Annotated in this window: 213 protein-coding genes, 2 tRNA genes, 1 other RNA gene, 1 pseudogene, 1 riboswitch and 1 other annotated feature (1 of these 219 cut by a window edge); of the genes and pseudogenes, 96 read left to right on the forward strand and 121 right to left on the reverse strand. The window is 49.4% G+C overall.

What is annotated here, in order from left to right; all coding sequences use genetic code 11:
* Nucleotides 1-927: 927 nt before the first annotated feature.
* Nucleotides 928-3522 (reverse strand): AAA family ATPase, encoded by a 2595-nt coding sequence (locus tag CWS43_RS10915; RefSeq protein WP_101076979.1) that lies wholly within the window; start codon nt 3520-3522, stop codon nt 928-930.
* A 220-nt stretch (nt 3523-3742) separates the two neighbouring features.
* The gene (locus tag CWS43_RS10920; protein WP_157825382.1) at nt 3743-6643 is read right to left on the reverse strand and encodes a hypothetical protein; all 2901 of its coding nucleotides are present in this window, start codon (nt 6641-6643) and stop codon (nt 3743-3745) included.
* A gap of 1328 nt (nt 6644-7971) precedes the next feature.
* Between CWS43_RS10920 and CWS43_RS10925 the strand changes: the two genes are divergently transcribed.
* Together CWS43_RS10925 and CWS43_RS27755 are read left to right on the forward strand one after the other, a co-directional pair.
* The gene (locus tag CWS43_RS10925; protein ID WP_101076981.1) at nt 7972-8334 is read left to right on the forward strand and encodes a mCpol domain-containing protein; all 363 of its coding nucleotides are present in this window, start codon (nt 7972-7974) and stop codon (nt 8332-8334) included.
* A gap of 9 nt (nt 8335-8343) precedes the next feature.
* Nucleotides 8344-8946, forward strand: coding sequence for a hypothetical protein (locus CWS43_RS27755; protein ID WP_157825383.1), 603 nt, complete (start codon nt 8344-8346; stop codon nt 8944-8946).
* Between the two features lie 343 nt (nt 8947-9289).
* On the opposite strand, the gene CWS43_RS10935 is transcribed toward CWS43_RS27755, so the two are convergent.
* The 5 genes from CWS43_RS10935 to CWS43_RS10955 all read right to left on the reverse strand — a co-directional run bounded on the left by CWS43_RS10935 (nt 9290) and on the right by CWS43_RS10955 (nt 15416).
* Complete coding sequence (locus tag CWS43_RS10935; RefSeq protein WP_232776894.1) at nt 9290-9703, reverse strand: Mov34/MPN/PAD-1 family protein; 414 nt, start codon at nt 9701-9703, stop codon at nt 9290-9292.
* A 40-nt stretch (nt 9704-9743) separates the two neighbouring features.
* On the reverse strand, nt 9744-11516 hold the full coding sequence (locus tag CWS43_RS10940) for an E2/UBC family protein (protein WP_101076983.1): 1773 nt from the start codon (nt 11514-11516) through the stop codon (nt 9744-9746).
* Complete coding sequence (locus CWS43_RS10945; protein ID WP_101076984.1) at nt 11516-12814, reverse strand: cyclic GMP-AMP synthase DncV-like nucleotidyltransferase; 1299 nt, start codon at nt 12812-12814, stop codon at nt 11516-11518. The genes CWS43_RS10940 and CWS43_RS10945 overlap by 1 nt, the downstream gene beginning before the upstream one ends.
* A complete protein-coding gene (locus tag CWS43_RS10950) occupies nt 12814-13887 on the reverse strand; it encodes a CBASS cGAMP-activated phospholipase (RefSeq protein WP_101076985.1) in 1074 nt (357 codons plus the stop codon). The genes CWS43_RS10945 and CWS43_RS10950 overlap by 1 nt, the downstream gene beginning before the upstream one ends.
* Nucleotides 13888-14540: 653 nt before the next feature.
* Nucleotides 14541-15416 (reverse strand): LysR family transcriptional regulator, encoded by an 876-nt coding sequence (locus CWS43_RS10955; RefSeq protein ID WP_101076986.1) that lies wholly within the window; start codon nt 15414-15416, stop codon nt 14541-14543.
* A 113-nt stretch (nt 15417-15529) separates the two neighbouring features.
* Here CWS43_RS10955 and eamB point away from each other — a divergent pair, with 113 nt between their 5' ends.
* The 5 genes from eamB to CWS43_RS10980 all read left to right on the forward strand — a co-directional run bounded on the left by eamB (nt 15530) and on the right by CWS43_RS10980 (nt 21053).
* Nucleotides 15530-16117, forward strand: a complete 588-nt coding sequence (gene eamB / locus CWS43_RS10960; RefSeq protein ID WP_101076987.1) for a cysteine/O-acetylserine transporter — start codon at nt 15530-15532, stop codon at nt 16115-16117.
* A 439-nt stretch (nt 16118-16556) separates the two neighbouring features.
* Complete coding sequence (locus CWS43_RS10965) at nt 16557-17156, forward strand: hypothetical protein (RefSeq protein WP_101076988.1); 600 nt, start codon at nt 16557-16559, stop codon at nt 17154-17156.
* 339 nt (nt 17157-17495) lie between these two features.
* Entirely contained in the window at nt 17496-18032 is a 537-nt protein-coding gene (locus CWS43_RS10970) for a hypothetical protein (RefSeq protein WP_101076989.1), read from the forward strand.
* A gap of 417 nt (nt 18033-18449) precedes the next feature.
* A complete protein-coding gene (locus tag CWS43_RS10975; protein WP_101076990.1) occupies nt 18450-19307 on the forward strand; it encodes an MBL fold metallo-hydrolase in 858 nt (285 codons plus the stop codon).
* A 432-nt stretch (nt 19308-19739) separates the two neighbouring features.
* Nucleotides 19740-21053: an FAD-binding oxidoreductase gene (locus tag CWS43_RS10980; RefSeq protein WP_101076991.1), complete on the forward strand. Its 1314-nt coding sequence runs from the start codon at nt 19740-19742 to the stop codon at nt 21051-21053.
* 39 nt (nt 21054-21092) lie between these two features.
* Here the strand turns inward: CWS43_RS10980 and CWS43_RS10985 are convergent, their stop codons facing one another.
* The 9 genes from CWS43_RS10985 to CWS43_RS11025 all read right to left on the reverse strand — a co-directional run bounded on the left by CWS43_RS10985 (nt 21093) and on the right by CWS43_RS11025 (nt 31718).
* Nucleotides 21093-21749 (reverse strand): methionine ABC transporter permease, encoded by a 657-nt coding sequence (locus tag CWS43_RS10985; protein ID WP_101076992.1) that lies wholly within the window; start codon nt 21747-21749, stop codon nt 21093-21095.
* The gene (locus CWS43_RS10990) at nt 21730-22884 is read right to left on the reverse strand and encodes a methionine ABC transporter ATP-binding protein (protein WP_101076993.1); all 1155 of its coding nucleotides are present in this window, start codon (nt 22882-22884) and stop codon (nt 21730-21732) included. The genes CWS43_RS10985 and CWS43_RS10990 overlap by 20 nt, the downstream gene beginning before the upstream one ends.
* Before the next feature lie 12 nt (nt 22885-22896).
* Nucleotides 22897-23739, reverse strand: a complete 843-nt coding sequence (locus tag CWS43_RS10995) for a MetQ/NlpA family ABC transporter substrate-binding protein (RefSeq protein ID WP_101076994.1) — start codon at nt 23737-23739, stop codon at nt 22897-22899.
* Nucleotides 23740-23988: 249 nt separating this feature from the next.
* A complete protein-coding gene (opgB, locus tag CWS43_RS11000) occupies nt 23989-26295 on the reverse strand; it encodes a phosphatidylglycerol--membrane-oligosaccharide glycerophosphotransferase (protein ID WP_101076995.1) in 2307 nt (768 codons plus the stop codon).
* A gap of 413 nt (nt 26296-26708) precedes the next feature.
* Complete coding sequence (locus CWS43_RS11005; protein ID WP_101076996.1) at nt 26709-27425, reverse strand: ABC transporter ATP-binding protein; 717 nt, start codon at nt 27423-27425, stop codon at nt 26709-26711.
* Complete coding sequence (locus CWS43_RS11010; RefSeq protein ID WP_101076997.1) at nt 27422-28315, reverse strand: ABC transporter ATP-binding protein; 894 nt, start codon at nt 28313-28315, stop codon at nt 27422-27424. The genes CWS43_RS11005 and CWS43_RS11010 overlap by 4 nt, the downstream gene beginning before the upstream one ends.
* Nucleotides 28312-29598: a high-affinity branched-chain amino acid ABC transporter permease LivM gene (livM, locus tag CWS43_RS11015; protein ID WP_198555828.1), complete on the reverse strand. Its 1287-nt coding sequence runs from the start codon at nt 29596-29598 to the stop codon at nt 28312-28314. The genes CWS43_RS11010 and livM overlap by 4 nt, the downstream gene beginning before the upstream one ends.
* Nucleotides 29599-29611: 13 nt before the next feature.
* The gene (locus CWS43_RS11020; RefSeq protein ID WP_101076999.1) at nt 29612-30526 is read right to left on the reverse strand and encodes a branched-chain amino acid ABC transporter permease LivH; all 915 of its coding nucleotides are present in this window, start codon (nt 30524-30526) and stop codon (nt 29612-29614) included.
* 67 nt (nt 30527-30593) lie between these two features.
* Nucleotides 30594-31718: a branched-chain amino acid ABC transporter substrate-binding protein gene (locus CWS43_RS11025; RefSeq protein ID WP_101077000.1), complete on the reverse strand. Its 1125-nt coding sequence runs from the start codon at nt 31716-31718 to the stop codon at nt 30594-30596.
* A gap of 435 nt (nt 31719-32153) precedes the next feature.
* Between CWS43_RS11025 and CWS43_RS11030 the strand changes: the two genes are divergently transcribed.
* Nucleotides 32154-32369 carry a YgdI/YgdR family lipoprotein gene (locus CWS43_RS11030; RefSeq protein ID WP_101077001.1) on the forward strand — a complete coding sequence of 72 codons (216 nt, stop codon included), beginning with the start codon at nt 32154-32156 and terminating at the stop codon, nt 32367-32369.
* 468 nt (nt 32370-32837) lie between these two features.
* Here the strand turns inward: CWS43_RS11030 and CWS43_RS11040 are convergent, their stop codons facing one another.
* Complete coding sequence (locus CWS43_RS11040; RefSeq protein WP_101077003.1) at nt 32838-33596, reverse strand: hypothetical protein; 759 nt, start codon at nt 33594-33596, stop codon at nt 32838-32840.
* Nucleotides 33597-34095: 499 nt separating this feature from the next.
* On the opposite strand from CWS43_RS11040, the gene CWS43_RS11045 reads away from it, so the two are divergent.
* Nucleotides 34096-35202: an ABC transporter substrate-binding protein gene (locus tag CWS43_RS11045; RefSeq protein ID WP_101077004.1), complete on the forward strand. Its 1107-nt coding sequence runs from the start codon at nt 34096-34098 to the stop codon at nt 35200-35202.
* 220 nt (nt 35203-35422) lie between these two features.
* On the opposite strand, the gene CWS43_RS11050 is transcribed toward CWS43_RS11045, so the two are convergent.
* On the reverse strand, nt 35423-35899 hold the full coding sequence (locus CWS43_RS11050) for an OsmC family protein (RefSeq protein WP_101077005.1): 477 nt from the start codon (nt 35897-35899) through the stop codon (nt 35423-35425).
* Nucleotides 35900-36026: 127 nt separating this feature from the next.
* Between CWS43_RS11050 and CWS43_RS11055 the strand changes: the two genes are divergently transcribed.
* A complete protein-coding gene (locus CWS43_RS11055) occupies nt 36027-36674 on the forward strand; it encodes a GntR family transcriptional regulator (RefSeq protein ID WP_101077006.1) in 648 nt (215 codons plus the stop codon).
* A gap of 208 nt (nt 36675-36882) precedes the next feature.
* Entirely contained in the window at nt 36883-37374 is a 492-nt protein-coding gene (locus CWS43_RS11060; RefSeq protein ID WP_101077007.1) for a hypothetical protein, read from the forward strand.
* Between the two features lie 309 nt (nt 37375-37683).
* Here CWS43_RS11060 and CWS43_RS11065 read toward each other — a convergent pair whose 3' ends face one another.
* The 5 genes and pseudogenes from CWS43_RS11065 to CWS43_RS11085 form a co-directional block, all read right to left on the reverse strand.
* Nucleotides 37684-38745 carry an urea carboxylase-associated family protein gene (locus CWS43_RS11065; RefSeq protein ID WP_157825385.1) on the reverse strand — a complete coding sequence of 354 codons (1062 nt, stop codon included), beginning with the start codon at nt 38743-38745 and terminating at the stop codon, nt 37684-37686.
* Between the two features lie 199 nt (nt 38746-38944).
* Nucleotides 38945-39415 (reverse strand): annotated as a pseudogene (locus CWS43_RS11070) (TetR/AcrR family transcriptional regulator); the annotation flags it as partial.
* 40 nt (nt 39416-39455) lie between these two features.
* Entirely contained in the window at nt 39456-39776 is a 321-nt protein-coding gene (locus tag CWS43_RS11075) for a multidrug efflux SMR transporter (protein WP_101077010.1), read from the reverse strand.
* 203 nt (nt 39777-39979) lie between these two features.
* The gene (locus CWS43_RS11080) at nt 39980-41152 is read right to left on the reverse strand and encodes a YbfB/YjiJ family MFS transporter (protein WP_232776897.1); all 1173 of its coding nucleotides are present in this window, start codon (nt 41150-41152) and stop codon (nt 39980-39982) included.
* The gene (locus tag CWS43_RS11085; RefSeq protein ID WP_101077012.1) at nt 41152-41766 is read right to left on the reverse strand and encodes an NAD(P)H-binding protein; all 615 of its coding nucleotides are present in this window, start codon (nt 41764-41766) and stop codon (nt 41152-41154) included. The genes CWS43_RS11080 and CWS43_RS11085 overlap by 1 nt, the downstream gene beginning before the upstream one ends.
* A gap of 108 nt (nt 41767-41874) precedes the next feature.
* Here CWS43_RS11085 and CWS43_RS11090 point away from each other — a divergent pair, with 108 nt between their 5' ends.
* Nucleotides 41875-42642 carry a helix-turn-helix transcriptional regulator gene (locus CWS43_RS11090; protein ID WP_101077013.1) on the forward strand — a complete coding sequence of 256 codons (768 nt, stop codon included), beginning with the start codon at nt 41875-41877 and terminating at the stop codon, nt 42640-42642.
* Between the two features lie 189 nt (nt 42643-42831).
* On the opposite strand, the gene CWS43_RS11095 is transcribed toward CWS43_RS11090, so the two are convergent.
* Both CWS43_RS11095 and CWS43_RS11100 read right to left on the reverse strand, forming a co-directional pair.
* Nucleotides 42832-43041, reverse strand: coding sequence for a DUF6434 domain-containing protein (locus CWS43_RS11095; RefSeq protein ID WP_101077014.1), 210 nt, complete (start codon nt 43039-43041; stop codon nt 42832-42834).
* Between the two features lie 224 nt (nt 43042-43265).
* Nucleotides 43266-44216, reverse strand: coding sequence for an alpha/beta hydrolase fold domain-containing protein (locus CWS43_RS11100; RefSeq protein WP_101077015.1), 951 nt, complete (start codon nt 44214-44216; stop codon nt 43266-43268).
* A gap of 81 nt (nt 44217-44297) precedes the next feature.
* Here CWS43_RS11100 and CWS43_RS11105 point away from each other — a divergent pair, with 81 nt between their 5' ends.
* Entirely contained in the window at nt 44298-45233 is a 936-nt protein-coding gene (locus CWS43_RS11105) for a GlxA family transcriptional regulator (RefSeq protein ID WP_101077016.1), read from the forward strand.
* A 136-nt stretch (nt 45234-45369) separates the two neighbouring features.
* Here CWS43_RS11105 and CWS43_RS11110 read toward each other — a convergent pair whose 3' ends face one another.
* The 4 genes from CWS43_RS11110 to CWS43_RS11120 all read right to left on the reverse strand — a co-directional run bounded on the left by CWS43_RS11110 (nt 45370) and on the right by CWS43_RS11120 (nt 47795).
* Nucleotides 45370-45771 carry a hypothetical protein gene (locus tag CWS43_RS11110; protein ID WP_101077394.1) on the reverse strand — a complete coding sequence of 134 codons (402 nt, stop codon included), beginning with the start codon at nt 45769-45771 and terminating at the stop codon, nt 45370-45372.
* Between the two features lie 189 nt (nt 45772-45960).
* Complete coding sequence (locus CWS43_RS11115) at nt 45961-46428, reverse strand: hypothetical protein (protein WP_101077017.1); 468 nt, start codon at nt 46426-46428, stop codon at nt 45961-45963.
* Between the two features lie 83 nt (nt 46429-46511).
* Nucleotides 46512-46970, reverse strand: a complete 459-nt coding sequence (locus tag CWS43_RS27220; RefSeq protein ID WP_157825387.1) for a hypothetical protein — start codon at nt 46968-46970, stop codon at nt 46512-46514.
* Nucleotides 46971-47201: 231 nt separating this feature from the next.
* Nucleotides 47202-47795, reverse strand: coding sequence for a TetR/AcrR family transcriptional regulator (locus CWS43_RS11120; protein ID WP_101077018.1), 594 nt, complete (start codon nt 47793-47795; stop codon nt 47202-47204).
* A gap of 104 nt (nt 47796-47899) precedes the next feature.
* Here CWS43_RS11120 and CWS43_RS11125 point away from each other — a divergent pair, with 104 nt between their 5' ends.
* The gene (locus CWS43_RS11125; protein ID WP_101077019.1) at nt 47900-48367 is read left to right on the forward strand and encodes a nuclear transport factor 2 family protein; all 468 of its coding nucleotides are present in this window, start codon (nt 47900-47902) and stop codon (nt 48365-48367) included.
* Nucleotides 48368-48457: 90 nt separating this feature from the next.
* Here CWS43_RS11125 and hemB read toward each other — a convergent pair whose 3' ends face one another.
* From hemB to CWS43_RS11140, 3 genes are all read right to left on the reverse strand, one after another.
* Nucleotides 48458-49432 carry a porphobilinogen synthase gene (hemB, locus tag CWS43_RS11130; RefSeq protein ID WP_101077020.1) on the reverse strand — a complete coding sequence of 325 codons (975 nt, stop codon included), beginning with the start codon at nt 49430-49432 and terminating at the stop codon, nt 48458-48460.
* 215 nt (nt 49433-49647) lie between these two features.
* Nucleotides 49648-51747, reverse strand: coding sequence for a peptidase domain-containing ABC transporter (locus CWS43_RS11135; RefSeq protein WP_101077021.1), 2100 nt, complete (start codon nt 51745-51747; stop codon nt 49648-49650).
* Complete coding sequence (locus CWS43_RS11140; protein WP_101077022.1) at nt 51734-53020, reverse strand: HlyD family secretion protein; 1287 nt, start codon at nt 53018-53020, stop codon at nt 51734-51736. Before CWS43_RS11140 ends, CWS43_RS11135 begins: the two co-directional genes overlap by 14 nt.
* A 422-nt stretch (nt 53021-53442) precedes the next feature.
* On the opposite strand from CWS43_RS11140, the gene CWS43_RS11145 reads away from it, so the two are divergent.
* Nucleotides 53443-53634, forward strand: coding sequence for a chemotaxis protein (locus CWS43_RS11145; protein ID WP_101077023.1), 192 nt, complete (start codon nt 53443-53445; stop codon nt 53632-53634).
* Between the two features lie 73 nt (nt 53635-53707).
* On the opposite strand, the gene CWS43_RS11150 is transcribed toward CWS43_RS11145, so the two are convergent.
* The 6 genes from CWS43_RS11150 to pspA all read right to left on the reverse strand — a co-directional run bounded on the left by CWS43_RS11150 (nt 53708) and on the right by pspA (nt 57816).
* Nucleotides 53708-54775, reverse strand: coding sequence for a YcjF family protein (locus CWS43_RS11150; RefSeq protein ID WP_101077024.1), 1068 nt, complete (start codon nt 54773-54775; stop codon nt 53708-53710).
* On the reverse strand, nt 54772-56169 hold the full coding sequence (locus CWS43_RS11155; protein WP_101077025.1) for a YcjX family protein: 1398 nt from the start codon (nt 56167-56169) through the stop codon (nt 54772-54774). The genes CWS43_RS11150 and CWS43_RS11155 overlap by 4 nt, the downstream gene beginning before the upstream one ends.
* Nucleotides 56144-56395 (reverse strand): phage shock protein PspD, encoded by a 252-nt coding sequence (locus CWS43_RS11160; protein WP_101077026.1) that lies wholly within the window; start codon nt 56393-56395, stop codon nt 56144-56146. The genes CWS43_RS11155 and CWS43_RS11160 overlap by 26 nt, the downstream gene beginning before the upstream one ends.
* Before the next feature lie 81 nt (nt 56396-56476).
* On the reverse strand, nt 56477-56836 hold the full coding sequence (gene pspC / locus CWS43_RS11165; protein WP_101077027.1) for an envelope stress response membrane protein PspC: 360 nt from the start codon (nt 56834-56836) through the stop codon (nt 56477-56479).
* Nucleotides 56836-57063 carry an envelope stress response membrane protein PspB gene (gene pspB / locus CWS43_RS11170; RefSeq protein ID WP_101077028.1) on the reverse strand — a complete coding sequence of 76 codons (228 nt, stop codon included), beginning with the start codon at nt 57061-57063 and terminating at the stop codon, nt 56836-56838. The genes pspC and pspB overlap by 1 nt, the downstream gene beginning before the upstream one ends.
* A gap of 81 nt (nt 57064-57144) precedes the next feature.
* A complete protein-coding gene (gene pspA, locus CWS43_RS11175; RefSeq protein WP_101077029.1) occupies nt 57145-57816 on the reverse strand; it encodes a phage shock protein PspA in 672 nt (223 codons plus the stop codon).
* A gap of 233 nt (nt 57817-58049) precedes the next feature.
* Here pspA and pspF point away from each other — a divergent pair, with 233 nt between their 5' ends.
* Nucleotides 58050-59054, forward strand: a complete 1005-nt coding sequence (gene pspF, locus CWS43_RS11180; RefSeq protein WP_101077030.1) for a phage shock protein operon transcriptional activator — start codon at nt 58050-58052, stop codon at nt 59052-59054.
* A 225-nt stretch (nt 59055-59279) separates the two neighbouring features.
* On the opposite strand, the gene zigA is transcribed toward pspF, so the two are convergent.
* Nucleotides 59280-60467 carry a zinc metallochaperone GTPase ZigA gene (gene zigA / locus CWS43_RS11185; protein ID WP_101077031.1) on the reverse strand — a complete coding sequence of 396 codons (1188 nt, stop codon included), beginning with the start codon at nt 60465-60467 and terminating at the stop codon, nt 59280-59282.
* A gap of 221 nt (nt 60468-60688) precedes the next feature.
* On the opposite strand from zigA, the gene sapA reads away from it, so the two are divergent.
* The 7 genes from sapA (at nt 60689) to dtpA (ending at nt 69444) form a co-directional block, all read left to right on the forward strand.
* Nucleotides 60689-62353: an ABC transporter substrate-binding protein SapA gene (gene sapA, locus CWS43_RS11190; protein ID WP_101077032.1), complete on the forward strand. Its 1665-nt coding sequence runs from the start codon at nt 60689-60691 to the stop codon at nt 62351-62353.
* The gene (sapB, locus tag CWS43_RS11195) at nt 62350-63315 is read left to right on the forward strand and encodes a putrescine export ABC transporter permease SapB (RefSeq protein WP_101077033.1); all 966 of its coding nucleotides are present in this window, start codon (nt 62350-62352) and stop codon (nt 63313-63315) included. The genes sapA and sapB overlap by 4 nt, the downstream gene beginning before the upstream one ends.
* Complete coding sequence (sapC, locus tag CWS43_RS11200; RefSeq protein WP_101077034.1) at nt 63302-64192, forward strand: putrescine export ABC transporter permease SapC; 891 nt, start codon at nt 63302-63304, stop codon at nt 64190-64192. The genes sapB and sapC overlap by 14 nt, the downstream gene beginning before the upstream one ends.
* Nucleotides 64192-65184 carry a putrescine export ABC transporter ATP-binding protein SapD gene (sapD, locus tag CWS43_RS11205; RefSeq protein ID WP_101077035.1) on the forward strand — a complete coding sequence of 331 codons (993 nt, stop codon included), beginning with the start codon at nt 64192-64194 and terminating at the stop codon, nt 65182-65184. Before sapC ends, sapD begins: the two co-directional genes overlap by 1 nt.
* Entirely contained in the window at nt 65184-65993 is an 810-nt protein-coding gene (gene sapF / locus CWS43_RS11210; protein WP_101077036.1) for a putrescine export ABC transporter ATP-binding protein SapF, read from the forward strand. The genes sapD and sapF overlap by 1 nt, the downstream gene beginning before the upstream one ends.
* A gap of 153 nt (nt 65994-66146) precedes the next feature.
* Entirely contained in the window at nt 66147-67349 is a 1203-nt protein-coding gene (locus tag CWS43_RS11215) for a peroxidase-related enzyme (protein WP_101077037.1), read from the forward strand.
* Between the two features lie 583 nt (nt 67350-67932).
* Nucleotides 67933-69444 carry a dipeptide/tripeptide permease DtpA gene (gene dtpA, locus CWS43_RS11220; RefSeq protein ID WP_101077038.1) on the forward strand — a complete coding sequence of 504 codons (1512 nt, stop codon included), beginning with the start codon at nt 67933-67935 and terminating at the stop codon, nt 69442-69444.
* 66 nt (nt 69445-69510) lie between these two features.
* Here the strand turns inward: dtpA and CWS43_RS11225 are convergent, their stop codons facing one another.
* Nucleotides 69511-71406, reverse strand: coding sequence for a diguanylate cyclase domain-containing protein (locus tag CWS43_RS11225; protein ID WP_101077039.1), 1896 nt, complete (start codon nt 71404-71406; stop codon nt 69511-69513).
* A gap of 165 nt (nt 71407-71571) precedes the next feature.
* Complete coding sequence (locus tag CWS43_RS11230; protein WP_101077040.1) at nt 71572-72603, reverse strand: AraC family transcriptional regulator; 1032 nt, start codon at nt 72601-72603, stop codon at nt 71572-71574.
* Between the two features lie 306 nt (nt 72604-72909).
* Between CWS43_RS11230 and CWS43_RS11235 the strand changes: the two genes are divergently transcribed.
* From CWS43_RS11235 to gstA, 5 genes are all read left to right on the forward strand, one after another.
* The gene (locus CWS43_RS11235; RefSeq protein WP_101077041.1) at nt 72910-73179 is read left to right on the forward strand and encodes a hypothetical protein; all 270 of its coding nucleotides are present in this window, start codon (nt 72910-72912) and stop codon (nt 73177-73179) included.
* Between the two features lie 537 nt (nt 73180-73716).
* Nucleotides 73717-74454, forward strand: a complete 738-nt coding sequence (locus CWS43_RS11240) for a GGDEF domain-containing protein (RefSeq protein ID WP_157825388.1) — start codon at nt 73717-73719, stop codon at nt 74452-74454.
* Nucleotides 74455-74644: 190 nt separating this feature from the next.
* Nucleotides 74645-76318, forward strand: a complete 1674-nt coding sequence (locus tag CWS43_RS11245; RefSeq protein WP_101077043.1) for a GGDEF domain-containing phosphodiesterase — start codon at nt 74645-74647, stop codon at nt 76316-76318.
* Between the two features lie 124 nt (nt 76319-76442).
* The gene (dapA, locus tag CWS43_RS11250; protein WP_101077044.1) at nt 76443-77309 is read left to right on the forward strand and encodes a 4-hydroxy-tetrahydrodipicolinate synthase; all 867 of its coding nucleotides are present in this window, start codon (nt 76443-76445) and stop codon (nt 77307-77309) included.
* A 198-nt stretch (nt 77310-77507) separates the two neighbouring features.
* Nucleotides 77508-78113, forward strand: a complete 606-nt coding sequence (gene gstA / locus CWS43_RS11255; RefSeq protein ID WP_101077045.1) for a glutathione transferase GstA — start codon at nt 77508-77510, stop codon at nt 78111-78113.
* Nucleotides 78114-78184: 71 nt separating this feature from the next.
* Here gstA and pdxY read toward each other — a convergent pair whose 3' ends face one another.
* The 5 genes from pdxY to anmK form a co-directional block, all read right to left on the reverse strand.
* Nucleotides 78185-79045: a pyridoxal kinase PdxY gene (gene pdxY / locus CWS43_RS11260; protein WP_101077046.1), complete on the reverse strand. Its 861-nt coding sequence runs from the start codon at nt 79043-79045 to the stop codon at nt 78185-78187.
* Nucleotides 79046-79149: 104 nt separating this feature from the next.
* A complete protein-coding gene (gene tyrS / locus CWS43_RS11265; protein ID WP_101077047.1) occupies nt 79150-80424 on the reverse strand; it encodes a tyrosine--tRNA ligase in 1275 nt (424 codons plus the stop codon).
* Nucleotides 80425-80573: 149 nt separating this feature from the next.
* A complete protein-coding gene (gene pdxH / locus CWS43_RS11270) occupies nt 80574-81239 on the reverse strand; it encodes a pyridoxamine 5'-phosphate oxidase (protein WP_015697780.1) in 666 nt (221 codons plus the stop codon).
* A gap of 103 nt (nt 81240-81342) precedes the next feature.
* Complete coding sequence (locus CWS43_RS11275; RefSeq protein WP_101077048.1) at nt 81343-81654, reverse strand: MliC family protein; 312 nt, start codon at nt 81652-81654, stop codon at nt 81343-81345.
* 84 nt (nt 81655-81738) lie between these two features.
* Complete coding sequence (gene anmK, locus CWS43_RS11280) at nt 81739-82857, reverse strand: anhydro-N-acetylmuramic acid kinase (protein WP_101077049.1); 1119 nt, start codon at nt 82855-82857, stop codon at nt 81739-81741.
* Between the two features lie 395 nt (nt 82858-83252).
* On the opposite strand from anmK, the gene CWS43_RS11285 reads away from it, so the two are divergent.
* Nucleotides 83253-83723, forward strand: a complete 471-nt coding sequence (locus CWS43_RS11285) for a glycine zipper 2TM domain-containing protein (protein ID WP_101077050.1) — start codon at nt 83253-83255, stop codon at nt 83721-83723.
* 115 nt (nt 83724-83838) lie between these two features.
* Here the strand turns inward: CWS43_RS11285 and slyA are convergent, their stop codons facing one another.
* Nucleotides 83839-84273, reverse strand: coding sequence for a transcriptional regulator SlyA (gene slyA, locus CWS43_RS11290; protein WP_101077051.1), 435 nt, complete (start codon nt 84271-84273; stop codon nt 83839-83841).
* Nucleotides 84274-84467: 194 nt separating this feature from the next.
* Here slyA and CWS43_RS11295 point away from each other — a divergent pair, with 194 nt between their 5' ends.
* The 3 genes from CWS43_RS11295 to CWS43_RS11305 are packed head-to-tail and all read left to right on the forward strand — an operon-like array spanning nt 84468 to nt 87611.
* On the forward strand, nt 84468-84692 hold the full coding sequence (locus CWS43_RS11295; RefSeq protein WP_101077395.1) for a DUF1656 domain-containing protein: 225 nt from the start codon (nt 84468-84470) through the stop codon (nt 84690-84692).
* Between the two features lies 1 nt (nt 84693).
* The gene (locus CWS43_RS11300; protein ID WP_101077052.1) at nt 84694-85551 is read left to right on the forward strand and encodes an HlyD family secretion protein; all 858 of its coding nucleotides are present in this window, start codon (nt 84694-84696) and stop codon (nt 85549-85551) included.
* Nucleotides 85552-85559: 8 nt separating this feature from the next.
* Nucleotides 85560-87611, forward strand: coding sequence for an FUSC family protein (locus CWS43_RS11305; RefSeq protein WP_101077053.1), 2052 nt, complete (start codon nt 85560-85562; stop codon nt 87609-87611).
* 20 nt (nt 87612-87631) lie between these two features.
* On the opposite strand, the gene CWS43_RS11310 is transcribed toward CWS43_RS11305, so the two are convergent.
* Both CWS43_RS11310 and CWS43_RS11315 read right to left on the reverse strand, forming a co-directional pair.
* A complete protein-coding gene (locus tag CWS43_RS11310; RefSeq protein WP_101077054.1) occupies nt 87632-88528 on the reverse strand; it encodes an aldo/keto reductase family oxidoreductase in 897 nt (298 codons plus the stop codon).
* 131 nt (nt 88529-88659) lie between these two features.
* Nucleotides 88660-88899 (reverse strand): DUF1289 domain-containing protein, encoded by a 240-nt coding sequence (locus CWS43_RS11315; RefSeq protein WP_101077055.1) that lies wholly within the window; start codon nt 88897-88899, stop codon nt 88660-88662.
* Nucleotides 88900-89308: 409 nt separating this feature from the next.
* On the opposite strand from CWS43_RS11315, the gene CWS43_RS11320 reads away from it, so the two are divergent.
* The 3 genes from CWS43_RS11320 to rnt all read left to right on the forward strand — a co-directional run bounded on the left by CWS43_RS11320 (nt 89309) and on the right by rnt (nt 91791).
* Entirely contained in the window at nt 89309-90400 is a 1092-nt protein-coding gene (locus tag CWS43_RS11320) for an alkene reductase (RefSeq protein ID WP_101077056.1), read from the forward strand.
* A gap of 162 nt (nt 90401-90562) precedes the next feature.
* Nucleotides 90563-90970: a lactoylglutathione lyase gene (gloA, locus tag CWS43_RS11325; RefSeq protein ID WP_101077057.1), complete on the forward strand. Its 408-nt coding sequence runs from the start codon at nt 90563-90565 to the stop codon at nt 90968-90970.
* 104 nt (nt 90971-91074) lie between these two features.
* The gene (rnt, locus tag CWS43_RS11330; RefSeq protein WP_101077058.1) at nt 91075-91791 is read left to right on the forward strand and encodes a ribonuclease T; all 717 of its coding nucleotides are present in this window, start codon (nt 91075-91077) and stop codon (nt 91789-91791) included.
* 92 nt (nt 91792-91883) lie between these two features.
* Here rnt and CWS43_RS11335 read toward each other — a convergent pair whose 3' ends face one another.
* On the reverse strand, nt 91884-92225 hold the full coding sequence (locus tag CWS43_RS11335; protein WP_015697793.1) for a Grx4 family monothiol glutaredoxin: 342 nt from the start codon (nt 92223-92225) through the stop codon (nt 91884-91886).
* 463 nt (nt 92226-92688) lie between these two features.
* Between CWS43_RS11335 and CWS43_RS11340 the strand changes: the two genes are divergently transcribed.
* On the forward strand, nt 92689-93591 hold the full coding sequence (locus tag CWS43_RS11340) for a C40 family peptidase (protein ID WP_101077059.1): 903 nt from the start codon (nt 92689-92691) through the stop codon (nt 93589-93591).
* 165 nt (nt 93592-93756) lie between these two features.
* Here the strand turns inward: CWS43_RS11340 and CWS43_RS27760 are convergent, their stop codons facing one another.
* On the reverse strand, nt 93757-93846 hold the full coding sequence (locus CWS43_RS27760) for a YnhF family membrane protein (RefSeq protein ID WP_101077060.1): 90 nt from the start codon (nt 93844-93846) through the stop codon (nt 93757-93759).
* Between the two features lie 334 nt (nt 93847-94180).
* On the opposite strand from CWS43_RS27760, the gene purR reads away from it, so the two are divergent.
* Nucleotides 94181-95206 (forward strand): HTH-type transcriptional repressor PurR, encoded by a 1026-nt coding sequence (purR, locus tag CWS43_RS11350; protein ID WP_101077061.1) that lies wholly within the window; start codon nt 94181-94183, stop codon nt 95204-95206.
* On the opposite strand, the gene punR is transcribed toward purR, so the two are convergent.
* The gene (punR, locus tag CWS43_RS11355; RefSeq protein WP_101077062.1) at nt 95207-96151 is read right to left on the reverse strand and encodes a DNA-binding transcriptional activator PunR; all 945 of its coding nucleotides are present in this window, start codon (nt 96149-96151) and stop codon (nt 95207-95209) included.
* A gap of 136 nt (nt 96152-96287) precedes the next feature.
* Here punR and punC point away from each other — a divergent pair, with 136 nt between their 5' ends.
* The gene (punC, locus tag CWS43_RS11360; protein ID WP_101077063.1) at nt 96288-97499 is read left to right on the forward strand and encodes a purine nucleoside transporter PunC; all 1212 of its coding nucleotides are present in this window, start codon (nt 96288-96290) and stop codon (nt 97497-97499) included.
* A gap of 364 nt (nt 97500-97863) precedes the next feature.
* Complete coding sequence (gene cfa / locus CWS43_RS11365; RefSeq protein WP_101077064.1) at nt 97864-99015, forward strand: cyclopropane fatty acyl phospholipid synthase; 1152 nt, start codon at nt 97864-97866, stop codon at nt 99013-99015.
* Nucleotides 99016-99100: 85 nt separating this feature from the next.
* On the opposite strand, the gene CWS43_RS11370 is transcribed toward cfa, so the two are convergent.
* Nucleotides 99101-99754 carry a riboflavin synthase subunit alpha gene (locus tag CWS43_RS11370; RefSeq protein ID WP_101077065.1) on the reverse strand — a complete coding sequence of 218 codons (654 nt, stop codon included), beginning with the start codon at nt 99752-99754 and terminating at the stop codon, nt 99101-99103.
* A 254-nt stretch (nt 99755-100008) separates the two neighbouring features.
* Between CWS43_RS11370 and CWS43_RS11375 the strand changes: the two genes are divergently transcribed.
* The 5 genes from CWS43_RS11375 to CWS43_RS11395 all read left to right on the forward strand — a co-directional run bounded on the left by CWS43_RS11375 (nt 100009) and on the right by CWS43_RS11395 (nt 104281).
* A complete protein-coding gene (locus tag CWS43_RS11375; protein ID WP_101077066.1) occupies nt 100009-101382 on the forward strand; it encodes an MATE family efflux transporter in 1374 nt (457 codons plus the stop codon).
* Nucleotides 101383-101601: 219 nt separating this feature from the next.
* Nucleotides 101602-101678, forward strand: a tRNA-Val gene (locus CWS43_RS11380).
* 29 nt (nt 101679-101707) lie between these two features.
* Nucleotides 101708-101784 (forward strand) — tRNA-Val (locus tag CWS43_RS11385).
* 555 nt (nt 101785-102339) lie between these two features.
* Nucleotides 102340-103752, forward strand: coding sequence for a pyruvate kinase PykF (gene pykF / locus CWS43_RS11390; RefSeq protein ID WP_101077067.1), 1413 nt, complete (start codon nt 102340-102342; stop codon nt 103750-103752).
* A gap of 292 nt (nt 103753-104044) precedes the next feature.
* The gene (locus CWS43_RS11395) at nt 104045-104281 is read left to right on the forward strand and encodes a major outer membrane lipoprotein (RefSeq protein ID WP_013576093.1); all 237 of its coding nucleotides are present in this window, start codon (nt 104045-104047) and stop codon (nt 104279-104281) included.
* 237 nt (nt 104282-104518) lie between these two features.
* Here CWS43_RS11395 and CWS43_RS11400 read toward each other — a convergent pair whose 3' ends face one another.
* From CWS43_RS11400 to sufA, 7 genes are all read right to left on the reverse strand, one after another.
* On the reverse strand, nt 104519-105511 hold the full coding sequence (locus CWS43_RS11400; protein WP_101077068.1) for a L,D-transpeptidase family protein: 993 nt from the start codon (nt 105509-105511) through the stop codon (nt 104519-104521).
* 261 nt (nt 105512-105772) lie between these two features.
* Nucleotides 105773-106186 carry a cysteine desulfuration protein SufE gene (gene sufE / locus CWS43_RS11405; RefSeq protein WP_101077069.1) on the reverse strand — a complete coding sequence of 138 codons (414 nt, stop codon included), beginning with the start codon at nt 106184-106186 and terminating at the stop codon, nt 105773-105775.
* Nucleotides 106187-106214: 28 nt separating this feature from the next.
* On the reverse strand, nt 106215-107435 hold the full coding sequence (gene sufS, locus CWS43_RS11410) for a cysteine desulfurase SufS (RefSeq protein ID WP_101077070.1): 1221 nt from the start codon (nt 107433-107435) through the stop codon (nt 106215-106217).
* Nucleotides 107435-108736, reverse strand: coding sequence for a Fe-S cluster assembly protein SufD (sufD, locus tag CWS43_RS11415; protein WP_101077071.1), 1302 nt, complete (start codon nt 108734-108736; stop codon nt 107435-107437). Before sufD ends, sufS begins: the two co-directional genes overlap by 1 nt.
* Complete coding sequence (sufC, locus tag CWS43_RS11420; RefSeq protein ID WP_101077072.1) at nt 108711-109457, reverse strand: Fe-S cluster assembly ATPase SufC; 747 nt, start codon at nt 109455-109457, stop codon at nt 108711-108713. Before sufC ends, sufD begins: the two co-directional genes overlap by 26 nt.
* A gap of 124 nt (nt 109458-109581) precedes the next feature.
* On the reverse strand, nt 109582-111105 hold the full coding sequence (gene sufB, locus CWS43_RS11425; protein ID WP_101077073.1) for a Fe-S cluster assembly protein SufB: 1524 nt from the start codon (nt 111103-111105) through the stop codon (nt 109582-109584).
* Between the two features lie 54 nt (nt 111106-111159).
* Nucleotides 111160-111531, reverse strand: coding sequence for a Fe-S cluster assembly scaffold SufA (gene sufA / locus CWS43_RS11430; RefSeq protein ID WP_101077074.1), 372 nt, complete (start codon nt 111529-111531; stop codon nt 111160-111162).
* A gap of 458 nt (nt 111532-111989) precedes the next feature.
* On the opposite strand from sufA, the gene CWS43_RS11435 reads away from it, so the two are divergent.
* Nucleotides 111990-112394, forward strand: coding sequence for a hypothetical protein (locus CWS43_RS11435; RefSeq protein WP_101077075.1), 405 nt, complete (start codon nt 111990-111992; stop codon nt 112392-112394).
* Between the two features lie 104 nt (nt 112395-112498).
* Here the strand turns inward: CWS43_RS11435 and CWS43_RS11440 are convergent, their stop codons facing one another.
* On the reverse strand, nt 112499-112918 hold the full coding sequence (locus CWS43_RS11440) for a hotdog fold thioesterase (RefSeq protein WP_101077076.1): 420 nt from the start codon (nt 112916-112918) through the stop codon (nt 112499-112501).
* A 15-nt stretch (nt 112919-112933) separates the two neighbouring features.
* Nucleotides 112934-115990, reverse strand: coding sequence for an FAD-binding and (Fe-S)-binding domain-containing protein (locus CWS43_RS11445; RefSeq protein ID WP_101077077.1), 3057 nt, complete (start codon nt 115988-115990; stop codon nt 112934-112936).
* Between the two features lie 324 nt (nt 115991-116314).
* On the opposite strand from CWS43_RS11445, the gene ydiK reads away from it, so the two are divergent.
* Together ydiK and rprA are read left to right on the forward strand one after the other, a co-directional pair.
* Nucleotides 116315-117412: an AI-2E family transporter YdiK gene (gene ydiK / locus CWS43_RS11450; RefSeq protein WP_101077078.1), complete on the forward strand. Its 1098-nt coding sequence runs from the start codon at nt 116315-116317 to the stop codon at nt 117410-117412.
* Nucleotides 117413-117600: 188 nt separating this feature from the next.
* Nucleotides 117601-117711: antisense sRNA RprA (rprA, locus tag CWS43_RS11455), an RNA gene on the forward strand.
* 120 nt (nt 117712-117831) lie between these two features.
* Here the strand turns inward: rprA and ppsA are convergent.
* A complete protein-coding gene (gene ppsA / locus CWS43_RS11460) occupies nt 117832-120207 on the reverse strand; it encodes a phosphoenolpyruvate synthase (protein WP_101077079.1) in 2376 nt (791 codons plus the stop codon).
* Nucleotides 120208-120715: 508 nt separating this feature from the next.
* Between ppsA and CWS43_RS11465 the strand changes: the two genes are divergently transcribed.
* From CWS43_RS11465 to CWS43_RS11490, 6 genes are all read left to right on the forward strand, one after another.
* A complete protein-coding gene (locus CWS43_RS11465) occupies nt 120716-121537 on the forward strand; it encodes a pyruvate, water dikinase regulatory protein (RefSeq protein ID WP_101077080.1) in 822 nt (273 codons plus the stop codon).
* A gap of 127 nt (nt 121538-121664) precedes the next feature.
* A complete protein-coding gene (locus CWS43_RS11470; RefSeq protein ID WP_101077081.1) occupies nt 121665-122711 on the forward strand; it encodes a 3-deoxy-7-phosphoheptulonate synthase in 1047 nt (348 codons plus the stop codon).
* A 342-nt stretch (nt 122712-123053) separates the two neighbouring features.
* Nucleotides 123054-124088, forward strand: a complete 1035-nt coding sequence (locus tag CWS43_RS11475; protein ID WP_101077082.1) for a hemin-degrading factor — start codon at nt 123054-123056, stop codon at nt 124086-124088.
* Nucleotides 124085-124915 (forward strand): hemin ABC transporter substrate-binding protein, encoded by an 831-nt coding sequence (locus CWS43_RS11480; protein WP_101077083.1) that lies wholly within the window; start codon nt 124085-124087, stop codon nt 124913-124915. The genes CWS43_RS11475 and CWS43_RS11480 overlap by 4 nt, the downstream gene beginning before the upstream one ends.
* Nucleotides 124912-125940: a FecCD family ABC transporter permease gene (locus CWS43_RS11485; RefSeq protein ID WP_369825858.1), complete on the forward strand. Its 1029-nt coding sequence runs from the start codon at nt 124912-124914 to the stop codon at nt 125938-125940. The genes CWS43_RS11480 and CWS43_RS11485 overlap by 4 nt, the downstream gene beginning before the upstream one ends.
* Nucleotides 125933-126721 carry a heme ABC transporter ATP-binding protein gene (locus CWS43_RS11490; RefSeq protein ID WP_101077084.1) on the forward strand — a complete coding sequence of 263 codons (789 nt, stop codon included), beginning with the start codon at nt 125933-125935 and terminating at the stop codon, nt 126719-126721. Before CWS43_RS11485 ends, CWS43_RS11490 begins: the two co-directional genes overlap by 8 nt.
* A gap of 65 nt (nt 126722-126786) precedes the next feature.
* Here CWS43_RS11490 and CWS43_RS11495 read toward each other — a convergent pair whose 3' ends face one another.
* The 15 genes from CWS43_RS11495 to CWS43_RS11565 all read right to left on the reverse strand — a co-directional run bounded on the left by CWS43_RS11495 (nt 126787) and on the right by CWS43_RS11565 (nt 142247).
* Nucleotides 126787-128241 carry a YdiU family protein gene (locus tag CWS43_RS11495; protein WP_101077085.1) on the reverse strand — a complete coding sequence of 485 codons (1455 nt, stop codon included), beginning with the start codon at nt 128239-128241 and terminating at the stop codon, nt 126787-126789.
* Between the two features lie 141 nt (nt 128242-128382).
* Complete coding sequence (locus tag CWS43_RS11500; protein ID WP_101077397.1) at nt 128383-129111, reverse strand: EAL domain-containing protein; 729 nt, start codon at nt 129109-129111, stop codon at nt 128383-128385.
* A gap of 654 nt (nt 129112-129765) precedes the next feature.
* Entirely contained in the window at nt 129766-130782 is a 1017-nt protein-coding gene (locus CWS43_RS11505; protein ID WP_101077086.1) for a lipoate--protein ligase A, read from the reverse strand.
* Nucleotides 130783-130880: 98 nt separating this feature from the next.
* The gene (locus CWS43_RS11510) at nt 130881-131360 is read right to left on the reverse strand and encodes an NlpC/P60 family protein (RefSeq protein WP_101077087.1); all 480 of its coding nucleotides are present in this window, start codon (nt 131358-131360) and stop codon (nt 130881-130883) included.
* A gap of 154 nt (nt 131361-131514) precedes the next feature.
* The gene (arnF, locus tag CWS43_RS11515) at nt 131515-131904 is read right to left on the reverse strand and encodes a 4-amino-4-deoxy-L-arabinose-phosphoundecaprenol flippase subunit ArnF (protein WP_101077088.1); all 390 of its coding nucleotides are present in this window, start codon (nt 131902-131904) and stop codon (nt 131515-131517) included.
* Entirely contained in the window at nt 131901-132233 is a 333-nt protein-coding gene (arnE, locus tag CWS43_RS11520) for a 4-amino-4-deoxy-L-arabinose-phosphoundecaprenol flippase subunit ArnE (RefSeq protein WP_101077089.1), read from the reverse strand. Before arnE ends, arnF begins: the two co-directional genes overlap by 4 nt.
* Nucleotides 132230-133900 (reverse strand): lipid IV(A) 4-amino-4-deoxy-L-arabinosyltransferase, encoded by a 1671-nt coding sequence (gene arnT, locus CWS43_RS11525; RefSeq protein WP_101077090.1) that lies wholly within the window; start codon nt 133898-133900, stop codon nt 132230-132232. Before arnT ends, arnE begins: the two co-directional genes overlap by 4 nt.
* Nucleotides 133900-134799 (reverse strand): 4-deoxy-4-formamido-L-arabinose-phosphoundecaprenol deformylase, encoded by a 900-nt coding sequence (gene arnD / locus CWS43_RS11530; RefSeq protein ID WP_101077091.1) that lies wholly within the window; start codon nt 134797-134799, stop codon nt 133900-133902. Before arnD ends, arnT begins: the two co-directional genes overlap by 1 nt.
* Before the next feature lie 13 nt (nt 134800-134812).
* The gene (gene arnA / locus CWS43_RS11535) at nt 134813-136795 is read right to left on the reverse strand and encodes a bifunctional UDP-4-amino-4-deoxy-L-arabinose formyltransferase/UDP-glucuronic acid oxidase ArnA (RefSeq protein ID WP_101077092.1); all 1983 of its coding nucleotides are present in this window, start codon (nt 136793-136795) and stop codon (nt 134813-134815) included.
* Nucleotides 136795-137775 carry an undecaprenyl-phosphate 4-deoxy-4-formamido-L-arabinose transferase gene (gene arnC / locus CWS43_RS11540; RefSeq protein WP_101077093.1) on the reverse strand — a complete coding sequence of 327 codons (981 nt, stop codon included), beginning with the start codon at nt 137773-137775 and terminating at the stop codon, nt 136795-136797. Before arnC ends, arnA begins: the two co-directional genes overlap by 1 nt.
* A complete protein-coding gene (gene arnB / locus CWS43_RS11545) occupies nt 137775-138917 on the reverse strand; it encodes a UDP-4-amino-4-deoxy-L-arabinose aminotransferase (RefSeq protein WP_101077094.1) in 1143 nt (380 codons plus the stop codon). Before arnB ends, arnC begins: the two co-directional genes overlap by 1 nt.
* Nucleotides 138918-139264: 347 nt before the next feature.
* Nucleotides 139265-140020 carry a vitamin B12 ABC transporter ATP-binding protein BtuD gene (gene btuD, locus CWS43_RS11550; RefSeq protein ID WP_101077095.1) on the reverse strand — a complete coding sequence of 252 codons (756 nt, stop codon included), beginning with the start codon at nt 140018-140020 and terminating at the stop codon, nt 139265-139267.
* Nucleotides 140021-140039: 19 nt separating this feature from the next.
* Nucleotides 140040-140591: a glutathione peroxidase gene (locus tag CWS43_RS11555; RefSeq protein WP_101077096.1), complete on the reverse strand. Its 552-nt coding sequence runs from the start codon at nt 140589-140591 to the stop codon at nt 140040-140042.
* Nucleotides 140592-140654: 63 nt separating this feature from the next.
* Nucleotides 140655-141662 (reverse strand): vitamin B12 ABC transporter permease BtuC, encoded by a 1008-nt coding sequence (gene btuC / locus CWS43_RS11560; protein ID WP_101077097.1) that lies wholly within the window; start codon nt 141660-141662, stop codon nt 140655-140657.
* A gap of 153 nt (nt 141663-141815) precedes the next feature.
* The gene (locus CWS43_RS11565) at nt 141816-142247 is read right to left on the reverse strand and encodes a DUF2502 domain-containing protein (protein WP_101077098.1); all 432 of its coding nucleotides are present in this window, start codon (nt 142245-142247) and stop codon (nt 141816-141818) included.
* Between the two features lie 271 nt (nt 142248-142518).
* Here CWS43_RS11565 and CWS43_RS27390 point away from each other — a divergent pair, with 271 nt between their 5' ends.
* Complete coding sequence (locus CWS43_RS27390; RefSeq protein WP_198555821.1) at nt 142519-142674, forward strand: hypothetical protein; 156 nt, start codon at nt 142519-142521, stop codon at nt 142672-142674.
* 338 nt (nt 142675-143012) lie between these two features.
* On the opposite strand, the gene ihfA is transcribed toward CWS43_RS27390, so the two are convergent.
* The 8 genes from ihfA to thrS all read right to left on the reverse strand — a co-directional run bounded on the left by ihfA (nt 143013) and on the right by thrS (nt 150224).
* Complete coding sequence (ihfA, locus tag CWS43_RS11570) at nt 143013-143309, reverse strand: integration host factor subunit alpha (RefSeq protein WP_004089944.1); 297 nt, start codon at nt 143307-143309, stop codon at nt 143013-143015.
* A gap of 4 nt (nt 143310-143313) precedes the next feature.
* Nucleotides 143314-145701 (reverse strand): phenylalanine--tRNA ligase subunit beta, encoded by a 2388-nt coding sequence (gene pheT / locus CWS43_RS11575; protein ID WP_101077099.1) that lies wholly within the window; start codon nt 145699-145701, stop codon nt 143314-143316.
* A 14-nt stretch (nt 145702-145715) separates the two neighbouring features.
* Complete coding sequence (gene pheS, locus CWS43_RS11580) at nt 145716-146699, reverse strand: phenylalanine--tRNA ligase subunit alpha (protein ID WP_101077100.1); 984 nt, start codon at nt 146697-146699, stop codon at nt 145716-145718.
* 99 nt (nt 146700-146798) lie between these two features.
* Nucleotides 146799-146923: a sequence feature (Phe leader region), on the reverse strand.
* Complete coding sequence (pheM, locus tag CWS43_RS27225) at nt 146874-146918, reverse strand: pheST operon leader peptide PheM (protein WP_106120997.1); 45 nt, start codon at nt 146916-146918, stop codon at nt 146874-146876. (Overlaps the previous feature by 45 nt.)
* A gap of 125 nt (nt 146924-147048) precedes the next feature.
* The gene (gene rplT, locus CWS43_RS11590; protein ID WP_101077101.1) at nt 147049-147405 is read right to left on the reverse strand and encodes a 50S ribosomal protein L20; all 357 of its coding nucleotides are present in this window, start codon (nt 147403-147405) and stop codon (nt 147049-147051) included.
* 42 nt (nt 147406-147447) lie between these two features.
* Nucleotides 147448-147645 carry a 50S ribosomal protein L35 gene (rpmI, locus tag CWS43_RS11595; protein ID WP_013576135.1) on the reverse strand — a complete coding sequence of 66 codons (198 nt, stop codon included), beginning with the start codon at nt 147643-147645 and terminating at the stop codon, nt 147448-147450.
* A 95-nt stretch (nt 147646-147740) separates the two neighbouring features.
* Nucleotides 147741-148292: a translation initiation factor IF-3 gene (gene infC / locus CWS43_RS11600; protein ID WP_013576136.1), complete on the reverse strand. Its 552-nt coding sequence runs from the start codon at nt 148290-148292 to the stop codon at nt 147741-147743.
* Between the two features lie 3 nt (nt 148293-148295).
* On the reverse strand, nt 148296-150224 hold the full coding sequence (thrS, locus tag CWS43_RS11605) for a threonine--tRNA ligase (RefSeq protein WP_101077102.1): 1929 nt from the start codon (nt 150222-150224) through the stop codon (nt 148296-148298).
* 290 nt (nt 150225-150514) lie between these two features.
* Here thrS and CWS43_RS11610 point away from each other — a divergent pair, with 290 nt between their 5' ends.
* Entirely contained in the window at nt 150515-151198 is a 684-nt protein-coding gene (locus tag CWS43_RS11610; RefSeq protein WP_101077103.1) for a MarC family NAAT transporter, read from the forward strand.
* Between the two features lie 24 nt (nt 151199-151222).
* Here the strand turns inward: CWS43_RS11610 and CWS43_RS11615 are convergent, their stop codons facing one another.
* Complete coding sequence (locus tag CWS43_RS11615; protein ID WP_101077104.1) at nt 151223-151858, reverse strand: transglycosylase SLT domain-containing protein; 636 nt, start codon at nt 151856-151858, stop codon at nt 151223-151225.
* Nucleotides 151859-152180: 322 nt separating this feature from the next.
* Between CWS43_RS11615 and CWS43_RS11620 the strand changes: the two genes are divergently transcribed.
* Nucleotides 152181-153050: a fructosamine kinase family protein gene (locus CWS43_RS11620; RefSeq protein ID WP_101077105.1), complete on the forward strand. Its 870-nt coding sequence runs from the start codon at nt 152181-152183 to the stop codon at nt 153048-153050.
* A gap of 100 nt (nt 153051-153150) precedes the next feature.
* On the opposite strand, the gene CWS43_RS11625 is transcribed toward CWS43_RS11620, so the two are convergent.
* Complete coding sequence (locus CWS43_RS11625) at nt 153151-153699, reverse strand: YniB family protein (RefSeq protein ID WP_101077106.1); 549 nt, start codon at nt 153697-153699, stop codon at nt 153151-153153.
* 171 nt (nt 153700-153870) lie between these two features.
* On the opposite strand from CWS43_RS11625, the gene hxpB reads away from it, so the two are divergent.
* The 5 genes from hxpB to CWS43_RS11650 all read left to right on the forward strand — a co-directional run bounded on the left by hxpB (nt 153871) and on the right by CWS43_RS11650 (nt 158795).
* On the forward strand, nt 153871-154536 hold the full coding sequence (gene hxpB, locus CWS43_RS11630) for a hexitol phosphatase HxpB (protein ID WP_101077107.1): 666 nt from the start codon (nt 153871-153873) through the stop codon (nt 154534-154536).
* 293 nt (nt 154537-154829) lie between these two features.
* The gene (gene kduI, locus CWS43_RS11635) at nt 154830-155666 is read left to right on the forward strand and encodes a 5-dehydro-4-deoxy-D-glucuronate isomerase (protein ID WP_101077108.1); all 837 of its coding nucleotides are present in this window, start codon (nt 154830-154832) and stop codon (nt 155664-155666) included.
* Nucleotides 155667-155744: 78 nt separating this feature from the next.
* Nucleotides 155745-156506 carry a 2-dehydro-3-deoxy-D-gluconate 5-dehydrogenase KduD gene (gene kduD / locus CWS43_RS11640; protein WP_101077109.1) on the forward strand — a complete coding sequence of 254 codons (762 nt, stop codon included), beginning with the start codon at nt 155745-155747 and terminating at the stop codon, nt 156504-156506.
* A gap of 152 nt (nt 156507-156658) precedes the next feature.
* Nucleotides 156659-157216 carry a metal-dependent hydrolase gene (locus CWS43_RS11645; RefSeq protein WP_101077110.1) on the forward strand — a complete coding sequence of 186 codons (558 nt, stop codon included), beginning with the start codon at nt 156659-156661 and terminating at the stop codon, nt 157214-157216.
* A 187-nt stretch (nt 157217-157403) separates the two neighbouring features.
* Nucleotides 157404-158795, forward strand: coding sequence for an L-cystine transporter (locus CWS43_RS11650; protein WP_101077111.1), 1392 nt, complete (start codon nt 157404-157406; stop codon nt 158793-158795).
* Nucleotides 158796-158871: 76 nt separating this feature from the next.
* Here the strand turns inward: CWS43_RS11650 and kdgR are convergent, their stop codons facing one another.
* The gene (kdgR, locus tag CWS43_RS11655) at nt 158872-159663 is read right to left on the reverse strand and encodes a DNA-binding transcriptional regulator KdgR (RefSeq protein WP_101077112.1); all 792 of its coding nucleotides are present in this window, start codon (nt 159661-159663) and stop codon (nt 158872-158874) included.
* A 239-nt stretch (nt 159664-159902) separates the two neighbouring features.
* Here kdgR and CWS43_RS11660 point away from each other — a divergent pair, with 239 nt between their 5' ends.
* On the forward strand, nt 159903-161300 hold the full coding sequence (locus CWS43_RS11660; protein ID WP_101077113.1) for an MFS transporter: 1398 nt from the start codon (nt 159903-159905) through the stop codon (nt 161298-161300).
* Nucleotides 161301-161363: 63 nt separating this feature from the next.
* Here the strand turns inward: CWS43_RS11660 and htpX are convergent, their stop codons facing one another.
* The 4 genes from htpX to CWS43_RS11680 all read right to left on the reverse strand — a co-directional run bounded on the left by htpX (nt 161364) and on the right by CWS43_RS11680 (nt 165904).
* On the reverse strand, nt 161364-162242 hold the full coding sequence (htpX, locus tag CWS43_RS11665; protein ID WP_101077114.1) for a protease HtpX: 879 nt from the start codon (nt 162240-162242) through the stop codon (nt 161364-161366).
* Nucleotides 162243-162526: 284 nt separating this feature from the next.
* A complete protein-coding gene (gene prc, locus CWS43_RS11670) occupies nt 162527-164599 on the reverse strand; it encodes a carboxy terminal-processing peptidase (RefSeq protein WP_101077115.1) in 2073 nt (690 codons plus the stop codon).
* A gap of 19 nt (nt 164600-164618) precedes the next feature.
* On the reverse strand, nt 164619-165311 hold the full coding sequence (gene proQ, locus CWS43_RS11675) for an RNA chaperone ProQ (protein ID WP_101077116.1): 693 nt from the start codon (nt 165309-165311) through the stop codon (nt 164619-164621).
* A 95-nt stretch (nt 165312-165406) separates the two neighbouring features.
* On the reverse strand, nt 165407-165904 hold the full coding sequence (locus CWS43_RS11680) for a GAF domain-containing protein (protein ID WP_101077117.1): 498 nt from the start codon (nt 165902-165904) through the stop codon (nt 165407-165409).
* 256 nt (nt 165905-166160) lie between these two features.
* Between CWS43_RS11680 and yebS the strand changes: the two genes are divergently transcribed.
* The 5 genes from yebS (at nt 166161) to CWS43_RS11705 (ending at nt 174150) form a co-directional block, all read left to right on the forward strand.
* Nucleotides 166161-167408 (forward strand): membrane integrity lipid transport subunit YebS, encoded by a 1248-nt coding sequence (gene yebS / locus CWS43_RS11685; protein ID WP_101077118.1) that lies wholly within the window; start codon nt 166161-166163, stop codon nt 167406-167408.
* Nucleotides 167377-170007, forward strand: coding sequence for a PqiB family protein (locus CWS43_RS11690; RefSeq protein WP_101077119.1), 2631 nt, complete (start codon nt 167377-167379; stop codon nt 170005-170007). Before yebS ends, CWS43_RS11690 begins: the two co-directional genes overlap by 32 nt.
* A gap of 206 nt (nt 170008-170213) precedes the next feature.
* The gene (rsmF, locus tag CWS43_RS11695; protein ID WP_198555830.1) at nt 170214-171608 is read left to right on the forward strand and encodes a 16S rRNA (cytosine(1407)-C(5))-methyltransferase RsmF; all 1395 of its coding nucleotides are present in this window, start codon (nt 170214-170216) and stop codon (nt 171606-171608) included.
* A 371-nt stretch (nt 171609-171979) separates the two neighbouring features.
* Nucleotides 171980-173701 carry a diguanylate cyclase gene (locus CWS43_RS11700; RefSeq protein ID WP_101077120.1) on the forward strand — a complete coding sequence of 574 codons (1722 nt, stop codon included), beginning with the start codon at nt 171980-171982 and terminating at the stop codon, nt 173699-173701.
* Between the two features lie 206 nt (nt 173702-173907).
* On the forward strand, nt 173908-174150 hold the full coding sequence (locus tag CWS43_RS11705; RefSeq protein ID WP_101077121.1) for a DUF1480 family protein: 243 nt from the start codon (nt 173908-173910) through the stop codon (nt 174148-174150).
* Between the two features lie 43 nt (nt 174151-174193).
* Here CWS43_RS11705 and CWS43_RS11710 read toward each other — a convergent pair whose 3' ends face one another.
* The 4 genes from CWS43_RS11710 to CWS43_RS11725 form a co-directional block, all read right to left on the reverse strand.
* Entirely contained in the window at nt 174194-174844 is a 651-nt protein-coding gene (locus tag CWS43_RS11710; RefSeq protein ID WP_101077122.1) for a hypothetical protein, read from the reverse strand.
* Between the two features lie 94 nt (nt 174845-174938).
* Nucleotides 174939-175331: an ASCH domain-containing protein gene (locus CWS43_RS11715; RefSeq protein WP_101077123.1), complete on the reverse strand. Its 393-nt coding sequence runs from the start codon at nt 175329-175331 to the stop codon at nt 174939-174941.
* Nucleotides 175332-175428: 97 nt separating this feature from the next.
* Nucleotides 175429-178269 carry a WG repeat-containing protein gene (locus CWS43_RS11720; RefSeq protein WP_101077124.1) on the reverse strand — a complete coding sequence of 947 codons (2841 nt, stop codon included), beginning with the start codon at nt 178267-178269 and terminating at the stop codon, nt 175429-175431.
* Nucleotides 178269-181028 (reverse strand): WG repeat-containing protein, encoded by a 2760-nt coding sequence (locus tag CWS43_RS11725; protein ID WP_101077125.1) that lies wholly within the window; start codon nt 181026-181028, stop codon nt 178269-178271. The genes CWS43_RS11720 and CWS43_RS11725 overlap by 1 nt, the downstream gene beginning before the upstream one ends.
* A gap of 514 nt (nt 181029-181542) precedes the next feature.
* Here CWS43_RS11725 and CWS43_RS11730 point away from each other — a divergent pair.
* Both CWS43_RS11730 and CWS43_RS11735 read left to right on the forward strand, forming a co-directional pair.
* Nucleotides 181543-181800: a DUF1883 domain-containing protein gene (locus tag CWS43_RS11730; protein WP_101077398.1), complete on the forward strand. Its 258-nt coding sequence runs from the start codon at nt 181543-181545 to the stop codon at nt 181798-181800.
* Nucleotides 181801-182173: 373 nt separating this feature from the next.
* On the forward strand, nt 182174-183352 hold the full coding sequence (locus CWS43_RS11735) for a M20 aminoacylase family protein (RefSeq protein ID WP_101077126.1): 1179 nt from the start codon (nt 182174-182176) through the stop codon (nt 183350-183352).
* Nucleotides 183353-183785: 433 nt separating this feature from the next.
* Here CWS43_RS11735 and adhP read toward each other — a convergent pair whose 3' ends face one another.
* The 5 genes from adhP to ftnA form a co-directional block, all read right to left on the reverse strand.
* A complete protein-coding gene (gene adhP, locus CWS43_RS11740) occupies nt 183786-184799 on the reverse strand; it encodes an alcohol dehydrogenase AdhP (RefSeq protein WP_101077127.1) in 1014 nt (337 codons plus the stop codon).
* A 530-nt stretch (nt 184800-185329) separates the two neighbouring features.
* Nucleotides 185330-185668, reverse strand: a complete 339-nt coding sequence (locus CWS43_RS11745; protein WP_232776944.1) for a YebY family protein — start codon at nt 185666-185668, stop codon at nt 185330-185332.
* A gap of 46 nt (nt 185669-185714) precedes the next feature.
* A complete protein-coding gene (gene copD, locus CWS43_RS11750; RefSeq protein ID WP_101077129.1) occupies nt 185715-186599 on the reverse strand; it encodes a copper homeostasis membrane protein CopD in 885 nt (294 codons plus the stop codon).
* Nucleotides 186600-186986 (reverse strand): copper homeostasis periplasmic binding protein CopC, encoded by a 387-nt coding sequence (gene copC / locus CWS43_RS11755; protein WP_369825866.1) that lies wholly within the window; start codon nt 186984-186986, stop codon nt 186600-186602. It abuts the gene before it with no gap.
* 140 nt (nt 186987-187126) lie between these two features.
* The gene (gene ftnA / locus CWS43_RS11760; RefSeq protein WP_101077131.1) at nt 187127-187633 is read right to left on the reverse strand and encodes a non-heme ferritin; all 507 of its coding nucleotides are present in this window, start codon (nt 187631-187633) and stop codon (nt 187127-187129) included.
* 406 nt (nt 187634-188039) lie between these two features.
* Between ftnA and CWS43_RS11765 the strand changes: the two genes are divergently transcribed.
* Nucleotides 188040-188270, forward strand: a complete 231-nt coding sequence (locus tag CWS43_RS11765; RefSeq protein ID WP_101077132.1) for a DNA polymerase III subunit theta — start codon at nt 188040-188042, stop codon at nt 188268-188270.
* 36 nt (nt 188271-188306) lie between these two features.
* Here the strand turns inward: CWS43_RS11765 and pip are convergent, their stop codons facing one another.
* From pip to dbpA, 4 genes are all read right to left on the reverse strand, one after another.
* Nucleotides 188307-189263, reverse strand: a complete 957-nt coding sequence (gene pip / locus CWS43_RS11770; RefSeq protein ID WP_101077133.1) for a prolyl aminopeptidase — start codon at nt 189261-189263, stop codon at nt 188307-188309.
* Nucleotides 189264-189808: 545 nt separating this feature from the next.
* The gene (locus CWS43_RS11775; RefSeq protein WP_101077134.1) at nt 189809-191848 is read right to left on the reverse strand and encodes a S9 family peptidase; all 2040 of its coding nucleotides are present in this window, start codon (nt 191846-191848) and stop codon (nt 189809-189811) included.
* 128 nt (nt 191849-191976) lie between these two features.
* Nucleotides 191977-192342, reverse strand: a complete 366-nt coding sequence (yebF, locus tag CWS43_RS11780) for a protein YebF (protein ID WP_101077135.1) — start codon at nt 192340-192342, stop codon at nt 191977-191979.
* Between the two features lie 162 nt (nt 192343-192504).
* Nucleotides 192505-193887 carry an ATP-dependent RNA helicase DbpA gene (gene dbpA, locus CWS43_RS11785; RefSeq protein ID WP_101077136.1) on the reverse strand — a complete coding sequence of 461 codons (1383 nt, stop codon included), beginning with the start codon at nt 193885-193887 and terminating at the stop codon, nt 192505-192507.
* 259 nt (nt 193888-194146) lie between these two features.
* Here dbpA and purT point away from each other — a divergent pair, with 259 nt between their 5' ends.
* Nucleotides 194147-195325 carry a formate-dependent phosphoribosylglycinamide formyltransferase gene (gene purT / locus CWS43_RS11790; protein ID WP_101077137.1) on the forward strand — a complete coding sequence of 393 codons (1179 nt, stop codon included), beginning with the start codon at nt 194147-194149 and terminating at the stop codon, nt 195323-195325.
* A gap of 85 nt (nt 195326-195410) precedes the next feature.
* On the opposite strand, the gene CWS43_RS11795 is transcribed toward purT, so the two are convergent.
* Nucleotides 195411-195590, reverse strand: a complete 180-nt coding sequence (locus CWS43_RS11795; RefSeq protein WP_101077138.1) for a YoaH family protein — start codon at nt 195588-195590, stop codon at nt 195411-195413.
* A 161-nt stretch (nt 195591-195751) separates the two neighbouring features.
* Here CWS43_RS11795 and pabB point away from each other — a divergent pair, with 161 nt between their 5' ends.
* The 4 genes from pabB (at nt 195752) to CWS43_RS11815 (ending at nt 201325) form a co-directional block, all read left to right on the forward strand.
* The gene (gene pabB, locus CWS43_RS11800) at nt 195752-197125 is read left to right on the forward strand and encodes an aminodeoxychorismate synthase component 1 (protein ID WP_101077139.1); all 1374 of its coding nucleotides are present in this window, start codon (nt 195752-195754) and stop codon (nt 197123-197125) included.
* Entirely contained in the window at nt 197122-197724 is a 603-nt protein-coding gene (locus tag CWS43_RS11805) for a CoA pyrophosphatase (protein WP_101077140.1), read from the forward strand. Before pabB ends, CWS43_RS11805 begins: the two co-directional genes overlap by 4 nt.
* Before the next feature lie 187 nt (nt 197725-197911).
* The gene (locus tag CWS43_RS11810; RefSeq protein WP_101077141.1) at nt 197912-199276 is read left to right on the forward strand and encodes an L-serine ammonia-lyase; all 1365 of its coding nucleotides are present in this window, start codon (nt 197912-197914) and stop codon (nt 199274-199276) included.
* Between the two features lie 456 nt (nt 199277-199732).
* Entirely contained in the window at nt 199733-201325 is a 1593-nt protein-coding gene (locus CWS43_RS11815) for an EAL domain-containing protein (protein WP_101077142.1), read from the forward strand.
* Nucleotides 201326-201408: 83 nt separating this feature from the next.
* On the opposite strand, the gene CWS43_RS11820 is transcribed toward CWS43_RS11815, so the two are convergent.
* On the reverse strand, nt 201409-202968 hold the full coding sequence (locus CWS43_RS11820) for a TerC family protein (RefSeq protein WP_101077143.1): 1560 nt from the start codon (nt 202966-202968) through the stop codon (nt 201409-201411).
* Nucleotides 202969-203561: 593 nt separating this feature from the next.
* Between CWS43_RS11820 and manX the strand changes: the two genes are divergently transcribed.
* The 5 genes from manX (at nt 203562) to mntP (ending at nt 207824) form a co-directional block, all read left to right on the forward strand.
* Nucleotides 203562-204524: a PTS mannose transporter subunit IIAB gene (gene manX, locus CWS43_RS11825; RefSeq protein WP_101077144.1), complete on the forward strand. Its 963-nt coding sequence runs from the start codon at nt 203562-203564 to the stop codon at nt 204522-204524.
* Nucleotides 204525-204615: 91 nt separating this feature from the next.
* Nucleotides 204616-205413: a PTS mannose/fructose/sorbose transporter subunit IIC gene (locus CWS43_RS11830; protein ID WP_101077145.1), complete on the forward strand. Its 798-nt coding sequence runs from the start codon at nt 204616-204618 to the stop codon at nt 205411-205413.
* 11 nt (nt 205414-205424) lie between these two features.
* A complete protein-coding gene (locus CWS43_RS11835; RefSeq protein ID WP_101077146.1) occupies nt 205425-206267 on the forward strand; it encodes a PTS mannose transporter subunit IID in 843 nt (280 codons plus the stop codon).
* Nucleotides 206268-206374: 107 nt separating this feature from the next.
* Nucleotides 206375-206833: a DUF986 family protein gene (locus CWS43_RS11840; RefSeq protein ID WP_101077147.1), complete on the forward strand. Its 459-nt coding sequence runs from the start codon at nt 206375-206377 to the stop codon at nt 206831-206833.
* A 217-nt stretch (nt 206834-207050) separates the two neighbouring features.
* Nucleotides 207051-207242: riboswitch (yybP-ykoY riboswitch) on the forward strand.
* Between the two features lie 9 nt (nt 207243-207251).
* Nucleotides 207252-207824, forward strand: coding sequence for a manganese efflux pump MntP (gene mntP, locus CWS43_RS11845; protein ID WP_101077148.1), 573 nt, complete (start codon nt 207252-207254; stop codon nt 207822-207824).
* A gap of 17 nt (nt 207825-207841) precedes the next feature.
* Here mntP and rlmA read toward each other — a convergent pair whose 3' ends face one another.
* A complete protein-coding gene (gene rlmA / locus CWS43_RS11850) occupies nt 207842-208666 on the reverse strand; it encodes a 23S rRNA (guanine(745)-N(1))-methyltransferase (RefSeq protein ID WP_101077149.1) in 825 nt (274 codons plus the stop codon).
* A gap of 146 nt (nt 208667-208812) precedes the next feature.
* Between rlmA and pgeF the strand changes: the two genes are divergently transcribed.
* Entirely contained in the window at nt 208813-209520 is a 708-nt protein-coding gene (gene pgeF / locus CWS43_RS11855) for a peptidoglycan editing factor PgeF (protein ID WP_101077150.1), read from the forward strand.
* 66 nt (nt 209521-209586) lie between these two features.
* Here the strand turns inward: pgeF and cspE are convergent, their stop codons facing one another.
* The 3 genes from cspE to CWS43_RS11870 all read right to left on the reverse strand — a co-directional run bounded on the left by cspE (nt 209587) and on the right by CWS43_RS11870 (nt 212057).
* The gene (cspE, locus tag CWS43_RS11860; protein ID WP_002221949.1) at nt 209587-209796 is read right to left on the reverse strand and encodes a transcription antiterminator/RNA stability regulator CspE; all 210 of its coding nucleotides are present in this window, start codon (nt 209794-209796) and stop codon (nt 209587-209589) included.
* 41 nt (nt 209797-209837) lie between these two features.
* The gene (locus tag CWS43_RS11865) at nt 209838-209954 is read right to left on the reverse strand and encodes a DUF2627 domain-containing protein (protein WP_071823629.1); all 117 of its coding nucleotides are present in this window, start codon (nt 209952-209954) and stop codon (nt 209838-209840) included.
* A gap of 1113 nt (nt 209955-211067) precedes the next feature.
* Nucleotides 211068-212057: an MBL fold metallo-hydrolase gene (locus CWS43_RS11870; protein ID WP_101077151.1), complete on the reverse strand. Its 990-nt coding sequence runs from the start codon at nt 212055-212057 to the stop codon at nt 211068-211070.
* Nucleotides 212058-212244: 187 nt separating this feature from the next.
* On the opposite strand from CWS43_RS11870, the gene CWS43_RS11875 reads away from it, so the two are divergent.
* On the forward strand, nt 212245-212535 hold the full coding sequence (locus CWS43_RS11875; protein WP_101077152.1) for a hypothetical protein: 291 nt from the start codon (nt 212245-212247) through the stop codon (nt 212533-212535).
* A gap of 62 nt (nt 212536-212597) precedes the next feature.
* Here the strand turns inward: CWS43_RS11875 and CWS43_RS11880 are convergent, their stop codons facing one another.
* The 4 genes from CWS43_RS11880 to CWS43_RS27765 form a co-directional block, all read right to left on the reverse strand.
* Nucleotides 212598-212834: a DUF4060 family protein gene (locus tag CWS43_RS11880; RefSeq protein ID WP_013576199.1), complete on the reverse strand. Its 237-nt coding sequence runs from the start codon at nt 212832-212834 to the stop codon at nt 212598-212600.
* 135 nt (nt 212835-212969) lie between these two features.
* Nucleotides 212970-213272: a phage protein NinX family protein gene (locus CWS43_RS11885; protein WP_101077153.1), complete on the reverse strand. Its 303-nt coding sequence runs from the start codon at nt 213270-213272 to the stop codon at nt 212970-212972.
* Nucleotides 213273-213398: 126 nt separating this feature from the next.
* Nucleotides 213399-213671, reverse strand: a complete 273-nt coding sequence (locus CWS43_RS11890; protein ID WP_101077154.1) for a YebO family protein — start codon at nt 213669-213671, stop codon at nt 213399-213401.
* A gap of 128 nt (nt 213672-213799) precedes the next feature.
* Nucleotides 213800-214042, reverse strand: a complete 243-nt coding sequence (locus tag CWS43_RS27765; protein WP_369825859.1) for a PhoP/PhoQ regulator MgrB — start codon at nt 214040-214042, stop codon at nt 213800-213802.
* Nucleotides 214043-214322: 280 nt separating this feature from the next.
* On the opposite strand from CWS43_RS27765, the gene CWS43_RS11900 reads away from it, so the two are divergent.
* Nucleotides 214323-214559, forward strand: coding sequence for a YobH family protein (locus CWS43_RS11900; RefSeq protein ID WP_101077156.1), 237 nt, complete (start codon nt 214323-214325; stop codon nt 214557-214559).
* Nucleotides 214560-214620: 61 nt separating this feature from the next.
* Here the strand turns inward: CWS43_RS11900 and CWS43_RS11905 are convergent, their stop codons facing one another.
* Nucleotides 214621-214866 (reverse strand): DUF2766 family protein, encoded by a 246-nt coding sequence (locus CWS43_RS11905; protein ID WP_015697897.1) that lies wholly within the window; start codon nt 214864-214866, stop codon nt 214621-214623.
* Nucleotides 214867-215069: 203 nt separating this feature from the next.
* On the opposite strand from CWS43_RS11905, the gene CWS43_RS11910 reads away from it, so the two are divergent.
* The 3 genes from CWS43_RS11910 (at nt 215070) to CWS43_RS11920 (ending at nt 217382) form a co-directional block, all read left to right on the forward strand.
* A complete protein-coding gene (locus CWS43_RS11910) occupies nt 215070-215261 on the forward strand; it encodes a YebW family protein (RefSeq protein ID WP_101077157.1) in 192 nt (63 codons plus the stop codon).
* Nucleotides 215262-215388: 127 nt separating this feature from the next.
* Nucleotides 215389-217029: an ABC transporter substrate-binding protein gene (locus CWS43_RS11915; RefSeq protein WP_101077158.1), complete on the forward strand. Its 1641-nt coding sequence runs from the start codon at nt 215389-215391 to the stop codon at nt 217027-217029.
* A 137-nt stretch (nt 217030-217166) separates the two neighbouring features.
* On the forward strand, nt 217167-217382 hold the full coding sequence (locus tag CWS43_RS11920) for a hypothetical protein (protein WP_101077159.1): 216 nt from the start codon (nt 217167-217169) through the stop codon (nt 217380-217382).
* Nucleotides 217383-217450: 68 nt separating this feature from the next.
* Here CWS43_RS11920 and CWS43_RS11925 read toward each other — a convergent pair whose 3' ends face one another.
* Nucleotides 217451-217738: a hypothetical protein gene (locus CWS43_RS11925; protein WP_101077160.1), complete on the reverse strand. Its 288-nt coding sequence runs from the start codon at nt 217736-217738 to the stop codon at nt 217451-217453.
* Nucleotides 217739-218060: 322 nt separating this feature from the next.
* Between CWS43_RS11925 and CWS43_RS27230 the strand changes: the two genes are divergently transcribed.
* Nucleotides 218061-218270 (forward strand): hypothetical protein, encoded by a 210-nt coding sequence (locus CWS43_RS27230; RefSeq protein WP_157825389.1) that lies wholly within the window; start codon nt 218061-218063, stop codon nt 218268-218270.
* A gap of 45 nt (nt 218271-218315) precedes the next feature.
* Here the strand turns inward: CWS43_RS27230 and CWS43_RS11930 are convergent, their stop codons facing one another.
* Nucleotides 218316-219824 carry a sensor domain-containing diguanylate cyclase gene (locus CWS43_RS11930; RefSeq protein ID WP_101077399.1) on the reverse strand — a complete coding sequence of 503 codons (1509 nt, stop codon included), beginning with the start codon at nt 219822-219824 and terminating at the stop codon, nt 218316-218318.
* A gap of 370 nt (nt 219825-220194) precedes the next feature.
* Here CWS43_RS11930 and CWS43_RS11935 point away from each other — a divergent pair, with 370 nt between their 5' ends.
* Nucleotides 220195-220521 (forward strand): DUF2623 family protein, encoded by a 327-nt coding sequence (locus CWS43_RS11935; RefSeq protein WP_101077161.1) that lies wholly within the window; start codon nt 220195-220197, stop codon nt 220519-220521.
* Between the two features lie 287 nt (nt 220522-220808).
* Here CWS43_RS11935 and icd read toward each other — a convergent pair whose 3' ends face one another.
* Entirely contained in the window at nt 220809-222062 is a 1254-nt protein-coding gene (gene icd, locus CWS43_RS11940; protein ID WP_095921371.1) for an NADP-dependent isocitrate dehydrogenase, read from the reverse strand.
* Between the two features lie 132 nt (nt 222063-222194).
* Here icd and rluE point away from each other — a divergent pair, with 132 nt between their 5' ends.
* The 8 genes from rluE (at nt 222195) to CWS43_RS11985 (ending at nt 230469) form a co-directional block, all read left to right on the forward strand.
* Complete coding sequence (gene rluE / locus CWS43_RS11950; protein ID WP_101077162.1) at nt 222195-222821, forward strand: 23S rRNA pseudouridine(2457) synthase RluE; 627 nt, start codon at nt 222195-222197, stop codon at nt 222819-222821.
* Nucleotides 222814-223260, forward strand: a complete 447-nt coding sequence (locus tag CWS43_RS11955; protein ID WP_101077163.1) for an NUDIX hydrolase — start codon at nt 222814-222816, stop codon at nt 223258-223260. The genes rluE and CWS43_RS11955 overlap by 8 nt, the downstream gene beginning before the upstream one ends.
* A 221-nt stretch (nt 223261-223481) precedes the next feature.
* Nucleotides 223482-224591, forward strand: a complete 1110-nt coding sequence (mnmA, locus tag CWS43_RS11960) for a tRNA 2-thiouridine(34) synthase MnmA (RefSeq protein WP_101077400.1) — start codon at nt 223482-223484, stop codon at nt 224589-224591.
* Nucleotides 224592-224782: 191 nt separating this feature from the next.
* Entirely contained in the window at nt 224783-225409 is a 627-nt protein-coding gene (gene hflD / locus CWS43_RS11965) for a high frequency lysogenization protein HflD (RefSeq protein ID WP_101077164.1), read from the forward strand.
* Nucleotides 225410-225432: 23 nt separating this feature from the next.
* The gene (gene purB, locus CWS43_RS11970) at nt 225433-226803 is read left to right on the forward strand and encodes an adenylosuccinate lyase (RefSeq protein ID WP_101077165.1); all 1371 of its coding nucleotides are present in this window, start codon (nt 225433-225435) and stop codon (nt 226801-226803) included.
* Nucleotides 226804-227052: 249 nt separating this feature from the next.
* The gene (gene phoP / locus CWS43_RS11975) at nt 227053-227727 is read left to right on the forward strand and encodes a two-component system response regulator PhoP (RefSeq protein ID WP_101077166.1); all 675 of its coding nucleotides are present in this window, start codon (nt 227053-227055) and stop codon (nt 227725-227727) included.
* Between the two features lie 29 nt (nt 227728-227756).
* Nucleotides 227757-229211: a two-component system sensor histidine kinase PhoQ gene (phoQ, locus tag CWS43_RS11980; RefSeq protein ID WP_101077167.1), complete on the forward strand. Its 1455-nt coding sequence runs from the start codon at nt 227757-227759 to the stop codon at nt 229209-229211.
* A gap of 136 nt (nt 229212-229347) precedes the next feature.
* Complete coding sequence (locus CWS43_RS11985; RefSeq protein ID WP_101077168.1) at nt 229348-230469, forward strand: cupin domain-containing protein; 1122 nt, start codon at nt 229348-229350, stop codon at nt 230467-230469.
* A gap of 69 nt (nt 230470-230538) precedes the next feature.
* Here CWS43_RS11985 and pepT read toward each other — a convergent pair whose 3' ends face one another.
* Nucleotides 230539-230686, reverse strand: partial view of a peptidase T gene (pepT, locus tag CWS43_RS11990; RefSeq protein WP_101077169.1) — the end only. The gene runs 1088 nt beyond the window's last position; 148 of the gene's 1236 nt are visible here — the last part of the coding sequence; its start codon lies off the right edge, out of view; its stop codon occupies nt 230539-230541.

The following is a 230686-nucleotide window of genomic DNA, read 5'->3' on the forward strand; positions in this document are numbered from 1 at the left end:
GATTTACGGTATTAGTTCGGATCTGAGCTGCCGGTAAATTTGTATGATAAAAATCAAGACAATTATTTTTTAACCTCAATTCGGAGATAGAAACTTGATGTTAATTAATGTAATAACGTTTACGGAAGAATCACATAAAACCGTGCATTTTTAATTCAGGAAAACTAATAAAAAGAGTGACAAGCGTATTCTCTGGAGCGATGAATATCATCAGGAGATAAACAATGAATATCCAGAGTAACCTTTTTGCAAGCATCATGCTCGTTCTGTCAGTGTTCTCTTCAGCACAGTCCATCCCTCTTGCCCGAGCGTTTCATCCTGAGGTTCCCATTCACCACCCTGCCGTCGTCAACTGTTCCGATAGTGCAGAGTTACCCGATGAGAAAATCGTCTTGCCGGTATCCCAAGCATCACGAATGCATTCCTGAAACACATCTTCTTGAAGATGGGATCTGGTGCAGAAATTGCAGGCACCTCTCCCCGGTTTTGTCTTCTCAATTTTTATAGCTCGCTACGACTCAACGGCCGTTATTTAGATATGAGGCAAGGTATTTCTTAAGATTCAACCAAGCGTTAAAGAGCGGACAAAATCGATCAGTTCCTTGCTTTTCCTGAATTTCGGCCAGCAAAGCGTCTAAACTATTCATGGGGAAAGGATGTCGCCGGGCAAGGTGAGAGGCAATCGATGGTGGTTTTGTGGTACATGACACAACATTCAATGAATCACATATAATACCCGAAAATTGGCACTTCCATTACTAAACAACCTTACTCAGAATTATAATTTATTACCCCACAAAAAAATAATTCTTCATAAGCATCGGGTCGTCGAATACTGACGTAATTATAGAAATCAAATCAGAAACATCGCAAATTTAAAAACCACAGAACCAGCCCTGCCATTAAAGCAAAGCTGATTTCGATAAATTAACTTCGCTTTCTAATTTTACCTTCAAGCTCAGTAAGAAATTCAAGGAATAAATTTAAATCACCTTCCACTTCATCAATTGTAGGATTAGGGCCTCCAACTGCTGCAGCACTGTCATGCCCTATGAAATAAGTACTACATTTAGACATGGCATCGTCCACTCTATCTATATCAGTTTGACAAATGTCCATAAGTTTAGATAACCGCTGCGTGGCAATGCCGCGTTCAAAACGTGTAACAACCTTGTTAAGTAATTTCTCCTCTACTAATCTCTCCCACGCCTCGCGCAAATAACTGTAAAACTGATAGCAAGAATTACGAAACTCAGATGTTGTAGTTGTATCACTTTTCTCAAGCCTCTTTAATTCTTGCAACTTAACTTTTAGTACGCCGTATCTAGCGCGCGTCGTCATTGCCTCCCAAGGGGCAGAATCTCTGACTATTCCTGCAAATTTACGTGAACGTTCTAATGCTATACTAGCATATACAGCATCTGTTTTTTCAGCAACCTCAAGTAATAATTTATAGAAAACGATGTTATGAGTTAGCACTACAACCTGACGATTCTTCGACTCTAATACCAATCTCTGAGCCACCCGTCCACTCCATTCATGACTAAGGGAGTTGACTGGATCATCAAATATTACGGCCGATTTTCTCGAATCAGCTTTCATTTCTGCTAAGAAACTAGCGATTGCAATACAACGTTGCTCCCCCTCACTAGCAACGCCCAGAGCACCAATAACATTATCACTTTCATCAGCCAATGATAATTTAAATTGTTGGGCACCAGATCTATTCCGGGACTCAACTTTAACTCTAAAGCGTTCAAATCCAAAACTTTTCAATTCATTATCAAATGCAGAAACAAGTGGCTGTACTACTCCATGCCGATAGATGCCCGATGACAAATTTGAAATAGATGTGGTTCCACACTGAGATTGAATGGCTTCAAGTTTCTTTATTATTTTATGTCTTCTCAAATTAGAAACAATATTATCATGATGGCTAGTAAAATACTTCATATCTTCAAGATGTGTTAAGCCTGCCTCTTTTTTTGAAATAAATTCCAAAAGTTCTTCATCGGATCTAACTGATAACAAACTCGCATTAATACCTTCAATAATTTTTTTTAGGCTTTCAAAGTAATCAAAATTCAAAGGGAGAATGGGTAGGTTTAGAACACCTGTTAGTATCGCTCTTCTACTCTCGAACTTCGAAACCAAATCAATAATTTCATTACCTATGGATTCGTATTCATTGTTCAATAGAGAAATAGCTGCTGGATAAGGCGATAGATCTAATGAAAGAGAATTTAAAGATTTTATCGCATTATCATAGTCGTCCGTTGCAGATTTCGCATCTTGAGCAGTTTGATCCTTTAAATATCTTGAAAGCATATCCATTCTGCTTTCACTCTCCTTACCAACTTCTTGCAAACAAACAGGGCAATACTCACCTTCAATCAGCGGGAAATGTTGGTGTTTCACATCGTGTTCAATGAACAGTTGAGTTGCTTGCCATAATTTCTGCCAATTTAAACCTGCAATATTTTCCAAAGGTAAATTTATAAGTGTTGCCTTGCGAAGCTCTTCAGATAAACCCTCAGCGCTATCCTTTTTTAGTTTAAGCGTACTCAGCGCATCAACAGCTTTGTCGTCCAGTAGATTTATTGCCCTTTCGCAAAATGTCTTTAACGGTTCTATTACTGATTTTCTTTGCCGAAGATTATTTCTTAAGGCTTCTGCCGTCTGAGATTTATATCGTAGAATCTCTCTTTTAAGAGGTTCTATTTTTTCAATTTCTTGCGGTGTTATACAATGATTTTTTATTTCAATTTCAGCTGTTTCGGCTGAAAGGTTACGCAAAAAGTTAGCTGTAACACTGGAAGAACTTAATCCTTCTAGTTTTACGAATCCATTACCAGGCATTAGGTCCTCTTCAATACGAGACTTAACGCTATTTATCGCACTTACAAGCTCTGCAAGTAAATTCAAGCCGATTGGTTTGAAACCAAGAGCATCCTCTTTATTAACATAATGACTTGCAGATGAACTATCAAATACCCTTATGGATTTTAATACTTCGATGCTAGGCGTATTTTTATTCCACGAGATAACCTCATCTTTACCATTAAGAGATACACCAATCTTAGCCTGAGGAGGAACCTGTTGCTTTGAGAATATATCCCCCATTATTTGCGGACAGTCCCCTCGGGTCAAGCATGTGTTTTTTAAAACACTTGAATAACTTGACTTTCCTGCACCGTTATCACCATAAATAATAAACAACCCTTCATTAGGAAAGCTAATAGTCTGATTTTCTGCTAACAAACCAACACCCTTTATATCAGAAAGTGATTTTAATGAAACTTCATATTGCTCAGATGTATAGCCAGAAAAATCCAATTGCTTTGATGATTCCTCAAATATATCATCAGGCTCAAGAAGACCATGCTCCATATGTGCGACCTTCAATATTTCATTTAAATCATCTTGCCTTAGAGTTCCATGCATTAATGTTAACTTTAAAGCATGCCTCCACCAAACTGGTTTTTTTTTGGACCAATCAGCAATACTCTCGATAGGTGTCATACAAGTTCCTTTAGTAATCTAATTGAGTAACCAAGAGCCGTTCTAAGGTAGAAACTATAAAACAAATACCCATATTATTTAATGGTTTTTATCACAAAAAAATGACCCTGACCCAAAATCCTGCTCCATTCAGAAACAGAATTCCGGCATGATAATGACTCCCCTGTCGGCAGTCTGTCTAAAAGACTTGGCCAGAAAGTTATCGACATGTGGGCTTATACTACTCCCACACGAAGATTTCCGAATGGTCTACATCGTCAACTCGTAGATTGAATCGCTGTTTTACAGTTTGCAATGTCATAGGATCATTGAGAAGCTCATGATCAGGGTTTAGGCCGAGAGACGACATAAGTAAAGGTGCGAATCCTAGCTCGAAAGCTGGCAAGTAGCTCAAATCAAAGTCCTCAGGCTTTAATGCTGACTCTGGAGTTTCAGTTTGACGTGAAATTTTGAGTAGTTCCTCAGAAACTTCGGGGGTGATCTTAACATTAATTTTTTCGGCACCTCTGACGTTCATAGCCAACCCGCTTGCTATGCAGAGTAAGTACCAATCCTTCATTCCATCAAAACGCAAGCTCTTAAAAAAGTTAGTAGCGAGTGCGTCAGTTAATAAGTTGCGCACTGTGTACTGAACATTTGGAATTGCAGCTTTGTATCTGTCTGAAATAATTGTCAGTTGCTTATTTCTGTCATAGATTGGCGCGATCCCGGAAAATTCAGGTAGGCAGCAGAATTCAGAACTTATGCCAGTGAATTCGAACGGTGTTTTGGAGCTAAGTTTGATCTTGTCAACAAAAGTACCTTTTGGTGTGAATTCCGATAATACTTCCTCATAGGATCGGAAGCTGAAGCCGATCTCCATAAAAGTTTTCCCCCAAGTGGTGGAATGCGACATAAAATCCCGAGTATTAAACAATGAGAACTTGCCAATTATTTGTACTAAAATTGTACTAAACCGATTTAGATTCAACTTAGATTTTGGTTTTTCTATGGGAAGATCAATCGTTAGACTCCATTCTCTGCCATCGAATTCAGCCTCTCCGATACTTCCGGTTTCATTTGAATTGGCTATTGAAAGCGCTAAGTTCAGATTCGTGGGTATCAGAACAAGATCAGCTTTTTCAATCGAAATTGCAGATAGCGCAATTTGGAGCTGTGACATGAACTCCTCAGCAGCCACAGTGGTCACGTAGTCATTTTTGAACGTGCATCTCCAATTTATTCCTAAAGCAGCCCAGCGAACATCCCGAGTATCTGCCAAGTCCCCCCATGGTCGATCAACGAGCATTACACTTATATCCGACGTTATATCCTCTATTGATCCGTTATTCCAAAACCCTAGACCGCTACTAATTGCGAATAAATCGCCAAAAACTTCAGTAGGCCATTCAGAAAAACCAGGCTCAAGGTTTTCGTAATGCTCCGGTGATTTTCTCTTAAGAAGACCGAGGAGCCCACAGATATGTCCAATATTTTCAGCTATTGGGCTGGAAGGCTTCACACTACCATGCAACAGCTCCGCCGCTCGTGATAGATAGGCGTAATGGGCAAATCCAACGAAATTTCCACTGCTATATACTATCTCTGAAACTGATAACAAAGCATGAGGGAGGCATTGGCCCAATTCTTTTTTGGAGGGATTCGTAGACATCCAGGCGGCGGAAAGTGCGTAGTATTTTGCAGCATAGCAAAGACCTAAGGAGAGAAAAATTTCAGCCATCTTCAGCACAACTCGGATTAACGCGAGCTCATCGCCACCATTATAAAATAGCTTTCTAGCACGCTGGTATTCTTTAAGTGCACCAAGCATATCCTTTTTATTTTCATACTTATCCCCACGTTCTTCAGCATTTCCTCCCGCCTCTTTCGAACCCGAACGTTTCGCTATCAATTCATCTAGGCGAGGGGCAATTTCAGCAAGCTCTGGAGGGTGTTCAAGTAAATCAAGAATATATTCATAATATGCATTAAATTCTTGAGTGGGGAAGAACTTTGTTTTTTCTGCCTCGTCAAGCATTCTATCCCAGTAGCCTGCGACGGTTTCGAGATGCGCTTTTCCTTCCTTGAATATTGATAAATGTAAAATGCCTTGTAGTCGAAGTAGGTCAGCGCGGCGACCTGGGCCTAGCGCATCAATGGTACCAGTCTCGAAGATTGAAACTAGCCGTTCTTGGATCTTAGGTAAACCAGGTGCTGTGACAGGATAAAGCTTCGCGTCATTGGCCCCTATTAGGTAATTTCTAAGATTTACTGCATCCACTAGGTCACCTATTCCTAAGTGGTCTTCTAGATCTGAAAAGTAATCGAGAACTATTGTTTCGAGGTCATCAAATGAGGCCATCCCTCTGATCGAGGCTACAATTATTTCATAGCTCGCCCACCTATGAAGCTCACGTAGTGAATATTCCTCTCGATAGACCTGAAGTTTTTCGATCCACATTTTTAAATCAGGACGAGCGGCCTCATGGAATGTTGAGCGTCTTACGCCAAATTTCAGCTCGAAGAAATCCGAGTAACTGAATGGTAAAGGCTGCTTGTCTTTCCAATTTGCCACGAGCTCCTGATACCAGTCAGGGCTTTCATCTGATGCAGGCATTAAGTCAGAGGGTATCTGAAGATAGCTCTGTGCAATCCAGAAGGTATCACGATCGGATAACAATTCGGCAATTGCCGTTCCGTCAAATATTTGCAGGTCGATCCCCAAAGACTCTGCATCTTTCTGTAGTACGTGTCTCTTTGCAACTGGAAGATTTTCCTCGCAAAAGAACACCATGGCTTTATATTTATCAATAGCCCTCACCCTTTTGATTTCTTTTCTTATTTTAGGTGTGATTGTTTTTTGGAGCGAACATGCAAAGGCAATTTCTCGTTGTCCAGATGCTAATCTTTGAAATGTGCTGTCAGGCGTTAAAGGGATATCGTTATAAGTTTTGAAGGTTTCAAAATCACGACCGCCATCACCACCGGCGCTTACAGGTCCGGTAGCCGGCAAAATATTGCTACATATGCGAACTCTTGCCAAATGCCTAGTGAGGTGCTCAAATTCATGATGGGCATTTTGAGCACCTAATTCTGAAAGCTGATATCGAATATATCTAGTTAACTCAAGAGGGTTTGTCATAATCGTCTCAAATGTGGTTTAAATCTTAATCTGTCTATGGATTACTGTTGCATCTGTCCTGCAATAGTCCAACGGTCTGAGTCAAGAAATTACTCAAACTGTTTGAAAGAGGCTACAACGCTCTTAAACAAGTCAGACAAATTGTAAGCGCACCAATTTTAGTTGCACGAACTTTCTTAGGATTCTCGGGTTCTCAGCCATCAGTTGATTCTCTTTCAGTACTTGGTCATTCTGAAATCCACAAGAGCGTTTCGCTGTTATATTCATCCAGATCTCCAGGATTTCAAGTGCTTCATTCAGCGTACTAAACTGATAAAAATCCGTTTTTTCTGCCCGATACGGCAGACTGAGCTGTCGATAATTACATTTAGTGTCGTTTTGCCCGCTTAATGCATTTCAACATAATGCCATGTGCTTCAGCCCAGAGTGCCAACGTCAGGGAGACTAGCTAATGGCTACTATCCATCCGCATCGTTCCGACACGTAAGAGCGCAGAATGCGTGCCATTTACCCTTGTGGGACGGGTTGTGTTGGGAAACGGTTAACCGGAACCAGATACGGGAACGGAAATCACGCGGGAGAAAAAACTGACACTGCATACCCGGACTTAGCGCCCCTTGCTCCGCAGGGGTGAAACAGTGTGGTAGTGTTGAGCCGGAGACTTGCACTGACAGGAACTTCTAGTAGGTGTTAGCATGCTATACGGCAGGATCGTCTACCGGGGTGGGGTCAGTCCAACTATATGGCAGGATCGTCTACCGGGGCGGGGTCAGTCCAAACATCATTTTTGCCTCCAATTGATCTTAACAATTGTAATTTAGGCATTATGACAATAATTTTGATTTGACACAGCTTTTGTAAATAAAAATAACTAACATTATTGTTAAAAGGAGATAACGATGGGCCTATACCCCCGAAGGGTCAGACTGGCGTAAATGGGATTTGCATGTTCATATCCCAGCCTCCGCCCTTGAATATCACTATAATAATGATTGATAAGTACATCCTACCAATATTTAAATTCTTGGTTTTGAGATTACCATCATAGGAATAACTGATGACTACACAATAACAGGTTATGAGTTGCTAAGAACGCGTAAGGATTAATATTGGATAGATAATATTACTGAGAGACTTCCAAATATTGATTTCTCGCATTACACCTCAAACTGACATTAAACATTCAAGGCACAAACTCTGTCTCATCGAATATACACGCACTTTACATATGCAACTTTTTAAAGCAAATAATTTCATTTGCTTTAAAACACTCATGATTGATATAATAATGTCTTAAATGCAATAAACCATAATGGATTGGAGTTAATATGTACATAGCGATAGATGGAGATGATGTGGGAAGAAAAATTACCTCATCATACTTATCAAATTCAGAAGAGAAATTAGCATGCATTAGCAACAAATTAAATGAAACAACAAAAAAAATATCCAACATGCTATTAGTCAATCGATTTGAGATAATTTTCCAAGCCGCAGATGGTGTTACAGCAAAAACAGACGATGATGTCGATGTCGACCTTAACATTGTATTTGATAAAATAAAATCCTACTCTTTTGACGGGATTACATTTTCGGCGGGTGTGGGAGCGAGTCTAAGAGAAGCCTATGTTGCATTATTAAATTCTAAAAGCAACGGTAAGAATATGATTTCCATTTACAAAGACATATAATGGTGCGAAATGTTTAGGATAATAAGGTTTGACTGGTTGTTAAAAACGGTATCACTAATCTCTTTATTTGTCACAATACTTTCATTTTGGATCTTTAAGGCCCTTCTCTCATCCGACTTAAGCTTGCTCAAATTGCTATCAATATCATCATTTGCATCCATTATCATTAACTTTTTTCTTCTCTCACCAAAAACATCAAGAATAATATGGAGAATAATAAAAATTCTCAAAAAGGATATCTATCCTGATTTAAATGGAATTTGGGTTGGACATATAATTACAGAGACAAATCATGAGTTTGAAGTTCGTGCAAAAATAAAGCAAGCGCTCCTTGTAACAAGGATAGAAATGCACGGCCCCACAGTAAAATCTGTCACTTTAGAAGCGACACCGACCAAGGAGCTGGATAATAACAAATTGTATTATGTATACAAGTCAACCCCTAAAAACCCTAGTTGGAGCGAGTATATTGGCTCGACAATATTCGACGTAATTGAAAGTAGCAATGCCCTTCAACTTTCTGGTCGTTATTATACAGATAGGAAATCCGTGGGGAGAATATCGATTAAAAGAATATCACTGAACACTGACTCTGATATATCTTTTTATTAGCCACAAGAACACTTGAATTACTACGACTCAAGCATTAATTGTTCTTTTAACATAGAAGACTAATTCGCGCTGCTGAGATGTTAATTATTGATAATTCCCTTTCAGCAGTCACTTTTCTTAGTTCAATACTACCCTCGAACATTCCATAAGCTATATCAAGGTCTTATCATAACTGATTGCTATGAAATACACCACTTGTAAGAATTTTCAAGGGAATTTTGATAGGTGTTTTTTCGATACTTCAATTAAGCATCCAAACAATGGCCTCACATTAAATTTTTTAACACTCTAACCATACTCTTAAAAAAGATTAACATCTGAAAGAGATTAACATTCATCAACTTTATCTATTTTTTTCTTTTATACTTTTAATGTCATTCCCGTTTTTTAAACCTAGCCATTCGCCTTTTCTACCTACAATAAGCAAGACCATTGGTTCTGTTGCTATCAGACCGGTCAGCCATGATTTTATGTCTGTATACGACGGTTGAGGAAAATCCTCGGGATGTGTATGCCATTCGCCTAAATAAACAAGAAAGCCATCTGACTGTTTGAACAATTCGTATACTTTCTGCTGATGGTGATCACCCTTTCTTTCAAATCGGTTACGTGACCTGATGTCACCAGGACCAGGTACTGAAATGTCAGTGACTACAATGTGCTGTCCACGGCGTTCTCCGATTAAAACTCCTCCGGCCTCGGTACTGCCATAATACATTTGACGATAGGATTGGAGCAGTCGAACAACTTCACTCATGACCACTACATGGTGGTCACATTCGTCGATAAATACCAATTCATTTATGTTCATTACAGACAGAACAGTTAGGTTGATGTGGCAAAAATTGAGGTCTGAGCGAACGCCCGCCTTCAAGGACATGTTCATTGTAAGTCCACTTTAACTCTGGCTCGAGAGTACTTAACACGGCCATCTGAGCCAGAGATGCCGTTACGTTACTAACTGCCGCATCATAAAGGGTGTAAGTGCTACCACAGCTTTTATTTTTCTCACTTGATATATTATTAAGAGCACTAAACCGCAAATCGGTTCCGTCACGGTATTTAGCGGGGTTAGAAACCATACACCCATAACAGCTTCGGCCATCATCAATAAAGACTTTTGATGCCCGGCCGTTACCATCATTGAACGCGTGAATAATAAATGGTCTTTGTTCCAAAGGAATTTTCCTCACCACCGCAGCGATGCGTTTTGATACCGGGGGACGTCCTGTCGCATCAATGATTATGTCGTACTTCTGCATTACATCTGTGCTGATACGGAATTGTTCATTGAATCCAACAATCTTTGTTTGCAGATGTAATGAATCCTGGAGTCTTGTCGCCAGTGAAAGGGATTTGTACGACCCAAAATCATGTGACGATAAGGTATGGCGACCAAAATTACTGGGTTTATAGATATCATTATCATAAAGATGTAGTAAACCTTTGCCACATCCAGCTCCGTTCCTGAGCAATAATTCAGCCAAATATCCACCAATTGTGCCACAGCCTATCAACGCTACGCGCTTTTCTGAGAGGCTTGCTGCACCTGCTCGTCGGGCATTTCGGCTGAGGAGCGTCGCAATATCAGCACGAATTACTCCCAGTCTTTGATATTCAGTACAAACATTTTTGCCACCTAACATCGTGGCTAGTTTTACTGTTGAGTTTTTAGCTGACTTCTTGTGTCTCCTGAAATCAACAGATTGCGTATTGAACTCAATATAGATAGCAAAGATGTCTTGGTTTAAAACATCAAAGAGAAAAATATACCTTTTCTTACCTTCAGCTTTGATGTGTTCAATGACTCTGTCTCTGGCATTGTGGTCTGATTTTTCAAGCCATTCCAGTAAGTCACGAAATGAAGCCGGTGGCCATTTCATCCCGGCAAGACGACTGGGGTTTACAGAAATGTAGTGTGTGTTGACAGAGATTTCTTTTAATGAATTCCGAGGGAAATACCGTTGCTTGAGCCATGTGGTAATAACGGCTTCCGAGTCCTCTGATGAGGATTCTTCAACCGTTATGTACTCCTGTCTGGTGGTTCCATCAGACAGGGTGGATTTCGCCAGACTGGTTTTAAGGCTGGTCCCCCGACTAGCGTTTGACAGAAGAAAGAGTGTCTCGCTGGGGTGCCAGTATGCGGCAAATTCCCCTTCCAGTTCTCTTTTATCATTTAGCCCTTTCGTGGCAGCGGATACCGAATTAATGAGGGTCAGTTGTATTTGCGCATCAACTTCTTTGTATGTCCCTTCCAGGTAGTTGGAATCCCAGTCTGCTTCCATCTGGTCAACGTAGCAGAGGAACCCTTCCAGGGCTACGTGGGGCATAAGGCAGTTTAGGAACTGCTCCGGTTGTTCAATAATAAAGGCTATCGGTAGTTCTGTGAAAGGGTCTGGGCGAATCACCAGAGCAACGTTAAAGTTACCGGCGTCAGTCACATACTCTTTCGTGTAATATCCTGCACCACGCTCCCTGCTGTGCAGAATAGCTTTTTCAGGGAGATTGCGGGCAAGCGTATAGCGATACCCGCAGCCTGTCATCACTTTATGGAGTTGCCCGTCCTCCATTAGCCACTTACCATTGTTTTGTTGATAGGCTTGAATACGGGATCTTTGGTCGGGGAATTGAGAAATGCAGGAGCAGCAGCAATTGATGTGATTAACGAAGCATTTGTCACGCGTTTCCCAAATGCTTCATTAATTTTACGTAACGCATCTTCTCTGCTTTCTGAACTCTCAGCATCAAGCAAAATCCCGTGTAAACTTTCCATGGTTTCAACGATGGTTCTCTGGTGTACGTTTTGATCACGCTCAGCAGGGAACAACAGCTTTGCGTCAGTATCGTCGGGGCTTTCCAGTCCGTGATTGAATTCCTCAGGCAGTAAACTGGCAACGAGTTTCATGGTCCCTGTAAGGTCGGCACCATTATGAGCCTTTCTGTCGAGGATATTTACAATCGCGGCCATCAGACTGATTGATGATGGACCTCCAACATCCCATTGAGCATCTCGCCAGGCTTTCATAAAGCGACAAATATACCGAAGGTGCCCGCCTATACGATTACAACTCTCGTTGAACCAGTCTTCTACAATTTTAGGGTCACTAATCGACCATCTTTTGGTCCCTTCACGTATCGCTAAATTCACTTTGTCCGACTCAACGACATATGATGCAAGGCCTGCCCGGTTTAAAGCTAGTGACTCAAACATTGAGTCAGATTTTATGAGGTGTGCAGAATCTGCTGCTGTTTGCTTTTCCTGGAATTTATCCTTAGGAATTGCATACATAGGTACGTCGATGTGTGTTTTCTCATGAGGGATTTTAATGCGGCCACAGGTATTCTTTTCTTCGAATGTCCATCCTGCGTTCTCAGCTTCTAACGATTTCAGTGACGTATCCACAAGCAGCAGCAGCAGAGTGTGCCCGATGCTGGGTTTCGATTCAAATACGGTCATTGGCATGTAGGTGCCATCATCGATATCCATTTCCTGCCCTGGATGAAAAGGCCTGTTCAAGGTATCGTACTGAAAACTCCCCTGCGTAGCAAAACGAGGCTGGTATTTGATGAAGTCATCGCGGGCCACATCTTCCATTTCAAAAATAAGTCGCGCGAGATCGGCGCGGTCTGCGGGAGAAAGGTAACGAACATTCGTTTTCTCAAGCTTCAATCTGACATTCTCAAGGGTCAGTGCTTGCCTTCTTACATCAGTAGCGACTTCTCGGGCTTCCTTAAACACATCCCTTGTTCTCTCACGAACTGTCTGCCGAAGCGCTCTCAGTGTATTGGATTCAGTTTTACTCAGTTTGAGCTTACTGATTAAGCCATCCACATTGTGGCTATAGTAATTGTTAAAATCCCAATGCATCAGAGTGTCTCCTGCACGATTGTGCGCTTAAAGGGTTTTGCAGGTGTGGTGAAAAAGGTTTTAAGCTTCTGTAGTTGGGCGAACTGTACATTAGCGAGCTGTTTTCCCCTTGCACTCAGATTTTCCATAGAACTCTTCGTGGCATTATCAAGAGTGATATCGCTGGCTGCTTCATTAGGTATCACTTCATCCAGATTGGTATAGTTATCGAACGCTTCGTAGAGTGTAAGCTCACGCAGGAGCATGCTTTTATGAAGGTGTTGATTAGCCGTCATAGTTGTAAGAACCAGTCGTTTACCTGCACCCCACAGACGGCAGTATCCATTCCACCATTTTTTGCTAAGCAACTTCGGACTGAGTGAATACTCTTCACCGACTGTACCGATGTTGAGTATGTGTATATCTTTATGAGTAACATCAGGAAAATCAGACTTCATGTCCCTGAAAACTTCCAGCAGACCGATATAGCTGGGGTTATTAGCAACCAAACCACCATCCGCAAAATAAGTGCGAAGATCTTCACAATAATGTGGGGCAAAGTATGTTGGTGCGGCCGAGGTTGCTAGCGCAGCATCAATCAGTTTAAGCCCCCCATCGCGCGTAAAATCAGGGTTGTGCGGTGTCTTGAAAAACTGAGGTTTTCCTGTTGAGAGATTCACAGCTGGAATCATTACTCTCCGGGTCAGGTCATTAAACGTGGTTTCACCGCCGATCATCGTTTCAACGGTTTCACGGAGAGGGGTGCTACTGTAAATAGGTGCAACAAGTGATTTAAAAAGATTGGTGATCCCCCATCTTGTTGGAAAAATGTCGTTCGCTTTATCGAAGAAAACACGTTCCAAATCGCGAGCACTCTTGCCTGTAGCGAGGCCTAGCGCAAGTATCCCGCCTATAGATGTCCCCGTGATGAGGTCAAAGTAGTCTCCAATTTTGACTTCACAGCCAGGCTGCCTGAGGGCAATTATCCTCTCTATCTCAGCAAGCACACTGATTGTAAACATCCCCCTAGCCCCACCACCATTCAGGCTCAGTATACGTACACCGTATTCATTGACTGCATTCAATTCAGACATTTCCCTTTCCATCACCTGAAAATATACCTATAAGATGTGTCTGTTTTTTATCTTTTCAATGTACAAATAATCAGTGCTTTTGCAAAAAGTTGAAAGTTCTTCTTTTTAAAAAAATTCATTCATTAAGACTGGTTATCTTAAAATTATTGAATTTAAATCCCAATAAAAGCAGGTGTTAAACTTAAATGAAGAATCTGTCTATGACGTATGCGTAGCTATCTTTTCGCCTGCCCTCCATACCCCTCTGTATTTTCGATAAAAAAGACATATATTTTGAATATATGTTCAATCCGATGTTGATATGGTCATTAATTTGCGCAGAGAAACCAACTCGATAAACGACTGGCTAGGAGCTACTGTATGGTCTGTTGCATTTCAGCACTTGGTGGTCATTCCGGCGGTCTTGACATAAATGAAATTCAGGTTTAGCTTACTTATTAGCCACTTGCTGGCAAAGGCGATCCCAGTCAGAGGAGCCAAATTTAGAGAAGCCCGCTTCAGGAAACTGAAGCGGGCTTTTTGGTTTTGGTGGTTTCTGCAAAGGCGGCTAAGAGCGAGGTGCGGAAGTTCACAACTTTCTCAAATCAAATCAAAAAACTGTTCGCATTTCTGTTTGTAAATCTATGGGGAGCAAGTCAATTGCTGAAAATGTCCTAACTCAGACACTGGTGCATACACTCAATAAAGGATTTCATTGCTGGGCTGACCGTTCTTCCTGCATGGTGGGCGCACAGTGCAGTTATTGACAATGGCGTTTTAGCAAAAGGGAGTTCTTTCAACTCACCTGTCTCCAGTTCTCGTAAGACACTAAAGCGTGGTAGAAATGAGATCCCCAGATTGCCTGCCACACAATTTTTAATGCTCTCAATACTCCAGAGTTCAATCGTATTCTCTAACGTGATCTTTCTTTCACGGAGAGTCGCTTCGAATATCTGCCTGAATACACATTGCGGTTCATTGATAATGAAGCTGACCGGAATATGCTGCTCACATTTAGTAAAATCGAAATTACTGAACTGAGGAGAAGCTACCAGCACCAGTTCCTGTTTCCCGAAATGCTCCATGTGTAACGCTTCATCATGACCAACTCGGTAAAAAACACCAAGATCCGTATTATCATTAATAAGTGAGTCTCTTATTGCATAACAGTTAACGGACTGAAGATACAGGCGAACTTTAGGTGCTTTTATCCTGAATAACCTGAGAACATCGGGCATCTTGTAGGCAAGTAAGGTTTCTCCGACCATCACCCTCAACTCGCCGGTAACGTCTTCTTCACTGGAGGCTAACTGACGTATCCCCTCCAGTACGCGCGTCAGTTCACGAACTCTAGGAAGCAGTAGTTTCCCTGCGGGCGTCAGCGCCATTCGGCGACCAACTTTTTCAAATACGGGGTATGAAAGTTCTTGTTCCAATTGTTGAATCTGAAAAGTGACGGTTGATTGTGTACAGCAAAGCTTTCGGGCGGCCTGAGCAAAAGAACCCTCTTCAACAACGGTTTTAAAAGTAATGAAACGACGCAGGTCCACCGTGCAACTCTCCATCTGAAAACATCGAAATTTTGAAACTCTGATATTCAAAACATTCGCTTTTTTGAATGCTTTGGCGTGGCTAATATGCTCTGGGAACAAGGAGAATACAAGTGACACCTACTATCATCAGTGGTTTTTTAACGTACACATTAATTACCGCGTTAACACCCGGACCGAACAACATTCTGGCTATTAGCTCGGTTAACCAATACGGTTTCCGAAGGAGTCTTCGTACATTGGCAGGGATGAGTACAGGGTTTTTAGTGCTTATGCTGGCCTGCGGCTTATTCACCTATAGTTTGATCAGCATACTGCCGTCTGCTACTCGATGGTTAGTTTGGGCTGGGGCTGCATATATCCTCTGGCTCGCATGGAAAATTGCGAATAGTTCACCTGCCACTTCAGATCATGCAACCAAACCTCTGAGTTTCTGGTTAAGTTTCTGGCTTCAGTTTGCCAACGTGAAAATTATTCTTTATGGAATTACGGCCCTTTCTGCATTCGTGTTGCCTTATACGCAGAGCGTTATATGGGTTACTGCCGTAAGCATCCTGCTTGCCATCATAGGGTGCTTAGGGAATCTGGTCTGGGCTCTTGCTGGTCATATGTTCCAGTCACTGTTTCGCAAGCATGGCCGGTTAGTTAATCGCATCCTGGCTCTTTTGCTCGTGTATTGTTCTATCAGAATGTTTTTCTGATAACGTTTAGGGAACATATCGTTTTGTGACTACCTGCAATGGGCTAAGCATAATTGCGGGTAACGTCCGCTCCTGGCACGCTGCAGCCCTCAAGAACTAGTCTTGCTATCAAGAAAAATATTTAGTCAGTTGCTGGCAAAGGCGAGTCCAGTCAGAGGAGCCAAAAATTAGAGACGCCCGCTTAAGGAAACTTAAGCGGGCGTTTTGCTTTTGGGGATGTTGCGAGATTAGGGAATTATCCCATGTGAAGAGTTTGTGCTTAACGTAGAGTGGCATCCACTTAGCGAAAAAACTTTACCGGATGGATTTACGCAATCGTTCGGTTCCGGGATCACAAACTTCAGAGCTAAAGCAATTCAGATAGTTACAGAAAATAGCCTGGCGCAGAGTGTTTTCGTTTTCAGAAAGAACACCAAATACATTGCAAAGGATGCTAACCATGTCATTGCGCACTTCACTATGCTTACTGTCCCTCCCCCTGTTTACTGGTTGCCAATATTTCCCTCATACAACTTACTTTAATGCGCCTGATAATGAGCCAAACCCCGCATGGGTTCGTATCGTTAACAACACGCAACATGCTGCTATCTATCAATATGAAAATGGTGTCCGCTCAGGGGGCGTCGTCCGGTCAGGTCCCCTGCCATTCATCAACACACAGGATATGGGCATGCCCAAAGCAGGGCAAGATTTGACCTTCGACTACTATGAAACACGCGTCCGGCCTGATATCAAAACGGAGGTGGCGATGATGTGGGAGGGGCCACGCACGAAGTCTTGCTACATTACAATCCAGTTCATCCCAAAAGCAGGGCACTATTATCAGTTTATGCTCAATGAAGGCTCAGGAGATTTATGTACCTCTGCCGCGTCTCTGATCGAACGCGACAAAGACGGCACCGCATGGCATCTCACTCCCAATCCTGACGTGACTTACAAATACAATGGACCTGCTGCAAAAAAACGGTTCAATAACTCCAGCTTCGAAGATCCTAACTTCCACCCGAATCCTGAGCTATACCCCGGCACAGCACTGTAATTTATCATGAGCAAGTTATACCTTGTCTCAGGCAATTTGGCATTGCCCAGGCAGATGAACATATCGGCAGGCTAACTACAGAAGATGCCGTTATGTTGCACTCTGGCTATGGGAGAGAAGCAGGCATAGTTTGCCACACGATTCAGGTTATTGTGCCACAATGATTAATCTCAGAACTGGATTGGAGTGTCGTTGATAATGAGAAGCTGGTCAGGTTCATACGGCCCGTTAACACGGGAATATGAGTTCTTTATACAGGATAGCCGCCTCTATACCGCGAGCGGCATATAATAATGCCTTTTTGCTTAAGTTATTATTTTAACAAAGAGAAATAAAAACATGGAAAAGCCTGAATATAAACAATTAGGAACCCCACAAGATTTAGCCTCTATACTTGCTAAATATATGCTTGCTGATGAGTACAAATTTCGTCAAAACTCAGTCGATGTTAAGTCAAAAACTATTACTGTTGGGTTAGTGATTAAAACAAAAATTGATAAAGGAAATTTGTATCCTTCCAATTTATCTTTTCAAGCGCTTAATGATTTATTTCCAGATTTTCGCATGGTAACATATGGTGATGATAATCTGGGGAAAGGTTTTGGGGAGTTTCCAACTGAAAGGGAATATAACTTACCGGATAAACAAGCTGAAGCCTCACCTCCTGGCCTGCAAGGTGCTTTCATGAAAAAGCTCTTTCTCTGGCAGATGTCTGAATGTGTTTGTAAATATTTGGACCCTATAAAAAAGAAAGAGATGAATAAGCAATTTAAAGACCCGAGAGAAAGAAAGGTATTAAACAAACTCATGAATACCATTAAGAACAAAACCAAAGGTGGAATTCTAAGTAAAAGAGACTTCAAAGAGTATAGATAATTATTTATACAAACATATAAAGAAGAAGGGCCTGGCTTACTTTTTAATTAACCGGCAACATTCGCTCTGCCACAAAGCAGATTGCCAGACATCTTCGGGGACACTGCCACTTCGTGCCGGCTCGTTCTGGCCCCCGCCTGCTTTAAGTAACCCTCCTCTGTTGGTGGTCGTTTATTGGCCCGTTATTGGCAAAAATGCACCCAGCCAGAGGAATCAAATTAACAACGCCCGCTTAAGGAAACTTAAGCCGGTGATTTGCGTTTCGTGGAGCCTGGAAGATAATGGCTCTCACCGATATTACAACAGTACGGCCAAAGGGAATATCTGATTTTCAGATGGTTATCATCCATTATTCAGGGTATCAAAAAAAACTGTGGGGTTTATATTATAAACGTTATTTTAAATAAGGTATTTACTATGAGCTTATCCACTAAAGTCTTTGTAAGTAGCGATTCTCATGATGGTTTTGGCGTCATTTCAACAATCATAATGGGAGAGAAAGAAGCGATGCTGGTCGATGCACAGTTTACCATTGCTAATGCCCACAGACTGGTTGCTGAATTAATTGAAACAAAAAGAAATCTCACTAAAATATTTATTACACATCTGCATCCTGATCATTTCTTAGGGCTTGAAGTGATCAAAGCAGTCTGGCCAGATGCTCAGGTTATCGCTTATAAAAAAGTGGCTGATGACGTAAATGATGCTTATGACTTCAAAATAAACTATTGGGGGAATACTGTTTTAAAAGAGAATGGCGCAAATATTAAATTTAACGTCACCATGATAGAAACCGACATCATTTATCTTGAAGGCGAAGAAATTAAAATCCTCGGCATGATGAGCGGGGATTGCATCACCATTGCGCCGTTATGGATCCCTTCATTGAAAACCCTTATTGCCTCTGATGTGGTATTCGATAATGCTCACGTCTGGATTGCTGACATGCGTAATGAAGAACGCCAGGCGCGCTGGATGCATGACCTCGATGTTCTGGAAGAACTCTGCCCTGACGTTGTGATACCGGGTCATGCTTCGCTCACCCCGTCATTAAGTCCTTCAGCGATCGGCTTCACACGCCAATATATTCATGACTTTAGAAAACAGATGGTTAAGACATCAAATAGCGAGGAACTTATCGCACAAATGGATCGAATCTATCCGAATCTCCCCGTGCGTATTTGTCTGGAATACAGCGCTAAGATTCTCAAAGATCATTACGTCTGGCCGGGTGACTGGCCTGTATCATTGAGGAACATGCCGGTCGAAATATAGCTGAATTTGAACTTTGTTTTTAATCATCACAGGTAAAGCGTCATTCTGATGTTTTACCTGATTTCATATCGGCCCGGTAATGAGCAGGCCAGTACAAATTGCTCCTGGACTTCATTTCAAATTTAAAGGTTTGCGTTCGGATCGAGCGGCTTCTTCGCGGCCTCAGATACCGGCTTACCCAAGGTTTGGTGGAACCAGCTTACGACCTTATCAATGACGGGTTGCTGGTACCTGACTGATTATTATGATTTTTGCTTCCCGCTGACGCTCCGCCGACAGAAAAGTATCATCCCCTCTTTATCGTCATAATTATCCCACGCGTCGGGAGCGATTCCCCTTACCCGAATATATGTTTATCACCATTGCGCATTAGACATCTAAACGTCCATAACTTAGGATCTAACCTCCTGGGATAACGATTTGATGTCACGAATGAAAATTAAAAATTTACCACTTGATCAGAATATCAACGGCTGGGCAGCACTGCGGGGCGATACGCCTCGTCATCCGGCGTTGCGGGGAAAAGTAACGGCCGACTGGCTGGTGATTGGCGCAGGGTTTGCCGGGCTGGCTTTTGCCCGCCGGATTGCTGAGCTTCGCCCGCATGAACACGTCGTCGTGCTCGAAGCACTGGATGTTGCCGATAATGCCTCGGCGCGAAACTCTGGTTTTGTCATTGATTTACCCCACACCGTCGGCAGCACATCGGCCGAGCTGGAACATGCCAATACTTACCGCCGCCTGTTGCAGTACGGGCTTCATCATCTGAAAGATACCGTTGACCAGTACGGAATCGAATGCGACTGGCTGAATTCGGGAAAATATCATTGCGCGGTGAGCGAGAAGTTTGACGGCGAAATTGCGCATTATCAGAAAGAGCTGACCACGCTCGGTGAAAGCTTCGAATATCTCGATAATGCGGCCCTGAAACGACGCCTGGGCACTGATTTTTACCGCAGCGCGGTGTATACGCCAAACTGTATTCTGGTCAATCCGGCGGCGCTGATCGGCGGTTTAGTGGCGACGTTGCCGCAGAACGTCACGGTTTATGCCAATTCCCCTGCGCTGAAAATCGAAACGCAGGGCACCATCCGCGCCGAAACGCCGCACGGCGAAGTCCACGCAAGGAAACTGATGCTGGCGATTAACGGTGCCGCACGCGGGTTGCCGTTGTTCAAAGGCAATGTATTTGCGATGTCGACGTTTGCCACCCTCACCGAGCCGCTGACAACCGGACAGCAGCGCCTCATCGGCGATATCTCTGCGTGGGGGTCAACACCGGTGAATGCGCTGGCAGGTGCCACGCTGCGCTATACAACTGACCACCGGTTTCTGATACGCGAGCACGTTAATTTTGCGCCGGGTCTGGTGACGGATGCGGTTGAAACGGGCCGTCACGCGCGCCGCCATCAGAAACTTTTTGCACGGATTTATCCGCAGTTGCAGGACGTCAATATGGCGTATACCTGGTCGGGTCTGATCAGCATTACGCGCAATGGCGCACCGGTATGGGGGAATTTGTCGGAAAACGTATATTCATCGGCAGGCTGTAACGGTTCAGGCAGTTCAAAACAAAGCGCGTTTGGCCGCTTACTGGCGGAACATGCGCTGGGTGAAGACAACCCGCTGCTTGCGGATATGGAAGCGGTCGGACGCGCCAACTATCTGCCGCCGCGTCCGTTCCTGGATGTGGGTGTAAAAAGCTTTATGGCCCGCGAGCGCTGGCGTTCACGCAGCGAGATGTAGAACCTGATGAAACCGGTCGCCCGTTGGTGGCCGGTTTTTTTAATGGCGTTTATCCACACGCGCCACGAGGCGGTCTCCCAGCCACTGAATGCCGCAGACGATGACAATCAGCACCACGATCACTTCCACCATCACCACGGTTTCAAAACGCTGGTAGCCATAACGAATCGCAAGATCACCCAGCCCGCCCGCACCGATGGCGCCCGCCATTGCTGAAGCCCCAATCAGCGCCACCAGCGTCACGATAAACCCGGACAAAATCCCCGGCAGCGCTTCGGGAATAAGCACATCCCAGACAATACGCAGTTTGCTTGCGCCCATTGCCCGCACCGCGTCAATCAGCCCGCGGTCAACATCGCGCAGCGACACCTCAGCCACACGGGCAAAATACGGCGTGGCGGTAATGGAAAGCGGAACGATAGCCGCCCACGTTCCCAGCGATGTACCCACCAGAAAACGGGTCACCGGGATCAGCGCCACCAGCAAAATAATGAACGGCAGCGAACGGAATCCATTGATAATCAACCCGAGCGAACGGTTAACCCAGTGATTTTCAGCAATACCCCCCGGGCTGCTCATCACCAGAATCAGCCCGAGCGGCAGGCCAGCAACCAGTGAAAACAAACCAGAAACCGCCGTCATCAGCAGAGTTTCTTCAACGGCGTTTAATAACAAATCAAGCATTACCGGAGACATAGCCTGTCAGCTCCACAGTGGCCTGGCGCTGTTGCAACCAGTGTAAAACAGCCTGCCCGGCATCGGCGTCAGCCACCGGTACCGAGAAGAAAAAGCGCACGATGGCATAATGCTGAATATGATCAACACCGCCCTGAATGAGCCGGAACTGGCCCGGGAGTTCAGCCGCCATCTGCGTGAGGATTTCACCCTGACTGTCCTGTCCGGCATACTGTACGCTGTAAATTGCCTGACCCTGACGCTCCGTCGTCAGCTTTTCGGCTAAAGCTTCCGGTAACTGCGGCAGCAACCCCTGCAACAATGTGCGGGTAAGTTGTGATTGCGGATGCGCAAAAACCTGCCAGACTGGCCCCTCTTCAATGATTTCACCGGCGTTAATCACCGCAACGCGATGTGCGATTTTTTTAATCACTTCCATCTCATGGGTAATCAGCAAAATCGTGATCCCCAGTTTCTGATTCAGTGACTGAAGAAGCGCAAGAATTGAGCGGGTCGTTTCCGGATCAAGCGCCGACGTGGCTTCGTCGCACAACAATAACGCCGGGCTGGCAGCCAGCGCACGGGCAATCCCGACACGCTGTTTTTGCCCGCCGGACAACGCCGCAGGATAACTTTTGGCTTTATCTTCCAGCCCGACCAGCGCCAGCAATTCCGCTACCCGCGCCTGGCGACGCGCCTTGTCGAAACCGGCAATTTTCAGCGGCAAAGCCACGTTCTGTTCAACAGTTTTGGCCGACAGCAAATTAAAATGCTGAAAAACCATTCCGACGCGGCTGCGTACTGACTGCCATTCTTTCTCACTCAGCCCGGTAATCGCGTGACCTTCGATTTCAATCACGCCCTCATCCGGTCGCTCCAGCCCGTTGAGACAGCGGATCAGGGTTGATTTCCCTGCCCCGCTGCGGCCAATAATCCCGAGAATCTCACCCCGTTTTACCGTTAATGACACGCTGTTCAGCGCCTGCGTAGCCCCGAAGCGGCGGCTGACGTGGTGCAACCGCACCACGTCTTCAACCGCCTGCACGCCAGTAAACCGGTCAGTTTTTATCGGTATACCCGCGCCGGTGTGGCGGGCATTATCCCTATCCGTAGATGTCGCGGTAAAATGTGCCCCGGTCTCAGTGATTACTGTCATGCTTTCAGATCCTTACCAGGCCGTTACGCCAGTGCCTTTGTAAACCTTATCAAACACTTCTTTAACGGCATTATTCTGATAAGAGCTGACCAGCGTTTTCACCCACGGTGCATTCGCATCCGCAGTTTTAACAGCGATGAAATTGTTGTACGGGTTACCTTTTACCGGTTCCTGTGCGATACGGTCTGCCGGTGTCAGCCCGCTTTTCAGCGCCCAGTCAGTGTTAACAATAGCGGCGTCCAGATCCGGTACGGAGCGGCCAATAATGCCGGAATCAAGCTCTTTGATTTTCACGTGGCGCGGGTTTTCAGTGATATCTGCGGTTGTGGCAAAAATCCCTGCGCCCGGTTTCAGTTTAATCACACCCGATTGCTCTAACAGAACCAGGCCACGCGCTTCGTTTGCCGGGTCATTCGGGACGCCAATCACTGCGCCATCTTTCAGCTCAGCGGCAGTTTTCACTTTTTTAGAGTACAAACCGATCGGCCATACGGCGGTGTAACCGACGCGGACGATATCGTAGTGATTCACTTTGATTTGGTTATCGAGGAACGGTTGATGCTGGAACGCGTTGGCGTCTACTTCGCCGTTTTGCAGCGCTTCGTTAGGCTGGTTGTAGTCGTTAAAGACGACAGGCTTTACGGTCAGCCCTTTTGCGGCAGCCTGTTTGACCACTTCGCGCCAGACATCTTCGTCTTCACCACTCATGATGCCCACTTTGATGGTTGTTTTATCGGCGGCGTGCGCAACGGCAAGTGGCGCCAGAAAACTGCCGGAAATCACCACGGCAGAGGTAGCGGCCAGTAAAATAGTACGTTTAAGGCGAGTCTTCGTTTTATTGAACATTGCTTGCATGGAGTATCCCCAAAATTTAGATGAGAAGCCTGCACAAAGCTGAGTTTCCGTGCAGGAATTTGGCGAGTATACCCATAGGCTTATTTCTTTATAATATTGTTTAAGAGATACATATTTCTGAAATGAATATGTGAAATGGCATAGTAAATCGATAAAAAAGATAACCTTGCGGGAGTAAGGTAAATGACGTGCCGGTGCCATAAAAAAACCCGCCGCAGCGGGTTTTTCTCATTTCAGAGACGAATACTTTTATGACTGCGGATCTACTGGCTGAACTTCCAGCGATACCATCCCGATGCCGAGTTTAGGCGGTTCAAAGCCGCCGCTGGTGCCTTCTGTCGGTTCGGTCGGCTCAGGAGGTGTGATCACGATGCTTTGCGCCGCATCAGGGTTTGTAAACTGCACTTTCACAATGCCGTCAGTGCTCCCGAAGGTGACAAATTGCTCCTGATCGCCAACGCGAACAGAAACCGGTTTGTCGATGTTTTTACCGTAAGCGCGCGCACGTATCACCACATCGAAAGTCTCCGGCAGCGGTTTGACATAGTCAATTTTCACCGCAGGTGCCAGATTGGCATCTGACCAGCGCCCCCAGTTTTCGACCGTGGAAACACCCGTAATCGCTTTCACCTGCTCAGGCAGGCCCGGCACCATAAATGCGATGGACGGCGACTGATAGGTGGTCGCTTCATCATCAATATTCAACGCTGCCAGTGTTTTCTGGTAAATCGCATTGCTGCCCGACGTATCTTTCGAGAAATCGACTTTCCCTTTAAAGGTCTCTCCGCTCACCTGCACGATTGACGGTTTCGCACCAAGGTTGCCGGACGCCACGCACAGGCCGGTATTAAGCGACAGTTCCGGTGCCCAGACGCGACCCATTTCATAACATTTATCGACCCAGACAAAGTTGTCGCTGGTCGCCAGACCGGCGAGCTGTTTTTTGAGCGGCGTAGACAGATACACATCAAACATTGGCTCAATTTTGTCTGAGGTTACTTTCAGAATAAAAGGCGTTTTAATGGTCATACCGGAGAACGTGAAACTGCTGTCTTTGTTGTTCACCGTATAATTCTTGATACTGTTCGGGAAACCCCATTGCTTGATCACTGCAGGTTTCCAGGCATTGACTTTGTCATCGATATTGAGGAACTGCGCCGTCATGGACGTCGCTGAAATACCACTTCGCCCCAGACCGATGTAATTATCACCGCCCATGATATCCAGAACCGTTGCCCCATTATCCAGGGTGCTGCGTTTCGCCGCATTCAGGTCACCGACAGGGTTACGCCCGTCAATCACAAAGAACAGATCCTTACGGTTCTGTTTAGTCAGAATGTTATAAGCCGTGTTGTTCATCGCCAGATGATCCGAAGACACCACAATGATGGTGTTATCGAAATATCCCGATTGCTTGATTTTATCGATAAACGCCGCAAGCAGTTGCTGGCTGCACGCTACAGCGCTCAGTGACTGGTTGGATTTGCCATTCACTTTATAATCTTTACGTGTACAACCCCGGGAAATAAAACCATCCGGGTGATGTGTATCGACCGTCAGCGCGAACAGGGAGAAAGGTTTGCCCTCTTTGCTCAGCTCAACAAATTTCTTGTACGCCTCGTCAAGCAGCGTGTCGTCGTACCAGCCCCAGTCATTTTTATACGCCGGGTCAGCGACGGTCGGGCGCAGTTCGTTATAACCATAGAGATGATCAAAACCGTGGGATTTCAGGAAAGTGCCTTTACCGGCAAACGCCAGTTCCGCTCCCTGATAGAAGTAGTTGGTATAGCCAGCGCCTTTCAGCACATCGCCCAGGCAGACATTTTCCGGGTAGAACGTGGATAACGCGCTGGACGCATTGCCATCAAACGGTGCAAACAGCGGGATACCGCACTGTGAAGCCACCATACCTGCGATGGTATACCCCGTGCCCGGTACCTGTTTGGTGTTCGTAAAATCGATACTTTGTGCTTTATGGCGGCTTAACTCGGTCGTCAGCCCCGGGAACACTTTGTCATCAAAATACGTCCGCTCCAGACTTTCGCCATAGATATAAACCAGGTTCGGCTTTTTCGCCCCTTTGACGATTTTTTCCGGCACTTTGTAGTAAGTCGTAAAGTCTGCGCCACTGCCGGTAATTTGTGTTTTCACCAGACGGGAAATGTTTTGGAACGCCTGCGTGGACCCTACCGAGAATACCGCCAGCACCACGGCCAGCACGCTGTACACCGCGCTGCTGTTTTTAGCACGACGCTGTTTCAGCCCCCACGCCAGCAGTGCAAACACTGTAATCAGCCCGGTAAGTAAGCCAATGAATGGCAAGATATATTTGTTCAAGCCCGCGCCTTTCAGGCTGCTGGTCACGGTATACAGCACGGCGTCGGTAATCCCATCGCCGGTGAAATAGTTACTGCCAATCAGGATGACATTGAGGATGACGTAAAGACCGAGAAAAAACAGTACAAGTGAGAACCAGACACGGCTGGCCGATGCCCGGGTGATATAAAGAAAGATAGAGGAAAGAAATAAAACAAAGGAAATCATCTCAGAAACCATTTCAGCACCCTGCCTGATTAAACAATAAACTCTACGACCCAACTCTGCTGTGTTGAGAGCAGCGCCGATGGTTCAACTCATCGAGTAAATGGACCATTTGCCATTCACTTCATCCTTGAGACAGGAAAATTCATGCCAAAAACGGATAGCGCTATATAGCCCGTTGTTCCGGTAGGATCAACGTCCTGATTGTGCTTCAGGTCACTGATTTATCCGAATAAACTGATCTTCTACAAATTTTTGAAGGCTAACTCCGCATGATAACCCAGAAATTTAACTTTGCAGTCACCTTTCTGTAAGAAAGTCATGGTAGCGAAACAGTATGAGCTAAATGTGGAGGGAGTGAGAAAAATGATTAAAAAATTGGAAGGAAGCCCGCAATACGCGGTATTGCGGGCTTAAAAAAGGAAAAATCAGATTCCGCCTAAATAAGCTTTACGCACCTCCTGATTCCCTAATAATTCTTCACCTGTACCGCTCAGGCGGATTTGCCCGTTGACCATGACATAACCACGGTCTGACAATTTCAGTGCATGATGCGCATTTTGCTCAACCAGAAATATGGTCATTCCATTACGGGCCAGTTCACGCAGCGTCTGAAAAATTTGTTTAACGATAATGGGTGCCAGCCCCAGGCTGGGCTCATCAAGCAGCAACAATTTCGGGCGGCTCATCAGTGCACGTGCAATCGCCAGCATCTGCTGCTCACCGCCGGACATGGTCATTGCCCTCTGTTTACGCCGTTCTTTCAGACGGGGGAATAAATCGAACATGGTTTGCAGATCTTCCGCCGCGTATTTATTTCCCACCGGAATGGTGCCCATCAGCAGATTCTCTTCGACGGTCATATCCGGGAAAACCCGCCGCCCTTCCGGGGATTGCGCAATCCCCGCCGAAGCCACAAAGTGCGTGGATTTACGGCTGATATCTTCCCCGCGAAACAAGATTTGCCCGCTCTGCACACGCGGCTGCCCGAATATCGACATCAGCAGCGTCGATTTCCCGGCGCCGTTGGCTCCGATCAGCGCTACCGTTTCGCCTTCGTTAACCTGTAACGACACTTTCTGAAGCGCCTGAATCGCACCATAGAAAACATCAACTTCGTGAAATTCCAGCATCGCTTCACTCATAAGCTGACCTCGTCGTCTTCATCAGCACCCAGATAAGCGGCGATAACTTTGTCATCATTCTGAATTTCCTGCGGAATACCTTCAGCAATCACATCGCCGTGGTCGAGCACAATAATGTGGTCGGAAATTTCCATCACCATCCCCATGTCGTGCTCAATCAGCAAAACGGTAATATCGTGGTGGTCGCGCAAAAAGCGGATAATTTTGCTCAGCGTGCGCGTCTCCACCGGATTCAGCCCGGCCGCCGGTTCGTCGAGACAAATCATTTCCGGCGAGGTGCACATCGCCCGGGCGATCTCCAGACGCCGCTGCTGACCATAGGACATTTCACCCGCAAGCCGGTTGGCACAGTCGACCAGTTCAACCACCTCCAGCCAGTAAAATGCGCGATCAAGCGCCTGATTTTCTGCCCGACGATAGCCCGGCGTATTCAGCACACCGGCAATCAGATTGCGGTTGGTTTGCATGTGCTGTGCCACCAGCAGATTTTCAATGACCGACATTTCGCGAAACAGACGGATATTCTGGAATGTTCGCGCCAGCCCGGCACGGTTGACCAGATGCGTTCCGCCAAACATTTTGTAGAAGATACGTTTGCCGAGCTGCGCGGGTTTTACCCAGTCATCCGGTTGAAATTTCTGCCCAAGTACCTGAATAACATTGGTCGTGCGGCGCTGCGTATTCAGTAAAATATTGCCGCCTGTCGCTTTATAGAAACCCGTCAGGCAGTTAAACACCGTGGTTTTCCCTGCGCCGTTAGGCCCGATTAATGCGGTGATCGACCCGCGCCGTACCTCAAGATTAACGTCGTTCAGCGCCTTAATACCGCCAAAATGCATCATCAGATGTTCAACGCTGAGGATATTTTCATTCACAAGGGAAGCCGTCATGGCGCAACTCCTTTACGCACGGTAAACCCGCTGCGGCTGATGCGGATTAACCCGCGCGGACGCCAGATCATCATCACCACCATTAAGACACCAAACAGCAACACGCGGTATTCTGCAAAGCTGCGCAACAATTCCGGCGCCACGGTGAGGACGAACGCCGCCAGCACCACGCCGATGGTCGAGCCCATACCGCCGAGCACCACAATAGCGAGGATCAGCGCAGACTCAAAAAAGGTGAACGATGTCGGATTCACAAACCCCTGATATGTCGCGAAAAATACGCCCGCGATCCCGGCTGTTGATGCCCCGAGCGTAAATGCGGAAAGCTTCACCAGCACATGATTCAGCCCCATGGCGCGGCAGGCAATTTCATCTTCACGCAGCGCTTCCCATGCACGGCCAATCGGCATGCGGGTCAGTCGGTGTTTGATAAACAGCACCAGCAATACCACCAGAACCAGCACCGCATAGATGAAAATAAACTTCATGTTCGGGTTATACGTCAGATGGAAAAACTCATGAAACGGCACGCCGCCCTCTTTCGCCCGCCGGCCAAATTCCAGCCCGAAAAACGTCGGCGGTGGCGCAGAAACGCCGTTCGGCCCGCCGGTGAACGACAGCCAGTTAGTCAGCACCAGCCGGATGATTTCGCCAAAACCCAAAGTGACAATCGCCAGATAATCGCCGTGCATGCGCAGCACAGGGAAACCCAATAATGCGCCAGCCAGTGCGGCCATGAACGCCGCCAGCGGCAGCATCGACCAGAAACCCAGACCAAGATACTGATACCCCAGCGCCAGCCCGTACGCACCAATGGCGTAAAAAGCCACATACCCGAGGTCTAACAGCCCGGCCAGCCCGACGACAATGTTGAGCCCAAGACCTAGCAGCACATAAATCAGCCCCAAAATAGCCACCGTCAGAATGTATTTTGTGGCAACAAACGGGAAGAAGATGGCCAGTACAATCAGCAGCGGAATAATCCAGCGCAGATTGCTTTTGTAATCCGGCGGGCGGACATAAACCCCTGCACTGTCTGATTCAAACCGTGCACGCATTTTCTGCCCGGCGGTTGTTTCTAGAAAGGCACTGAGTATGAAACGACCGAGCATCACCGCAGCGATAATCCAGATAAGCCGTTGAGAATGAAAGCTGAAGCTATAACCATCAAGCACGACACCGACCACGGGCCCGAAAATAATCAGAGCCACCAGCCCGGCAAAAATGGAATCCAGTACGCAACGTTTGAGCGAGAAACCGCTGCCCGCAGGAGTTTGTGACATCATTTATTTCCCCTCACACTTTCGTCACAACCGGACGACCCAACAGGCCCTGAGGGCGGAAAATGAGGATCACCACCAGTAATCCAAAAGAGAACACATCTTTGTAATCGGAATTCACCATGCCCGAAAACTGCGCTTCGGCAACCCCCAGAATCAGCCCGCCTAACATCGCCCCCGGCAGCGAACCGATGCCGCCAAGCACCGCCGCCGTGAAGGCTTTGATGCCGATAATAAATCCGGCGTAGAAATCAAAGGTGCCATAATTCATCGTGACTAAAACCCCCGCCAGCCCCGCCATCGCCGCGCCGATCATAAAGACCAGCGAGATAATGCGATCGGTGTTTATGCCCAGAATCGATGCCATTTTGCGATCCTGCTGAACAGCGCGACACATACGCCCGAGCCGTGTGCGGCTGATAATCCACGACAGCACCAGCATCCCGATAAAGGCCGCCACCAGAATAAACAGCTTGGTGTACGTCATCTGAACAAAACTCTCACCAATGTGGAAACGAACGGCACCATCGAGCATGGTCGGGATCCCCTGTTGTCGCGGGCCCTGACTGATTTGTGCGTAGTTTTGTAGGATAAGCGACATGCCGATGGCGGAGATAAGCGGCGCAAGGCGGGTCGAGTTTCGCAAAGGTTTATACGCGATGCGCTCAATCGCCCAGCCATAAACGCCGGTCACCACAATGGTGAACACCAGCGTGCCAAGGATCAGCAGCGGAAAGGAATGCAAACCGAAGAAGGAAAGCAGCGCCAGCGCTATGGCACACAGGTAAGCAGAAATCATGTAAACCTCGCCGTGGGCGAAGTTAATCATGCCGATAATGCCGTAAACCATGGTATAGCCAATGGCGATCAAACCGTAGACCGCGCCAAGAGTTATGCCATTAAACAATTGTTGCAGAAAGAATGAATCCATAAATACGCAGTCTCTTTTTATGGCCGCGCCAGGCTCAGGCGCGGCCAAAATGGCAAATAAGATAGCTTTATTCTTTTACTTCCTGATATTTACCTTTGTCATCCCATTTATAAACGACGTAGTCGGAGACTTTCAGGTCCCCCTTGCTGTCCCAGGATTTTTTACCCATGACCGTATCAACGCTGTTGGCCTTGAGCCAGGCGCTGGCTTTTGCAGAATCGCTGCCGCCGGTGGCTTTAAAGGCAGCGGCAATCGCCTGGACTGAGGCGTAGGAGTAGAGGGTGTAACCTTCCGGCTCAAACTTGTTAGCGCGGAATTTATCGATAACGGCTTTGCCGTCCGGGATCAGACGCGGATCTTTACCGAAGGTCATCAGAATACCGTTGGTGTATTGTGGGCCGCCGGCTGCCGTCACCATTTCTTCGTTCACGATGCAGTCACCGGAGAAGAAGGTCGCCTGAACGCCCTGCTCACGCATCTGACGCACCAACGGACCGGCTTCCGGATGGCATCCCCCGAAGAACACCACATCCGGTTTCTGCGCACTGATTTTGGTCACCAGCGCGTTAAAATCTTTCTCGCCGCGCGACAAGCCTTCGTACATCACTTCTTTCACGCCGCGCTTATTGAGCGCTGCTTTAGTCGCGTCTGCCAGACCCTGACCGTAGGTGTCTTTATCGTGGATGATGACCACTTTTTTGGCTTTCAGCTTGTCGATGATGTAATCGCTCGCGACTAATCCCTGCTGGTCGTCACGCCCGCACATGCGGAACATGTCGCTCATGCCACGTTCGGTAATTTGCGGGTTGGTCGACCCTGGCGTGATGGCGATAATCCCCGCATCGTTATAGACCTCAGACGCAGGCATCGTTGAAGATGAGCAGAAATGCCCGACAACGGCTTGTACTTTATCCTGATCAACCAGACGGTTAGCCACCGCGACGGCCTGTTTCGGTTCGCAGGCATCATCGCCCTGCACCAGTTTAATTTTCTCGCCATTAATCCCGCCTGCGGCATTAATGTCTTCGGCGGCCTGTGTGGCACCGTGCCAGTATTGATCGCCGTACGTCGCATTCGGGCCGGTGAACGGGCCGGCCACGCCAATCACAATATCCGCACGCGCAGAAAACGCAGTGACCAGACAACCGGCCAGTAAAAGAGAGAGAGGACTTTTCATAAATTTCATCGACATCATCATGATCCTTAGCACTGAGTTTGAGTAGAAACCTGAACTAAAAAGACAACTCTGAAGCAGTAATTTGAAATTTAACGCACAAGCCGACAGACAGAGGGTGACCCGCTTGTTCACCGATGGCGAATAACATCAAAGGTAAGAAACATAAGCAAAATATCTGCCAGTGTTACCCGACGTCTTAGAATGTTACGGGTTATGTGAGTATAGATAGTGCCCGGCAAGCGTTGCGGGCAACTGGCAGAAACAACGACGGGATCACACCGCACCGCACTGGTGCTGAAAAGAATAGGAAAATGGCCATACCCGGACGCCCTGCACCAAAATGCAACGAAAACATCGGGGGTTAAATCCAATGTCATATTTTTCCTTTGCTTCTTGCGGCGGGTTGTTTTGTAATGCGGGCAGATGATTACAACGGGAAATTACAGAACAATGAAGAGATTATCCTGCCTGACGGCGCTCGTTCTGGCGATGACATTAACCGGCTGCGCTGGCGATTATGTGATACACACCAAAGCTGGTGACCAGCTTTTCGCCCACGGTGAACCCGAACGCGACCGCGATACCGGCATGACCAGCTACACCGATATGGATGGCGATTACCATCTGATGAATACCAATGATATCGCCGGAATTGTGAAGAAGTAGAGGTCATGCCTTAACCCCGTCAGGGGGATCCCCCATCGCCCTGACCCTATATCACATCCGCTTCAATCTTTGAGATAATCACGCCATCAGTCGCACAGCGGTCAGATTTCCAGCCAATCTCTGCTGAAATATGAATCAGGAAAACATAGCTGTATGCAGTAATAAGGAACAGCTTTCGCAAGCTGTTGGAAAGGATGTCCCGAAGCGGGTAAATATGCCCAACATAATCATTAAGCGGCAAACTGCTAAAGCTCTCGGCTTAGAAAGTCCATCAATATGTTTGAGGATATGCGGTTATCAGGCCGCCTGTGTAAGCTGTCGCGCCGTAAATCATTATGCTTTTCATAAAATCCCTGTACCTGCGATTGAATTGCTCATTGTGAATCTGAGCTGACCGGGATAACCCTTAAATTTTGCCTGACCGCAATTTAGCGGGGCCCTTTCTTTTCGTTCCGTTACCGCCGATGTTTAGTTCCACTGTACGCTGTTCATGATATCCACCAGCTGTAGCTGTACCGCAGGCTTCGAATTTGTTTTATAGGATGTCGTGAAGATAGCCATTTTCCCTTTCACAGGGATCTGATAAATGAACACCTCCCACGTACCATTCCCGTAAGCATCCGTCCTCTGGTATGAAACGGTCAGGGCCGTTTTCTTGGCGACGGGGATGACGTAACAGTACGGTGCCTTCGTTACGACCATGCCTTGTTTTGCAAGAGCTGGAGACATGGTTTTCCCGATTGACTGACACAGTGCATCCAGATCCTGCCTGCTGGCATTCTTAATCTCATCCGGCGAAATGTAATCGTCAGAGATGGAGGCTCTGAATATCGCCTCATTTGAACCAGTGTCAGAGCTGGCCATTGCAGCGATCGGGGTATTTGTAGGGTGATCGTCAACCGCTCCAGCTTTTTTCTTAATCTCCATCACCTGTGCATGGGAGAGTAAAGACCAGCTTTCAGGTAGTTCGAGGCTAACACCCTGTCCGACCCCGTAGCGATGATAGCCTGCCTTTGGCGTGTCATCGTCGGCTGCAGATCCGGCTGGCGCGGCCAACGCAGCACTTGCACTATTGACTGCAGTAGGCTGTTCCTGAGCCTGACCGCCAGAAGAGCTTTCAACGTCATGTTCGCTTTGTATACGAGAAGCATCGGAGGCAATAAAAAAGATGACTTTAATTGCGATGAAAATGCCAATAAACACCAAAATTTTTTTGATTGTACGCACGTAGAAAATCCCAAAGTTAATTTTTTATAGTCAATGATTATGTAAGTATCCCGGTAAACTTGACCATTCATTTTTGGAAATCAGGCCTTATCGCCATCAATTACGATTTGTTTACAGCGGCGTTCTCAGCGTCTGCTCCTGGCATGAAGTCGCCGAGTCGGGCAGCATCAGGCGGCTGAGAGCGGGAAGCGGATTACTACACATCACAGTGGCTCACTATGAAACAGTCACGCCAATTGATACATGGAAATGAAGGATATACTCATGTCCCGACTAATCATTATTGATGGCAATCATATCAATTCGGAGCGTGATTTCCATATTACACTTTTCAGGCTATTGGATTTCGGGAAATATTATGGGGATAATACGGAGATAGTTGCAGGGCGGGATTTTCTATTTCCCGTGTCAACTTAAGTTAAATTAAAATGCAATAAATCTGTTTTTATATAAAAATTTTGGCCTCAGATAATAATCACACAATACCTAAGGGAATTTAATGAAGTTACTTCAAGGTTTGCTTTTTATACTGTCCGTTGCGATAACCGGTCAGGCCAGCGCAGCCACCACCACGCTGACTGATGTACTGGGAAATAAAATAACCTTAGATACGCCAGTGAAAAGAGCGGTATTAGGTTTCTATTTTGAAGATTATATGGCGGTGGGTGGTGAACAGGCGTTTGATCATATTGTCGGCATTTCGCGTGAAGCCTGGCATGGCAAAGTGCCGGCGAACTGGGATATGTATATTAAACACCGTCCTTCCATTGCCGACATTCCGGATATTGGTGAAATCGACCTGCACAACGTGTCGCTGGAAAAGTTAATCAGCCTGAAGCCGGATGTGGTCATTTTAGCCAGCTGGCAGTACGCGGCGTTGAAGTATGAAGTCACGCAGCTTCAGAGTTTGCATATTCCGGTTGTCGTGCTCGATTACAATGATCAGACGGTAGAAAACCATGTGAAATCCACGGAAATAATCGGGGTATTAACCGGCCAGACTGGCCGCGCCAATGAGCTGGCCCGACTTTATAAAAATAACATTACGCTGATTGAAGACAGGATCAGACAGGCAAATCTGCCTAAGCCAAAAGTCTACATTGAGTTTGGTAATAAAGGTCCGGCAGAGTATTCCTTCACCTATGGCGAAAATATGTGGGGCGTGATGCTGCGTCTTGCAGGTGGTGAAAATATAGCAGCGCCTTTTGTTAAACAGTGGGGCGAAATTAACCCTGAGCAGTTGCTGGTCGCCAGACCGGATGTCATTTTTATTTCCGGCAGGGAGAACAATAAAGTTGATACAGCACTGGAAATGGGCATCGGCGTCAATGAAGCCGTAGCAAGAGCTAAACTCAACGGGTTCACTCACCGTGACGGCTGGAGTTCATTACCGGCGATTCAGAATGGCAAACTCTACGGCGTTTATCAGGGCGCATCTCGTACGCTGGTCGATTTCACAATGGTACAATTTATCGCTAAATCTCTTTATCCTGATTTATTTAAGGATATTGATCCGGTGAAAAACTATCACGATTATTACCAAAAATACCTGCCAGTTATGCCGGTGGGCACCTTTGCGTTATCGGCCAGCGGCGGTCAACACTGACTGTTGATCTTGGTCGTTAACAGAAGCCCGGATTATCTCCTAATGCTTGTCAGTTAAATTTTTGACGGTAGCCGTAACGCGGGGCGTTGCGGCTTCTTTTTTACCACTCTTAGGGAGTTTCTCACCCTCCGTCCTGGCACAAAACCGGCTAAAGAACATCAGGCCGCCATGAGCGAAGAGACTGAAGAGCCTGTACGACGTGAGTTCATTTCCCAAAAGATTAGTCTGTTTCACTGTATTTAATGATCGGCTGACATGTAACCGGGAAATTAAGGGAATTCGCAATGAAACAAAGTTCGTGCGCACGGTGATGAAGCTCCATCGCATGATTGATATTATCTCCGGGGCGGATAGTGATTTCAGGTTTTAAAACAATAGAGGTAAAACACCCTTTCTCCCCTTCTCGCATCGTCCCCTCTGCACGATCGAGGTAGGTATAAACACTTATCCCTACTTCAGAACAAAGATGCAGATACCATAATTTATGACAGGCAGAGGCCGAGGCAACAAGCAAATCTTCCGGGTTCCAGCATCTGGCATCTCCCAAAAATGCGGGGTCAGATGACCCTGAAATGATGGCTTTCTCTCCTGCCGAAATCTCGTAGTTTCGATCATATTTTTTGTAGGATTCTGTACCGCTACCTTTGTTTCCTGTCCACTTTACGTTTACCTGATAGTGATGTTCACGCTGGGTCATTTTGGTGCTCCTGGTAGATTAAAAATTGAATTTTTTTTAAAAAGAAAATTTCTTTTCGCTGTTGTGTTTCTGGATACAACCTAACAAATGGTATACCATTATTCCATATTTTTTTGAGGAGTAATTTATGAACCTGACGAGTCTTTCAACAGCGGACTTGCTCGCAAATGAGCTAAGAAAAATGATTAATAATGGCACCCTTCATGACGGCGCAAGGCTGGTTGAAAGGGACCTTGCCAGCCATTTTTCTGTAAGCCGTATTCCGCTGCGGGAAGCTATCAGGCAACTCGAGCGTGATGGTCTGGTGGCAGTTTTTAGAAATCGTGGCGCAGTTGTTCGGACATTAACCATTGATGATCTCAATGAGATTTATCAGTTGCGCGCGTTACTGGAGGGCGAGGCGATTTTTCAAAGTGTCAGCAATCTGAGCGCAGATAATCTGGCGAGAGCTGAACTCACGCATAGCCTGCTGGCTTCAGCGGCTGAATTTGACAAGCAGGGAGCATTAAACCGTGAGTTTCACGATCTTGTTTACAGCGGATGCAAAAATCAGCGACTGCTGACCATGATTAATGACTACCGCAATCAAATTGAGCGATATGAATATCTTCAGCGACAGCTACTTTCTGAAACACCATTATTTCAGGAAGACCATGCGAATATTCTCTCTGCCTGCCAGCAACGTAATGCCGAAACAGCACGAGCTGAAGTCATTCGACATATTCACCTCGCCGGAGAAATGCTGAAAATTTTCGTCAGCAGTCGGTCGAATTAAACGCCAGGAGACAGAAAAGTCCCTGAAGAAGCCCACCCGTGGCACAAATCGGACCTGTGAGTTCCGCAATGAGCGAGGAGCGGACAGATTGCTATTGATTGCACCACAAGGTGATTTAAGCGTCTAATGTGGTTGAAAATCACAGGTCATTAAAGTTAGGTATTTTTTTGCCGATGTAACATGGACATCCATTCAGGGAGGAAGTCTCATGAGAAGTTTGGGTTTATCTGCGTTGCTTCTATTAATTATAGTTCCAGTTTCGTATGGTCAAGAAAATATTCAACACAAACAAACTCAGCCATATGTGATTAATTTTCTTAAAAAAGTAGCAAGTTCATCGGCAAGTTGTGATTTATTCAAAGATTTTTTAGCAAAAGATCCTTCAAATGAAAATAATAAAAAAATGATGTTAGGTTTTTGCGATAGCGATATTGATTTTTCGAAGCCAATATCATTCTCCGAAATGAGCACTCATCACTTTGAGGGGGCGAATTATGTGTGCGGAATCATTTCTGGCCGAACAAAAATCAATCAAAAAATAGGTGCTCGTTTTATCTCTGCAGAGCCACATCACTTGATATTGAACGTTAAATACTCACGCCGTCCCATTGCATACACGATTGATGATAAATACTTAGTTTATGAGTATCACTTGCAGGTGAAGTCATTTAATGAGCTTAACAAAAAATATTGCCAGTGAATGATAATTCAGGCTGATGTTCCAATAAACTATCGGGTGCTTGTGTCCACGCATGGCTCATACAGTTTTCAGCAAGTGAGATATACTTCCGCTCCTGGCACGAAGCTGTCAAGTCGAAAGCGTTAGGGCGCCGCCTTGAGCGAAAAGCGGAAGTTGGCTGAATTGTAAACAGCCAAAGGCCAAAATCACCTGTCAAAATGACTGCCAAAGAAGTAGATATTTGTTTACCTCTAAATGGGTCCCGAGGGACCCTGATATTATGGGTAGAATTAACTTATCGATTCGACTTAATGTTCAGGTTTGTTATAGTTACCAATCCATTCTTTCACTTAGCCATGACATCAATATATCACGCATAGCCGCACCTTCATTATCACCATACAGTGAATAATTACGAACCTGTTCAAACTTTTCGCGTTGTGTTGAGTTCAACTCGACCCGGGTATTCTCAATGCGAATAGGCAAGTGGGGATAAGATGGAATATATTTCTCATCTTTTATGATTGGATCTTCCGGTGCTTCGTAGCGCGGAGGCAGTACGGATTTATATGCAGTCTCATTTATTTCCATGGCCTGCTCAGTATCTTCGCTACGTGGTGCCATTACCAAAGCCTTTAGGGGGCGTAGCCAGAAGTTACTGCTTTTTCCTAGATCGTCACCACAAACATTAGGAACAGCCAAAACATCCATCAACGCAACAAATTCAATATAATCACTTTTTCTGGACTTATTTCTGACGATACTTGTGGCACCCGTCTCATCGGCATCAACATACATAAACAGGTTAAAAGAGTCATGAACATCAGTTGCCTTCAAACCATACTCGCGCTGCGCTTCAGTCAAAATCTCCTGGCAGTTAGTATGATTACATGAATCAAAGGCAAGCGAGTACAGAAGTGAGCTGCATCCTGCATACAACGTATCGGTCTTTGCTGTGTGATTCAGTACAGCCATCAATGGACGTTCCCATGGTGCGTTAGACCAGAGAATATCACCGGTGCTTGGACTGTTTCCATGGATTATGCGGGTGCGTCCCACATGCAGCCGTTCGTGACGGTTATGTAAATTAAACACATTAAAATCTCCGCACTGCCCCCCCTCGGTCTGCTCAATTCTTAGAATCTGCCCTTTTTTAAGCGGTATTGCACGTCCCTGACCTGGTTCAATTAGATACGTCTCAATAATATCCCGCTCCGGAGGTGCGGGTGCATTACCATCAGCAACAGCATCATTAAATGATCTGGATGTATTAAGGGCTTCTAAAATTAAGGATGGCAAGTTGGGGGCAGACCTTTCAGGTCCGATGAAGGTATTCAAAACTTCGATTTGCTGATGGTTCAGTGGTACGTCAATATATTTAAACTCAGACATAGTTACTCCAGTCATTGTAATGAAGATTTAAATAGACTTTCGCCGCTAAATCGATAATTTGCACGGCGAAAAGAAAATTTTTAGACGTCGTTATGCTTTACCGGAGTGACTACTCTTTGTGTCACAATTTTTCCGGAAGAATTTCCCTTATATCCTGGAAATAGCGTTCCCAGTCCTGCGCATCGATTTGCATCAACCTGAAATGACGAAGAAAGAAAAGACCTTCTGTTGCCAGAAATGCTAACCGCGCGCGTGTTCCTTCTTCACCCTCTGCATTAGAGAGATGTTTAAACCTTTCTGCATACCAGTATTGCACTGATGTCAGATATTCCGGAGATTGCAGCAACGCAGCCATTAAGGATGCGGCTCGCGAGTTATTATTGTCACAGGTATCCGCAGTTATATTTATATGTGACAACAATTCCTTATAAACTGATATTGGTGTTTCTTCTTGGAAGCCTCTCTGGACATCATAAAGTGCCAGGCATCGTTTTAGCATGGCTTCTACCAGCATTTCTTTATTGCCAAAACAGGACTGGACACCACCTTTAGTGATCCCCGCAGCCTTCGCGACGGCATCAATCGTCAGGCCGGAAGACCCATGGTTGGCTATGACATTTTCGGCCGCATCCAGTACCGCTTCCCGATTGATGGTTTTTCTTCTTCCCATGGTTAAGCCCCTTTATCAGATATGAGCTCTTCCGGTGCTTTTAATTTCCGGAAGTCAGCTTCAGGCCGATGATTGAACCAACCAGCAGGAAGATAAGCAAGTTTCGGACGATAGAAACTGGCTCGTGGAACCAGACCATGCCAATGATCAAAGTGCCAATTGCACCAATACCTACCCATACAGCATAAGCCGTTCCCAGGGGGATCTGACGAGTTGCCATGTTCAAGCAGAACATGCAGGAAGCAGTACATAAGACAAACACAATCGTCCACGGGATATTTTTGAATCCATCGACAAAACGCAGCGTGGTGGTGAACATAATTTCAAGAACCCCAGCCCCAAGCAAAAATAACCAAGCCATTACCGATCCTCTCTTTCTGTGAAAAATAAGAATACGATCGTATTGTTATCTTTGTCAAATATCCTCTAGGTCAGAGATTTTAAGGCTGGGGAATGATTCAGCTACATGCGTTAGCCAGAGATACAACCGCACTTTTAAGCAGACTGGAGAGGACTCGGACGGATATCAGGGTAAGAACCACCCCCCGGGGGTGGCATCATATGTCAGGCGATTTTTGCCTCATTTTGCAGGGAACGGCTTTTGATGCCTATCACTATCAGACCGCCAGCAATGAGGCAGCAGGATGCAAGTAAAATGGCCTCTTCAAGTGAACCAAACAGAGACAAGCTCAGGGACGAAATCAACGGTCCAGTCAGCTGTCCGGTCGCATAGCCAGAAGTCAGCAGTCCTACAGTACCGGCCAGAGAACCGTTAGTGAGCTCTCTGGCAAAACGCATCGTCAGTTGCATAATTGAGAGGAACCCCAATCCTGTAAGAATCGTTGAAATTAACAGACCCGGTGCTCCAGGGATGATGACTGATGCAGAAACTCCGGCTCCCTGAAAAATCATCGCCAGAGATAAGCTGATTCGCGTATCAAATTTCCCCTGAGACAGGATAACGAGTACAACTCCTGTAACAGCTGAAATCCCGAACAGTGGCCAGAAAAATGCTGAGAGTTGACTGCCCGGAAATGCACTGTGTGCCATCTGGGAAAGGAAGGTTGCAGGCAGAATATATCCGAATCCTGCAAGTGTATAAATTATAATGAGTTTTTTTATGGATGAACTTACTTTATTTTTTGTGGCGGTTGCAGGCACAGATTCCAGTTTTGCGGGTAACTGTCTCCATATTGCCACCATTGCAATCAACGAAACTGCCCCATAGATAATCCAGGATTGAGATGAATTGAGGTGATACTGAGACATACACCAGGCAAGTAGGCCGCTGAGAGTAATACCTAATCCCGGGCCGGTAAACACAGCTGCTGAGAGTCTTGGTGCCTGTCGTGTTGCAAGGGAAAGCTGAGTCCAGGTTGTGACAATAATAAGAGCCCATGCACCACCAACGCCCGCTACAAAACGGAAAAAGCACTGCAATTCGAATTCTGATGTGAAACCAGAAAGAATCGTAACCAACACTGTGCATGCCAGCCCGGCTTTCAGATACCCGACATGACCGGATTTCATTCGGCTTACATGCAGCGCACCAAGAAGATAGCCAATGTAATTCATTGAGGCCAGGATCCCCGCAGTGGACAGCGTTAAAAATCCGTCACTGATCATAACGGGAATTTGCGGAGTTAAAGAAAAACGGCCAATGCCCATCACCGCAATCAAGGTGACAATCCCCGTGAGCATAATTGTTACGCTGCTCTGCTTGATGTTGTTCATCATTACTTGCCTGTTACCTCAATAATTTGTTTTCGATAGATATCCGTTCGTATGACATCCGAGATGAAATTAGCGAGATCCTCTCTTGATATTTCTTCATACGGCAGTGCAAGTGCAGCCTGCACCTGACCAGTCGGCTCAGTGTCAACTAACCGGCCAGGTCGAATAATTGTCCATGGCGCAGAGCTATTTATGAGCCATGCATCAGCCTGTTTTTTATAAGACATATAGGTTTCAAAACCTGCCGAGGTTTCACGCTGGCGACCGGCTTCCGGAAATGCTGAGATGAGTACGTATGAATGCACACCGGCTAATACTGATGCTGCCGCAGTGTCGGCAACCCCCTGATAGTCTATTGCTCGAACTTTTTCTTCATCCTCTGAACGCGCTCCCGCAGTAAACAGAACGGTATCAATACCTTTTAGCCATTCTGCGTGCTTTTCGGGGGATGTCTCATCAATGCTTCCGGTAAAAGTTCTGATACCCTTTTCAGCCATTATTTGCGATTTTTTAGCATTTCTTACCAATCCCGAAACATCACAGCCTGCGTTAGACAAAAGCTTTGCCACCCGGGAACCAATGTCACCGCTAATGCCATAGATAAATACAGATTTCATATTTTTCCTTCGTTTAATTCTGAATATCAGCACTATAATAAGGGCAAATGCTATGATGAAAAATAGAACAGATTATCCTATGACTGTGTGTCATACATGGACTGTGAAATGTTAAAAAATACCGATATTCAAAACTTTCTTACTCGCCATCGAGCCAAACTAAACCCAGAAGAGTTTGGTTTCAGCCCAAATAATCGGCGGGTCAAAGGACTAAGAAGAGAAGAAGTTGCCCAGCTCGCCGCCGTGAGTGTGAGTTGGTACACCTGGCTGGAGCAGGGAAGAAACATCCGTATATCTCCAGTCGCGTTAAAGAGAATCGGGAAGGTTTTACTGCTGACCGACACTGAACTGTCTTACCTGGAGGGAATGGTCCTGGGGGGTAATGAATCGCGCCAAAAGGATGTCACTCTACCTCGTGAAATTACTGCGATGGTTGATGGGCTTAATCCACATCCCGCATTCATCCGGAATGACAGCCTTGATATTCTTTACTGGAATGAATCCGCAAAAAAATCAATTTTTGACTGGTCGGAAATATCTGTATCAGAACGAAACTCGATTAAACTATTATTTTTAAATCCAGATTATCGCAAGAAGATATACGACTGGGAAAAAGCGGCCAGGCATACCGTTTCTGCATTTAGAACATATTACGCAAAAGCGGGAAAGACATCAGAGTTTGAAATTATCATTAATGAACTTCTTTGCAAGAGCCACGAGTTTCGTGACATGTGGGATGATCACAATGTAAATGTCATAGGCTCTGGACAGAAGGAACTTGTTGAGAATAATGGTGTAGTTAATTCATATACCTATACTTCATTAGAGCTTGAACAGTTGCCTGGTGTTTATCTGATTTTTTATTTAAAAATCTAGAGGTGAAAGAGTGTCAAAAAAACGTGTTGCTCAACGAGCATCATTACAATGATGAGATTCAGTTTCAGTTGTACCACTACTAACTAGTTCGTTGTGAAGAACGCCGCCTAACTTTAACAACGTCCGCTGTTGGCACGGAACGGACACGTACGCTCCGCAATGCCAGCTGTGGGCAAGCAGCAGGTTAATTTACAGTGAATGTCTGCGATTCCACTCATCCACCACATCCCCTAAATTTTTTGGGGTATCGTTTCTTATCCAGGCCATAAACGCACGATCAAATCGAAAGTCCGGTCCACATTCATCAATCATGAAACGACGAACATTTTGTGTATTTTTGTAATTTTTATCCACGACAGTGGTGCGCGTTAAAGAAGAACTGTGCCAGTCGATCTTCACTTGTTTACTCCTATATAAACAAACGGTAGCAGCCTCAAAACTAACACACTGACTATTGATCTGTCCGCTTCTGGCTCAAAGCCCCCGGCAACCAAAAGCAACAATAAGTGAACACTGCACTTGCGGCTACAGGGCAAGAGCACTGGAGTGCCGAAACTTATAAGACGAAAGTGGAACAGTAAAAAACCTCACTATTTTTACTGTTCCATACCATGAAATGAAAACTACGCTAACATTCTTCTGATCGCATTAAACCGTAAAGTTCTGGCCGTTTGGGTAATATCTGATGCCGGAGCGAGCAGATCAAAACCGTGATTAACACCATGATACAAATGAAATTCAGTCTGAACACCTGCTAAAACTGAACGCCTGACCCATTCAATATTTTCATTACAGAACAAATCTAGCTGGCCAACATCTATATACGTCGGTGGAAGCCCTGCCATATCGGCTACCGCAGAAGGACTGATATAAGGAAGTAAATCAATTTCGACTTCATTACCCAGGCGTGCAGCCCAACCGGTCGTTACGTCATCAACGGATACCGATAAAAATGGGGTTAATTCCCGACTGGAAGTCGCCGTCTTGTGATCAATCATGGGATAAATTAAAACTAACCCGGCCAGTGAAATCTGGTTATCGCGTGCATAGATTGCAGCAGAAGCAACGATCCCCCCACCACCACTGTCTCCCATGAGCACGATTTTGTTCGGGTCGATATCCAGAGCGGGACTATTTTCCTGTAACCAGATCAGGGCAGCAATGGCCTGTTTCATTTGTATCAGACCGTTTGTTTCCGGTGCCAGACCATATTCGAGAGAAATGAAATCAATGCCACTTTGTGACGCATAGTTACTGACGATTTTTTCGTATAGCCCGACAGTTCCTCCCACGCCAGCGCCACCATGGACATACAAAACTATCCCTTTAGACAACGAGCGGCCTGTAGAGTAACGGCGAGCGCTTAATCGCGAGCCTTCATACGGGATTTCTAGATCAGCGAACGTCAGCCCGCCTGGTATTTCAAGACCTTGATTTATAATGTCATAAAATCCGGCCAGCCGTTTTCTCAGGCTGATTGCATCTCCGGGAATGACCATCGGTAAAACAGCTAATCCGGGCTGAAGAATCGCCAGTTGTTCAGCAAGTTGAGGATCGAGTACATAGTTCATCATGATTCCTTAGTTGGTGTATCAACTCGGATTATGATGTACTGTAAGTCTGTCTCAAATGACATAAAAAGGTGCTTTTAAGACATGTCGCGTCACATTGGTTTTTTGATTTTTGCTGACTTCAACCTTCTTGATCTGAGTGGCCCGCTTAGCGTTTTCGAGACCGCAAATAATTATCTTGAGCGGGAAAACCAATATGTACTTGAGATTATTAGTGTAAAAGAAGGGGCTGTAAAAAGTTCGATCGGCGCAACAATGCATGCTGCTTCTGTGGCAGATAAAGTATTTGACGTATTGATCATTCCGGGGGGGCGTGGTGTTGATAGTGCCAGTCGCGACCCAGACATACTGGCGCTGTTTAAGCGGCGCATTGCATCGCGTTACGTATCGGTATGTACGGGGGCATTTCTTCTGGCAGCAGCCGGAAAGCTATCAGAAAAAAAAGCGACGACACACTGGGCACGCGCAGCAGAGCTTAAGCGATTACACACGGATATAGTGCTTCTGCCGGATGAAATTGTGGTCGAGGATGGAGACGTTTGGTCATCTGCAGGCGCGACGGCAGGCATGGATATTGCGTTAGCTTTGGTAGAAGCTGAACATGGAAAAACGCTTACTCACCTTATATCCCGCATTCTGCTTATCCCACACCGGCGTACACGCGGTCAGCTGCAGTATGTGAATATACAAGCTATCACTCCACCACCACCGCGTATTCAGAAACTACTTGAGTTTATTAGCCTAAATTTGCAGGAAGATTTAAGCGTATCTGCTTTGGCTGATCGGGCGTTCCTGAGTTCCCGGCAATTATCCCGCGAATTTATCAATTATACCGGTCTTTCACCGGCCCGTGTCGTTGAAAATATACGTATAGAGTTTGCACGCAGCAAAATAGAAAATACTAATCTTCCATTATCATCTATAGCAAAAGAAAGTGGTTTTCAAAACCTCTCGCATATGAGCAAAGCTTTTGTTCGACATTTTAATATATCTCCCCGAAATCTGAGAACACGACTTTGATATCGTATTAAATACATATCAACGTAGTTTAGTTAACTTTTCCACCATCAGTCGTTGCGTATCCTCGTATACAGGAGTTATAAATTTTTAATCTATGGGTAAAATACTCCTTTAAAAATTTCTATTTCCAAAATATTTATGATACGCGGGTAATGCTCTTTGTTCCCTTGATTGCAGAAAGGTCATGATACTGACCATTTGAGTAAATAATCATAAATTTCACTTGCCCTGCATAGGCACCATATCCATTTTTAGCATTAACCAGCACAGGAATAACCCAACCATACATTAACATTTCCTTATCCTCGGAAACATTCATGACCCACGAATAGCCTTTGAAAGGCTGGAGAAATTTATAATGGGCACTGTAAGGATCCTTTAAACGATACTGCATATGATTTTGAATACTGCGTTTGTAGTCGTCAGGGAGTGTTCCATAGTTAGCAAGCTGAACTTGTAAAGGATCGGGGGCATGTGATGTTTTTGCACATCCTGCCAGCATTATTATTAAGGGAATAAAAAGAATACTCTTGCGCATGAACTGCATCTCAGTTTTAGTGAAATTTAAAAATTTCTTGTCCGATTGCACACACTAGCACCATCCACAAAATCCGGTCTATATACCATTAATAAATGGATTGTTGATTTACTGGATAAATCCAATTTTTAACGCATGGAAGGAGCTTATTGTTCTCAGTAGCGCACGGATGCCGTGCGCTAAACTGCATCAACTCCAGATACCGGTCCCTTCCACCGCACCACCTTGCAGCGACTCGATGTTTGTATAAGTGAACAAACCATAAAGATAATTGGGATCGCAGAATAAAATGACTAAATACTGCGATGAAGGACCATCGTCGGCGTTAGGATAGACGTGGAACTCAGTGCCCTCGGCAAATAATTCATTAATATCATCATAAAAAAGCGTACCTGCACCACCAGGATCGTTCAGAGGTGGGCTAAGCGAATTCACTGCCTGGCCTTTGAACACGTTATTACCGGGAGCGGTGATCTGTAACTGAATATCCACCTGAGTGGCAGGATAGGTAAAGGTCAGCGTGGCATCGCTATCGCCAGCCCAACTTGCATCGCCGATGTTCCTGAGTCGCTGTTTTGACTCTTCAGACCAGAGGGGAAATTGTTTCAGCACAGCCTCAATGGCTGCTGCTTTTTGTTCAGGAGCAGAGTTTTTCATAACACCTCCTATTTAGCCGCTTCCGCGCCGGATGCGGGCATTATCACTTATTACACATTAATCCTTTTAAATAACGACAATCTTTATTGCATCCAATAGTTCAGTTCTACGACACAAATAGAATTAGGCGCAACTGTCATTTCAGTGCTAGGACTGTTGTTTTCACTGGTACAAATTGGAATGATATAAACAGAAGAGTTCTTTGCCGGAGATTGGGATTGTCCGTTCTTAACGACATGCCCTCCAAGAGCATTTTGAGAGCATGTTGCTCCGGTAGCACTATTTTTTCCAGGATCAATACCACATTTAGCTCTATACACCGCTATCCAGGACTGATTATCAATCTTGGGGTCATTGGTTGAGCCAATTACGTTCCAAAATTTTTGCCCTTTATTCCATACTACTGTTTTATTAAACGTTGAACTGACCTGCCTGTCAATAGATTGCACATCGCTGGTTGCCTGGGTATCTTGAGTATTTATTTTCGAACTGCAACCACTCATTGCTAGTGTAACCGCTAATAATATAAACAAACCCTTCATTTTTATGCACCCTATATTGAGAATTCAAAGGATAAAAATAATATAGTCATTACATTTAAAAAAGATGGACTGCATATTAGGTTTATATCATTTTTGTGATAACCCATTGACCATACAGGTCGTGCGGTTAAAATATTTTCCATAATGCTATATAAATCACATTTTGACATGGAAGAATCTGCATGAGAACAACATTTTTGCGATGTTAATCCCAATTTAAGATAACAACAATCAACCCACTTCCCTGGCAGAAGGCAGTAATTTCTCTAGCCCATTGTTTAACCGTTCAATAACCCCGCCCACCTCCATGCCCATTTGCGCATGAATAATCGCACCGTCAATAAGCATCATGATATCGTCAGTTAATTTATAATCTGCGATCTCAATGAGTGATGTTATTGCCTTTCGGGTCTCAAGCTTGTGATTCCGGCAAACAGATTTAATTTCCTCTTTAATATCTTCGGATTCGGCTTCACTGGTTGCATTAATAAACGCGCACCCCCGAAAAGAGGCGTGACTGAACCATTCACTCAATGTTTCGGATAATGCGTAAGACGGGGAGGTTCTTTCTTCAATTTTATTTTTCAGCGTAATGTAAAACCAGTTCATCCAGGCTTCATGCCTGTAATTTAAATACGCAAGTATCAATGCGTTTTTACTGGGATAATGGCGATAGAATGTGACCTTTGTGACCTTCGCTTGTTTAATAATTTTATCAATACCGGTGGCCCTGAAACCTGAAGCGTAAAATAAATCGTGCGCTGTCATCAGTATTTTTTCACGGGCGGTAATTTTTTTATCATCACTCATTTTTAACGAAAACATAGTGCAAGTGGCCTTCATTAGCGTATTGACAGTGTTATTTCCTCGACGTAAATTACCCTATGTAGACAGACTTGTCTACATAGGAAAACTTTGAGGAATCCTGCATGAGCACACGCCCCCCGTTACCTCCTTTCACGCGTGAAAGCGCAATAGAAAAAGTCAGGCTGGCAGAAGATGGCTGGAACAGCCGCGATCCCGCTAAAGTGGCGCTGGCATATTCAGTGGATACCCAATGGCGAAACCGCGCAGAATTCGCAACCAACCGTGAAGAAGCTCAGGCATTTCTGGAACGTAAATGGAAGAAGGAGCTCGATTATCGCCTGATAAAAGAACTCTGGGCATTTACTGAAAACCGGATTGCCGTACGCTACGCCTATGAATGGCATGACGATTCTGGCAACTGGTTCCGTTCATACGGCAATGAAAACTGGGAGTTCGGGCCAGACGGGCTGATGCAACGCCGTTTTGCTTGTGTGAATGATATGCCTATCAGCGAGTCTGAACGGCTGTTCCACTGGCCTCAGGGAAGACGGCCTGATAATCATCCGACGCTTAGCGAACTTGGGTTGTAAGACTGCAAGAACAGCCAAATTGACTACCGGCAAACCCACATAAAAAAACCGGGCTTTCGCCCGGTTTGTCATGCTCGATTCCGCCGGAAATTAAATTCCGTTTTCAGCAATATCCATCGCGAAGTACGTCAGGATAATATCTGCCCCTGCACGTTTGATCGCGCCGAGGCTTTCGCGCACGACGGCGCGTTCGTCGATGGCACCGGCCTGCGCGGCGAATTTGATCATCGCGTATTCACCGCTGACCTGATACGCCGCCAGCGGCAAACGGGAGGCTTCGCGGATATCGCGGATAATGTCCAGATACGCGCCCGCCGGTTTCACCATCAGCGCATCGGCGCCTTCCTGTTCATCCAGCAGTGACTCGCGCACCGCTTCGCGGCGGTTCATCGGGTTCATCTGATATTGTTTGCGATTGCCTTTCAGCACGCTGCCGCCCGCCTCGCGGAAAGGCCCGTACATTGAGGACGCGAATTTGGTGGAGTACGCCATGATTGACGTATCAATGAAACCGGCTGCGTCCAGCGCGCTGCGGATGGCCTGAACCTGACCGTCCTGTGCGGCGGAAGGCGCGATAAAATCGGCACCGGCAGCGGCGGCAACGACAGCCTGTTTGCCCAGATTGATGAGCGTTGCGTCGTTATCCACGCCGTGGTCGTGCAACACGCCACAGTGGCCGTGCGAGGTGTATTCGCAGAAACAGGTGTCGGACATCACAATCATTTCAGGCACGGTGTCTTTACAGATACGTGCCATACGGGCGACCAGACCGTTTTCATTCCACGTGTCGCTGCCGGTCGCATCCATGTGATGTGAAATACCGAAAGTCATCACCGAACGGATTCCCGCGCGGGCGTAGCGTTCAATTTCAAACGCCAGACGCGATTCGGGAATGCGCAGTACGCCGGGCATGGCTTCGATGGGTACGTATTCAGAGGTCTCTTCTTCTACGAAAATCGGCAGTACCAGATCGTTGACGCTAAATTCAGTTTCCTGAAAAAGAGTGCGCAGGGATTCGGACTGTCTCAGGCGGCGAAGGCGTGAGCTCGGGAACTGATTCGACATGAAAACTCCTAAAAATTAATCTGTTGCGCTGATATTTTTTGGAAACAGGAGCGCAGACAGTTCAGACGGCAGGAGGCAATGCAGCGCCGTCAGACGATGAAGCCCGCATTTTATAATAACTTTTAAACAAATGATGAACTTTCCGTGAGGAGATGTAACAGAGGCCGCATTTTTGGAAAGGCGATCCCCATTCAGAGGATCGCCGGAGTGAAGATTTAACCGAGTTTTATCTCACGATCGGCTGAGGCAATCGTCGATGGCCGGTGCGCGATGAATATCCGCGTGATATCCAGCTCGCTTATCGCCTGATTGATGCGCGCTTCATTGTCGAGATCCAGATGGCTGGTGGCTTCATCGAGGAACAAAATGGCCGGACGGCGATACAACGCACGCGCGATCAGCAGCCGTTGCTTCTGGCCCCCCGACAAGCTGCCGCCCAGTTCGCTGATCAGCGTTTCGTAGCCCATCGGCATCCGTTCGATGTCGTCATGGATGTTGCAGCGGCGCGCGCAATCCATGATCCGCTCTTCGTCTTTCGCCTCGTCAAAGCTGGCGATGTTCTCGGCGATAGAACCGGCGAAAAGCGTATCATCCTGTAACACACAGGCGATGCAGCTGCGGTAGTTATTCAGCCCGGCGGTGGTGATATCCATGCCGTTGATCAGAATGCGGCCTTCGGTCGGCGAGAGTAAACCGGTCATGATTTTCATCAGCGTGGTTTTCCCCTGCCCCGACGGCCCGGTGATCGCCACACTTTCCCCCGCCGCCACTGACAGGTTCAGGCCGTTAATCAGCGGCGCGGAAAGGCTGTCGTACTGAAAGACCAGATCCCGCACGTCCAGTGACGCCGCTTCGCCTGCCCGCAGCAACTCGCGCTCGGGCAGTGATTTCTCGGTATCCGTCAGCGCAATATCCGCAATGCGGTCGCGGTGCAACGAAAGCATCCGCAGCTGTAGCACCATGTTCAGCAGATTCGCCGCACGTTCGGAAAATTGCCCGCGGTAAGTATTGAACGCGACGAACATCCCGAGCGTCATATGCCCGTCAACCACCTGCATCGCGCCCAGCCACAGCAACGCGACCTGATCGAGCGTGGCGATCAGCGTGTTACCGCCAGTAAACATCATTTCAAACTTGGTTTTACGCACCGTCGCATTGGCGTTATCCACGTTCAGGTTGAGCCAGAAGTTGGCCCGCGCTTTTGATAATCCAAGCGCTTTCAGCGTGCTGATGCCGTACAACGTTTCCATAAAGTGCGAACCGGCGCGCGCGCCTTTCACGATTTGTTCCTCCGAAACCTGACGATACGCGTTGTACGTTGTGAGGCGAAACACCACGTAAACAGCGGTAAAGCCGAGGATCACCCAAATCAGCCAGCCGCCGTAAAGCACCATCATGACGATCAGCCCGACCGACATGATGCCGTCGATAATGCTGTTCACGACGTTAGTGGTCAGCGTGGTGCGCAAGGTGTCGAGCGAGGTAAAACGCGACTGAATATCGCCGAGTTTGCGCTTTTCGAAGTAGTCGAGCGGCAGTTTCAGCAGGTGATCAAACAGCCGCGCTTTCCATTGCACGTCAATCAGCGTACTCATGACCAGCGACGTCCAGGCGCGCAACATACTGACGCCGGTGCGGAAAATAATGAAGAACAGTAAACCGAGGCAAATCAGCGTCAGCAGATCCGGGTCTTTCGCCGGGATCACGTGGTCCATCACCAGTTGCATCCCGACCGGCAGCAGCAGATTGACCGATTCGATCATCAGCGACAGGCAGAAAATCTTCGTCAGCGCGGGTATCAGGCCGCTGACGTTGCCCATCATTTTGCGCAAATCCAGCCGGACGCGCGGTTTTTCGCTGGTGAAACCGCTGTCCGGCCACAGCTCCAGCGCGACGCCGGTGAAGTGCTCCGAAACCTCACGCATGCCCAGTGAACGCCGCCCGAATGCCGGGTCATGAATAATCACTTTGCCCTGTTTCACGCCAACCAGCACCACGAAATGGTTGAGATCCCAGTGCAAAATGCACGGTGTTTTCAGCGCGTTCAGCTCGTCGATGTCCAGCTTCAGCGCGCGGGATTTCAGTTCATTGGCGGTGGCAATATCCATCAGTGTGCGCAGCGTTGCGCCGCGCGACGAAATGCCATAGCGCTGACGCAGGCTTTGCAAATCAACGTGTTTGCCGTGATAGCCGCATACCATCGCCAGACAGGCCAGCCCGCATTCGGCGGCTTCGGTTTGAATGATTTGCGGCACCCGGTGGCGCCAGCTGAAATGCAGGCGGTCAGCCAGCTCGCGTACATTATCGAGATTCATTGATTGGCCCCACCACGCTTTTCTTCATGCTGTAATACGGAGACAACATCCACTGATACAGCGGCCTTTTCTCCAGGAATAGGGTTGATTCGGCTTTCATGCCGCTGGATAAATTCAGCGTTTCGCCGTGCCAGTTCATGGCTTTTTTATCCAGTGAAACAATCACTTTGTAATACGGCCCGCTGACCGTGCCGTTGGCCGTACGCGGCGCACTGGCGTAGGTATTCAGCTCCTGTTCGGAAACGGGTGCAGAAGAGATCGATTCGACCTTGCCGGGGAACTGACCATATTTTTCAAACGGATAGGCTTCGTAGCGGATGTTGATATGTTCACCGGCTTTCACGTATGGCACGCTTTCATTTGGCAGCCACGCGACCAGGAAAAACGGGGAGTTTTTAGCAGGCACCAGCTGCGCCAGGCTGTCACCGGCATTAACCATCTGACCCGGCGTGACGCTTAGCGAGGAAATTTTGCCGGACGTCGGCGCGGTGATCAGTAAAGAACCTTTCGCATCAGCCTGCGCCAGCTGGCGTTCCAGATCGTTGCGCTGATAACCGTATTGCGAAATCTGGTTATCAAATTCGGCGGCGCGCGTGACCAGCTCGCTGCGCAGATTGGTTATCTGTAAGGCTTCCTGAATTGCCTGCGTGTTCAGGCTCTGGAACGAGGTTTGTTGCTGATAAAACAGGTATCGCTGGTTGTTCAGCTGGTCAGTATTGATCAGCCCTTTTTTCTGATACGCGCCGTAGTTCTGCATACTTTTCTTCATGGCATCCAGCCCTTCCTGCGCGGAATCCACCATGCTTTGTGACACCTGATGCGCCTTCTGGTACTGGTCCAGCTGCTGTTGCAGGTTTTCCAGCGTTTCCTGCTTATTGTGCTGAAGCTGCACAATGATGGCATCAATTTGCTCACGTTGTTTTTTAATGGCGGCCAGCGTGGTGGTGCTGACATTCCCCGCCTGCGTCACCCGGCTGACGTCGATTTCATACAACGGCTGGCCTTTTTTAACCGGTTTTCCGGTATCAACATACAAGCCGGTAACCACGCCCTGTTCCGGGCTGAATAAATTGATGCTGTGCGGCTGAGTAATAATTTCACCGCTGACATTAATACGTCGGGTGTAATTTGCGAAGATGAGAAACATCAGTAAAGCCAATATAAAAATAGCCGTCAGTGACGTCACAATCCATAAAGGCCAGCCGGCGAGCAATAAAGCCTTACCCGCCCAGTGGCTTTGCTGATGATCATTCACCTCTTTGCGAAAGAGCATATTTTGAGATCCGGAAAAACAGAATCCCAAAAAGATAGCAGCCAGAAAACTGCCTGACACCGCGATTACTCTGAAACAGGGTAATCCTTTATTTTCATGATTAAATTATCACCATGCAGCATTACCGGACGGACATCATTTCAGTCATACGGAATTATTAATACCGAAAGTGAATAAGATTAATTTTTGTCCGGAAAATTAATCATTCAGTTTTTCACGATTATTAATGACCTTTAAAAACAGTAAGTTATTTTCAATATCTTACTTAGGAGATTATTCCTAGTCTAATTTCTGCCGTGGTGCTCTAGGCTTAATCCCCGTGAAGACATTGCGTAGAAATTATCTCCATAGCATTACTCAATGTTTTCATCGCCCCCGAATTTCCGGGGACTTGCTTTAACAGATTAAAAGGAAGGCCTAAGATGAAACAATTAACAGAACATGATATTGAAATGGTTAATGGTGCGGGTTGGTCGGAAGATATCAATAAAGTTGCCGATCGCCTATCAAGCTTTGGTCAGGACGCGGTAAGTGACACCAGTAATGCGGTGAACAAGGCGTATTCACAAATTTCCGATGGTCTTGCTAAAGCACAGAACTATCTGACAACCTAGTTTTCAGTTTTTAAAGGTTAATCAGAGTAATACAAGCCCCCATTTATTTGGGGGCTTTTTTATATCAAAACGATCAAACACCGGATTTGGTTTTATCCGTTCTCACCATGCTGTTTTTCAGCTTCCCGACCAGTTCCTTACGGAAATCACCGAGCTTTGGTTTGTCACCGTCCAGCCACGGCAGCGGGCGACACAGTTCCATAGTTTTGATACCCAGACGCGCGGTCAGCAAACCGGCACCGATACCCTGCGCAGCTCGGGCCGAAAGACGCGCAGCCAGATCCTGCGACATCCAGTCCATCCCCACTTCGCGCACCAGCTCAGACGCGCCGGCAAACGCCATATTCAACAGCACCAGACGGAATAACCGGATGCGGCTGTAATAACCCAGTTCGATGCCGTAAAGCACCGCGATGCGGTTCACAAGACGGAGATTTCGCCAGGCGATAAAGGCCATATCCACCAGCGCCAGAGGGCTGACGGCGATCATCAGCGCAGATTCCGCGGCGGAATGGCTGATTTCCCGGCGCGCCTGCGCATCCAGAACCGGCTGCACTAACCGGGCATAAAGCTCGACCACTTCGCGGTCGTTTTGCGTTTCATGCAGTGACGCCTGCCAGCGCTGCAATGCCGGATGGCTGTTATCCAGCCCGGCCTGCGCAGCCAGTTTTTCGCAGAACGCGCGCCCCTGACCCAGCCCGTGGCTGTGCAGTAAATCGCGCGCCACATCGCGTTCATCAGCGCGCTGACGCAGACGATACAGGCGACGCCATTCAGTTGCCACAGAGCCCACGCCCGCAACGATAATCAGGCCGCCCGCCGTACAGGCGCCGAGCGCCACCCAATCCTGCTGAACCCACGCCTGATGTACCCATTGCACGCCCTGCGCGACGACGCTGATGCCCAGCACCGCAACGCCAAGGCGCACAATTTTGCCCCATAAACTGCGGCGCGGTTTGAGTGCGCGGCTGAGTACCGCTTCGGCTTCGCCCTCTTCCTGCTGTTCATCGGTTTCGGCGGTCACCGGAATAAAGCGTTCTGAAATCGTTTCGTCAAAGGCCAGCGCCGGTTTGATCACCGGATCCGCAGGCGCTTTTAATTCCGTTTCAAAATCGATACGCGGTTTTAACGGTTCGCTCATCGCATTTTATCTCCCAGTAAAAACTCCATCACCGCATCCAGACGGATGTGCGGCAACGGTGTGTCCACGCTCATTTCGCGCGGACGAAACTCGTCAAAATGAAAACCCTGTTTTTGCCAGAACGCCGCGCCCGGCAAACGTGCAGGCACTTCGCCGGGGAACACCGTCAGCGGCGCGCAATCCTGTAAACGGTGACCTTTCAGCGCGGGCAGGCTTTGCCCCTGATATTCCACCATGCCGGTTTCAGTCGCCTGAACGGAAGCCAGCCCGGCGCAGTCCATGCTGATGCCTTCGAAGGCCGCATTTTGCCAGGCTTCCTGTACCAGTTGCTGCAACAGCGAAACCAGGTTCGCATGCTGATCGCCGGTGATGTGGTCGGCTTTGGTGGCAGCAAACATCAGTTTGTCGATGCACGGATTAAACAGGCGGCGGAACAACGTGCGTTTACCGTAGTGGAAACTTTGCATCAGCTGCGTCAGCGCCAGGCGCATATCGTTAAACGCCTGCGGCCCGCTGTTGAGCGGTTGCAGGCAATCCACCAGCACAATCTGGCGGTCAAAGCGGACAAAGTGTTCTTTATAAAAACCTTTCACGATGTTCTGGCAATAATAATCAAACCGCGCGCGCAGCATGCCGAGATTGCTGTTTTTATCCGCCTGCGCCAGCTGGGCGTCGCTGTACTGATGCATTTCCGGCCACGGGAAAAACTGCAATGCAGGCGCACCGGCCAAATCGCCCGGCAGAACAAAACGCCCCGGCTGGATGAAGTGCAGGCCTTCGGTTTTACAGCGGATAAGGTAACCGGTATACGCCTGCGCAATCGCGCCCAGCAGATTTTCATCGGCGGGTGCCAGCGGGTCGCATTGCTGGCACAGTTCCAGCCACGGCTTCGCCCATTCAGCGCGATCGCCCTGTAACAGCCCCGCCATCTGGCGTGACCAGTCGAGATAATTTTGCTCCAGCATCGGCAAATCCAGCAGCCATTCGCCCGGATAATCGACAATTTCCAAATACAGCGTCGAGGTATCTTTAAAGTGGCGAAGCAGGGAATCATTGGAGCGGTAACGCAGCGCCAGCCGGATTTCACTGACACCGCGCGTTGGCGTCGGCCACGCAGGCGGCGTGCCGTAAAGTGACGCCAGACCTTCATCATAAGCAAAGCGCGACACGCCCAAATCACGCTGCGGAACGCGCTTTACGCCAAGCAGACGTTCTTCCCGCGCAGCCGAAAACAGCGGCAAACGTGCGCCACTGTGCATGTGTAAAAGCTGGTTAACGAATGCGGTAATGAAGGCTGTTTTTCCGCTGCGGCTTAAACCGGTGACGGCCAGCCGCAGATGTCTGTCCATCCCGCGATTGATCAGTGAATTAAACTCGTTTTGTAGTCTTTTCATTGCTCTCCCTGGCGTAGCGCCCAAACAGCGCGGTCAAAATTCGTTTAAATAACGGTTCTAATAGTAGTGCCAAAACGTACCTGAGTGGGCCTTTTCCCACCACGCCCAGCACACGCGCTGCCAGCCCGGCCGGGCCAAAGGTCAGCGCCAGCGTGATGACCACGCTGAGAATTTTGGAAAACCAGCTGCTCTTACCCGGCAGCGGGGAATTCAGGTAACGGGCCATAAGGTTTCCTTAAGCGGACGTGAGGGGAAAAATAGCAGCCGGAGCGTTGTCCGGCGGCCAGAGGCGTAGCGAAGAATCGGGCTAAAGCTGGCGGAAGCGGCTGCGTACGCCAAAAGTTTCTGAGGTGACGTAACGTTCAACCTGCCGCAAACGCTGCTCGCTGGCTTTCAGCTCGCGATCGGCTTCCTCGAGCAAACTGCGCGGCGATGGCGCGGTCTCTTCGTCATATTCGCTGGCCGGAACCGGATCCAGCACGTAACTCAGAATGATGTAAGCCACCAGCGTGAACATGAACAGGCCAAAAAACACCGACAATACCGCCATGATGCGCAGAAGTTTGACCGGTACGCCGAGATAGTGCGAAAGCCCGGCCAGCACGCCCTTCACCACGCCCTCTTCCGGCACGCGGTAGAGTTTTTTCTCAGATAAACGCGTCGCCATTATGATTGCCTCCAGCCCGGATGTTCGGCGTCCAGAATTTCTTCCAGCGCCTGAATACGTTCGCGCATGCGCTGCGCTTCATGTGTCAGGCTCGAGAGACTTTGCATCTCATGCTGACTGAGCTGACTGCCATTTTGCTGGCGGTTGCTGTAGTGAAGCCATAACCAGACAGGCGCCACGAATAAAACGAAAATAGTCAGCGGAATTGCTAAAAACAGGAAGCTCATTATTTATCCTTAATTCTGATGAGTCTTATGGGTGCGTTACCCCGCATAACCTGCCTGCGTACAGGCAGGTTTGCCGGAAAATTACGCGTCCTGATTACCGTTCATTTTGGCTTTCAGGGCAGCAATTTGCGCGCTGATTTCATCGTCGGCTTTGAGCTCAGCAAACTGCTGATCCAGCGATTTCTTTTTGCCAATACTGACACTTTCCGCTTCTGCTTCCATATGATCGATGCGGCGTTCGAACTGCTCAAAACGCGCCATCGCTTCATCAATTTTACCGCTGTCGAGCTGACGACGAACGTCACGCGAAGAGGCTGCCGCCTGGTGACGTAATGTCAGCGCCTGCTGGCGGGCACGTGTTTCAGTCAGTTTGCTTTCCAGCTCGCCAATTTCTGATTTCATGCGTTCCAGCGTTTCTTCTACGACGGTCACTTCATTTTTCAGCGTCGCAACCAGCTCGGACAATTTCTGTTTCTCAATCAGCGCTGCACGCGCCAGATCGTCTTTGTCTTTACGCAGGGCCAGTTCGGCTTTGTCCTGCCATTCAATCTGCTGGGATTCACCCTGATCAATGCGGCGGATCAGCTGTTTCTTTTCTGCCAGCGCACGGGCGGAGGTTGAACGCAGTTCCACCAGCGTGTCTTCCATTTCCTGAATCATCAGACGAACCAGTTTTTGCGGATCTTCTGCTTTATCCAGCAAGGTGTTGATGTTGGCGTTAATGATGTCAGCGAAGCGAGAAAAAATACCCATAATCGAAATTCCTCTTTGATTCTGTTTGGTTTCCGGCCAATTGTTTACCGGTTAAAGCCGCAGGAAAATTTTCATCCGCGGTGATAAACCTATATCAGGATCCGTGCCAACTTTTTAAAATCATTATCTTCATGAATAAATTGAATTTTTTATTTTCGTCTCTGCTATGCTTAATTTCCAAGATGATTATTTTCACTAAGAGTTAGTGTGTTTCACCACACAAGGAAAGCCTCATGCCTGATAACACAGACAATTTACTCGGCGAAGCCAATGCGTTTATCGAAGTACTGGAACAGGTTTCGCAGCTGGCGAAGCTGAATAAACCGGTGCTGGTTACCGGTGAACGCGGCAGCGGTAAGGAACTCATCGCGCACCGTCTGCATTATCTGTCACCGCGCTGGCAAGGGCCGTTCATCTCGCTGAACTGCGCCGCGCTCAATGAAAATCTGCTGGATTCCGAGCTGTTCGGCCACGAAGCCGGGGCGTTTACCGGCGCGCAGAAGCGCCATCTCGGGCGCTTTGAACGGGCAGACGGCGGCACGTTATTTCTTGATGAACTGGCGACCGCGCCGATGCTGGTCCAGGAAAAATTATTACGCGTGATCGAATACGGACATCTGGAACGCGTCGGCGGCAGCCAGCCGTTACAGGTCGATGTGCGGCTGGTATGCGCGACGAATGATGATCTTCCGGCACTGGCCGCCGCCGGAAAATTCCGCGCGGATTTGCTCGACCGCCTGGCGTTTGACGTCGTTCAGCTTCCGCCGCTGCGTGAGCGCCAGCAGGACATCATGTTGCTGGCTGAGCATTTTGCCATCCAGATGTGCCGCGAACTCTCCCTGCCGCTGTTCCCCGGTTTTACCGAACATGCCCGCGAAACGCTGATGCGCTATCGCTGGCCGGGCAATATCCGCGAACTGAAAAACGTCGTGGAGCGCTCGATGTACCGGCACGGCACCAGCGATTTTCCGCTGGATAACATTATTCTGAATCCGTTTGCTCAGCGGGCAGCGTATTCCGCACCGGAGGAACCGCGTGAGAGTGTTTCGTTACCGGCGTTGCCGCTGGATTTAAAACAGTGGGTCACCGGTCAGGAAAAAAATCTGATTGAGCTGGCGTTGCGGCAGGCGCGTTTCAACCAGCGCAAAGCCGCTGAGCTGCTTAACGTGACGTATCATCAGTTACGCGGAATGTTGAAAAAGCACGGAATACAGGTGAATGCGCAGGAAAGTGACTGAATAACAGGCAAAAAAAAGCCAGCACCCGAGCTGGCTAAGTAATACTGGAAGCAATGTGAGCAATGTCGTACCTCGCGATTAACGCCCCTGGCGGGACACCTCTCGTTCGGTGAAATGAATGATAATGGTTCTCAGTATCGTCTGTAAAGTGTTTTGTTGAGAATATTTCTCATTACCACACTGTTTTTACGGCTACTTTTTGAACAACCTTACCGTCATTACGGACTACCATTCCGGGAAAGGATCGGCCATCGCCATCCAGCTGTCGATCCCTTCGGCCATTTGTTGCTCACTCAGCAGGCACGCATCCAGCCGGTGAATAATCTCTTCTTTATCCAGATGCTGGCCGATGAATACCAGCTCCTGACGCATATCCCCAAACGGCTCAACCCACTTTTCCATGATTTGCTGGCGGGTTTCTTCATCCTGCGGCCAGTCATTTTCGGGCAATGCGCGCCAGAAAATCCCCGCCATGCCATAACGCGCGATCCCGCCCGCCTGGCTCCACTGCCCGGCAAAACGCGGACGCGTCGCCAGCCAGAAAAAGCCTTTCGACCGCAACAACGTCCCGCCTCCCCAGTCCCCGTGTACCACACGGTAGAATCTATCCGGATCAAAAGGCCGGCGCGCGGTGTAGACAAAACTGCTGATGCCATATTCCTCGGTTTCCGGCGTGTGTTCGCCGCGCAGTTCCTTCAGCCAGCCCGGAGCCTGCTGCGCTTTGGCGAAATCGAAAAGACCGGTGTTGAGCACGTTTTCCAGCGGCAAACTGCCCGGTGATATAGGGATGATTTGCGCTGCCGGGTTCAGGCTTTTCAGTAACGCGATCACTTCACGCTGCTGCCGGCTGTCGAGCAAATCCGTTTTGCTCACCAGCAACACGTTACAAAATTCAATCTGGTCAATCAGGAGGTCGGTCACGCTTCGCTCATCGTCATCACCCAGACTTTCACCCGCCTCCTGCACACTGCGGGCTTCCTGATATTGCTGCATGAAATTGACGCCATCCACGACGGTGACCAGCGTATCCAGCCGCGCAAACTGCGAGAGACTTTCACCGTTCTCATCTTCGAACGTAAAGGTTTCCGCCACCGGCAGCGGCTCTGAGATCCCGCTCGATTCAATCAGCAGATAATCAAACCGCCCCGCCTGTGCCAGCTCACGCACGGAAATCAGTAAATCTTCCCGCAGCGTGCAGCAGATGCAGCCGTTACTCATTTCCACCAGTTTTTCCTGCTGGCGGTCGAGCGTAATTTCGTTAGCGACCAGCGCCGCATCGATATTCACTTCGCTCATATCATTGACGATCACCGCTACGCGCATGCCCTCACGGTTATTCAGAATATGGTTCAGCACGGTAGTTTTCCCCGCGCCCAGAAAGCCGGAAAGCACGGTGACGGGCAGTAAAGACATAGTTAACCTCGAATCAGAAGACCGCGCAGGCAAAATGCTTCGCCTGCAATTATTGTTATAATATAACATAACAATGCCAGCGCAATTTCAAGGGTTTTCTGGAGGAACGGATAAAATCTGCGCGAAGTGCCGCAGGATTTCACCCTGTTTTGTGCAATGGATTGGGGTACCTCGCAGAGTACGGTACACTTAAGGCATTGCACCTTAACTTTGAAGCCTTTATGCGTCGTCTAACTTTGTGGATGCTTTTACTGAGCAGTTTGTCCACAGCAGTTTTTGCTGAGACTGCTCCAACACATACCAGCCCGACGGTTGCCAGCGCGCCAGTCAAAGATATTCGCCAGAGCGGCTTTGTCTATTGCGTCAACGGCATGGTCAATACCTTCAATCCGCAAAAAGCCAGCAGCGGGCTGATTATTGATACGCTCGCTGCACAGCTTTACGACCGTCTGCTGGACGTTGACCCGTATACCTATCGCCTGATCCCTGAACTGGCGCAAAGCTGGGAAGTGCTCGACGACGGCGCAACCTACCGTTTCCATCTGCGCAAAGATGTGCCTTTTCAGAAAACCAGCGGGTTTACACCTTCACGTAAAATGAACGCCGATGACGTGGTGTTCAGCTTCCAGCGCATTATTGATCCGAATAATCATTTCCACGGCGTTAACGGCGAAGAGTACCCGTATTTCGACAGTTTGCAGTTTGCCAAAACGGTGAAAAGCATCAAAAAGCTCGATGATTACACGGTCGAGTTTCGCCTGAATAATCCCGATGCCTCTTTTCTCTGGCATCTGGCGACCCATTACGCACCGGTACTTTCCGCTGAATATGCGGCCAGTCTGACGAAATCAGGCAATGAAGAAGAAATAGACCGTCAGCCTGTCGGCACCGGCCCGTTCCAGCTGGGCGAATACCGCACCGGCCAGTACGTGCGTCTTGAACGCAACGGGCAATACTGGAAAGGCACGCCGCGCATGGCGCAGATTGTGATCGACATGGGCGTCGGCGGCACAGGACGTTTGTCTAAATTGCTCACCGGTGAGTGCGATGTTCTGGCGTATCCGGCGGCCAGCCAGCTGTCGATTTTGCGTGAAGATCCGCGTCTGCGTCTTTCCCTGCGTCCGGGCATGAATGTTGCCTATCTGGCATTTAATACCAATAAAGCGCCGCTTAACGATCCGCGTATCCGTCAGGCCGTGGCGCTTTCTATTAATAACCAGCGTCTGATGCAGTCGATTTATTACGGCACGGCAGAAACGGCGGCGTCAATTTTGCCGCGCGCCTCGTGGGCGTATGACAGCAATGCGCAGGTGACGGAATACAATCCGGCCAAAGCCAGACAAATCCTCAAAGATCTCGGGCAGGAAAAACTGAATCTGCATCTGTGGGTGCCGACGGCGTCGCAGTCGTTTAACCCGAGCCCGCTGAAAACCGCTGAACTTATTCAGGCGGATTTAGCGCAGGTAGGGATTAAAGTGACGATTGTGCCGGTTGAAGGCCGTTTCCAGGAAGCCAAGCTGATGGAGATGAACCATGACCTGACGCTGACCGGCTGGTCGACGGACAGTAATGACCCGGACAGTTTTTTCCGCCCGATGCTCAGCTGTGCGGCGATTCATTCGCAGACCAACTATGCTCACTGGTGTGATCCGGCATTTGATGAATTACTGCGTCAGGGCCTGTTGTCACAGCAACTTTCGCAGCGCATCGAGTTTTATCAGCAGGCACAAAAAATCCTCGAACAGGAATTACCGGTGCTGCCGCTGGCTTCCTCGCTACGCCTTCAGGCCTACCGTTACGATATCAAAGGGCTGGTCCTGAGTCCGTTCGGCAACTCTTCATTTGCAGGCGTCTTCCGTGATGACGAAGGAAGGAAAGCACCATGATTATCTTCACGTTACGCCGTATTTTGTTGCTGCTGGTCACGCTGTTTTTCCTCAGTCTGGTAGCGTTCAGCCTGAGCTATTTCACGCCGAATGCGCCATTGCGCGGTGCGTCCTTGTGGGATGCTTATCGCTTCTATTTTATAGGGCTGTGCCAGTTTGATTTTGGCGTCTCGAGCATCAACGGCGAAAGCATTACTTATCAGCTGAAAGCGGTATTCCCGGCCACCATGGAACTGTGCGTTCTGGCCTTTGCGCTGGCGCTGTTTGTCGGGATCCCATTAGGGATCATGGCGGGTGTAATGCGCGGAAAATGGCCGGATGTGGCGATCAGCAGCATTGCGCTTCTCGGCTTTTCTATCCCGGTATTCTGGCTGGCCGTTCTGCTGATGTTGTTCTTCTCTTTACAGCTCGGCTGGCTGCCGGTTTCCGGGCGTCTTGATTTGTTGTATCAGTTGAAAACCGTGACCGGTCTGACACTGGTTGATGCCTGGCTTTCGCATTCGCCGTATCGCCACGAGATGATCATCAGCGCCATCCGCCACATGATTTTGCCGATTGCCGCGCTGGCGGTTGCGCCGACCACCGAAGTGATCCGCCTGATGCGCATTTCGACTGATGACGTGCTGGCGAAAAACTACGTGAAAGCCGCTGCAACCCGCGGCCTGTCACGTTTTACTATTATCCGTCGCCATGTTTTACACAATGCGCTGCCACCGATTATCCCAAAGCTGGGCCTGCAGTTTTCCACCATGCTTACGCTGGCGATGATTACGGAAGTGGTCTTTAACTGGCCCGGCATTGGCCGCTGGCTGATCAACGCGATCCGTCAGCAGGACTACGCCGCAATTTCCGCCGGTGTGATGGTGGTCGGCTCACTGGTGATTGTGGTTAACGTACTTTCAGACATTCTGGGTGCACTGATGAATCCATTGAAACATAAGGAATGGTATGCCCTTCGATAATGTATACCGTGAAAAACAGGTTCCCAGCCCGCTTCGTCATACATGGGGGATTTTCTATCGCGATACGCTGTCGATGATCGGCTTCTACGGCGTGCTGGGGCTGCTGTTTCTGTGTGTTTTCGGGCATCTGCTGGCACCGTATGCGCTTGATCAGCAATTCCTCGGCTACCAGTTGCTGCCGCCGTCGTGGTCGCGCTACGGGAATGTGTCGTTCTTCCTCGGTACCGACGATTTAGGCCGTGATTTACTCAGCCGGATGTTAACCGGCGCGGCACCGACTATCGGCGGCGCGCTGGTGATCACCCTCGTGGCGTCGCTGTGTGGCGTGCTTATCGGTGTGCTGGCGGGCATCACGCGTGGGCTGAAATCAGCGATTCTCAACCATATTCTCGATACGCTGCTGTCCATCCCTTCCCTGCTGCTGGCGATTGTGGTCGTCGCGTTTATCGGCCCGAAACTTGAGCACGCCATGCTGGCCGTCTGGCTGGCGTTATTGCCACGCATTTCTCGTACAATTTACAGCGCCGTGCATGACGAACTGGAGAAAGAGTACGTGGTAGCCGTGCGTCTGGACGGTGCCTCGACCTGGCAAATTCTGCGTTATGCGGTGCTGCCGAACATTGTGGCCGTGCTGGCGACTGAGTTTACCCGCGCGCTGTCGATGGCCATTCTGGATATTGCTGCATTAGGCTTTCTGGATTTAGGCGCGCAACTTCCATCCCCGGAATGGGGGGCGATGCTCGGTGATTCGCTTGAACTGGTCTATGTTGCGCCCTGGACGGTGATGCTGCCGGGTGCGGCAATCCTTATCAGCGTTCTGCTCATCAATCTGCTGGGCGATGGTGTGCGCCGGGCGATTAATGCAGGGGTGGAATAATGCCGTTACTCGATATCCGTAACCTGACCATCGAATTTATGACCGCCGACGGCCCGGTAAAAGCGGTTGACCGTGTGAGCATTACGCTCAATGCCGGTGAAGTGCGCGGGCTGGTGGGCGAATCCGGTTCCGGTAAAAGCCTGATTGCCAAAGCTATCTGCGGCGTTACCAAAGACAACTGGCGCGTCACCGCTGACCGGATGCGCTTTGATGATATCGACCTTTTGCAGCTCACTCCGCGCGAGCGTCGGGAACTGGTCGGGAAAAACGTCTCAATGATCTTTCAGGAACCTCAGTCTTGTCTGGATCCTTCCGAAAACATTGGTCGTCAGCTGATTCAGGCCATTCCCGGCTGGACGTACAAAGGCCGCTGGTATCAGCGATGGAAATGGCGAAAAAAACGCGCCATCGAGTTGCTGCACCGCGTTGGGATTAAAGATCATAAAGATATTATGGCCAGTTATCCGTATGAGCTGACCGAAGGTGAATGCCAGAAAGTGATGATTGCCATCGCACTGGCAAATCAGCCGCGTTTGCTGATTGCAGATGAACCGACCAACGCTATGGAACCGACCACTCAGGCGCAGATCTTCCGCTTGCTGGCACGGCTTAACCAGAACAATAACACCACCATTTTGCTCATCAGCCACGACCTGCAAATGATGAGTAAGTGGGCCAACCGGATTAACGTGTTGTACTGCGGGCAAACGGTAGAAAGTGCGGTGTGCGAAGAGTTGCTGAGCGCGCCGCACCACCCTTACACGCAGGCGCTGATCCGGGCTATGCCCGATTTTGGCCGTTCACTGCCACATAAAAGCCGCCTGAATACGCTGCCGGGCGCGATTCCTTCGCTGGAGCATTTGCCGATTGGATGCCGGCTGGGGCCGCGCTGCCCTTACGCGCAAAAAAAATGCATTGAAACACCAGGCCTGCGTCTGGCAAAAACCCATGCTTTTGCCTGCCATTTCCCGCTGAACATGGAGGAACAATAATGGCCGAGACCATGCTTGAAGTTCGTAACCTGAGCAAAACGTTCCGTTACCGCACCGGCCTGTTCCGTAAAATGGATCTCGATGCCGTGAAACCTGTCAGCTTCACGTTGCGTGAAAAACAGACGCTGGCGATTATCGGAGAGAACGGGTCAGGTAAATCCACACTGGCCAAAATGTTGTCTGGCATGGTTGAGCCGAGCGGTGGTGAAATCCTGATTGATGAACATCCGCTGGTGTTTCGCGATTATCGCTTCCGCAGCCAGCAGATCCGCATGATTTTTCAGGACCCGAGTACATCACTCAATCCGCGTCAGCGTATCGGCCAGTTGCTTGAGGCCCCGCTGCGCCTCAACGGTGAAATGGATGCTCAGCAGCGGGAGCAGCGGATCAATCAGACATTGCGGCTGGTTGGCATGCTACCCGATCATGCCAATTATTACCCTCATATGCTGGCATCAGGCCAGAAACAACGCGTTGCGCTGGCTCGTGCGCTGATCCTGCAACCCAAAGTGATTATTGCCGATGAAGCGCTGGCGTCGCTGGATATGTCAATGCGCTCTCAAATCATCAATATGATGCTGGAACTTCAGGAAAAGCAGGGGATTTCCTACATTTACGTTACCCAGCACCTTGGCATGATGAAGCACATCAGCGATCAGGTTCTGGTGATGCACGAAGGCGAAGTGGTTGAGCGGGGAAACACGGCGGAAGTGCTCGCTGCACCGCTTCATGACCTTACCAAACGGCTCATCTCCAGCCATTTTGGCGAGGCATTGACTGCCGATGCCTGGCGTCGCGACGGAAATTAGTACTGCTGACCCCGGATAAATAGAGATTCAGTAGCGTCTATTCCATTTTGCTATGATTTATCGCTTAACATTATTTTATCTCGACAACGGTATCGGCAACGATAGGGTCTGAAAATTTGCCTGATTAACAGGCTTGAAGTAAAGGACCCGTTCATGGAACAACAACGCAAGGCCGCACACAGCGGCTGGTATCATGAAACACAATCCAGCCAGCAGGGTCATTTGCCACTCGATCCGCACGCCGCTAAGGTTCAGGATCGCTTTTTGCTGGGCCTGGATATTCAGCTTGACCCGACACTTCGACAGTTACTGAATGAGCGTCAGGGGCTGCTGCGCGCTTCCCGCGCCTGTTATGAAGTACTGTTCCCCGACACACTGAGCGTTTCACGTACGGAAACACTGTCTTTATATGATCGCCTGAGCAGCGCGCTCACCGTAGCACAGGTCAGCGGCGTGCAGTCTCTCTGTAGCCATTACGCCGCACGACTCGCCCCGCTTTCCAGCCCTGACGCCTCCCGTGAAAGTAATATTCGCCAGACTCACATTACCCAGTTCGCCCGCCTGCTTGCTACCCAACCGACATTAATTACCGCGCCGATGCTTGATCAGCTTTACGACGTCGGGCTAAGTACGCGCGATATTGTCACGTTCACGCAGCTCATTGGTTTTGTCAGCTATCAGGCGCGTGTGCTGGCCATACTGAACGGCCTTCGTGGGCGTGCTGCAGCCGTATTACCTGGATTTCCATCGCCGGAAGGTTGCGAGCAAAAAGGTTTCTCGCTGGCTATGCTGCAATGGACGTCACGCCTGCCGGAAGTAGTGCCAGAAACGGCTAGCCGTCACCAGCAGGATGTGCTGGATTTGATCGCACCCAATGCACGTTCTTCTTCTTTTTATACATTGCTGGTTCATGATGCGGATGCGCTGAGCGAATTTTCGGCCGTGTTTAATAATATTATGCAGGCCGGGGAACGTCCGAAAGCCGCATGGCGTGAGCTGTCGGCGGTGACGACGTCGCAGCTAAACGGGTGCCTGTATTGCGCAGGGATCCACGGCCGTCTTTATCTTGAAGCAGGAGGAAGTGAAACGCTGATTGATGAACTGTTTAGAGAGAATCATCGGGATGACGCCGTTGATTTTGTCTCGCAAAAGCTGGCTGATGCGAAAGAAGCGGCGTTGCTGGGTGCAGTGATTACCTTAACCCGGACGCCCGAACGTTTTGACGCCCGACGCCTGCACGGTTTATCTGATGCCGGTTACAGTGCCACACAATCTGTGGATATTCTGCTGACCGCTGCGCTGTTCAGCTGGTCAAACCGCCTGATTCAGACGCTGGGCGATACGCTCAATAAGTAAATCCGGGCGCATTTTTCATTCATGCTTTACCCCTCCTTTTCGGCAGGATATTCGCCTGCCGAATTCACCAAATGTAAATACCTCCGCCGCCTAACCGCCATAAGTCGTACTAATCTTATTTTCAATCGGAAATTTAGTGTTAAAACGAGAGACAGATCACATCAGATTATTTCCCGCTCAGCTCACATCTTCGCTCGCCACGCTCTGATTCATAAAACCCCGAAATCAATACCGCAACCCAGACATATTCACTGCTTATTCATAATTTTTTAGCTTAAGAATCCATTCATGACTTTCATTGAAAAACAAAAACGAATCATGACTTCGGATTATTATTCATACAACATATTCACATTGTCTATTTAGAAAACATAAACGTTAATTCTGCATAACATTTCGAACATAGTTTAATCATGACGGATAAGTTAAATGTAACGATACATTTCAAACTCCTTGCCTCATTTACGAAGATAGTGAACATTACTTGCCGTCATCCCATCTTATAACAATGCAAAGGGTGCTTATTTCGCGCCACTTATGCGTTTTCGCCATTCACGGGCGAAAGGAATAAACAGAGGTACGAGTGTCAACTGCAAACAAAACTCCAAATAATGAAAGCGTGAGCCTGAACGCATTTAAACAGCCAAAAGCGTTTTATCTGATCTTCTCCATCGAACTGTGGGAACGTTTCGGTTACTACGGCCTGCAAGGGATCATGGCGGTTTACCTGGTCAAAATGCTTGGCCTGAGTGAAGCTGATTCCATTACCCTCTTCTCCTCATTTAGTGCACTGGTTTATGGCTTCGTGGCAATCGGCGGCTGGCTGGGCGATAAAGTGCTGGGGTCGAAGCGTGTGATCGTGCTGGGTGCGATCGTGCTGGCGCTGGGTTATTCATTCGTTGCGTATTCCGGCCACGAAATCTTCTGGGTTTATCTGGGTATGGCGACTATCGCCGTCGGCAGCGGCCTGTTTAAAGCAAATCCATCCTCATTGCTTTCTACCTGCTACGAAAAAGATGACCCGCGTCTTGATGGCGCATTCACTATGTACTACATGTCGGTCAACATCGGTTCATTCTTCTCTATGCTTGCTACTCCATGGCTGGCCGCGAAGTATGGCTGGAGCGTCGCGTTCTCCCTGAGCGTCGTCGGTATGCTGATCACTATCGTGAACTTCCTGTTCTGCCGCAAATGGGTGAAACGTCAGGGTTCAAAACCCGATTTCGCGCCGCTGCAGTTCCAAAAACTGCTGATGGTGCTGGTTGGCGTTGTAGCGCTGGTGTTCATTTCCAGCTGGTTGCTGCATAACCAAACCATCGCGCGTATGGTTCTGGGTGTGGTTTCTGTCGGTATCATTATTGTGTTTGCGAAAGAAACCTTCGCCATGCAAGGCATCGCACGCCGTAAGATGATTGTGGCGTTCCTGCTGATGATGGAAGCCGTGGTGTTCTTCGTGCTGTACAGCCAGATGCCAACTTCCCTGAACTTCTTCGCTATCCATAATGTCGGTCACGATCTGCTGGGCATCAGCTTCCAGCCTGAACAATTCCAGGCACTGAACCCGTTCTGGATCATGGTTGCCAGCCCGATTTTGGCGGCGGTTTACACCAAAGTGGGCGACCGCATGCCAATGCCGCATAAATTTGCGATCGGCATGGTGCTGTGTTCAGGTGCATTCCTGGTGCTGCCGTGGGGTGCAAGCCTGGCCAACGAACATGGGATTGTATCTGTTAACTGGCTGGTACTGAGCTATGCGTTGCAGAGTATCGGTGAGCTGATGATTTCTGGTCTGGGTCTGGCGATGGTGGCACAGTTGGTTCCACAACGTCTGATGGGCTTCATCATGGGCGCATGGTTCCTGACGACCGCCGCCGCCGCGATTATCGCAGGTTATGTAGCGAACCTGACCGCGGTTCCTGCTGATATCGATGATGCGCACGCTTCACTGGCGATCTACAGCCACGTATTCTTGCAAATTGGTATAGCGACCGGCGTGATTGCAGTCCTGATGCTGGTCACCGCATCTAAACTGCACCGTATGACGCTGGATCGTGAAACTGACGAGAAACAACCTGAACTGGCTTCTGCACAGTAAGCGCAGCAAGAATCTGACGATGGTTGACGAACGCCTCCTTCCGGAGGCGTTTTTTTTGCCGGAACCCTACCCCATGTAGTAACGGCCTTTCCCGCTTTGTTTTGCCCGGTACATTGCCGCATCCGCACGTGCCATGAGCGTATCAGGTAATAAAGTCTGGCGGGCCCGCCCGACCGCCACGCCAATGCTGGCAGAAATCGCCACCGGAACACCGGCCACGCGTTCGATGGAGTGCAAAGCGCTCATCAGGCTGATGCAAATCCGGCTAACGTCGCTTTCCGTGTTGACAAGCTGGCTCAACAATACCGTAAACTCATCCCCCGCCAGGCGTGCCACCACATCTTGTGAGCGCAGGTTATCCCGCAAAGTATGCCCGAAGAATTTCAGAATCAAATCACCAAATTCGTGCCCATAGGTGTCGTTGTACGCTTTAAAATTATCAATATCTAAAAAAAGTAATGCGATATCTTTGTCTGCTTTTTCTTGTTGTTTTGCCGCATAAATCAGTGATTGTTGAAACGCACGGCGGTTTGGTAAGCCGGTCAGTGAATCGTGATTCGCTTCGAATTCCAGCTGCGCCTGCAACGCTTTAATTTCACTGATATCGGTCGAAAGGCCATAGTATCCATTACGAATATCATCACAGGGGATCAGCGTGGTGTGGAGAACACCGCCCTGACCGTGGCGGGAATGGTCGGGAAGCTCAATCTCATAGCTGACCGTCAGGCCCTGCAACGCCTGGCGAATATAAGGCTGAATTTTTTCATAACTGTCATAACCCACCACGTCTCTCACCTGCTGTCCGCGGACCTGATTTTCAGCAACCCCATACCAGTTAGCATGAAAATGGTTCACGAAAGTGTACTGCTCGTTTGCATCAACATGGCAAATCAGTGCCGGGATATTATCAGTGATGGCTCGCAGACGATTTTTACTCTCTGTCAGTTCCCGCTCCCGCGTCAGTCGCTGTGCGATTTCCTGATGAAGCTGATCCATGGCTACCTGTAACTCATGGGTGCGGGCAGCAACACGACGCTCGAGATCCTCCTGTAACGAGTAAAGCGCCTGCTCGATGTGTTTACGCTCAGTAATATCACTGATAACGACAATATAGTGATGGGCTTCACCTGCTGCGTTACGGACCAGCGAAGCCGTCAGTGTCACCCATAATGTACTGCCATCAGCCCGCTGCAAAAATTTCTCAACGCTGAAGCTGTTGATCTCACCCGACAGCAATCGGGGAATTAGTACATTTTCGGCGTACAGATCGTCGGGATGGGTCACATCGTGTAACAGGCAAGCCCGTAGCTGATATTCCGCATAGCCCAGCATATTGCAGACCTGCGGGTTAATACGCAGCCAGCGCCAGTCGAGCCCGACTAAAGAAAACCCGACAGCCGCATGGGCAAATGTCTGTTCAAACAAGGCTTCACTTTTTGCCAGATTATCTTCTACCCGTGCGGTGTACTGGCGGTTTTCCAGATGGAAAATATAGCTTTGTACCAGTGCCGTCATATCCAGCAAGGTTTGCTGGTCTTCGTCGCTCCAGTCTCTTGGGCGATCATCGATCAGACACAATGCACCCAACGCGACACCCTCTTTGGAATGCAGTGCGCAGCCAGCGTAAAACACCACATGGGGAGCCCCGACAACCAGCGGATTATCATGAAATCGCAGATCCAGCCGGGCATCCCTGACCACCAGAGGCCCTGATTCGAGAATGGTATGACCACAAAAAGAGGTGTCGCGGGGAGACTGGCTGATATCAATTCCGGTGTGAGACAAAAACCACTGCCGGTCAGCATCAATCAAAGAAACAACAACGGCTTTCGCCTGAAACTGCCGGGCCGCCATCCGGGTGATACGGTCGATTTCCTCAATTCTGGGGGAATCCAATATGCCCAGAGAAGCCAGTATGGCAAGACGAGCCTGTTCATCAACTGCCTGTTGAGGGACTAACATAATGCACTCTCAATGATTACTGGTGAATATTCCACCAAGTCTACTGTGTTTAGCCGGAAAAACGGCTCAGATTCCGCCTCTGTTAGGCAAAAATCAGAATAGTGACAGATCACGAAATGCGTAGTTATTTAACAAATATTGAACAATTTTTGATAAATCAATCCATTAAAGCGAGCTCACCCAATTCACATGTGTGGCATCTGACTGACCCGATTGCTCAGCATCACGGCGGAATTTCTCCCGCATTTCAGAAGGCGTCGTACCATAAAACTCGTGGAAGTAGCGACGCAGCGCACTCAGTTCCAGGCCGCACTGTCGGGCTATGGCCGCCAGGCTTTGGTCAGACATCGATGACGTACGCAGGAGTCGCTTCGCCATAAGTAAACGCCGGCTGCGGATAAACTGCGCAATACCGCCCAGTGGCTCAAACAACCGGTACAATCCTGATCGTGAAATGGCAAAATTTTTACACAGAACGTCGATCCCAATAGGGTTGCTGAGATGCTTCTCAATGTACAAACAGATGCGCTCCAGGCGTGCGCTTTGCTCAAACGGGTGTTCAACTTTTTTACCCGCCACCAGATGTAACGTCTGCAGGAAGACCGATGCGGCTCCTTCACCGGTACTCAGGATCTCCTGCTCCGTCATCTGATCAAAGACCTGTACCATCGTGGCAAAATGGTTGCGCAGGATGATGTTTACCGGCGATGCCGCCGGTATGCGTTTACCATGCAACGAAGCAATATCCACATTAAAATGTAAGCTGTGCTTGGGCATAATGATGTACTGATAAGAGCCCAGGCGTGGCTTCTGGTTGCCAGGGTAGACGTGGATCTTGATGGGTTGTGACATATCCTGGATCAGGATATCGCCCTGATTGAGCGTGAAACGTTCACCGAAACACTGGCAGTCCATTCCCCCGATAATAACAATGAAAATGACGATGTGGTCGGGCATGGAGAACAGGTTGCCATATTGCCGGTTAATATCGTGTTCGCTGACAGTCAGTACCCCACCGATCACACGCCCGAAGTTATAACCAGCAACGCCCCAGTCGAACTCTTCTCTGTTACGATCAGGCAGTTCCAGCTTAAAGCCGGCACTGGACATTCCGTCTTCCCATTCATAAAAACGGGTTTCGAAATCCTGATAAATGTTGGCCGAATCAACGATCTTTCGTGAAGATGAATCGCTCATTTTCCCACCGAAAATTAAGATAATTCTGAAACGATAATCTACGTTATGTTGAAAAATCAATCCTCAGCAGCAATTCGTAATACTTTCCCACCAGCCACTGTTCTTTTTTTTACTCAGAAATGTGAATTAAAATACTGTAAAATCAGCGATTAAAAGGCTTTTATCGGCGAATTGAATTGGCAGGAACTCAGCGATAATAATTTTTGGATCAGTTAATATTATGTTGAAGTTCCTCAAATTCATGATTAGCTATCCTTAAAAAACGACGTCTGCTTTTACTCAGGCCACTCTCACCAGGAAACATCGATGGATCAAAGAAAAGTCTTGGATGAAGGGCGTCAGCTCAAGCGTATGAATGCCGAAACCCGCAGGCAGTCGCATATGCATAAATGGTTTGCGATTGTGGCCGCGCTCGATTGCGTACTGGTCATTTTTTATGATCAGGATATGCGTAATATCGTCTTTTCGGCAGGCGTCTGTGTGGTCTGCACCTACCTGTGGCTCAAGGGCCGCAAACAATCCCGCCGCTATCGCCGTGAATGGGATGAGAAATTCGGTACCAAAAAAAATCTCTGAGCTGTTTTCTCCGGCGATCCCTGGCGCTGATTATTACATTTATAAAGAAATTCCTAATTTTCCTAAAAGTGTTTCCGTCCTGCGGTGTTTATCAGTGAAAATAACCTCCGGCACACCCGCAAATAACAACTCATAGGCTTTATGCATCTCGACGTTTACACGTTATTCATTTTTGAACTTTATATTCTCATCCTGCTGACGGGCGTCATGTTGTTCGCTTGGATTGGTGGCCGCAGGGACCCAACCCTGGGCCTGACCGCGCTCATGCTGGCATTCGCAACTGCCGGAACGCAGCTCAGCAGTATGCGTGCTGATCCTGACAGTATCATTCCCGTCGTTATCAGTAACATGATGATATTACTCTGTTACGGGATCATGTGGTCAGCAGTACGGATGTTCACAGGACGCAGGATTATTTTGCCCGCGGTTTTTGCCGGGCCCATTGTGTGGGCATTTTTTTGCCTGTCACCGGTTTTTTATCACAGCCTTCCCCAGCGGATTTTACTGACGTCACTGTTAACCGCTGCTTATACCCTGATGACCACTCTTGAGATTTGGCATGCGCGCAAACAACTGCATATCACCTTTTGGCCAGCCCTGCCCCTGAGCTTTTTCCATGCCTGTTTCTATCTGGCACGCCCTTTCTTCGATAACGGCCTGCCTTATGCTGAAATGGCCGGAGGCCATAGTAGCGGTTTTTTCGCTATCCTGATTTTCGAAGCCATTCTCTATGCGATTTGCTTGTCTTTCATTATTTTGGCCATGGTGTATGAGCGCGGACAACTCGGCTATAAACAGGATTCATTGTGTGATCCGCTCACCGGGGTAGGAAACCGTCGGGCATTTTTGGAATATGGTAATGAACTGATCAGAAAGCGAAAAAACCAGGCGTTTCCTTTGCAGCTGATATTATTTGATCTGGATAACTTTAAGAGACTTAACGACCAGTACGGTCACGCCGGCGGAGACTCTGCGCTGGTTTTCTTCTGTAATGTGGTTAATTCCACACTTGAGAAAAAAGATATTTTTGCCCGCATCGGTGGAGAGGAGTTTGCCTGCCTGACGATGAAGCCTAAAGAACAGGCGATCCTGATGGCAGAAACGATACGTTTTCAATTAGCGCAGAATTCGCAGCATAATATCCCGATGACGGTGAGCGTGGGGATGGCATTTAGCAAACCTGACCAGGACTCAATATCCCACCTGCTGATCCAGGCAGATCATGCTTTGTATCGCGCAAAATCTGCAGGCAAAAACCGCATTGAACTGAGTTGATCGTTATTCACCCGAATAATATATCGAATACCTTACTTAGGGCGTGACAACCGATTGAATTTTAAAATTTAAAAACAACGGTAATATTCTCATCCAATTGTGAGTGATAATTGCAAAAACAACCTGATGAGTTTATTGGCTTGTGCAGTGCGCCATACCACACTCATTTTCTGCTCGGGGTATTTAACTCATGCTTACTGATATTGCGATATGCCAGGCAGTTCTTGATGCTCTTCCCGAAGCGACGGTGCTTAAAGACGATCACCGAAAACTGGTATTCCTTAATCAGAAAGCCTGCGAGTTTTATGGCCGCCCGCGAGAAGAATTGATTGGTCAGGATGTTTCCTTTTTCACGGATCCTGATCAGGCTGCACGGCAACGCCAGCGCGATAATGATGTCCTGGCCACTGGCGAAAAAACGGTCAATGAAGAAACACTGGTTGACCCATCAGGTAAACGACGCAATGTGCTTGTCCGCAAGTCTCGCGTTACGCTGGAAAGCAGACACTTTATCCTGACGTCGATAATGGATATTTCGCTTCTGCGCAGTTCAGAAGCTCAGATCCGTTATCTGGCACGTCACGATGTATTAACCGGCCTGCCAAACCGCACAGCACTCAGTGAAGAACTTAGCCAGATCGCCGCGCAGCGCATGTATCGCCCTGAGCCCTATGCGCTTTTATTGTTGAATTTGAACGATTTTAACTACATCAATGATACATACGGCTACCAGGCCGGTGATGCCATTCTTTGCGAATTTGGCCAGCGCTTGCGTAATGAGGTCGGCAACAGCGGGACCGTTTCCCGCATTGGCGGCGACGAATTTTCAATTATTTTACGCAACAGCCCGACCAGTGAAATGGCCAATAATCTGGCACTCGAAATCCTGGTGATGATGCGCCAGCCTTTTACACTGACACGTGCAAACCCGATGATTACCCTCTCTTTTGGTATCGTCATGTTTGGTGCCGAGAACATTACTGCGGGTGAAATCATGCGTCGCGGCAATACGGCCCTGCTGGAAGCTAAGCAACGCGGCAAAAATATGTTTTCGTTCTATTCGGAATTGCTCGATGCCAGCAGTGTCAGTAAACGCATTATGGTGAAAGCACTGGCAGAATCTCTGGCAAAAGACGGCGATTTATCCTGCGTTTATCAGCCAATCTTGCGCAGTCGTGATGAAAAAGTAGTTTGCGTTGAAGCACTGGCTCGGTGGAATCACAGCGTTCTGGGTGCCGTTTCTCCCGTTCAGTTTATTGCTCTGGCTGAAGAGACCGGATTGGTTATTCAGCTGGGTGAAATCGTTTTACGCCAGGCGTGCCGTGATATTAAGCATTTTGAGCAACTGAATCTGGCGATTAATGTGTCGGCAGTTCAGCTCGGTGAACCTGATTTTGGACCACGCATACTGGCTGTTCTGGCGGAAGAAAATTTCCCGCCGTCGCGTCTGGAGCTTGAACTGACAGAGACGTCGGTCATGAATGCCAACGCCGTGAGCCTGAGTCATCTGGCTAAATTGCGTAAACTGGGGGTTAAAATCTCCCTGGATGATTTCGGTACCGGGTACTCCAGCCTTAGCTTGCTGAAAGATATCTCAGTAGACAGCGTAAAAATCGACCGTTCGTTTGTGCAGTACGTCACAGAAGTGAATGATACTGCGGCGATAGTTTCCGCCGTATCGCAGCTTGGAAATAAAATGCACCTGAACGTGATCGCAGAAGGCGTAGAAAATCAGCTCCAAAAATCTTTTTTAGTATCAGCAGGTTGCTCGCATTTGCAAGGTTATCTTTTCTCCCGCCCCGTGCCGGTAGATGTGTTAAACACCCTGCTAAGCAACGAAATGAATATGCCTGCGGGTATTTAAAACGACTATTTATAAGCGCTATAGATAACTCAAAACACCTTATTAATTCATTCAATTGGCGCTCGTCCCTGTTTTACTGACATGATCCGAGGCTGATAAATCACGCCGTTTAAGGAATTACATCATGTCATCGTTTTCAGGTATCTGGGTCCCGCTGGTCACACCTTTCCATCAGGGTGAGATCGACTTTACTGCACTGAAATCATTGTGCACCCGGCTGCTCAAACGGGGCGTGGACGGTGTTGTCGTCTGCGGTACTACCGGTGAAGCCCCTATGCTCACCAAAGAAGAACAGCTACAGGTGCTTGACGCCGTATTAGACGTTGTGCCCGGTCATCAGGTCATCATGGGGCTTTCGGGAACGCATATGCCGGTGATCCGTGAAATGCAGAATGCCATTTTAGAGCGCCCTGTCGCCGGGCTGCTCATCCCCGCTCCCTACTATATTCGTCCGTCTCAGCCCGCTCTGGTGGCATGGTTTACTGAGATTGCCGATAACTCTTCAGTACCGGTCGTCCTTTACAATATCCCTTATCGTACCGGCGTACAGATGGAGCTGGATACATTCCGTCAGTTAGCAAAACACCCGCAAATCACTGCGGTCAAAGATTGCGGCGGCAGCATAGAGCTGACGCTTTCGCTGATCGCTGACGGCGAACTGGATGTTCTGTGCGGCGAGGATGTTCAGATATTTTCGACGTTGAGTTTGGGCGGTGCGGGTGCGATTGCCGCTTCCTCACATATTTTTCCGGAAGAATTTGTCCAGCTCATCAGGCAGTTCAAAGAACATGACATCGTCGCTGCACGCAAAACCTTTTTTGGCCTGCTGCCGATGATCAGGCTGATGTTTTCTGCGCCAAATCCCGCAGCCATCAAATACGCGCTATCGCTGGATGGTCTGATGGATAATGAGCTGCGCTCCCCGATGCTTCCTGCACCTGAAAATGTTGAACTCGCAATCCGGGATTTCCTGAATTTGCATTCCCGCTAAAAGGATAAAGTGGCGGGCAGCCATGTCCGCCACTGTGTGCATCAAAATGTGAGCAACTGAACTCGCTGTCACAATTAAAACACTGACTTTTGCTCCCGCCGGTTCTAGGATATAAGCAGACTTTATATAGCCATATCGCTGTTCCGTGAAACAGAGGTGCTCCACGGTTCACGCGGGTGTTCATCCAATGGAGTGTTTATGAAACTGTATTATAAATCCGGTGCCTGTTCCCTTTCTCCACATATCGTCCTTCGTGAAGCCGGGCTCGACTTCAGCATTGAGAAAGTTGATCTCGCAACTAAGAAAACTGAAACCGGTGATGACTTCCTCGCGGTGAACCCAAAAGGGCAAATTCCGACACTGTTGCTCAATGATGGCAGCATTCTGACCGAAGGCGTGGCGATCGTGCAGTATCTTGCAGATCAGAAACCAGACCGTCAGTTAATGCCGGAACAAGGCACGTTGGCACGCTACCATGCGCTGGAATGGCTGAACTACATCGCGACTGAACTGCACAAAGGTTTTTCCCCGCTGTTCAACCCAAAAACACCTGATGAATTCAAAACGCTGACGCGCGAAGTGATGAGCAAAAAATTTGCTTATGTGAATGCGTCCCTGAAAGGGCAACAGTTCCTGCTTGGTGCACGCTTCAGCGTGGCAGACGCCTATCTGTTTACCGTGATGGGGTGGGCAAAAGCGTTGAAGTTCGATCTGAGCGCACTGACAGATCTGAATGCGTATCTGGATCGTATTGCAGCCCGTCCGGCAGTTGATACCGCCATGACCGCGGAAGGCCTGAAATAAGCGCTGATGTGATCTTCTGACACAAAAAACGCCCCGTCTGCATCAGCACGGGGCGTTTTTTTATGCGCGCATTACAATTTTACTGCCGGGAAGTGGTGGTCTGGTTTCACCATCTTGTCCTGCGCGGCAACGACTTGTAGCTCGTACTCGCCCATTGCATGGGTTGCCAGCATCACTTCATAAACGGCAGCAGTAACGTGCTCCAGTGCTTTATCCAGCGCCTCACCTTTCAGCAGATTCACCAGCAATAATCCGCTGGTCAGGTCGCCAACACCCACAGGCTGGCGCACGCCGAAATCGACCAGTGGCCGGTCGATGTGCCAGGCTTCTTGCGCCGTCACCAACAACATTTCAAAGCGATCGCTGTGATATCCCGCGCGGCTTAAATGTTTCACCAGCACTATTTTCGGGCCTTTGGCGATAAGCTCACGGGCGGTAGCAACAGCCTCTTCAACACTTGCCACCGCATGACCGCTCAGCAGTTCAAGCTCCAGCAGGTTTGGCGCAACGATATCGCAGTTCACCAGCGCCTGGTTGCAATGAAACTCCGCCACGCCCGGTGCCACAATGCAGCCTTTCTCCGGATGGCCCATGACCGGATCACAAAAATACCAGGCATCAGGGTTCGCCGCTTTTACTTTGCGGACAATCTCCAGAATACTCTGCCCTTGTTCTGGTGAACCGATATAACCACTCAGCACCGCATCACAATCTTTCAGACGATCAATTTCCGCAATTCCCTGCGCAATTTCGGTCAGATGGCTGGCGGGCATCACGCAGCCGGTCCAGTGACCATATTGTGTATGATTGGAAAACTGAACGGTGTTCAGCGGCCAAACGTTTGCGCCCATGCGACGCATAGGGAATTCAGCCGCACTGTTACCTGCATGCCCAAAAACGGTGTGTGACTGGATGGAAAGAATGTTTTTCATGAAGAACTTCCGATTGCAACGTCATCGGGGATGATGGCGGGATAACTAAGATCAGAGGACAAAAACGGAAGGCTCTTCAGCCCTCCGTTCTTCCGGCCTAAAACTTACGCCCAAAGCAGCAGCGTATAGTTCTTTTTACCGCGACGCAGCAGGGTATAACGACCGAACAACCGATCACCTTCGGCGAAGTTATACTCGGTGTCAGTTTGTTTTTCGCCGTTCACAGAAACCGCGTTTGAAGAAATCATAGTACGCGCCTGGCCTTTAGACGGTGCCATACCGGCAATCACCAGCGCCTGCTGCAGGTCGGTATCACGCGGTACTTCGAACAGCTCCAGGCCGTCCTGCGCCAGCTGGCCGAAATCGACTTCCGTCATTTCGCTCAGGGAACCGGAGAACAGGCTCTGCGTGATACGTTTCGCCGCCGCCAGACCTTCAGCACCGTGAACCATACCCGTCACTTCTTCGGCCAGTACGTACTGCGCGCGCGGCGCTTTACCACTGGTTTTATCTTCTTCTTCCAGCGCATTGATGTCTTCAATACTCATGAAAGTGAAGAACTTCAGGAATCGGTAAACGTCAGCATCCGCGGTATTGATCCAGAACTGGTAGAATTTGTACGGGCTGGTTTTCTTCGGATCCAACCAGACTGCGCCGCCTTCAGTTTTACCAAATTTAGTACCGTCAGCTTTGGTGATAAGCGGAACGGTCAGGCCGAAGACCTGTTTCTGATGCATGCGTCGGGTTAAATCGATACCGGACGTAATGTTGCCCCACTGGTCGGAACCGCCGATCTGCAAGACCACCTGATGGCGGTTGTACAGTTCTGCAAAATCGTACCCCTGCAGCAGGTTGTATGAGAATTCAGTGAAGGAAATGCCGCTGTCATCACGGTTCAGACGCTGTTTCACCGCTTCTTTGTTGATCATCTGATTAACGGAGAAATGTTTACCGATATCACGCAGGAAAGTCAGCACGTTCATGCCGCCAAACCAGTCGTAGTTGTTCGCGGTAATTGCGCTGTTTTCGCCACAGCTGAAATCCAGGAAAGGAGAAACCTGCTGGCGGATTTTTTCCACCCACTCGTTGACCGTTTCGTTGGTATTCAGTTTACGTTCAGTGGCTTTAAAGCTTGGATCACCGATAAGGCCGGTCGCACCGCCGACCAGCGCAACCGGTTTGTGGCCGTTCAGCTGGAAGCGTTTCAGGCACAGCAAAGGCACCAGATGACCCAAATGCAAGCTGTCTGCGGTAGGATCGAAACCGCAATAGAGTGCAATTGGCCCTTGCGCCAGTTGCTCAGCTAACGCTTCTTCATCCGTTACCTGGGCAACGAGGCCCCGCTCTTGCAATTGTTTAATCAGGTTGCTGCTCGCCATCAAAGACTCCGTTAATTATGTACTGAATGTGTGCAGATTCATGTCTGACATCATGCCGCGCATGTGCCTTTTCTCTCACCTTTACGGGGAACGACATAGAATAAAGCGCCCGTCGTCCGAGCGCTAGGAAATCGCGAGTTTTTTCGTGGTTAGGGTGCGAGGCGGTCTATTTTCCAACCAGTTTCTGTTTCTGCTTCATCGCGCTGATAGATAAACCTATCGTGCAGGCGATGTTCGCCGCCCTGCCAGAATTCCATCGAATCCACTTTGACGCGGAAACCACCCCAGAAACTCGGCAGCGGCACTTCGCCGTTGCTGAATTTTTGTTTCAGTTCGAGGAATTTGCTTTCCAGCACGCCACGTGCCGAAATACGGCTCGACTGCTGCGAAACCCAGGCGCCGATCTGGCTGTCTTTCGGACGGCTGGTGAAGTATTTCATCACTTCCAGCGTCGACAGGCGTTCTGCCTGGCCGAGGACGATCACTTGTCTGTCCAGCATATGCCACGGGAACAGCAGGCTGATGCGTGCATTATTTGCCAGCTGTTGCGCCTTTCGGCTCCCCAGATTGGTATAGAACACCAGCCCTTTCTCGTCATAGTGTTTAAGTAACACGATTCGCTGGAAAGGTTGACCACGTTCATCAACTGTCGCGACAACCATTGCCGTCGGGTCTGCCAGACGGGCATCACAGGCCTGTTTCAGCCAGTGTTCAAACAAAGGCAGCGGTTCCGGGGTTAAATCAGCGCGACGTAACCCGCCACGGGTGTATTCACGGCGCGAGTCCGCAATATCAAACTCTTTGTTATCAGACATATGGATTTAATTGCGTATTGAATGAAGGTAAAACGCATTGTGCACCCGCAGCGTCAGGATCTCAATGTTCCTGACGCGGGGTTCTGGAAAGGGAAATGCGGGGCTACTTCTGCAGGCAATCGTCGATAATCACGTTTTCCCCGCGCTGAACAAAGGCCTGATTGCCTTTCGACCAGAAGGTGTAGCGGCCATCGCTGTAACGGGTTCCTGAAGCGGCTTCGACCTGTTTGAGTTTCAGCTGTTCGCCGTCAAGCACCATGCTCACCTGCTGCGCCGGTTTATCCAGCGTGACAGTCAGCGGTAACGTACCGCATTGGTAATGCAATTCTTCTGTCGGGCTTTCGGCCTGATGGCTAAACTGGCTACATCCTGCCAGCGTTAATCCTGCTAACGAAGCGATAATCGCCTTTTTCATTCAGTGCTCCCTGATGCTCTTTGTTTATCTCCTTTATGTACCACGCCGGCGCGCGCAGCACATTGAGATAAAACCGAGAACGTATCAGGCGCGGGATAAAACGACCGGGTAAATTGCGCCCAGCAATGTTTCGCGGCTTGCGCCGGTCACCGAAGGCAAATTCCCTGGTTGGCCGGACAGCGTTCTGAAGGCCAGCCAGGCAAATGCCAGTGCTTCCATGTCATCGCCACTGATGCCACAGGCATCCGTTGTACAAACTTCGGTCCCCGGCAACATAGCGGATAAGCGCGCCATCAGCAGCGGATTGCGTGCTCCACCGCCGCACACCATCAGACGATCGCATCCACCAGCCAGCTGAACTTGCTCGGAGATGCTCACCGCCGTCAGCTCAGCCAGCGTAGCCTGCACATCTGCTGCTGAAATTTCAGGGGCGCGTGTCAGCTGTTTTTCCAGCCACGCCATATTGAAGTATTCACGCCCGGTGCTTTTCGGCGCAGGTTCGGCAAAATAAGGATCCGAGAGCATTTGTTGTAACAAACGTAAATTCACGCGCCCCTGATTTGCCCACTCAGCGTCTTTATCATAAGGCCGCGCCAGGTGACGCCAGATCCACGAATCCATCAGCATATTCCCCGGACCGGTGTCGTACCCGCGCACTGGCTGGCCGGGTAAAAGCATCGAGAGATTCGCAATACCGCCGACGTTGAGGATCATTCGCCGCTCAACCGGGTGTGCCAGCAAAGCCTGATGGAACGCGGGCACCAAAGGCGCGCCCTGCCCGCCCCATGCCATATCGCGACGGCGGAAATCCCCCACCGTCGTAATTCCGGTCATAGCCGCAATCCGGTTGTTATCTCCGAGTTGCATCGAAAATGTCGTTTCGCCTTTGGGCTGATGCCAGACCGTCTGCCCGTGACACCCGATGGCGGTGACTTCTTCAGGCGAGATATCTGCACTTTTCAGTAACCCCAAAACCGCTTCACCAAACAGTATCCCAAGCTGGGTATCAAGCTTACCCACCTGCTCCAGCGTGACCTGTTGTCCCTGACACATACCCAAAATGGCGTTCTTCAGAGCAAGGGGAATAGGATGCGAATAGCTTGCCTGCTGTGCGACCATGCGTTCGTCGATAGCCGCCAGCACAACATCAACACCGTCCAGACTGGTGCCGGACATCACTCCGATATAGCGACCTGACTTCATTGATAACATCCTTAACTCCGCAGGAAAATGGTCGGCAACGTAATAACCACAGAGTAATCGGTATTTGCCGGATAACGCCACGAGTTACTGAATTTTTATTACACCCTGTGATGATTCCGTGTTTTTCTTGTTACGATTTTTTATTTTTGAAAATACTCACTATGCAAAACAAGCAATAACATCAGTAACTGTGCGTATTTTTGATTTGGCACATTACTGTCTAAAACTGAAACCAGCGTTTATTATTAGTTGAACACGGCTCCTGTATACTTGGAGGAAGTGAAGTGAATATGTTATATGACACCCCTCGACACTGATGTTGAACCGTGTACCGTTTTTTCTCTGCTGTTGCCGCTACTCTTAAGATGTGCAGCAGCACAAAAAAGGAGCTATTTATGATTAAGCGTTTACTTGTCGTCGCACTTGCGGGCGTTTCTCTTGCAGGCTGCGTAAGCGATAATTCTCTGTCTGGCGATGTTTACTCCGCATCTCAGGCGAAGCAGATTCAGCAAGTGACCTATGGGACTATCGTTTCCACACGTGCAGTACAAATCCAGGGCGGAGATGATGCGAATATTGTCGGCGCACTCGGTGGTGCCGTGTTAGGGGGCTTCCTGGGCAATACGGTCGGTGGCGGAACCGGGCGTAGCCTGGCGACAGCAGCAGGCGCAGTAGCCGGTGGTGTTGCAGGCCAGGGTGTGCAAAGTACGCTTAACCGCTCTCAGGGCGTGGAATTGCAAATCCGTCGTGATGACGGCACAACCATTCAGGTGGTCCAGAAAGTGGGCACAACGAAATTCAGCGTCGGCCAGCGTGTCAGTATGGCCAGCAGCGGCAGCACGATTACCGTGTCCCCGGGCGCCTGATTTTTCTGAGCCAAAGCAAAAAACCGAAGCCAATGGCTTCGGTTTTTTTATGGGTGAGACTTTACACGTAGAACAAAAGCGACGCTGTGTGGCGTAATAATAAAACAATCGATTCTTATGATTTGCTTTGCAGGGAAGCAATATTTTTTTCCAACCGGGATAACATTCCCCCCAGTTGTTCGATTTCTACAGAAGACATGCCGGACAAGATCTCTTTGCGGGTGGAATCAATAACCGACTCCATTTCATTGATGATCGGAGCGGCTTCTTCAGTCAGCTTGATACGCTTCGCACGTCGATCGCTTGCGCACGTCTGACGGGTTATTAGCTTCTTTTCTTCCAATTGATCCAGTGTACGAACCAGAGACGGTTGCTCAATTCCTATCGCTTTTGCCAGCTGAATTTGAGACTGCTCAGGCGGTAACATATTGATATTATGTAGTGTTACCCAATGTGTTTGCGTGAGTTCCAATGGTTTTAGCCGATCGTCAATCAACGCACGCCAGGCACGAACTAATCGTGCTAGATCTGACCCCAGATTAGATTCCAATTATCCCCTCCTTATAATTAGCATGCTAAGATAACTCCCCAGAGTTTAGCTTAGTTTTAGGAACTTTAATCGAGAAATTACAATTCAATATATAATGACAGCTGCTATTGCATCCGGAAGCGACAGCTCTGCTCCCAAATTTAAACTTGTTTATAACACAATCACTCGCAGAGATTAATATTGTGAATGCGCAAATGTTCCACTCAGGCTTCTCACTACCGGATCTGGTCCTGGGTGCCTCACTTTATTTCCCCCCGATGTTCAAAGCTTTTTTACTGGGACTGGTAATCTGGCTTCTGATACACCGGCTGCTGCGTGACTGGATTTATTCTGGCGAAGTCTGGCATCCCACCCTGATGGATTTATCTCTTTTTGTGATCTCTATTTGCGCCGCGCTGATACTCATGGTGAACATCTGAAATGAAATTTAAGACACTCAAATATTTCTCTACCGTGCTGGTTTTCGCGGTCGCAATATGCGCAGGTTGGTGGATGTGGAATTATTATATGCAGTCGCCATGGACGCGGGACGGAAAGATACGCGCCGATATTGTGGATATCACCCCCGAGGTTTCCGGACGAATTATTGCAATCGATATTCACGATAATCAGTTTGTTAAAAGCGGTGACCCACTCTTCAGCCTGGATCCCGTTCCTTTTCAAATCGCCGTCGATAATGCTCAAGCCGCCGTGTTAAAAGCCGCCGCCGATTTAGACAAAGCTAATCATGAAGCCCGGCGGCGGCGCGGGCTGGGCACGAATGTCATTTCGGCAGAATCTCTGGATGAGGCGAATATCAGCGCCAAAGCGATGCAGGCACAATACCAGGCTGCGCAGGCCTCATTGGAACAGGCTCGCTGGAATCTGAGTAAAACCCATATTGTCGCGCCGACGGATGGCTACATCACCAATCTGCAAACCCGCCGGGGAAACTATGCCACAACCGGCACACCACTGGTCGGCCTGGTTGATATCCATTCTTTCTATGTTCTCGGCTATTTCGAAGAAACAAAGCTAAAGAATATCCGTGCAGGCAGTGCGGCAGACATTACGCTTTTTAACGGCAATATCCCTTTGCAAGGCCAGGTCGAGAGTATTGGCCGGGCCATTTATGACCAGAGTCTCGACACACCGGAAGATTTGCTGATGAATGTAAAACCGAATGTGCCGTGGGTTCGCCTCGCACAGCGCGTCCCCGTGCGCATAAAACTGGAAAATGTCCCTGAACACGTTGTTCTGGTTGCCGGAACCACCTGCACGATTTCAATCCATCATTAAGGCCCGCTGTGAACCTTTCCTGGCTCGAATGGAAAAATACCCCTTGGGGAAAAGCGACAAGTGGCCAGTGGCGATATGCGCTGCGCAATTCCATCGCAATGGTGCTTTCACTGTATATCGCGTTTGAATTCCAGATGGACGAGCCTTACTGGGCACTGACATCCGCAGCGGTGGTGAGTTTTCCAACGGTCGGGGGTGTTATAAGTAAAAGCATTGGCCGGATTATTGGCAGCCTGCTGGGCGCAATGGGCGCGGTTTTTATTGCCGGCCATTGTCTGAATGACCCCTGGTTATTCACTTTTGCCATCGCCGCGTGGCTTGGCATCTGCACTTACATCTCCAACCACTATCAGAATAACGTTTCCTACGCCTTTGCACTGGCGGGTTATACCGCCGCCATCATTGCGTTTTCAACTGTCGATGTAACTGACACGACGCAGATTTTTGATATCGCCCAGGCGCGTGTCGGTGAGGTTATCACCGGGATTTTGTGCGGCGGTTTTATGATGATGGTTCTTCCAAGCACATCAGACGGTGATGCGTTGCTGACCTCCCTGCGCAAAATGCACACCCAGTTGCTGGAGCACGCGCAATTACTGTGGCGTGCGGAAATCACCGATCAGATCCGCACATCGCACGAGGGTCTGATTGGACAAATCCTGACCATGAATCTGCTGCGCATCCAGGCGTTCTGGAGCCATTACCGGTTACGCCGGCAAAACAATGTGCTCAATTACCTGCTGCATCACCAGTTACGCATGACCAGTTATATTTCCAGCCTGCGCAGGATGTTATTGAGCTGGCCACACCCGCCTGTAAATCTGCCTGACGTCCTGGCTGTTTTACTCGATGAATTGCGTAAACCTGACACTGATAAATATAAGCTGTCGAAAATCCTGTCTCACATTAAGCCGCAGGATACGTCGGATTTCCGTCATCAGGCCTTCTGGTTGCGGCTGCGTGATTTTTGCTGGCTGTACTTGCGGAGTGAACGCTGGTTGCGCAGGGTGGAAAATGCCAATGTGATGGAAATCGAAAATATTCAGCCGCCGAAAATCAGCCACCTGGCACAACATACCGACACCCTTGAAGCCGCTTACAACGGGCTGCGCACTTTCTTATGTATCGTAATCGGTTGTGCATTCTGGATGACTACGCAGTGGGATTCAGGCGCAGGTGCCGTCGCGCTGACTGCCGTAACCTGTGTGCTTTATTCTTCGACCGCATCGCCTATCGGCAGTATCACGCTCTTACTCAAATCGCTCGGACTGTTGTTCATTGGTTGTTTTTTGCTGAAATTTGGCCTGATGGTGCAAATTGATAATTTCTGGGTGTTTTGCGCTTTCTTCCTGCCGATGCTGGTAACAATGCAGATGATGAAGCTGCAATACAAACGGTACGCCGGGCTATGGGGGCAGATGATTGTCTTTATGGGCTCGTTTTTAGCCGTCACTAACCCGCCGGATTTCGATTATGGGTCGTTTATGAATGACGGCGTTGCCAAAATTGCAGGAGTGATGCTGGCGGGAATTGCATTTCAGGTATTACGCCCCAGTTCTGATAAACGTAAAAGCCGGCGTATTATTCGCGCGCTGCGGCGGGACTTTATGGATCAGCTCAGCCGCAGGCCTGCACTCAGCCATTTCCAGTTTGAATCCCTGATTTATCATCGGATGAATCAGCTCAACCAGAGTAAGGATAAACTCTCCCGCACCTGGTTGCTGCGCTGGGGTGTCGTACTGCTCAACTGCAGCCACATCGTCTGGCAATTACGTGAATGGGAAACCCGCTCTGATCCGCTGTCTGCGGTACGTGACGTATGCATTCACTGCCTGAAAGGCGTGATGACGGAACGCGGCGTCAGCCACGGAAATCTGGATGCCACGTTGGCTGAATTGCTGCGTATGAGTGAATCACTTGCGCATCATCCTGAGCTTGCCGCGCGTGAACTGGCAGGTGTGATCTGGCGTTTATATTGTTCGTTATCGCAGCTACAGCAGGCAATCTCTACGGATGATGGCCCGGCGGGTCCCGCACTCACTGCCACAAAACCCACCTGACCGGTACGACTCAAAACGGGTTATGGAACGTCGTAGCCCAGTGCTGCTTTGCGAATGCGGAACCACTGCTGACGGGTCATCTCAAGAGATAATGATTTCAATGCAGAGGTCACGCGCTCGATTTTACCTGAACCGATAATCGGCAGCGGCTGTGAGGGCAGGCGCATCACCCACGCATAAACCACCTGTTCGATGGTGTCCGCGCCGATTTCGTGGGCTACGGTCTGAAGTTCGTTACGCAGAGGCTGGAATTCTGCCTCACTGAACAGGCGACCGCCTCCCAGGCAGGACCACGCCATCGGTTTGATACGCAGTTGCTGGCAGAGATCTAAGGTTCCGTCGAGGATGGCAGGCTGATGAACCGGCGAAATTTCCACCTGATTGGTGACCAGAGAAAATGGCAGGCGCGACTGCAAAAGGCTGAACTGTGCTGGCGTGAAGTTGGATACGCCGAAGTGCTTCACTTTGCCGCTTTTATGCAGTTGGATGAATGCTTCAGCCACTTCGTCAGCATCCATCAGCGGATCAGGACGATGGATAAGCAGTAAATCCAGATGATCGGTGTGCAAGTTGCTCAGCGATTTCTCAGCACGTTCCACGATGTAATGCTTGTCAGTAACATAATGGCCGATTTTATTGTCAGGATTGGCCGTGGTTGCAATACCGCATTTGCTGACCAGCTGCATTTTTTCACGCAAAGAAGGTTTCAGGCGCAGAGCCTGACCAAACGCGGCCTCGCACTGATAACCTCCGTAAATATCAGCGTGATCGGCCGTTGTAATGCCCAGCTCAATATGTTGCTCCATGAAGGCCAAAACCTGCTGCGGCGTCATATTCCATTCCATCAGCCGCCAGTAACCACAAATCAGTGTCGAGAACTCGGGGCCTTGAGGTGAGATCAGGGTACGTGCTTCCATAATGAATCCCTTATGTTTTTTCGATTTTTCGACCAACAGAATACACAACGCCCGTGACGCTGTATTGATTCGAAGCGCAAGAATCGCAAAGAAGCGGACGTCCGTCACGGTTCCGGTGGACAGAAAAAACCTCAGAACAGTTCTGGCTGTTCAGGCAATGGCTCGTCCGGCTGTTTTCCTGCCCGTTGCTGACGCAGCAAACGCTGCTGACATAAACGCAGCACGTGGCGTTTTTCCATGTCAGTCATTTTCATCCAGCCAAAGCGTTCCTCCCGGCTGCGCAGGCAACCACGGCAATAACCGCGCTCATCGGCCTGGCAAATGCCACGACACGGGCTGGGGATATCGAAAAACTCAAGTTGCTGGGCCACATGCCCTCCGCAAATAACGGTGAACTTTTATTCAAGACGCTTTCTGGCTTTCCCGCAAGATGAATTAGCACCACGGGTTCCATTCTTCAAATATCTGCAACACAGAGCTGCTACCGTTCGGTTAGCTGTTTTTATCTGTCGGAAAACGGCCCTACTGTTTCGCATGCAATAACCAAGAAAACAGATGTTTGCCCTCACCTCAGCCGGCACCCGCCGGCTCTTTTTCTTTGTGTTCTTTTATTCATGGATTGAAATGCCACTCAGGACAGCCTGTTTCATGAAAAGGCACCGTGCGCGTAGTCACAGGGCCATCAGATGCGGTAGAAAGAGATCATGAATAATGGGTCGTAGGGTTAATGACTATTTTTAATCTCATACTGATCAATCTGTTAACTGCGGAGTTACTGAAATGTCCAAGCTTTTCACGCCGATCCTTGTTGGCAAAAATACGCTGCCTAACCGCGTCTTTATGGCTCCTCTTACCCGTTTGCGCAGCATTGAGCCGGGGGATATCCCTACGCCATTGATGGGGGAATACTACGCTCAGCGCCACAGTTCAGGCCTGATTATTACCGAAGCCACCCAGGTGTCATTCCAGGCGAAAGGCTATGCCGGCGCGCCAGGGCTGCATACCCCTGAGCAGGTTGCCGCATGGAAAAAAATTGTGGCGGGTGTACATCAGAAAAACGGTCATATCGCTGTTCAGCTATGGCACACCGGCCGTATTTCCCATAACAGTGTTCAGCCTGGCAACCAGACTCCGGTTGCACCGTCAGCGGTCAACCCGAACACCCGCACCAGCCTGCGCGATGAACAAGGTCACGCTGTTCGTGTTGATTGCCCGACACCGCGAGCACTTGAACTCAGTGAAATCCCGGGCATCATCAATGACTTCCGCCATGCTGCGGCCTGTTCTGCAGAAGCCGGTTTCGATTACATCGAACTGCATGCGGCGCACGGTTATTTGTTGCATCAGTTCATGTCTCCGGCATCTAACCTGCGCGAAGACCAGTACGGCGGCAGCATTGAAAACCGTACGCGCCTGACGCTTGAAGTGGTAGATGCTGCCATTGACGCCATCGGTGCCGATCGCGTTGGTATCCGTATTTCCCCGATGGGTCCGTTCAACGGCCTGGATAACGGTCAGGATCAGGAGCAAGCGGCAATTTATCTGCTGGACGAACTGAACAAACGCAAACTGGCCTACCTGCACATTTCAGAACCTGACTGGGCGGGCGGTAAACCTTATACCGCTGAGTTCCGTGCCGTCATTCGTGCACATTATCAGGGCGTGATTGTCGGGGCGGGTGCTTACACAGCGGAGAAAGGCGAAGAGCTGATCGAAAAAGGTTACATCGATGCGGTAGCCTTTGGCCGCAGCTATATCGCGAACCCGGATCTGGTCGAGCGTCTGAAATCTCACGCGCCACTTAACGACCCCAAACCTGAAACTTTCTACGGCGGCGGTGCTCAGGGCTATACCGATTACCCAACTCTGTAATCAATAATAAACTTTTACGCCTTCTTTGCGGCAGCCGATGCCCTCCGGTTGCCGCTTTTTTTGGTCAGTCATTCAGCAACTGAGCGTCGTTTTACGGACAAAGCGGCCGCTATCAGTTAGGCTTGAACTAATAATCATCATCCTGCAACTAAAGAGGAAATTATGCGTTTACTCCATACCATGCTCCGCGTTGGCGATCTGCCGCGTTCAATCAGCTTTTACACTGACGTTTTAGGCATGCGTCTGCTGCGTACCAGCGAAAATACTGAGTACAAATATTCTCTGGCATTTGTCGGTTACACCGAAGAAAGCGAAGGTGCAGTGATCGAACTGACCTATAACTGGGGCGTTGACAGCTACGACATTGGCACCGCGTACGGCCATATTGCATTAGGCGTGGATAACGTAGCGCAGACCTGTGATGACATCCGCAATGCTGGCGGGAAAGTCACTCGTGAAGCCGGCCCGGTAAAAGGCGGGTCGACCATTATCGCTTTTGTTGAAGATCCTGACGGCTACAAAATCGAGCTGATCGAATCCAAACACGCAGGTCAAGGTTTAGGTAACTAAATTCCATCAGGAAAAGCCCTGAACGCTGACAGGGGCGCAACGGCGCCCTTTTTTATTGCCCAATTTTTGCCGCAGCCCTGCAACCGTCGGAAAAATTTGTCATAATGCGCGCTGAATTCGATGAAGATAAGAAACTAATGGCCGAGAATAGTGACATTAACGCCCTGAGAGGCCGCTTTCGTGGTTTTTATCCCGTGGTTATCGACGTAGAAACTGCCGGATTTAATGCCCAAACTGATGCGCTGCTGGAGATTGCGGCAATCACGCTGAAGATGGATGAGGACGGCTGGCTGCAAAGCGATGAGACCGTACATTTCCACGTCGAGCCTTTTGAAGGAGCGGTGCTGGTGCCGGAAGCCCTGGCTTTTAACGGCATAGACCCGACCAATCCTCTGCGTGGCGCAGTGAGCGAGTACGAGGCTCTGCACGAGATTTTCAAAGTCATCCGTAAAGGCATGAAAGAGCAGAACTGTAATCGTGCAATTATCGTGGCGCACAATGCCAATTTTGATCACAGTTTCCTGATGGCGGCCGCAGAGCGCGCCGGCCTGAAACGCAATCCTTTTCACCCTTTTGCCACGTTTGATACGGCAGCCTTAAGCGGACTGGTGCTTGGGCAGACAGTTCTGGCAAAAGCCTGTATCAGCGCAGGAATGGTTTTTGACAGCAGCCAGGCACATTCTGCGCTGTATGACACTGAACGCACCGCAGAACTGTTTTGCGAGCTGGTGAACCGTTGGAAACGTCTGGGCGGATGGCCACTGGCACTTTCGCAAGACGAAGCGGAAGCCGAAACCACACCAGAAGAAAACCCACAGTAAGGCGTTTTCTGCCGCACTGCTGACAAAAAAAGAGCGACAACATGTCGCTCTTTTTCATTTTGCTTTCAGCAATGGAAAGCGATCTTCTGAACTCACTCTTCAGAAGATTTGTATTTCTCAGCCGTTTCTTTAATCAGCTGTTGCAGCTCACCGCGCTGGAACATTTCAACCACGATGTCACAACCGCCGACCAGCTCACCATCCACCCACAGCTGCGGGAAGGTTGGCCAGTTAGCGAATTTCGGCATCTCAGCGCGGATGTCCGGGTTCTGCAGGATATCCACGTAAGCAAAGCGTTCACCACAGGCAGAAAGTGCCTGAACAGCCTGAGCGGAAAAACCGCAGCTTGGCAGTTTTGGTGAGCCTTTCATGTACAGTAAAATCGGGTTTTCAGAAACTTGCTTCTGAATTTTTTCAATTGTTGGAGTGGTCATTTCTTGCTTCCTCAAGCCGGTAGAGGCTGTCACGGTCATTACTCATCACGCGCAGCACACAAAGACAGTGCGCAATCACAATACTTTCTATTGTAACGATGGCAGCCATCAGATAAAAACGCCATTTTTTGTGTGGTCTTTCTCAATAGTGGCATTTTATTAAACAATTTTCAGCGCTTGCGTTCAGGCTCACATATTTAAACATTCATCGAGAATAACATTTTTGGCATTCAACGATAATGTCAGATTTGCAAAATTCCATTCTTTAACTCAAATATTAACTGGATGAAAAACGGTTATTTTTTTGACTAAAAATGGCGGTTATTTCGACATAAAAAAAGCTATTAACTTTTTCTCACAATATGATCTAGAATCGAGGCAATTCGTGCTTTTTTGTCTGGTTCTTTTAGGCAATACTCTGACATCCCTGATGTTTAACCCTACCACTCATGGTAACGAAGCTATGCGCTTACTGTTCACGCTTTTTGTGCTGCTCTTTACCCAGCTGTTCTTAAATATGGCTCATGCGTCGCCGCAGGCTCGCGTCGCTGCCGATCAGCGAAAGAGTCATGTAAACCAGGCCACACCGGAAGAACGCCGAAAGCGAAAAACGGTAGCCGCGAAAACCAGTAAGAAAACCAAAGTCGCACCGGTTTCAGAAACTAAAACTCAGGAAAAGATTTCGAAGAAGAAAGTCAAAAGCACCGAACTGGTTAAGCGAAAGACATCTTCTGAAAAAACAGTGAAAGCCACACGGGCCGAAAGTAAAAAAGAAAAGACACTTAAGACAACGCGGGCCGAGGCGAAAACAGAGAAAGAAACCAAAACCCGAACGCTTGCAAAAAACAGCAGTGAGAAAGTCAGTAAGAAAGAAGCTTATGGACGTCACCGCAAAGGCAAAAAGTTACGTGAAGAAGACGGTAAGCCAATAACACTCAGTGCGACACACAAAAAACGTTATCAGCACGCACAGCAAACCGCGATGACGAAGTTGATGCACCAGGTCGGAAAACCTTACCGCTGGGGCGGAACGTCACCCAATACAGGTTTTGATTGCAGTGGTTTAGTCTATTACGCTTACAAAGATTTAATTCGTATTAAGATGCCACGCACAGCAAATGAAATGTACCACCTGCGCGATGCGGCTCCGGTCAAACGCGCTGAACTGGAAAGCGGTGATCTGGTATTCTTCCGGATCAATAATCGCGGTGCTGCTGACCACGTGGGTGTCTACGTGGGGAACGGCAAATTCATCCAGTCCCCACGGTCAGGTGAAGACATTAAAATCACCTCACTGGGTGACGATTACTGGCAAGATCACTATGTGGGCGCACGTCGGGTAATGACCCCGAAAACGATCCGATAATAAACAATTCGTTAAGTATGAAGTTTCGCTAATCAGCTATCGAATAGCATTTAACGAAGAGTTTCTGCAAGGAAGAGTGTCGGCGAAAAGGGTCACTGCGTAAAATTGAAAAGGGCGATTCCTGTTATAGGTAATCGCCCTTTTTTATTGCGGCTTTCGCGCAAATCAGTTCATGATCGCGGTGAAGCTGAAAGCCATGATCATGAGCAAAGCGCAGATCGTAGTGATCAAAGAAAATTTCAGGTTGCTGTCCATCAAACCCCCTTACGGATCAAGTTGTGGCATTTTCTTAGCCACACTAAATGTGTGCCAACGCATTTTCTCACAATTCGCATTTAAAATCTTGTGTTGAATGACAACGTCACTCTGACAATTTTACTTCCACTTTCCTGCATTATAAGAGAAAATTGTTGGTTACCACGCCTGTGTGCCGGTTGATTTCACCCGAGAGCATTTCACGCCTCACCCTGAAAGGATCCACCCAACGATTTCACTGCCCTTTCCGAAGCCAGCAGTTAAATCCACGCAAGCAAACGATTAACATAATGCTAACGTGCTGAAACACGTGAGTTCAGGAGTCATTGTTTACATGGCAACGATTAAAGATGTCGCAAAGCGCGCTGGCGTTTCCACCACAACCGTGTCGCACGTCATCAATAAAACACGTTTCGTCGCCGAAGAAACCAAAACTGCGGTCCTCCTGGCAATCAAAGAATTGCACTACTCGCCGAGTGCCGTCGCGCGTAGCCTGAAGGTTAATAACACCAAAACTATTGGCCTTCTGGCGACGTCCAGCGAAGCGCCTTACTTTGCTGAAGTGATTGAAGCGGTTGAAAACAGCTGCTTCTCCAAAGGCTACACGCTGATTTTATGTAACTCGCATAACAATCTGGAAAAACAGCAAGCTTATCTGCAAATGCTGGCACAAAAACGCGTCGACGGCCTGCTGGTGATGTGTGCGGAATATCCGGACGAATTGCTTAATATGCTGGAAGAGTACCGCTCAATCCCAATGGTTGTGATGGACTGGGGCGAAGCGCGCAAAAACTTCACTGACAGCATTATAGATAATGCCTTCGAGGGCGGTTATATGGCTGGCCGCTACCTGATTGAGCGCGGGCATCGTGATATCGGCGTTATTCCCGGGCAACTGGCACGTAATACCGGTGGCGGCCGCTTCCAGGGTTTTGTGAAAGCGCTGACCGAGGCCAATATTCCTGTACGCGAAGAATGGGTGGTTCAGGGTGATTTTGAGCCGGAATCCGGCTATCAGGCAATGCACAAAATTCTTATGCAGAAACATCGCCCGACGGCGGTTTTCTGCGGCGGTGACGTCATGGCTATGGGCGCCATCTGTGCAGCCGATGAGTTGGGTTTGCGCGTTCCACAGGATATTTCCGTGATTGGTTATGACAATGTGCGCAACGCCCGTTATTTCTCACCGGCGTTGACCACGGTTCACCAGCCGAAAGAACGCCTGGGGGAAATGGCCTTTACCATGTTGCTGGATCGTATTGTCAGCAAACGCGAAGAATCGCAAACCATTGAGGTTCATCCGAAACTGGTCGAGCGCCGGTCTGTTGCTGATGGCCCGTACCGGGACTATCGCCGCTGATCACCTCCTGACGCCTGCGCTTGCAGGCGTTTTTTCGCAACTGTCACGTAGCCATTCGTGATTCATTGTTTCGGTATCCCCCATATAATCGAGCAACCAGGCCAGTGAAGGCGATGGATTGCTCTGATCCCAGGTCAGACAACACGGGCTATCAGGAAAAGCATTCTCCAGCGCCAGAACTTGCAACCTCTGCTGTTCAATCCAGGGTGCCACACGGTGAACAGGCATCATGCCGACACATAAACCTTCGTTCAGACATTCCAGCGCACACGTCCAGTCGGGAACCACCAGCCGCCGCTGGTTATCCAGCGTCCAGGTGTCGCGTTTGGGCAGCGTTCTCGATGTATCTTCCAGACAAAGCGCCGGATAAGGCCGCAGCTGATCGTCACTCAGTACACCCTGCGTCTGCGCCAGCGGATGTTGTGCGCTGACGACACAATGCCAGTCCATAAAACCCATATCGCGGAAATTGAACCGGCCTCCGACGGGGATCGCCCGCGTTGCGCCGATGGCGACATCCGCCCGTCCGTCAACCAGCGCGTCCCAGACGCCGTTAAAGACTTCCGAATGAATGATGAGTTCGGTGTCCGGAAAATGACGGTAGAAATCAAGCACCAGGCGTCGCGTCCGCGCGGGTTTGACGATACGGTCAACGGCCACACGTAATTCTCCGCGCCACCCGTTCGCGACCTGCTGACACTGACGGCGGGTAGCTATCATTTTTTTTGTCAGAATCCGCGCTTCATCGACAAAAATCTTTCCGGCCGGCGTCAGGACCACATCGCGGTGCCTGCGTTCAAACAATGGAACGGCCAGCCATTGTTCAAGCTGTCGTACGGTATAGCTGATGGCAGAAGGAACGCGGTGCAAATCTTGCGCGGCGGCGCTGAAACTGCCGGTTCTTGCGACGGCATCCACAACCTCAAGTGCGTACTCTGACCACATAATCTAGCCTTCAATTTTTTTGATAGCAGAGTTCAAATATTAGCGTTTCACAAGTCTGTTATCAAAGCGTTAAACTCCGCATCCGATACGATTTCCGCGTCAAATCATCTGCAATAAATAAATTAACGAGACAATGATGAAACCCTCTTTTGGATTTATGCTCTATCTTGCTGGCCTGAGCATGCTCGGCTTTTTAGCCACTGATATGTACCTTCCGGCCTTCAGTGCCATGCAAACCAGCCTCATGACCACTCCGGGCATGATTAGCGCCAGCCTGAGTATTTTTCTCGGTGGATTCGCTGTCGGGCAATTATTATGGGGGCCATTATCCGACCGTATTGGTCGCAAACCGGTGCTGCTCATCGGCCTGACATTGTTTGCGGTCGGCTGCCTGGGTGTTATTTGGGTAGAAAACGTGCGCGCCCTTCTCGCCTTACGTTTTTTGCAGGCCATCGGCGTTTGTGCCGCAGCTGTCACCTGGCAGGCGCTCGTGGTAGACCGCTTCTCAGCCGGTGTGGCCAAAAAAACTTTCGCCAGCATCATGCCTCTGGTCGCGCTGTCGCCTGCACTTGCGCCTTTGCTCGGTGCCTGGATGCTGAATCATTTTGACTGGGAAGCCATCTTTGTTTTGCTGACCGTCGTTGCCACCTTTCTGCTGATTACCACATTTACATTGCGTGAAAACAAACCAGCGCAACAAGTCTTAGCAGACAAGGCCGGGTTTATGACGCTGCTGAAATCGCGCGTTTACGGCGGGAATGTCATGATCTATGCCGCCTGTTCCGCGGGCTTCTTCGCATGGCTGACCGGTTCACCATTTATTTTAAGTGATATGGGATATTCGCCGGGTGTGATTGGCCTGAGTTATGTCCCGCAGACGATAGCCTTCCTGCTGGGAGGATTCGGATGCCGCGTACTGATCAGTAAGCTGGACGGAAATAAGATTTTACCCTGGTTACTGGCCGGGTACAGCGTAAGCATTGTTAGCCTGTTTTGTCTTGCCATGTTCACCGATGCCGGGTTGGTGAGCCTGTTGATCCCCTTCTGTTTGATGGCTTTGGTGAATGGAGCTATCTATCCAATTGTTGTCGCAAATGCATTAATGCCATTTCCTGCTAATACAGGCAAAGCGGCAGCGTTGCAAAATACCCTCCAGTTAGGCCTTTGCTTCCTCGCGAGCTTGCTGGTTTCCGCATTTATTGTGCAACCATTAATGGCGACAGTCAGCACCATGCTGTCTACACTGTTCTTGGTAGTTTTGGGCCGCTGGTTGTCTCTGCATGATGAAAAGATATGCAATGCGGAACAAACGACAGAGCAGAAAGCTCGCACACGGCAGGTCAATTAATCGCAATAATAACCATAAGTAACAATAACTTAATGGACATTTTCATTCGTGACGATTAACTATTGAGAATGCCTGTCAGCGAGCCTATACTCAACAAAACCAAATAAAATAGCATTTTTACAAAACTTTTATTACATACTTAGCTCTGGCGCGCGGATTGCGTCACACTATTTTTCTGTTACGTTTTCAGGGATGATTTCCCTGCCCGTCATCCACCTGGCGAGCAGGCGTTCTTCTAATTTCCTCTGTTGGTGTCGGATATCGGACTAGACGGTAGTCGTCTGTTCTCATAAAGACCTGCAAAAAATAGCCTTTGCTTTTCCCGGCAGGTTAATAAGTCAGAAGAGAAAGTGATGGAGAAGCTATGAGTTCATCGTGTATAGAAGACCAAAGCATTCAGGACAATCAGTGGTATCGAATAGCCAGCGAGATGTTGGCAATGGCAGACATTCAGGTAAATGGTAATCGCCCTTTCGACCTTAAAGTAAAAAACACTGACTTTTTTAAGCGTGTTTTGCAGGAAGGTTCTCTGGGTCTGGGTGAAAGCTATATGGATGGTTGGTGGGAATGCGATCGTCTTGATATATTTTTCCAGCGTGTGCTGCGCGCCGGGCTGGAAAATAAACTCCCCCACCATTTTAAAGACACATTGCGTATCGCAGCAGCACGTCTCACTAACCTGCAATCCCGTAAGCGTGCATGGATTGTCGGGAAAGAACACTACGATCTGGGCAACGATTTATTCACACTGATGCTCGACCCGTATATGCAGTATTCCTGTGGTTACTGGAAAGATGCCACGACGCTTGAAGAAGCGCAGGAAGCCAAGCTCAGGATGATTTGCGATAAGCTGCAATTGAAACCCGGTCAGCGCTTGCTGGATATTGGCTGCGGCTGGGGGGGATTATCTGAATTTGCGGCACGCAATTATGGCGTCAGCGTTGTCGGCGTTACAATTTCAGCTGAACAACAAAAGCTGGCGCAAAAACGCTGTGAAGGATTGGATGTCACTATCTTGTTACAGGATTACCGTGACCTCAACGATCAGTTCGATCGCATCGTTTCAGTCGGGATGTTCGAACATGTAGGGCCTAAAAATTATCAAACCTACTTTAATGTCGCCAAACGTAATATCAAACCTGACGGCATTTTCTTGCTGCATACTATTGGTTCGAATAAAACGGATCTGAACGTCGATCCGTGGATTGATAAATATATCTTCCCGAATGGTTGTCTGCCATCGGTGCAGCAAATCGCGCAAACCAGTGAGTCACTGTTTGTGATGGAAGACTGGCACAACATCGGTGCGGATTATGATCGTACTCTGATGGCGTGGCATGAACGTTTCCAGAAACACTGGCCGGAACTGGCAGAGCGGTACGGTGATCGTTTCCATCGTATGTTCACCTATTACCTCAATGCGTGTGCGGGTGCATTCCGAGCCCGTGATATTCAGCTCTGGCAAGTCGTTTTCAGCCCGGAAGGGGTGGATGGTGGGATTCGCGTTCCGCGTTAAGCTTGCCGTTTTTCGGGTGAGCCTGTAGAGAAAAACCGGACCTGAGCGTCCGGTTTCTTTTATTAAACAATCTGGCAGACAAAAATCACTCTGATTTTTCGATCATCGCCTGCGCCGTTGCAATTGCAGCTTCACGACTGGCTAACACCCGCTCAACGGTATCCACGATTGCCTGCGTCTGCGGATCAATTTCGATATTAATTTTATCGCCAAGACGTTTGGTGCCAAGCGTAGTGCGCTGCAGGGTTTCGGGGATTAAATGCACACAAAAACGCGTGCGCGTTACCTCACCGATGGTCAGACTGATACCATCAATCCCGATATAACCTTTATGTAATACATATTTCATCAGATCTTCATGCGGCATACGGAACCAGATCTGCCGGTTATTTTCTGACGTCAAAATTTTCGCCACTTCCGCCGTACAAATAATATGACCAGACATTAAATGCCCGCCAATTTCATCGTTAAAGCGAGCCGCACGTTCAAGGTTAACCTGATCTCCCTCTTTCAGATCACCCAGATTTGTCAGGCGCAGGGTTTCTTTCATCAGATCAAAGCTGACTAAATCCCCGTTAACTTCAGTGACAGTCAGGCAACACCCGTTGTGCGCAACGGATGCACCCAATTGCAGGTTATCCAACATATCTTCAGGTAGACGAATAACATGGGTACGGAAGTTAGGTTTTTCGTCGATAGACACTACCGTTCCGGTCCCCTGTACAATTCCGGTAAACATAGCCTTTTCCTCAATGTTTAAATCTGCTGTATTAAAAACTCACTTTCGTCAGTTTGCCGCAGAATTAATGGAAAGCCAAACCCTGACGGGAAGAAATAGCACCCTGTGCTTTGATTTCATTATTTAACCAGGCATTAACAGCTTCGTTTGCTTAAAAATACCGACAATGTACAATCTTCGGACTATTTCCCACTCTTTAATGTCATCTTTTGTGGCGTTTTTTATTCAAATAAATCAACAAAAAAGGTGTATCTGTGCAGAAGTACTTTGCAGAGGCGCGAGTTTTATTAGCACTTGCCATTCCGGTCATCCTTGCGCAAATAGCCCAAACCGCCATGGGTGTAGTCGACACAATAATGGCAGGCTCCGTCAGTGCCACAGACATGGCGGCGGTTGCAGTCGGGACCTCAATATGGTTGCCAGCAATTCTGTTCGGACACGGCTTGCTGCTGTCACTGACGCCAACGGTCGCACATTTAAACGGTGCCGGACGACGCGATAAAATTGGCCATCAGGTGCAGCAGGGTTTCTGGCTTGCTTGTGGCGTATCAGTCCTGATCATTGCCGTTTTGTACCAGAGCGATCATATTCTCGGTCTGATGCACAATATTGATCCTGAACTGAAAGAGAAAGCCGTCGGGTATCTGCACGCCATTATGTGGGGTGCACCGGGATACCTGTTCTTCCAGGTATTACGTGACCAATGTGAAGGATTGTCGAAAACTAAACCGGGGATGGTATTCGGCTTTATCGGTTTGTTGGTGAACATCCCGGTTAACTATATCTTCATCTACGGAAAATTAGGTGCACCCGCACTCGGCGGCGTCGGCTGTGGCGTCGCCACAGGAACGGTATATTGGATCATGTTTTTCATGATGCGCTTATATGTACGCCATAATCGTATATTGCAAGATATTGCCGCGCCTTCGCGTTTCGCCAAACCTGACTGGCCGACGCTGCGCCGCCTGATTCAGTTGGGCATGCCTATCGCACTGGCGCTATTCTTCGAAGTCACACTTTTTGCCATCGTTGCCCTGCTCGTTTCTCCGCTGGGTATTGTCGCCGTGGCCAGCCACCAGATCGCCCTCAACGTCGGGTCACTGATGTTTGTTGTTCCCCTGTCACTGGGTGTCGCAGCCACGATCCGCGTCGGCTCAAGGTTGGGGGAATCCTCCGTTGAAGGTGCAAAAGTCGCTGCTTATACCAGTATTGGGACGGGTATTCTCATGGCGTGTTGTACGGCGACGACGGCGATTCTTTTCCGCGAACATATCGCATCACTTTATAACGACGCCCCTGAAGTGGTGGCACTTGCATCACATCTTCTGATTTTTGCTGCGCTGTTCCAGATTTCAGACGCGATACAGGTAATCGGCAGTGGCATCCTGCGCGGTTATAAAGACACACGTTCGATTTTTTATATTACGTTTGTCGCTTATTGGGTACTGGGATTACCCGTCGGGTATACCCTCGGACTAACCGATCTGTTGGTTCCCCGCATGGGGCCGAGTGGTTTCTGGTGCGGCTTTATTCTGGGGCTCACTTTTGCCGCCGTCATGATGACGCTGCGCATGCGCTGGTTACAAAAACAGCCCTGCTTTACTATTTTGCAAAAAGCTGGCCGCTAAGCGGGGCTTTTGGCCTGCTTGCTAAAGCGACCGGCTACAGCACTAAATTTTTCAGGCATTTCACTGGCCGTTATGCCTAAAAAAACAACGCAATGCGCATTCGCTCGACAGTCACACGTAATATGACAGGAAAATGTCTTTTTTCCCTTGCCAGCATTCGGAGAGGTCGTTAATATTCGTCCCCGTCGCCAACGCTGGCTGACAAAAAAGAAAAACGATGCGTCCGTAGCTCAGTTGGTTAGAGCACCACCTTGACATGGTGGGGGTCGGTGGTTCGAGTCCACTCGGACGCACCAATTTTTCTCGCAGTACCGTTGCATGATGTGCGTCCGTAGCTCAGTTGGTTAGAGCACCACCTTGACATGGTGGGGGTCGGTGGTTCGAGTCCACTCGGACGCACCAAAGCAACTTCCTCATTGTTCTCTGCTTTTCAATCTTCCGCCAATATTCAACACACAAAAATATTCTGCATTTTACGCATAGACAACTTTTCAATTTACCTTAAGTCATCCTTTTGTTTTTTTTAAAATTATTTCTTGAATGTAGTATTTTCGACGTTGCAGTGAAGAAACTGTTATACCCCATGATTTTCATTCTGCCCGCATTGGATAATTTCAAAACAACGTTCCGAAATCTGCCCTAAGCTTGCGCCGCATCACGTTTTTTATTTGGTTTCCCGCCCGATTCCCCTCTATAATACGCATCGTCTCTTCGATTGAATGGTTTCAGCCCCTTGATCTGTCGATATCGCACTTATAAAAGCGTGACCACTCCAGTAGCGATGATAAATCGCACAAATCGCTATGCTTTGGCTGAACTTACTACACCATTCCTTTCACAGTCTTCTACGCTTAGTAATGATTTGATTCAACCAGGCTACATCTCAATTCCGCGCAGGCAGCGCTGCTGCCAGGCAAACACTTTTCCAATCCATCACAACTTGTAGATAAAATCGTCATGAAAAAGACCAAAATTGTTTGTACCATCGGCCCGAAAACCGAATCCGAAGAAATGCTGACCAAACTGCTTGATGCAGGCATGAACGTTATGCGTTTGAACTTCTCTCACGGTGATTATGAAGAGCACGGTCAGCGCATTCAAAATATCCGCAACGTGATGGCCAAAACCGGCCACAAAGCGGCAATTCTGTTAGACACCAAAGGTCCTGAAATCCGCACAATGAAACTGGAAGGCGGCAAAGACGCCTCCCTGGTTGCGGGCCAGACTTACACCTTCACCACAGACCAAAGCGTTATTGGTAACACCGAACGTGTTGCTGTGACCTATCAGGGCTTCGCCGCTGATCTGAAAATTGGCAACACCATTCTGGTCGACGATGGTCTGATCGGTATGGAAGTGACTAACGTCACCGAAACTGAAGTGACGTGTAAAGTGTTGAACAACGGTGACTTGGGCGAAAATAAAGGCGTTAACCTGCCAGGCGTTTCTATCGCACTGCCAGCTCTGGCTGAAAAAGACAAACGCGACCTGGTCTTCGGTTGCGAACAAGGCGTAGACTTCGTTGCGGCTTCCTTCATTCGTAAACGTTCTGACGTTCTGGAAATTCGCGAACACCTGAAAGCACACGGTGGCGAGCACATCCAGATCATCTCTAAAATTGAGAATCAGGAAGGCCTGAATAACTTCGATGAAATCCTCGAAGCCTCTGACGGCATCATGGTTGCCCGTGGTGATCTTGGCGTTGAAATTCCGGTAGAAGAAGTTATCTTCGCGCAGAAGATGATGATTGAAAAATGTAACCGTGCACGCAAAGTGGTCATCACCGCAACGCAAATGCTCGATTCCATGATCAAAAACCCACGCCCTACCCGTGCTGAAGCTGGCGACGTCGCTAACGCCATCATCGACGGCACCGATGCCGTTATGCTGTCTGGTGAAAGTGCGAAAGGTAAATACCCGCTGGAAGCTGTGACTATCATGGCTACCATCTGCGACCGTACTGACCGTGTGATGCAGAGCCGTATCGATGGTCAGAATGAAAACCGTAAACTGCGTATCACTGAAGCCGTTTGCCGTGGCGCTGTAGAAACCGCAGAAAAACTGGATGCACCGTTGATCGTTGTTGCAACCAGTGGTGGTAAATCCGCTATAGCTGTGCGTAAATACTTCCCGCACGCCACTATTCTGGCGCTGACCACTAATGAAATCACTGCACGTCAGCTGATCCTCACTAAAGGTGTTGTTACTCAGCTCGTGAACGAAATCGCCTCTACGGATGATTTCTACCGTATCGGTAAAGAAGCGGCGATCGAAAGTGGCCTGGCTCAGAAAGGCGACATCGTTGTGATGGTTTCTGGTGCACTGGTTCAGAGCGGCACAACCAATACATCTTCGGTGCATGTTGTTTAATTAAAACGTGACCAGGAGCATTAATAAACGCTGCAAAATGTGGCGTTTATTTATTCAAAAAGTATCTTCTTTCATAAAAAGTGCTAAAAGCGGTTGCTGCAAAATTGGGATAAGTCCCATGGAATACGGCTGTTTTCGCTGCAATTTTTAACTTTTTCGTAAAAAAAGATGCTTCTTTGAGCGAACGATCAAAATATAGCGTTTACCGGCAAAAAATTATTCTCATTAGAAAATAGTTTGTGTAATACTTGTAACGCTACATGGAGATTAACTTAATCTAGAGGGTTTTATAATGAATCGCACTAAACTGGTACTGGGCGCTGTAATCCTGGCTTCAACTATGCTGGCTGGTTGTTCAAGCAATGCTAAAATCGACCAACTGTCTTCAGACGTTTCTACTCTGAACTCTAAAGTTGACCAACTGAGCAACGACGTGAACGCAATCCGTTCTGACGTTCAAGCAGCTAAAGACGATGCAGCTCGCGCTAACCAACGTCTGGACAACCAAGCTCACGCTTACAAGAAGTAATATTTACTTCTCTAGTTCAATGGCGCACTCAGTGCGCCATTTTTTTTGCCTGTCATTCAGTTAGTCCCCCTCATCCCTTTTCCGTTTACTGAAGATCGCCCTTCTGTTCTCGTGCCCATTTTACGCCTCCTGTGCCACCTCCTGAGCTTCGGAAATGATAAAGGAGCCATTATGGCTCCTTTAGGGAAGATCGCTTCTTAAACGTTTCTGTATAACGTTACTGCGTACTTGCCGTCGTTACCGCGGCGTATCTGCAGACACAGTTTGCGGCGCATTGGCTGCCGGTGGCATATCTGTCGCTTTATCACCCACGCTGACCACGACAGGCATTCCTGAGCGACGCCTGATAGCCTCTTTTACGATCTCGGCGTTGGTATCATCGCTTTTAATGAATTTCTTCATCGCAGCGGTCAGAAGAATCGGTTTGGTTTGCGGATCGTCCTTCTCGGTATGCGACAACGGCTGATGCACCTCGATGTAGCGTTTGCCATCCGGCTCCACGTCAAACTTGATGGGCTGATTGACAATCTGGACACGCGTGCCTTTTGGAACGGAATTAAACAACGCTTCGATATCATCCGGACGCAGACGAATGCAACCCGAACTGACGCGCATACCGATGCCGAAGTTCGCATTAGTTCCGTGGATCAGATACTGCCCGGTGCCCGCAGACAGGCGCATAGCAAACAGCCCCATTGGGTTATCAGGGCCAGCAGGTACCATACCCGGCAACGTGATGCCGTCTTTCAGATATGCCTTGCGAATGTTGGCGGTTGGAGTCCAGGTCGGATTCGGGATCTTCTGGCTTACGGAGGTCACCATTTCCGGCGTATTGCGCCCCAGCTGGCCAATACCAATCGGATAGACAACAACTTTGTCCTCACCTTTTGGATAATAGTACAAACGCAATTCCGCCAGGTTCACAACAATCCCTTCACGCTTGGTATCCGGCAGCAGCATTTGCGAAGGAATTGTCAGTACTGTACCCGCTTTCGGTAAATACGGGTCAGTACCCGGGTTCGCTTCCAGCATCGCAATCAGCCCGATTTGGTATTTAGCGGCCACGTCTTCTAAAGGTTTGCCATCATTGGGAACGACATACGTCGTGTTTTCGCCAATCAGGCGACTGTTGTCCGGTGGCAAAGGGTATTCTGCTGCACTTGCGGTCATGGAATGCGTGGCCATAAGCGTGCCAACTAACATAGCCAGAAGGGGTAATGCGCGTCTCATACTCAGTCCTTTTTCGGCCTGCGCTCAGACAATCTGAGGCAAGACAATCATCTTGTCTTGTAATACTAGCAGCGCAGAATTTTGTGGCAATCAAACCACAGAAAATCAGAAAGTTACCTGAAAGATCTCAGATTAAAACAGCGGAGGATAGTAAGTTGAAAAATCAGGAGTAAAAAGAAAATTCTAAAGATAAGAAGAGAAATCACTTTGCTCATTAGCAGACAATTCCTAATGAGCAAAGTACGGCAACCGGGAACAAAATCACGCCATCTCAGCTGCCTTTGCACGGATAGAACGGATCATGGCTTCCAACCCCTGAGAGCGGGAAGGTGTCAGATGCTGGCTGAGTTCAAGCTCCGAAAAGAACGGGCGCACATCCAGTTCCACTACGTCACGCGGCGTTAAACCCTGGTACAGGCTGAATACAATGGCCACCAGGCCTTTCACGATAGCGGCATCACTGTCGCCTTCAAAGGTCAGCGCGCCACTTTCATCCATACGCATCACGATCCAAACCTGGCTCTGACAGCCAGCAATCAGGTTTGTATCCTGACGATATTCTTCAGGCAAGGCAGCCAGCTGGCCACCCAGTTCAATCACGTAAAGATACTTTTCTTCCCAATTCGGGCATCGGGCAAAATTTCTGACTAATTTGTTTTTATCTGGCAAAGCCATAACGACGTCCTGCTCAGGGCCGTCAGGATTAACCCAACAGCCGGTGAATACGTTGCAATCCTGCGACCAACCGGTCGACTTCTTCACGGGTATTGTACATCGCCAGTGAAGCACGGCACATAGCCGGAACACCGTAGAAGGACATTAATGGCATCGCACAGTGATGGCCAGTGCGGATTGCAATACCGTATTGATCGAGGAAACTGCCCACGTCGTAGGCATGGTGTTTGCCGAGATTAAATGCAATCACGCCAGCGCGCGTTGCCGGGCCATAGATCTGAATGTCAGGAACCTGCGCCAAAGCCTCAAGCGCATAGCTCATCAGCTCCTGCTCATAGGCGTGGATATTCTCCAGCCCCAGTTCTGTCACATAGTCGATCGCCGCGCCCAGCCCCATGATGCCGCCGGTGTTTGGCGTGCCCGCTTCAAAACGCCACGGCGCCGCTGCAAAGGTCGTGCCTTCTGTCAGGCTGACGTGCTTAATCATTGAGCCGCCCCCTTCCCATGGTGGCATCTGGTCGAGCAATTCTTTACGCCCGTAAAGAATACCGATACCCGTTGGCCCGTAAAGCTTGTGCCCGGACCAGACATAGAAATCACAACCCAGTGCCTGGACATCCACCGCATGGTGCATGACAGCCTGCGCGCCATCAACCAGGACGGTAAGACCGGCGGCTTTTGCCTGAGGAATGATTTTCTCAATCGGGTTAACCGTGCCCAGCACATTGGAAACATGCGCCAGCGTCAGCAGCTTAGTGCGTGGTGTAATGAGCTTTTCAAGCTGGGATAAATCCAGTTCGCCTTCCGCCGTGAGGTGCCAGACGTCGATGTGCAGGTCACGCTCTTTCGCCAGCATCTGCCAGGGAACAATGTTCGCGTGGTGCTCCATTTCGGTCAGAATAATGTGGTCGCCTGGCTGCAATAATGCGCGGCCATAGGTATTGGCGACCAGATTAATGGCTTCCGTCGAACCCTTTACGAAGACGATTTCTTCCGCTGACACCGCATTCATAAAGCGAGCCGCCTGAGCACGGACGTTTTCCATCTGCTCAGTCGCTTCCGCGCTCATGGTATGAATGCCGCGGTGAACCGCAGCATAACCCTGTTCGAAGAAAGACATCTCACGATCAATAACCTGACGCGGTTTCTGTGCGCTGGCTGCGCTGTCCAGATAAGCCAGCGGCTGGCCGTTGACTTCACGGCTCAGCACAGGGAAATCGCTACGTACTCTTTCCAGTGGAAAACTCATTACGCACCTCGATTGAGTCGGCCTGCAATACGGGCAATCACGACTTCACGCAGGGTTTCATTCTCAATGGCTTCCGTCAGTTCAGCAGCAAACGCAAAGATGATCATTTGCTGAGCATCCTGACCGCTGATCCCACGGGTACGCAGATAGAAAAGCTGTTCGTCATCGATACGCCCCACAGTGGCACCATGGCTGCATTTCACGTCATCGGCATAAATTTCAAGCTGAGGTTTGGTATCAACCTCAGTGTGCTTGCCCAGCAACAGGTTGTTGTTGGTCATTTTACCGTCGGTTTTCAGAGCGTGCTGCGCCACTTTGATCATGCCGTTAAAAATCGCTTTTGCACGATCGTTCACAATCACTTTGTGCAGCTGATTGCTGTTGCAATAACCTTTGTTGTGTTCCAGATACGTACGGGTATCAGCAATTTCAGCATCAACAGGCAATACCAGACTGTTGATATTCAGATCACTGTTTTCGCCGTTGAGTTGCGCACTGGTGTTATTACGGGTCAGGCCCGCGCCCAGCAGGAAACTGTGGCTGGAAACACGGGAATCGCGCCCGATAACCAGATCGTTATGCGAGAAGTGGAAGCTGGCCTGGCTTTCAAAGGCCAGTTTGTAATGCGTGAAACCGGCATTATCGCCCACTTTTACCGTCATACGCGCACCGGTGAAATGACCGTGATCGTTAAGGCTCAGGTAATGTTCGATCACTTCCGCATTGGCACCGTTTTCAATCTCGATATGATAACGATGATGAACCGTGTTCATTTCGCGGGACTGATCACGACCACTGCTAAGATGCAGTAAATACAACGGCTTATCAGCCTGTTTACCGGCAGCCAAACGCACAGAGAGAGAGTCCTGCGCCAGACTTTCCGTCAGGTGCAAAAAGACTTCAGACTGAATCGGATCCGGCAATGTTTGCTGCCCCGCCGCGTTCAGTTTTTCAATGTCGAAAGCGCCGGTATTTTCATCACTCAGGCTCGCATCAAAACGGCCATCAACGAACACCAGGCGATAGCAATCAAGCGGCAGCGCCAGTGATTTAACATCCGCAACCGTCAGCGCCTGCTGCTGCGGGGCAAAAAACTGATTGCCGAGCAATGAAGAAACTGGCGTATATTTCCAGTCCTCGAGTTTTGCATGCGGAAAACCAAGGCGAAGCACCTGTTGCCAATGTGCATGCGCGTGAGCAGATTGTTCACCACCACGGCTTTCAAAAAGACGGTAAAGTTGCTGCATAGCGTGCGAACTGCCCGCCGCAGGTGCATTACTCTTCGTCGGTAAGCCAGCCATAACCTTGCTCCTCTAACTGTTTAACCAAGGTGAAATCGCCGGATTTAACAATGCGGCCCTGATACAGAACATGCACGTAGTCAGGCTTGATGTAGTCGAGGATACGCTGGTAGTGGGTTACGATGACGAATGAACGTTTGCCGTCGCGCAGTGCGTTAACACCGTTAGAGACGATTTTCAGCGCATCGATGTCCAGACCGGAGTCGGTTTCATCCAGAATGCACAGGCTTGGCTCAAGGGCCGCCATTTGCAGAATGTCGTTACGCTTTTTCTCACCGCCGGAAAAACCTACGTTCACTGAACGGGTCAGCAAATCCGCAGGCATTTTCAGCATGGCAATTTTTTCTTCGATGAAATCGGCGAAATCAAAGCGATCCATCGGAGCCTGTTCGCGGTATTTTCGTACGGCATTCACCGCCGTTTGCAAGAAGAAGTGATTGGTTACACCAGGAATTTCTACCGGATACTGGAAGGCCATAAAGACGCCTTCGCCCGCACGGTCTTCCGGGGAGAGATCCAGTAAATCTTTACCGTTGAACATTACGGAACCTTCAGTCACTTCGTAATCTTCACGGCCAGCCAGTGTTGCGGAGAGCGTACTTTTGCCTGAGCCGTTCGGGCCCATGATGGCGTGTACTTCGCCTGGTTTGATCTCAAGATCAAGTCCCTTCAGAATTTCCTTTTCTTCGACACGGACCTTTAAATTCTTAATGCTTAACATACGTATCCTTGAGTTTGCGCCTGCGCGCTCATAATTCTGTTTATGCTTTTGACTTTGCTGAACTCAAATCTGCCCGGCATGCACGTCACACCACATGACGCCGGGAGGAAAAACGTGCGGTGAATTAACCGACGCTGTGTTCAAGGCTGATCGCCAGCAGTTTCTGTGCTTCAACAGCAAACTCCAGCGGTAGCTCGGAAAAAACATCTTTACAGAAACCGTTAACAATCATGGAAATAGCGTCATCTTCGCTGATACCACGTTGCAGACAGTAGAACAGCTGATCGTCACCAATTTTTGATGTTGTGGCTTCGTGCTCCAGCTGTGCCGTGTTGTTACGCACTTCAACATACGGGAAAGTGTGCGCGGCGCTGTCCGCACCAATCAGCATGGAGTCACACTGCGTAAAGTTACGGGCGTTTTCTGCACTCGGTAAAATTTTCACCAGACCACGATAGCTGTTCTGGCTGTGGCCGGCGGAAATACCTTTAGAAATGATCGTCGACTTGGTGTTCTTACCAATGTGGATCATTTTGGTACCAGTATCCGCCTGCTGTTTTCCGCTGGTCAGTGCAACCGAGAAAAATTCGCCAACTGAGTTATCCCCTTTCAGGATAACGCTCGGATATTTCCAGGTAATCGCTGAACCCGTCTCAGACTGCGTCCACGACATCTTCGAACCCGCGCCTTCGCACAACGCACGTTTGGTCACAAAGTTCAGGATACCGCCGCTGCTGTCTTTGCTGCCGGAGAACCAGTTCTGCACGGTGGAATATTTCACTTCCGCATCTTTATGCAGAATGACTTCAACCACGGCCGCGTGAAGCTGATAGGTATCACGAACCGGAGCAGAACAGCCTTCGATATAGCTGACGTAACTGCCTTCATCAGCAATCAGGATCGTACGTTCGAACTGGCCGGTTTTTGCCGCGTTAATACGGAAATAAGTGGACAGCTCCATCGGGCAACGGACGCCTTTGGGGACATACACGAAAGTACCGTCAGACGCGACCGCCGCATTCAGCGCTGCAAAGAAGTTATCCTGCGCAGGCACAACGGTACCGAGGTATTTACGCACCAGATCCGGGTATTCGTGGATGGCTTCGCCGAATGAGCAGAAGATAACGCCTGATTCAGCCAGCTTTTCGCGGTACGTAGTGGAAACGGAAACGGAGTCAAAAATGGCATCAACCGCCACTTCTTTCCCTTCACGCACAGGGACACCCAGCTGTTCAAACGCTTTTTCCACTTCGCTGGTCAGGTAGTTTTTACCGTCAAGCGCAGGAATGCTGTGAGAATTTTCAGGAGGTTGTTGCGTGGCACCGGGCTGTGAACCACAGGTATCATCGCAACTGCCACAAGATGGCGCGGAATAATAGCTGTAATCCTGATAGTCGAGAGGCGTGTAATACGCCTTCAACCAGTGAGGTTCTTCCATTTTCAACCAGGCATGATAAGCCTGCAGACGGAACTCCAGCATCCACTCAGGCTCATTGCGCTTTGCGGAAATGGCACGCACGACATCTTCGTTGATGCCTGATGCTAATTCATCGGTTGCCAGCTGGGTGAAGAACCCTTCCTTATAGTTCGTCTCCTCGCCGACCCAAGACTGCACATCATCTGGAATTTCTACGTTGCTTCGTGACATGTTGGTTACATCGCTTTGTTTACAATAATCTTAAAGACTGTTTGCCCGGCAGACTTACAGGCCGAAACTTTCACCACACCCGCAGGCATGCTGAGCTTTAGGATTATTGAATTTAAATATCTGATTCAGCCCTTCACGGACAAAATCCACCTCAGTTCCGTCGATGAAAGGCATGGCTTTCAGCGGGACAAACAGCAAAGCGCCGTCATGCTCAAACACCAGGTCATCGCTGGCCGGTTGTTTGGTTAAATCCAGAACGTAGCCAAAGCCGGCACAGCCCGATTGTTTCACCGAGAGCTGGAGACCTTTGACTTCAGGATCCTGCTCCATGAGGTTCTTCACCTGTTTGGCCGCAGAATCAGTCAGGCTCACACCTTGCCATACGTTGTCGTCTAAAGAGAAAGAGCCGACAGTTTCAGTTTGCATCTGTCTTACCTCATATTTTTATGGTCATAGACAAGACCTATTGTCTCTATTCTAGTGATAAGATTTATCACTTCAACCTCTTGTTTTAAGAGGGTATAGCGATTGCACATGAGGAAAGCCGCTCAATGGGCATCGTGTTTACATCTGGCAGCAGGCGGGTCTTGAACACCGCAACCATCAACTGATTGAATAAGTTGTCAATTTTTTGTTAAAAATTAAAATTAACCTTATATTTTGTGTGGCTTAATAGCTTTCATTGTGTCTATTATAAAACATTCATCGGAAATGCCTATTTATGAATTCGCCACAATCAAAATAATTAAAGCTCTTTTTGCTTACTTGCTCTGGCGCAACAAAATCAAAAAAACCGGATGAAAACGTTGATCCGGCGATTTTTTGCCAATATGATACCCATTCTTTGATAATGATTATCATTCAGATAACCCGGAACACTGAGAATGGCTCAATCAGTAAATGCGTGGTTGCAGGGCAAGATCGACGACTACAAATCGAGTGTCCGCGATGCCACCGTGGATTTCTATATGGCGGATGCCGCCTTACGACGTCCGGATGCGCACCTCTGCCAACTCAAACGCTTCAATAGCATTTGCCTGGATATGGCCAATCTGTGCCTGCAGAACGGGGATGATCACAGCTATCTCCATGCGTTATGCAAGCTGCACAACCGCCTGATCCTTGAAATAAACAGTGTTATTCGTTGTGAGCTCTTTCGTGTTCAGAGTTATCATTTTGCCCGGCACACGTTAAAACTCATCTGCCAGTATTATGCCATGTTGGGTATCTGGGAAAAAGCAACGGCATTTCAAACTGACTTCGCCAAGCGGGTTCCCTTCCAGCTTTAATTGATTTTTAACAGTTTTCCACCGCACATCCGGCTAAATAAAAAAGCGGACACATTCATCATGCATCCGCCTTTGTAGTATTTAGTTCTAAACAAGAAACGACATCAATGGTCTATCACCATGGTTGTCAGCCTCGAGACACAGCACAGATTCCCTGCCTGATCAAAAATCTCAATCTGCCAAACCTGGCTACGACGTCCGATACGCAACGCACGGCAAACCCCCCGGACACGCCCTTCTCTCGCAGAATGCATATGGCTGGCATTAATTTCTACGCCTACCACCGTTTGCTTGCCTTCACTGCATAAATAGCCCGCCATCGAACCCATAGTTTCAGCTAATACCACCGATGCTCCGCCATGCAACAGACCAAAAGGTTGCGTTGTCCGCGTATCCACAGGCATTGTCGCTTCCAAAAAGTCATCGCCTAACCGGGTAAACTCAATACCCACGTGCCCGACCATACATCCCTGGCTTTGCCCGTTCAGCATCTCCAGTGTGGCACTTCGTTTCCAGAATGGCATAGCATTTCCTTATGGTTAGGGGATGATTTCCAGCAACGCCTGCAACGGATGGCGAACCCCGTTGCCTTCAATGCGTTTTACCTGGCTGCGGCAGGAGTAACCTGTCGCAAGGCAGCGTTGACGCGGCAACCGCTGTAAAGAGGTATGCCAGGACAGTTCGTAAATCCCCAAAGAATTCTCAAGATTTTTACTTTCATGCCCGTACGTTCCCGCCATTCCACAACACCCTACACTGACATTTTCCAGCTTCGCGCCATAGCGGGCAAAGATGTCCCCCCATTGTTTGCTGCTGTTGGGTAATGCCGTGCTTTCAGTGCAATGGCCGAACAAATACCAGGATTCTCCGCTTTGCTGCTGTGCCGGTCGTTCGCCCAGCCAGTTATCCAGCCATTCATGTACCAGTTGAACCTGGAACGAGCCGCGTGATTCTCCAAGGATTTCCTTGTACTCGTCGCGATAACACAGCACCAGTGCCGGGTCGACCCCCACCAGCGGCATCCCTAACTGCGCTACGCGGTTGAGGAACACCGACGTCTTGCGTGCTGTTTTCGCGAAACGCGTCAGGAATCCTTTGATGTGTTGCGCTTTCCCGTTTGGAGAGAAAGGCAATAGCACCGGTTTGAGACCCAGTTTTTCAATCAACCGGACAAAATCAGCCACGACCTGCGCATCATAGAAACTGGTGAACGGATCCTGCACCACCAGAACGTATTCGCCGCGCTGCGCCGGAGGGATTTTTTCCAGCTCTTCAAGCGTCATTTTACTGGCGCGATGCCCCAGCAACTGCTCGCGTAACGTCGGGGAGGACAGCAAAGGCAAATCCACCATGCCAATACTTTTGCGGCTCATTTCCCTTACCCAGGGCTGCTTAAGAAAGAAGTTAAACAGTTTTGGCGCTTTCGCCATTATTGGTGCATAGCTTTCAACACTTGCGACGAAATGATCGCGCGCCGGGCGCAGATAGCGTGTGTGATAAAGCTGCAGGAAGCGCGAGCGGAAGCCGGGAACATCAATTTTGATAGGGCACTGTGTCGAACACGCCTTACAGGCCAGGCAGCCCGACATCGCTTCTTTTACTTCGTGGGAGAAGTCGTATTCACCTTTGTTGGCGTGCCAGGTATTACGTGTGCGGTCGATCAGGCTGCGGAAGCTGAGACCTTTTTCCGGCAGCGCATTTTCCAGCACCAGCGGATCAACACCCTGCTCAGAAAGCAAACGCAGCCATTCCCGCACCAGGCCGGCTCGTCCTTTCGGCGAATGAATCCGGCTGCCGGTGATTTTCATCGACGGGCACATCGGGCTTCTCGCATCAAAGTTAAAGCACAGACCGTTCCCGTTACATTCCAAAGCGCCGCGGAATGACTGGCGCACTTTCAGCGGGATCCGGCGATCGAGGGTTCCGCGTTTCTGCGCATCGACCTTCATCATCGGCTCATCACATGCCAGAGGTGCGCAAATCTTGCCCGGATTCAGGCGATTATCGGGGTCAAATGCTGTTTTGATACGGCGTAATTCATGGAACAACGCCTCTCCGAAGAACGCCGGGCTGTATTCAGCGCGGAAACCTTTCCCGTGTTCCCCCCACAGCAAACCACCGTATTTCGCCGTCAGGGCAACAACTTCATCCGATATCTGCTTCAGCAACATCTCCTGCTGCGGGTCACACATGTCGAGCGCCGGGCGGACATGCAGCACACCCGCGTCCACGTGACCAAACATTCCGTAACTCAGGTTATGGCTGTCAAGCAACGCGCGGAATTCAACAATATAATCGGCCAGATGCTGCGGAGGCACGCAGGTATCTTCCGCAAACGGTAACGGCTTAGCCTGCCCTTTCGCATTTCCCAGCAGGCCGACGGCTTTCTTACGCATATTATAGATGCGCTCAATACCGGGCAGATCTGCACAAATCTGGTAGCCAATAACGCCACCTTCTTTATCGCTCATCAGCCCGTCCAGGCGCTCACATAACGCGCTCACCTGATTTTCAATCAGGTCGGCATCATCACCCGCGAACTCAACGATATTGAGCCCCTGCATATCTTTGCCTTCAACGTCGGTGATGTAATCACGCACGCTGTGCCACACGATATCTTCACGGGCCAGGTTCAGGACTTTTGAGTCAACGGTCTCAACGGACAGTGCTTTGGCTTCCACCATAAAGGGTGCATTGCGCAGCGCTGAGTTAAAAGAATCATATTTTATATTAACCAGACGCCGCACTTTAGGAATCGGCGTGATATTCAGGCGCGCTTCGGTGATAAATGCCAGCGAACCCTCAGAGCCAGTAAGAATGCGGGTCAGATTGAAGGTTTGCAGATCATCACTGAGCACATGGCGCAAATCGTAACCCGTCAGAAAACGGTTAAGTTTTGGGAATTTTTCGATGACCAGCGCACGATTATCGCGACAACTGTCGAGCACAGTGCGGTAAATACGTCCGATAACGGAATCTTCTTCACCCAATTTATCTGCCAGCGCCGTCGGAATAGCGGTGGTATCCAATATATCGCCGCCAAGGACAATGGCGCGCACACCCAGGACGTGGTCGGATGTTTTTCCATAGACCAGCGATCCCTGTCCGGACGCATCGGTGTTAATCATGCCACCAAGCGTTGCGCGATTACTCGTCGACAACTCTGGTGAGAAGAAATAACCGAACGGTCGTAAATAATCGTTGAGCTGGTCTTTAATTACACCTGCCTCAACCCTGACCCAGCCTTGTTCCGGATTGATATCCAGTATGCGATTCATATGACGGGACATATCAACCACAATGCCGCGGTTCAGTGACTGGCCGTTGGTGCCGGTCCCACCACCGCGAGGCGTGAACACGAGCGTCTTAAAGCGTTCTTGCCCGGCGAGTCGGGCAACCAGTGCGACGTCTGATGTAGCGACCGGAAATAAGACCGCATCAGGTAATAGCTGATAGACGCTATTGTCTGTCGCCATCGTCAACCGGTCAGCGTAAGTTGTTGTAACATCACCCGTAAAACCGTTGCTTTTTAACGCTTCCAAAAAATCGAGCACCAACTGGATGACACCCGGTGCCTGAGAAATCTGTGGGATCATTGAATTATGACTCTGTCTTTGTTGTATGCCTTGCGGGCCCGAGGCGGCCTGCCGGATCTGCCGGGCAGATCCACCCTGTTATTTACCCAGAATAAAAACTAACATACTTCGTTTTTAAGCGCTCCGTCTGGTTAACCTTTGTTGCATATGTTTCATGACGTCCTGCAGAAAGCATTAGCTGCAACAACGTCTTGCAACTAATTGTGAGAGGGACTATCCAAAAACAGCCTGATGTCTCATGCTTACTCTATTATCGAAGTATCTGCCGTTATTTTTTGAGGCTCAAGGTCGATGCCTCTTCGTTTACCCATATGAGAAACATGAATGAATCTCCCAATTATTCGTTACGATTTGCCCCGGATAATGTTTGGCGTATTGTTTATTGCCTTGATGACAATTGCCAGTATCTGGATAGTGCAGCCGTTTATTCTGGGCTTTGTCTGGGCTGGCATGGTGGTCATTGCTACGTGGCCGGTGATGATCAAACTGCAACGCATTATGTGGGGACGCCGTTTTCTTGCAGTCATCATCATGACGCTTCTGCTCATCCTGCTATTTGTTTTACCTATTGCCCTGCTGGTCAGCAGTGCTATTGAAAATGGTGCACCTCTGGTCGCAATCGCCAGTCATCCCTCAACGTTACATATGCCTGATTTCCACTGGCTGAATTCTATACCGCTGGTCGGTCATAAGCTTTACAACGGCTGGCACGCTCTGGTGAACGGCGGCGGCAATGCGCTGATGAGCAAAGTTCAGCCTTATGTCGGACAAACCGCCTCATGGCTTGTCACGCAAGCCGGGCATTTAGGACGGTTTATCGTTCACTGTTCTTTGATGCTCTTGTTCAGTGCTCTTCTTTACAGCCGCGGTGAACAGGTTGCCATGGGGATCCGACATTTCGCGGTGCGCCTGGCGGCAGAACGGGGTGATGCGGCCGTTATCCTCGCCGGACAGGCGATTCGTGCAGTGGCACTGGGGGTTGTGGTAACAGCGATCGTTCAGTCAGTGCTGGGCGGTATTGGTTTGGCCATTGCCGGTATCCCGTATGCGACAGTATTGACCGTTGTGATGTTTGTTTGCTGCGTTGCGCAAATCGGGCCATTGCTGGTGCTCATTCCGGCCATCATCTGGCTCTACTGGTCAGGTGATAATACCTGGGGCACCGTGCTGCTGATCTGGAGTTGCGTGGTAGGTTCCCTGGATAACGTATTGCGCCCAATGCTTATCCGCATGGGGGCAGATTTACCTATGCTGCTGATTTTATCCGGTGTTATTGGTGGTCTGTTCGCATTCGGTATGATTGGCCTGTTTATCGGCCCTGTTGTGCTTGCGGTGTCTTATCGCCTGATTTCACTGTGGGTTAACGAAGCGCCAGAGCCGGATACCGATCCGGAAGAAGCACTGAAAGCCCTCGATGAATAATTGTTTCGCGAAATAGTTTTACCCGGCGTTGTCTTTATTGCTCAAAAGGCAACGCCCTCTTCATTATTTCTCATTCCTTTGTCTATTTAGTCACCTTCAAAAAAACTCTCCTCATCTGTTAGTATGAGAATAATACCTATTAGGAAGATTCTTACAGACTAAATAGCTTGAGAAATCTAGTATTATTAACAGTTCTGATTTCAACCCACTGATTTATATACAGGCTTTACTATAAGCAGGTATACCCCGAATTGCTGTGTGTAGTCTTTGCCTGTCTCCAATGACGGGCTTTTTTTTTATTTTATTAACCTCCAACCGTTAATTACGTTACCTACTTTTTCCGGATTTGAGTCTCAAAAAAAGGCCACTGCCCGAAGGCAACAGCCTTTATTACATTTATTCAAACCTGACGTGGCTATTTACTTGTCAGCTAAAGCCAGCCAGGTTTGTACAACGGTATCCGGGTTCAGCGACAAACTATCGATCCCCTCATCCATCAGCCACTGAGCAAAATCCTGATGATCTGATGGGCCTTGTCCACAAATGCCGACATACTTGCCCTGTTTCTTCGCCGCTTTGATTGCCATTGAAAGTAAGGCTTTAACTGCCTCGTTTCGCTCATCAAAGAGTTCAGACACCACGCCGGAATCGCGATCGAGCCCAAGCGCCAGCTGAGTCATATCATTTGAACCGATTGAGAAGCCATCAAAGTGCTCAAGGAACTGATCGGCAAGTAAAGCATTCGATGGGATTTCGCACATCATAATGACTTTAAGGCCATTCTCCCCGCGTTTCAGCCCCTGACTTGCCAGTTCTTTAACCACCGCTTCAGCCTGCGCCACCGTTCTGACAAACGGGATCATAACTTCAACGTTGGTCAGCCCCATGTCGTTGCGAACCCGCTTCATTGCTTCGCACTCCAGCGCGAAACAATCGCGGAAGCTGTCTGAAACATATCGGCCAGCGCCGCGGAAGCCCAGCATCGGGTTCTCTTCATGCGGTTCATACTTCTCGCCGCCGACCAGGTTAGCGTATTCATTCGATTTAAAATCGGATAAACGCACAATCACACGTTTCGGCCAGAACGCAGCGCCCAGAGTCGCAATCCCTTCCGTCAGACGGGCAACATAGTATTCGCGCGGGCTGTCGTAGCCCTGAATCAGTTTCTTAATTTGTTCCTGCAATTCTGGCGTCTGAGTATCGAACTCCAGCAACGCTTTAGGGTGTACGCCGATCATGCGGTTAATAATGAATTCCAAACGCGCCAGCCCGACGCCTTCATTCGGCAAACAGGCAAAATCGAACGCCCTGTCCGGATTACCGATATTCATCATGATTTTCAGCGGCAACTTCGGCAGCTCATCAACCTCTGAACTTTGCACCGTGAAGTCCAGTTCATCCTGATAAACATAACCGGTATCGCCCTCAGAACAGGACACCGTCACTTTCTGATTTTCTTTCAGTTTTTCAGTTGCATCCCCGCAACCGACAACGGCAGGGATCCCCAGTTCACGGGCAATAATTGCCGCATGACAGGTTCGGCCTCCACGGTTAGTCACAATGGCTGACGCTTTTTTCATGATCGGTTCCCAGTCTGGGTCCGTCATGTCCGTAACCAGAATGTCACCCGCTTTCACATGATGCATTTCGCTGATGTCATGGATGATTTTCACCGGCCCGGCACCGATACGATGACCAATTGCACGGCCTTCAACCAGAACTTTGCTGCTGCCATTAAGCTGATAACGTTCCATCACCTGACCGTTTGAACGAACGGTCTCGGGGCGTGCCTGCACAATATATAACTTGCCGTTATGACCATCTTTCGCCCACTCGATATCCATCGGGCGACCATAGTGTTTTTCAATCAATAATGCCTGACGTGCCAGAGCCTGCACTTCGTCATCGGTCAGCGAGAAACGGGTGCTCAGTTCAGCCGGCACATCTTCAATTTGTACCTGTTTACCGTGCTCCTGGCTCGGTGCATATACCATGCGGATTTTCTTTGAGCCCATTGTGCGGCGCACAATCGCAGGCTTATTTTTTGCCAGCGTCGGTTTATGCACGTAGAACTCATCCGGGTTCACCGCGCCCTGCACCACCATTTCACCGAGACCATAGGCAGAGGTGATAAATACCACCTGATCGAAACCTGATTCCGTATCGATGGTGAACATCACGCCCGCCGCAGCAAGATCAGAGCGAACCATGCGCTGAACGCCCGCTGACAGCGCAACGCCGCGGTGGTCGTAGCCCTGATGTACGCGATAGGAAATGGCGCGATCGTTAAATAAGGAGGCGTAAACATGTTTCACAGCGATAAGAACGGCATCAAACCCCTGAACGTTCAGGAAGGTTTCCTGCTGCCCGGCAAAGGAAGCATCAGGCATATCTTCCGCTGTGGCAGAAGAACGGACAGCAAAGGACGCGTCCGGCTCACCTTCAGAAAGCTGCTTATAAGCGTCACGGATGGATTGTTCCAGCTCAGGCTGGAAAGGCGTATCAATGATCCACTGGCGGATTTGCGTGCCCGCCTGGGTCAGTTGCCCGATATCATCCACATCTGTTTTATCCAGTAATTCGTGGATCCGATGGTTAACGCCGCTTTGATCAAGAAAATCATTAAAAGCCTGAGACGTGGTGGCAAAACCGTTAGGCACGGAAACACCCAGATCAGACAGATTAGTGATCATTTCCCCGAGGGATGCGTTCTTACCCCCGACTTTATCAACGTCGTTCATACCCAGTTGGTTGTACCAGATAACATTGCGTAAATCGGGATCGAGATGAGCCATGAAACAATCCTTTCTTAATTTATTCACAGTAAAAGTCAGTAGGAGTGTAAAACCGGTCGTGCAATCGCTGCCTGAGTCACTTTCGTGCCAATAAGCAACGTTGTCATTTCGAGACTAGCATAATGACCCATAAGACACAGACAGGTGAATCGATCCAGCAAATTAAACTATTTTTGTTTAAGAAAATTCCAAAGCACTAAAATCCACAAACAGACAGTAATCCGCATAATTCCTTATGAATCAGTGATAAGTGCGCATTAGTTTCGCAAGTAAATTAACCATACCAAAGTTGCTGAAGTAATGCTGACGCAATTCATAAAGCTGCGAGATATCGTGGAAAATTTAAAATACCATTTCATTTATTACAGCCATTTTGCGCACTGTCTCGCAGGGATTAACGGAAGGTAACGGTTAAGGATAATTATCCTTTTTATTTCCCGAAATTCTGGTTATTACTTACGGAGTCCCGACAAGGGAAAGTGAACTGATATAAATTTAGGAGCAAAGCGTGGACAGATGCGTGTTTTATATTTCCGATGGCACGGCGATTACCGCTGAAGTGGTAGGCCATGCCGTGCTTTCACAATTCCCGGTCAATTCGACAACTTACTCATTGCCCTTTGTTGAAAGCGAAGAACGGGCTCAGGCCGTCAGCCGCCAGATCAATGAGATTTTCGAAAAAACGGGCGCACGTCCGCTGGTGTTCTACTCCATTATTGCACCGAAGATCCGTCAGATTATTGAAAGCAGCGAAGGATTTTGTCAGGACATCGTTCAGTCGCTGGTCGCACCGCTTCAAAATGAACTGGGCGTGGAACCGACGCCTGTAGCGAACCGGACGCACGGTCTGACCGCCAGCAATATCAGCAAATACGATGCCCGTATTGCGGCTATCGATTACACGCTGGCACACGACGACGGCATTTCTCTGCGTAATCTAGACCAGGCACAGGTTATTTTGCTGGGCGTTTCCCGTTGCGGTAAAACCCCCACCAGCCTTTATCTCGCATTGCAGTTTGGGATCCGCGCGGCAAACTATCCGTTTACCGCCGATGATATGGATAATATTCAGCTCCCTGCCGCACTGAAACCGCACATGCACAAGCTTTTCGGGCTGACGATTGACCCGGAAAGGCTGACCGCTATCCGTCAGGAGCGGGTGGAAAACAGCCGCTATGCGTCTTTACGCCAGTGCCGGATGGAAGTGTCTGAAGTCGAAGCATTATTTCGCAAAAACCAAATTCGTTATCTCAACAGCACGAATTATTCCGTTGAGGAAATTTCAGCGAAGATTATGGACAGCTTTGGTATGAGTCGCCGTATGTTCTGATTCATTTAATGATTTGGATGGCAGAACGTGCCGAGAGTGATTGAAATCATCTGTTTTTACGTTATTGTGATCGCCATCACTTCCCGGTATTCCTGCCGCAGCGAAGAAACAAATTTTCGAGAACACCATGTCACAAACAGATGAACTGCGTACGACGCGCATCGACAGCCTGATTACGCCTCAGGCACTGGCAGATAAATTGCCAATCTCCTCGTCGGTCGCCCAGCATGTAACGGAATCACGTAAACGTATTGAAAAAATCATCAGCGGCGAAGACCCGCGCCTTCTGGTTATTGTCGGTCCCTGTTCGATCCATGATATTGAAGCCGCAATTGATTACGCCGGTAAGCTCAGCGTATTGCGTGAAAAATATCAGGATCGTTTAGAGATCGTAATGCGCACCTATTTTGAAAAACCGCGTACGGTTGTGGGCTGGAAAGGCTTAATTTCTGACCCGGAGCTAAATGGTTCCTGCCGGGTGAATGACGGAATTGAACTGGCGCGTAAAGTCTTGCTTGCCATCAATCAGTTAGGAATTCCAACAGCCACTGAGTTCCTGGATATGGTTATCGGCCAGTATATCGCCGACCTTATCAGCTGGGGCGCAATCGGTGCGCGAACCACCGAAAGCCAGATCCACCGTGAAATGGCTTCTGCGTTGTCTTGTCCGGTCGGTTTTAAAAATGGGACTGACGGCAATACGCGTATCGCCATTGATGCTATCCGTTCCTCACGTACCAGCCACATGTTCCTGTCGCCGGATAAGCATGGTCAGATGACCATTTACCGCACAGCGGGCAATCCTTACGGCCACGTGATTATGCGCGGCGGCAAAAAGCCCAATTATCATGCGGATGATCTGGAACAGGCCTGCCTGAGCTTGTCTGAGTTTGATCTGCCGCAACGTCTGGTAGTCGATTTCAGCCACGGAAATTGCCAGAAGCAGCATCGCCGCCAGCTGGACGTCGCCGAAGACATCTGCCAGCAAATCCGCAATGGCTCAACCGCCATCGCGGGCATTATGGCCGAGAGTTTCCTGGCAGAAGGCACGCAGCCTATTGTTCCCGGCAAACCGCTGGTTTACGGCAAATCCATTACTGATCCTTGCCTGAGCTGGGCTGACACTGAAACCCTTCTGTCGATGCTGGCTGAAGCGACCGATTCAAGATTCTGAACACCCCGTAGTCATCTTCTTAAGGGCAACATAAGTTGCCCTTTTTAATGCCCGCTCCTGCGTAATTCTTTGTCCATTCAAACGCTTCCTGTGCCTGTCCCCGCAGCTTATCCTCCGTAAATTAAGGGGTTATCTGTAAATAATTACATTCCATCAACAAAAATTTTCTTGATGTGTTTGGGTAATGATTTGATAATGATTATCAAATTGATATTAATTCCTATTACCAGAAATAAGATAAACTGGTCTCTGGCCCAAATATTTTTACAAATCATTCACATAACCACGCGATTTTTTTATCGGCCGAATGGCAGATGACGTTAAGACAACGAGGAGACAGCAATGCATTCAGTTCACTATCAGGACTATTTACAGGCCAAAGAAGCCAATCCCGGTAAATACGCCCGCGATCTGGCGGAGATTTTAGGTATCAGTGAAGCCGAGTTAACGTCTTTACGCGTTTCGCATGATGCAGTGAAACTGGATGTCGATGCCCGTACATTGCTGGCCGCACTGGAAAATGTGGGCGGGACAAAATCCATCACCCGCAATGATTATGCTGTTCACGAACAGCAGGGGCGCTATGAAAACCAGCATCTCAGCGGCCATGCGGGATTAATCCTGAATCCGCGCGCGCTGGATTTACGTCTTTTCCTTCAGCACTGGCTGCACGTTTTCAGCGTGTCTGACAATACCGCTCGCGGCGTGCGCCACAGTATTCAGTTCTTTGATGCACACGGCGACGCGGTTCATAAAGTGTATAACACCGGCGAAACCGACATGGCAGCCTGGGACGCGCTGATTGCCCAATACAAAACTGATATCAATCCTCCGCTGCAGATTGAGCCGGTCACGCCTGTGGCTCCGGCCAGCGCTTCCGATACCAGCAGTATCGATGCTGACTGGCGCGCAATGACTGACGTTCACCAGTTCTTCCAGCTCCTCAAACGTCATGATGTGACCCGCCAGCAGGCTTTCAAAGCGGTGGGTGACGATCTGGCATGGCAAGTCGAAAATGGATCACTGACCCGTTTGCTAAACATCGCGAAAGACGATCAGAATGAAATTATGATTTTCGTCGGCAACCGCGGTTGCGTGCAAATTTTCACCGGTCAGATTGAAAAAGTGATGCCACACGGCGAGTGGATTAACGTTTTCAATGAACGCTTTACCCTACATCTGGTGGAAAGCGCCATCGCAGAAAGCTGGATCACCCGTAAACCGACCAAAGATGGCTTTGTCACCAGCCTGGAATTGTTCGCCGCAGACGGCACGCAGATTGCTCAGTTGTACGGCCAGCGCACCGAAGGCACAGCAGAGCAGACCCAGTGGCGCGAACAACTGGCACAACTGAGCCAGGAAGGCGTCGCCGCATGAAAACGTCTCTGAAAGCGCTGATTGCCGCCGCGGCAATCTTGTCTGCCCCTATGCTCCACGCCGCAGAAAAGCTGGTCAGCATTGGTGGCGATGTGACCGAAATTGTCTATGCCCTCGGCGCAGGCGATGAAATGGTGGCACGCGACAGCACCAGCCTGCATCCGCAGGCGGTTCTGAAACTGCCCGATGTCGGTTATATGCGCCAGCTCAATACTGAAGGGATCCTGTCTATGCACCCTTCCATGGTGCTGAGCAGCGAGCTGGCAGAACCTTCACTGGTTTTACAGCAGCTGGCACAAAATGGTGTGAAAGTCATCCGCGTGCCGGGAACGGCTTCTGTCGATACCGTACCTAAAAAGATCGAAGTGATTGCTGGCGCGCTCAATCGTCAGGCGGAAGGGGCAAAACTGATCGCCACTTACCGTGCTCAGCTTGAGGCCATTCATCACGATGCTTTACCGGTAAAAATCCTGTTTGTGATGAGCCACGGCGGAATGACGTCCATGGCGGCAGGTCAGAATACGGCGGCTGACGCGATGATCACGTCCGTAGGGGCGAAAAATGCCATGCAGGGCTTCAGCCGTTATCGCCCTCTTTCGCAGGAAGGTGTAATCGCCAGCGCTCCGGACATTTTATTGCTGACCTCTGACGGCGTAAAAACGCTGGGCGGTATGGATCAGGTCTGGAAATTACCGGGGGTCGCCATGACGCCGGCAGGTAAAAACAAGCGCGTTTTAGTGCTTGATGATATGTCCCTGCTGGGCTTTGGCCTGCAAACGCCGGTCGTAATGGCACAACTGCGTCAGGCGGCGGAACAAGCGAAATGAGCAGCATGAGCTCCCCAATGCCGTCGCGACGCCGTTCTCCTGTCTGGGCGCTGATCGGCCTCGGTGGTGCTCTGTTGGTACTGGCTATTCTGGCAGCCAATACCGGCGCGATGGCGTTGTCACTGCATACCTTGTTAACGCGGCCTTTTGACGACGGATTATGGCAAATCTGGCTGACCGTTCGTCTGCCCCGCGTGCTGCTGGCCGTAGTGGTCGGTTGCGCGCTGGCCTGTTCCGGAGCCGTTATGCAGGGTTTATTCCGTAACCCGCTGGCGGATCCGGGTTTACTCGGGATCAGTAGCGGCGCGGCGCTGGCTGTGGCGCTGACTATTGTCATGCCGCTTTCGCTGCCGCCAATTCTGGCGCTCTACGGCCACATGATAAGTGCCTTTGCGGGGAGCCTGGCGATTTCGGCCATTGTCTTCGCGCTGAGCCGTTTCGGGCATGGCGGGTTGTCGCGTTTACTTCTCGCCGGGATTGCCATTAACGCCCTGTGCGGTGCAGCGGTTGGCGTGCTGACTTACGTCAGCGATGATCAGCAATTGCGACAGTTTTCGTTGTGGAGCATGGGCAGCCTCGGGCAGGCACAGTGGCCAACGCTGGCAGTTGCCGCGTCGTTAATTCTACCCGCCTGCGTGGCGACATTATTCATGGCGCGCCGCCTGAATATTTTACAGCTCGGTGAGGAAGATGCGCATTACCTTGGCGTTAACGTCCGCCGCACTCAGCTGCAATTATTGCTTCTGAGTGCATTGCTGGTGGGCGCTGCGGTTGCGGTTTCCGGTGTCATCGGTTTTATCGGCCTGGTCATTCCTCACCTGCTGCGCATCCGGCTGGGCGCGGATCATCGCTGGTTATTACCGGGTTCAGCCATGGCCGGAGCCTGCCTGTTATTGCTGGCCGACACGCTGGCAAGAACGCTGGTCGCACCGGCAGAAATGCCGGTGGGTCTGCTAACGAGTCTGCTGGGTGGTCCGTATTTCCTATGGTTAATTTTACGTCCCGGGGTACCGCGCAATGTCTGATCTCACTTCATTGCTGGTTGCGGAAAATCTGTCATATTCCGCAGGGGGGCGTCGCTTAATTGACGACGTGTCACTCAGCCTGAAAAGCGGCGAAATGGTCGCGCTTATCGGGCCAAACGGCGCGGGGAAATCCACGCTGATGCGCATTCTGACAGGTTATCTGACGCCGCAGTCCGGGCATTGTACATTGCAGGGAAAACGACTGGCCGACTGGTCATCGAAGGATCTCGCCCGCACGCGCGCGGTGATGCGCCAGAACAGTACGATGGCGTTCGGATTCAGCGTGCGTGAAGTACTGACGCTCGGGCGCTCGCCTCACGGCCAGCAAAATATGCAACATGCGCTGAACGAAGTGATGCAGCAAACCGGTTGTATGACGCTGGCAGAACGTGATTATCGCCATTTGTCAGGCGGCGAGCAGCAGCGGGTTCAGCTCGCACGCGTGCTGATCCAGCTCTGGCAACCGGCACCTGCCCCGCGCTGGCTGTTTCTGGATGAACCAACGTCGGCGCTCGATTTATACCATCAGCAACATGCATTGCGCCTGTTGCGCGAGCTGACCCTGAAAACGCCACTGTCGGTTTGCTGCGTGCTGCACGATCTCAATCTGGCGGCGCTGTATGCAGACAGAATTATTTTGCTGCACAGCGGCAAGGTGGTCGCCAGCGGAACACCGGCTGAAGTGCTGAGTGAAGAAACGCTTAGCCGGTGGTATCAGGCCGATCTGAACGTCTGCCCGCATCCGGAAACTGCTTTACCGCAAGTTTTCCTGCGCCAGTAAACCCGGCCTCAATGCAAAAATGCCACAACACCGTTTAGGTTTTGTGGCATTTTTTTAACTGCGCGTTAGCTGGAGCAGGAAATTTCCAAATGTTTTCCCCAGTCCGGCGGTAATGCCGCCATCGCATCGTGTTGCGGAGCATCGCTGTAGGGGTCGCGAAGCGCCTGATGCAGCTGAGTCAGCACACTGATATCGTCCTTTTCAGCCTTTTCAATCGCCTGCTGCGCCAGATAATTTCGCAAAATAATCCGTGGATTGCTCTGTTTCATCGCCTGCTGGCGGGCCGCATCGTCGATATTTTCCGTCTGCAAACGCTGACGATAGGAATGGTACCAGCTATCAAACGCTGTACGGTCGATAAACTCATCGCGCAGCGGTGATTCTGCCTGTTGCTGTTCAACATGGCTGAGCAACCGGAAAGTCTGCGTGAAATCCCGGCCCTCTTTCGCCATCAGGCTGAGCAATCCGGTCAGCAAATCGTTATCCCGTTTATCTTCCGTGAAGAAACCCAGCTTACCGCGCATCAGCGTTCCGTAGGCTTTCATCAGCGCCGGTTCGTAACAACCAAGCGCCGCCTGCAATTGTTCGGTGCTCATCAGGCCGGAGAGCGTTTGCGCCAGCCGGTGAAGATTCCAATACGCCACTGCAGGCTGATTATCATAGCTATAGCGCCCCTGATAATCAGAGTGATTACAGATGTAGCCTGGCTGATAGTCGTCCAGAAAACCGTAGGGACCGAAATCAATGGTCAGGCCGAGAATCGACATGTTATCCGTGTTCATTACGCCGTGCGCAAACCCGATACTTTGCCACCGGGCAATAAGCGCCGCAGTTCGTTCAACCACGGAGGAAAACCATTGCTGATAACGCCGTGCTTCGTCAGGTTCACTTTCCAGCAATTGCGGCCAGTGATGGGCGATCACGTAATCCGCCAGCTGTTTTACCTGTTCAGGCTGCTTGCGGTAATAGAAATGTTCAAAGTGACCAAAACGGATGTGACTTTCAGCCACCCGCATCAGCATCGCGCCGCGTTCAGGCTGTTCACGAAAGACAGGTTCATCGCTGGTCACAATCGACAGCGCACGGGTTGTCGGCACCGATAAATGATGAAGCGCTTCGGAGGCCAGAAACTCACGGACAACTGAGCGCAGCACCGCCCGGCCATCGCCCATGCGTGAATAAGGCGTCAGGCCAGCCCCTTTCAGATGCCAGTCAAAGCGTTTTCCACAAGGCAAAACCTGTTCGCCGAGCAAAATCCCACGGCCGTCACCCAGTTGTCCGGCCCATTGTCCAAACTGATGACCGCTATAAACTTGAGCTAACGGCAACATTCCGGGGAAAAACTTTTCACCACACCAGTATTCCCGATGCCCGGCATCGAAGAGGGATTCATCCAACCCAAGCTCTTTTGCCAGCGGTTCGCTGTGATAAAGCAACCGCGAACCTTTTAACGGAGTCGGTTGTAATGCAGTAAAAAATCCGGGTAGCTGGTCAGCGTAATGGTGTTCAAATTTCGGCATAAATCCCCCTTTGCCTCAGTGTAGAACTGAGGCACCGAGATTAACACGGAGAGAATGCAGGGAGATTGCCGCCCCGGGTGCAAAAAAATCCCGGCGCAACACGCGCTGGCCGGGATCTTCACAGGTTAACAAACAGAGCACTTAGTGAAACTGAACCGGCCGCTTGAGCAGACAATCCAATTGCGCGGGATCCACTCCCGGCCACAGCAGGCCTTTTACGCCCTGCACATCCGCCAGACGCAATGCATCAAAGTAATCCTGACTATCCAACCCATCTACCACTATATTTCGGCAAAAACGGTTAACATTTCTAATTAATGATGGCATCACAATCGTAAAGTGCTCACCATCATAAAGCTGCCAGAAGAGATTTTTGTCCAGTTTCACCCACTGGAACAGATGATCAAAAATGGGTGCCATCGTGATATTCCCTGAGCCAAAATTCTCAAGCCATAAGGAAAAATGTTGTTTCAGTGCAACAAGTTGCTCATTGTTCCTCCCTTCAGAAAGACGCGGGAAAGATTCACTCAGATTGAGATGAATAAATGCATGAGCCTTGAACGCATTGCGGAGATTCTCATCCTCCAGCAATAAAGCCACCTGTTTTTCCTCAACGCCGATATTGAGTGTGACCTGGTTATCACTGAACCATTGAGCATGTTCACTCGCCCAAATTTGTTGTTCATTAAGAAAATACTGCAGTTGCTGTTCAGTTAGCAGATTCAGAACCAGCTCTGTTGGCATAACTAACTTACTGTCTGCACTTGAAAAACGGCAAACTAATTCTACGGCGAGTAATTTCCCTTCAATGGTGTAGACCGGCTGGCACAGGTAGCTGCTGTTAAAGGCCGTATCGAATTGTATTTTCATTTTTGTCCAAAACATCCACGGCACTGCTAATTGATTAATAACTTTTTTGACTCTCAATCAGATCATAAAGATACCGGAGCACCGAGATGGAACCGAAACATTAGAATAATTGATATCAAAAAAGAGCTTATCCGGTTGTAAGTGTGCTGCAGTGATTACGCGAACGGCTGCGAAATCAAGTGTTTTGAAAGCTACTCTCCCCTTCACACCTTCTTTTTGAGGTGTATGTCAGTCTGTGAAGGGATTTCAGACTAATCTTATCGTCAGCGATGTAAACGCGCAACTTCGCCTGTGAGCGCTATCATCCCTGTTTTAACAAAAACACCCCTGCAAATTTGTGCTAATGCACAAAGAACATGTTACTAAATATTTTAATCAATGGTTATAGTGTCTTATGAAATATTCTGCAATATGTGACACCGGGAGCGGTGATTATTTATACACACTGCTCATTTTCCTAAAGTGATAATAAAACAGTGATTGGTGCGAAGATGTTGACCACATCATGGTTGTAAGAAGGTTTTATCTGAGGATACAGCCGAATATCGGGCCGGGAATGGCCGATGAAAAGAAATCAGCAACACGCGCCTGAGCGGTGGTTAACGCGATATCCGAAGGCCATGAAAAAAATGATAGCCTCCGGATTTTTCAAATTTATTGAACACAGCGCACAAGCCAGGCCTGCAGCTCTGTAAGCTCCGCCTGCATTGCCGGGTATAACGACATAATCTGCCCGCAGGCCAGAGAAACGTCCGTCGTATGGTAGCGGACCCCGGCTAGCTTGTCCGCTAACGCCAACAGGGGAGCGGGATTGAGGCTGTCCGTAAAAATTTGGGCACGGCTGATGTTGCCCTTCTCGATATCAAAGTGGATATCAACGCCGCCCCAGGTGAAGCGTTCATTTAGCAGATGACTGAAAGCAGGTGCCTTACCGAAATTCCATTCCCAGCTGCTTTGCTTAGCAAATCGTTCAGGGAAACCGGGCAGATCAGGGAAAACGTCTGGCGAGATAATTTCGGGTTCGACACTCGCACCATACCACTCAAAGAAAGCCGCAGTGACCGCTTCGCAAATTTGTTCGTGGTGAATTTCCGGCACAAATTCACTGAGATTAGCCACCCTGGAGCGAACCGAAGTGATCCCCTTCGCCTGCAATTTTTTTACATCCGGGTTGAGATAATTAGCCAGACGGCTGAGATCGGCATTCAGCAATAAGGTGCCATGATGAAAACCACGGTCCGCCGTTTCACGGTAGGCCGAGCCGGAAACCTTCCGTTCACCTTCTCCCGTCTGCACGACCAAATCGTTGCGTCCCGAGGCACTGGCATCGATACCCAGTTTTTTTAATGCATTCAGGATGATATTGGTAGAAATGCTTTTGTCATATTCTGGTTTGCCAGCCATGAAAGTAAAGCATGTGTTCCCCAAATCGTGGAATACCGCTCCGCCGCCACTGCTGCGGCGGGCCAACCGGATACCATCTTCTTCCATCCGGCGGGTATTACACTCTTTCCACGGGTTTTGTGCCTGGCCGATAACCACGGTTTCAGCATTACGCCAGAGGAATAAAACCCGCTGATGCGTTGTCATTTCGCGGAAGATGCACTCTTCTACGGCCAGATTGAACCAGGGATCATAAGAATCGGAAAGCAATAATCTGAGTGGTTTCATCACATATATACATCCTGAATGAGTCTGCCCAGATAATAACAGCAAAAGACACAGATGAAATACGGAGTGAAATCAGGGGAATGTTATTAACTGATACATCAGATACGACGCGCCTGCCAATACACTTTGCGCCAGTAGACATTATCGAGTGAAGAACGTGTTACACCCTGGCTGGTCGAGGCATGGATGAACTGATCAGCAGTATCGTAGATGCCCACATGTAACCCGTTTTCCCCGCTCCCGGTTTTAAAGAAAACCAGATCCCCGGGGAGTAATTCATCACGGGAGACTTTAGTGCCCACTTTGGTTTGGTCCACGGTAGTTCGCGGCAAAACCACGCCAAAACGATCGCGATAAGTGCGGAAAACAAAACCGGAACAATCAACACCACTCGGCTGTAATCCGCCATAACGGTAAGGCGCGCCATGCCACTGGCTGAGTTGATCATTAAGTTCAGCGACAACCGTAATGGAGTCGGCAAATCGCCCGCTCGGGGGCGGAGCGTGGCTGCTACAACCGTTAAGAATTAACGCAGCGACAGCCAGCAGGGAATACATGGATACGGACGACCAGCGCATAGTGCATTCCTTCTTGAATAGCGTCACGGCAGAACCGGAACGCTGTGATTGCGCTGGCCGGATAAGTCGCCGTTATCTAAGAACTAATAGAATTTAGCGCTATTTTATCCGTCATCCAATATTTAATGATAATTTTTATCGTCTCAAATTATCATTAATGGCTTTTTTGGGCTGGTTTGCTGTGTATAACCCATACGCCTGACAGGATCAGCAGGCCACCAAGGGTTTTGCTTAAACTGATGCTTTCATTGAACCAGGGCAACGTGACTGCGGCAATATACACAAGCGCATAGCTCAGGCTCAGCAGTGTATAAGCACGATTCAACGGCAGATAGCGTAGTGCAAAAAACCAGCATCCCATTGAAAATGCATAACCACACAACCCCATAAAAACAGCCACCAAAGCATTCAAATGGCTAATAATAAAGGGAACATCGATTACAGACAGTGAAAACGACGGGATCTGCACCATGCCCCACTTCATCAATAACTGTGCTGCAGTCACCAGCAACACGCTGCCAGCCCCCCACAGATAACCTTTCATAGGCTGATACTCATTAGCGCAATCCCGCACATGATCAGCGCAACGCCGAACCAATGGCGTCTGTCGACAACTTCATGAAAAAACCAGCGGGCACACAGTGTAATCAACACAAAATTAAGGCTCAGCATCGGGTAGGCAAGGCTTAGCGGCAGCAGCTGTAATACCCTCAGCCACAGCAACATAGCGATACCCAACAGCAATACAGCCAACCCCAGCCAACGCAATACGCGTGCCATTCCATCGGCAGCAACCTGCGCAGCCTGCTTCTGACAAAGCTGGCCGGCACAGGTAATCACACTGACCACAAGAACCAGAATAAATCCATTCATGGGAGTTTTTTGTAGAACAGCAGCGCCTGGCGATCGATTTGCACCGTCTGATCTGCCGTAGGGAGGTTCGACTTCACGCCTGTGTTACGGTCAAGCCTGAGGATCACTGAGACATTGCCTTCCTCACGAGCCTTTTGCAGCCAGGCAGGGAAACTGGCCGAGTCAACAAAGCTATCTTTTGCATCAGGATAACTCAGCCCGTATTGCAGTTCGCCCTTTTCATCAAACATCAGAATATCGCTACGTTTCAATGTCCATGCGACTGCGGTGGCAACCCCAACGTTATCCGTCAGGACATACCGGCTATCCTGTAACAGCGCAAGATTCTTGGTCAAAAATGCCTGTGGCTGTTTGGAATCCATCACTTTCTGCGGAATAGCCTGCCCAACCAGTAACGCCAGCACCAGTGGGCAAATTGCCGCCCAATACCACCGCTTTTTCAGATCCGTCAGGGACATTACACCAGCCAACGCCCAGACGGCGAAGCACAAGATCCCGATCATCGCACGCTGTGATTCGGCAGGCGTATAGGTGGCTTTGATATGAAACGGCAGGAGCCCTGAAATAACCAGAACTGCCACAGCCATCAACACACCAAAAACAGTGTTGATGATGCCATTGGCTTTCAGTGCCCGTAATTTCTCTGACTGCCTGATTTGAGCCAGATGATCAGCCATCAGCAGTGCAAGAGGCGCAAAACACGGCAAGATATAGGTCGGCAATTTACCTTTTGCAATGCTGAAAAAAATCAGCGGCATAATTGCCCAACTGAGCAGGAAGAAAAGCTCCGGTCGCACAACGCGTTTGGTCCAGCCATCGCGCAATGCGCCAGGCAGCAAGCCTAACCATGGTAAAGCGCCCAGGCACAATACTGGCAGGTAATACCAGAATGGCGCTTTATGTTGTGCGTTAGACTCTGCAAAACGCTGAATATGTTCAACCCAGAAGAAGTAATTCCAGAAGTCCGGTTCACGGTGAGCAATGGCCAGCACCCATGGCAAGCTCAAGATGACGGCACTGAGCACGGCCAGCGGCCCCCAGCCTAACAGGGTTTTGAAACGCTTCTCACGCCAGATGATCGGCAAAACGGCAATAACGGGTAAAGCCAGCGCCAGAAAACCTTTGGTCATGAACCCCATACCACAGGCAAGCCCCAGCGCTATCCAGCTCAGTGCTTTTTGCGGCGTCCGCGACACCCGCAAGCAGAAATAGCTGGCAACCATTGCAGCCGTCATCCACAGAGTGATCATCGGATCCAATACACTGTAAGTGCCGATACTGAAGACCAGCGTAGTGGAAAGATAGATTAATGTGGCCGTATATGCGGTCTGACGATTTCGCCACATCAGATTCGCAAGCCAGAACACCAAAATGGCGCTAAGCATTGTGCTAAATACCGAGCCAAAGCGCACAGCAAAATTGCTGTCACCAAAAATCATCTGGCTGATATTGTTGAACCAGTAACCTGCAACCGGCTTTTCGAAATAGCGTAATCCCAAAAGATGCGGAACCACCCAGTCGCCACGCTGTAACATTTCGCGGCTGACCTCAGCATAACGGGTTTCATCGGGTTGCCATAACAGGCGGGTATTAAGGGGGACAAGATAAACCAGTGCGAAGAACACCAAAATAATGGTGCTCCACATGCCTTTAATTGTTTTCGACATCAGGAAAAACCTTCTTGCTGACAGCCTAACCAACCTTCCCGGCCAGGGAAACTGGCGCGAACCACTTTGCCTCTTGGCAATGCACTGAGATCCTGTGGCAACAGTTCACCCAGGGCACAAAACTGAATCCCCTGTGCCGCAGCACGGGTTAATAATTCGTCGAACTGTTTTGCCAGTGACATACCTTCAACTTCAGCGTGAATGGTATAAACCGGCACACCATTATCTTTCTCGATTGCATCAAGAATGAAATCATTGAAGTTATCTGCGGTGATTTCCCCCCCTGCGACTTCGTCGTAAGTGGGTAACGTCACGGGGATCTGAACGGTTCCAAGGGATCCATTTCCCAAAACCGGCAGGAAAGGCCGTGTTCCCCGGCAATCACTATTGTAATAGAAGTGGAAACGCTCTTTAACTTCCACTACGCGTTCATCAGCACGCCAGCCTGCCACCGCCGAACATTCAACGTCATGACCCAGGCTTTTTTCCAATGCATCCAGCCCTAGTTGAATTTGTTCTTCCAGCTGTTTCTCGGACCACTTACCAACTTTTGCTTGCCAGCCCTGATGATCCCAGGCATGCAAACCGACTTCGTGACCGCGTTTTGCCGTTTCTTTCATCAGATAGCCAAGATCACGTGCAATCGGCTTACCCGGCCAGGCGGTGCCAGCCAGTAAGATGTCCCAACCGTAAAGAGATGCGGCATTAGAACGCAGCATTTTCCACAGAAAGCGCGGTTTCAGCAGGCGCCACAAGTGGCGCCCCATGTTATCCGGGCCAACACTGAAGAAGAAACTGGCGGTAATTTTATGATTTGCAAGCGTTTGCAGAAGCTGAGGGACACCCTCGCGGGTGCCACTCCAGGTATCTACATCAATGCGCAGACCCACTTTCTTCATGACTGGCACCCTTTCAGGCTTTGTCAGCGTCAGGATTTACTGAGCGCAGGAAGAAATCCAGCGTATCAGCTACGGTTTTATCCATGCCAATTTCCGGTTTCCAGTCCAGCAGGCGGCGGGCATTTTTGATGCTCGGTGTGCGGTGCTCTACATCCTGGTAACCTTTACCATAGTAAGTGCTGCTTTCAACCAGGTTAAAGCCGGCAAACGGAGGGAACTGGGCGCGCAGCGGATGAGCTTCAAAGCTGCTCAACAACATCTCTGCCAGTTCACGAATGCTTGCTTCGTTGGTCGGGTTCCCGATGTTGATGATCTGACCATCACACAGGTTGTCACGGTTTTCGATAATGCGGAACAGCGCTTCGATACCATCGTTGATATCGGTGAAGCAACGTTTCTGCTCGCCGCCGTCAACCAGTTTGATTGGAGAACCTTCAACCAGGTTGAGGATCAGCTGAGTGATGGCGCGTGAACTGCCGATACGTGCTGCATCCAGATTATCCAGACGTGGACCCATCCAGTTAAACGGACGGAACAAGGTGAATTTCAACCCTTCTTTCGCACCGTAAGCCCAGATTACGCGGTCCAGCAGTTGCTTGGAAACGGAGTAAATCCAGCGCTGTTTGTTGATCGGGCCAACGATAAGACGAGAATGATCTTCATCGAACTCTTTGTCATCACACATACCGTAAACTTCTGATGTTGACGGGAAGATGATGCGCTTTTTGTATTTCACACAGTCGCGAACGATTTTCAGGTTTTCTTCGAAATCCAGCTCGAATACACGCAACGGATTGCGGGTATATTCAATCGGCGTTGCGATAGCCACCAGCGGCAGTACGACATCACATTTCTTAATGTGATATTCGATCCACTCGGAATGGATACTGATATCGCCTTCAACAAAGTGGAAATGCGGGTTATCCATAAAACGGCTGACGGCATCGGAGCTGATATCCAGACCGTAAATTTCATAACGGTCTTCGCGCAGCAGGCGTTCACTAAGATGGTTACCGATAAAGCCGTTCACACCCAGAATCAGAACGCGGGTGCGGCGTTTCATTACGGCTGTCGGCAGCGTGGCAACACGCATATCCGGCATAATGCCCAGTTCCAGCGCCAGGCGGGAACCCTGCACATACAGGCCATTTTCGCTCTGCCCTGCCAGCACTTCCAGCGCACCTTCGCCACAGGCAATGGTCAGCGGATCGGCAGAAAGCACGGTGCCTGGCTGTTTGTCATGCTGAGTCGCCAGCGGACGCGCACGCCAGATAGTCAGTTTACGCTGCCCCAGGTAAGAGAACGCCCCCGGATAAGGTTCAGTCACGGCGCGGATGAGGTTATTAATTTCTGTCGCGGATTTGTGCCAGTGAATTTCACCGTCAGCTGCGGTGCGGCGGCCAAAATAGCTCGCCTGCGCTTCGTCTTGTGGGGTCAGGCTGATTTTACCTGCTTTCATTTCAGGCAGCAGTTTGGTCAGCAACTCTTTTGCGGCTTCACGCACTTTGGCGTGCAATTTCAGCGCTGTATCATCAGCGGCAATCGCGACTTTTTGCTGACCAACGATATCGCCTGCATCAGGACGTTTCACCATTTTGTGCAGGGTAACGCCTGTTTCAGTTTCGCCGTTCAGCAGCGCCCAGTTAACCGGTGCACGGCCACGATAACGTGGCAACAAAGAACCATGCAGATTGAAACCACCCTGCGGAGCCAGAGATAAGAGCTCTTCGCTCAGCATATTGCGGTAGTAGAAAGAAAAAATGACATCTGGCTGCAAAGCACGGATGCGGTCAATCCAAAGCGGATGGTTAACGTCTTCCGGAGCATAAACCGGCAGATTTAATTCAGCACCCTGGCGGGCGACGGAAGAAAAGAACTGGTTTTCATTTGGGGCATCAGTGTGGGTAAAGACTGCCTGCACATCATAGCCTGCATCAACCAGAGCCTGTAAACCAACGCAACCAATATCATGGTAGGCAAATACAATCGCTTTCATCACTCTTCTTCCTGACTGTTTTCTTCGGAACGAACGCCGACGACTTTTTGAACGAAATAACGGGGACGCGCGCGAACATCGTTGTAGATACGCCCGATGTATTCACCAAGCAATCCCATACCGACAAACTGCGCACCGATAAACATAAATAACAATGCAAATAGCGTGAACACGCCTTCCGCAGCCCATGCGGGGCCGTTGATAAGGCGCATTAAAATCAGGAATACAGCCAAAACGAAACCAAAGATGGCGATTGCGCTGCCCACGACACTGAGCATTCTCAGCGGAGTCGTTGTCAGGCAAGTGATCAAGTCATACATCAGATTGATCAGTTTCATCAGGCTATATTTGGAATCACCAAATTCGCGCTCGGAGTGTTGAACCGGAATTTCTACCGTTTTGCGCGCAAAGGTGTTTGCCAGAATCGGAATGAACGTGCTGCGCTCATGGCAATGAAGCATGGCTTCAATAATATGGCGGCGATAAGCACGCAGCATACAACCATAGTCACCCATGGATTTACCAGTAGCGCGCTGGATCATCATGTTGATCATTTTGGATGCGGTTTTACGGAACCAGGAATCACGACGGTTAGCACGTACAGTACCCACCACGTCATAACCCTCATCAGCTTTCGCAACCAGACGCGGGATCTCTTCTGGCGGGTTTTGCAGGTCAGCATCCAGCGTGATGACCAGATCACCCGTGACATGACTGAAACCGGCCATGATAGCGGAATGCTGCCCGTAGTTTCGGTTAAGCAATACAGCGATAATATGGCTATCCGGTTGTTCGGCGGCGGCGGTAAGCATATCGCCGGAACTATCGGCGCTGCCGTCATCGACCAGGATGATTTCATATTGCTGTGTCAGTTGTTGACAGGCTGCCTGCGTGCGGGATAACAACGCCGGCAGGCTTTCTTCTTCGTTGTAGACCGGGATAACCACCGAGACTTTACGAATAGGTTCGTATTGCGCCACTACTGCGCCTCCAGAAGGGAAAAAAGAGCCGTAACGACACGATCTACATCACTATCTTGCATATCAGGGAACAGAGGTAAACTGCACAACCGTGCAGAGTTCCATTCACTGTTTGGCAAGCTCAGATGCGGATAGCGCTCGCGGTAATATTTTTGTGTGTGAGCCGCACGGAAATGCAAACCCGTTCCGATACCCTGCTCTTTCAGACGTTCCATCAGAACATCGCGACTGATCCCACAGCGTTCTTCATCAACACGGATCATGAACAAATGCCAGGCGTGGAGATGCGGATAATCAGGCACATTCATTGGCAGGAACGGTGAACCCTGTAATTTATCCAGGTAACGCTGCGCCAGTTCTGCACGTCGTGCATTCATCTGTGCAAGCCGCTTCAGTTGAACAACCGCGATAGAAGCGTGAATATCAGATAAATTGTATTTAAAACCTGGCTCGACAACTTCTGCCTGTGGCTTACGCCCGAGCACCTGACGATCGAACGCATCAACGGCCAAACCGTGGAATTTCAACGCGCGAATTTTATCAGCCAGAACATCGTCATCCGTGGCAACAAGGCCGCCTTCAGCGCAAGTCATATTTTTGATCGCATGGAAAGAGAATATTGCCGTTCCCTGCGAACCAATCCAGCGGTCACGATATTTTGTTCCTGCCGCATGCGCAGCATCTTCGACCACCGGAATGCCGTGCTCATTGGCTACCGCATAAACAGGATCGAGATCCAGCGGCGCACCGGCGTAGTGAACAGGAATGATTGCTTTCGTTTTCGGGGTAATAGCCGCAGCAACGGCCTCTGCGCTGACCATGAGTGTGTCGGGGTCAACGTCAATCATGACAGGTTCTGCACCCAGCAAAACGATCATATTGATAGTCGACACCCAGGTTTGGGAAGGTGTAATCACTTCATCACCAGGCCCTATGCCCAGCGCCATCAACGTGACATGCATGCCACCGGTCGCAGAGCTCACTGCAATCGCATGTTTACAACCAAAAGCGGCAGAAAAATCCTGCTCGAGCTGATATGTCTGTGGCCCGGTGGTGATCCAGCCAGAGCGCAAAACCTGCCCTACAGCCGCTATCTCTTCCTCGCCCATAGAAGGACGGGAGAAAGGCAAAAAGTTTTCCATTACACTATCCTGCTGGTAATAAACTGGTACCGACTGTAGACCGCATTTATTTAACAGTAAGTAAACGCTGCCATAAATTTATGGATCTTATCATGTCGGTTTAATCTTAATTTATCCTTAAGGTTTTTCCAGTTTTATGAAGTTAAACAGAAAGTAAATAGTCTCAAAATAAATAGAATCTCAAACAAAACCTTTAAAAAACAAAAAATTAAATTATATAAATTTTCATGGAAAAATGAACTTTATTAAAAAACGCAATAACTGCTTTTTTTATGACCAATTAAGCGCCCAACTAAAGTTGAAAGCCCAATAATTATATAATTAAGCCGCTATACATTGACCCGGGCTTAATGCGAAACGGTCATTATCCACTTTCGCCCCGCCATAGCATGTATCTGGAATGGCACGTTGTACGCAGCAGTCAGCTTTTCAGCCACCATCACATCAGAACATTCTCCCGTCGCAATGACACATCCTGCGGACATCAGCCAAACCTGGTGAGCATAATGCAGTGTGTGATTAAGATCGTGATCGCTTATCACAACCGAGCGCCCTGCCGCGCAAAATTCGCTAATCAGCTGATCCACTGCCTGCTGTTGGGCGACATCCAGACTGTTCATCGGTTCATCAAGGAACAAGAGCTGGCTGTCCGGATTCACATCAGGCCAGACTTGCACAAACACGGCGGCCAGTCGTACCCGTTGCCATTCCCCTCCTGACAAATGCGTCACCGGGCGGGCGAGTTTGTCGCTCAGGTGTAATACCTCGCATAAAGAGGCAATAACGTTTGCCAAAACAGCAGGTTCTGCGTTTCGCGGTTGATGCAGGGACAAATATTGAAATACCGGCATCAGTGATGCCGGTGTCAGTTGCTGACATAACCACCCACGAAGGCGCGCCAGCCGGGGACCGGGGATCTCATCCAGCTTTTGCCCCGCTAACAGCACGTCTCCCACACCGCGGGACATACCAGCCAGACGCGTCAGCAATGTGCTTTTTCCTGCACCGTTTGGCCCGATAAGATGTATCCGGCTGCCTGGCGCAATCCGTGTACTGAAAGCGTGAAGACGTTCCGTCACAGCAATGTTGCGACATTCAAGCATTAACGTTTTCACCTACAGACTATTTCGCCAGCTCAGCTTTAACCGCTTCCACAAGGATGGGATCTTCCGGTGTCATATCCGGAGCAAAACGCTGGATAACGACACCATCACGGCCAATAAGGAATTTTTCAAAGTTCCACAGGATATTTTCTGGTTTCAGCGGCTGGCGGCCTTTACTGGCAAGACGCTCATAGAAAGCACTATCTTGCGGTTTTACTGCTTCAGGGCGCGCCGCAATCAGGGCGGAATAGAGCGGGTGGCGGTTTTGCCCGTTAACATCGATTTTGCTGAACATCGGGAATTTCACGCCAAAATTGGTGGTGCAAAAGGTTTTGATCTCATCTTCGGTACCCGGTTCCTGCGCACCAAATTCATTACAGGGAAAACCCAGCACCTCAAAGCCTTGTTCATGCCAGGCCTGATAGATTTTTTCCAGGCCCTCATACTGCTTAGTCAGACCACACTGCGAGGCCACGTTCACCACTAACAACACAGAACCTTTATATTCGCCAAGCGTCGTCGTTTCGCCATCAATGGTTTTCAGGGAAATATCAAAAATATTGTTACTCATCGTTTTTATCCTGATAGTTGTGGGTTAGGTAATGAGAGAGCATAGTCGCCCCTTCGTAAATAATCAGCGGATTTGTCCGATCCTGACTAATAACCAGATGAAAACCGGCGCGCCCAGCGTGGCTGTCACGACCCCGATGGGCAACTCCGCAGCGTACAGGCCAATGCGCGCCAATACATCAGCCAGAAGTAAAACGGATGCACCGCAAAGCGCGCAGGCAGGCAGTAAATATCGCTGATCGGTAATGCCTGCAAGCCGCAAAATATGCGGGATAACCAGCCCGATAAAACCTATCACACCCGACAATGCAACACTCAGCCCAACCATCCATCCGACGGCGAGGACCAAAATATAACGCCAACGGGTAAGCGATATGCCCAATTGCTGCGCCTGCTGGATCCCGAGCGAAAGCAGATTCAGCGTTTTCCCCTGAAGGAGCAGCCACAACAAAACCGGCAGCAGCATCAGACAAAGCCATATTTGGCTCCAGTCTGCACCACCAAATCCCCCCATCATCCAGTACATCAGTTGCCGCAAATCGAGATTACTGCTGAAGTAAATTGCCCAGGTCATTAACGCGCTGCAAGCAATACCAATCGCCACGCCGACCAGAAGCATCCGGGCATTGGTCAGAAGGCGTTTACGAGAGAGATATAACAGGAAAAATGTGACGATTAATGCGCCGGCAACGGCGGAGAGGCTCATAGCCCATACAGGTAAAAAACCGTGGCTGCCCATCACACAAAATACCAGCGCAACCCCTGCGCCATTTGCTACACCGAGTAAACCAGGTTCAGCCAGCGGGTTTTCAAAAAGCGACTGCATAACGGCTCCGGCGACAGCGAGACTTGCACCAACAAGAATCACTGCAACAGCACGAGGCAGGCGTAGCTGCCAGACAAAAAGGCGTGCCTCGCTGCTAAGCCATTGGGCCGGCCACAGCCAGTTTTCACCCGCACTCAGGCTAAATACACATATGAGCAACAACAGCAGACTTAGCCCAAACAGCCAGCGGCGACCGTGACATTTCTGTCGTTTTTCAAGAGCAAAATAAGTCTGCGGGATAGGCATTAATAGTAGGTTCCTGAACTGTCTGGAATTTTCTATCCTACCGATATTAAACAGTTAGCTCTACCAGTGAGCACGGGAATGGTGAAATTAGGACGAAAAAAAGCCGGTGACTGAGCACCGGCCTGAGGCAAGATTTGGCTTGCGGGGGTTGAACTAGTGTCCCTGATGACCATCAGGTGGGATAGGCTGGCCATTCCCCTGGTGATTGTCATGCCCGCCCTGAGGGCCATTGCCTCCTCCCTGATGACCATTATTGTCATGACGGTCACCGCCGTTGGAATGCCCCTGATTGTGCGGCTGAGGCCTTGACGGTGGGTTTGAATGCCCGCGCTGTGGCGGCCTGGATTCCCAACGGTCACCATGCCAGTACATTCCATGTTCATTACGATCGCCGTAATGATGCCCCTGATGTTCATGCCACCATTGTGGTGGGCGCCAGTCATAGCCATCCCAGTAGTAACCACGCTGGTCCTGATCTCCGAGATGGAGCGATACACCAGGAACGTTGACGTCAATAGAAACATTTGCCTGCGCAATCACAGGCAAGGCCAGTGCACAACACAGCAATAAGAGAGTTTTTTTCACGATAGGTCACGCCTTGTTTATTTTTTATGACGTGTTTTTTATATCAACAGGGAATAGAAGTTAACATGAGAAATAAGCGCATTTTCGGATAACTTGCCGAGCCCTTACAATAAAAATACAAATATATCCTGATTGAAATAACTCAACAGAATGAAGATTATTATCTATTCAATTCTTATTACGACTCTAACAAATCTTAACGTAAGTCTGACAACAACGCTGTTGCGATCTCTTTATACTCGCCTTGTTTATTCAAACAAAGGAAGTCCTTATGCGTCGTATTTTAGCTTTATTTAGTGTAGCTCTGGTCGTCGTCAGCCTCAGCGGCTGTTTATTCCCGCCATTTTGGGGCCCTGGTGGTGGCGGTCACGGTGGTGGTCATGGCGGCGGTGGTCCGGGTGGGCCACGTATGTTTTACGACCACTAATATAACTTTCTAATCTAACTCTATTATTTTCAGGTCACTCGTCGGGAGAATAAATGCGTGCGCATTTTAACCTGAATATATTGAATTATTTTACTTAGGGGCTTCGGCCCCTTTTTAATTATCACGCCGGCACATCAGATAATAATTGCATTTCTCACTCTGGCCTTGAAATTTAATCTATCAGACTAATCCTGAAGCGCCCACCTCTTTAACACTATCTTTTCACTTTCTGTGCTAATAACTTAAAAGTGTTAAATCCCCTCTCATATTTACGTGAAGGTGCTCACAAAAAGAAGGGAAAAAAAAGGCCGCTTTCGCGGCCTTTTTGATGATTTCACTTATTCTTTCGGAGTGGCATTCTCTACACGACTTTTCAATTTCTGTCCCGGACGGAAAGTCACCACACGACGCGCCGTGATCGGAATATCTTCGCCGGTTTTCGGGTTACGTCCCGGACGTTGGTTTTTGTCACGCAGATCAAAATTGCCAAAGCCAGACAGTTTTACTTGTTCGCCATTTTCCAAAGCACGACGGACTTCTTCGAAAAATATTTCAACAAGGTCTTTGGCATCCCGTTTGCTCAGCCCGAGCTTCTCAAACAGGTGTTCTGACATTTCAGCTTTAGTAAGCGCCATAGGTTCAATCCCTCAAGGATGCTTGGAATCGCTGTTTTAGAGCCTCTACGCATTTTGCAACGGTAGCGGTGATCTCCTCTTCTTCCAGTGTACGGGCGGTATCCTGCAACACCAGACTGATAGCCAGGCTCTTACAACCCTCAGCTACGCCCTTGCCACGGTACACATCAAACAAGTTTACGCCAACTACCTGATTTGCGCCAACTTTCTTGCACTCTGCCAAAATATCGTCTGCGGGCACGTTTTCAGCCACAACAACAGCGATGTCACGACGGTTTGCCGGGAAGCGAGAAATCTCTTTCGCATCAGGCAGTACGCGGTCTGCGACCTTATTCCACAGCAGTTCGAAGACGACGGTACGACCATTGAGATCGAGTTTACGTTCCAGTTCCGGGTGTACTACACCAATGAAACCAATACGTTCGCCGTGTAAATAAATCGCTGCGCTCTGCCCAGGGTGCAGTGCAGGATTTGATTCAACCTTGAACTGTACGTCGTTCATTTTGCCGGTAAGCTCAAGAATAGCCTCAAGATCACCTTTCAAATCGTAGTAGTCAACTGCCTGACGCGCCAGATCCCAATGCTCTTCATTTTTCGTGCCGGAGATCACGCCAGACAGCATGACGTCCTGACGAACACCCAAATCAGCTTGAGTATCAGGCACAAAGCGCAGGCCACTTTCGAATAAACGTACGCGACTTTGCTGACGATTTTGGTTATTGACGACAGCAGTCAGCAAACCAGACCACAGAGAAAGACGCATTGCCGACATTTCAACAGAAATCGGGCTTGGCAAAATCAGCGCTTCTTCGCCCGGATGCAGTAATGTCTGCACTTTAGGATCAACGAAACTGTAGGTAATCGCTTCCTGGAAACCACGGTCAACCAGAAGATTTTTCACACGTTTCAGCGACAAATTGGCTTCACGGTGTTTGGTCATCACCAGGCTGGCTTTCACCGGTACATCCGGAATATTGTTGTAACCGTAGACACGGGCAACTTCTTCCACCAGGTCTTCTTCAATTTGCATATCGAAGCGCCAGCTCGGTGCGACAGCCACCCAGTGATCACCTTTATGCTGAACCTGGCAACCCAGACGGGTCAGAATGTCCGTTACCTGCGCATCTTCAACGTGATGGCCAATCAGGCGATCCAGTTTTTCACGGCGCAGGGTAATGGTTGCTGCTTTAGGCAAATCAGCTTCTGACGTTACGTCAACAACCGGTCCTGCTTCGCCACCACAAATGCTCAGCAGCAACGCGGTTGCGCGTTCGATAGCTTTGAATTGCAGTTGCGGGTCTACGCCACGCTCATAACGGTGTGAGGCGTCAGTGTGCAAGCCCTGGCGGCGTGCACGACCAGTGATCGACAACGGCGCAAAGAATGCGGATTCCAGCAGCACGTCCTGAGTTTCATTGTTAACACCAGAATGCTCACCGCCGAAAATACCGGCCATCGCCAGTGCTTTCTCATGATCGGCGATCACCAGCGTGTCTTCGTTCAGTTTAGCTTTCGTGCCATCAAGCAAAGTCAGCGCTTCGTCTTTTTTCGCCATACGCACAACGATACCGCCATTGATGCGGCTCAGGTCGAAGGCGTGCATGGGCTGACCGAGTTCAAGCAATACGTAGTTAGTGATATCAACGACGGCATCAATTGAACGCGTACCGCAGCGGCGCAGTTTTTCACGCATCCACAACGGCGTTGGTGCCTTCACGTTGATACCTTTGACTACGCGGCCCAGATAACGCGGACAAGCCTGCGGTGCCTGAACATCGATAGAAATAGCGGCATCGATAGTAGCTTTAACCGGATTCATTTCCGGCTCAACCAGCGGAAGCTGGTTAATCACCGCAACGTCACGCGCCACGCCCAGAATCCCCAGACAATCCGCACGGTTTGGCGTCACGCTGATTTCAATAGTCGTGTCATCCAGTTTCAGGAATTCACGAATATCGGTACCAACAGGCGCGTCCAGCGGCAACTCGATGATGCCATCGTGATCGTCTGAGATCGCCAGCTCAGAGAAAGAGCACAGCATCCCTTCAGAGGGTTCGCCACGCAGTTTGGCTGCCTTGATTTTGAAATCACCCGGCAATACCGCGCCCACGGTGGCAACGGCAACTTTAAGGCCCTGACGGCAGTTTGGTGCGCCACAAACGATGTCCAGCAGGCGATCTCCGCCGACGTTTACTTTCGTTACACGCAGTTTGTCAGCATTCGGGTGCTGACCACATTCGACCACTTCACCCACCACGACACCGTTAAATGCGCCTGCGACGGGCTCAACGCCATCAACTTCCAGGCCGGCCATGGTGATTTGGTCAGATAATGCTTCGCTGCTGATGGCTGGGTTTACCCACTCACGCAACCAGAGTTCACTGAATTTCATGTGATATTCCCGCCTTACTTAAACTGTTTGAGGAAACGCAGATCGTTTTCGAAGAATGCACGCAGATCGGTCACGCCATAACGCAACATAGTCAGACGCTCCATCCCCATACCGAAGGCAAAACCGGAATACACTTCCGGATCAATACCGACGTTACGCAATACGTTCGGGTGCACCATGCCGCAACCCAGCACTTCCAGCCATTTACCGTTTTTGCCCATAACGTCAACTTCCGCAGAAGGCTCGGTGAACGGGAAATAAGAAGGACGGAAACGGATCTGCAAATCAGCTTCAAAGAAGTTGTTCAGGAAATCGTGCAGCGTACCTTTCAGGTTGGAGAAGCTGATGTCTTTATCAACGATCAACCCTTCCATCTGATGAAACATCGGGGTGTGCGTCTGGTCGTAATCGTTACGGTAAACGCGGCCCGGTGCAATAATGCGGATTGGCGGTTGCTGGCCTTGCATCGTGCGGATCTGAACGCCGGATGTCTGAGTACGCAGCAGGCGTTTAGCATCAAACCAGAAAGTATCGTGGTCAGCACGCGCAGGATGGTGACCCGGGATATTCAGGGCATCAAAGTTATGATAGTCATCTTCGATTTCCGGACCAGTTTCGACGGTAAAGCCGAGTTCACCGAAGAATGTCTCAATACGATCAATCGTGCGGGTTACCGGGTGCAAACCACCGTTTTCGATACGACGGCCAGGCAGGGAAACATCAATCGTTTCTTCCGCAAGGCGCGCATTCAGCACAGCAGATTCCAGCGTATTTTTCCGCGCATTCAGGGCTTCCTGAACCTGCGTTTTCGCTTCGTTGATAACCGCGCCCGCAGCCGGACGCTCTTCCGCTGGCAATTCACGGAGGGTAGTCATCTGGAGTGTCAGGTGGCCTTTCTTACCCAGATATTCGACACGCACGTTATCCAGCGCGGCGATATCCTGAGCACTCTCTACGGCTGCCTTGGCATTGGCAACCAGCTCTGCGAGATGTGGCATTGCTTTCCTCTTCTTCTGGCCAATATGGCCCGATGTAAAATAACCGTGATTAATCAGGGGCGCGATTTTGACCCTGAACCTTAACGTATAAAGCACAGATACAAAAAAGCCTCCACGAGGGAGGCTTAGGCGCTACTTTTCGTTTCTTCTCTTACGCGCGAAAGCCTTCCTGAGTCAGGCGCTAAAGTAAAAAAAGAAACGGAAAATAGCAGCATTCATGCTTGCGTTACCTTAATGATTATCTGTCTTGTACAGGGATGTAAACGTAACTGTCAGTATTAAACAACGAATCAGTATGTTTTTAAACAGAAAATATAAAAGAGGGAGCAAGCTCCCTCTTTCACCTGACTTACGCCAGTGCTGCTTTCGCTTTTGCGACCAGAGCGGCAAATACCACTTTGTCGAATACTGCGATATCAGCCAAGATCTTACGGTCAATTTCAATAGAAGCTTTTTTCAAGCCGTTAATGAATTTGCTGTAAGACATGTCGTTCTGACGAGCTGCTGCGTTGATACGCGCGATCCACAGCTGGCGGAACTGACGTTTCTTTTGACGACGGTCACGGTAAGCGTATTGACCAGCTTTGATAACAGCCTGGAATGCAACACGATATACGCGAGAACGGGCACCGTAGTAGCCTTTCGCCTGTTTTAAGATTTTCTTGTGACGTGCACGTGCAATCACACCACGTTTTACGCGAGCCATATGCTCTCCTGAGTTTTATATTCTAGATTAAAAAAAGTGTATTTATGCGTACGGCAGACATGCAGAGACCAGACCCAAATCGTTCTTGGATACCAGGCCTTTTGGACGCAAGTGACGTTTACGCTTAGTAGCTTTTTTGGTCAGAATATGACGCAGGTTTGCGTGCTTACGCTTAAAACCACCGTTGGCGGTTTTTTTGAAGCGTTTAGCGGCGCCGCGTACTGTTTTGATCTTTGGCATTTTAAATTCCACTTCGCATTGTTATTAACATGAATCAGAAAGGCGAATCCAGCATGCGCAGTGCGAACACCGCGCAGCAGGATTACTTGGAAGCCTTACTGTTTCTTCTTAGGTGCGAGCACCATGATCATCTGACGACCTTCGATCTTCGTAGGGAAGGATTCGACAACGGCCAGCTCAGAATCTTCACACAGGTCTTTACGGACGCGGTTAAGCACTTCCATACCGATCTGTTGGTGCGCCATTTCACGCCCACGGAACCGCAGGGTGATTTTGGCTTTATCGCCATCTTCCAGAAAGCGAATCAGGTTGCGTAGTTTGACCTGATAGTCGCCATCATCGGTACCAGGTCGGAATTTGATTTCCTTAACCTGAATAACTTTTTGTTTCTTTTTCTGCTCTTTGGTCGACTTGCTCTTCTCGTAGAGGAATTTGCCGTAATCCATGATTCGACAAACTGGCGGCTCGGCATTCGGACTGATTTCTACTAAATCGACGCCCGCTTCCTCAGCTTTTTCAAGAGCTTCATTCAGACTGACAATACCAATCTGCTCGCCATCGACGCCGGTGAGGCGAACTTCTTGCGCGCGAATCTCTTTGTTAATGCGATTAGGACGCGCCGGTTGAACTCGTTTTCCGCCTTTAATACTTTATTCCTCCAGTTGATGAAGACTTCTGCTGCGGATTTCCGCCAGCAGTTTGTCAACGACTTCGCTAACATCCATGCTTCCTAAGTCTTTGCCGCGGCGAGTACGAACAGCAACTTTGCCTGATTCGACCTCTTTATCGCCACAAACTAACATGTAAGGAACACGGCGCAGCGTGTGTTCGCGGATTTTAAAGCCAATCTTCTCATTTCTCAAGTCGGCTTTAACGCGAATGCCTGCATCTTGCAGTTTTTTAGTTAATTCTTCGACATACGGCGCTTGTGAATCAGTAATGTTCATGATCACAACTTGCACCGGCGCCATCCAGGTCGGGAAGAACCCGGCGTATTCTTCGGTCAGAATACCGATGAAGCGCTCCATGGAACCCAGGATAGCACGGTGAATCATTACCGGGACCTGACGGTCGTTGCTTTCGCCAATATAAGAGGCGTTCAAGCGACCAGGTAATGAAAAGTCGAGCTGCACGGTACCACACTGCCACGCACGATCCAAACAATCATGCAAGGTAAATTCAATTTTCGGACCGTAGAACGCACCTTCACCCGGCTGATATTCGAATTCAATCTTGTTTTCGGTCAGTGCTGCGGCCAGGTCATCTTCTGCCTTAGTCCACATTTCGTCAGTACCAATGCGCTTTTCAGGACGGGTGGACAGTTTCACCACAATCTTTTCGAAGCCAAAAGTGCTGTACATGTCATAGACCATGCGGATACAGCTGTTCACTTCGTCGCGAACCTGCTCTTCAGTACAGAAGATGTGGGCGTCGTCCTGAGTGAAACCACGAACACGCATCAGGCCGTGCAATGCACCAGACGGCTCGTTACGGTGGCAGCTGCCGAACTCGGCCATACGCAATGGCAAATCACGGTAGGATTTCAGACCCTGATTGAAGATCTGAACATGCCCCGGGCAGTTCATCGGTTTGATGCAATATTCACGGTTTTCAGAAGAAGTGGTGAACATCGCTTCTTTATAATTTTCCCAGTGACCGGTTTTTTCCCACAGTACGCGGTCCATCATGAACGGACCTTTCACTTCCTGATAGTCATAAGACTTCAGTTTCATGCGTACGAAGGCTTCCAGCTCACGGAAAATAGTCCAGCCGTCGTTGTGCCAGAACACCATGCCTGGCGCTTCTTCCTGCATGTGATACAGGTCGAGTTGCTTACCGATTTTACGGTGATCGCGCTTACCGGCTTCTTCCAGACGCTGAATGTAAGCATTCAGTTGCTTTTTGTCTGCCCATGCGGTGCCGTAGATACGTTGCAGCATTTTGTTATCGCTGTTGCCACGCCAGTATGCACCGGAAGTTTTCTGCAGTTTGAAATGATGGCAGAAACGCATATTTGGTACGTGCGGACCCCGGCACATATCCACGTATTCTTCATGATGATACAGGCCCGGACGATCGTCATGGCTGATGTTTTCGTCCAGAATCGCGACTTTGTATTCTTCACCACGGCTTGCAAAGGTATCGCGCGCTTCCTGCCAGCTGACTTTCTTTTTAATAACGTCGTAATTCTTTTCAGCCAGTTCGTGCATGCGCTTTTCAAGCAGTTCGATGTCTTCCTGAGTGAGCGTGCGATCTAAATCGACGTCATAGTAGAAGCCATTATCGATAACCGGACCGATAGCCATTTTGGTATCTGGCCACAATTGCTTGATGGCATGACCCAAAAGGTGCGCACAGGAGTGGCGCAAAATTTCAAGACCGGCTTCGTCTTTAGCGGTGATGATCGCCAGTTGTGCGTCGGTTTCAATCAGATCGGTTGCATCAACCAGTTCGCCGTTAACGCGACCAGCGATACAGGCTTTCGCCAGACCCGGACCAATATCAAGAGCAACATCAAGAGGAGAAACGGGGCGATCAAAAACGCGCTGGCTTCCGTCAGGAAGAGTAATGACAGGCATGTTAATTCCTTAATCTACAGTGGTGCCCCACACGACAGAGCACATCTAGAAAAATATTTGAGTTTAATTTCATGTAGTTATTCACGCTATTCGGCTTTACTTTGCCAAATATAGGCACCCTGGAATACATCACGTAATTGTATCGGGATGCGACGTGAAAACAGACAGCGAGTTTACCACCTGTAAAGTGCGAATTTCCAGCAACCTGTGTTGCTTAAGATGGATATTTTTCGTGTAATCCCCTCCGTACAAGCTAAGGTAAACACAAACGCTTTTCAAAAGGGAAATTTATGTCAGAAGTCAGCCTGTTATTTCAGGCCATTGGATTGGGTTTAGTGGTGATTCTTCCGCTGGCGAATCCTTTAACCACCGTTGCTCTCTTACTTGGGCTATCCGGAAACATGACAGCGCAGGAGCGAAATCAGCAGTCGCTGATGGCCTCGGTGTACGTCTTCATCATCATGATGGTCGCCTACTACGCCGGACAACTGGTGATGAATACCTTCGGGATTTCAATTCCTGGCTTGCGTATTGCGGGTGGCCTGATTGTCACATTTATCGGTTTCCGAATGCTTTTCCCTCAGCCACACGTTGAAGAAAAAGTGCTGATGGAAAACAAAACCGAGGAGATGAAACGGCAGGATTCACCGAATATCGCGTTTGTGCCGCTGGCGATGCCAAGCACCGCGGGCCCGGGTACTATTGCGATGATTATCAGCAGCGCATCAACTATCAGAGAAGGTTCAGATTTTCCTCACTGGGTAATTTTAGTCGCGCCGGTGCTGATTTTCTTTCTGGTCAGCCTGATTTTATGGCTCACATTGCGCAGTGCGGGCGGAATTATGCGTCTGGTTGGGAAAAGCGGAATTGAAGCGATTTCGAGGCTGATGGGGTTCTTGCTGGTCTGTATGGGCGTGCAGTTTGTGATTAACGGTGTGACTGAAATTATTGCTCATTTCCCGCCAGCGGCCTGATCAGCAACTGGCGGGAAACGGGGCTCAACGCATCGCCAGATAGGCGCTGTTCACTTTCCACAGATAACGCGGAGCTTGTGGCGCCGGATGTTTCTGCTGCACATGCTGGTAAAACTCTTGCGGGGACATCTGATTAATTTTCGCAATTGCGTATGTTTTATCTTTCGCGAAAGTTCTCAGTAAGGCCCCTGCCCCGTTAACGTAGGCCACCGTCGTTGCATAACGACGGGTTTCCGGGTTACTGATCCCTGCCAGTTGCTGTTGCAGAATACTCAGATACGCCGTGCCCAAGTCGATATTCATCGCCGGGTCTTTCAGTTCATGAGCGCTGGGTTGCCCATAACGCCCTTTCATCCGGTAGGCATCGCGTCCTGCCGTTGAGGCCTTTAGCTGCATTAACCCAATCGCATTCGATCTGCTGACAACGGTTGGGTTATATCCAGATTCGACCTGAATGATTGCTTTAACAAGTGTTTCGTCAACGCCGTAAGTATTTGCCGCCTGGTGAATTACATCACCATAAGGCCCCGGATGCATTAATGAAGTATCACTTTGCGGCGGCGGTGACGGATTCAAAAAATGCGTGGTCTGAACCGGTGTTTCTTTAGCGCAACCCGCCAACAATAGCGCAGCCATCAAATAAAGAATGTTTGGTTTCACGTTATCTCTCTCGCGACTGGGACGAGATGTAGCATATACATCTTCTTCCCACACCTGAATATATTTTTAGTCTATTATTATTATTGTTTTGTTAAACAAGGGGGTTAGAGCTGTGTCGATAAGACAATTCCGGTTATAAAACGCCTTTCACGTCACATATTCTGAAAATAACAGATTCATTGATTACACTCTCAGTTCAGCCACGTCGTAATTTGCATAAATTAACATCACCATCTGATTCAGCCGTGCGCCGGATCGGGTTTTTAAAGCAGAAATCACGCTAACTTAATGAATTATCGGGCCAGTCAGAAGGGGTAATACCATGTGGCAAGCCGTCAATCGTTTGTTGAGTGAACACCTGGGCAGTGCTGAAATCCGCGAACGTGTTGAACTGCCGGGGGGCGAAATTCACCCGGCCTGGCGGCTAAGCTACGGCGACAGGGATGTATTTGTGAAATGTAATGTGCGCGAAATGCTCCCCATTTTCGCAGCTGAAGCCGATCAACTCGCCCTACTTTCCCGCAGTCAGACGGTTCGCGTACCTGCGGTTTATGGCGTCGGCAGCGATCGTGATTACAGTTTTCTGCTATTGGAATATATTCCGCAGAAGCCTCTGGATGCCCACAATGCCTATGTTTTAGGGCAGCAGCTTGCCGCATTGCATCAGTGGAGCGAACAGCTGCAATTCGGCCTTGATTTCGATAATGAGCTGGCGACGTTGCCGCAACCCAACAGCTGGCAGCGGCGCTGGGCGACATTCTTTGCCGAACAGCGCATCGGCTGGCAGCTGCAGTTGGCAGCGGAAAAAGGAATGACGTTCGGCAATATCGAAGATATTACTGCGATGGTCTATGCCCGTTTACAGAACCATCAGCCACAGCCTTCTTTATTGCACGGCGATTTATGGCCGCATAACTGTGGCCTTTCAGAACACGGCCCGGTCATTTTCGATCCCGCCTGTTATTGGGGCGACAGGGAGTGCGATTTAGCCATGTTACCGCTATACCCTAATGTTCCCTCACAATTATATGATGGCTATCAGAGTAAAACTCCACTTCCCGAGGACTTCATCTCAAGGCAACCCGTGTATCAATTATATTATCTGCTTAACCGCAGTAATTTATTTGGGGGGCAGCATCTGGTTGTGGCGCAAAGAGCCGTCGAGAGACTGTTACACGAAGATATTACTTAGCAAGATTAATACTTCAAAGGATAAGGCCTGAATAAGTCGTTTATTCAGGCCTTAGTTATTACGCCACGGGGAATATCTTAAAGATATGCACTGTGTTTCATCACACAATTAAACCTAATAGTTTCAAAATGAAATAGGCAATAACGGCAATAATGATAGGTAAAATATACAACGGAAAATACTGCACCAGAATAGTGTGCCGTGGGATCACAACACGCTCTTCAATCTGGGGACGGGTACGCCCTTCAGCGCCTTTCGCCTGTTCAAGAATCAACTGATCCTGGATGCCTTCACGAATGTGTTTCACCTGACGGGACATTCTTGCACCTGAGGCCTGAAGCGCCAGACCGACAAAAATCAGCCAGTAAATAATGAAAAACATGATATTTGCACCGGTGATCCCCTGGCCTAACGCGGGCACGGGTGAGTTGTACCAAAAGATATTAAGAAATGAAGTGTTGAATTTCACCATGTCTGCCATTACGTGGACGAAATCCAGCATAACAGCATTGATGCCCTGTTCTGTTTTTGTATGCTCATTGATGAAACTAATCAATGAAATCAACGTTGAAAGCAGCGCAGGGATAAAAATGATCCATCCTGCAATCCGTTTAATCACGGCCACACGTCCAGCTTGTTGGTACGTCATGAATTCCCCTTGTTAGGACACCTTAAGCAACTGCCTAAGTTTACCCACAGAAGGTATTCTCCGCCCAATGTTTTAATAAGTTACCCAACACTTTCCCTGAAACGGTGATTTCACCCATACGGCGGCCAATGATAGAGTAAATGCCTATTCACTCTAAGGGAGTCCGGTTTCATGGCTTATGTCCGCCCTGTTAATGCTGCAATTTTCGATATGGATGGGCTGTTAATTGATTCGGAGCGCCTGTGGCTTCAGGCCGAACTGGACGTTTTCAGTGGTCTTGGCGTCGATATTACCCAACGGCATTTGCTGCCGGATACGCTGGGTTTGCGCGTCGATCAGGTCGTCAGAATGTGGTATCGGACACTTCCATGGCAAGGCCCCGATCAGGTTGCAGTCTCCTCCATGATTATTGCCCGCACCATAGAATTGGTAGAACAAACCCGCCCTCTGTTGCCCGGCGTGAACTATGCTCTTGAGCTATGTCGCGATCAGGGGCTGAAAATTGGGCTCGCTTCTGCCTCGCCGTTATTTATGCTCGATACGGTACTGGAAATGTTTAACCTGCAATCCTATTTTCAGGTCCGCGTGTCTGCCGAAAAACTGCCTTACAGCAAACCCCATCCGGAGGTCTATTTACAGGCTGCCGGGCAGTTACAGGTCGATCCTCTGAACTGCGTAACCCTGGAAGATTCATTCAACGGTATGATTGCAACCAAAGCTGCGCGCATGCGTTCAGTGGTTGTTCCTGATCCTGAATACAGTGACGATCCACGTTGGGCACTCGCCGACACAAAACTGTCTTCACTTGAAAAGCTGCTTCCAGCCCATATCCGCTAAGTTTCACGCGCAGCAGCCCTCCGCAGCTGCGCAGCATCCTCCCTTCCCCAACGTTGCCTATTTCTCCTGCAGTATTACCACATGCTGCACTTAATTTCATAAAGCTTGAACTACCTCATAAAATAAATAAAACGTTATTTCATTTTTATTGAATTCATATGCCATTGAACCTATGCTGCGTTTAACAAGGACGAGCCGGGAGCTCTCCTGCTTCTGTACGTTGTCACTGCCACGCTACGCTCAGACTTGCCCGGCACGTCCTCCTTTATTGCAATCCTATGAGGGGCACCGACATGCAAGTTCGTCAAAGCATTCACAGCGACCACGCCAAAACGCTTGATACCGCAGAATTACGCCGCGAATTTCTCATTGAGAAAATCTTCGAAAAGAATACCTATACCATGACTTACAGCCACATCGACCGCATCATCGTCGGGGGTGTAATGCCAGCAGAAAAAACAGTCTCCGTGGGTGATGAAGTCGGTAAGCAGCTTGGCGTGAGTTATTTTCTCGAGCGTCGCGAGCTGGGCGTGATCAATATCGGCGGGCCGGGGCTTATCGTGGTCGACGGAACAACTTATGAAATTGGTCATGAAGAAGCGTTATACGTTGGCAAAGGCGCGAAACACGTTGAATTCAGCAGCGTTGACGCAGCCAAACCCGCGAAGTTCTACTACAACAGCGCCCCTGCACACACGGCATTCCCCAACAAGAAAATCACGCTGGCTGAAGCGTCGCCGCAAACCATCGGCGATGCAGCGACCAGTAACCGTCGTACCATCAATAAATTTATCGTGCCCGACGTTCTGGAAACTTGCCAACTGACGATGGGACTCACAAAGCTGGAAGAAGGCAGTCTTTGGAATACGATGCCTTGCCACACACATGAACGCCGGATGGAAGTGTATTTTTACTTCAATATGGAAGAAGAAACGGCCGTATTTCATATGATGGGGCAACCACAGGAAACGCGTCATTTACTCGTTCATAACGAACAGGCCGTCATTTCGCCAAGCTGGTCAATTCATTCCGGTGTAGGCACGAAAAACTATACCTTCATCTGGGGAATGGTCGGCGAAAACCAGGTATTTGACGACATGGATCACGTCAAAGTCAGCGAACTGCGCTAATTCTCTTGCTCTGCTATCAAACGCAGAGCAAAAACATCTTTTTATGGCTAACGTGCCACAGCAAAAGAGACTCTGAATATGATCCTCAACGCATTTGAATTAAGCCGCAAAGTCGCGATAGTGACCGGCTGTAACACCGGACTGGGTCAGGGTATGGCGCTGGGGCTCGCCCAGGCGGGTTGCGATATTGTGGGCATCAATGTCTCTTCACCTGTAGAAACTGCAAGAAAAATCAACGCCCTTGGTCGCCGGTTTCTCGATCTGCGGGCAGACCTGAGCAGTATTCAAGGTATCCCGGCGTTGATTGAAAAAGCCGTAGATGAATTTGGCCATATCGATATTTTGGTAAACAACGCCGGTATTATTCGCCGGGAGGATGCCATTGAATTTAGCGAAAAAAACTGGGACGACGTGATGAACGTTAACAGCAAGACATTATTCTTTATGTCTCAGGCGGTAGCAAAACAGTTCATTAAACAAGGCAACGGCGGCAAGATCATTAACATTGCGTCCATGCTTTCCTATCAGGGTGGGATTCGGGTTCCCTCCTATACTGCGTCAAAAAGTGCGGTGATGGGGATGACACGGCTGATGGCCAATGAATGGGCAAAATTCAATATTAACGTCAATGCTATTGCCCCCGGGTACATGGCGACCAACAACACAGAACAACTTCGTGCAGACGAAGATCGGAGTAAAGAAATTCTTGACCGGATCCCCGCTGGCCGCTGGGGTGTACCCGAAGATGTCATGGGGCCAGTGGTATTTTTGGCGTCTAAAGCATCCGATTATGTCAATGGTTACACGATTGCCGTAGATGGCGGTTGGCTTGCCCGATAGACTGTTGATACGTGACACTTAAAAGGCGTATTTTTGTACGTCTTTTCCTTTTTTATCATGCCGTTGACAAATAGTTACAGGGTGTCTCTTCCAAGATTGTGACAGTTTCACTTATACTGGATAAAATAACAGTTATTCAGTTCGGAAGCGTCATGACGGCGGAAGGCCATCTCATTTTCTCAATTGCCTGTGCAGTATTTGCTAAAAAGGCACAGCTCTCCCCTGAACTGGCGCAGGGTGACTGGTGGCATATTATCTCCGGGTCCCTGCTTACCTGCCTGTTACCCGATATTGATCATCCAAAGTCAGTTTTGGGTCAGCGCCTCAGGTGGCTTTCTCATCCCATCGCCAGGGCTTTTGGACACCGTGGTTTCACGCACAGTCTGCTGGCTGTAGCTGGCGGAATTTTCCTGCTACGAACACACTTTCCACACGACTGGGTTATTCCTGCCGATGCCTTCCATGCAATGATCATCGGATATCTGAGCCATATTCTTGCCGATATGCTGACACCTGCTGGCGTACCTCTGCTATGGCCCTGCAGATGGCGCTTTCGCCTGCCCGTGATAAACAGTCAGAAGGGTAATCAACTGGAGCGCGTACTCTGCCTGTTCCTGGTCGGAGTGACACTTTTTTGGCCTGACTGGACGCCCATTATTGGTGCAATAAACCCCAGCATTTTTAATCACATTCTGAAAATGTTTATCTGAAAAGTGCAAAATATGGTTAATTTGGCTATTAACCATACCAATCTGAATTAAAAGTTATAACACATTCTTTTTGGATATAAAGTCTGGACTGCCAGGCTGATATTCTTCCCTCCAATGCTTTGGGATGGTGCAATCCCCTCCGGGAACACCCATTTGAATGATCAAAACACTAAGTTTGGAGTCTGGTATGAATTTTCCGCTCGTTATTAACGTAGTGGTTTTTGTTGTCCTTCTTTTGCTTCTGGCGCAAACCCGTCACAAGCAATGGAGTCTTGCAAAAAAAGTATTACTTGGCCTTGCCATCGGCGTCGTATTCGGCCTGGCGCTGCAGTTTATTTACGGTTCGGATGATCCGGTACTGAAAACCTCAATTACCTGGTTCAACATTGTCGGTAACGGCTACGTCCAGTTGCTGCAAATGATCGTTATGCCACTGGTCTTCGTCTCAATTTTAAGTGCTGTCGCGAAATTACATAACGCGTCGTCACTGGGCAAAATCAGTTTCCTGACCATTGGTACTCTGCTTTTTACCACGCTTATCGCTTCACTCGTCGGTATTTTTGTCACCGGATTATTCGGTCTGACGGCTGATGGCCTGGTGCAAGGCACGCAAGAAACCGCGCGTCTGACCGCCATTCAGTCAAACTATGTCGGTAAAGTCGCTGATCTGAGTGTCCCTCAACTGATCCTTTCCTTTATTCCTAAGAACCCGTTTGCCGATCTGACCGGTGCAAGCCCGACTTCCATCATCAGCGTGGTCATCTTCGCGGCCTTTGTTGGCGTTGCGGCACTCCAGCTGGTTAAAGATGATGCAGAGAAAGGCCCGCGCGTATTGGCCTTTATCGATACACTGCAAGCCTGGGTCATGAAGCTGGTTCGCCTGGTGATGAAACTGACGCCATACGGCGTACTGGCATTGATGACCAAAGTCGTTGCTGGTTCTAACATCCAGGACATCATCAAACTGGGCAGCTTCGTTGTCGCCTCCTACCTGGGTCTGGCGATTATGTTTGTTATCCATGCTGTATTGCTGTCTTTCACCGGCGTCAATCCGGCGAAATTCTTCCGCAAAGTATGGCCGGTGCTGACATTTGCGTTCACCAGCCGTTCCAGTGCCGCAACCATACCGCTGAGCGTTGAAGCACAAACGCGTCGCCTGGGCATCCCTGAATCGATTGCCAGCTTTGCTGCCTCCTTTGGCGCAACTATCGGCCAGAACGGCTGTGCAGGTTTATATCCAACCATGCTGGCCGTTATGGTTGCACCAACCGTAGGCATCAACCCGTTTGATCCGGTCTGGATTGCAACCCTGGTGGGTATCGTGACGCTGAGCTCTGCCGGTGTAGCAGGGGTCGGCGGTGGCGCAACGTTTGCTGCACTGATCGTACTGCCCGCAATGGGTCTTCCGGTCACGCTGGTCGCGCTGTTGATTTCCGTCGAGCCCCTGATCGATATGGGCCGTACTGCCCTGAATGTCAGTGGTTCAATGACGGCGGGAACAATCACCAGCCAACTACTGAAGCAGACGGACAAAGCCGTGATGGACTCTGAAGAAACTGCCGAACTGGCTCACCGCTGATTCCGGTTAGCTCAAAGCAAAAAACCGAAGCCAGATAGCTTCGGTTTTTTTATGTCTGCAGTGTTTTTGCAAGGATTCAGAACGGGTAGTCGTGAAAACCAATCTGCTCAGAGATGTTGCGCGCGGCGGTATGCAGCATTTCGACGTAATGACTTTTGCTTTCTTCGGAGAAACGTATCGTCGGGAAAGAAATACTCAGACCGGCAATCACCACACCAAAACGGTCAAACACGGGAACGGCTATGCAGCGAAGCCCTTGTTCCTGCTCTTCGTTATCTTCGCCATAACCCTGCTCGCGCACCTGATCAAGTGCAGTCTGCAAATCGGCGGCGTTCATAATGGTATTTTCTGTACTGCGGGTAAATTCAATTTCCTGCAATAGCGAACTGACTTCTGCTTTGTCTCCCCAGGCCAACAACACTTTACCAATGGCGGTTGTATGCAAAGGATTACGGCGTCCAATGCGTGAGTGCATACGCAGGTTGTACATGGAATCAATTTTGTGGATGTAGACAATGCCATCCTCATCCAGAGCGCCAAGGTGGATCGTCTCGCGCGTCAGGCGGGACAATTCACGCATCTGAATATCTGCGCTGCGGATAAGATCCACGTTTTGCAGTGCTTTCGCCCCTAATTCAAACAATTTGAGGGTCAGCGAATATTTCTCGGATTCCCCTTCCTGTGCAACATAACCCAGTGACTTCATGGTCTGAAGGAAGCGATAGACCGTACTTTTAGACATCATCACGCGCTGAGAAAGTTCAGTAATACCAATCTCACGCTCTTCGCCCAATGCCTGCAAAATGCCAAAGACCTTCAGGACAGAGGAAACGGAATCGGGTTGCTTATCAAGATCTGCGATAGCCATAGGGTGAGTTACCTGCTCGCGTTGTTTTCGTTTCAAAAAAAATAGAACGTAGTTTTTATTATAGTGGAAAGCATCTCTGTGAAGCAATCAACCCAATGATTGATAATGTAAGAACTGTTAAGCCAGTTTCATTCCCAGCATATTGATAAAAAATTCATTACATCGTGTGACAATTGTCACTTTAAGTTGATTAGCGTAGTAATATTCCCCTCTCTGATGACTACGCACTGACAGAACTCATGACTCCAACACCTGCGGACGGGCTTCCTGTTCCACAACGATACGGCGCGATCCTGGCGATCGCACTGGGAATTACCGTCTCTGTACTCGATGGCGCTATCGCTTACGTAGCACTCCCCACCATAGCCAATGATTTCCATGCCAGTCCTGCAACATCCATTTGGGTCGTGAATGCCTATCAGCTGGCAATCACCATCTCGTTGCTTTCACTGGCTTCATTGGGCGATATCTTTGGCTACCGCCGGATTTATCAAACCGGCCTGTTGGTCTTTAGCATCACATCCCTATTCTGCGCCCTCTCAGATTCATTACTGACACTGACTGTTGCACGGGTGCTGCAAGGCTTTGGGGCTGCCGCAATAATGAGTGTCAACACGGCGCTGATACGGATAATCTACCCGCAGCGTTTCTTAGGAAGAGGTGTGGGGATTAACGCCCTGATCGTTGCAGTCTCTGCGGCCGCGGGGCCGACGATCGCCGCCGGTATTCTCTCCGTTGCCTCATGGCAATGGCTATTCGCCATCAATGTACCTATCGGCATTGTCGCTTTGATTCTCGGTCTGAAATTTTTACCCGCCAACTCGACTCGCAGTCAGGGACAGCGCTTTGATGTCACCAGCAGCGTGATGAATGCTCTGACCTTTGGCCTGCTTATCAGTGCAATAAGTGGTTTTGCACAAGGTCTGAATCACACATTGATTTTGGGCGAAATCATCGCGCTACTGGTCATCGGCTGGTTTTTTGTCCGCCGTCAACTCTCCCAGCCTTTCCCGCTGTTGCCGATCGATTTATTGCGAATCCCCATTTTCAGTATGTCATTGGGCACTTCGCTATGTTCTTTCAGTGCCCAGATGCTCGCATTCGTTTCCCTGCCCTTCTTCCTGCAAAATACATTAGGCCTGAATTCAGTAGAAACAGGGCTTCTGCTCACACCGTGGCCACTGGCAACGATGGTTATGGCACCGATTGCCGGTCGTCTGGTCGAACGTTTTCACCCAGGGATGCTGGGCGGAATAGGATTGATTGTCTTTTCATTCGGGCTGTTTTCGCTCTCACTGTTGCCGCCAGAACCTTCGCATCTGAACATTATCTGGCGCATGTTGCTGTGCGGTGCAGGTTTTGGTTTATTCCAGTCGCCGAACAATCATACCATCATCAGTTCCGCACCGCGCAACCGCAGCGGTGGTGCCAGCGGATTACTGGGAACTGCACGCCTTTTAGGCCAGACGACCGGTGCAGCAATGGTTGCCCTGATGTTTAACCTGTTCCCGTCACACGGGACGCACGCTTCGTTAATTCTGGCTGGGACACTCGCCGGTACGGGCGCACTGGTCAGCCTGATGAGAATGACGCAAAAAACCAGCAGCCAGAAAGAAGCTGAGGGTTCTAAACCGTAGGTTCCGGAAAGCAAAATGCCTGGCATAAGCCAGGCATTTTTTTACACATAAACGAGCGGGCATTTATTTGATGTACTGACCGCTACGCAGCGCTTCAATACGTTTGTCCAGCGGCGGGTGAGACATAAACAGCTCACTGAAAGACTTCGATTTACCGTTGATACAAAATGCCATCATGCTGCCAGCTTCCTGCGGCTCATGGCTGGTTTTCAGACGCTGCAACGCTGCAATCATTTTTTCACGCCCTACCAGTTTCGCCGAACCGGCATCCGCGTAGAACTCACGGTGGCGCGAGAACCACATGGTGATAATGCTCGCCAGAATACCAAAGACCAGTTCCAGTACCGTTGCTACCGCAAAGTAGATCATCGGATTGCCGTTGCTTTCTTCTCCGTCACGGTTTCCGGAAAGGAAACCAGAAGCCACCTGCGCGATGATACGTGAAATGAAGATCACGAAGGTGTTCACGATCCCCTGAATCAGCGTCATGGTCACCATATCGCCGTTAGCAATGTGGCTGATTTCGTGGGCGATAACCGCTTCGGCTTCATCCTGATTCATGCTTTGCAGCAAACCCGTGCTCACCGCAACCAGCGAGGCGTCGCGACGCGCGCCGGTTGCGAAAGCATTAATATCTGGCGCGTGATAAATCGCGACCTGCGGCATGGCAATGCCTGCCTGCTGAGACTGGCGACGAACCGTTTCCATCAACCAGCGCTCAGTTTCATTTCGTGGTTGCTCAATAACTTCACCACCCACCGAACGCAACGCCATCCACTTCGACATCAGCAACGAGACAAAAGCACCACCGAAGCCAAACAGCCCGGCCATGATCATCAGCCCCGGCACGCTGCTGGACTGGATGCCCGTCAGGCTTAACACCAGCCCAAAGACCAGCATGACCGCCAGGTTAGTCAGCAGGAACAACGCTATACGCATCATAAAATTTTACTTCCTCATTGTTACTTCGTTGTTATTGGTTGAGTCACACCACCGGCACATAGCCTGCCCGGCTGTACTGATCCTATGGGCTTCTTGCCCAGATTCAAGAGTTCCTGCCCGCTAAAGGTCTAAAATCACAATACTTTACATTTTGAAGCGTTTTATTTCACAACCACCGCTGAAATTTATGGGATTTCTACGCCCCGGCGAGCTTCCCGGCTCGTTTTGGCGCATAAAAAAAGCGCACCGGAGTGCGCTTCTTCATCTGATCACCGGGTGAAGGATTACTTCGCCGCGGCCTGATCGCCCTGAGCTTTTTCCAAACTGCCCAAATCAACGGCAATATGGTCAGCTTCATCAAGATACGGATCCGGAGCCACATAGTCTTTCGGCAAATCGTCGAGAGATTTTAGTGGCTTCTTACCTTCACGTTTGAAGCGTTCATTCAGGCGGCTCAGACGTAATGCATCATCCTCTTTATCCTCTTTATCACGCTGAGCGTAATTCAGAGAAGCGATGTTGCGTTTGTCTTTCAGCGCCTTATAACGGGCGATATCTTGCTGGATATACTGGAACTCAGGATCCTGCGCAATACGGGCTTCGTGTTCTTTCAACAATTCAGGCAGGAAGGGCTTCATATCGCCTAATTTGGTGTAAGTTGCCGCGTTAATGCTATCCCACGGAAGTGCGTTATCTTCGAACTTCTCGCCAGTTTCAATCGACTCAATACCGGTTGGCATCAGAATATCCGGGGTAACCCCTTTACGCTGAGTACTGCCGCCATTGATACGATAAAACTTCTGGATAGTGTATTGCACGGAACCCAGAGCTGGCCATTCAGGGCGCAACATCTGGTCATAAATACGGTTCAGAGAACGATATTGCTGAACAGTACCTTTACCGAAGGTAGGTTCACCCACAATCAGCGCACGGCCGTAATCCTGCATAGCTGCTGCAAAGATTTCAGAGGCTGAGGCACTAAAGCGGTCAACCAGAACGACCAGAGGGCCTTTGTAGTAAACGACGCCATCGGTGTCACTGTCCTGACGGATGCGACCATTGTTATCACGCACCTGAACCACCGGGCCGCTTGGGATAAACAAACCAGACAGGGAAACCGCCTCAGTCAGTGCACCACCACCGTTAGTCCGGAGATCAATCACTAAGCTGTTTACGTTCTGCTTAGCCATTTTCTGCAACTGGACTTTAACGTCATCTGTCAGCCCCACATAAAAACCTGGGATATCCATCACAGCGACTTTCTGAGCACCAACATTTTTGATGGTCATTTTAACTGCGCGATCTTCCAGACGGATTTTCTCGCGTGTCAGCGTTATCACATGGTTTTTGGCATTTTTGCCAGCAGGCAGGATCTGCAGGCGCACTTTACTGCCTTTAGGCCCTTTGATGAGGGCGACAACGTCATCAAGACGCCAGCCAATCACATCAACAATAGGTGTTTGCTTACCGGCCTGAACCTGGCCCACACCCACAATACGATCGCCGACCGCAATGGCTTTACTTTTGGCCGCCGGGCCGCCAGCTACCATCGAGTTGATGACAGTATAATCGTCGTCACCTTGCAATACGGCACCGATACCTTCCAGAGACAGGCTCATTTCGGTATTGAACTGCTCGGTGCTGCGAGGTGAGAGATAATTGGTGTGCGGGTCGATTTCATGCGCGAAGGCATTCATCACCAGTTGGAAAACATCTTCGCTGTTGCTTTGAGTCAGGCGTTTCATTGCAAAATGATAACGCTTGGACAATACATCACGAATTTCCTGATCGTTCTTGCCCGTCAGCTTGAGGTTCAGCTCGTCATATTTGACTTTTGCATCCCACAATTTATCCAGCTCAGCACGATCTTTCGGCCACGGAGCTTTACTGCGGTCAAGTTCAATGGTGTCGTTGCCCGTGAAATCCATCGGGCGCTCAAGCACTTTCAGCGCATAGTCATAACGTTCAAAGCGGCGTTTTTGAGCCAGATTGAATAAAGCATAAGGCGTGGTTAACTGACCGGTTTTCAGTTCCTCACCCAAGGTTGCACGTTTATCTGCAAACTGTGCCACATCGGAAGCCATCAGTACGTTATGGCCATAATCGAGCATGTTGAGGTAACGGTCGAAGATTTTCGCTGAGAAATCTGCATTAAGGTCGAACTGACGATAATGTGAACGGGTAAAGCGCGCCGTGACACGCTCGCTTACCGTTGCATCTTGCGGATCTTGCGTTAAATTAGGGAGTTGAGCGAGAGTCACCGGTGCACTCTCGTTCGCTGCAAAGCTGGTATTAACCAGCCCTGCCCCTGCCATTAACAGACCCGCGATAACGCTTAATCTGACAAATTTGTTCATGCCTGAGTTGGCCTCCGTATCAGAACTGCAAGTGTTCTGCGCGCACAATCATCGCCAGACCCGAAGAGAGCTGAACGCGTACACCGTCTTTGGCAATTTCCAATACGGTTGCATCCATCGCACTCTGACCTGCCCTGACTTTGATTTCCTGGCCAATTTGCAGTTTTGAAATGTCTGTTACTGGCACCTGACGCGGTTCACGTTTTTCCTCACGCGGTGGGCGAGGTGTACGTGGTTTGCGATTTTCCTGACCAGCCACAGCTGCTGCGGGCGCATTTTCACGACGCGGCGCAGGTTTTTTAGCGGACGGACGTGGACGACGTGGCTCAGTGGTTTCACCGGCTTCACGACGTTTAGCCTGTTGTTCTGCACGTTGTGCCTGAACGCGGGCTTTCGCTTCTTCCAACTGTTTACGGGCATGTTCAACGTGCTGCTCTTCGAGAACGCCACATGAGTTACCATCAAGGTCAACGCGTTCAGCGCCAACTTTAACGCCATACAGATAGCGCCAGCTTGAGGTATACAGACGCAGAGCAGAGCGTAACTGAGTTTTACTCAGATTCTCTTCACCTTGCACGCGCTCGACCAAATCCGCAAAGATACCGATCTTTAATGGGCGTGCTTCGCCTTCGGCGGTAAAACAGAGCGGGAACCGCTCAGCCAAAAAGGCGATGACTTCTTTACTACTGTTCAACTTAGGTTGATTTTCCATGAAATTTCCTGATTACAACGGGTTTGCCAACCGGCGCAGGCATGAACAGGCGCCATTATAATGACGCCATTATTAAATGCCACGTTATCCGACGATCAACTTACGATCAGATTGACATATTTTTCAGCATCGCAGTTTTCGAGATGCTTGCAAAGCCCGCTGACTAACTCTGTCAGCCCCTGTTCATCGGCTTCATCGAAGCGCTGATAAACGGTGCTATCAATGTCTAATACGCCGATAACTGTGCCTTTCACCGTGACGGGAAGGACAATTTCGGCATTGCTTGCAGCGTCACAAGCGATGTGGCCCGGGAAGGCATGAACATCACCGACACGCTGTACGGCATTTTCCGCAACTGCGGTACCGCAAACGCCTTTTCCTACAGGAATACGCACGCAGGCAATTTTACCCTGGAATGGCCCCAGCACCAGCGATGTGCCATCCATCAGATAAAAACCTACCCAGTTGACGCCATCGAGGCGTTCAAAAAGTAAGGCACTGGCGTTCGACAGAGTTGCAATAAAATTGTGCTCTCCGGCGATCAACGCGCTCAAATCACGTTTTAATTCCGTGTAGAATGCTTCTTTATTCATGTAGTAACCAATAATAACCTAAGGGCACTGAGCCATTCTGTTGTGCTTAACCTCTATAAAATAAGCATTAAATGCCCATATGAACAAGGTTAATCCTGTGTGACATCAAAAAGACTCACCTACAATAACTGTTTGCCGACTGCATAATACGTTATTTTGTCAAAAAAACCTGGCTGATCTTGGCCTCATGGCTTCGCCTGCCCCCTTACGGGGAAGTGTAATTGTAACAACAGATATTCTTTACTATCCAGGCACTATGAAAATACACACAATTTCAGCTCAGATACCACAGACTCGCTACCAAAGATGCAGCGAATGCGACACCCTGTTCACACTTCCAGCGCTGCAGCGTACACAGACCGCACACTGCCCACGTTGTAACGCTAAAGTGGAAAAAGGCCGGGTTTGTTCCTTACCACGGCTGATCACCATTGCCATCAGCATATTGCTGTTGATGCCTTTCGCCTATACAGAGCCACTGATCAGTATTCGCCTTCTCGGCACGCGTATTGACGCCAGTCTGCTGGAAGGAATCTGGCAAATGTCGCGTCAGGGCGATCCGGTCACCGCCAGCATGGTGGCGTTTTGTACCATCGGAGCTCCGCTGACGCTGGCTATTTCCATTCTTTACCTGCATTTTGGCAGCAAACTTGGCATGAACCTCAAACCCGTCTTGCTGATGCTCGACCGCCTGAAAGACTGGGTAATGCTCGATATCTATCTGATTGGTATGGCCGTTGCCAGTATTAAAGTCAAAGAATATGCCGATATCAATGTCGGCATTGCGCTGGCAGCCTATCTGATGATGACGCTCATGGTCACACTGACGATGATTAACCTGAATATCGAACAGCTATGGGAAGAGTTTTATCCGCAGCGCCCGCCGAAAGGTGTTCCCTCTTCCTTGCGTTTGTGTCTGGCATGTAAATTCACCGGGCAACCGGATGATCGGGGACGCTGCCCCCGCTGCCATGTTCCCATGCGTTTGCGCTATAAACACAGCCTGCAAAAAACCTGGGCGGCTCTGATCGCGGCAATCGTATTTTTAATCCCGGCTAACCTGCTGCCTATTTCAATCATTTACGCTAACGGGCAACAACTGAAGGACACGATTTTTTCCGGCGTTGTGTCACTCGCCACATCAGGAAATATGCCAATTGCCGCGATTGTATTCATTGCCAGCGTACTGGTGCCTTTCACGAAAATTATCGTCATGCTGACGTTGCTGCTCAGCATCCATCTAAGAGCGATTCAGGGAATGAAAACGCGCATCCGTTTACTCCGGCTGATCACCTGGATAGGACGCTGGTCGATGCTGGATTTGTTTGTTATTTCATTAATGATGTCGCTGGTAAACCGCGACCAGCTTTTGTCTTTTACAATGGGACCGGCCGCCTTTTATTTTGGCTCTGCCGTAATTCTGACCATTCTTGCCGTTGAATGGCTTGATAGCCGCTTGATTTGGGATGCACATGCAACAGGAAACGCCGAATACACCGACTGAAGCACGGATAAAATACAGGCGCCGGATTTCACCTTTCTGGCTTCTGCCCTTTATCGCTTTACTGATCGCAGGATGGTTGATTTATAGCAACTATCAGGAACGCGGGACTACCGTCACTATTGATTTCCAATCAGCGGCAGGCATTGTTGCAGGCCGTACACCGGTGCGCTATCAGGGGGTTGAGGTCGGAACAGTAGAATCCATCAGCCTGAGCAAAGATCTGCGCACGATTCAGGTTAAAGTGAGCATCAAAAGTGATCTATCCGATGCGCTACGTGAGGGCACGCAATTTTGGCTGGTCACGCCGAAAGCCTCTCTTGCCGGCGTTTCAGGCCTGGATGCCCTGGTCGGCGGTAACTATATCGGGATGATGCCCGGCCCCGGCAGTGAAAAAGATCACTTTGTCGCCCTCGATACTCAGCCCAAATTCCGTCTGAATACGGGTGAACTGATGGTGCATCTGCACGCGAAAGACCTCGGTTCTTTGGGCACGGGGTCTCTGGTGTATTACCGTAAGATTCCTATCGGTAAGGTTTATGATTACGACATTGAAAGTGGGAATGAAGGTGTCACGATCGATTTACTGATCGACAAACGCTTTGCTTCTCTGGTCAAAGATAATACGCGTTTCTGGAACGTCTCGGGGTTTAAAGGCAATTTCAGTCTTAGCGGTGCAAAAGTTGAAATGGAAAGCCTGGCTGCACTGGTTAACGGTGCGATCTCAATGGACTCGCCGAATGACGGGCATCAGGCTAAAGCCGACCAGGCCTATATCCTTTACCCTGATCTGGCTCAAAGCCAGCGCGGTGTAGAAATCGACCTCGACTTGCCAAACGGTAATGGTTTATCAGAAGGCCAAACGCCACTGATGTATCAGGGTCTGCAGGTCGGCACGCTGACAAAAATAACCTTACAGCCTGATAACAAAGTCACCGGAAAACTGACCGTCGACCCTTCCGTGCTGGACATGATGCGCACCGGTACGCGTATTGAAATGAATAGCCCGAAACTCAGCCTGAATAATGCCAATATTAGCCAGTTGCTGACCGGCAATACGCTGGAACTGATCCCCGGCGATGGCGATGCTCAAAAGCATTTCACCGTTCTCGGCAGCGATCAGCGTTTGCTTCAGGACCCGGGCACCCGCAAAATTCAGCTGGTCGCGCCGCAAAGCTACGGGATTGATGCAGGCCAGCCAATTAAGTTGTATGGCATTACCGTCGGCCAGATTATTGACCGTACACTGACGGATGAAGGCATCTTATTTAATGTCGCAATTAAGCCGGAATACAAGAACTTACTGCGCAAAGACAGCAAGTTTGTGGTGAACAGCCGTGTTGATGTGAAGCTGGGTATCGACGGTATGGAAGTGCTCGGTGCCAGCGCGCAGGAATGGGTCGATGGCGGCATCCGCGTTATTCCGGGCACAAAAGGCGAAGCACTCCAGAAATATCCGTTGTACAGCAACGCGGAAAAAGCCGCTGAAGGCATTCAGGGCGACCAGCCGGGCGCTACGCTCACATTGACCGCAAAAAGCTTGCCGGACATCCAGCCTGGTTCTGTCGTACTTTACCGTAAGTTCCAGGTAGGTCAGATAGTCAACGTCCGTCCTAAAGCAAACGAGTTTGAAGTCGATGTGTACATCCAACCGCAGTACCGGAACCTGCTGACAGAGAAAAGCATTTTCTGGGCGGAAGGCGGGGCCAAAGTCCAGTTGAACGGCAGCGGCCTGACGGTGCAGGCATCACCGTTGGACCGTGCACTTAAAGGCGCAATCAGCTTCGATAATCTGGAAGGTGTCACCACCAGCAAAGGGGTGAAACGCATTTTGTATGATTCAGAGACCTCTGCGCGGGCAGTCGGTAGCCAGATCACACTCAACACATATGATGCCAGTAAGCTCTCTGCGGGAATGCCAATCCGTTATCTCGGTATCACCATCGGGCAGGTGGAATCCCTGAAATTAGACTCTCAGCTTAACCAGGTATCGGCCAAAGCCGTTCTGTATCCGGAATATGTGGATGATTTTGCCCGACGTGGTACGCGATTCTCCATCGTATCGCCTGAGATTTCTGCAGGTGGTGTAAGTAATCTGGACACACTTTTGCAGCCATACATCAATGTCGAAGCCGGCAAAGGCGTTCCGGCACGCAACTTTGATTTGCAAGAGTCAACCATTACAGATTCCCGTTATACCGACGGTTTAGGTATTGTGGTCGATGCCGCTGAAGTCGGTTCATTACAAATCGGTACACCGGTGCTGTTCCGGGGTATTGAAGTCGGAACCGTTTCAGGCTTCTATCTCGGTTCAATGGCCGATCGGGTTAACGTGACGCTGAGGATCAGCAAAAAGTACCAATATCTGGTGCGTGAAAACTCCGTATTCTGGCTGGCATCAGGCTATGACCTACAATTCGGTCTGACCGGCGGCGTATTTAAAAGCGGCACATTCCAACAGTTTATCCGCGGTGGGATTGCCTTTGCGACGCCGCCGACCACACCGCTGACACCGAAAGCCGCCAATGGCAACCACTTCCTGCTTAATCCCGAAGCGCCTAAAGACTGGCAAAAATGGGGAACGGCGATCCCAAGAAATTAACAGACTCAGCACTTTCAGAGGCCACCTTCGGGTGGCCTTTTCATTGCACTCAGGCAACGCACACGCCTTCATCTGCATGTAAATATGCTAAACTCCGCGCAGTAAACACCTTCAGTTCTGGAATCTAACTCTTGTCAAATCTCACCTCTGCCAGCGCCTTTGCTGATAAATTACCGGCCGCCTTTCTGAATGCAACTCGCGAAGTCATGCCCGCAGGCCTGAGCATGGACGATTTTATTGCTGCATGTCAGCGCCCCCTTCGCCCCAGCCTGCGCGTAAATACGCTCAAAATCAGTGTGGCTGATTTCCTTACGCTCGCGCAGGGCTATCAGTGGGATTTAGAGCCGATCCCATGGTGTGCGGAAGGATTCTGGATCAGGCGACATTCGCTTGATGAATCCCGCTTAGGCAATGCCCTGTCTCATCTGGCCGGCCTGTTTTATATTCAGGAAGCCAGCTCAATGCTGCCAGTTACGGCATTATTTGCCGGTGGCGTACAGCCGGCACTGGTGATGGACGTCGCGGCTGCACCCGGTTCAAAAACGACTCAGATAGCTGCACTGATGGAAAATCGGGGCGGCATCGTTGCCAACGAATATTCAGCCAGCCGGGTAAAAGTTTTGCATGCAAATATTAGCCGCTGTGGCGTCAGTAACGCAGCGCTTACCCATTTTGACGGAAGGGTATTCGGCGCAGCGCTGCCCGAAACCTTTGATGCTGTACTGCTTGATGCTCCGTGTTCGGGTGAAGGTGTAATCCGTAAAGATCCGGATGCGATGAGTAACTGGTCTGAAGAAAGCGTGGCTGAAATTGCCGCCACCCAGCGGGAACTGATCGAGAGTGCCTTTCATGCGCTTAAACCGGGCGGCGTGCTGGTCTATTCAACCTGTACCCTCAACGCGCAGGAAAATCAGCAGGTTTGCCAGTGGTTGCTGGACACTTATGCCAGCGCTGTGGAAACAGAATCTCTGGAAGATTTATTCGACGGCGCGCATAAAGCGGTAACGCAGGAGGGTTATCTCCACGTATTCCCGCAGGTTTATGACAGCGAAGGGTTCTTTGTTGCCCGTTTTCGCAAAACAGACTCAATCACCCGCCTTCCGGTTCCCGGGTATAAAGTCGGCCGGTTTCCGTTTTCGCCGTTTTCACGTCAGGACAGCGCGGAAATCATCAAAGCAGCCAACGGCTCAGGGCTTTCATGGCCAGAAAAGCAATATACTTTGTGGCAGCGTGATAAAGAGGTCTGGCTGTTTCCTGCAATACTTGAACCTCTGTTTGGCAAAGTGCGTTTTTCTCGGATTGGCATCCGCCTTGCTGAACGTTTCCCAAAAGGTTTTCGCTGGCAGCATGAAGCCGTGGTGGCATTCAGCGTTACTGACGCCAAAAACAGTTTTGAACTCGATGATGAGCTGGCGCAAAACTGGTGGCGAGGGGTCGACATTTATCCTGAAACAGCACCGTTAACGGATGAATGCCTGGTGACATGGCTTAATCAGCCATTGGGATTAGCAAAACGAATTGGAAGCCGGATTAAAAATAGCCTGCCACGCGAACTCGTGAGAGATGGGGCTGCGCGGCACCTTAAGCTGTCGAACGATTAGTGAATTTAATCCTTTTTTCAAATTTCTGTGCCAAAAGAACTTACTGATGGCGCAGAATATTCTATCTATTCTTTATCTGTAGAGATAAAAATTACGTGTAATCCCTATTCAGGCGAATTCTGTACAACTTAGTCTTTAGGTTAAATCTGGGTGACAAAGTGCATAGAACAATTAACTGAAAAGAATTTTATGCTGCATATATCGGATAAGAACTTATATTATCAATAAAGGTTTATTGAATTATAAGTAGGAATAATCCTACCCTGACATGTATTATTGCCATCAAGATAACGTTGCTAGTGATATATCATTTTCAGATATAAATCTTAATGCCTGATGTTGAGTAAAGACCTGCCAGTCGGAGAAGTATCATGTCGGATGAAATGAAACTCGAATCAGCAGATGGACTGCTCTTGCAGCAAATGGCCAGCCTGCGGGATATTATCGATAACAATTCTGACTGGATCTGGGAAGTCGATGCGCAGGGGCGATACGTTTTCTCCTCAAATAAATGCATCGAATTTCTTGGTGTTCCCCCTGAAAAAGTATTAGGCAAAACCCCTTTTGACTTTATGCCTCCTGATGAGGCCCGGCGCGTAGGCGAGCAATTTGCTGCAATCGTTGAACGGCGTGCCCCTTTTGGCGGTTTACTCAACCGTAATATCCGCCCTGATGGCACTGAAGTTATTCTGGAAACCAGCGGGGTTCCACTGTTTGACGCCGACGGTAATTTTCGTGGTTATCGTGGTATTGACCGCAATCTGACCAGCCTCGACCAGGCTCCGGGCCAGCGCCTTTTTCAGCTTGAAAACATTTATTCTAATGCCCCTGTCGGCCTGTGCTTCATTGACTTGCAAATGCGCTATGTCACGGTTAACGATGCAATGGCAAATATTATTAGCCTGCAACCTTATGAAGCAATTGGCCGTAAAATCGGGGTTTTCCTGCCGGGCCTTTCCCCGCTGCTTAACAATGCGCTGGAACTCGCTTTGCGAAATGAAACAACGCCTGACCGCGAATTCTCCCTTCCCGGTAAGAATCAGGTTTTCTTCGTTCGCATCAAAGCAGCCTACGATAGCCAGAGCCAGCTAAGCGGGCTTTCAGTGGCGATGACGGATATTTCCAGTCTTAAGCGAATGGAAAGAGCTTTGCGTGAAAGCCAGGAACACTACCGCAACATGGTTGAACTGAACCCGCAAATCCCCTGGACCGCCGATCCGCGAGGCATGCTTAATGATGTAAGCTCGCGTTTTCAACGTATTACCGGTATGACTCGTCAGGATATCCTGGCTGACAAGTGGATACAAAGCATGCACGTAGAAGACCGCCGGGCTGCGGTTCAGACGTGGGAGCAATGTCTGAAAACAGGCGCGCCACTGGATATTGAAGTCCGGTTTTGCCACGTAGACCGGGGATGGAATTGGATGCGTATTCGCGCTGCGGCCAGCTACGCCACTGATGGTTCCATCCAGCGCTGGTATGGTACCGCTGAAGACGTCCATGAACGCAAGTTGCTGGAGCTAAAACTGGTCAAAGCAAACCGCCGCCTTGAAATTCAGGCCCGGACAGACTCACTGACCAAGCTCCCTAATCGCCGTGAGTTCAAAAAAGTTCTCAGCCACGAATATATGCGTGCAAAGCGTAACCGCACCCCGCTGACAGTGGTGATGATCGACATCGATTATTTTAAACATTTTAATGATCACTATGGCCATCTTTCCGGTGATGCCTGCCTGCGACTGGTTGCACGTACATTGCGTAAATCGCTGAAACGCAGCACCGATGTTGTCACCCGATTCGGTGGCGAAGAGTTTGCCGCAATTTTGCCAGATACGGACCTGAAAGGTGCATGGATAGTGGCGCAACATATTATGGAGTCCATTGAAGCGCTGGGGATCAAACACAGTTTCAGCGAATTTAACCGTGTGACCATCAGTCAGGGTATTGCGACATATCTGCCCGATCAGGATCCCGGGATAGAAGATCAGTCAGATATTGTCAGCGCGGCTGATGAAGCCCTGTATTTATCAAAAAATAACGGTCGCAACCAAATCAACGCAATGCCCATATCGGTAAGATTTAACCAGCTCTAAGCCTGCTCAGGAGCCGTCGCGCCACCCGCTACGCGGCTCCCACTTTTCATCCCCCCCTTTCATGCTTTGTCATCCTTGCTGTCAGCGCATCCTTAAAAATTCAGCTGGCACTTTTTGTGCACTCGACTATTCTCAAATAAGGCAGACCAACTGGTCATACCTGATGTTATTGAAATCACTCGCGTCACTCTGGCAAGGAGTACCTGATGGGAAAATCGAGTATCAGAATTGGCAGTTACGAAATTGACGATGCGCATCTTTCAACACCTGAGGCAAAAGGCGGTGACAAAGTGCATATCCCCTGCAAGTCCGACCCTGATTTATGCATGCAACTGGATGCCTGGGATGACCACACCAGCGTCCCGGCAATAGTCGATGGCCGTCATTCTGTGTTGTACAAGGAAAAGTATGACGAACAGAAAGATGAATGGATCATGCGACTGGAGTAACACAGCATGGCGAACGAGATTATGTTCGCCATGCCGCTTGCGGTCAGTCGGCGTTTATAACCAATGAAATACCCCGGCCAGCAAAAAAACGGGCAAATGTCGCCACCGGCAGCGTGACATCTTGTTGGGTGGATACATCGTGGCCTGACGGGTTGTGGAAGGTTACAAATTGAGAATCCGCCCGGGTGACCAGCACCAGATGCCCACCTTTATGCGGCGGAACAGATTCGGGAAGACGAATAGAGGGATGAACAGACGCAATGAAAAACCGGTGTTGTTCAAGCTGTCTGGCAATATCCTCAGCAGAAATATCCACCCTAACCTGCGCGCTCAGCCCTAATTCCTCACGAACATACTCGACAAAAGGGGCATAAATAAGCCCTTTAATATTTTCCCCCTCACGAATATATGCCCCATACAAGAGACTGCTCCGGGTGAGTTTCAGAATGGGCACAACCTTGCCTGAAACCGCTGCAAGCACCATTTTCAGACAGCACATGCCGCAAACATGGTTTGCCCATTCAACGAACTCCTGCTGAGTTGAGGCACCAGATTGTGGCCACAAAACGATATCACTGAGTTCAAGCTCACCGGCAATAATCCCTGCCGCGCACTCAGGGTCTTCCCACTGGCTGAAATAAGGTATTCCGGAAAAAGTTAGGGACGAACTTTGGCTAACAGACTTCACTGGCATGACATATTCCTGAACGACAGTTCGACAACATCAGGTTGATCATATGCTAAAAATCCTAAGGCCTGAGCTTCTCTGTCAGGCCACAGAAAAAAATTTAGAATTTCTCTACCATTCTGAATTTCATAAGCAACAGCGGCATCGTCGGCTCAAACATATCGTATTCCTCAAAGAAGCGTTGGTGTTCCTTACGCCAGTAAGCCAACGTCCGGTCACCCTCGCCTTCTTCCCATGCATGCTGTTCAGTAACCTGATCAAAAGGAACTTGTTTTACGTCGGTCAGTTGTACGGCGCATACCGGGTTATTGCGGCCATCGACCACCACAAAGATCTCTCCAGGCTCCGGTTCGGGGTCATCATCAAGGTTTGAACAGGTGGCTGTTTTTGTGCCAGCAATCACGCGCTTAGCCAGTTCGTCTGCTGACGACTCAGTATCACCAAACGACCAGCGTTCTGCGTCCCTGTATTTAAGTGGGATCTGCGGAATCATAATTTATCCTTTTAATAGAGATAGTTCGCTACCATTACAGTTTAACATTAGCACAAAAAAACCCGCCGCAGCGGGTTTTGAAAGCTGAGAATCTGCCTTATGATTTACAATTATCCGGCATGTTCAGGGGCCACTGCCTCACACTACCTGCACCATACAGGACAGTCGTGCCACATTCTTTATCAACCCGCGCAAGTGGCTTTCCGGCCCTGTCGATCATCATCGACATCACCGGTGTTGAAACCACTGCGACTCCGCTATCAAATGGCGAAACGGCGCTGAATACCGGGGAAATGGCAAAATTGCCCTGCACGTCGACAAAACCATAATGGCCATTCGTTTTAGCGAAAGCCAGGCCATCCACAGGCAAGCCTAAATCCGCATAAGAAATGCTGTCAGCCGGTTTCCCCTGCCCGTTGATCCAGGTTTTTGTACCATCAGTACGCGTCAGAACAGCATGATCGTTGACCATACGGCTGGAATGTCCTTGCACAGTCAGAACCAGTTTTCCCGTATTGTCGACATAGCGCGTTGAAGGCTCATTATCCTGCGGATCGTAGGACAATGACCATGCGCTGGCTGGTGGCATAACCCATTTTCCATCAGGCATTGCCGCAACACGCACACCTTTATCATCAATCAGCTCATAGCCTGCAGACGTCGACCTCAAAGCACGCCCCTGCTCAAATGCAGACCCTTGAGTTTCTGCAACTGGCTGAATCTGCCACTCAGCTTGTGCCGATAAGTAGCCTTCTTGCGGTCTACGGGATAATTTTACCCAGTCACCAAGCGCAGTGATACGAGTCTGTTGCTCGTGTAACTCAATATTTCCTTTCCCATCCAGAAGCCAGGATTGCCCAGCAGCGGACGAGGCCAAAATACGCCCGTCGCTGAATTGCGTCACAGACAAACCTGCGGTTGGTTCGATTCTTGCCTTCGCATCATTACCGACGATTTCAGCCAGAACGCCAGACTCCGGCTGTTCAGGTAGTGCAGGCTGCGTGAGTAACCACAGAGCGGTATTTATACGCTTAGCCTTAGCATATTTTGCCCCGAGCACTGTTTGCCCATTACTGCCGAGCACCCCCCATATACCTTCCGTAGTCTGGAATGCAGCAACCCCATCAGCATAACTGCTGACATCCTGATAAGACGGCGGGATAATCGTTTTCTGGCTGATAACATCAAAGATACCCCACGGCGCACCTTCGGCTGCTGTTTCCCGGTAACGGAACCAACCATTACCCAAAGATTCAAGTTCGAACACGTTCGGTAAATCATAATGCTTACCCGCGTGATCAAGCGCGGTTAATTTCCCATCCAGATAATCAAGCGCATAGCCTTGTACAAAAGGTGAGATGTTATCTTCCGTGAGAGGAATAATAATTTTACCCTGCGCATCTACAACACCGGTTCCATCCGCGGTCTTTACAATAAATTGTTCTATATCGCTGCTGCTGTCTGCAGGTTCAATATCTTGCCATTTACTGTCCAGTTGAAGTGAACCATCTGGGCGCAGAAAACCAGCTCCGCTTCTGTTGCCCTCAGACCCCGGACGGATCAGGGCCAGAGGCGATAGTGCAGTAGCAGCTTCGCTGTTCACGTTCAGCGGCTCAATGCGGCCGCCATCCAGGGCACTGATATTCTTCTGGTTGAGTAATGCCTTTCCTGCGGCATCGACAATATTGATCACAGATCCTTGTTCGTTCCGCAGCCACAAACGATGGTTGATGACTTCAGCGTTGGCAATTTGTGCCAACCAACCCACATTTTGCATACCACCGATCATCGCACCAGAAGGTGCCACGATCGCATTGACCTTTTTCTGCTCCCCTTTAGTGGTAACTAAAAAATCACCGGTATTCTGCTCCCAGGGCTCACTGCCCACAGGCAACATAAGAGGTTGTTTGCGTCCGGGGGCATAAAGGGCCAGCCCATCTTTCATCGCCGGATTCAAAACGTAATCGCCTGCAACGCGCAAATTGGCGGCATCAGAATCGCTGAACGTGGCGATGACAGCCGCCGCATTATCTAATAGCCTGATTCCATCTGCTGTCTTTGCCAGCCAAAAAGCCCCCGTTTCTTCACTCACAGCCAAATATTTCTGTTCATCCTGCATCCCGTCAGCACGGATTAATGTTATTCCTTCGGCGCTTTTCGCGAGAGCCACAAACGGATTATGAGGATCTAGCGTGATGCTGGCGTATTGAGGCTGAAGTCGCCAGGTGAGATTACCGTCCACAATGCCGTATCCTTTACTGGCATCGAAAGCGATGAACAAGTCGTTTGCGCCGAATGGCTCAACAATTTCCATTTTATCTGTCGCCACATGACGAACACCATCAGGTGAAAGTAGCACACTGCTAAACGACAAACGCAACCGCGCCGGAACGCCGTCACTCAGGGATGCGTCATCGACTAACGCATCAAGAGCTTTACCAACCTGAACACCTTTACGGTCAATAATTTGTGGTTTCCCACCCGCAACCACAACTGCCAATCCTGATTCGGTAAAAGGCTGTACGCTGTCAAAAGTGGGCTTAATCAGCCAGTTTCCTGCCTGATCAATAAACCCCCACTTGCCTTGTTGCATGGCTGCGGCGACACCCGAGTGATAGTCACCGACTAGCTCAAAAGCAGGTTTAATAACGAGCTGCCCCTGATTATCCAGAAACCCCCAACGTTCACTTGTTGCGTCAGCGGCGGGTAAAAGCACAGCCGCACGACCTTCGTGAACATCGCGGATACATAAATTCTGAACAGCAGGCAACGCATCACGCGCTTGCATACCGGCTTGTGAAGCAGGGCTCAGGGATGAACATCCGACAGGTTCAGCGGCCGCTGCAGAAACTGCCAGCGCCAGAAAGGCCAGTGTGCCACTGGCTGCCAGTGCACAACGCACTGCGTTGCGTAGCCCTGAAGGCTTGCTGACTATCATCAATTACCTCCGGTGCTACATGCAGGTGCGTTGGCAGGCCAAAGATAAGCGCCTTTGGCATCCACAATGACACGCTGATTACATCGCACCTGAATTCTTGCCTGAACGGTACCGTCAGCATTAAGTAAGCTCACTGCCCCTTTGCCACCGGCCCAGGCATGTTTTTCGCTAAAATCATCCGCCCAATCGAATTTAGGCAAAATTGCGAAACGCCCGGTGGTATTGATATAACCCAGCAGGTTTCCATAAGTGGATTTTTTCATTGCAGTGGCAAGATTATTACTCATTGCTCCGACCTGATCGAAATAAGAACCGATAAGCGTTTTGCCCTGTTGATCAACGAAGCCATATAAGCCTTTGTTATCACGTATCGGAATGACACCCGAACTGGCTTTATTTGCCAGCAGACTATCAAGCCCCGCGAAACGGTGGACTTCATTACCGTCGTTGTCGTACAGCACAGTCTCGCCGGTTGCATCATCATTCATTGCCAGCCGGGCCAGAGAATAAAGTGGTTGTGCCTGTTCAAAACCATCTAGCGGAACGGCACCCTGTTCATTGATCAGCGTAGTACGTCCATCGCTCACAGCACGACTCAGATTGAGTGGAGCGATAAAATTAAACTCAGCGGTATAAAGTGGCTGAATTTGCCAATCACCCTGATTATTAATCGCGCCAAAATGAGGTGAGAAACTGAGCATGACCCAATCACCTGATATCGAACTTGAGGATGAAGTAATTTCCTTGCTGACAGGGAAACGTCCCGCACTGTCAAGCAACGCCACCCCACCTTCCGAAGGTTGAACCAGCCAATGATTTTTCCCCACGGACTGAGGTCTGGATAGCAAATCAGTCGCTAATATTTGGCCACTTTTAGCGCTATAAAGGCTGTAGTGGCTGGCAAGGGCCCCACGTTCACCTGGCTGATCATTATCAGAAAGCGAGAATACGCCCTGCCCTAAATACTGGAATTTTCCGCTACGGTCAGGATCAGGTGCTACTGCCCATGTACCATTGACACCGATAACCCCCCACCCCGCATCAGCTTTCGCTAATGCATATCCATCGTTGAAAGATTCGACTTGAGTAAACTGAGGTACAGCCTTAATACTTTTGCTGGCAATGTCCCAAAGCCCCCAACGCTGCGCTTCTTTTTCACCGTCGGTGTAATACAGTAATCCCGAAGACAATCGCTGAGCGTTTTGCGCGATATTTGCCGGAACATCCACAATATTGCCGTGGCGGTCTATCAAACGTCTTGCCTGAGTATCCCCGGTATCGTCAACAGCCCAGGTATAATCGCCACTAAACGGACTGATTTGGCTGAATACCGGCTGAATAATCCATTTCCCCGCCGCATCAACTGCACCCACTTTTTTATTTTCAGTGTGGATGAGAAGAGGTGCCTCGGTTGTATCCTCTTCAACCGAGGCCCATTGAGGATCCGAAAGCACATTACCTTGAGAAGTCAGAATTGCCGGCGGTTTTGCCGCATCACTGGAAGTCAGCACTGCCCATGGCAGAGTGCTTTCCGCATCGCCTGCATCTGGCAAGATAGTCACATCATCGGTCATGACCGTCGTATCTAATGGTTTTAGTTGGTAATCTTTCAGAGCTGCGAGTGTGGCATCGCTAAGTAGCGCAACGCCGTTGTTATCATAAATTTGCACAACCTGTGGAGTCTTGCCCTCTGTCTGCATAATCCAAAGACGGTTGCCCTGACGCAGAACCTGCGGCTTATTCACTTTCAGGGAAACAATCTGATTGTCTGCCCCGATGAGGAGAATACCCTTACTCCCCGTTGCCAGCGTAGCCTTACCCCAGATAAGGATGTTCTCAGACTCATCGGGGGGAATATCTTGTACTTTTTCCAGCTTATTGTTGAGTAACTGTTTGCTGTTGTCACTGCCTGTAACCAGCCAGCTTCCGGATGCCAGCGGACGTACAGATTTATACTGTTCCTTATTGAGTGAAACACCCTGGCGATCAACAAATACCCAGACATTTTTTGTTTTCACCGCAACAACATCACCACTGAGCTGTGGTTCATCTCGGGTTTTCAAGACCATCGGGTCAATATCCCAGGAACCATTTTCGTCCAGATACCCCCAGTATCCCTCATCAGCAGAATCACGTTTCTTGGCTGGAATAAGCCCTGACTGAGGCAAATCAATGGTCATGACATCATCAGGTAAAGAAAGAGAACGGTTGGTAGCAGCATTCCACAGTGCCGGAGGCACCTGTGTCTGGACACTGGCCAGAGCCTTCCCCCTCACAAAGCCACTGCTATCAAGAGAAACGGCAAAAGGCAGCGTTTTAATCACAGCGCCTTTGCGATCAATCAGCGCCAGACGATTGTCTGTAACGACTAAAGCAGTGCCTTGGGCATTGAAATCTGTTGCACGGGTGAAGCGAGGTTCAATGACCCAGCTCCCTTTTTTATCGATATAACCGAACTGGCCGCCTTTTTTAGCGGCAGCCAGATCGTTGGCAAAACCTCGAACCTCACTGAAATCAGGTTTGATCGCCATATGCCCGGATATGTCTACATAACCCCATAAAGGCTCGCGGGAAAGCCCAACCAGGATGGGGGAAAGCCCTTGCTGGAAAGGCAACTGGCAATCTTTCGCCGTTTTTACATTGCTACATGCCCGTAACAGCGAGTCGTCCGCATGTACCGGCAAACTAAAAATAGCATTCAGAACCAGGGGTAATACACTGAAATTTCTGACATATTTAAATTTTTCGGAGCAATTCATCCGATGCCCTTATAACTGGATAAAATAAGAAAGTGTAGCGCACGCTTTTTTTCATCACCCGCAAAAGGGCGCGTGAGACGGTAAAAATCCGATAATAATCAATTTCAAGCAAGCATACATACCATATGCCTATAGGGTGTCAGCTTGCGAAAGAAAAAGCAGCTAATTTATTACTCTGTAACGAATGAATACACTTATTAAATGCAGAGAAAGATAATCTCAACATGTTACCATCGGATTTAATTTCCCACCTGCTGTTAACCTCATAACAACACTCACGCTTTTCTTCTAAAAATCAGACCATTTTCTTTTACATATGCAAACGTGGTGAATAATTAACCTTCAGAAGATTCTTACAATATTTGATTAAAGTCATTATTCCCCCAGCTTTACTCTGGTTTTATAGCTTAAAGGACGTTGTGTGACCAAAATCACTCCCGGTCTGGGTGACGTAAAACCTGGCAGTGTTCGGTTGCCGCGTATTTCAGGTGCTTTATCTTATTTGGGGAAAGTCATGCCTATCGTTCGAGCCAGATTGAGTCTGTTTGGTGGCGACACTGTCGTCATCCATTGTTCAGAAAAATGCCACATTCATCTGATGTGTGAAAATGATGTTGAGCGAAAAGGACGTCACTCAGGTTTTGGCGATATTTTGACGGTCAATGATCAAAATACTGCCTATGTCGGGATTCCTTACAAAGGCGTCTGGAATGTGCTTATAGATTCTCAATGCGACTCTTTGGAACATTCAATCAGCTACATGCCAGCCTGATTACCTGCCGTCCCGCAACCGATACCGCCCATATTGCATCTAAGATGATGTCAGGCTGATGAAGAACATCGACCTGGCATTTCATTCCTGGCGTACTCCCCCGGCTAAATTTCGACATGCTTCAACGTTATAGATTACCCTTCCCTCCGTCTACGCTGAGAATCAAGAATTGCGTAATGTCATGTAAAAAATTTTCTTCGTTACATCAATTACATAATGTTATTAAATTGAACATTCCATAATTAAAAAAACCTCTTTTCTAACCTGATTAATTGATTGCCAGCCGTAATTTCCCATTGCATTCTGTCCAGGGTAATGACGTGGTACCGGTCAACAAACCGGATTTCTTTCAGGCAAAAAATAGATCCTCATAATGAATAATAAATCACTTTGCACCATCGCTGACGTAGCTGACCTCGTTCCACAACTACGAGAAGTTCGCCAACACTTGCATCAACATCCTGAACTGTCTAACGAAGAATCAGCAACAGCCGCTTTGGTTGCTGAAAAATTACAAGCCTTGGGTTATCAGGTTACAACCGGCGTTGGGGGATATGGCGTCGTCGGCTCGATGAAGTTGGGAAAAAGTTCCCGTAGTATTGGGATCCGCGCGGATATGGATGCACTGCCAATCACAGAGCAGACAGGTGTCAGTTATACCAGCCAGCACCCGGGGAAAATGCATGCTTGCGGCCATGATGGCCACACAGCAATGTTGCTTGGGGCCGCAGAACAGCTTGCTCGTAGTAAAAACTTTTCCGGCACGGTAAATCTGATTTTCCAGCCGGCAGAGGAAATTGGTTTTAACAGCGGCGCCGAACGCATGCTGGAAGAGCAACTTTTTGAACGTTTCCCCTGTGATGCCGTCTATGGGTTACATAATCATCCAGGCTATCCCGTTGGTAAAATGATGTTCCGCTCAGGGCCATTTATGGCGGCGTGCGATACAGTGAATATTACTATCCATGGGAAAGGGGGGCATGCCGCACGTCCCCACATGACTGTCGATCCTATTCTGGTTGCCAGCAGCTTAGTCGTAGCTTTGCAATCCGTAATTTCGCGGAATATCGACCCTAATGAGACGGCCGTAGTCACTATTGGGTCTATACATTCAGGACATGCCGCGAATGTTATCCCCGAAACAGCACGCCTTGAGATGAGTGTTCGCTCTTTCGATCAGGAAGTGCGTAAAACCCTCGAAAAACGCATTCGGATGCTGGTTGAAAATCATGCTGCTGGCTATGGTGCTCGTGCCGAAATTGATTATGTGCCGGGATACCCGGTGTTGGTAAATCATGACAAGGAAACAGCATTCGCCCTAGCAGTGGCAAAAGAGCTTCTGGGTGAAGAAAACGTAGTAAATAACCTGCCACCTATTTCGGGCAGTGAAGACTTTGCGTATTTCTTACAGCAAAAACCGGGGTGTTTTCTGCGCCTGGGTAATGGCGATAGCGCAGTTCTGCATAATCCGGCTTACAACTTTAACGATGAAAGCTTGGGGTTTGGCGCAGCATACTGGACACGCCTTGTTGAGCGATATCTGGTTGATTAAGGGCTCAGAGCACTGATGGAAATACCCAGGATATACCTGCGTAATGATGAAGGGGGTCTACTGAGTTACATCTGAATTGATTAATTGGCAACAGTCAAATTACTCATACCAGAAAATTCGGCATACAAATCTGACCTGAGGAATGCTCTGAACTTTGCGTGAAAGTAAATAGCGCTCCGGAGAGGTTACAAGTTGCAGGATAACCTTACTCAGGTTTGACATAAATCGACATTGAGTTTGTTACCTTTATACCCGAAGACGATAATTCTTCTCCTGTGTAAACCATGACCTGTCCTTCATGGTATGTAAGACCCTCGCATTACCCCTTTCAGCCCGCCCCGAGCGGGCTTTTTTTTATCTTCTGTTTTTATCCATAATATTATGAATGACGCCGCCACAGATCTACACAGCGTCACCGAATTTCACGGAGATCTTACTTGTGGGTAAAGTCGATTACCATTCTGCCTTTAATTTTACCCTGCTCCATTTCATGGAAAATCGTATTAATATCTGCCAGCGGGCGCTTGGTGACTTTTGGCACCACTTTGCCCTCTGCGGCGAACTGGAAAGCTTCAGCCAGATCTTCGCGCGTTCCCACCAGGGAACCAACTACCTGGATACCGTCCAATACCAGGCGTGGAATATTCAGGCTCATAGATTCTGGCGGTAAACCGACAGCAACAATACGTCCCCCTGCACGCATTGCATCGACTGCGGAGTTAAACGCCGATTTCGCCGTCGCCGTCACCACTGCGGCATGCGCACCACCGACTTTCTCCTGAATAATTTTTGCTGCATCGTCGCTAAGCATATTGATGGTTAAATCAGCCCCCATTTGCGCGGCAAATTCCAGCTGCTGATCGTTCACGTCAATAGCGATGACCTTGGCATTAAATACATTTTTAGCATATTGCAAGGCCAGGTTGCCGAGTCCACCCAGACCATAAATCGCGATCCACTTGCCTGGCTGAATACCAGACACTTTTACTGCTTTGTAAGTTGTGACGCCAGCACAGGTCACACTGCTTGCTGCTGCAGATTCCAGTCCGTCCGGCACTTTCACCGCATAATCTGCTGACACGATGCATTCTTCTGCCATACCACCATCGATGGTATACCCGGCATTGACGACCTGGCGGCATAATGTTTCGTTGCCCGTTGTACAGTATTCACAGTGTCCGCATCCTTTATAGAACCAGGCCACACTGGCGCGATCTCCGACTTTCAACGAAGTCACTCCGGGACCTATTTTCTTAACAATGCCAATACCTTCATGACCGAGGATCACACCCGTTTTGTCACCAAAATCGCCATTTTTAACATGCAAATCTGTATGACAAACACCGCAACACTCCATCGTTAAAAGTGCTTCACCATGCTCTAATGCACGCAACGTTTTTTCGACGACACCCACAGAGTGGTCTTTATTAACAACAGCAGCTTTCATTTCGTTTTCCTCATTATGTGGCGGAAGCTCAACGGTACAACGGTAGCATAAAAGCTGCAAATGAGAATGAAACTCTTTAACAATCAAATGTAACAGGATGGTGGAAACTTAAATTTCCGCAGATGTGCAAATATCAAGGTGTGAACGCACGCGTCAATCCAGATCACCTGAATCCTTCGGCTCAACTCAATGGGGGTAGAAAGCCTAAATAGGGGATATTGAGGGTAAGTGGAAATGTTTTAAATGGTTGATTCAGTAGTAACTTATTGATTTAAAAAACAGGTAAAAAAAAGACCGAATACGATTCCTATATTCGGTCTAGGGAAATGGCTCTTGGGAGAGAGCCGTGCGCTAAAAGTTGGCATTAATGCAGGCGGTTAAGCCGTACAACTTAAAGAGTAGCTGACGTGTGGCTATTTTCCACCCAACCTGAAACATAGTGATAATAACAATGATGTATTATTCTCACCGTGTGACAACATGCACAAAACATGGGTTTAACATCAGCTATTTGCCAATGGCACGGCGATTCAGCAGAGCGACTGAGCTTTGGCAATAAAAGGAGCCAGACTCATTTTCCCCCCTGGGTTTTGCGGGTCATCCAACCAGATTTTCTCCAGTGGCACAGCCTGAACCTGATGATTTTTAACCTGCTCTTTCGCCACGTCATTCAGGGGATATTGCGCCAGCGTACTATCGTTAATCACATAGAGCGCATTACCCGGACGGCATTGCAACATGACTTCTTCACGGGTGAATGCCCAGGCTTTGCCGTATTGCAGGCGACTGATTGTTTCCAGCTGTGGTGCGGCAAGGCTGCTGGCAGAAAGGGTAAGCAGCACACAGGCAAGCAGTGTTTTCCTCATGATTTTTCCTCGATGATATTAAATTCTTTGTACTTTTCAGCTGTCGTGCTCAGCGCGGGGCAAGAGTGGCGAATAAACTCACCAGTAGCAAAACACCCAACGCCAATCCCCATTCGAACCAGGTCATCATGATAAAACGGCGTTGGGCCTGGTCGGGATCGCTACCCATCAGCGGTACTAACCGGTAGCGATTGTAAAGTGCAACCGCTAGCATCATTGCAACCATAGCCACTTTAACTGCCAGCAAACACTGGTAGAGAGATGTCATGTCTGTCGGCCAGCGCTGCAAAATAATGGCTGTATTGAAGATGCCGGTGAGAATAACCAGCGCGACGGCGACATGCCCCCAGAGCGAAAAACGGATAAGCGTGGCAATCGCATAAGGACGTGTCGCAGGCTGTCGCGTATATAAGATGCAGGTTAGCAGCGGATATAAGCATCCGAACCAGTAGGCAGCGCTGAGTAAATGCACCACGTGGTTGGTTCGCTGCGCCAGTCCCAGTAGTCCATCATGCATTGCGGCATGGCCAATCAATGCCTGGCTCATCAGCAAACCGACCGAGCACAAAAATATCAGCAGATTACGCCCAGGCAGCCAGTCTGACAGCAGAACCAGCAGCATTGCCGCCGCGAGTAGCAAATGCCATCGCCAGACTTCTCCAAATGCCGTGGTCAATACCAGCAACCACACATTCAGGTTCAGCCCGTCACCCCAGCCGTTTCCCATCAGAGCGGCCTGAATTGCAAGCATTCCGACCGACGTCACCGCCGCCAGAATGCCAGACCACATCATCAGCGACTGATTTTTACGCAGCAATACGGCAGAAAAGCCCTGCGGTGCGAGTAAGGAGCAAAAGACGCTCAGCCCAAAAATTTGCATCAGTGAAGCAAAATGCGCGAACCGGCATAGAACAAATAGCGCAGTCAGGCTCATTTACTTAACAATAAAACTGTACTGGCCGTGTGTTTTATGACCATCAACAGAGACAACATTCCATGAGACGATATACTTCCCGGCGCTAAGCGCATCAGAAAGTGGCAATACAACCTGAGTGTTATCATTCGCAGCCAGCGTCATTTTCCCCGTTTTCACCGCTTTTTGGCCGGCATCTGTCAGAGAGATTTTGCTGAAGTTGGGTTCGATTCCTTCACTGAACCCCAGCGACAGCTCGGTCGGGCTGGCCGACAGGATTGAATCTGCTGCCGGAGTTTCTGTTTTGAGATGAGCGTGCGCTAAAGCCTGCTGTGAGATAAATCCGCTCAGCAATACGGCTGAGACTGCCAGACCCCGGCAAAGAGAAGTGGTTTTATTGAACACGATAATTCCTTGGCTTGCTTAACGATGAATTTTAACGCCGACACTTTAGCGCAAACCGTCGCAAAACGTTTGCCAAAAAGGCATAAAAAAACGCAGAGGCCTGAGCGCTCTGCGTTTTTTGCGGGCAAGATCAAACAGGGAAATCAGCCTGCGGGAGCCTGTGCCACCATGTTTTTCAGATCCTTGTCGACAAAGAACAAGCCATTACCCGTGTTGCTAACCAGAGCCAGTTTATCGAGAACAGATTTGAACAGTGTCTCTTCTTCATGCTGTTCAGAAACATACCACTGCAGGAAGTTGAAAGAAGAGTAGTCTTTCAGAGTCATAGACAAATCAGCCAGTTCGTTGATTTTCCGGGTGATCAGCTGTTCATGTTCGTAAGTCTGCTTGAATAAATCAGTCAAAGACTCAAAAGAGACAGGTGGAGCAGCAATTGCCCCCAGCAGTGGCAGAGCACCGGTATCACTGACATATTTGAACAAGCGATGCATGTGGTCCATTTCTTCCATTGAATGCTGTTTCAAAAACGCAGCAGCACCTTCATAACCTTTATCGCTGCACCATGCACTCATCTGCAAATATAAGTTGGCAGAATAAAACTCGAGGTTCAGCTGTTCATTAAGCTGATCAATCATTTCTTTTTTAAGCATGATGCGGCTCCAAAATTAAATTAAGGCAGGTGGACTGGTTTATATACCTGCATTATGCCCGTGCCAGCACCAAATAAAAACACCCGATTTACATTATTAATCAAAGCAGCAACAATTAAATTTAACCATATGATTTAAATCGAATTTATTTAAAATAAAATATACAAAAATGATAATCATTAACATTAAAAATGTAATAAAAAAGAATCATTACTATTTGCAGTTTTAATTAACCCCTCTTTGTTGAATATAATTATCACTCCCTGTTTGGAAATAATTCTTATTTACTTAATACTCTTTTCCATTTAACGATCACGTTGGCGGCAACATAAAAGCCTGAAGACAACATTCCCGCCAGCTATAGCCTCGGGTACAATGCTGCAAAACGGATTATCAGGGAACAACAATGGGTATCAATCTGGCCGACATCAGCAAAGAAGAAATGGATCGCATCAATGTGGATCTTGCTGCCTCAGCGGTGGCCTTCAAAGAACGCTACAACATGCCGGTGGTGGCCGAGATGGCCGAACGTGAACAGCCCGCACATCTGCGCACCTATTTTCGTGAGCGGGTGATGTTTTATCGGGCCGAATCTCACAAATTCTCCCGCTTACCTTACGAACCGAAACAGAAATAGGCCCCGGTGTAAAATAAGCGGAAGTTGCGGCAGATGCTAACGCAGAGCGGCAAAACGCTGATTGGTCCGGATTAGCTGGTCAAGGATGCCCGGCTCGTCAAACGAATGCCCTGCGCCTTCAATAATATGCAGCTCAGCTTCCGGCCAGGACTTCGCCAGATCCCATGCATTTTGCACCTGGCAGGCCATGTCGTAGCGCCCGTGGACAATGACAGCCGGAATGTGGCGAATACGCTCAACGTTTTTCAGCAATTGTTCATCTGTTTCTAAAAAGCCAAAATGCGTGAAGTAATGGTTTTCGATACGGGCAAATGCCAGCGCGAAATTATCTTCGCCAAAAGACGCCGAACCTTCCGCAGGCAGAAGCGTCACCGTCTCCCCTTCCCACAGGCTCCAGATTTTAGCAGCTTCAAGCTGAACAGCGCGATCGTCCGATGTCAGACGAGCGCGGTAAGAGGCAATCACATCTTTGCGTTCTTCTTCCGAGAGGATCGACAAAATACGCTGCCATTTTTCCGGGAAGAAACGGGACGTACCGTCCTGGTAGTACCAGGTCAGTTCCTGCTTGCGCAGCGTGAAGATGCCGCGCAATACCATTTCGCTGACGCGCTCCGGATGCGTTTCAGCATAAGCCAGCGCCAGTGTTGACCCCCAGGAACCGCCGAACACCAGCCATTTTTCGACCCCCGCCATTTCCCGCAGACGCTCAATATCGTCGACCAGATGCCAGGTCGTGTTGTTATCGAGACTGGCGTGAGGTTTTGAACGCCCGCAGCCACGCTGGTCAAACAGCATGACGTCATAATCATTGGGATCAAACAGTTGCCTGTGAACCGATGAGCACCCCCCGCCCGGGCCGCCATGCAAAAATACCGCGGGTTTACCTTCCGGATTTCCGCTGCGTTCCCAGTAAATCTGGTGACCATCGCCCGTATCAAGCATGCCGCTGGCATAGGCTTCCAGGGGCGGATACAACCCTTTTAATTTTGGCATGACATTTCCTGTTCTATTCGGCCAGTGTATTGATTGATGTAGTTGCATCTTAATAACAGCGCATTGATTACCTGCCGACAAGCTGTAATGACCAAAAATCATTGTTTTGTATGCTGTTCGCATACTTATCACGCAATTTCACTACCGGATCCTAAAACTGAGGCTTGTGTAAAGTTTTGCAGGAAACACGATGAGACTTGCAACCGGCACGGATTAGGCAGTAAATAGCAGAGCAACCCAATCCACCAGCTTTAAAGAGAGGCGATTATGAGTAAAGGAATGGATAGCAAAAAAAATGCGAAGAAAAAGCCACTGAAGACCCCTGCTGAGAAAAAGGCTGATAAAAAAGCCAAAAAAGCAGCTGCCTGATAAAGTTACTTCGTAGAATAAACCCGCTGAATGCGGGTTTTTTTATTCCCCCGTCATACTTCAAGCCGCAGATGCGTTAGCTGCACTCACTCACCCGAATCACTGACCCACGTCAGCTCATCGGGATTCGCTCACTTGCCGCCTTCCTGCGACTTGAATTATTTCGGGGGAACCTGTTATTTTTTCTCCGCCAGTGACAGCACAAAGGCATATTCCAGCGCGATATCTTCGTAAGCCTTGAAGCGCCCGGATTTACCACCGTGGCCGGAATCCATATCCGTGTGCATCAGCAGCTGATTGTCGTCAGTTTTGACATCACGCAGTTTAGCCACCCACTTCGCCGGTTCCCAGTATTGTACCTGTGAATCATGCAACCCGGTCGTCACCAGCATATGCGGATAAGCCTGCGCGCGAACCTGATCGTACGGGCTGTATTGCAGCATATAATCGTAATAGGCTTTTTCGTTCGGATTACCCCACTCATCATATTCGCCGGTCGTCAGCGGAATAGACTCATCGAGCATGGTGGTGACAACATCGACAAAAGGAACCTGCGCAACGATACCGTGGAACAAATCGGGAGCCTGATTAATCACCGCGCCCATCAGCAAACCACCGGCGCTCCCGCCCATCGCGTAAACCTGCCCTGCGTCGCCGTAACCTTCAGCCACCAGTTCTTTTGTCACATCGATGAAATCGTGGAACGTGTTGAGTTTGTTAAACAGTTTGCCGTCGTCATACCACTGCTGGCCCAGTTCTGCGCCACCGCGGATATGCGCCAGCGCAAAAACAAAACCACGATCCAACAAACTGAGGCGGCTGCCGCTGAACGCCGGATCCATGCTGCTGCCGTAAGAGCCGTAGCCGTAAACCAGTAACGGATTGGTGTTTGGCTTGAACAATTCACGGCGGTAAACCAGTGAAACCGGGACTTTCACGCCATCACGCGCTGTCACCCAAACGCGTTCGCTGCGGTAATTTGTCGCATCAAACTCTTTCACTTCCTGCTGTTTGAGCAGCGTGCGGGCATGCGTGTCGAGATCAAGTTCAAACAATGAGCTCGGCGTGGTCATAGAAGAATAACCGTAGCGCAACAATGATGTGTCAGGTTCAGGGTTATAGGCCAGCCAGGTCGTGTACGTCGGGTCATCAAATGCGAGAGATTTCTCTTCACCGGTTGTCCAGTGAATTTGTCGCAACTGTGTCAGCCCCTGCTGACGTTCTTCCACCACCAGCCAGTCGCGGAACAAACTAAAACCTTCGAGCATGACTTCAATACGTGGTGCAATCAGCGTTTGCCAATGCGCTCCGGTGCCGTTTTCGCTTTTATAAAGGCCGAAATTTTTACCGTCTTTGTTCGAACGAATATAGAAATTGCCCAGATAATGATCGAGCGCGTACTCATGATCTTTGCGGCGCGACAGGAACACTTTTGGTGTCGCCTGCGGATCATCGGCATCCAGCAGCAGGATCTCAGACGTCGTGGTGCTGTCCAGGTGGATCAGGATGTATTTTTCTGACGTGGTTTTATCCAGCCCGACGTAAAAAGTATCGTCTTTCTCTTCGTAAACCAGTTTGTCCGTTTTCGGATCCGTGCCGACAACGTGGCGGTAAACCTGATACGGCAGCAACGTTTTCTTGTGTTTATGGACGTAATACAGCGTCTGAGAATCATTCGCCCATTCGCTGCTGCCGGAAGTATTTTTCAGCAGATCGTCGGTCCATGTTTCATCATCCAGTTTTTTTATGCGGATGTCGTACTGGCGGCGGGACAGGAAATCTTCGGCCACGGCCATCAGTTTATTGTCCGGGCTGATATCTAAACCACCCAGCGTATAAAACTCGCCGTCGCTGGCACGTTCATTTCCGTCGATCAGCGTCTGCCATTTTTCATTCTCCGCGGCAGGCTGGCGCAGATAAATCGCGTATTCATTACCCGGCTCGTAGCGGGTCTGATAACGGTAACCGTGTTTGATATAAGGAACGGAGTGATCCTGCTGCTCAATGCGCGCGACCATTTCTCCGTAAAGCGTTTCACGCAGCGCCTGATGGGGCAGCATGGCCTGATCGGTATATTCGTTTTCTGCCGTCAGATAGGCCAGAACCTGAGGATCGGCGCGGTCATCGTCACGCAGCCAGTAGTAATTATCGACACGGTCATCGCCGTGCACGCTCAGAGTTTGCGGGCGTTTTTCAGCCTTTGGAGGTGTCATCATCTCGGATCTCTTTGTCCTCTTTATGGTGTGACAAGAGTGACAGGTTTAGACAGGGAAACCAAGAGACGGAACATGCGGGAATTAGCGGTAATGTGCGCCCGGAGCGGTCACGGGCGCGGGCAAAAAACTCAGACCGGCGTGCTATAGGTGATTTCACCGAGCTGGCAGTTGAGCGTGACGTCGTAGGTTTTGTCGGTATGATCGCCGCGGACTTTCAGCGGGATATCCCATTTCTTGTTATCACCGCTGATGCTGCCGGCATCAACCCACGCAACCGGCGTTGAGGTGCCGAGCGCTTTTTTATCCGCATCCCAGCGCGGAATACGGTTTTGCAGAAAATCGCGTTTCACCAGCGCCGCGAGTTCATCTTTCGTCGCATTCGCGCAAGGTGTGACCGTCGCCGTTCTTACTTCAGGCTCATCGGCCTGAGCAGTCTGGATCAGACCGCTCATTCCTGCGACTGCCATTACCGCGCTCAAGATTATCTTTTTCATCGTTCGTCTTCCCAGTCTTTGTCTTTTATTACGCTGACCTTGTCGGAACAATAACCATACATACCGAAAGGTCATCACTTGTGTCAGACAATATAATCATCAACAAGGCAATAACACAACATTAACAATCAGACGAACAATGTAAAACGCGACATCACTCTTTTAGCGCAAAATAATCGCTTTGCAGTTTTTGCCTTTGATTTTCCCTTCCTGCAGGCGTTGCAGGGCTTTCTTCGCACTCTTCTGACGGATAGCAACGTAAGCGTGGATCGGGAACATATCAATTTTACCGACCTCTGCCGCGGTCAGCCCGGCATCGCCGGTCAGCGCGCCGAGTATATCGCCGGGACGGATTTTGGCTTTACGGCCACCGTCGATACACAGCGTGGCCATTTCAGCATCCAGCGCCACTGGCGTTGCCGCCAGCGCCTGCGCGGCAGGTTGCCAGGTGAACCGCTGACGGGTGTAATCTTCGAGCGCCGTCACACGTGGCATTTCCTGCGGAGTCACCAGACTGACCGCCAGACCGCTGGTTCCCGCGCGCCCTGTACGGCCTACACGGTGAACGTGAACTTCCGGGTCGAAAGACAATTCATAGTTAATGACCAGACCTAACTGTTTGATGTCCAGACCGCGCGCCGCAACGTCTGTTGCGACCAGCACACGGCAACTGCCGTTGGAGAAACGCACCAGCACGCGGTCACGGTCACGCTGCTCAAGATCGCCGTTCAGCGCCAGCGCACTGATCCCTTTGCCCGCCAGTGCGTCACACACTTCCTGGCAGTCGCGCTTGGTATTACAGAACACTACGCACGATGTCGGCTGATGCTGGTACAACACCGCAGCCAGCAGGGATAAACGCTGATGTTTATCGGCTTCGATAAACACCTGCTTGATGTCTGCCACATCATCTTCGCCTTCAATTTCCACTTTCAGCGGCTCGCGCTGGAATTTGGAGCTGATGCGTTCAATGCCGTCCGGATACGTCGCGGAGAACAGCAGCGTCTGGCGGGTTTGCGGCGTATAGCTGACCACATCTTCGATATCTTCGCTAAAACCCATGTCCAGCATGCGGTCGGCTTCATCGAGCACCAGCACTTTGAGATCATCCAGCTTCAGCGTGCCTTTGCGCAGGTGTTCCTGAATACGGCCCGGCGTGCCGACCACGATGTGCGGCTGACGAACCAGCGATTCGTTCTGAGGGCCGATTGACTGGCCGCCGCAAAGGGTCAGGATTTTGATGTTCTGAGTAAAACGCGCCAGACGACGTAATTCTTTACTGACCTGATCGGCCAGTTCGCGCGTCGGACAAAGCACCAGTGCCTGCGCCACAAACTGTGAAACAGTGATGCTGTTCAGCAAACCAATGCCGAAAGCGGCTGTTTTACCACTGCCGGTTTTGGCTTTGGCGCGGACGTCCTGACCTTGCAGGATAGCGGGCAAAGAGGCTTCCTGAATCGGGGTCATTTCGGTGTAACCCAGTTCATTCAGGTTGGAAAGTTGCTCAGCGGGCAATGTCAGGACAGAAAAGGAATGCGTGCTCAAGGCGATAACTCTTTATGTGAGGCAAAAATCGGGGCAGCGGCAGGAGATCTGGCGCCATGGTTTGCTAAATGATAACAGAGACGCCCGCAGACTGCCTTAAACAGCAGAAAACCGGCTTAAAAAATCCTGTAAATCCCCTTCTGACGTACGCAGGGAATTTTTCTAACACGCTGCGCAATCGTTTTCGTCTGCGATAATTTCAGATATACTGCGCCGCGAAATTCTTACTTTCCTTCATCAAAGATCTGGGTACGAAGCTATGTTAACCATTGGTACTGCACTGCGCACCGGCGCCACCCGCGTCATGTTGTTAGGCTCTGGCGAGCTGGGTAAAGAAGTGGCGATCGAATGTCAGCGCCTGGGTCTGGAAGTGATCGCCGTCGATCGCTATGCGGATGCACCCGCGATGCAGGTCGCTCACCGCAGCCATGTCATTAACATGCTCGATGGCGATGCGCTGAAAGCCGTTATTGAAAGCGAACGCCCTGATTTTATCGTGCCGGAAATTGAAGCTATCGCCACCAGCATGCTGGTTGAGCTGGAAAAACAGGGGCATAACGTGGTGCCGTGCGCCGAAGCGACGCGTCTGACCATGAACCGTGAAGGCATCCGTCGTCTGGCCGCGGAAACCCTGAAACTCCCGACATCGACGTATCAGTTTGCTGACGACGAAGCGTCTTTCCGCCAGGCCGTCGACGCAATCGGTTACCCGTGCATCATCAAACCGGTGATGAGTTCATCCGGTAAAGGCCAGAGCCTGATCCGCAGCGCTGAGCAGTTACAGACAGCCTGGGATTATGCCCAGCAAGGTGGCCGCGCCGGTGGCGGACGCGTCATTGTTGAAGGTCTGGTGAAGTTTGATTTTGAAATTACGCTGCTGACTATCAGCGCCGTTGACGGCATTCATTTCTGTGCGCCAATCGGGCACCGTCAGGAAGATGGCGATTACCGCGAATCCTGGCAGCCACAGCAAATGACCGAACTGGCATTGCAGCGCGCGAAAGATATCGCAGAGAAAGTGGTGAAGGCGCTGGGCGGCAAAGGTCTGTTTGGCGTTGAGCTGTTTGTCTGTGGCGATGAAGTGATTTTCAGCGAAGTTTCACCGCGTCCGCACGACACCGGAATGGTCACGCTGATTTCTCAGGATCTGTCCGAGTTTGCCCTGCACGTTCGCGCATTCCTTGGCCTGCCGGTCGGGAAAATCCGCCAGTTTGGCCCGTCGGCTTCCGCCGTTATTTTGCCGGAACTGACCAGCAACAACGTTTCTTTCAGCGGGCTGGAAAATGCGCTGACCGGTTTCAACCAAATCCGTCTGTTCGGGAAACCTGAAATCAGCGGTAAACGCCGTCTGGGCGTAGCGCTGGCGATTGCCGATAACGTTGAAGACGCGGTTGAGCAGGCGAAACAGGCGGCTGCAGCGGTTGTCGTTAAAGGCTGATGCCTGAATAAAGATGAAAAAAAACCGGACTCCGCAAAGGGTCCGGTTTTTTTTATGCCTGATAAGTAATGATCAGGGCAGAAATTTACTCGTCTTCGTCATCAAAGATAACGGTCACGCGATCGCCTTTGTGCGTTTCACGGATTTCTTCCGCAACGGTTGCAATGGCTTCGCCGCTGCTCATTCCGGTTTCCATTAACTGGCGGATACGATCGGCGGCCTGTTCTTGTTCGGAATGTGATAATGAAGGCATACCTGTCAGCATGGGAGATTCCTGTTGTACGTTAAACCGGCCCGCAGGCTGCGGGGTTGCACAGTATACGCCTTATTGATGCAAATCGCCTGCGCTGCTTTCAGGTAGCCGAATCTATGTTAGGATCGGCGCTATAATACGATCTAATTGCGCCCGAGAAGCTCATACCTGCCATGCAATCCACCCGTTCCGTAAATTTTCATACTTTGCCTTATCATCCTGATGCACTGCCCGAGCAGTTTTCTGCGCTCTCTGCTTTGCCGTGGGCCATGCTTTTGCATTCCGGCTCTGCGCAGCATCAGCATAATCGTTTTGATATTCTGGTAGCGGATCCGCTGGTCACGCTGACGACGTGCGGTGATATCACGCAGGTTGAGAAAAACGGTGAAGTGACGTTGCGGAAAGACGATCCGTTTGCCTTGCTGGAAGAACACCTTTCGGCGTCAGGTTTGCGGGCGGAAAGCTCGCCTGATTTTCCGTTTCTGGGCGGCGCGCTCGGGCTGTTTGGCTATGATTTAGGGCGGCGTATTGAGGCACTGCCCGACACGGCAGAGCAGGACATCACCCTGCCGGATATGGCGGTGGGTATTTATGACTGGGCGCTGATCGCCGATCACCTTCTGCAACGCCTCACGCTGATTTGTCACGATGATATTGCTGGCCGCCTGCAATGGCTGGCGCAACAGAAGGCCACCGCCGCGCAGCCTTTCCGGCTGAAAGCACCGTGGCAGTCCAACATGACCCGCGAGGCATACGGTGAAAAATTCCGCCAGATTCAGGAGTACATTCACAGTGGTGATTGCTACCAGATTAACCTCGCGCAGCGATTTTCGACGCACTATTCCGGAGACGAATGGCAGGCATTTTTACAGCTGAACAACGCGAACCGTGCCCCCTTCTCGGCGTTTCTGCGTTTGCCTGAAAACACGGTGATCAGTCTGTCGCCTGAGCGTTTCATCTGGCTGAAAGACCATCAGATCCAAACGCGTCCGATTAAAGGGACGTTGCCGCGCAGCGAGGAGCCAGCAGAAGATGCGCGTCAGGCTGAGAGGCTGGCGGCATCGGAAAAAGATCGTGCGGAGAACCTGATGATCGTCGATTTATTACGAAATGACATTGGCCGCGTTGCCACGCCGGGCAGCGTGCGCGTTCCCGAATTATTCAAAGTCGAGCCTTTCCCTGCGGTTCATCATCTGGTGAGCACCGTCACCGCAAAACTGCCGGAAGCATGCCACGCCAGTGCGTTGCTGCGGGCCTGTTTCCCCGGCGGCTCAATAACCGGCGCACCGAAAGTCCGCGCGATGGAAATCATCGAAGAGCTTGAGCCACAGCGACGCAACGGTTACTGCGGCAGCATTGCGTACATCAGTTGCTGCGGCACGATGGACAGTAATATCACCATCCGCACGCTGCTGACGGCAAAAGGGAAAATTTACTGCTGGGCAGGCGGCGGGATTGTGGCCGACAGCCAGGAACAGGCAGAATATCAGGAAACCTTCGATAAAATTGCCCGCATACTGCCTCAGTTAGGAGACGTTCAGCCGTGACTTTGCCGGAACAACACGTCCCCGTGCAGACTTTTCCCCCCGAGGTGGAAGATTTCATCCTGCGTTTTCAGTTGCAGCAACCGCGTCTGCCCGCACCTGCATTGCGCGGAACCCGTCACGCCGCCGTCTTAATTCCGATTATCTGCCGGAAAGAGCCGACAATCCTGCTGACGCGCCGTTCCGATCAGCTGCGCAAACACCCCGGTCAGGTCGCCTTTCCCGGCGGTGCGGCCGATGCAACGGATGCCTCAATTATTGCCACCGCGCTGCGCGAAGCTCAGGAAGAAGTCGCGATTCCTCCTGAACAAGTTCATGTATTAGGTGTACTACCGCCGCAAGACAGCAGCAGTGGCTTTCAGGTCACGCCGGTTATCGGGCTATTGCCGGTAGATGTGCCACTGCATCCGGCAGAAGATGAAGTCGCCGAACTGTTTGAAATACCGTTGCAGGAAGCGTTTGATCTTGCACGCTATCACCCTCTGGATATTCACCGCAGAGGGATCTACCACCGGGTATATTTATCCTGGTATCAGCAACAATTTGTCTGGGGTCTGACGGCGTCAATTATCCGCCAGCTCGCCCGGCAGGTTGAAGCCTGACCTCATCGATTACATAACGATCACACTTTTGCATCAAATAAGTTTATTTCATGCGAAAAAAGAAACTTTTGCCCCTCAGCCCTTTTAAACTATAGATCTATCCATAAGGACGATATTTCACCACTTGTTCATTTATGGAAGCCAGGGATCCCGTTCCCTGCCGCAATCTATTACAGGAGTATTCGACGTGATTAGCGTTTTCGACATGTTCAAGGTCGGGATTGGCCCTTCCAGTTCCCATACTTTGGGCCCGATGAAAGCCGGGAAACAGTTCGCTGATGACCTGCTCGAAAAGGGCATGATGCCTGCCGTTACGCGTGTCGCCGTGGACGTATTTGGCTCTTTGTCACTGACAGGTAAAGGCCACCACACAGATATCGCCATTATTCTGGGCCTGGCCGGTAACCAGCCCGATACCGTCGACATCGACGGCATTCCCCATTTTATTCGCGACGTTGAGCAGCGTCAGCGCCTGCCGCTGGGTGAAACTCAGCATGAAGTCGATTTCCCCCGTGACACCGGCATGGTGTTTCGCGGTGAGAATCTACCGCGCCATGAAAATGCGATGCAAATTCATGCCTTTGCGGGCGACAAAATGATTTACAGCAAAACCTACTACTCCGTCGGTGGGGGTTTTATTGTCGATGACGAGCATTTCGGTCAGCCGGTGCTGGACGAAGTACAGGTGCCTTACAGCTTTAATTCAGCCAGTGAGATGCTGGCAAAATGTAAGGAGACCGGGTTATCACTGTCCGGTCTGGTGATGAAGAACGAGCTGGCGCAGCACAGCAAGCAAGACATCGAGCAGTATTTCGAAAAAATCTGGCACACCATGCAGGCGTGTATCGATCGTGGTTTAAATACGGAAGGTGTTTTGCCCGGCCCGCTTCGCGTTCCGCGTCGTGCCTCTGCCCTGCGCCGGATGCTGGTATCTAATGACAAACTTTCCAACGACCCGATGAATGTCATTGACTGGGTTAATATGTTTGCGCTGGCGGTTAACGAAGAAAATGCCGCCGGTGGGCGCGTTGTCACAGCGCCCACTAACGGTGCCTGCGGAATTGTCCCGGCGGTACTGGCCTATTATGATCAGTTCATTGAATCGGTCAGCCCGGATATTTATCTGCGTTATTTCCTGACGTCAGGCGCCATCGGCATTCTGTATAAAATGAATGCATCGATTTCAGGTGCTGAAGTGGGCTGTCAGGGCGAAGTCGGTGTCGCCTGCTCGATGGCGGCGGCGGGTCTGACAGAATTGCTGGGCGGAAGCCCTGAACAGGTATGCGTCGCTGCCGAAATAGGGATGGAACACAATTTGGGATTAACCTGCGATCCCGTTGCAGGCCAGGTTCAGGTTCCGTGTATTGAGCGAAATGCTATTGCCTCGGTGAAAGCGATCAACGCAGCCCGGATGGCATTACGGCGCACCAGCGAGCCCAGAGTCTCTCTGGATAAAGTCATTGAGACCATGTATGAAACCGGAAAGGATATGAATTCCAAATACCGCGAGACATCGCGTGGTGGTTTAGCTATCAAGGTTCAGTGCGACTGAACCCATTTTGAATCGGGCATTCCTGCGGTTGTTCTTGTTGCGTTATTTTTAACCCATTTACCGCAGGAAATGCCGCCCGGGTGATAGCCGGCAGCAATAAAACCTTCGTTAACAACAACCTGTTGTATTATCGATACATAATAGCAGTGACACTTGCATTATACCCTGCAGGTACGGCATGCTGATTTCCGCCTGAATTTCCCGTTCAGAGAACCTCTTTAATACAGAAAAATTAATGCCAGGGGGTAAGCAGAAACACCATGAGTGACAACGTCACTTATACGGGTTTTCTTTGTCCTGAACAGAGAAAAATAGGGAATTTTCCGCAACTCAGGCTGAGCGTCCGACGATTTACAGCTACTATCAATAAAAACGAACTGGCTGTTACGCATCGGCAAACCTTTAAAAATAATAATTTTGAGCCTGCAATTAACACGGGATAAAAGGATTAGAACGATGCTGTTCTCCCAAACCGGACTTGCGAAGTATCGGTATTACCGCATTGCACTTGCCTGCGCGATGGGGGTATGTACTTTGCTTCTGACTCTTGGCATTCGTATTTACGAACAAGCACAGGTCATCGCAGAAGATCAACAACGCGTGGCATTCCACACCGTTGAAAAACTAGAAAAATTGCTTGAGCCTGCATCTCCGGCAGGAAAAGCTATTCCTATCGATCAGACATTAGGTTGTAATGCGTTGCAACCTGTCATGCAACAAACCGTTGCCCGCATGCAGACACTGCGCTCTATCAGCCTTGTCAGTGACGGAGCCATTGTCTGCTCAAGCCTGATTGGCCCGCTGGATCTCAATTTTAATAAGACACTGCCCGCTCTGGCGCAGGGGAAAACTCAGCTCGACCTGCGCGCTTCCAAATGGAGCCGGGTAGATACCCCGACACTCATTCTCTGGCAGCCTACAACACCGGATAATCTTAACGGCGAGCTGTTTGTTTATAACATCGGGATTTTGTCGAATTTCCTGCTTGAGCCACAACCGCCGTATGCCAGCCATATTGTTTTAAATGTCGGAAAACAAAACCTCGAATACGGCAAAAACGAAATCGTTTCCAGCAATAACCTGCCACAACCGCCTCTGCTGAGTGTTAAATCTGAAAAATATGACTTCTCGGTTTCAATCTATGGCCTGGAAGCCAATGCGCTGGCCTGGAATGAACTGCCTTCACATTTACCTTTGTCTGTGTTGATCAGTTTACTGGCGGCGACGGCGGTCTATCTGCTTTCCGGCAGCCGCATCAGCCTGGCATACCCTATCAGCCATGGTATTTCACACCGTGAATTTAAGGTCTATTGCCAGCCAATAATTAACAGCACCGATGGCCGTTGCATTGGCGTTGAAACGCTGATGCGCTGGAAAAATCGCCGGCAAGAATGGGTTTCTCCGGATGTATTTATCCCCCTGGCGGAGCAACATGGATTAATTATCTCGCTCACGAGATATCTCATCCAGACCGTTGCCGATAATTTGGCCGTATTTCCGGCAACGCCGGGCTTTTACGTCAGCATCAATGTTGCCGCTCAGCACTTCAATAATATGGAAATTGTAGAGGATATACGCAAGCTCTGGATCCCCGCCCAGCCTTCAGTTTCTCTGATGCTGGAACTGACCGAACGAACCCGCCTGCAAGAACTGCGTGCAGCAGAAATTTCGCAACTGAAAGAAATGGGGATTCTGCTGGCAATCGATGATTTTGGCACGGGCCACAGTTCCCTGAGTTATCTCAAAACGCTCAATCCCGATGTGCTGAAAATTGACCAGGCTTTTACCGCGTCTATTGGCACCGATGCCATCAATGCCACAGTGACCGATACCATCATCACACTGGCACAGCGCCTCAACTTAAAGCTGATTGCAGAAGGCGTGGAAACCCGCGAGCAAGTGGATTATCTGCGCAAGCGCAAAGTTGATTCGCTACAGGGGTATTATTTTGCACGCCCCATGCCCATTGAAGTATTCCCGATCTGGCTGGAACGTTATAAAAAATCGACTCAGAACATGGAATTACAGGAAAATCAAAAACCTGCCTGATTTGTATACCCTGGAAGGCTACCTTCTGAGCATAAAAAACGGCGACCTGAGTCGCCGTTTTTACACATCCTATCACGTCAGCTTTACTGCTCTTCGGCCCGGTCATTCTCTGGTTTCACGCGCGTAATACGAACCCGTTCAATCCGATATTCCGACACATCCAGGATCTCGAAACACAGCGAAGCCATTTCAATCACTTCACCCGCAACCGGCATCTGCCCGGACTTCGACAGCAATAAGCCCGCCAGCGAAGCAAAATCATCGTCGGAGCTGACCAGCGTGTTCACATCGAGGATTTGCTGTAACAGGTGCAAATCCGTACCACCTTTGGCAATCCACGAGTCACCGTCAGCAATCACGTCCGGCGTTTCATCTTCGTCCGGGAATTCGCCCGCAATGGCTTCGAGCACGTCGAGCGGTGTCACCAGCCCCTGAATCACGCCAAACTCATTGCTGACAACGACCAGCCGACCTTTCGCTTTACGCAGAACGGCGAGCAGATTGATGACGTCCATGGTTTCCGGCACCACAATCGGCGGCGTTTTTTCCGCAAATGCCACGATATTTTCACCATTTTCCAGTGCAACCAGCAGGTCCTTCGCACGAACGACCCCGATAACGTCATCCAGAGAGTGGCGACAAATTGGGAATAAACTGTGCGGTGTGTCGAGCAGTTGGCTGCGGATTTCAGCCGGAGACTTTTCACAGTCAACCCAGGAAATTTCGGTTCGCGGCGTCATCACGCTGCGCAGCGTTCGCGATGCCAGCGTCAGCACGCCGGTGATCATATGCCGCTCTTCTTCTGCAAACGTTTCGCCAGCCGGTAACACATCGCCCGCCGGTTCATCTTCATTCTGATTCTGACGTTTCCCGCCCATCAGACGCTGAATCGCCTCAGCCGTACGTTCACGCATTGGTCTGTTCGACTGGCTTTTCAGGAAATTGCGGCGCGCAATCTGGTTGAACAACTCAATCAGAATCGAGAAACCAATCGCAGCGTACAGATAACCTTTAGGAATATGGAAGCCAAATCCTTCTGCAATCAGGCTCAGGCCGATCATCAGCAGGAAGCTCAGACACAGCACGACAACCGTCGGATGGTTATTCACGAAGCGCGTCAGTGATTTAGACGCCAGCAACATCACGCCCATCGCAATCACAACCGCCGTCATCATGACAGCCAGGTTGTTCACCATACCAACGGCCGTAATCACCGCATCAAGCGAGAACACCGCATCAAGCACGACAATCTGCGCCACCACTGACCAGAAGCTGGCATAACCGCGATTCTGCGTTCCCTGCTCATCGTGCCCTTCCAGCCGTTCGTGCAGCTCCGTCGTGGCTTTAAACAACAGGAACAGACCACCGACCAGCAGGATCAGGTCGCGTCCGGAGAAACTGAACTGCGCAATGCTAAACAGCGGCGTGGTCAGTTTTACCATCCACGAGATCAGCGAGAGCAGGCCTAAACGCATAATCAGCGCCAGCGACAGGCCGATGATTCGGGCTTTATCTCGCTGTTTAGGCGGCAGTTTATCGGCAAGGATGGCGATAAAAACGAGGTTGTCGATACCCAGAACTATTTCCAGAACGACAAGCGTCAACAAACCGACCCAGATTGAAGGGTCCATCAGAAATTCCATGTCAGACTCCGCAATGAGTTAAAGAAAAAAGACGCAAAGAAACGCCATTCGCTGAGCTATCTGTGGCCCGGCAAACTTTTTTTACTGCAAAATTAACAGATGAAAGCGGTTTCAGTGCGGCAAAAATCAGGCCCATTGGGGCGGATTTGCCGGTGATCATGAGGTGAAAAAGCGAAGAATAATGACGTCGGTGACAGTCCATAGGGAGGGCTGAGGCCCGGTACTCCTGTTCAATTATTTGGAAAATTACTGTATCAGGAATGATTATTTGAAGAAAGTAGGTTTTTTTACCTTCAGCATCATTCCGTAACAACTATGCTGTTTTATTGCCCACGTGAAAGCGTATTCACATTACGTCGTTGAATAACGGACAGTCGTCACAAAAATTATTTTTTCGCACACTAAAATAAATCACGTCGCACAACCTGTTGAGGTTCTGCAATTTTACTGTTTAGCCGTCTTATCAGAAATTAAGGAAAGATTCGTTACGCAAGGATTGCCCTGTCTGCCTCAGGAAAATAAACGGGCGGACATCATCAGCACCATTACTTATGTGCATAACTCTTTCCAAGAGTTAACAGAGGAGGTAGCGAGTGAGTATTGCTATTATCATCGGCACGCACGGGTCAGCAGCTGAGCAGTTGCTGAAAACAGCGGAAATGATTTTAGGTGAACAGGATAATGTCGCCTTTATTGATTTCGTTCCCGGCGAGAACGCCGAAACCCTGATCGAAAAGTACACGGCAAAGTTGGGAGGGTTGGACACCAGCAGCGGCGTGCTTTTCCTGGTCGACACCTGGGGTGGCAGCCCGTTCAACGCCGCCAGCCGCATTGTTGTCGATAAGGAAAATTACGAAGTTGTCACCGGTGTTAACATCCCGATGCTGGCAGAGACCTTCATGGCTCGTGATGATAACCCCTCTTTTGCAGAGCTGGTTGCCATCGCAGTAGAAACTGGCCGTATTGGTGTGAAAGCACTGAAAGCGCCGGAAGCTGCGCCTCAAGCCCCTGCTGCCGCCCCTGCGCCAAAAGCAGCCGCCCCGGTGAAACCTGCCGGTCCGAACGACCATATGAAAATCGGCCTTGCCCGTATCGATGACCGTTTGATCCATGGCCAGGTAGCGACCCGCTGGACCAAAGAAACCAACGTGACCCGCATTATTGTTGTCAGCGACGAAGTGGCTGCCGACACCGTGCGTAAAACGTTGCTGACTCAGGTTGCTCCTCCTGGTGTTACCGCACACGTTGTCGACGTCGCGAAAGCCATTCGCGTCTGGGATAATCCTAAGTATGCCAACGACCGCGTCATGCTGTTGTTCACCAACCCAACTGACGTACTGCGTCTGGTTGAGGCTGGCGTGAAAATCACTACCGTAAACATCGGTGGTATGGCTTTCCGTCAGGGCAAAACTCAGGTGAATAACGCCGTATCCGTAGACGAAAAAGATATCGAAGCGTTCAAGAAATTGAATGACAAAGGTATCGAGCTTGAAGTGCGCAAAGTCTCTACAGACTCCCGCCTCAAGATGATGGATCTCATTAATAAGATGAATTAATAAGCACATCGAATTTGTGCAGATTCCCTCAACGTTATCTGCCTGATGTCCTTGTTTATACTCAGCGTCCTTTGGTCATAGGAGAAGTGCAATGGAGATCACCACACTACAAATTGTGCTGATATTTATTGTTGCATGTATTGCCGGGATGGGTTCGATCCTGGATGAATTCCAGTTTCACCGTCCGTTAGTTGCTTGTACCTTAATCGGTTTTGTTCTCGGTGATGTTAAAACCGGGATCATCATCGGGGGTACTTTAGAAATGATTGCTCTGGGCTGGATGAATATCGGTGCGGCTGTTGCACCCGATGCCGCTCTGGCTTCCATTATTTCTACCATTCTGGTTATCGCAGGCGGGCAGTCTGTCGGTGCAGGTATCGCGCTGGCCATCCCTCTGGCTGCGGCCGGCCAGGTATTAACCATTATTGTTCGTACTATCACCGTTGCCTTCCAGCACGCTGCCGATAAGGCCGCTGAAAAAGGTAACCTGAACGCAATCAGTTGGATCCACGTTTCTGCGCTGGTTCTGCAGGCAATGCGTATCGCAATCCCTGCCGTCATCGTTGCAGTTTCTGTGGGTACTGCCATCGTTCATGATTTGCTGGCGTCCATCCCTGAAGTGGTCACCAACGGTCTGAACATCGCTGGCGGTATGATCGTCGTAGTCGGTTACGCTATGGTCATCAATATGATGCGCGCTGGCTACCTGATGCCGTTCTTCTACCTTGGCTTCGTTACTGCTGCATTCACCAACTTCAACCTGGTTGCACTGGGTGTGATTGGTGTGGTGATGGCGGTTCTTTACATCCAGTTGAGCCCGAAATACAACAAGTCTGCGCAAGCCGCGGCGGCTCCGGGTGTTAACGATCTCGACAACGAATTGGATTAAGGGTGAAGGACATGGTTGATCAAACTGAAGTTAAAAAACTCACGGCCAGCGATATTCGCGGTGTGTTTATGCGCTCCAACCTTTTCCAGGGGTCATGGAACTTCGAACGTATGCAGGCGTTGGGCTTCTGCTTCTGTATGGTGCCTGCAATTCGTCGTCTCTATCCTGAAAATAACGACGATCGCAAAGCGGCCATCAAACGCCACCTGGAATTCTTCAACACCCATCCTTACGTTGCAGCGCCTGTTTTAGGTGTAACGCTGGCGATGGAAGAACAGCGTGCTAACGGCGCACCTATCGACGACGCAGCCATCAACGGCCTGAAAGTCGGTCTGATGGGGCCGCTGGCCGGTGTAGGTGACCCAATCTTCTGGGGTACTGTTCGTCCGGTATTTGCGGCACTTGGCGCAGGTATTGCGATGACCGGTAGCCTGTTAGGGCCACTGCTGTTCTTCGTTCTGTTTAACCTTGTACGCCTGCTGACCCGTTACTACGGCGTGTCTTATGGCTACAAAAAAGGTGTCGATATCGTTAACGATATGGGCGGCGGCTTCCTGCAAAAACTGACTGAGGGGGCGTCAATTCTCGGCCTCTTTGTCATGGGGGCCCTGGTTAACAAGTGGACACACGTTAATATTCCGCTGGTGGTCTCCAAAATCACCGACCAGACAGGCCACACCACTGTCACCACGGTACAGACGATTCTGGACCAGCTGATGCCAGGCCTGGTGCCATTGCTGCTGACCTTCGGCTGTATGTGGCTGTTGCGTAGGAAAGTGAATGCTTTGTGGATTATCGTTGGTTTCTTCGCCATCGGTATCTTCGGTTACTGGATTGGCCTGCTAGGCCTCTGATAACCTGCAAAACCGGGGGAGAAATCCCCCGGTTTTTTTATCGCTGTATTTTGCCAGTTCTGTGTTTTTATCTTGTTTTGCCTGATGGCTGTTAGCTGGAGTTTTTCATGTCTGTCACCGATATTGTCCTCGTCCTGTTTACCCTTTTGTTGCTTGCTTACGCCATCTATGACGAATTCATCATGGGTACCCGAAATGGCAAAACACAGCTACGGGTAAACCTGAAACGCCGCAACAGACTGGATTCCATCATTTTCATTGGCCTGCTGGCGATCCTTCTTTACAACAATATCCATTCAAACGGCACGGCGATAACCAATTATCTGCTTATTGGTTTAGGCCTGATTGCCTTCTACCTGTCGTTTATCCGCTGGCCAAAAATGCTGTTCAAACCTCAGGGGTTTTATTTCGCCAATACATTCATCACCTACGACAGGATCCGCAGCATGAATCTTTCTGAAGATGGCGTACTGGTATTTGAGTTAGAACAGAAAAAATTATTAATTCGCGTCAATGAACTGGATGATTTGGAAAGAATATACAAGTTAATGGTTAATAATCAATGAGATGGATAAATAATCTCATCTATCAGTTATAGCGCTATGCATATTTATGACAACAATACTTAACCTTATTAATAGTAATGCCGCTTAATCCATCACCAACGCTGTTGTTATTTAATTGAATTTAGGGTTCTTTATTCCTTGTAAAAAAGAATGCTCACTACCGTTAAAAACCCTTATTTATTTGTTGTTGTCCGGAATAAAAACATTATGGTAAGGTTGCGTCGTCATTTGGGGAGTAGCCGGTTTTTGAATCAGTTTTAATAACACGTATTCAAAAACGCCCGTATCAACATACTCGTTTTGTATCCTGAAACGTGGTGCGGGCATCCGTAAGGTTGGCGAGACCATAGGCACGTAGCGCCGTCGAGAGGTTGGGGGTGGGTTACGTGTATATGGAACACCCGGCCAGGATCTTCTCGTGAATTTATCCGCTACGCTTATTCTCGCTTTCGGCATGTCGATGGACGCTTTTGCCGCGTCCATCGGTAAAGGGGCAACCCTTCATCGCCCGCGCTTTCGCGAAGCCTTCCGTACCGGTCTTATTTTCGGCGTCATAGAAGCTATCACCCCGCTTATCGGCTGGTGTCTGGGCCTGTTTGCTACCCGTTACATCATGGAATGGGACCACTGGGTCGCCTTTGTTCTGTTGTCCATTCTCGGCTCACGGATGATTTTTCAGGGCCTGAAAGAAAAGCCCGGAGAAGAAACTGCTCTGGCCAGTAGCCACAGTTTCTGGCTCCTCGCAGCCACGGCCATAGGCACCAGTCTGGATGCGTTAGCCATCGGAGTTGGTCTGGCGTTTCTAGAAGTGAATATCATCCATACCGCACTCTTTATCGGTATGGCAACGATGATCATGTCCACGCTGGGAATTATGTTGGGACGGTTTATCGGCCCGCTGCTGGGGAAGTGGGCCGAAGTGTTGGGAGGCATGGTGCTGATCGGTATTGGTCTGAATATCCTGCTTGAACATCTTGGTTACTTAGGTTGAACGAGCAAAAAACAGAATTATTGGCCAGATTTGCGCTGGTGCAGTCTGATCACAAAGTCAGTCTCGCATTCGAACGCAGACTGAGATTTTAAATTCGCCATGACCTCTTCCGTCGCCCGCCATGCGAAAGGCGTCATTTGCAGCAAATCAAACGCTTCAGCCCCTGACAGACGCATATCGTAAGCCAGCGTCTCTGTGCTGACGCGCTCAAAACCCTCCAGCTGTTCATCCAGATCCACGTGCAACTGAACGTCCTGATAAATCAGCCCTTTCAGCTGATATAAATGACGCGGACCAGGTGCGACGGTCAGCACCACACCACCGGGCTTAATAGCACGGCAAAGCTCCTGCGCTTTGCATGGCGCATAGATGCGTACCACCGCGTCCAGAGAGTTATCGGCGAACGGCAAACGATGGCTGGAGGCGACGCAAAACGACGCATTGTGATAGCGTTTAGCCGCGTAGCGAACCGCCACCTTCGCCACGTCAAGCCCGAAGACGTTCATCTTACGACGTTGCGATAAGCGCTCCGCCAGCGCGGTCGTGTAGTACCCTTCCCCGCAGCCAATATCCAGCAGTGTTTCTGCTGTATCAGGCAGGGCATCATCAAGAAGATCCGCCAGACGGTCACGCAGCGGCTGGTAGTGGCCGGCGTCGAGAAAAGCACGACGCGAGAGCATCATTTCAGGGCTATCCCCCGGCTGCTTTGAGCGTTTGTGCTGTACGGGCATCAGATTGACGTAGCCTTCCTTTGCATTATCAAACTGGTGATTTGCCGGGCAGCGCCATTGCTGATTTGTCAGCGCAAGCGGCTGGAAACAAAGTGGACATTGATAAGTCATGCGGAAACCTGCAAGGAAAGTCTGAAAGGGCGAAAATTCGCAATGGTGTTAAGTCTAAAGAAGGCGCACGGCGGTTGCAACCGCTGGAAAATCCGGTGAAAAGCCAGCTACACTGGGTCATGGCATTTTTCTAACCGAGACACGAAATGAGTGACAGCTCCGTTCTGCTCAGCAACATCCCCGGTGTATTGCATGGATTTGGTGACAAAGAAAACCTGCTCCCCGCGCACCTGCAAGCGTATGAAGCGACCCGCCCTGAAAAGAAACAGGTTCATGGCACACGCATTGTAGATGTCGTGCAGCCCGGACAAGACTGCGGTGAAGCGGATGGTTTTATCACGTCAACGCCCGGTATTCTGCTGGCTGTTTTCACCGCTGACTGCCTGCCGGTTATTTTTTGCCGCAAGGATGGCAAGGAAATTGCGGCGATACATGCCGGCTGGCGCGGGCTCATCGATGGCATTCTTGAAAAGATGGCTGAACGGATTAATGAGAGCGGCGATACAGCAGACTGGTTTGCGGCGATTGGCCCGGCGGCGGGGAGCTGCTGTTATGAAGTCAGTCAGGAGCTGGTTGATGATTTCCTGCAACGGCTGGATTTACCTTCTTCACTGATCTCGCCCCACCATCGACATCTTGATCTGGCCGCAATTGCCGAAGCTAAACTACAGGCTCTCGGATTTGCTGATATTGATCATTCTGGTCGCTGTACGATTTGTACGGCGGCAGAATCTGACGGCGGGTACAAATACACCAGCTTCCGTCGTAACAGCCACCAGAGAGCCATAGACCCGACACATCAGGGCATCAGTGGCCGCAATCAGCAATCCGGCATTATGATTTTGTGCCCCTGAGAAATACCGGTTCAACAGGCACAAAAAAACCCGCGCATGGCGGGTTTTTTTACAGCGAAGCGCTGCTTAGATTGCAGTTACGTTAACTGCTGACGGGCCTTTCTGGCCGTCTTGGATTTCGAACTCTACGTTCTGGCCTTCAGCCAGAGTTTTGAAGCCGTTACCCTGGATTGCAGAGAAGTGTACGAACACGTCTTTGCTGCCGTCAGCAGGAGTAATGAAACCGAAACCTTTAGACTCGTTGAACCACTTAACTTGACCTTTGATCTTTGCCATCTTGAGTATTTCCTTTGGATTGTTTAAACCGCCCGGAGGCGTTACATAGACAAACTAGAGTCGTTACTGCTTGAGGCACTAAGATTAGAATCGGCAGAGAAGCGGTATTCAACGTGAACGTCTTTACTCAGAACTTCTATACTGAAAATGCCACACATATACAGAACTGTACCTCGTTTTACCCAGATGCGTTATCACATACTCTGAATTCGATGGCAAGCCATTTTTAATCAGTGATGGACATGTCGCACATATTTGAGCCGGTTAAAGGCACTTCGTGTTCAGTTATGCTGAAATATGTTGATAGACATGCTTTTTTCTGCTTTGCAGTTTTACCTGCATATCAAACAAAACAATAACGACCTGTTTCGATTATTGATCATTTAATGCAGAACCGTAAGCGTAAAAAACATCTTTATTTGAATTTTTATTGTCAGCAGACGCTCAAGGCTTTGATGCCGTACACCTGCCAGCTGTTGTGTAGCGAAACTTCAGCTATAGCAGCAATCATGCGACAGCACGTCTGACAGGCCTGATGGACACTTGTGCTACAGAACGGGCATCCGGCAATATCATTGCCGCGCAATATGACTGGTTATGCAATAATCAATTACGCCATAGATGGATAAAATGGTGCAAAACAAACAGCGAAAATGAATAAATGCACCCAAACCGTGCGCCATTTTTCTTTTTTCGGATATTACCGGGCACCACCAGGTCAGCAGGCAATTCAATTTTATGCCCGGACCGCCATATAATGGCACGCTCTTATTGTGACGTTTTTGACATTATAATGAATTAAAGTTTGCGACTTGGTTAAATCAGCCTAATAGTTGTGCAAACGAGCAAAAAGTTTATTCAGATATTAAATATCATTATGAAAAATTAATATTAATTACCGTGATCAAAATCCCATATTAGCTTTCAATAACATGGCAGCGAAGCGATCCTTCTATTTTGCCGTGGTGAAATAGTGGCCGTTGCACTCCCGTCTGACGTTGTAAAAGGCACTGACTCACTGCGACATAATCTGCTGTATCTTTGGCAAAAATACCGCTATCGGGACGGTTTTTTCTCTCATGAAGCAACCCAATATTCTGTTTTACCGATCGCCCGTGCCCGTTAATTAATCTCGCCACAAACGATAATTAACAATTCCATAACCCATAGATTTAGTATGGGTTATGGAAACACTCACTTAAGTGATAATACTTCTCATTTAATGAGGCAGGCCGTTCTCTAAAATCATTAACGCCTGAATCAAATGATATTCAGTCTTTAGAAATGCTTGCGCCAATTTTTAATGGTTTAAATTCCATTTCAGGTGACTGACTTAGACTTATAGCTTCGGCTAATTCGCTCAGCGGCTGATCGAGTGATTCATCGGCTAATTCAAAAACGCCCCAGTGTATAGGAACCGCTTTTTGACAGCGCAGCTCAGAAAAAACCGTCACGGCCTGCTGGGGATCCATATGCTGCGCACTCATGAACCATCTTGGTGCATAAGCGCCAACCGGAATGGCGGCTAAATCAAAAGGCCCGAGGCGCTGTCCGATGAGCGAAAACTGGTTGCTGTAACCGCTGTCGCCGGAAAAATAGAAGCGTAACGTAGAATTTCTCACGACCCAACCACACCAGAGTGACTGATTGCGATCCCATAAGGTTCGCATACTCCAGTGACGCGCAGGCACTGCCGCAATGGTCAGATCGCCAAACACATGCTCTTCCCACCAGTCGAGCTCCTCGATATAACGCGCACCCCGTCGTTCAAGCCACTGTTTCATCCCTAATGGCACCATAAACTGCACCTCGGGAAAACGCCTCAGCAACTTGCGCACCGTCGCGCTATCAAGATGGTCGTAGTGATTATGCGAAAACAGCACCACATCAATTGGCGGCAGTTTTTTCACCGGTGCTGCAACCGGAGTTTTACGTTTAGGTCCGTAGAAACTCAGTGGCGAAGCACGATCAGACAGTGCAGGATCCATCAGAACATAACGCCCGGCCACGCGCAGCAGTAAGCAGGCATGGCCTAAAAACCATAAACGATCGTCCGTTCCGCTAAAATCCGCTTCCTGCCACCACTGATGAATAAAATGCTCATAGCCCTTCTCTGGCGGTGCGGGCAAACGAAGGGCTTTGCGTTCTTTTCTCCATCGCTTGAGATCACCTTCCTGCCGGTTATGCGGTTCAACATTCGTAAAGCCATCAGGTGTGTGATGAGGTTTAGAGGGATCGTAATAAGGGTTTTTACCGGACATAAGACTCCACTGAAGTACTGTTCTTGTTTCGGCGGCAGCGTTAACCATGATGCGGATTAATTAGCATATTTGTTCAGCATCTTACAGGCAGAAAGTGAAAATTTATGTGGCATTTTAACGACAGGCCGCATTAAGCAAACCTTAATAACTACGTGGTGTACTGAAGTTGTCCATAAGGAGGATATTTATGATCAGGAACACCCCGAAACGCGGCAAAAACATGGCTTCCCGGCTTACGCACATCATGCAAATCCAGACACAATATGCGCGCCTGTGGCTTCACTCGCGCCTTCGCCGGATGACCGTCCCGGATTCACTTAAAATAGCGATCCTGACTTTTCTGGCAGCCGTGACGTTGATGCTGACCGGTACACTGCTGCTGGTGTTTGATGTGGTTATGTTGCTTTCTCAAATGATAAAGCGTCCCTTCCGGCGCGGCAGTTATCCCCGGAGTTCTCTCGTCAGGTCGCGGTTATAAAACAAAACCGTGCCAGATTTTACCCGGCACGGTTTGAAGTTAGGTGGATGTATTCCTGGCTATCAGGCAGGCATACCGCAAAGTTTGGTCAGATTTCTGGCACCGATCATGAGAGTGGCAACATAGGATTGTCTGCGGGTCACAACTTCGACCGCAACACGCGCATCTTTATACTTAATGAGATAGGTCGAAGGCCAGCCCTGGCGACGTTTGCCATAGGCTTTTTCATGACTGTCGATAGCTGCATGAGCAACCACCAGATGGGAAAGAGTTTTATCACCTTTAATGATGCGCTTCATAATGGACTCCGCCTTAGACACAACTGTCAAAATGAGGAAACATTAATCACTTGATACGCATCGCTTTATGCGACGCTTATTCGAATCACTTCTTTGCAAAACTTTGTCACAATCTGAGTATCTCTGCGCTTTTACTTATGCGCAAGTCTTACTAAGCAGGAAACATACCATAGCTGCGCGAAGGGGGCGTTTGCTCTGCGCCTGCCACTGACCTTGCGGGCTGGTAATCTCAGCCAGCCAGAGCGGATCGCTTTGTAACTCTTTAAAGTTGATACTGATTTTATTGGCGCAAATAATCGGCCACGCATCGGAGGGGTTATTGCAATAATCTTTGCCTTTCATGCCACCATAGGGATACCACTTCTCAGGCTCCTCTCCGGTTAACAAAGCAATGTTGTGATTTACTTCACTATCGTTTTCTTCAGACCATTTGATCATCTGTTCTTCCATCCTGCAAGGCACATGCGTGGAGACTACCGGAAGAATAAGACACTATTATGAATGGGAAGCCTGCGCGCAAAACAGCAATGAAAAACCCGCCAAAAGGCGGGTTAACAGAACAAATTATCTCTCTGGAATAAAACCCCGCAGGCTGAGAGCCGAATCATCTTCTGCTTCAACAGAGGGCGCTTTGCCCTTTGCCTGTGCAGCGAGAATTTTGAGCAACTCAGTTTGCTGACGTTGCTGCTCAGCAATCTCTTGCAACAAAGCAATTTGTTCATTTGCTCTGACACTGGCCCGGCTAACAAAAAACCACACCAGTAAAAATAACAGCGCTGAAAGTGCACACAGCACCAATGAAGCCAGGCTGTTTTGGCCCATTGCGAAATCTAGCATTGACTACCCTACCACTGAATGTTCAGAGCGTTCATCTTACCATCCCCGGCAGGCCTGGGAAGTCATTCACAAAAAAACGGTATTTTCTGGCACAGAAGATCGGCAGAAGCAGGTTTTGCGGACAAATATCAGAAAGGAATAAAAGAGGTGATGGCACACACACCCAATTCAAAGTTTCCGCCCTGGTCACAATAGCTATTGAGTGCCAGCAGATAAAGGCCGATGCAAATGAGCAGGAAAAGGACAAACATCACAATTCTCCTGATATTGAAAACAGGTTTTTTCAATTTGATCGCAGGTCTCTTTTGGTTTAAACAGCGTCTATCAGGGCTCAAGGGCGGCGTCCAACATATGACTGAACAGATTGTCATAGTACGACGGAAATCTTAAACAACGATATAACGAAGCGGAGCCAGTTGCATCCTGCGTTTTTTGCAATAATCACATACATAAATCATACATCTAAGTGCATATATCTTATCAATGAATAGACGAAATATCCGTGGTAATGGCTTTATAGAATTGCTTTCAGTGTCCTAACGGGCGATAACATTTAGGACTCGGCCGCAAAGACACCAGCGAAGAATTAATTTCTACTCTGTTAATCAGTATTCCGGAACGCAAGCGTTGAACATCAAAGGAGTTTTTTAGATGGGTATGATTAAAACGATTATCGTACTGGCCGTCATTTATGCAATTTTTCTGTTCTCAGGCTATGGCGTTACCGTCGGTAGCAGTGAGAATGCGGCTGGGCTCGGCCTGAAATGCCAATACTTAACGGCCAGAGGGCTGGTCAACTCGCAATATATCCACTCAGACAGCGGCGTGATTGGTGTGGCAAATTGCCCTATTTTCAAAAAAGTGGGGGAAGTCGTCGACAATAAATAGCCGATATTTCTGCGCAGCATTCGATTGTCCGGCCCGCACAGGCGAGCCGGACAAATACAAATCAGCTGTCGTGCTTTGTAAATTTCAATTCAATGAGAGAAATCGCTTTCTCAATAGCACGTTTAGTCACAGGATCAGCTCCGGCCGGATGTTTGCTGAAATCTATGCTTTTCAGCTGGTGAGACATTTTTTCACGCACTTCAGCTGGCGCAATAATTTCAATCACATCCAAAATTTGCTTAATCACCAGTTGGCATGCCACCAGATCAGATTCGATTTCCTGCTCTCTGTTTAAAGATTCGGACATGAGCTGCTCCTCAGATAACGGTCATTCATAAAAATTATGGCCGCGAGGATATCATGCCCGCCGTCTAAATTCTCATCTCTGCCACTCCTGCCCTTTTCGCGTCGATTAATCCGCACAAATAAACAGCAAACGAACGCCTGCTGCATGTTGTTAACCACACATCAGATCTATGCTTAATGTGATGACAAAAAAGGAGAAGCGCTATGTTCGCACTGGTTTTGACTATTTGTTATCTGGGCGGAGGATGTGAAGACTTCGTCGTAGATGCCTTTAATACTCAGAAACAATGCACGATGGCTATGCATGAGCAGGGCTTGCGTCAGGCTGGCTGTTATCCTGTCGAAGAATTTATCGATGGTTACTGGATCCCCGCACACGAAAATGCCAGCTTCTGATCGGGTGTGAGCTCTTTCGCAGAGCAGTAACAAAAGTCTCATAAAGATTGCTAAAGTGTCAGAAGAGCGGTATGAATATCCTGTTACTCATTGATATTTAACCATATTAACAGGGCAGGAAATGGCAATGACGATACGTAAAACTTATGGCTGCTTTAAGAAACTTCCCCTCGCAGTCCTTCTTTCCAGTGCCTTCCTGGCACCTTTTGCCAGCTACGCGGCGGTCGTTCCCGCGGGTGTTGAACTGGCAGCAAAACAAGAAATTGTGCGCAATAACGGGAGTGAACCCGCTTCTCTCGATCCCCACAAAGTGGAAAGCGATGTTGAATTCAATATTCTGAGTGATCTGTTTGCAGGCCTGATAACCATTGATAGCAAGGGCGATGCACAACCTTCGCTGGCCGGCAGTTGGGAGACGAAAGATCAGAAAACCTGGGTTTTCCATTTACGGCCGGGCATCGTCTGGTCTGACGGTTCAGCAATTACCGCACAGGACGTTGTTTTCAGCTGGCAGCGTTTGATTGACCCCAAAACCGCATCACCCTATGAAAGTTATCTGGGCAGCATGCACGTCCTCAATGCCAACGATATCATCGCCGGCAAGAAAACCGCTGACCAGTTAGGCATCAAAGCTCTGGATAAACAAACGCTGGAAATTACCCTCGACCAGCCACTTTCCTATTTCCTCGGTATGCTGGCGCACCCTTCCCTTTCTCCGATCAGTCAGACCGATGTCGAAAAGTTTGGTGATAAGTGGACGCAGCCCGGTAATCTCGTCAGCAGCGGGCCTTTTAAACTGGACACCTGGACGGTCAACGAACGTATCACTGCCGTGCGCAACCCGAACTATTGGGATAACGCACACACCGTTATCAACAAAGTGACCTATTTGCCTATCGCATCCGGCACAGCGGATGTTAACCGTTACAAAGCGGGCGAGATTGACATTACCAATACCATTCCTGCCCCGCTGTTTGCCTCACTGAAAAAAGAACTGGGTTCACAGGTTCATGTCAGCCCTTATCTCGCGGTTTATTACTACGCGATGAATACACAGAAGCCACCGTTCAACGATGTGCGCGTACGTAAGGCATTGAATCTGGCTATTGATAAATCGATCATCGCCGACAAAGTGCTCGGTCAGGGGCAAACCCCCGCCTGGCATCTGACTCCGGATAACACCGGTGGTTTTACGTTTGCCAAACCTAAAGAAGCCAGCCTGACGCAAGATCAGCGCAATGAAGAAGCCAAAAAATTGCTGAAGGAAGCCGGTTTTGGTCCGGATCATCCGCTGAAATTCAATCTGCTATATAACACTTCAGAAGCGCATCAGCGTATCGCCATCGCAGCCGCGTCTATGTGGAAAAAGAATCTCGGCGTGGACGCCGTTTTGCAAAATCAGGAATGGAAAACCATGCTCGATACCATGCACCAGGGCACCTATGAAGTGGTACGTTATGCCTGGATTGCCGATTACAACGAGCCGTCAACGTTCCTGAATACACTACGCACCGGTAACAGCGAAAACACACCGAAGTTCGCGAATGCCGCTTATGATAAGGCGCTGAACGATGCATTGAACGCAACGGATAAAGCGGATGTTGGAAAAGCCTATCAGCAGGCAGAACAGGTTCTGACAGAACAGTCGCCGGTGATCCCGTTGTATCACTACGTGAGCACCCGCCTGGTGAAACCTTACGTCGGCGGGTTCAACGACAACCTGCTCAATTATATCTACACCAAAGATTTGTACGTCATCAAGCACTAACGCGTTGTACTCAGGTCCTTCCGGCCAGCACGCCGGAAGGAACCCACGTCCCCCTTCCCACCCGATCTTATCCCGCCTACTTGCCACACGCGACGCAGATGGTAGATTGTACGTAAATCACACAAACGGGAGCTGTTATGAAATTCTCGGAAAGTGAGATCCAACCGCTTTGGGATGAAGTGGCGCGTATTATCGGTGATGGCGTGATTCAGATGCGCCACAGAGGGGAGCCTCTGAGCGCCGGTGCGCTGATTGGTTATCTCAATGAACAACTGGCCTGCGCGACGGGCGTTCAGCGTCGCATTTTACTTGGCGCAGCCATCAATATGTTGAAAACAGATCGCCGTTCCTGAACTGAAAGCAAAACAAATCCTCGCAGCCTTTTCGGGCAACGAGTCACGGATAATTTATTCGATTACCGTCACTTAGGCTGCGCTGCACGTCCCTGCGCAAATAAGAAAATGCGCTGCGTAATATCATCTGCGCCGAGAATATTCCCTTTCTGTTCCAGATTTGCTTTGGCGTACGCCACGTCATGAGCCTGGTCCACCATGCTGATCACTCGATCGCGCGTCGGTTTATCCAGAATGCCCAGCAATGTGGTCAAAATTGCCTGATAAGCATTTGAAGCATAAGTCAGTTGTCTCTCACGTTGTTCCAGCGCGTCAATGCGAACCATCAGGGCCTGCAATTGTTCTTGATGCGTCATAGCGGCATCCTTCTTCACGGGTGGAAAATAACCGGAAACAGCGAAAAAAGAAATTTTCGCCGGTTACTGATATTAAGTTTAGCAGACTTAAAAAAAGTGAAGTGCCCGGCCACTGCGGTACAAAGTAAACCTTTGTTCAATGAGCCGTTAACCGGTTCAGCAGTTGTAACCAGCACTTATCCCAAACGACCCGCTGTACGGGGGGTTTTATGGCACATTGCGTAACACCCGCAGTACCTGCTTACAGATAGCAAAATGACAAGCCAGGGCCTGTTATGACACTTTCTGCCACAGCACTAATTGTTCATTTAGGGGAAATCAGGTGAAAAATACACTCTTCGGCGCTGTCATTTGCAGCATGTTGTTGATGAGTTCGTTTGCCCAGGCAGCAGGCTGCCTGAAGGGCGCAGTTGTGGGAGGCGTTGCGGGACATCTGAAACATCACGCGGTCATCGGTGCGGTGGCGGGTTGCGCTATCGGGCATCATCTTGCCGCGCAGGAAAAGAAACAGCAGACAGCCGCAGCAAAATAGGCCATATCTGTCAGGGCAGATTAATGCCCTGATATCACATGAAAATTACTCCGGAGAAACGACCACGCGGTTACGGCCATCTTGTTTCGCTTTGTACAACGCTTCGTCAGCTTTTTTCAGCGATGTATCCGGTTCGCCTTGCAGATAGTGCCAGTGCGCCACGCCCAGCGAAATTGTGATTGGCCGTATACCCGGCAGCACCAGGTTCTCCACATTTTCGCGAAGACGTTCGGCAATCATTTCGGCTTCAGCCAGCGCAGTACCCGTCAGCAGTACCAGGAACTCTTCCCCTCCCACACGGCACAAAATGTCACTTTCACGCGCATTATGGCGGATCTGTTCAGCCAGAGATTTAATCACTTCATCCCCGACATCATGCCCGTAGGAATCATTGATGGACTTAAAGTGATCAATATCGAGTGCAATCACCGAAAACTGCTGGCGTAGTTGTACGACAGATTCCAGCGTCATCGCCAGCCCGCGTCGGTTAAACAGCCCGGTCATCGGATCGGTCTGTGTTTCAAACTTGAGCTTACCGATCTTCTTCTGCAACAAATTGATACCCATAAGCAACGCACGTTTTAGCTGCGTCGATTCGAAATACCATGAAGGTATTTCACGAATATTGGTCGAAATATCGGGTTTATCCATTTCATTTGCACTTCGCGCCAGCAACCACAACGGCCGCGCAATCATCCGTGAAAAGAGCCAGACGCAGACCAGCGTTAACAGCGCCAGCGGAGTCAGATGTTTGAGTACTTTGACCATCAGGCCTTCCAGTGGCCTGAGCGTCGCGTCAGTAGGCCGCTGAGTGACAATTTCCCAGCCGGATGATGGAACAACAGCGTATCCAGCAAGCATTGCCTGCCCGGCCAGGTTAGTTACCATCAGGCTGCCATTCGAATGTTTTCTTACGGCTTCCGTTACGGGCCGTGGCTTCACAATCTCACCGATGCGGCTGGCATCAGGGTGATAAAGAATACGGCGCTCATTGTCGAGCACGGCGATATAAGACCCATCCCGGTAATAATGTTCGCCCAGCAGTTCGTTCAGAATGCTTTTCTGGCGCAGATAAATCGTCCCGGCGATATAACCCAGGTATTTGCCCTCAGGGGTTACAATAGGGGTCGAAATCACAATCACCAGATTCTGAGCGACAGAGATATAAGGTTTACTGATCAGCGGCCGCCGCTCTTTAAGCGCTTCAAGTGCGCCGGGGGTTCGCAGAATATGTCCAACCAGTTGCAGGCTATCAGGCGAGGTCGCCAAAATCTTGCCTTGCGCATTTGTCAGCACTACCGAGTTAAAACTGTCGGTCTGATATTTCAGCCGCGCCGTTTCCGACTGCAGGATTTCGGGATCGTCAAAATGGCTCGCGGCAATGACACTGCTGTAGGCAAGCTGTTTCTGCATGCTTTTTAGAAACTGTTCGGTGCTGGCCGCCAGTTTCGTCGCGTAAACGCGGTTCTCTTCGAGCGTATTGTCGATAAGTAACTGGCGCTGCACGCGATAGCTGGCATAAAAGCTGTTTGCGAGCGTCACGAAAGCGCTCATCACAGCCAGAATCAGAATCAGACGCCGCAGGTCAATACGGAACAAAGAGCTGGTAAGGAGTGCGCGTAACAAAAAGTCAGTCCTGTGGTAAAAAGTGGCTCATATGTAACACCACAGCCCCAGAGGCACAATAAGGGCGAAAGAATAAACCATTATCCACCTGAATCCGCAGAGAAAAATGTTCACCCACGGCATCACACTTAAATCAAATTATTGATATTTTTACGATTAACCCAAATTCGTATTTAGGTCAGCCTTCCTTTTTCTGATGCTCTTTTAACTCAAAATATCAATTCTCTTGCGATAGGTCATTGCCTGGATAATCGCTATATGATTTATTATATAACGCTTGTTTGATGAGGATATTGGAATGCAAAACCATTTTGGGAAAGGGCTAAAAGCGGGCCTGTCTGCAGAGAGCGCGTGGCCTGCATCAAAGGTATCCGGTTATTGTAAAGAGTATCTGCGCGGCTTTGTTCTGGGATATGCCCATAACCTGGCCCAGATCACCGGAGATGACAACACAGCGGCTTTTGAAGCTGGCGTATTGTCGCGCAATTACAGCCTGGACAAAGACCTTGTCGCTGAATTTTTTTCCGCCAGCGCTAAACACCCGTCAAGGGCATTTTTCCTTGTGGGCTACGAAGGGATTGCCCAAAACCCTGACGATATCTTCCCGAAAAAACCCGCCAGTTAATTAAAGAGGGAAGACGGCTCGCCCTCTCTGCCTGCCTTGCTACAAGACGCTGTTCTTATCCTCATCGGGCATTTTAATAATTTCATAAGAACTTCAGGCTTATAATTCAGCGGTAGTACCCCTCCATCTAGTTAATATTTTTGTCCATTTCATTTGCCCGTCGTTAACGCGGGCTTTTTTTTGCCTGAAATCTGGGCATTCTGACGGGCAGGCTGGAGAAAAGGTAAAGCGCAGGTAAAAAAAACGGAGGCATTCAGCCCCCGTGGTTTATTCCAACAAATCAGCCATTACATATTGGCGATCATGTCGTCGGCAAACTCGCTACATTTCCGCAGCTTAGCGCCTTCCATCAGACGTTCAAAATCGTAAGTCACAGTTTTGTTGGCGATAGCGCCTTCCATGCCTTTCACGATCAGGTCTGCGGCTTCGAACCATTCCATATGACGCAACATCATTTCTGCGGACAGAATGATTGAGCCAGGGTTCACTTTGTCCTGACCGGCATATTTCGGTGCAGTACCGTGAGTGGCTTCGAACAGTGCGCAATCAGAGCCGATGTTCGCACCCGGGGCGATACCAATGCCGCCAACCTGCGCCGCCAGGGCGTCGGAGATGTAGTCACCGTTCAGGTTCATACAGGCGATAACGTCGTATTCAGCCGGACGCAGCAGGATCTGTTGCAGGAATGCGTCAGCGATAACGTCTTTAATAATGATGTCTTTGCCGTTGTTCGGGTTCTTGATTTTCACCCACGGGCCGCCGTCGATCAGCTCGCCGCCGAACTCTTCACGCGCCAGCTGGTAGCCCCAATCCTTGAAGGCACCTTCGGTGAACTTCATGATGTTGCCTTTATGAACCAGCGTCAGGGAGTCACGGTCATTGGTGATGGTGTATTCAATCGCCGCACGAACCAGGCGTTTGGTGCCTTCTTCTGAGCAAGGTTTGATACCAATACCACATTCCTGCGGGAAACGGATTTTCTTCACGCCCATTTCGTCTTGCAGGAACTTGATGACTTTGTCCGCTTCAGCAGAACCGGCTTTCCACTCGATACCTGCATAGATATCTTCGGAGTTTTCACGGAAGATCACCATGTCGGTATCTTCAGGACGTTTAACCGGGCTTGGTGTGCCGGTGTAATAACGAACCGGACGCAGACAAATGTACAGGTCGAGTTGCTGGCGAAGTGCCACGTTCAGGGAGCGAATGCCGCCGCCAACCGGAGTGGTCAGTGGGCCTTTGATAGCAACACGGTAATCACGGATCAGGTCCAGAGTTTCTTCTGGCAGCCATACGTCCTTGCCGTACAGTTCTACGGATTTCTCGCCGGTGTAGATTTCCATCCAGGAGATTTTACGCTCGCCTTTGTAGGCTTTCTGAACAGCCGCATCAACGACTTTGATCATGGCAGGCGTTACGTCAACACCGATGCCATCACCTTCGATAAATGGGATAACAGGATTATTAGGAATGACCAGTTTACCCTGAGCGTCTACTGTAATCTTTTTACCTTCAGCCGGAACAACTACTTTGCTTTCCATTAACCTCTCCTTCGAGCGCATTTTTGTTAAAAATTTGTAAGATGCCGGTCGATATTACTCGAATATTTCACGCTAGCCAATCCGAAACATTTTTCAAGTATAATGCGCTAATTCTCTCTAACTTCAATGCCTATGAACCCGCTATCTTTTAAAAATCACAACGTTAAACGTTTCAGCAAAAGGCCTGTTAAAGCACAATCTGCCCCAAAAGGGCCCAGAAAGGTGATTCTTTTCAATAAACCGTTTGATGTACTGCCACAATTCACTGATGAAGCGGGTCGGACCACACTTAAAAATTACATTTCATTAACAGATGTTTATGCCGCCGGACGCCTCGACCGGGACAGTGAAGGTTTACTGGTGCTGACCAACGATGGCAAACTGCAGGCAGAACTGACACAGCCAGGTAAGCGTACCGGCAAAATTTATTACGTACAGGTCGAGGGAGTGCCGGATACCGCCGCCGTCGAAGCATTACGCCACGGTATCACGCTCAAAGATGGTCCCACCCTGCCCGCCGGTGCCGAAATTGTCGGTGAGCCGGAATGGCTCTGGCCGCGCAATCCGCCGATCCGCGAGCGTAAAGCCATCCCGACAACCTGGTTAAAAATTACGTTGTACGAGGGAAGAAACCGTCAGGTTCGCCGCATGACAGCACACGTTGGTTTCCCGACGTTACGCCTGATCCGCTACAGCATGGGCGAATTTACCCTCGGCGACTTACAACCCGGCCAATGGAAGGAGATCCCGCATGTTTAAACCACACGTCACCGTCGCCTGCGTCGTTCAGGCTCAGGGAAAGTTTCTGGTTGTTGAAGAAACCATTCACGGGAAAGTGACCTGGAACCAACCGGCTGGCCATCTCGAAGCTGACGAAACGCTGGTCAGCGCAGCAAAACGCGAGCTGTACGAAGAAACCGGGATCCACGCCGAACCGCAATCTTTCCTCGGCTTGCATCAGTGGCAGGCGCCGGACGGCACGCCATTCCTGCGCTTCGCGTTTGTGATTGATTTGCCAGAAATTCTGGACACCGCGCCACAGGATGACGATATCGATCAGTGCCGCTGGGTCAGTGCCGAAGACATTATCGGATCGTCTCAGTTACGCTCACCGCTGGTGGCGGAAAGCATCCGCTGTTATCAGAAATCCCCGCGTTACCCTCTGGAAATTCTGCACAATTTTAATCTGCCGGAGTAAGCGCGCAGAAAAAGTCTTTCGCACCGGTTGTTGCCTACTGTGAATCAGCAATGCAGCAACCGGCCTGACGTGATAAAATTTCGCGCTTCAGTATTTACGTAGTACCTCTCTGTTCGGGTTTCTGTGGTGTTTTTGTTGCGCGCGGCCTTCATCCTCGTGGGACAAGCATCAGAAAAACACCGTCAGTACCGGACAATTAATTCATGTGTTTCGGGACAATTATGTCTGACAACAGCCAGAAAAAAGTGATCGTCGGGATGTCCGGCGGTGTCGATTCCTCAGTCTCTGCGTACCTTCTGCAACAACAGGGTTACCAGGTAGAGGGCCTCTTCATGAAAAATTGGGAAGAGGATGACGACGAAGAATATTGCACAGCAGCCACCGACCTTGCCGATGCGCAGGCCGTGTGCGACAAGCTGGGTATTGAGCTACACACCGTGAATTTCGCGGCGGAATATTGGGACAACGTCTTCGAATTATTCCTCGAGGAATATAAAGCCGGACGCACGCCAAACCCGGATATCCTGTGCAATAAAGAAATCAAATTCAAAGCATTCCTGGAATTTGCCGCAGAAGATCTGGGCGCGGATTACATCGCGACCGGTCACTACGTGCGCCGCCAGGATATCGACGGCATCAGCCACCTGCTGCGCGGCGTCGATGGCAATAAAGATCAAAGCTATTTCCTCTACACGCTGGGGCACGAACAGGTTGCACAAAGCCTGTTCCCGGTCGGTGAGCTGGAAAAACCGGAAGTGCGCCGCATCGCCGAAGAGCTGGATCTCATCACCGCGAAGAAAAAAGACTCCACCGGCATTTGCTTTATCGGTGAGCGAAAATTCCGCGATTTCCTGGGCCGTTATTTGCCGGCACAGCCTGGCGTGATCAAAAGCGTTGATGGTCAGGTCATGGGGCAACATCAGGGGCTGATGTACCACACGCTCGGCCAGCGCAAAGGCCTGGGCATCGGCGGCCAGAAAGAAGGCAGCGAAGAGCCGTGGTACACCGTTGAAAAGGATGTGGAAAACAACATTCTGTACGTCGCTCAGGGCCATGAACATCCGCGTCTGATGTCCGTCGGGCTTATTGCACAACAGCTGCATTGGGTTGATCGCAAACCGCTGACCGCACCACTGACGTGTACGGTCAAAACCCGTTACCGTCAGGAAGACATTGCGTGCGTCGTCACGCCGCTGGGCGAAGACCGCATTGAAGTACGCTTTGACTCGCCGGTTGCTGCCGTCACGCCGGGCCAGTCTGCCGTGTTTTATCTCGGCGAAATCTGCCTCGGCGGTGGCGTCATTGAACAGCGCCTGCCGCTTCAGGCCTGATACAGCGCCAGCAGGTGTATGAAAACGGGACGCTTTCGGGCGTCCCGCTTTTTTTCTGCCCGCCTGTGACGATCTGCACTGATTCCGAACTGTGTTTAGGGTCAGTTTTATGGCATGATCTGTCGCCATTAGTTTGGGCTATCTTCTTTGTCACTGCGTCTCATCGTTTCAAAACGCTTACAGGAGTAAACGTGGCTAAAAATTATTATGACATTACGCTGGCGTTGGCGGGGATCTGTCAGGCAGCGCGCCTGGTTCAGCAACTGGCTCATGAAGGCCATTGTGCTCAGGAAGAAATGTCAGTTTCACTGCGCAGCCTGCTGGAGATGAATCCGGCGTCCACGCTGGCGGTGTACGGTAATAATGAAGCTAATTTGAAGATGGGGCTGGAAACGCTGCTGGGCGTGCTGAACGCCAACCGTCAGGGGCCGGGCGCTGAGTTAACGCGTTACGCACTAAGCCTGATGGTGCTTGAGCGTAAGCTCTATGCCAACAAAGCCGCCATGAATCAGCTCGGTGAACGTATCGATCAGCTCGACCGTCAGCTGGCGCATTTCGAGCTGGAGTCTGAGACGATGATAAGCTCGCTGGCCTCGATTTACGTCGACGTTGTCAGCCCGGCAGGCCCGCGTATTCAGGTCACAGGTTCACCGGCAATTTTACAAAATTCGCAGGTTCAGGCGAAAGTCCGCGCCATTTTACTGGCCGGTATCCGTTCCGCCGTGCTGTGGCACCAGGTGGGCGGTGGACGCCTGCAACTGATGTTTTCCCGTAATCGCTTGTTTGAACAGGCGAAAAGTATTCTCGCTCATTGTTAATAAGACCCCAGGAGTTGCTACCGATGGAATTATCCTCACTGACCGCCGTTTCCCCCGTTGATGGACGCTACGGTGATAAAGTCAGCGCGCTGCGTACTATTTTCAGCGAATTTGGCCTGCTGAAATTCCGTGTGCAGGTTGAAGTACGTTGGCTGCAAAAACTGGCAGCCTGTGCAGAAATCAAGGAAGTTCCTGCTTTTGATGCTGACGCAAACGCTTTCCTCGACCAGTTAGTGGCCAATTTTGATGTGAATGACGCTCAGCGCATTAAAGACATCGAAAAAACCACCAACCATGACGTCAAAGCGGTTGAGTATTTCCTGAAGGAAAAAGTGGCCGGTATCCCTGCCCTGCACGCAGTGTCCGAGTTCATCCACTTTGCCTGTACGTCTGAAGACATCAACAACCTGTCCCACGCGCTGATGCTGCAAACTGCGCGTCAGGACGTGGTGCTGCCGTACTGGAAGCAGATCGTTGATGCGATTAAAGATCTGGCGCACAAACACCGTGACATTCCGCTGCTGTCGCGCACCCATGGCCAGCCAGCAACGCCATCCACTATCGGTAAAGAGCTGGCCAACGTCGCCTACCGTATGGATCGCCAGTTCAGACAGCTGCAAAACGTCGAAATCCTCGGCAAAATCAACGGTGCCGTTGGCAACTACAATGCCCACATCGTGGCGTACCCGGAAGTGGACTGGCATAAATTCAGCGAAGAGTTCGTGACTTCTCTGGGCATTAACTGGAACCCGTACACCACACAGATCGAGCCGCACGACTACATCGCCGAACTGTTTGACTGTGTGGCGCGTTTCAACACCATCCTGATCGACTTCGACCGCGACATCTGGGGTTACATCGCCCTGAACCACTTCAAACAGCGCACCATTGCTGGCGAAATCGGTTCTTCCACCATGCCGCATAAAGTTAACCCGATTGACTTCGAAAACTCCGAAGGCAACCTTGGCTTGTCCAACGCAGTCTTGCAGCATCTGGCCAGCAAACTGCCGGTTTCCCGCTGGCAGCGTGACCTGACCGACTCCACCGTGCTGCGTAACCTCGGCGTGGGTCTGGGTTATGCACTGATTGCGTATCAGGCCACCCTGAAAGGCGTCAGCAAGCTGGAAGTGAACGAAGCGAATCTGGCGAACGAACTGGATCACAACTGGGAAGTGCTGGCGGAGCCAATCCAGACGGTGATGCGTCGTTACGGCATCGAAAAACCTTACGAGAAGCTGAAAGAGCTGACCCGTGGTAAACGTGTTGATGCGGCAGGTATGCAGGCCTTTATCGATTCTCTGGAATTACCGGAAGAAGAGAAAGTCCGTCTGAAAGCCATGACACCGGGCAATTACATTGGCCGTGCTACGACCATGGTTGACGAGCTGAAATAAGCGTTGGCTTCGTTTAGCAAAACCGGGTGGCCTTAAGGTCACCCTTTTTTATGAATCAATAACACGCTCTCTTTTCCAAAAGCATTCTGTCTCCTCTTTCCATTAAAGCCGTTTATAATTCGTTTATGTTTTGTTGATGTTTCTCCGCCCTGTGTTGAGCCTGGGTTGATTAAAATGTTTCAGGATCATTTAGACTTAACCGCATCAAATTAGTCATCATTTTCCGCGTACTGAGAACAAGGAATCACCATGCGAATTTTAGTCATTGAAGATAACGCACTGCTACGCCACCACCTCTCGGTACAGCTGCGGGAAATGGGTCATCAGGTTGATGCGGCGGAAGACGCCAAAGAGGCGGATTACTTCCTGCACGAGCACGCACCTGATATCGCGATTGTCGATCTCGGTTTGCCGGGTGAAGACGGCCTGAGCCTGATCCGCCGCTGGCGTAGCCATCAGACCAATCTGCCGATTCTGGTGCTAACCGCCCGTGAAAGCTGGCAGGATAAAGTCGCGGTCCTGGAAGCCGGAGCCGATGATTACGTCACCAAGCCTTTCCATCTCGAAGAAGTGCTGGCCCGCATGCAGGCGCTGATGCGCCGTAACAGCGGTCTTGCATCGCAAGTGATTACACTTGCGCCTTTCCAGATTGATCTCTCGCGTCGCGAGCTGACCGTCAACGAAGAGCCGATCAAACTGACGGCATTCGAATACACCATTATTGAAACGTTGATCCGTAACGCAGGAAAGGTTGTCAGCAAAGATTCCCTGATGCTACAGCTTTATCCCGACGCTGAATTGCGCGAAAGCCACACCGTGGACGTCCTGATGGGGCGCTTGCGTAAAAAATTGCAGGCCGGGCATCCTGAAGATGTGATCACGACCGTACGCGGCCAGGGTTACCGTTTCGATATCCGCCAGTAATTGCGCAGCACCCGGCTAAAGGATGCATTATGAAAGGACGTAGTAAGACCCCCTTCTCCCTTCGCGTCCGCTTTATGATGGCGACCGCGGCGGTTGTTCTTGCACTGTCACTGGCCTACGGGCTGGTGGCCGTTGTGGGTTACATGGTGAGCTTTGATAAGTCGGCCTACCGGCTGCTGCGCGGCGAAAGCAATCTGTTTTTCAGCCTCGCACAGTGGCGTGACGGCAAACTGACCATCAATGTTCCGCCTGATCTTGATCTCAATACCCCAACGCTGGTCTTCATTTATGATGCCGACGGAAAATTACTGTGGGCAGAGCGCCGGATACCTGAGCTGGAAGCACATATCGACAAATCGTGGATGAATAAGCCGGGTTTCTATGAGCTGGATACTGACACGCAAATCAGCAGTGAAGTCCTGGGGAATAACCCGAAAGCCCAGGATAAGCTAAAAAACTACGATGACACCGACGCCAATGCAATGACTCACTCCATTGCGGTGAACACCTACAATGCGACGGCACGCCTGCCGGCTCTGAATATTGTCGTTGTCGATACGATCCCGCAGGAATTACAACGCTCGGATCTGGTGTGGGAATGGTTCAGTTATGTCCTGCTGGCGAACCTGCTGCTGGTGGTGCCGCTGTTATGGCTGGCGGCCTACTGGAGCCTGCGCCCCATCAAAGAGCTGATACACCAGGTGGCCGAACTGGAAACGCACGAACGTGAATCGCTGGATGAGAACCCGCCCCGCGAGCTGCACGGACTGGTGCGTAACCTGAATATTTTACTGCACGGCGAACGTGGCCGTTATGATCGCTACCGCACCACGCTGGCAGATTTAACGCATAGCCTGAAAACACCGCTGGCCGTGTTGCAGTCGACCCTGCGTGCGTTGCGTAACGGCAAGCAAATGACCATTGAAGAAGCCGAACCCGTGATGCTTGAGCAAATCAGTCGTATTTCTCAGCAAATTGGCTATTACCTGCACCGCGCAACACTGCGCTCTGAACAACATTTGCTGATCCGCGAAATCCATTCCGTTCCCGCCATTCTTGACGGGCTGTGCTCTGCACTGAACAAGGTCTATCAGCGCAAAGGGGTGGTGATCACCGTGGATATCTCACCGGAAGTCACTTTCGTCGGCGAAAAAAATGACTTCATGGAGGTCATGGGCAATGTTATTGATAACGCCTGCAAGTACTGTCTGGAGTTCGTCGAAATAAGTGCCATTCATACTGAACACGAGCTGGTTATTCTCATTGAAGATGACGGCCCCGGTATCCCGGAAAGCAAGCGCGAAGTGATCTTCCAGCGCGGCCAGCGTGCCGATACATTGCGTCCGGGGCAAGGGCTGGGCCTTTCACTGGCGAATGACATCATCGAGCAGTACGACGGCAAAATTATCATCGGTGACAGCCCGCTTGGCGGTGCCAGTATGCGGGTCAGCTTTAGCCTTCAGCATGGCATTGAGCTGGAATAACTCTCCCATTGTTTTATTCTCCGGCAAATTTCGCTGTTTTAGCCTCCTGAACACGAAATTTGCTGACGATTACCCAACTCAGCCGCAACACCTTCCGTTATAATCCTTTACAGACTCTCCTCTTTTTGGAAAAAAAATGGATTACCAACTCAATCTGGACTGGAACGATTTTCTGGCACGTTACTGGCAAAAACGTCCTGTCGTGTTGAAACGCGGCTTTGCAAATTTCGTTGACCCGATTTCCCCTGACGAACTGGCGGGGCTGGCGATGGAAAACGAAGTAGACAGCCGTCTGGTCAGCCATCAGAACGGGAAATGGAATGTCAGCCACGGTCCGTTTGAAAGCTATGATCATCTGGGGGAAACGGGCTGGTCGGTACTGGTCCAGGCTGTCGATCACTGGCACGAACCTTCTTCCCATCTGATGACGCCGTTCCGCCATATTCCTGACTGGCGTATGGATGATCTGATGATCTCCTTCTCCGTGCCCGGAGGTGGTGTAGGCCCGCATCTCGATCAGTACGATGTCTTTATCATTCAGGGCACGGGCCGCCGCCGCTGGCGTGTGGGTGAAAAAGTCGCCATGAAACAGCATTGCCCGCATCCCGATTTGCTTCAGGTCGAGCCGTTTGAAGCAATTATCGATGAAGAGCTGGAACCCGGCGATATCGTCTACATTCCACCGGGATTCCCTCATGACGGCTATTCGCTCGAAAACTCACTGAACTATTCTGTGGGCTTCCGTGCGCCAAATGCCCGTGAAATGGTCAGCGGCTTTGCTGACTACGTGCTTTCCCGTGAATTAGGCAGCCACCGTTACAGTGATCCGGAACTGGTCGAGCGCGAACATCCTGCCGAAGTGCAGCCAGCCGAGCTGGATAAACTGCGCGGTATGATGCTGGATCTGATCGGCAATCCGGCGCATTTCAATACCTGGTTTGGTGAGTTTATTTCTCAATCACGCCACGAGCTGGATCTGGCACCGCCAGAACCACCGTATCAGGCCGGTGAGATTTACGAATTACTGGACTCGGGAGAAACGCTGGAACGCCTTGGCGGCCTGCGTGTCGTACGCGTAGGTGATACCTGCTACGTCAACGGTGAGGCGATGACCACTGAGCATATCGCGGCTGTCGATGCGATGGCCCGCCACAAAACCGTGACTAAAGAAATGTTGGGTGATGCACTGGACGATCCGTCGTTCCTCGCACTGCTGTGTGCATTGGTTAACAGTGGCTACTGGTACTTTAACGACTGATAGTTATAAAACAGAAAGGGGCGATGTTTACAGCATCGCCCCTTTTTTCATTTTCCGTAGAGGAAAACGTTAGTGTTTCACGGCCTCTTTGGCCGTCAGTTCAGCGATACGCATAATCACAGCCACCGCTTTTTCCATGCCTTCAAGCGTTACAAATTCATGTTTACCATGGAAATTATAACCACCGGTAAAGATATTAGGGCAAGGCAGGCCACGG

It is taken from the genome of Rahnella sp. AA, from assembly GCF_002834385.1.
Lineage (GTDB): Bacteria > Pseudomonadota > Gammaproteobacteria > Enterobacterales > Enterobacteriaceae > Rahnella.

Coding starts and splice junctions, on each gene's coding strand:
- CWS43_RS11310 (WP_101077054.1), bottom strand. CDS start 88,528: ATGGAAGCACGTACCCTGATCTCACCTCAAGGCCCCGAGTTCTCGACA.
- CWS43_RS11865 (WP_071823629.1), bottom strand. CDS start 209,954: ATGTGTGGCATTTTCAGTATAGAAGTTCTGAGTAAAGACGTTCACGTT.
- CWS43_RS11230 (WP_101077040.1), bottom strand. CDS start 72,603: ATGAGCGATTCATCTTCACGAAAGATCGTTGATTCGGCCAACATTTAT.
- pgeF (WP_101077150.1), top strand. CDS start 208,813: ATGAGTGACAGCTCCGTTCTGCTCAGCAACATCCCCGGTGTATTGCAT.
- cfa (WP_101077064.1), top strand. CDS start 97,864: ATGAGTTCATCGTGTATAGAAGACCAAAGCATTCAGGACAATCAGTGG.
- yebS (WP_101077118.1), top strand. CDS start 166,161: ATGAAAATACACACAATTTCAGCTCAGATACCACAGACTCGCTACCAA.
- CWS43_RS11725 (WP_101077125.1), bottom strand. CDS start 181,028: ATGAATTGCTCCGAAAAATTTAAATATGTCAGAAATTTCAGTGTATTA.
- CWS43_RS10950 (WP_101076985.1), bottom strand. CDS start 13,887: ATGTCTGAATTGAATGCAGTCAATGAATACGGTGTACGTATACTGAGC.
- btuC (WP_101077097.1), bottom strand. CDS start 141,662: ATGCCTATCCCGCAGACTTATTTTGCTCTTGAAAAACGACAGAAATGT.
- CWS43_RS10990 (WP_101076993.1), bottom strand. CDS start 22,884: ATGACAGTAATCACTGAGACCGGGGCACATTTTACCGCGACATCTACG.
- CWS43_RS11400 (WP_101077068.1), bottom strand. CDS start 105,511: ATGAGACGCGCATTACCCCTTCTGGCTATGTTAGTTGGCACGCTTATG.
- CWS43_RS11955 (WP_101077163.1), top strand. CDS start 222,814: ATGTTTAAACCACACGTCACCGTCGCCTGCGTCGTTCAGGCTCAGGGA.
- CWS43_RS11840 (WP_101077147.1), top strand. CDS start 206,375: ATGTCTGTCACCGATATTGTCCTCGTCCTGTTTACCCTTTTGTTGCTT.
- CWS43_RS11660 (WP_101077113.1), top strand. CDS start 159,903: ATGACTCCAACACCTGCGGACGGGCTTCCTGTTCCACAACGATACGGC.
- CWS43_RS11510 (WP_101077087.1), bottom strand. CDS start 131,360: ATGCGCTGGTCGTCCGTATCCATGTATTCCCTGCTGGCTGTCGCTGCG.
- arnD (WP_101077091.1), bottom strand. CDS start 134,799: ATGAAGAAAGTGGGTCTGCGCATTGATGTAGATACCTGGAGTGGCACC.
- CWS43_RS11710 (WP_101077122.1), bottom strand. CDS start 174,844: ATGCCAGTGAAGTCTGTTAGCCAAAGTTCGTCCCTAACTTTTTCCGGA.
- CWS43_RS11045 (WP_101077004.1), top strand. CDS start 34,096: ATGAAGTTACTTCAAGGTTTGCTTTTTATACTGTCCGTTGCGATAACC.
- CWS43_RS11815 (WP_101077142.1), top strand. CDS start 199,733: ATGCTGTTCTCCCAAACCGGACTTGCGAAGTATCGGTATTACCGCATT.
- proQ (WP_101077116.1), bottom strand. CDS start 165,311: ATGGAAAATCAACCTAAGTTGAACAGTAGTAAAGAAGTCATCGCCTTT.
- sapB (WP_101077033.1), top strand. CDS start 62,350: ATGATTATCTTCACGTTACGCCGTATTTTGTTGCTGCTGGTCACGCTG.
- rsmF (WP_198555830.1), top strand. CDS start 170,214: ATGCCCGCAGGCCTGAGCATGGACGATTTTATTGCTGCATGTCAGCGC.
- CWS43_RS11735 (WP_101077126.1), top strand. CDS start 182,174: ATGAATAATAAATCACTTTGCACCATCGCTGACGTAGCTGACCTCGTT.
- pabB (WP_101077139.1), top strand. CDS start 195,752: ATGCAATCCACCCGTTCCGTAAATTTTCATACTTTGCCTTATCATCCT.
- pdxH (WP_015697780.1), bottom strand. CDS start 81,239: ATGTCTGATAACAAAGAGTTTGATATTGCGGACTCGCGCCGTGAATAC.
- gloA (WP_101077057.1), top strand. CDS start 90,563: ATGCGTTTACTCCATACCATGCTCCGCGTTGGCGATCTGCCGCGTTCA.
- ihfA (WP_004089944.1), bottom strand. CDS start 143,309: ATGGCGCTTACTAAAGCTGAAATGTCAGAACACCTGTTTGAGAAGCTC.
- CWS43_RS11900 (WP_101077156.1), top strand. CDS start 214,323: ATGGGTATGATTAAAACGATTATCGTACTGGCCGTCATTTATGCAATT.
- CWS43_RS11905 (WP_015697897.1), bottom strand. CDS start 214,866: ATGTCCGAATCTTTAAACAGAGAGCAGGAAATCGAATCTGATCTGGTG.
- CWS43_RS11030 (WP_101077001.1), top strand. CDS start 32,154: ATGAAGAGATTATCCTGCCTGACGGCGCTCGTTCTGGCGATGACATTA.
- CWS43_RS11690 (WP_101077119.1), top strand. CDS start 167,377: ATGCAACAGGAAACGCCGAATACACCGACTGAAGCACGGATAAAATAC.
- CWS43_RS11985 (WP_101077168.1), top strand. CDS start 229,348: ATGGATTACCAACTCAATCTGGACTGGAACGATTTTCTGGCACGTTAC.
- CWS43_RS10940 (WP_101076983.1), bottom strand. CDS start 11,516: ATGGAGGACGGGCAACTCCATAAAGTGATGACAGGCTGCGGGTATCGC.
- CWS43_RS11060 (WP_101077007.1), top strand. CDS start 36,883: ATGAGAAGTTTGGGTTTATCTGCGTTGCTTCTATTAATTATAGTTCCA.
- CWS43_RS27765 (WP_369825859.1), bottom strand. CDS start 214,042: ATGACAATCTGTTCAGTCATATGTTGGACGCCGCCCTTGAGCCCTGAT.
- CWS43_RS11010 (WP_101076997.1), bottom strand. CDS start 28,315: ATGACGGCTTCCCTTGTGAATGAAAATATCCTCAGCGTTGAACATCTG.
- tyrS (WP_101077047.1), bottom strand. CDS start 80,424: ATGGCGAGCAGCAACCTGATTAAACAATTGCAAGAGCGGGGCCTCGTT.
- CWS43_RS11915 (WP_101077158.1), top strand. CDS start 215,389: ATGACGATACGTAAAACTTATGGCTGCTTTAAGAAACTTCCCCTCGCA.
- adhP (WP_101077127.1), bottom strand. CDS start 184,799: ATGAAAGCTGCTGTTGTTAATAAAGACCACTCTGTGGGTGTCGTCGAA.
- CWS43_RS11475 (WP_101077082.1), top strand. CDS start 123,054: ATGCATTCAGTTCACTATCAGGACTATTTACAGGCCAAAGAAGCCAAT.
- CWS43_RS11870 (WP_101077151.1), bottom strand. CDS start 212,057: ATGTCCGGTAAAAACCCTTATTACGATCCCTCTAAACCTCATCACACA.
- CWS43_RS11235 (WP_101077041.1), top strand. CDS start 72,910: ATGGATCAAAGAAAAGTCTTGGATGAAGGGCGTCAGCTCAAGCGTATG.
- gstA (WP_101077045.1), top strand. CDS start 77,508: ATGAAACTGTATTATAAATCCGGTGCCTGTTCCCTTTCTCCACATATC.
- pspF (WP_101077030.1), top strand. CDS start 58,050: ATGCCTGATAACACAGACAATTTACTCGGCGAAGCCAATGCGTTTATC.
- CWS43_RS11705 (WP_101077121.1), top strand. CDS start 173,908: ATGGGAAAATCGAGTATCAGAATTGGCAGTTACGAAATTGACGATGCG.
- prc (WP_101077115.1), bottom strand. CDS start 164,599: ATGAACAAATTTGTCAGATTAAGCGTTATCGCGGGTCTGTTAATGGCA.
- CWS43_RS11875 (WP_101077152.1), top strand. CDS start 212,245: ATGATCAGGAACACCCCGAAACGCGGCAAAAACATGGCTTCCCGGCTT.
- CWS43_RS11835 (WP_101077146.1), top strand. CDS start 205,425: ATGGTTGATCAAACTGAAGTTAAAAAACTCACGGCCAGCGATATTCGC.
- arnE (WP_101077089.1), bottom strand. CDS start 132,233: ATGAATGGATTTATTCTGGTTCTTGTGGTCAGTGTGATTACCTGTGCC.
- CWS43_RS27220 (WP_157825387.1), bottom strand. CDS start 46,970: ATGAAGGGTTTGTTTATATTATTAGCGGTTACACTAGCAATGAGTGGT.
- pdxY (WP_101077046.1), bottom strand. CDS start 79,045: ATGAAAAACATTCTTTCCATCCAGTCACACACCGTTTTTGGGCATGCA.
- zigA (WP_101077031.1), bottom strand. CDS start 60,467: ATGTCTTTACTGCCCGTCACCGTGCTTTCCGGCTTTCTGGGCGCGGGG.
- rpmI (WP_013576135.1), bottom strand. CDS start 147,645: ATGCCAAAGATCAAAACAGTACGCGGCGCCGCTAAACGCTTCAAAAAA.
- CWS43_RS11160 (WP_101077026.1), bottom strand. CDS start 56,395: ATGGCCCGTTACCTGAATTCCCCGCTGCCGGGTAAGAGCAGCTGGTTT.
- CWS43_RS11215 (WP_101077037.1), top strand. CDS start 66,147: ATGGAACAACAACGCAAGGCCGCACACAGCGGCTGGTATCATGAAACA.
- arnT (WP_101077090.1), bottom strand. CDS start 133,900: ATGTCGAAAACAATTAAAGGCATGTGGAGCACCATTATTTTGGTGTTC.
- CWS43_RS11085 (WP_101077012.1), bottom strand. CDS start 41,766: ATGAAATCTGTATTTATCTATGGCATTAGCGGTGACATTGGTTCCCGG.
- CWS43_RS11485 (WP_369825858.1), top strand. CDS start 124,912: ATGAGCAGCATGAGCTCCCCAATGCCGTCGCGACGCCGTTCTCCTGTC.
- kduI (WP_101077108.1), top strand. CDS start 154,830: ATGCAAGTTCGTCAAAGCATTCACAGCGACCACGCCAAAACGCTTGAT.
- CWS43_RS10935 (WP_232776894.1), bottom strand. CDS start 9,703: ATGAGTGAAGTTGTTCGACTGCTCCAATCCTATCGTCAAATGTATTAT.
- sufE (WP_101077069.1), bottom strand. CDS start 106,186: ATGGCTTTGCCAGATAAAAACAAATTAGTCAGAAATTTTGCCCGATGC.
- CWS43_RS11645 (WP_101077110.1), top strand. CDS start 156,659: ATGACGGCGGAAGGCCATCTCATTTTCTCAATTGCCTGTGCAGTATTT.
- CWS43_RS11650 (WP_101077111.1), top strand. CDS start 157,404: ATGAATTTTCCGCTCGTTATTAACGTAGTGGTTTTTGTTGTCCTTCTT.
- CWS43_RS10920 (WP_157825382.1), bottom strand. CDS start 6,643: ATGACAAACCCTCTTGAGTTAACTAGATATATTCGATATCAGCTTTCA.
- CWS43_RS11120 (WP_101077018.1), bottom strand. CDS start 47,795: ATGTTTTCGTTAAAAATGAGTGATGATAAAAAAATTACCGCCCGTGAA.
- yebF (WP_101077135.1), bottom strand. CDS start 192,342: ATGAAAAAGATAATCTTGAGCGCGGTAATGGCAGTCGCAGGAATGAGC.
- CWS43_RS10970 (WP_101076989.1), top strand. CDS start 17,496: ATGGAAAAGCCTGAATATAAACAATTAGGAACCCCACAAGATTTAGCC.
- CWS43_RS10975 (WP_101076990.1), top strand. CDS start 18,450: ATGAGCTTATCCACTAAAGTCTTTGTAAGTAGCGATTCTCATGATGGT.
- CWS43_RS10945 (WP_101076984.1), bottom strand. CDS start 12,814: ATGCATTGGGATTTTAACAATTACTATAGCCACAATGTGGATGGCTTA.
- sapF (WP_101077036.1), top strand. CDS start 65,184: ATGGCCGAGACCATGCTTGAAGTTCGTAACCTGAGCAAAACGTTCCGT.
- CWS43_RS11300 (WP_101077052.1), top strand. CDS start 84,694: ATGAAATTTAAGACACTCAAATATTTCTCTACCGTGCTGGTTTTCGCG.
- sufB (WP_101077073.1), bottom strand. CDS start 111,105: ATGTCACGAAGCAACGTAGAAATTCCAGATGATGTGCAGTCTTGGGTC.
- CWS43_RS27755 (WP_157825383.1), top strand. CDS start 8,344: ATGTTTAGGATAATAAGGTTTGACTGGTTGTTAAAAACGGTATCACTA.
- CWS43_RS11880 (WP_013576199.1), bottom strand. CDS start 212,834: ATGAAGCGCATCATTAAAGGTGATAAAACTCTTTCCCATCTGGTGGTT.
- pykF (WP_101077067.1), top strand. CDS start 102,340: ATGAAAAAGACCAAAATTGTTTGTACCATCGGCCCGAAAACCGAATCC.
- hemB (WP_101077020.1), bottom strand. CDS start 49,432: ATGTCGAATCAGTTCCCGAGCTCACGCCTTCGCCGCCTGAGACAGTCC.
- CWS43_RS11610 (WP_101077103.1), top strand. CDS start 150,515: ATGTCAGAAGTCAGCCTGTTATTTCAGGCCATTGGATTGGGTTTAGTG.
- ftnA (WP_101077131.1), bottom strand. CDS start 187,633: ATGCTTAAAAAAGAAATGATTGATCAGCTTAATGAACAGCTGAACCTC.
- kdgR (WP_101077112.1), bottom strand. CDS start 159,663: ATGGCTATCGCAGATCTTGATAAGCAACCCGATTCCGTTTCCTCTGTC.
- CWS43_RS11135 (WP_101077021.1), bottom strand. CDS start 51,747: ATGAATCTCGATAATGTACGCGAGCTGGCTGACCGCCTGCATTTCAGC.
- CWS43_RS11275 (WP_101077048.1), bottom strand. CDS start 81,654: ATGAAAAAGGCGATTATCGCTTCGTTAGCAGGATTAACGCTGGCAGGA.
- CWS43_RS11490 (WP_101077084.1), top strand. CDS start 125,933: ATGTCTGATCTCACTTCATTGCTGGTTGCGGAAAATCTGTCATATTCC.
- phoP (WP_101077166.1), top strand. CDS start 227,053: ATGCGAATTTTAGTCATTGAAGATAACGCACTGCTACGCCACCACCTC.
- CWS43_RS11925 (WP_101077160.1), bottom strand. CDS start 217,738: ATGACGCATCAAGAACAATTGCAGGCCCTGATGGTTCGCATTGACGCG.
- punC (WP_101077063.1), top strand. CDS start 96,288: ATGAAACCCTCTTTTGGATTTATGCTCTATCTTGCTGGCCTGAGCATG.
- punR (WP_101077062.1), bottom strand. CDS start 96,151: ATGTGGTCAGAGTACGCACTTGAGGTTGTGGATGCCGTCGCAAGAACC.
- CWS43_RS11075 (WP_101077010.1), bottom strand. CDS start 39,776: ATGGCTTGGTTATTTTTGCTTGGGGCTGGGGTTCTTGAAATTATGTTC.
- kduD (WP_101077109.1), top strand. CDS start 155,745: ATGATCCTCAACGCATTTGAATTAAGCCGCAAAGTCGCGATAGTGACC.
- CWS43_RS11145 (WP_101077023.1), top strand. CDS start 53,443: ATGAAACAATTAACAGAACATGATATTGAAATGGTTAATGGTGCGGGT.
- CWS43_RS11335 (WP_015697793.1), bottom strand. CDS start 92,225: ATGACCACTCCAACAATTGAAAAAATTCAGAAGCAAGTTTCTGAAAAC.
- sufS (WP_101077070.1), bottom strand. CDS start 107,435: ATGAGTTTTCCACTGGAAAGAGTACGTAGCGATTTCCCTGTGCTGAGC.
- CWS43_RS11285 (WP_101077050.1), top strand. CDS start 83,253: ATGATTAAGCGTTTACTTGTCGTCGCACTTGCGGGCGTTTCTCTTGCA.
- CWS43_RS11620 (WP_101077105.1), top strand. CDS start 152,181: ATGTGGCAAGCCGTCAATCGTTTGTTGAGTGAACACCTGGGCAGTGCT.
- CWS43_RS11395 (WP_013576093.1), top strand. CDS start 104,045: ATGAATCGCACTAAACTGGTACTGGGCGCTGTAATCCTGGCTTCAACT.
- CWS43_RS11775 (WP_101077134.1), bottom strand. CDS start 191,848: ATGATGACACCTCCAAAGGCTGAAAAACGCCCGCAAACTCTGAGCGTG.
- CWS43_RS11115 (WP_101077017.1), bottom strand. CDS start 46,428: ATGAAAAACTCTGCTCCTGAACAAAAAGCAGCAGCCATTGAGGCTGTG.
- CWS43_RS11730 (WP_101077398.1), top strand. CDS start 181,543: ATGCCTATCGTTCGAGCCAGATTGAGTCTGTTTGGTGGCGACACTGTC.
- pheS (WP_101077100.1), bottom strand. CDS start 146,699: ATGCCACATCTCGCAGAGCTGGTTGCCAATGCCAAGGCAGCCGTAGAG.
- rnt (WP_101077058.1), top strand. CDS start 91,075: ATGCGCGCTGAATTCGATGAAGATAAGAAACTAATGGCCGAGAATAGT.
- pip (WP_101077133.1), bottom strand. CDS start 189,263: ATGCCAAAATTAAAAGGGTTGTATCCGCCCCTGGAAGCCTATGCCAGC.
- CWS43_RS11295 (WP_101077395.1), top strand. CDS start 84,468: ATGTTCCACTCAGGCTTCTCACTACCGGATCTGGTCCTGGGTGCCTCA.
- CWS43_RS11080 (WP_232776897.1), bottom strand. CDS start 41,152: ATGATGAACAACATCAAGCAGAGCAGCGTAACAATTATGCTCACGGGG.
- CWS43_RS11795 (WP_101077138.1), bottom strand. CDS start 195,590: ATGCTGACAGGTATGCCTTCATTATCACATTCCGAACAAGAACAGGCC.
- phoQ (WP_101077167.1), top strand. CDS start 227,757: ATGAAAGGACGTAGTAAGACCCCCTTCTCCCTTCGCGTCCGCTTTATG.
- CWS43_RS11715 (WP_101077123.1), bottom strand. CDS start 175,331: ATGATTCCGCAGATCCCACTTAAATACAGGGACGCAGAACGCTGGTCG.
- pspA (WP_101077029.1), bottom strand. CDS start 57,816: ATGGGTATTTTTTCTCGCTTCGCTGACATCATTAACGCCAACATCAAC.
- pspC (WP_101077027.1), bottom strand. CDS start 56,836: ATGGCGACGCGTTTATCTGAGAAAAAACTCTACCGCGTGCCGGAAGAG.
- cspE (WP_002221949.1), bottom strand. CDS start 209,796: ATGGCAAAGATCAAAGGTCAAGTTAAGTGGTTCAACGAGTCTAAAGGT.
- rluE (WP_101077162.1), top strand. CDS start 222,195: ATGAACCCGCTATCTTTTAAAAATCACAACGTTAAACGTTTCAGCAAA.
- thrS (WP_101077102.1), bottom strand. CDS start 150,224: ATGCCTGTCATTACTCTTCCTGACGGAAGCCAGCGCGTTTTTGATCGC.
- CWS43_RS10915 (WP_101076979.1), bottom strand. CDS start 3,522: ATGACACCTATCGAGAGTATTGCTGATTGGTCCAAAAAAAAACCAGTT.
- CWS43_RS11470 (WP_101077081.1), top strand. CDS start 121,665: ATGTCACAAACAGATGAACTGCGTACGACGCGCATCGACAGCCTGATT.
- CWS43_RS11150 (WP_101077024.1), bottom strand. CDS start 54,775: ATGAGCGAACCGTTAAAACCGCGTATCGATTTTGAAACGGAATTAAAA.
- CWS43_RS11890 (WP_101077154.1), bottom strand. CDS start 213,671: ATGCTAGATTTCGCAATGGGCCAAAACAGCCTGGCTTCATTGGTGCTG.
- CWS43_RS10985 (WP_101076992.1), bottom strand. CDS start 21,749: ATGTCTCCGGTAATGCTTGATTTGTTATTAAACGCCGTTGAAGAAACT.
- arnA (WP_101077092.1), bottom strand. CDS start 136,795: ATGAAAGCGATTGTATTTGCCTACCATGATATTGGTTGCGTTGGTTTA.
- CWS43_RS11935 (WP_101077161.1), top strand. CDS start 220,195: ATGCAAAACCATTTTGGGAAAGGGCTAAAAGCGGGCCTGTCTGCAGAG.
- pspB (WP_101077028.1), bottom strand. CDS start 57,063: ATGAGCTTCCTGTTTTTAGCAATTCCGCTGACTATTTTCGTTTTATTC.
- CWS43_RS11625 (WP_101077106.1), bottom strand. CDS start 153,699: ATGACGTACCAACAAGCTGGACGTGTGGCCGTGATTAAACGGATTGCA.
- CWS43_RS11930 (WP_101077399.1), bottom strand. CDS start 219,824: ATGAGCGCTTTCGTGACGCTCGCAAACAGCTTTTATGCCAGCTATCGC.
- mnmA (WP_101077400.1), top strand. CDS start 223,482: ATGTCTGACAACAGCCAGAAAAAAGTGATCGTCGGGATGTCCGGCGGT.
- CWS43_RS11090 (WP_101077013.1), top strand. CDS start 41,875: ATGTTAAAAAATACCGATATTCAAAACTTTCTTACTCGCCATCGAGCC.
- CWS43_RS11240 (WP_157825388.1), top strand. CDS start 73,717: ATGACCACTCTTGAGATTTGGCATGCGCGCAAACAACTGCATATCACC.
- sufD (WP_101077071.1), bottom strand. CDS start 108,736: ATGGCTGGCTTACCGACGAAGAGTAATGCACCTGCGGCGGGCAGTTCG.
- CWS43_RS11495 (WP_101077085.1), bottom strand. CDS start 128,241: ATGCCGAAATTTGAACACCATTACGCTGACCAGCTACCCGGATTTTTT.
- pheT (WP_101077099.1), bottom strand. CDS start 145,701: ATGAAATTCAGTGAACTCTGGTTGCGTGAGTGGGTAAACCCAGCCATC.
- hxpB (WP_101077107.1), top strand. CDS start 153,871: ATGGCTTATGTCCGCCCTGTTAATGCTGCAATTTTCGATATGGATGGG.
- CWS43_RS11025 (WP_101077000.1), bottom strand. CDS start 31,718: ATGTCGATGAAATTTATGAAAAGTCCTCTCTCTCTTTTACTGGCCGGT.
- sufC (WP_101077072.1), bottom strand. CDS start 109,457: ATGTTAAGCATTAAGAATTTAAAGGTCCGTGTCGAAGAAAAGGAAATT.
- CWS43_RS11340 (WP_101077059.1), top strand. CDS start 92,689: ATGCGCTTACTGTTCACGCTTTTTGTGCTGCTCTTTACCCAGCTGTTC.
- CWS43_RS11320 (WP_101077056.1), top strand. CDS start 89,309: ATGTCCAAGCTTTTCACGCCGATCCTTGTTGGCAAAAATACGCTGCCT.
- arnB (WP_101077094.1), bottom strand. CDS start 138,917: ATGGAAAACTTTTTGCCTTTCTCCCGTCCTTCTATGGGCGAGGAAGAG.
- CWS43_RS11445 (WP_101077077.1), bottom strand. CDS start 115,990: ATGATCCCACAGATTTCTCAGGCACCGGGTGTCATCCAGTTGGTGCTC.
- CWS43_RS11050 (WP_101077005.1), bottom strand. CDS start 35,899: ATGACCCAGCGTGAACATCACTATCAGGTAAACGTAAAGTGGACAGGA.
- htpX (WP_101077114.1), bottom strand. CDS start 162,242: ATGATGCGTATAGCGTTGTTCCTGCTGACTAACCTGGCGGTCATGCTG.
- CWS43_RS11020 (WP_101076999.1), bottom strand. CDS start 30,526: ATGGATTCATTCTTTCTGCAACAATTGTTTAATGGCATAACTCTTGGC.
- CWS43_RS10925 (WP_101076981.1), top strand. CDS start 7,972: ATGTACATAGCGATAGATGGAGATGATGTGGGAAGAAAAATTACCTCA.
- CWS43_RS11910 (WP_101077157.1), top strand. CDS start 215,070: ATGTTCGCACTGGTTTTGACTATTTGTTATCTGGGCGGAGGATGTGAA.
- purR (WP_101077061.1), top strand. CDS start 94,181: ATGGCAACGATTAAAGATGTCGCAAAGCGCGCTGGCGTTTCCACCACA.
- CWS43_RS11440 (WP_101077076.1), bottom strand. CDS start 112,918: ATGCCATTCTGGAAACGAAGTGCCACACTGGAGATGCTGAACGGGCAA.
- CWS43_RS11680 (WP_101077117.1), bottom strand. CDS start 165,904: ATGAATAAAGAAGCATTCTACACGGAATTAAAACGTGATTTGAGCGCG.
- purT (WP_101077137.1), top strand. CDS start 194,147: ATGTTAACCATTGGTACTGCACTGCGCACCGGCGCCACCCGCGTCATG.
- rplT (WP_101077101.1), bottom strand. CDS start 147,405: ATGGCTCGCGTAAAACGTGGTGTGATTGCACGTGCACGTCACAAGAAA.
- CWS43_RS11125 (WP_101077019.1), top strand. CDS start 47,900: ATGAGCACACGCCCCCCGTTACCTCCTTTCACGCGTGAAAGCGCAATA.
- CWS43_RS11720 (WP_101077124.1), bottom strand. CDS start 178,269: ATGATAGTCAGCAAGCCTTCAGGGCTACGCAACGCAGTGCGTTGTGCA.
- purB (WP_101077165.1), top strand. CDS start 225,433: ATGGAATTATCCTCACTGACCGCCGTTTCCCCCGTTGATGGACGCTAC.
- CWS43_RS27390 (WP_198555821.1), top strand. CDS start 142,519: ATGCGTCGTATTTTAGCTTTATTTAGTGTAGCTCTGGTCGTCGTCAGC.
- anmK (WP_101077049.1), bottom strand. CDS start 82,857: ATGAAGTCAGGTCGCTATATCGGAGTGATGTCCGGCACCAGTCTGGAC.
- CWS43_RS11225 (WP_101077039.1), bottom strand. CDS start 71,406: ATGTTAGTCCCTCAACAGGCAGTTGATGAACAGGCTCGTCTTGCCATA.
- CWS43_RS11370 (WP_101077065.1), bottom strand. CDS start 99,754: ATGTTTACCGGAATTGTACAGGGGACCGGAACGGTAGTGTCTATCGAC.
- CWS43_RS10995 (WP_101076994.1), bottom strand. CDS start 23,739: ATGCAAGCAATGTTCAATAAAACGAAGACTCGCCTTAAACGTACTATT.
- CWS43_RS11830 (WP_101077145.1), top strand. CDS start 204,616: ATGGAGATCACCACACTACAAATTGTGCTGATATTTATTGTTGCATGT.
- CWS43_RS11765 (WP_101077132.1), top strand. CDS start 188,040: ATGGGTATCAATCTGGCCGACATCAGCAAAGAAGAAATGGATCGCATC.
- CWS43_RS11920 (WP_101077159.1), top strand. CDS start 217,167: ATGAAATTCTCGGAAAGTGAGATCCAACCGCTTTGGGATGAAGTGGCG.
- CWS43_RS11105 (WP_101077016.1), top strand. CDS start 44,298: ATGTCGCGTCACATTGGTTTTTTGATTTTTGCTGACTTCAACCTTCTT.
- CWS43_RS10965 (WP_101076988.1), top strand. CDS start 16,557: ATGTCATTGCGCACTTCACTATGCTTACTGTCCCTCCCCCTGTTTACT.
- sapD (WP_101077035.1), top strand. CDS start 64,192: ATGCCGTTACTCGATATCCGTAACCTGACCATCGAATTTATGACCGCC.
- sufA (WP_101077074.1), bottom strand. CDS start 111,531: ATGCAAACTGAAACTGTCGGCTCTTTCTCTTTAGACGACAACGTATGG.
- sapA (WP_101077032.1), top strand. CDS start 60,689: ATGCGTCGTCTAACTTTGTGGATGCTTTTACTGAGCAGTTTGTCCACA.
- CWS43_RS11820 (WP_101077143.1), bottom strand. CDS start 202,968: ATGGAATTTCTGATGGACCCTTCAATCTGGGTCGGTTTGTTGACGCTT.
- dapA (WP_101077044.1), top strand. CDS start 76,443: ATGTCATCGTTTTCAGGTATCTGGGTCCCGCTGGTCACACCTTTCCAT.
- btuD (WP_101077095.1), bottom strand. CDS start 140,020: ATGCTTGAATGTCGCAACATTGCTGTGACGGAACGTCTTCACGCTTTC.
- CWS43_RS11700 (WP_101077120.1), top strand. CDS start 171,980: ATGTCGGATGAAATGAAACTCGAATCAGCAGATGGACTGCTCTTGCAG.
- opgB (WP_101076995.1), bottom strand. CDS start 26,295: ATGGTTTCTGAGATGATTTCCTTTGTTTTATTTCTTTCCTCTATCTTT.
- CWS43_RS10980 (WP_101076991.1), top strand. CDS start 19,740: ATGAAAATTAAAAATTTACCACTTGATCAGAATATCAACGGCTGGGCA.
- arnF (WP_101077088.1), bottom strand. CDS start 131,904: ATGAAAGGTTATCTGTGGGGGGCTGGCAGCGTGTTGCTGGTGACTGCA.
- CWS43_RS11500 (WP_101077397.1), bottom strand. CDS start 129,111: ATGAAAATACAATTCGATACGGCCTTTAACAGCAGCTACCTGTGCCAG.
- CWS43_RS11555 (WP_101077096.1), bottom strand. CDS start 140,591: ATGAGTAACAATATTTTTGATATTTCCCTGAAAACCATTGATGGCGAA.
- CWS43_RS11480 (WP_101077083.1), top strand. CDS start 124,085: ATGAAAACGTCTCTGAAAGCGCTGATTGCCGCCGCGGCAATCTTGTCT.
- CWS43_RS11005 (WP_101076996.1), bottom strand. CDS start 27,425: ATGAGTGAAGCGATGCTGGAATTTCACGAAGTTGATGTTTTCTATGGT.
- ppsA (WP_101077079.1), bottom strand. CDS start 120,207: ATGGCTCATCTCGATCCCGATTTACGCAATGTTATCTGGTACAACCAA.
- CWS43_RS27760 (WP_101077060.1), bottom strand. CDS start 93,846: ATGGACAGCAACCTGAAATTTTCTTTGATCACTACGATCTGCGCTTTG.
- CWS43_RS11505 (WP_101077086.1), bottom strand. CDS start 130,782: ATGAAACCACTCAGATTATTGCTTTCCGATTCTTATGATCCCTGGTTC.
- rlmA (WP_101077149.1), bottom strand. CDS start 208,666: ATGACTTATCAATGTCCACTTTGTTTCCAGCCGCTTGCGCTGACAAAT.
- CWS43_RS11100 (WP_101077015.1), bottom strand. CDS start 44,216: ATGATGAACTATGTACTCGATCCTCAACTTGCTGAACAACTGGCGATT.
- copD (WP_101077129.1), bottom strand. CDS start 186,599: ATGAGCCTGACTGCGCTATTTGTTCTATGCCGGTTCGCGCATTTTGCT.
- CWS43_RS11245 (WP_101077043.1), top strand. CDS start 74,645: ATGCTTACTGATATTGCGATATGCCAGGCAGTTCTTGATGCTCTTCCC.
- sapC (WP_101077034.1), top strand. CDS start 63,302: ATGCCCTTCGATAATGTATACCGTGAAAAACAGGTTCCCAGCCCGCTT.
- livM (WP_198555828.1), bottom strand. CDS start 29,598: ATGTCACAAACTCCTGCGGGCAGCGGTTTCTCGCTCAAACGTTGCGTA.
- CWS43_RS11110 (WP_101077394.1), bottom strand. CDS start 45,771: ATGCGCAAGAGTATTCTTTTTATTCCCTTAATAATAATGCTGGCAGGA.
- ydiK (WP_101077078.1), top strand. CDS start 116,315: ATGAATCTCCCAATTATTCGTTACGATTTGCCCCGGATAATGTTTGGC.
- CWS43_RS11435 (WP_101077075.1), top strand. CDS start 111,990: ATGGCTCAATCAGTAAATGCGTGGTTGCAGGGCAAGATCGACGACTAC.
- icd (WP_095921371.1), bottom strand. CDS start 222,062: ATGGAAAGCAAAGTAGTTGTTCCGGCTGAAGGTAAAAAGATTACAGTA.
- CWS43_RS11065 (WP_157825385.1), bottom strand. CDS start 38,745: ATGTCTGAGTTTAAATATATTGACGTACCACTGAACCATCAGCAAATC.
- CWS43_RS11885 (WP_101077153.1), bottom strand. CDS start 213,272: ATGATCAAATGGTCTGAAGAAAACGATAGTGAAGTAAATCACAACATT.
- CWS43_RS11055 (WP_101077006.1), top strand. CDS start 36,027: ATGAACCTGACGAGTCTTTCAACAGCGGACTTGCTCGCAAATGAGCTA.
- CWS43_RS11155 (WP_101077025.1), bottom strand. CDS start 56,169: ATGAAAAGACTACAAAACGAGTTTAATTCACTGATCAATCGCGGGATG.
- CWS43_RS11140 (WP_101077022.1), bottom strand. CDS start 53,020: ATGCTCTTTCGCAAAGAGGTGAATGATCATCAGCAAAGCCACTGGGCG.